The sequence below is a fragment of the Streptomyces sp. NPDC033165 genome, assembly GCF_055577965.1.
Genome location: NZ_JBVIPK010000014.1, coordinates 1 through 187,079, shown reverse-complemented (window position 1 = coordinate 187,079; position 187,079 = coordinate 1). Strand labels below are relative to the sequence as shown.

The window sequence follows — 187,079 nt, the reverse complement described above, 5'->3', positions numbered from 1 at the left end:
CCCGGAAGCTAAGCCTTTCAGCGCCGATGGTACTGCAGGGGGGACCCTGTGGGAGAGTAGGACGCCGCCGAACAATTTTTCCGGGAAAGCCCCGTACCGCAAGGTACGGGGCTTTTCTGCGTTCAGCAGCAAGAGCTGAGCGCCGACCCCTGTGCATCCGTCGGCAGAAGCTGCGGGTAAGGTCAGGGGGCATCATTGGCACGTTCTTCACAGGAGGCCCCCGGGTGGAGGTCCAGGAGACTCGGGTCCAGACGGACCGGGTCCTCACCATCCCCAACATCCTCAGCATGGCTCGCCTTGTCGGGGTGCCGCTCTTCCTGTGGCTGATTCTCCGCCCCGTGTTCGGCGGTCCCAACAGCGACGGCTGGGCGCTGTTGGTGCTGATGCTCAGCGGCATCAGCGACTACCTCGACGGGAAGCTCGCCCGACGGTGGAACCAGATCAGCAGTCTCGGCCGGCTCCTGGACCCGGCTGCCGACCGCCTCTACATCCTCTCCACCCTGTTCGGTCTCACCTGGCGGGAGATCCTGCCGCTCTGGCTCACAGCGGCCCTGCTCGCCCGGGAACTGATGCTGCTCGTGATGGTGGCCATCCTGCGCCGCCACGGCTATCCGCCGCCGCAGGTCAACTTCCTCGGGAAAGCTGCAACTTTCAACCTGATGTACGCGTTCCCCTTGTTGCTGCTCAGCGACGGGAGTGGTTGGCTGGCAACACTGGCTGCCGTTTTCGGATGGGCGTTCGCAGGATGGGGTACAACGCTCTATTGGTGGGCAGGGATCCTCTACGTGGTTCAGGTCCGCCGACTCGTCAAGGCGGATGCAGTAGCCGATTGAGCTCGTTGATGCGGTGCCGCGCAGTGTGGCCGGTCCGCGGCAGTTGTCTTGAATGATGCCCCGACGGGCGAAGTCGGCTAACCGTCGTCTCTTCTAGGAGGACGTTTCCGACATGAAGGCCGTCGTGATGGCTGGCGGCGAGGGCACACGCCTTCGTCCCATGACCTCAAGCATGCCCAAGCCGCTTCTGCCCGTGGCCAACCGGCCGATCATGGAGCATGTGCTGCGGCTGCTGAAGCGGCATGGGCTCAGCGAAACGGTGGTGACCGTCCAGTTTCTCGCCTCCCTCGTCAAGAACTATTTCGGGGACGGCGAGGAGCTCGGGATGGAGCTCACCTATGCCAACGAGGAGAAGCCACTCGGCACCGCGGGCAGCGTGAAGAACGCCGAGGCGGCGTTGAAGGACGACACTTTCCTCGTCATTTCCGGTGACGCGCTCACCGACTTCGACCTCACCGACCTCATCGCCTTCCACAAGGAAAAGGGCGGACTCGTCACGGTCTGCCTGACCAGGGTTCCCAACCCGCTGGAATTCGGGATCACCATCGTGGACGAGGAAGGGCAGGTCGAGCGGTTCCTGGAGAAGCCGACCTGGGGTCAGGTCTTCTCGGACACCGTGAACACGGGCATCTACGTCATGGAGCCCGAGGTCTTCGACTACGTCCAGGCCGATACCTCCGTCGACTGGTCGGGTGATGTCTTCCCGCAGTTGATGAAGGAAGGCAAGCCCATCTACGGCTATATCGCCGAGGGCTACTGGGAAGACGTCGGTACGCACGAGAGCTATGTGAAGGCCCAGGCCGATGTCCTGGAGCGCAAGGTCGACGTGGAGCTCGACGGCTTCGAGATCTCGCCCGGAGTGTGGGTGGCCGAAGGCGCGGAGGTCCACCCCGACGCCGTGCTGCGCGGGCCGCTGTACATCGGCGACTACGCCAAGGTCGAGGCGGACGCAGAGATCCGCGAACACACGGTGGTGGGGTCGAACGTCGTCGTCAAGACGGGTGCCTTCCTCCACAAGGCCGTGGTCCACGACAACGTCTACATCGGACAGCACAGCAACCTCCGCGGCTGCGTGGTCGGCAAGAACACCGACATCATGCGTGCGGCCCGGATCGAGGACGGCGCTGTCATCGGTGACGAATGCCTGGTCGGCGAGGAGTCGATCATCCAGGGCAATGTACGGGTGTATCCGTTCAAGACCATCGAGGCCGGTGCGTTCGTCAATACCTCGGTGATCTGGGAATCCCGGGGACAGGCACATCTCTTCGGCGCCCGCGGGGTCTCCGGCATTCTGAACGTCGAGATCACGCCGGAGCTGGCCGTACGGCTGGCGGGCGCCTATGCCACGACCCTCAAGAAGGGGTCCACGGTCACGACCGCCCGTGACCACTCCCGAGGCGCGCGGGCACTCAAGCGGGCCGTCATCTCGGCCCTCCAGGCCAGCGCCATCGACGTACGGGACCTGGAGAACGTCCCCCTGCCCGTGGCCCGGCAGCAGACGGCGCGCGGCAGCGCGGGCGGCATCATGATCCGTACGTCGCCGGGTGTGCCGGACTCCGTCGACATCATGTTCATCGACGAGCGCGGCGCGGACCTCTCGCAGGCCCAGCAGCGCAAGCTCGACCGGGTCTACGCGCGCCAGGAGTACCGCAGGGCCTTCCCCGGTGAGATCGGGGACCTGTACTTCCCGTCCAGCGTCTTCGACTCGTACACCGGTTCGCTGCTGCGCAACGTCGACATCACGGGCATCGCCGACTCCGGGCTGAAGGTCGTCGTCGACGCGTCCAACGGCAGCGCCGGACTCGTTCTGCCCAGCCTGCTCGGGCGGCTCGGGGTGGACGCGCTGACGATCAACCCCGGGCTCGACGAGTCGCGGCCCACTGAGTCCGCCGACACCCGGCGCGCGGGGCTCGTCCGGCTCGGGGAGATCGTGTCCTCGGCCCGGGCGGCCTTCGGGGTGCGGTTCGACCCGGTGGGGGAGCGGCTCTCCCTCGTCGACGAACTGGGCCGGATCATCGAGGACGACCGGGCCCTGCTGGTCCTCCTCGATCTCGTCGCCGCCGAGCGGCGCAGCGGCCGGGTCGCCCTGCCCGTGACGACCACGCGCGTCGCCGAGCAGGTGGCGGCCTACCACGGTACGCAGGTGGAATGGACGACCACCTCGCCCGACGACCTGACCAGGGTCGGCCGTGAGGAAGCCACCATCTTCGGGGGAGACGGGCGCGGCGGGTTCATCGTTCCCGAATTCAGCAGCGTCTTCGACGGGACGGCGGCCTTCGTCCGGCTCATCGGGCTCGTGGCGCGCACCCAGCTCACCCTGAGCCAGATCGACGCGCGCATCCCCCGCGCCCATGTCCTGCGCCGCGATCTGGCGACGCCCTGGGCCGTCAAGGGGCTCGTCATGCGGCGGGTCGTCGAAGCGGCCGGTGACCGCAGTGTGGACACCACGGACGGGGTGCGTGTGGTCGAGGCGGACGGGCGGTGGATCATGGTCCTGCCCGACCGAGCCGAGGCCGTGACGCATCTGTGGGCGGAAGGCCCGGACGATGCTTCGGCCCAGGCGCTGCTCGACGAGTGGTCCGCGGTCGTGGACAGCGCGGGCAGCTAGTTGCTGTGACCCGGTGTGCCGGAACGCCCCGGGAAGGGGCTTCCGGCACACCCGGTGGGGCCATTCGGCGGCAGCCGTGGTGACGTGCGACGATGTGCGGCATGTCGCAGCAGTCCCCCGATCGGAGCACCGCCTCGCCGCCCGCACGCCCCGACGCCTCCATGTCGCTGCTGAACAACGTGATGGACCACAGCCTCGACGAGGGCTACGCGGAGGCCGCGGCGCGCCGAAAGGCCGACGGGAGCGAGGGCCTGCCCCGTACGCTCAGGTCGAAGCTCTGGCTGGGGGCGGGACTGGTGGTGGCCGCCCTCGTGGTCACCCTCGGCGCGGCCGAGGCACGGATCGCGGCCCCGGTCGTCGCGAAAGAGCGCGAGGAACTGATCGACCGCATCAACGCGGAGACCAGAGCGGCGGACACGCTGGAGTCGGATGTCGACAAGCTCCGCGCCGACGTGAGCGAACGCCAGCGCAAGGCCCTTGAGCGCCATGGGGGAGCCCAGGGGGAGCTGGTGTCCCTGCTGGCCGGGGCGACCCCGGTCGAGGGCCCGGGGGTGAAGCTCGTCGTGGACGACGCCAAGAACACCGACCAGGGCGGCGGCGGGCCGCGGGAGTCCAGCGGCTTCACCGACACCGGACGGGTGCGCGACCGGGACATGCAGCGTGTGGTCAACGGGCTGTGGGAGTCCGGCGCCGAGGCCATCGCCATCAATGGGCAAAGGCTCACCGCGCTGTCCGCCATCCGGGCCGCCGGCGACGCCATACTGGTCCACAACAGGCCGCTTGTACCGCCGTACACGGTGCTCGTGGTGGGGGACGGGAAGAAGCTCGCGGCCGCGTTCCGGGACAGCGCCGACGGCCAGTATCTGAACGCGCTGAAGGAGAGCTTCGACATTCGCACGAGCATGTCCGACCAGGCGAAGGTGCGGCTTCCGGCCGCGCCGAGCCTGATCGTCCGTACAGCAGAGCCGAAGGCCGCCGACAGTGGTGCGGCAGACACAGGGAAGGGCACATCGTGATCGCCGTACTGGGCCTCGTCGTGGGAGTCGTGGTCGGACTGTTGGTCCGGCCCGAGGTACCGGCGGTGGTCGAGCCCTACCTGCCGATCGCGGTGGTCGCCGCGCTTGACGCCGTCTTCGGCGGTCTGCGGGCGATGCTCGACGGCATCTTCGTCGACAAGGTCTTCGTCGTCTCCTTCCTCTCCAACGTCGTGGTGGCCGCGCTGATCGTCTTCCTCGGCGACAAACTGGGGGTCGGCGCTCAGCTCTCCACGGGTGTGGTGGTCGTGCTCGGCATCCGGATCTTCTCCAACGCCGCGGCGATCCGCCGCCACGTCTTCCGGGCTTGAGGCCGATGAACAACGACGAGAACACCCGCGGCCCCCAGCCCGAGGACGGCGCGCCCGCCACCCCGCAAGCTCCCGTGCCCCCGCCCGCAGTGGAGGAGGTCTCCGGGCGGCAGAGACTGCTGGCGGGCCTGTGGCCGCCCCGGCTCAGCCGGGCCCAACTCATCGTCGCCCTGCTGCTGTTCGGGCTCGGTCTGGGGCTGGCCATTCAGGTGCGGTCCGCCGGCGACGACAGTGCGCTGCGCGGTGCCCGACAGGAGGACCTGGTCCGCATCCTCGACGAGGTCGACGACCGGACGCAGCGCCTGGAGGACGAGAAGCAGCGCCTGGACGACCAGCGCACCGAGCTGGAGAACAGCTCCGACCAGGCCGAGGAGGCCCGGAAGCAGACGCGGGAGAAGGAGCGTCAGCTCGGCATCCTCGCGGGCACCGTGGCGGCACAGGGGCCCGGCATCACCCTGACGGTCAGTGACCCGGCCCGGGCGGTCGCGCCCGACATGCTGCTCGACGCGCTTCAGGAGCTGCGGGCGGCGGGCGCCGAGGCCATCGAGGTCAACGGGGTGCGGGTGGTGGCCAACACCTACTTCGCCGGAGAGGGCGGGGACGTCCAGGTGGACGGCGAGAAGATCGAGGCGCCGTACGAGTTCACGGTCATCGGCCAGCCCCAGGACCTGGAGCCCGCGCTCAACATCCCCGGCGGTGTGGTCCAGACGCTGGAGAAGGAGCAGGCCACGGTGGTCGTGGAGCGGTCCGACGACATCGTGGTCGACGCCTTGCGACCGTCGCAGCGGCCTGACTACGCTCGGTCGTCATCCCCGTGAGTGCGGTGAGCGTACGAGCCGGTGGACCGGGTCGGGAGCTTGCGGGGGGTCGCCGCACCGGATTGGTGGTGCGTGGTGGAAACTGTCGAGTGGATACGGACGTTGTGAAGATGTCCGGGTCGGCAGGTGTATTCATTCAGGGTTCGTCCTGCCCCACGGGCGGGTCTATGTCGGTCAAGGGGAATCGCCCGTGAAGTTGTTTGCGAAGTTGTTCGGGAAGAGTGCACGCGAGGACAGCAACAGTGCTGCCCGCCACCGTGCTCCGCGCCACGGTCAGGCCGAGGAGCCGGAGGCGGAGCGTCCGCTCTTCCGTGACGAGGTGTCCGGTACCCCGGGCGGACCCGGCGTGTCGTCCGTTGACCCTGCCGGTGCCGGGGCAATAGGTTTCGGCGAACCATCAGCCTCAAGTGCGGGTGGAGGGTTCACCCCGGAGGGCTCGTCGATGCCGGTCTGCACGAGGTGCGGTCACCGCAACGCGGAGGCCAGCAGGTTCTGCTCCAACTGCGGTACGCCGCTGCGGGGCGGCGTACCCGAGCGCGCCTCGGAGACGACGTCGACGATCTCGATCTCGGGACTTGAGGCGTACGAGGCGGAGGCGACGGGGCAGACGGCTCTGCCCTCGCTCTCCCCGGAGGCTCAGGCGGCCGTCGACGCGCTGCCGGGCGGTTCGGCCCTATTGGTCGTGCGGCGCGGCCCGAACTCCGGAAGCCGATTCCTGCTCGACAGTGATCTGACGACGGCCGGCCGTCACCCGCAGAGCGACATCTTTCTTGATGACGTGACCGTGTCGCGCCGTCATGTGGAGTTCCGCAGGAGTCCGGACGGTAGCTTCACCGTGGGCGATGTCGGCAGCCTCAACGGCACCTACGTCAACCGTGAGCGCATCGATTCGGTCCAGCTGTCCAACGGCGACGAAGTCCAGATCGGAAAGTACCGCCTGGTCTTCTATGCGAGCCCGCGGGGCGTGTGACCAGCCCCCGGACTCCTTGTCCGGGGGGACCCCCAGGAAGGCCCATGCTGCGAACACCGACAGGCGGTGCCGGTCACGGCGCCGTCACCGCGGAAGAGGGCTCGATGAGCATCGGTACGGTGCTCATCGAGCTGCGCGACGAGTTTCCCGAAGTCACCATCTCCAAGATCCGGTTCCTGGAGGCCGAGGGGCTCATCGAGCCGCAGCGCACTCCTTCCGGATACCGGAAGTTCGCCCCGCGTGATGTGGAGCGCCTCGCCCAGGTGCTCCGCATGCAGCGGGACCACTATCTGCCGCTCAAGGTCATCCGGGAGCACCTGGACGCCCTGGCGCGGGGAGAACAGCCCGTCCTGCCCTCTCCGGGCGATCGGCGGGACCTGGCCGACGGGGTCTGGGACGCCGCAGGTCCGGGTGCGGCCACCGCCGTGCGGATCGGGCGCGCCGAGCTGCTCGCGGCGGCCGAGGTCGACGAGGAGCGGCTGGAGGAGTGGGAGTCCTACGGGCTCATCGTTCCGGCCCCTGAGGGCGGCTATGACGCCGAGATGGTCACCGTGGCCAAGCTGGTCGCGGACCTGGGGCGATTCGGACTCGAACCGCGTCACCTTCGCGCCATGCGGGCCTCCGCCGACCGGGAGGCGGGCCTGGTGGAGCAGGTGGTCGCCCCGCTGCGCCGACACCGTAATCCGCAGACCAGAGCCCATGCGGAGGCCACCGCGAACGAGCTCGCGGAGCTGTCCGTCCGGCTGCACGCGGCACTCGTCCAGACCGCTCTGCGGAGCCGTCTGCACTGACCTCGGCGGAGCCCGACTACCCAAACATGGCGAGCACGTCCTAGGGTTGCTGTGTGAACGAGCTCGACGTTGTCGGTGTCCGGGTGGAAATGCCCTCCAACCAACCGATCGTTCTCCTGCGTGAAGTGGGAGGCGACCGGTACCTCCCCATTTGGATCGGTCCTGGTGAGGCGACCGCGATCGCCTTCGCCCAGCAGGGCATGGCTCCGGCCAGGCCGCTGACCCATGACCTGTTCAAGGACGTGCTGGAGGCCGTGGGCCAGGAGCTCACCGAGGTGCGCATCACGGACCTTCGCGAAGGGGTCTTCTACGCGGAGCTGGTCTTCGCCAGCGGAGTGGAGGTGAGCGCCCGGCCGTCCGACGCCATAGCGCTCGCCCTGCGGACCGGCACGCCGATCTACGGCAGTGACGGCGTGCTGGACGATGCGGGCATCGCGATCCCCGACGAGCAGGAGGACGAGGTGGAGAAGTTCCGCGAATTCCTCGACCAGATCTCTCCGGAGGACTTCGGTACGAACAGTCAGTGACCGTCCCGCAGGGGTGTCGTCAGCGCATCCGGCAAGCCTTTCCCGGAAACGAGTCACGGGAAACCACCCTCAGGGTGATTATCACTCGGCGTGCCGAGTGTGGCGATCGTTGACGCACCCCGAGTGACTGCCTACCTTCGAGTGGGCAGGTCAAGGACGGAGGTCGGCGTGAGAAGCAGCGGCGACGGTACGGCGGCGGGTGGGCCGTATCCGCAGCACGGCAGTGGAGCCGACCACACCATCAGGCAGCCGGTACAGCCGGCCGCGGTGGCAGCGGACGGCGTGGCAGCGGCGAGCGATATCGGCTATCGCGGACCGACGGCGTGCGCGGCGGCGGGCATCACCTACCGCCAGCTCGACTACTGGGCGCGTACGGGCCTGGTCGAGCCGAGTGTGCGTCCGGCCTACGGGTCGGGGACCCAGCGTCTCTACAGTTTCCGGGACGTGGTCCTCCTCAAGATCGTCAAGCGGTTCCTGGACACCGGGGTCGCTCTCCAGAACATCCGCACCACGGTCCAGCATCTGCGGGCCCGGGGCTTTCAGGATCTGGAGCGCATGACGCTGATGAGCGACGGGGCCACGGTCTACGAGTGCTCCTCGCCCGACGAGGTCGTCAGCCTGCTCCAGGGCGGGCAGGGCGTCTTCGGGATCGCCGTGGGCGTCGTCTGGCGGGACGTGGACGTGGCCCTCTCGCAGCTGCACGGGGAGCGGGTCGACACCGGCGAGACGCTCATCGGCCACAACCCCGCGGACGAGCTGGCCCGGCGGCGTAACCGGGCGGGCTGATAGCGGCCCGGACGATCCGGGACGGACGGACAGACAGCTGGACAGCACGGGACGGCCCGGCACCCCACGGGGCGCCGGGCCGTCCCGTTGTCAGTGCCGTAGGGCAGCATCGACGGTGTGAGACCCGCGCCCACCATCCTTCATCTGGACATGGACGCCTTCTACGCGTCGGCGGAGCAGGCGGCCAAGCCGAGCCTGCGCGGCAAAGCGGTCGTGGTGGGCGGCCTCGGGCCGCGCGGAGTGGTCGCCACCGCCTCGTACGAGGCCCGGCGCCTCGGGGTGCACTCGGCGATGCCCACCGCCCAGGCCCGGCGGCTCGCGCCGAACGCCGCTTATCTGGTGCCCCGCTTCTCGCTGTACCGAACGGTGAGCGACCAGGTGATGGAGCTTCTGGGGCGGCTGTCGCCCCTGGTCGAGCCGCTCAGCCTGGACGAGGCCTTCGTCGACCTGGAGGCCGGCGGGGCGGCGGACGACGCGGCGTCGGCCCGGGCGACGGGGGAGGGCCTGCGGGTGGCCATCAGGGCGGTGACCGGACTCAGCGGCTCCGTCGGCCTGGCCGGGTCCAAGATGCTCGCCAAGATCGCCTCCGAGCAGGCCAAACCGGACGGGCTGCTGCTCATCGAGCCGGGCACCGAGCGCGAGCTGCTCGCCCCCATGTCCGTCCGCGTCCTGCCAGGGGTCGGGCCTGCCACCGGCGACCACCTCAGACGGGCGGGGATGACCACCGTCCACGACCTGGCCGAAGCGGGCGAGGCGGAGCTCGTACGGCTGGTCGGCAAGGCCCACGGGCACGGGCTCTACCGGATGGCCCTGGGACTCGACGACCGGCCGGTGGTCGCCGAGCGGGACGCCAAGTCCGTATCCGTGGAGGACACCTTCGATGTGGATCTCCACGACCGGGTACGGGTGCGCGCCGAGGTGGAGCGGCTGGCCGTGCGGTGCGTGGAGCGGCTGCGCGCGGCGGACCGGTCGGGGCGCACGGTGGTGCTGAAGGTGCGCCGCTACGACTTCTCCACGCTGACCCGCTCCGAGACGCTGCGGGGGCCCACGGACGACCCCACGGTGGTGCGGGAGGCGGCCGGGCGGCTGCTGGAGTCCGTCGACACCACCGGCGGCGTACGGCTCCTGGGCGTGGGAGTCACGGGGCTGGCCGACTTCACCCAGGAGGATCTGTTCGCGCAGGCCGCCGACGCCCGGGAGCTGGAGCGGCGCTCCCACGAGCCGCAGGAGCAGGCCGTGGAGGCACCGGGGGAGGAGGCCGTCCCGGAACCGGAAGCGGACAGCGCCGAGCAGCTCGCCGCCCGGCGCTGGCCCGCCGGACACGACGTGCACCACGAGGAGCACGGGCACGGCTGGGTGCAGGGGAGCGGCATCGGCCGGGTCACCGTCCGGTTCGAGGAACCGTGGAGCGCACCCGGCCGGGTTCTCACCTTCCGTATCGACGATCCGCTGCTGCGGCCCGCCGATCCGCTGCCGCTCGTCCGAGAAGCGCCGGACTACTCCTCCTGGCCCGCCAGCCTGCCGAAGTCACGGTCGGTGGACGGTTCCTCCGGGGGCGAGGAGTCCAGTCCGTAATGGCGGTAGAGCTGGAGTTCCTGCTCGGGCGAGAGATGCCTGCCGACACCGAAGTCCGGCGCGTTCTTGATCAGCGTGCGGTCGAAGGGGACGCGCAGCGCGTCGTCGACGAATTCGCTGGGTTCCAGGGGGACGAAGGCGTCTCTGCTGAACAGGCCGGTGCGGACGGCCGCCCACTCGGGGACGCCCGTCGCATCGTCGAGATAGACCTCATCCACCGTTCCGATCTTGGTGCCCTTGCGATCGAATGCCTTGCGGCCGATCAGGCGGCGCGGATCGATATCGGTCTGCACGGTGCCTCCCACTGGTCGCAGACTGCTCAGGGCGGTCCCTGATGCCCACCAGCACCACACAAGTGCAGATCCGTGGTGTCGGCCACTTGAGAGCTCCGCGCTGATGGCCGCTGGTAGGCTGGCACTGGCTGCTGACCCCGTGCGGGAGAGTCCTCCGGTGAAGAATCCGGAGGCGCCGAAGGAGCAACTCCTCCCCGGAATCTCTCAGGCCCCCGTACCGCACGGATGAGGTCACTCTGGAAAGCAGGGCGGTTCCGTGCGGGCGCAGGCTCAGGCGGACTCGACCCTCACCGACGGTGAAAGCCGGCGCGCCCTTGGGCGGGTCGGCGAAGCTCTCAGGTTGAGATGACAGAGGGGGAGGCCGTCCGGGCACCCGCGCCGTGGTGCCCCTCGCAGGTCGTGACAGACCAGGAGGCCTCCACCATGACCCCCCGTCGCACTCCGCTCTCCCAGCTGGAGCAGGGCATTCCGTTCGAGCAGCGCCACATAGGGCCCGATGCCGAGGCCCAGGCGAAGATGCTCGCCCAGGTCGGCTACGGCTCCCTCGACGAGCTGACCGCCGCCGCGGTGCCCGACGTGATCAAGAGCGCGGAGGCCCTGAACCTTCCCTCGGCGCGCACCGAGGCCGAAGTCCTGGCCGAGCTCCGGTCGCTGGCCGACCGCAACCAGGTGCTCGCCCCGATGATCGGCCTCGGCTACTACGGCACCTTCACGCCGCCGGTCATCCTGCGCAACGTCATGGAGAACCCCGCGTGGTACACGGCCTACACGCCGTACCAGCCGGAGATCTCCCAGGGCCGCCTGGAGGCCCTGCTGAACTTCCAGACGATGGTCGCCGAGCTGACCGGGCTGCCCACCTCCGGCGCCTCCCTGCTCGACGAGGGCACCGCGGCCGCCGAGGCAATGGCGCTCGCCCGGCGCGTCGGCAAGGTCAAGAACGGTGTCTTCCTGGTCGACGCCGACACCCTGCCGCAGACCATCGCGGTGATCGAGACCCGCGCCGAGCCCACCGGCGTCGAGGTCGTCGTCGCCGACCTCAGCGACGGCATCCCCGCCGAGATCGCCGAGCGCGGCGTCTTCGGCGTCCTGCTCCAGTACCCGGGCGCCTCCGGTGCCGTCCGCGCCATCGAGCCCGTCATCGAGCAGGCCCACGAGCTCGGCGCGATCGTCACCGTCGCCGCCGACCTGCTGGCCCTGACGCTGCTCACCTCGCCCGGAGCCCTCGGCGCCGACATCGCCGTCGGCACCACCCAGCGCTTCGGTGTCCCGATGGGCTTCGGCGGCCCGCACGCCGGCTTCATGGCGGTCCGCGAGAAGTTCGCCCGCTCCCTGCCCGGCCGCCTCGTCGGCGTCTCCGTCGACGCCGACGGCAACAAGGCCTACCGCCTGGCCCTCCAGACCCGCGAGCAGCACATCCGCCGCGAGAAGGCCACCAGCAACATCTGCACCGCGCAGGTCCTGCTCGCCGTCATGGCCGGTATGTACGCCGTCTACCACGGCCCCGAGGGGCTGCGGACGATCGCCCGGCGCACGCACCGCTTCGCCGCGATCCTGGCCGACGGCCTGCGCGGCGCCGGCGTCGACGTCGTCCACGGCGCGTTCTTCGACACCCTGACCGTGCGGGCGCCCGGCAAGGCGGCGGGGATCGTCGCGGACGCCCGGGAGCGCGGGGTCAACCTGCGGCTCGTCGACGCCGACCACGTCTCCATCGCCTGCGACGAGACCACCACCCGGGCGCAGATCGCCGCCGTCTGGGCCGCCTTCGGCACCGAGGGCGACATCGAGGCGCTGGACGCCACGGTCGGTGACGCGCTGCCCGAGGGGGCGCTGCGCTCCGACGACATCCTGACCCACCCGGTCTTCCACCAGCACCGCTCCGAGACCGCGATGCTGCGCTACCTGCGCAAGCTCGCCGACCGGGACTACGCGCTGGACCGGGGCATGATCCCGCTCGGCTCCTGCACGATGAAGCTGAACGCGACGGCCGAGATGGAGTCGATCACCTGGCCCGAGTTCGGCGCGCTGCACCCCTTCGCCCCGGCCGAGCAGGCGCAGGGCTTCCTGACCCTCATCCGCGAGCTGGAGGAGCGCCTCGCCGAGGTCACGGGTTACGACGCCGTCTCCATCCAGCCCAACGCCGGTTCGCAGGGCGAGTTCGCGGGTCTGCTGGCCGTGCGGGCGTACCACCGTGCCAACGGCGACGACCAGCGCACCGTCTGTCTCATCCCGTCCTCCGCGCACGGCACCAACGCCGCCAGCGCCGTCATGGCGGGCATGAAGGTCGTCGTGGTGAAGACCGCCGACGACGGCGAGGTCGACATCGCGGACCTGCGCGCCAAGATCGAGCAGTACCGCGACGAGCTGGCCGTGCTCATGATCACCTACCCCTCCACCCACGGGGTCTTCGAGGAGCACGTCGCCGACATCTGCGGCGAGGTGCACGACGCGGGCGGCCAGGTCTACGTCGACGGCGCCAACCTCAACGCGCTGGTCGGACTCGCCAAGCCCGGAAAGTTCGGCGGCGACGTCTCGCACCTGAACCTGCACAAGACCTTCTGCATCCCGCACGGCGGCGGCGGCCCCGGCGTCGGCCCGGTCGGTGTCCGCGCACACCTCGCCCCGTACCTCCCCAACCACCCGCTCCAGCCCGCCGCGGGCCCGGAGACCGGGGTGGGCCCGATCTCGGCCGCCCCGTGGGGCTCGGCGGGCATTCTGCCGATCTCCTGGGCGTACGTGCGCCTGATGGGCGGCGAGGGTCTCAAGCGCGCCACGCAGGTCGCCGTGCTGGCCGCCAACTACATCGCCAAGCGCCTGGAGCCGCACTTCCCGATCCTGTACAACGGCCCGGCCGGACTGGTCGCGCACGAGTGCATCGTCGACCTGCGGCCCATCTCCAAGGCGACCGGCGTCTCCATCGACGACATCGCCAAGCGCCTGATCGACTACGGTTTCCACTCGCCGACCATGTCGTTCCCGGTCGCCGGCACGCTGATGATCGAGCCGACCGAGAGCGAGGACCTCGCGGAGCTCGACCGGTTCTGCGACACCATGATCGCGATCCGCGCCGAGATCGAGAAGGTCGCATCCGGCGAGTGGAGCGCGGATGACAACCCGCTGCGCAACGCCCCGCACACCGCGGGCGCGCTGGGCGGTGACTGGGAGCACGGCTACAGCCGCGAGGAGGCCGTCTTCCCGGCCGGTGTGTCCGCCGCCGACAAGTACTGGCCGCCGGTCCGCCGCATCGACGGGGCCTTCGGCGACCGGAACCTGGTCTGCTCCTGCCCGCCGCTGGACGAGTACGACAACTGAGGCAGCCTGTCGTAGGACGTGCGCCGGGAGCGGCGTAGGTCCGGACATGCGTCGGGGCCGGTGCGGAGATCTCTCCGGGCCGGCCCCTGCTTCGTACCACCGCTCAGGCGGCCTTCACCACGCGGCCCGCTGCCAGCGGCCGGTGCGGGGCGATGATCTGCCCGTCGGGCAGCAGTTCGCCGGTGTCCTCGAAGAGCAGGACGCCGTTGCACAGAAGGCTCCAGCCCTGTTCGGGGTGGTGGGCCGTCAGGCGGGCCGCCTCCCGGTCGGGTGAGTCGGCGGTGGGGCAGGGTGGCTGGTGCTGGCACATGGATGGGTTCTTTCGCTGCGTCGAGTCGAGTGTCCTGCGGCTGGATGAGGTGTTCATGGCCGCCCCCGTATCAGTCGGTCCGGTCCCAGTGTTGCCCTACGGGGGTGATTCCGCAGGGATTTCGCTGCAGCTCCCGTACTCCTCCCATGACGCATCACCCGCGCGGACGGTTCACCGCAACTGCACGGTCCCTTTGGGTGGTTCGGGGTGGCCGGACAGGACTAGTCCGAGTGGGCAGCAGGACGCCCCCGCAGTGACCCTTTCCGCCGTACGGACGTACGGGGCGGATGCGGGCCGCCAAGGGCTGACCACCAGGGATTGCGGGACAGCCCATACGGGGGCGTGCGGCGGGGGCGGGGGCGGTCAGGCCGAGCTGAGCAGAGGCCCGGGCGTCACGCGCAGCGAGATCACCGGCAGCAGGTCGGCGACCCGGTGCGGGCGGTGTGCGGCGATGCCCGGCGGGGCCGGCGCCAGGGGCACCAGCACGTCCGTCGGCGCGAGCACGCCGCCCGCGGGGTCGGCCTCGGGGTCGCCGTGCAGCCAGAGGGTGAGCATGTACAGCTCCGGGATGGACAGCAGCCGCGCCTGATGGGTGGCGGCCGACGCCTCCGCCTGCCGTACGGCCAGCTCGGTCGAGGCGAGGTAGGGCCCCTCGAAGAAGTGCGAGAACGTCCAGCCGTCGGGGGTGAGCACGGTGTCCGCCGCGGCGACCGCACGGCCCTCGCTGTGGATCAGGAAGCGCCAGGCAGCGAGGCGTGTGAGGGGAGCTGTCCGGGCGGGAGTGGTCCGGTCCAGCACATGGACGGGAAGCGGTAGCTCGGGGCTCAGCTGTCCCTGGACGGACCGGAGAGCGGACGTTCGGGCTTCGCGGACGGCGGTGGGAGAACCGAGGGCCGCGAGAACGCTGCGCAGGGCGGGCGCGGGAGCCGAGGGGACATGCAGCGGCATAGTGGGTCGCCTCTCACTTCGGAGACACGGTGATGCGTGGGCGGGTGCAGACGGCGCTGTCGGCGTTCGGGCCGGAAGGGGCCGATGACGGGCGATGCGTATCAACTCTCTGCCTCGTCCACCGGAGTTTATATGACGCGTGTTCACACAGTGTTTCCGCTAGCAGCCGGGGATATTTCGCGCAAGGCTCCATCCGGACTTCGAATTGCGGTATTTCTGGTGAAGTGCTCCGGTGTTCCCGGCCCCGACCTGGACCCCTTCCGGCCCTGCGGTAGGCCGAAACTCGTCGGTGTTTCCACCACGGCTTCCGGCGTGCTCTTCCCGGGCGAAAGTGCCGATGGTCGCATGCCGCAGGAATGTGCCCGCGGTCTCCCTCCACCAGACTATCGGGTATCGAAGACCCGCGGGGGCGTTACGGATCACTTCCACGGGGCATTATCGATCGTGATGCGAGCGGCCTGGGCCGCGGGCCGCCACTGGAGGAGGGACCCCTCGATGGGGGAGAAGGTCGCCGCGGGAGCCCTTGACCTGTCGGACCGGCAGGAGTACCGCACCAAGCTCAACCAGTGCCTGGAAGGGCTGGGCAGACTTCTGGCGGAGCGGAGGTTCGACCGTCCCCGGAACCTGATGGGGCTGGAGATAGAGCTGAATCTCGCGGGCTCCGACGGCATGCCCCGGATGATGAATCAGCAAGTGCTCCAACGCATCGCGAGCCGCGATTTCCAGACCGAACTGGGGATGTTCAATCTCGAAGTGAATATCGTCCCGCACCGGCTGGGCGGCCGAGTATTCGATCAGCTCTCGGAGGAGTTGCGGACCGGCCTGGCCTATGCTCACCGCAAGGCGGGGGAGGTGGACGCAGGGATCGTGATGATCGGAATCCTGCCCACCCTGGGGGAGCACGACGTGGTGTCCGCGAATCTCTCGGACGTGGACCGCTACACCCTGCTCAATGACCAAATGGCGGCCGCCCGGGGGGAGGATTTCGCCCTGGATATCGAAGGCGTCGAGCGATTGGTCTGTACCTCGCCGTCGATCGCCCCGGAATCGGCCTGCACCTCGGTGCAGCTGCACCTCCAGGTCACGCCCGGCCGGTTCGCCGACGTGTGGAACGCCGCCCAGGCGATCACCGGTGTCCAGATCGCGCTCGGCGCCAACGCCCCCTTCCTGTTCGGCAAGGAGCTGTGGCGGGAGTCCCGGCCGCCGCTGTTCCAGCAGGCCACCGACGTACGGCCGCCGGAGCTGGCGAACCAGGGGGTGCGGCCGCGGACCTGGTTCGGGGAACGCTGGATCACCTCCGCCCACGAGCTCTTCGAGGAGAACCTGCGCTACTTCCCCCCGCTGCTGCCGATCTGCGGCGAGGAGGACCCCCTGAAGGTCCTCGACGAGGGCGGGGTGCCCGAGCTGGCCGAGCTGGTCCTGCACAACGGCACCGTCTACCGCTGGAACCGCCCGGTGTACGGGATCGCCGACGGCGTGCCCCATCTGCGGGTGGAGAACCGGGTGCTGCCCGCCGGGCCGACCGTCACCGACGTGATCGCCAACGCCGCGCTCTATTACGGGCTCGTACGGGCGCTCGCCGAGGAGTCCCGGCCGGTCTGGAGCAGACTGCCCTTCGAGGCCGCCGAGGAGAACTTCACCGAGGCCTGCCGCCACGGCATCGAGGCAGAGATGATCTGGCCCCGCTCCGGCCGCTCCGGGGGACTGACCAGGATCCCCGCCGTACAGCTGGTACTGGAGGAACTGCTGCCGCTGGCCGCCGCCGGGCTGGACGCCTGGCACATCGAGCCCGCTGACCGGGACCGCTACCTCGGCGTGATCGAGGAGCGCTGCAAACGGCGCGTCAACGGGGCCTCCTGGCAGGTCGCCACCTACCGCCGGGCCCTGGAGGCCGGACTCGGAAGGGAGGCGGCGCTCGCGGCCACCACCCGCCGCTATGCCGAGCTGATGCACGCGGGGGAGCCGGTGCACACCTGGCCGGTGGGGTTCCCGGCGCCGTGAGGGGGCTGACGCGTCGCGCGCCGCACGCCTGCTCGGGACGGCGAGACCGGGCGGGCGCGTGCGGTCGAGGTCACGCCTGTGCGGCGCGGTGATGCGTCCTGGGCGTGGTCACGCCTGTGTCGCGCGGTGATGCGTCCCGGGTGTCGTCACTCCTGTGCCGCGCGGCCGTTCTGTCCCGCCGCCATGATGGCCTGAAGGATCACCGCCTGGATCTCCGCCGGGTCGCTCACCTCGTAGCCGTCGCCGCCGGTGACCCGCGCGATCTCGGCGACCTCGTCGCGGTCGGCGTCCGGCCCCACCGCGATGGCGATGATCGGGACCGGGCGCTCCGGGTCGGACAGCTCCTTCAGCTCGGCGATGAGCGCGCTGCGCGAGATGCCGCGCTCGTCCTGGTTGGAGCCGTCGGTGAGGATCACCAGGGCGTTGAACTTGCCCTTCACGAAGGTCGACCGGGCCGCCTGGTACGAGGCCAGCGTCGTGTCGTACAGCCCGGTCGCCCCGCCCGGTACCGGCTGGAGTCCGGCGAACGCGGCCGTCAGCTTCTCCCGGTGGGTCCCGCCGCCTGCGGCCGGGTCGCCGAGACGCCTCGTCGGCATGAGCCGCCGGTAGTCCTTCTCGCCGTCCAGCGTGGTGGCGAACTCCCACAGCCCGATCTCGTCGTCCTGGGTGAACTGGCCGAGCGCCTGGATCAGCGACTCCTTGGTGACGTCCATCCGGGACTGGCCGCGCCCCGGCACGAGCGTCGCCATGGAACCGGAGGCGTCGACGACCGTCGTCAGCCGGGCGCTCTGCACGGTGATCGTCCACATCCCCAGCGTCTCCTGGAGCTGCTTCGTGGACGGCGCCTCGGCGGCCGATGCGGCGTACGGCTGGGGCGACCGGCCGCCCGCCGAGACGACGAGGGCCTCCTGTGCGCTGCTGTTGCCGGTCCGGAACCCGTACCGGGCGAACGTGTCCTGGGCGTCCCTGCCGTTGAGCAGGGTCATGAAGCGCAGGGCCGCACGGGACTCCGGGGTGGTCAGCCGGCTCTCGTCGACCAGGGTGTACGGGTAGTCGAGCAGCGGAGTGCCGTCCTCGGGGTAGAAGAGGTCGAGCTTGCCCCCGGCGACCGCCTCCGCGTTGTGGGTGAAGGCCGCCTGCTCGGAGATCAGTACCGCCTGGTTCCGCTTGGGGTTGCCCTCCTCGGCGCCCGACGTGTTCCGCGCCAGGGTCTCCCGTACGCGCGCGTCGCTGTCCGACATCCGCTCGGCCAGCACCTTCGCGGTCTCGGCGACCCGGGTGTCGCTCTCTCCGCTCCGCTGGGCCGACGAGGCGCCGATGCTGGTGAGCGCCAGCAGGCCGGTGGCGCTGCGCGCCGGATCGGCCGAGCCGAGGCGCACCCCGTCCGACTTCAGCGTGGCGGCGACCAACTCGGCCCAGGAGTACGTCTTCTCGGGCCAGCCCAGCTTCTTGGAGGCGGACGGGACCATGGCCAGGGTCACCGGTGAGGAGGCCACCGAGCCGAAGGGGGAGAGGGGGGTGCCCTCGCCCGTTCCCTTGGCTCTCTCCAGCCAGAGGTCCGAGTCGGGCAGCCAGACCTGGAAGCGGGGTGCCTCGCCGCCCGCGGCGAGCGCCTCGGTGACCGTGTGGGACTCGCGGGTCAGCACCTCGACCGCGAGGCAGCGGCCGTCGGATCTCACCTCGTCCGCGCGGGCCTGCTCGGCTATGGCGCGTACGGCGGGGGCGATGTCCGGGGACGCGGCCAGCGACAGCTGTACGGCGGAGTCCTCGCAGGACTCGGAGAACGACCACAGGCCGCCCTTGGCCGCGACCGCCGTTCCCGTCGCCACGGCGAGGACGAGCAGGGTGGCGATGGTGACCGTACGGCGTCGGCGCCGAGCGCCGGGCCGGTCCCGGTCTCCCTCCACCTCGTAGCCGTCGGGCAAGCTATGACGTCCCATGTCGGTGGTGCCCCTCCTTGAGGATGAACAAGGAAAAGGGGGGGCCACGCCATCAGCGATGGTGGTCGTCCCCCGGCCTGTCACGCATGATCTTCGTACCTGTATTCGAGACCCTAGCGGGATGGTGGGTGGGATGAGACGCGATTGCAGAACTGAAGGCAGGTGTACGGGTGGAGGCGGGCCGCGTGGCTGATTCTTTTCCTCAAGAGGCCGTGCCACGAAGGATTTTGCGGTCCGAGGCGGTGCTGGTCCTGGCGCTCTCGTTGGGTGCCAGTGCGGTGTCGGCCCTCATCAGTTTTGTCGGATCACTGACGAAACCGGGAGGGTTGAAGGACCAGGCGGCGACGCTCAACAGCTCGTACGCTCCGGGCCGTCCATGGCTTGATCTGGCATGGCAAATGTTCGGAATCGCAACGGCCCTGGTGCCGGTCGCCCTGGTGGCACACCTGCTGATCCGGGAAGGGGCGGGCCTGCGGAGCATCGGCTTCGACCGCACCAGGCCCTGGTTCGACCTCGGCCGCGGGACGCTGATCGCCGCCGGGATCGGCAGCGCCGGTCTGGCCTTCTACCTCGGGGCCAGGGCCACCGGATTCAACCTGACCGTCGTCCCGGAGTCCCTGCCCGACGTCTGGTGGAAGTTCCCCGTACTGATCCTCTCCGCGATGGAGAACTCGGTGGTGGAGGAGGTCATCGTCGTCGGGTATCTGCTGCGCAGGCTCGACCAGTTGGGCTGGACTCCGATGCGTTCGCTGGTGGCCAGCTCCGTACTGCGTGGCTCGTACCACCTCTACCAGGGCATCGGCGGGTTCATCGGGAACGTGGTGATGGGCGTCGTCTTCGTGCTGCTCTACCGGCGCTGGGGCCGGGTGGGGCCGCTGGTCGTCGCGCACACGCTCCTCGATGTCGGGGCGTTCGTCGGGTACGCGCTGCTCGCGGGCCGGGTGGGCTGGCTGCCGACGCCGTAGGAAGCGGGGGCGGCGCAGGAGGTGCGCCGCCCCTGAAACCTCAGAAGGCGGTCAGCAGTTCGCCGTCGATGACGGTGACCGCGGTCCCGGTCAGCAGGGTGCGTTCGCCGCGCAGGGCGGTACGGACCAGCCCCGAACGGGCGGAGGCCTGGAGGCCGGTGAGTTCGTCGCGGCCGAGGCGGGCCGACCAGAAGGGGGCCAGTGCGGTGTGGGCGCTGCCGGTGACCGGGTCCTCGTCGATGCCGACGCCCGGGAAGAAGCAGCGCGAGACGTAGTCGTAGCCACGGGCGGGGTCGTCGGCCGCCGCGGTGGCGACGACCCCGCGCCGGGAGTGGGCGACGAGGGCGGCGAAGTCCGGGGCGAGCGCCCGTACGGTCGCCTCGTCACGGAGCTCCACCAGCAGATCGCCGATGTGCTGACCGGTGTCGTGCACGGAGAGGGGTTCGGCCCCCAGGGCGGTGGCGAGCCCCGCGGGCACCGGCTCCTCGGTCAGCGGGGCGGTGGGGAAGTCGAGGGTGAGCCCGCCGTCCGGGCGCGCTGTCGCGGTCAGGGTCCCGCAGCGCGCGGCGAAACGTACCGGGCCGGTCGCCCGCCCTGTCGTGCGCAGGACATGCGCGGTGGCGAGCGTCGCGTGGCCGCACATGTCGACCTCGGTGACCGGGGTGAACCAGCGCAGCGCCCAGTCGGCCGTGCCGCCGGGCGGCAGCGGGTGGGCGAAGGCCGTCTCGGACAGATTGACCTCGGCGGCGATCTCCTGGAGGCGCTCGGCGTCCGGGAAGGAGCCGGCCTCCAGCAGCAGGACGCCCGCGGGGTTGCCGGAGAAGGGGCGGTCGGTGAACGCGTCGACGATACGAATCCTCATGGGCCGACCGTAGGTCGCCCGCGCGGCGACGGGCCAAGGCCAATTCGGGGTGTCTGGCCCCGCACGCCGATGAGTCCTGGAGCCCGGCGCGGTCATCAGGAGGAGGAACCGCAGGCATCCGTCAGGACGGGAGAGCACCATGCGTACCCTCGCGATCACCCAGAACGTGACCCTCGACGGCTCGGTCGAGATGATCACTGACTGGTTCGCCCCTCCGGGGCAGGCGGGCGTCGACCTGAGCGACGTCCTGGAGGAGATCCACCGACAGGGCCACCGCTCCGACGCGCTGCTCCTCGGCCCCCGGACGTTCGAGGACTTCCGCGGCTACTGGCCGCAGCGGACCGAGGTCGCCACGGGCATCACGGCCTACCTCGACCGGGTGAGCAAGTACGTCGTCTCCGGCACTCTCACCGACCCCGGGTGGCGGAACTCGGCGGTGCTGCCGGGCGACCCGGTCGAGGAAGCGAGCCGCCTCAAGGGCGAGGAGGGCGGCCAGGGCATCGTGCTCACCCGGCAGCATCACCCTGGCCCACACGCTGATCGCGGCGGGTCTCGCCGACGAGTACCGCTTCTTCGTCCACCCGGCCGCCCGATCGGGGCCGGAGGTACCGACCGGGGCGTCGGCCGGGTGGGCTCGCGGTGCTGTGAGTCGCTTCAGGCCCGGCGGTGGGGCGGTCCATGTCTGGCGGCGTGATCGTCGCGTGACCTGTGACAGCGATGTTGGGTGAGTTGTCATCGAAGTTGGGGCAACGCTACTTTGTGACATCGAAGTTGGATCGGTTCGAGTCATGCCAGGTAGGGGATGTAGTGGGGGCTCCTGCCCGTGCGTTCGATCAGGCTGCGCTGACGGCTTTTGAGCTGGACTTCCAGGTTGATGGGGTTCGGCGTCGGCTGCCGTTGGGTGCGTGTTGGGACACGCGGTTCGAGGCGGCTGGGCCTGTACGCGAGTTCAGCTGGCGTAAGGAGGCTCGGGGGTTTGCGGGCTGGTACTACTCGGTGACCGCACGGGATCACGTGGGGTACGAGTCGTGGCTGGAGCGTGATCGGCTGGTCCTGTTGGACCGGGCCCCAGAGGTGGTGGCCGTCGCGTCACAGCCCTTCTGGCTGCACTGGCGCGACGGGACGAGGAGGCGACGTCACGTTCCGGACTACTTCGTCCGGCTGGCCGACGGGCGAGGGCGGCTTGTTGACGTTCGTGCCGAGGACGAGTTGGACGAAGTCACGTGCGATGCCTTCGCTGCGACCGAGGACGCCTGCCGGGCGGTGGGCTGGGAGTTCGAGTGGGCGGGCCGGCCCGATCCGGTGTTCATGGCGAATGTCCGCTGGCTGGCCCGTTTCCGGCGAGCCCGATGTGGTCGGCCCGAGTGGGTGGCGGACCGGCTTGCGGAGGTCTTCCGTGACCCGAAGAGCTTGTGGGAAGGGGCCGGGCTAGTGGGCGACCGGCTGCAGGTGTTGCCGGTGCTCTTCCATCTGCTGTGGTCCGGCGTGTTGGGAACGGACTTGGTGGGCGGGCTGATGGAGAGGACCAGTCTCGTCTGGACGGAAGGAAGTGAATGGGCAGGCTGAAGCGGCCGTCGGCTCTTGCGGTCGGTCAGAGGGTTCAGTTCGACGGCCAGGTGAGGGCGGTTCTCGGGGTCACACCCCAGGTGGCGGTGCTGGAGGACGCGGAAGCGCCGCATCGGGTGGTCGCCTTGATCGAGTTGTTCGAGGCGGCGGACTTCGAGGTCCTGTTCCAGCCCGAGCGGATGCCGCTGCCTCCGGTCGGGTTGCTGGAGACGTTCCCGCCCGAGGCAGTGAAACAGGCTCTGTGGTGGGAGAAGCACATTCTTGAGGTCGTGCACGGGCTCTCGCCGGATGCCGAGCCGGGCTCTCCTCCGCGGCCCGGCTACGGGCCCGGAACCTCCATGACCTCTCGTGAGCGGGTCAAGGCGGAGGAACTGGTGGCTGTCGGCCACCGCGTCGCGGCGAAGACTGTCGGCAACTGGCGTCGCCGCTACCAGGAGAAGGGCCTGGTGGGGCTGGTCGATCTGCGCCCGGTCCGCAAGCGCAGGGAGTTCGGCTCGGTCCCCGATGCCGTTGTCGACGCGATGCGTCAGGCGATCGGCGAGGCCGCCGACACCTCGACCCGCAACGGGGCCTATCTGATCTGGCGGACCGGCGAGATTCTCCGCGAGGCCGATGGCGAGACGGTCGAGCTGCCGACAAAACGGACGCTCTACCGACTGCTGGCGAAGCTCACCGAGGGCACCCACACGACGGGGTCCGCGGTCACCCGCCGGTCGAAGGCCCACGGGGCCGGTGCACCCTTCGGGGAGCTGACGGTGACGGCACCGGGGGAGGTCATGCAGATCGACTCCACCCCCATGGACGTGATGGTCCGCCTCGACAACGGTGTCGTGGGCAAGGTCGAGCTGACCGGCATGATCGATGTCGCGACCAGGACACTGTCGGCCGCGGTGCTGCGGCCCTCGACGAAGTCGGTGGACGCCAGCGTGCTGCTGGCCCGCACGGTCACCCCGGAGCTGATGCGGCCGGGCTGGGTGGACGTGCTGAAGATGTCGAGGTCGGTGCTGCCGCACCGTCGTCTGCTGTCCCTGGACGAACGTCTGGAGCACGCTGCGGCCAAGCCGGTGATCGTTCCCGAGATGATCGTCTGCGACCACGGCAAGGTGTTCGTCTCGCACAACTTCCGGGCCTCCTGCCGGTTTCTGGAGATCGATTTCCAGCCCACGCACAAGGGTGCGCCTTTCGAGAAGGGCCACATCGAGAAGATGCTGGGCTCCGTCGCGACGCTGTTTACGCAATTCCTGCCGGGGCACACCGGACGCAACACCGATCACCGCGGCCGGCACCCGGAGCGCGAGAATCTGTGGTCGCTGCCCGAACTCCAGGACCTGCTCGACGAATGGATCGTCGCGCACTGGCAGAACCGCCCTCACGACGGACTGCGCGACCCTGATCACCCCGGCAAACTGTTCACGCCCAACCAGAAGTACGCGGCACTGGTGGAGGCGTCCGGCTATGTTCCGGTCGCGCTCGGCGGCCAGGACTACATCGAGCTGCTGCCCGCGGCCTGGCGGGCCGTCAATGCCTACGGCATCAGGATCAACAACCGCACCTACGACGCCCCTGAGCTCGGGCCGATGCGTCGGCGGAGCTCCGGCGTCACCGCCAAACGCGGACTCTGGGAGGTCCACCGCGACCCCTACGACGTCTCCCGCGTCTGGGTACGCAACCACCGGGGAGATGGCGAATGGGTTCAGGCGACCTGGAAGTACCTGAACCGGGCTCCGGTCCCCTTCGGTGACCTGGCCTGGGACCACGTCAGCCACCAACTGCCCAAGGCCACCGAGGAAGAACTTGCCGAGGCGGTCGCGGCACTGATGACCCGCGCCCACGCCGGTCCCGACCGGCAGGCCCCGAAGAAGGGCCGCAAGTCCAAGCAGGCCAGGGACGACCGTCGTGTCGCTGCCCGCACCAAGGCCACGGCACCGCCGACGGAAGCGGCACCATCGCCTTTGGAGCCGGAGAACGAGCCTTCACCGGAAGTACCGGAGGAGGACGAGGAAGCGCTGGCCGAAGTGATCCCGCTGGGACTTTTCGACCCGCTTGAAGATCCCTGGAGACGACCGTGAGCACGCCGCCGGACGACGATCTCGGCCGTTACCTGACGACCTTGCCCGGCTGGCGCGAGTTCGCCGCAACGGCGACCGGCGAGGCGATGGCCATGCTGACGCAGGCCGAATACGACTCCCTGAGCAAAGAAGAGAAGTACGACTACGACGAGGACAGACTCAACCACCACGCTCGTCTGCAGGTCGTCGCCACCTCCACCGTCCGGCACACCGTCACCTGCGGCCGCCGACTGATCATCCTCAACCGCGGTGCCGTCAGCGCCCGCCGCGGCCTGATCGTCAGTGGGCCGGCCAACACCGGCAAGACGATCGCTTTGACTCAACTCGGCCTGGCCCATGAACTCCAGGACCGCCGCCGTCACCCTGGCCAGGACGAACGCATACCGGTCATCTACATCACCGTCCCACCCGCAGCGACCCCTCGAATGATCGCCGCCGAGTTCGCCCGCTTCCTCGGCCTTCCCGTCCTGCGAACCTCCAACATCACCGACCTCACCGAAGCCGTCGTCGGCGTCTGCACCAAGGCCCGCACCGGCCTCATCCTGGTCGACGAGATCCACAACATCTCTTTGCACACCCGCACGGGAGCCGAAGCGTCCGACACACTCAAGTACTTCTCCGAGCGCATCCCCGCGACCTTCGCCTACGCGGGCATCGACATCGAGGAAAGCGGCCTGCTGTCCGGCACCCGCGGCGACCAGATCGCCGCCCGCTTCACCTCGGTCGCCACCCATCCCTTCCCCTACAACGCGGAATGGAAAGCCCTGGTCGCGCAGATGGAAGCCACCCTTCTCCTGCACCAGCACAAGCGCCGCACCCTGTCCCGCCTGGACCGCTTCCTCCACACCCGCACCAGCGGCATGATCGGCTCGCTGTCCCATCAGCTCCGCGGAGCTGCCGTCGACGCCATCCTCACCGGCACTGAAAAGATCACCAAAGCTGGTCTCCTGGCCGTCGACCTGGACATCGCCTCCCACCGCAAACGCCCCGGCAGCCCGGACACGGACGCGAGCACGTGACACAACTCGGCACGGGCGGGCAACCGGTCGCGAGACTTCCCTTCCAGGTCCGGCCGATCGCCGGTGAAGGCTCCTCCGCCTTCATCGGCCGCCTCGCCCGCGCCAACTGCCTCCCGCCCACCTACCTGCGTCGGTTCATCGCAAGAACGCCGGGAGTCCGCGGCGGCACCTCGTGGGAACGGCTCGCCGCCATCACCGGCCGCGACGCCGACCAGCTACGGAAGACCCTCGACACAATCAGGTGCAAAGAGTGCGAGTCTCCGTTCCAGCTCAACCGGTCGTACGGCAACCTGCCCCGCTACTGCTCCACTCAATGCCGCACTGCCCGAGTCGTCAGATCACAACTCATGGAGCCCTGCCGGATCTGCCAGCAACCCATGAAGGTCCAGTTCGCACAGCGCTACCGCTACTGCTCTTCCGCCTGCCGACGAGCGGCCTACATCGAACGCCAACGCCGTAAGAAGGGCGCCTCCAAGGAGGGCGAACCCCCCATCTGTGACGCCTGCGAGAAGCCCCTGCCGTCCAACTTGCCGACCTCTGAACGCACCTGCTCGAACAAGTGCAAAGACCAGGTCACCCGCTGGGACTGGATGATCGAGGACTACGGACTTCCCCTGCCCTCAGGGACATGCGCATTCTGCGGAAGCCCGATGGCGAGAAAGGCACCGGCAGACCCATATCGGCGCTGGTGCAGCCGCCGATGCCGCACATGGGCATCCCACGGCCACGACCCAGCCACCTTCTTCAACCCGCTGATCTGCGCACAGTGCCAGAAGCCATTCGAACGCCGCACAGACGGCATGGACCGGCGTTGGTGCTCACGCACGTGCTACCGGCTGTCCCGAGGATGGTCTGCACAACCGAAGGCAAAGCAAACGAGTGACCCATCTTCGGTGTCACAAACAGAGTGGTAGTCCATCTTCACTGACACGAACCAGCGTCGACTCGGCTTCAGTGACAACTACCCCAAGATCGCTGTCACGCGTCATCGCGCACCCCGTAGCAGCGCCTTGTCAGGCGATAGCTTCCGATATATCGTTGACGCATCGCGACAGATCAACGATGGAAGGAGCGTAGCGATGCGTTCACACGGACACGGGCATGAGCACGGACCGGGGCACTGCGGGCCCGGTCATCGCGGTCGAGGCGAAGCCGACGGGCGGCGGGCCGCTTTCGGGCCGTTCGGACCGCCCTTCGGTGGTGGGCCCTTCGGCGGCGGACGCGGTCGGGGCGGTGGCCGGGGGAGGGCGCGGCGCGGTGACGTGCGGGCGTCGATCCTGGCTCTGCTGAAGGACCGCTCGATGCACGGCTACGAGATGATCCAGGAGATCGGCGAGCGCAGCGGAGGGGCCTGGCGGCCGAGTCCCGGCTCTGTCTATCCGACGCTCCAGCTGCTGGAGGACGAGGGGCTGATCGTCAGCGCCAGCGAGGGCGGCAAGAAGCTGTTCACGCTCACCGGCTCCGGGCGGGAGGAGGCCGAGTCCGGCCCCGACGCTCCCTGGGAGGAGGCCGGGCGCGGTGTCGACTGGGAAGGTGTCAACGAGATCCGGCAGGCCGGGTTCGGGCTGATGGAGGCGTTCGGCCAGGTCTGGAAGACCGGCTCGGCCGACCAGCGGCAGAAGGCGCTGACCGTCATCAACGACGCCCGCAAGAAGCTCTACCTGATCCTCGCCGACTAAGGGCTGTCCCGTCAGGGATTGCGGCAGCCCTTGGCGCCGAGTCGGGCTCGCCCGGCGGTGGTGTACGCGCAGGGGCCCCGCGGATGCGATTCCGCGGGGCCCCTGCCGGGTGCCGGAGGCGGTCGCCGTCACGGTGTGACGAGGTCGCCGAGCTTGCGCAGTGACTCCTGGAGCGCCGCCGTGGCGGAGTCCTTGAGCTTGCCGCCCATGAGTGAGACCGCCGCGCCGGTGAACTCCCCCTCGATGCGTACCGTCGTGGCGCCCCCGTCGGGTGTCAGGGTGTACCGCATGGCCAGGTTGACCCCCATCGGGCCCTTGCCCCGCGTCGCCAGCAGGCGGCCCGCCTCCAGCTCGTCGACCGTCCAGGTCACCTCGGCGGGGAAGCCCATGAGCTTCATGTTCTCCTCGTAGGTGGCCGCGAGCTCCAGTTCGGCCGGGCCGCCCTTGGGGAAGCTGGTGTGGGTGGCGTTCCACTCGCCGTACGACGAGAAGTCCGTCAGCCGGTCCCAGATCTTCTCGGCGGGTGCCTCGATGTGCGCCTCGGCGCTGACCTCTGCCATGCGACCACCCCTGGTTCGTCCGGTTACGGTGTCGCGGAACGTAGCGGCGGCGGCGGCAACATTCAATACTGATGAACTGTCAGGTCTGTTGGGGCTGGCGGCTCTGCCAGATCGCCGCCGCGTCGAAGCGGTCCGATGCGCGCGGGTGCGGGCCCTCGTCGTGGCAGTGGAAGGCGGCCCAGAACAGGTCGGCGGGCAGGGCGTCGTCCGGTGCGTACACCCGGTAGACGTACTGCAGTCCGTCCTGGGCGAGCAGTGCGACCAGCCAGAACACCTGTTCCTCCCCTCCTGCCCCCGTCGTGCGCGCTCGGCCTGAGGGACGTACCCGCGGGGGTCGGCGGTTGCCCAGGGGGCGCACAAGGCAAGGAGGCGCGCGCCCCCGCAGCGCCATGGTTGTGCGCCGCGGCACGATCTCATCCACAAGGATGAGGGGTCGCTCCACTGTGCCCAACTCCGGTGGGAGGCGTGAATGGGTCGCTCCGGGGATGCCCCTCTGTCTCCGGACTGATGGGGTGGAGAGGTGCAAAACCGGACGCCGCGGATTCCTGAACAGCCCGCACCGAACCCCGCAGACCTCGACGCCCGCCTCACCGTGGAACTGGCATCGGTGGTCACGGGCGCGCGCAGGCGTGCGCTGCGCGACGGGGACCGGCAGATCGACACCGCCCACCTCCTGCACTCGCTGATCGAGGCCGACCCCGAGGTCCGCGAGGCGTTCGACGGAGGCCCGCAACTGGCCAGGGTCCTCGGCTATCTCGTCCAGCGCAGCATTGGTTACGGGCTCCGCTGGCAGGGATCGGTCGAGGACTCGGGCGCTGTCCCGGTGGTACGGGACCCGGCCGCCGCGGGGTGGTCCCCCTCGGCCCACACCGCGATGGAGGGCGCGCTGCACCGAGCCGGGCTGCGCGGCGCGCCGCGCGCCGCCGGCCTCGACCTCCTCGCCGCCCTGGCCGGCGACGCCGAGTGCCGTGCGGTGGAGGTGCTGGCCCGTGCGGGCGTGGACGCCGCCCGGCTGGCGGGCCGCGCGGCGCGGCGTACGGACGGGGCGTCGCGCACGGTGTGACGGGTGGTCCTCGGCCTGTCGGACGGCGTGCCGTCTCGACAGGCGTCACCGGGGTGACGGTCCTGTCGACTGCTGTCATGATGTGCCGATGCACGCGTCTTCGGGATCTTCGGGGTTTCAGGGCAGGGGTGCCGGCCTGGGGCTCGCCCTCGTTTCGGCCTTCGCGTTCGGCGGTTCGGGAGTGGCGGCCAAACCGCTGATCGAAGCCGGGCTCGACCCGCTCCACGTGGTGTGGCTACGGGTCGCCGGGGCCGCTCTCATCATGCTGCCGGTCGCCTGGCGCCACCGGAGTCTCGTACGTGAACGTCCCGCCCTGCTGGCCGGGTTCGGGCTGTTCGCGGTGGCCGGGGTCCAGGCCTTCTACTTCGCCTCGATCTCCCGCATCCCGGTCGGGGTGGCGCTGCTGGTCGAGTATCTGGCGCCCGCGCTGGTCCTCGGCTGGGTCCGCTTCGTCCAGCGCAGGCCGGTCACCCGGGCCGCCGCGGTCGGGGTGGTGCTGGCGGTCGGCGGCCTCGCGTGTGTCGTCGAGGTGTGGGCCGGGCTCGGCTTCGACCTCCTCGGGCTGCTCCTCGCCCTGGGCGCGGCCTGCTGCCAGGTCGGCTACTTCGTGCTCTCGGACCACGGCGGGCGGCAGGACGACCGCAGGGGATCCGGCGAGGGCGGTGACGGCGGGCGCGCCGAGCCTCCCCATCCCGTCGGCGTCATCGCGTACGGACTGATCGTCGGTACGGTCGTCCTCACCGTCGTCGCACGCCCCTGGGGCATGGACTGGTCGCTCCTCGGCGGGAGCGCCGGAATGAACGGCAACGAGGTTCCCGCCTGGGCGCTGATCGGCTGGATCGTGCTGGTGGCCACCGTGGTCGCGTACGGCACCGGGGTCGTCTCCGTCCGGCTGCTCTCGCCGCAGGTGGCCGGGGTCGTCGCCTGTCTGGAAGCGGTCATCGCGACCGGGCTCGCCTGGGTACTGCTCGGCGAGCACCTCTCCGCGCCCCAGCTCATCGGCGGGTTCGTGGTGCTGGCCGGTGCGTTCATCGCCCAGTCGTCCGCGCCGAAGCCCCCGTCGGGTCCCGTCGCCGAGGGCGTGGGCGCGGGGACAGGCGCCGTGGCCGGTGCCGCCGAGAAGGAGTTGTCCGCCGGACGGAGCACGCACTAGTGTGACGATCATGCATCTGACTGTGCTGCCGCCGCCTGTCGCCTAGCGCGCGCGGCCTCTCCTGACGAAGACCGGGCTCGGGCACTCCCCGAGCGGTACGTCGCTGCCCGCGTGCGGAGCCCAGCGACCACCACCCTGTCCTCCTTGGGAGGAGTCCTCTGTGGAGAAGTCACATGCCCACCTCTGAATCCGGGCTGCCCGTCGGGCGGAGCCTGGTGTACCTCGTCGTCGCCGGAGTCGCCTGGGGCACCGCCGGTGCGGCCGCGTCGCTGATCTTCCGGGTCAGCGATCTCGGCCCCCTCGCCCTGTCCTTCTGGCGCTGCGCGGGCGGCCTCGTCCTGCTCGCCGGGGCGCTCGCGCTGCGTCCCCGCCGCGTACCCCGGCAGCCCGAACCCCGGCGTCGCCGTCTGCTGCGCATCATCGGCACCGGCGTCGGTCTCACCCTGTTCCAGAGCGCGTACTTCGCGGCCGTCGAGGCCACCGGGCTCGCCGTCGGGACCGTCGTCACGCTCGGCGCCGGGCCCGTCCTGATCGCCCTCGGTGCCCGGCTGCTGCTGGGCGAACGCCTCGGCGCGGGCGGCCTGGCCGCCGTGGCCGGTGCGCTGGCCGGTCTCGTCGTGCTCGTCCTGGGCGGCGAGGGCGGTGACGTGGTGCCCGCCGGGGTGCTGCTCGCGCTGCTGTCGGCCTCCGGGTACGCGGCGATCACCCTGCTCACCCGGTGGCTCGGGCGGGACGGCGGCGGCGGTGACGCGCTGACCACCAGCGCGTGGGCGTTCGGCATCGGAGCGGTGGGCCTGCTGCCCATGGCACTGGCCGAAGGCCTCGTACCGCACACCGCCGAGACCGGGCAGGTGCTGTGGCTGCTGGTCTACGTGGCGGCGGTCCCAACGGCGCTCGCCTATGCCCTGTACTTCGCGGGCGCCGCCGCCGTCCGCTCGGCGACCGTCTCCGTGATCATGCTCCTGGAACCGGTGAGCGCGGCCGTCATCGCGGTGACCGTCCTGCGGGAGCGGCTGACGGCGGCCACGGTCGTCGGCACGCTGCTCCTGCTGACCGCCGTGGCCGGACTGGCCCTGGCCGAGGCGCGCACGGCCTCGGCCACCCGCCGGAGGGAGGCCGTGGCCGTGTAGCGGTGTGGCGGCCCGTGCGGCCCTACAGTGCGGACAGGTAGTCCGGTATGCCGATGGCCGGGTCCAGGTCGTCGGCCGGGACCGGCTCCGCGTATCCCCGGGTGAGCGGCACGATGCCGGTCCAGTGGGGGAGGCCGAGGTCCTCGGGCTCGTCGTTGGGGCCGCCGGTGCGGACCTTCGCGGACACCTCGTCGAGATCCAGCCGGATCACCGCCGTCGCGGCGAGCTCCTTGGCGTCGGCCGGGCGGGAGTCCCGGGAGCGGCCCGGCACGACCTGGTCCACGATCGCGTCCAGGGCGAGCCGCCGCTCCTCGGGGTCGGTGACCGTCACGGCGTTGCCGTGGACCACCACCGAGCGGTAGTTGATCGAGTGGTGGAAGGCCGACCGGGCCAGCACCAGGGCGTCGACATGGGTGACGGTCAGGCACACCGGCAGGCCCGGATCGGTGCTCTTCGCCGACCGCAGTGGCCGCGAGCCCGTCGAGCCGTGGACGTACAGTCGCTCGCCGATCCGGCCGTAGAGCGTCGGCAGCACGACCGGCGCGCCGTCGCGCAGGAACCCCAGATGGCAGAGGTAGGTCTCGTCGAGGATCGAGTGGACCAGCTCGCGGTCGTAGGAGGCGCGTTGCTTGGCGCGGGTGGGAACAGTCCGGTCGGTGGGGACGTAGGACGCGGCGGTTCCGGAGCCCGTACGGTCGGGCGTCGCGGTGTGCTGCATTGCGGACTCCTATTGCACTAGTGCATAATGTTGTTTGTGCTAGGAGATTATCGGATCAGTGGGCGGCGCGCATCCGAGATTGCCGCCAGTGTGGAGCGCGGGGTCGGGTCCGGGGACCTTCCGCCGGGTCATGTGCTGCCTCCCCTGAGGGAGTTGGCGGCCCGGCTGGAGGTCAACCCGAACACCGTGGCGGCCGCCTACCGGACGCTGCGCGAGCGCGGGGTGATCGAGACGGCGGGCCGCCGGGGGAGCCGGGTGCGGTCCGCCCCCGCCAGCACCTCACGCGGCTCCCTGCGGATCGAGGCGCCGCCGGGCGTCCGGGACCTGGGTAAGGGCAACCCCGATCCGGCGCTCCTGCCCGGCCTCGGCCCGGCGTTCGCGGTCGCGGCCGCCGCCGACGAGGAGTCCCACGGGCTGTACGGGCAGGCCGCGGTGGTCCCGGAGTTCGCCGCGTACGCGCGCGCCGCGCTGGATGCCGACGGGGTGCCCGCCGGGCCGCTGGCCGTGATGTCCGGGGCCCTCGACGCGATCGAGCGGGTCCTTGCGGCGCACCTCAGGCCGGGCGACGCGGTGGCGGTGGAGGACCCCGGGTGGGGCAGCGTCCTCGACCTCGTACCGGCGCTCGGGCTGCGCGCCGTGCCGGTCGGCGTGGACGACGCAGGTCCACTCGCCGCGGATGTGGAGCGGGCGCTGCGGGCCGGGGCGCGGGCGCTCGTCGTCACCGACCGGGCGCAGAACCCGACCGGCGCGTCGCTGGACGCGGGGCGGGCCCGGGAACTGCGGGCGGTCCTCGCCCGCCACCCGGACGTGCTGCTGATCGAGGACGACCACGGCCACGCCATCGTCGACCTGCCGCTCCATCCGCTGGCGGGCGTCACGGACCACTGGGCGTTCGTCCGGTCGGTGGCCAAGGCGTACGGCCCGGACCTGCGGGTGGCCGTGCTCACCGGGGACGCCCTCACGGTCGACCGGGTCGCGGGGCGCCAGCGGCTGGGCCCCGGCTGGGTCAGCCGGCTGCTGCAACGCGCCGTGCTCCATCTGTGGACCTCGGACGCCGTCGACGCCCGGGCGGTCGCCCGGTCCTACGGCGACCGCCGGGAGGCGCTCGTGCGTGCGCTGGCGGAGCGCGGGGTGACCGCGTACGGCCGCAGCGGCATGAACGTGTGGGTGCCGGTCAGCGACGAGACCGGGGCGGTGACCCGGCTGCTCCACGCCGGCTGGGCCGCGGCCCCGGGGGCCCGCTTCCGGATGGACGCGCCCCAGGCGGTTCGGCTCACCGTCTCCCCGCTGACCGCGGCGGACATCGGGCCGCTGGCGGACGCGGTGGCGGCCGCGGCGGGCCCGGCGCGGCCGGTCAGTTACGGGTGAAAGCCCACAATCTGACCTCCTCGTGGCTGTCCCGAATCCCTGGTGGACCAGCGGGCGACGTAGCCGAAAAGCCCTGGCGGCCCTGCTGCAAGGACTCTCCGGCGCCTTGCGATCACACGCACCGGACGCCGCCCGCCCTTCGGGCAACGACGGCAGCCCGCCGACAGGCCCCAAGAGCTGTCCTGTCATCCCTGGCGGGCGCACGACGACAGCAACGGCACCTCGCCGCGTTGTCGGAACGTCCGCATACAGCGAGTATGCGGACGTCCCTCCGCCTTGCGGTGCACCGCATCCGACGCCGCGCGCTGACCCACCAGGATGACGGGACAGCCCTTAGCATCGCTCACGTGTTGAATCTTGAGCGGCTGCGGACGCTGGATGCCCTCGCCCGGCACGGATCGGTGAGCCGGGCGGCCGACGGGCTGCACGTCACGACGTCGGCGGTCTCGCAGCAGATGGCCAAGCTGGAACGCGAGGTGGGCCAGCAGTTGCTGGCCAAGAACGGCCGGGGGGTCCGCCTCACCGACGCGGGCCGTCTGCTGGCCGGCCACGCCGCGCGGATCCTGTCCCAGGTCGAGTTGGCCCAGGCCGACATCGAGGCCCAACGGGGCGAGGTCATCGGCGAGGTCAGGATCAGCGCCTTCCCCACCGCGGCCCGCGGACTGTTCCCCGCCGCGCTCACCACCCTGCGGGCGGACCACCCCGACCTCACCGTCCGCACCTGGGAGCTGGAGCCGGAGCAGGGCATCCTCGCGGTCCTCCGGGGCGATGCCGACGTGGCCGTCGTCCTCGACTGGAGCAACAAGCGGCTGCCCGTGCCCGGCGGTCTCACCAAGGTCGAACTGCTCGACGACGCACCCGACATCGCCATGCCGGCCGGGCATCAGCTGGCCGACCGGGCCGAGGTGGAGCTGGAGGACTTCGCGGACGACGAGTGGGTGTCCTGGCCCGAGGGTGAATTCTGTTACGAGTGGCTGATGTTCACCCTGCGCTCCCGGGGCATCGAACCGCGCATCGCCCACCTGGCCGGTGAACACCACACCCAACTCGCTCTGATCGCCGCCGGATTCGGCGTATGCGTGACTCCCCGGCTGGGGCGGGGGCCGGTCCCCGACGGGGTGCGCCTGGTGCCGGTGCGGCAGAGCGTGCGGCGGCACGTCCACGCGGTGTGGCGCACCGATGCCGACCGCCGCCCGTCGATCCGTGCGGCGGTGGCGGCGCTGCGGGCGGCGGGCGCGGGTGTGGCGGCCGGGGCCGCGGGGGAGTGACCGGCCGCGACGCCGGTCGACCGGTGGCGGGCGGTGCGGCCGTCAGGCGAGACCGGCGAGCTTGCGGAAGTCCCAGGAGGTCACCGTCTCCGGAGTGAGCCGCAGCCAGGCGTGCCGCCCGTCGTGCGGCATCTCCGCCATGCCGAAGTACTTCGCGGGGAACAGCCGTTCCGGTACGTCGAGTTCGGGGCACGGCTCGCCCGTGCGCGGGGCCTCGCCCACGAACTCCGCCCGGCCGGCCAGCTCCACTCCGCGCAGTTCCTCGTACCCCTCGCCGTCGTCGACGACCACGGCGATCCTCGGATCCTTGCGCAGCTGGGACCAGCGCAGGCTGCGGGTGATGGAGTACAGCCAGAGCGAGCCGCCGTCCCAGACGAACCACAGCGCGCCGACGTGCGGAGCGCCGTCGGAACCGAGCGTGGCGACCCGGCAGGTGCGCTGCTCGGCGAGGTACGCGTCCCGCTCCCCGGTGGTCATCCTGATCCGGCGGCCTCGTCGCTGGGTGTCGGTCATGGTCACCCTCCTCTGGTCCTATGTTTATCTGACTGAGTGTCAGAAATCATGGAGGCTCTTCCGCCGTGAGGCAATGGCCGGTACTCTCGCGCGCCCGGTCCGCCCGCAGAAGTCCGCCTCGCCGGGCGGCAGACAGAGGAGAGCGCCGTGCCGCCGAGGGAAGCGTCGAGGGAAGCGCGGGAGCGGCTCACCGCACTGCTCGACCCGGCCACGACCGTCCTGCTGACCGTCGAGTGCCAGCAGGGCGTGGTGGGGCCGGACAGCGCCCTGCCCGAACTCGCCGCGGCGGCCCGCTCATCGGGCGCCCTCGCGAACATCGCCCGGCTCGTCGCCGCCGCCCACGACAGCGGGGTCCAGGTGATGCACGCGGTCGCCGAGAGCCGCCCCGACGGTCGCGGGGCCAGCCACAACGCCCGCCTCTTCCGCGCCGCCGCCCGGCTGCCGGTCCAGCAGCACTCCGGCACCACCGCCGTCCGCGTCGCGCCGCCCATCGAGGTGGCCGACGAGGACCTCGTCGTCCGCAGGCTGCACGGCCTCTCGCCACTCGCCGGGACCGACGTCGACCCGCTGCTGCGCAACCTCGGCTGCCGCACGCTGATCGTGACCGGCGTCTCGGCCAACGTGGCCGTTCCCAACGCCGTCTTCGACGCGGTCAACCTCGGCTACACCGCCGTCGTCCCGTCCGACGCCATCGCGGGGGTGCCCGCCGAGTACACCCCCGCCATGATCCGTAACACCCTCGCTCTGGTCGCCACCGTCACCACCACGGACGCGGTCCTGGGCGGCTGGAAGCGGCCCCGCAGAGCGGGGGCCGCTACGCCAGCCTGATCGAGTCGCCCTCCACCGTGATCCGGCGGGCGGGCAGCGGCTGGGTGGCGGGACCGCCGGTCGGGCTGCCCGTGGCGGCGTCGAACGTGGAGTTGTGGCAGGGGCAGGTGATCGTGCCGCCCGAGACGTCCTTGACCGCGCACCCCTGGTGGGTGCACGTGGACGAGAACGCCTTGAACTCACCGGGCTGCGGCTGCGTCACCACGACCTTCTGCGCGGCGAAGACCACCCCGCCGCCCTCCGGAATGTCCGAGGCGGCGGCGAGGATCTCCCCGCCGTTGCCGCCGTCTCCGCTCCCAGGCTGCTGCTCGACGGAGTCCGAGCCCTCCGATCCGCCGGAACCCCCCGCCCCGTCCGATCCGCCGCACGCGGTGAGGACGACAGCCGCTCCGGCCGCTCCCACCGCTGCGACGACGGTGCGGCGTTCGAGGAGGATCCGGCGCTCCTGCGCTGCGCTCATCGCGGCATTCCCTTCGTCGTTGTCCCGAACCGAACTTCGGTGACGTCACCCAGGGGTACGTACCACGGGGCGCCGACGTTCAGGCCGGGCCCCGACGGTGGGTTTCCGGCACCCGGCTCAGCACTCCGGCGGCTCAGAACTCCGACGGGCGCACAGCTCGTACGGCGGCAGCGGCGAAGAGGCCCGCGCCCAGGAGCGGGAGCACAGGGAAGAGGAAGCTCGTCGCCCATTCGAGGGGGCCGTGCTCCAACCGGACCCATTCCCCCCAAGGCGCCCGGGCCACATCGGCGGTGCGACCCGGCCTGCTCTCGAAACGCACGGTCCAGGAGTCCGGCTTCCTCCCGGTGTCCCGTGCCTCCGCAGACCGGACCACACACCGGAAGTGGTTGCCCGCGGCCCGGGAGTTGCTGCGCTCCTCGCAGGTCTCGACGCGGACGTGCCGGTGCTCCCCGACGAGCCCCACGCGCACGGTGGCGAGGACGGAGGTGTACGCGAAGGCTCCCAGAAGCAACAGAGCGGACGTCGCCCACCCCGCGCAGGCCACGATGCGCATCCGCCTTTCGCGCCGCGCCCTCGCCGCCCTCGTCGTCTTCCGCTTCCCGGTTGTCATCCGCAGATCGTACGCACGGCGGGGCGGCGCTCGCGGGGAGGGGGCCGACCCGGTCGCTCACGCCCGTCCCGACGTGACAGGTCGGACCCTGCGGAACACCGCGAGTGGATCACGACCTGCGACCCCGAGACCGTCACCGACCCCTGGCAGCGGCTATGGACGCCCTCCGAGCCCTGGCGACCTGATCACGCGGGGGCCCGTGGGGCGGGCACGCACGAGCTCGGGGTCCGCGTACGGCGGTCGCTTACCCCGCTCCGGCGCAGGCCTCCGCTTCGGCCAGATAGCGCGCCACCGGGCCCAGGGTCAGCATTCCGCCGGCGGCGCCGGCATGTTCGGCACGGGCACCGCGCAGGGCGGCCTCGGCGCGCGCGGCGATCCGGCGCTCGTCGAGCCGTACGGCGGCGCGGGCGGTCAGGCACCACAGCGCCTCCTGCATGTGGTCACGCGGTGGTTCGGGCACCGCGGCGAGGGCAGCCCGAGCTTCCCCGACTCGGTCCTGGGCGAGCAGCACGAGGGGGCGCGCCCAGGGCCGGTACGGGCCCCAGTCGAGGTGCGGGTCGGTCGGCGCGGGCCGGTCGTGCAGCAGGCGCAGCCCCAGTAGGGCGAGCGGGAACAGGCCGCGGTGCAGCCCCGGCATTCCGGCCGTCTGGAGAGCGTCCTCGGCAGCGCGGTAGTGCGCTGCGGCAGTGGCGGCGGTCGGTCCGCCGGGTTCGGCGCTGCGGGCAGCCGTGGCCCGTGCCCGGAACCACCCGGTGAGGACCGGGACGAGGGGCGCCTCGGTGGTCATGGCGAGCTGTTCGGCTGCCTTGGCGTGCGAGGCTGCGGCGTCGAGGTCACCGAGGGCCGAGGCGGATTGCAGGCGGACGAGTCGGCCGAGCACCGCGAAGTTCGGCAGCTCGTGCCGGGTGGCCAGGTCGAGGATCTCGGCGCCGATCCGGTCCCGTGCTCCCGCGAGTCCCGGGCGGGTGAAGGACTGGAGGAACACCCCGTTGAGGGCGAACACCAGCAGGGCGGGATCGGCCAGGTCCCGTGCCAGCGCCTCGGCCTGCCGTGCCGCCTGCTGCGCGCGCTTCAGCTCGGTCCCGGACAGATCGGCGCTGCGGCTCTCGACGGCGACCGTGGCCAGGAGGCGGGCGGCCAGGTCGGCGGGGCTGTCGGGGCCGAGCGCGATGAGCGTGCGCTCGGCGGCCGCGACGACCTCGCGGGACTGCTCGGGGTCGTCGGCCCGACTCCAGATGGCGGGCACGTCGTAGGCGGCGATGATCCGGGCGGTCAGGGAGAGGTCTCCCGTGCGTTCCGCCGCCTGGACGGCGGCGAGGCGGTCGCGCCGCGAGTGGACGAGGGCGTCGCCACCCGCCAGCGCGAGGGTGCGGGCCAGATCCACGGTGGTGCGCGGGCCGAGACGGACACCATGGCCGGTCCACGCGGTACGTGCGCCTTCCGGGGGCACGTACCCGTTGAGGATGTCCGTCTCCAGGCGTTGGAGGCCGGCACCGGGGTCGAGCCCGAGTTGATCAACGAGCATCGCGCGGGCGCGGCGGAGGGTGGCCAGCGCGTCGGCCTGGCGGCCCGCGCGGTGGAGCGCACGGGCAAGCAGCCCCCAGGCCGGTTCGCGCCACGGATGTTCGGCGACGTGCGCACCCAGTTCGGCGACGAGATCGGCCCCTTCCCCGGAGTCGAGGAGGATACGGGCGCGCAGTTCCGCCCCCTCCAGCCTCAGCTCCTCCAGTCGGGTCCGCTCGCGCTGCGCCCACGCGGAGCCGGTCACATCGGCGTAGGCGGGTCCCCGCCAGTCCGCGAGTGCCGTGCCGAGGTCGGTCACCGCGTCGGAATCGCGCCGGGCTCGGGCCAGGGTGTCCTCGAACCGATGGACGTCCACGTCCTCGCGCGGCAGGCGCAGCGCGTAGCCGGGACCTTCGGTGACGAGTACGCGCGGCGGATCGCGGGGCGGCCGGTCGGGTTCGAGGGCGCGGCGCAGTGCGGCGACGAAGGTACGCAAAGCGCCCACGCCGCGGGCCGGTGGATCGGTCCACAGGTCGTCGACAAGAGTGTCGGTGGTGACCATCCGCCCCTCAGCGGTGACGAGCCGGGCGAGTACCTCGCGATGGCGAGGTCCGCCCAGGTCAACCGGACTGCCGTCGTTGCGGAAGGCCCGCACGGCACCGAGCACGTCGATTCGCATACCCCCATCCTCCGGGCCTGGGGTCCGCTGCGCCCACCCGTACTGATCGGCTGCTGATCGTCGTCGCCCAGGCTGATCCGGTCCGGCCCCCACCCGAAAGGACGGCCTTTCATGACGCTCACCATTCCCGGCTTCGATCACATCCGCCTGCCCGGTTCGGGGGGTGTGGAGCTGGCTGCCGCTGTCGGCGGCAGCGGCAGCCCGGTTGTGCTGTTGCACGGCTTCCCCCAGACCCATCTGATGTGGCGACACGTCGCCGAGCGGCTCGCCGACGGTCACACGGTGATCTGTCCTGACCTGCGGGGCTACGGCGCCAGCGACAAGCCGGCTGTCACCGACACCGACGTGTACGCCAAGCGCACCATGGCCGCCGACGTCGTGACCCTGGCGGCGGCCCTCGGCCACGAGCGCTTCGCCCTCGTCGGCCACGACCGGGGCGCCCTGGTCGCCTTCCGGGCCGGGCTGGACCATCCCGAGACCATCACGCACCTGGGCATCCTCGACATCGTGCCGACGCTCGACATGTGGAACGTCCTGCACGGCGCCCCGGCGGCGGTCGGCTACCACCTCTTCCTCATGGCGCAGCCGCCAGGCCTGCCGGAGGCGATGATCGCCAACAGCGCGGACGTGTTCTTCGGCTCGTTCCTCGACGCCTGGGCCAACGACCCGACCGCGATGCCGGAGGATGTCCGTGCCGCGTACCTGCGGGCGAGCGCCGCGGCGGTGACATCGATCGTCGCGGACTTCCGGGCCTCGGCGGGCATTGACGTCACGCACGACCAGGCGGACCTGGACGCCGGGTCGCAACTGGCCATGCCCGTGACGGTCGTCCAGCAGGACTGGGGCGCGCAGCTGGGCTACGACGCTGCCGCGGTATGGAAGGCCTGGGCGCCGGACCTGGACCACCGGCTGACCCGAGCGGGGCACTTCATGGCCGAGGAGGCACCCGGGGAGATCGCGGAGGCGATCCAGGGCCTGCTGGCCCGCTGAGCCTCCTGTTCCCGGCGCGCCGGCTGGGCCACGGTCGGTCGGCGCGTCCTGGGTGCTCGGCGACGGACCGGTCCGACTGCGGGCGGAGCCCTGAGCTGTATCGCGGAGGGCGCCTGAAGCGGCCGAGGTACCGGTTGCCGAGCTGTGGGGTGCACCTGTCTGTCCGCTTCTCGGTGATGACGTTCCGTGATGCTATGTGAGGTGTCTGGTGTGTGTTGCACCAGAGGCCGTACGGGCTCCAGTGCCTGAGGAAGGGCCTGAGATCGTGGTTCGTGGTTCGTGGTTCGTGGTTCGTGGTTCGGGACGTCGGGCAGCCGGGGCGGTGTGTGGAGAGGGCCGAGGCGCTCCGGGCGGGCCGGTGCCCAGTCGGTCCACACTTCGGCTTCGGTCCTGGTCCGGCCTGCGGGCGCGGCCTCGACCCGGGTGCGGGCGGCGCCGACGTACACCGAACCGGGTTCTCCGCCCGGCCGGGAAGGGCACGGTGTCGACCGTCGGCCTAGCATGGGATGAAGCGCCCGGCCCGAGCCATGTGGGGTGTTGGGGATGAAGCGACCCGCCGAGCATTCCGAGGCGGGGAGACTGCTGGGCCGGGGGCGCGAACAGGAGCGCCTGCGCGAGGCCCTCGCCGGGTTGCTGGGCGGCGGCCACGGTGGCTTGTGGCTCGTCGAGGGGGAGGCGGGGGCCGGAAAGACGACGCTGGTCGAGTCCGTTCTTTCTTCGGAACTGCGCGTGCTGAGGGGCTGCGGCTCGCAGCGGGGGATTCCGTACGGACCGCTCAGGTCTGCACTCGACAGTCACTGTCCGGCAGCCGAATGTGCTGATGGCGACGTACCTACCGCGTTGAGGGAGGCGTTCGAGCACCTGGCTCGGGAGCGCCCCACTGTGGTCTTCCTCGATGACCTGCAGTCGGCTGACGGTGCGACGCTGACCCTTCTGGGAGGCTGGGCGGTGCCTTCGCCAGGACTTCCCCTCCTGGTCATCGGGGCATTTCGCAGCGACGAGCTGCCGCGTCGGCACCCTGTGCGTGACCTACGGTCACAACTGCGGCAGGCCGCCGACGGCAGGGAAAGACATGTACGGCTGCGCCCCCTGGACCCGGCGGCCAGCGCTCACCTCGTGAGACGCGTGCTGGGGGACGTGGCCACAGAGGACATCGTGGACACCGTTGTACGCCGCGCTCGTGGTGTGCCCTTCTACCTGGAGGAGCTGGCCTCGGCGGTGGCCGAGACAGGGGATGCGGCGGCGGTGCCGGAGTCGGTCACCGATGCCGTGCTGCAGCGCGTGGCTCGTCTGCCGGAGGCAGCGCAGGCGGCTGCTCAGGTGATCGCGGTGAGCCGGTCGGCCCGGTTCGACGTACTGGTCACGGCAGGTGTGCAGGAGGCGGGCATCGAGGAGTTGTTGGATGCCGGTGTGCTGACGCAGCGGCAAGGATCGGGAGGGGGCGAGGCGGCCTTCCGTCACGCTTTGATGGGTGAAGCGCTGTACGCGACCCTGCCCTGGGCGCGTCGTCGTCGGCTCCACGCCGCGCTGGCGCGCGCCATGGAGGTTCGCGGTGAAGCGCCCGTGCTCGTTGCGGGGCACTGGGAGAAGGCGCACGAGCCGAAGCGTGCTGGTCCTTTGCTGCTGGAGGCTGCCGAGGCCGCGTGCCGTGTCCATGCCTACCGCGACGCCATGGACACGATCAAGCGCGCCCTCGCACTACGGCCCGTCGGCGCGGAGGGCCGGGCCCGGTTGCGTGCGCTCGAACTGCTGGGTGAGTGTGCGGCCCGTTGTGGTGAGACGGGTGAAGCCGTCCGCGCCTGGGAGCAGGTCGCCGCCGCTTGCCGGGTGGCTGGGGACCACGCCGGCCATGCGCGTATCGCACGATGCCTGGCCGGCGTCTACGAGCTGGCGGACGACTGGCCGCGTGCGCTCGCGGCCCGGTACGTCGCCGCTGAGAAGTACGCCCGGACGGGCCGCCCGGCAGAGGCGGCGGCGGAACGCCTCGCAGCGGCGTCGCACCTGCACGCTGCCGGCGATCTCACCGGGGCGATGCGGCTCGTACGGGAGGCTTGGCGGGACATCGACGCCGCGCAGGTCGACCCGACGGCCGAGGTCCGTATACGTGCCCTGGGTACAGAGGGTCTGATCAGGACCAAGCTCGGCGAGGGGTCGCTCGGCATCGAGCTGTCCCGCCAGGCCCTCGACCTGGCTCTCGGCTCCGGGCCCGACGCGCTGGCCGCCGACATCTACTACTTGTACGCCGACGCGCTCGAACAGCGCACCTCCTATCCGGCGGCGCTGGACGCCTGGACCGACGCACTGTCCTTCTGCCGCACCCGAGGCATGGACGCCGACGCCCATGTATGCCTGGCCTGCCTGACCCCGGCGCTGCGTCACACCGGCCAGTGGGACCGCGCACTCCATGCCGGTCAGGAGGTCCTCGCCCAGCAGGACGCCCCCGACGTCGCGCGCATGGTGGCCGCCGGGGAGATCGGGCTCATCCTCGCCAACCGGGGAACGACGGAGACGGCACGCCGCCACCTCGCTCGTGCCGCGGCGTACGCGCAGGCCCATGAGCTGTTCGGGCTGGAGATCGACACCGGCTGGGGCCTGGCCCGGACCGATGCGCTCGACGGCGACGGCGACAGCGCGACGATCCGACTGCGGGAACTCGCCACCCGCTGCCTGACCCGGGAGGAGAACCACTACTCCGTCGCCGCGTTGCGCTGGGCGGCGACGTACTTCGCCCGCCGCGACCTGCGCGACGACCTCGGCGCCTGCACGGACGCACTGGCCCGCATCGCCGCCGCCACGGGCACCCCGGAGGCCACCGCAGCCCTCGCGCACGCGCTGGCCGAGGCCGCCCTCCTGGAGGGCGACGCTCCCCGGGCCGTCGACCGGTTCGAACGCGCCCTCGCGCTCTTGGACGCCGTGGCACTGCCACCCGAAACCGCCGAGACACAGGTCAGGGCCGGTACCGCCCTGTCGCGCGCCGGCGACAGGACCAAGGCGGTCGAACGCCTCGTCGGCGCCTACCACACGGCACGCACCCTCCGGGCAGGTCCGCTGGCTTCCGCCGCCACCCGCGAGCTGCGGGAGATCGGCGAGGACGTCCGACGTCGGCTCGGCCCCCGGGCCGCCCGGCAGGCCGACATGGTCGGCCTCACTCGACGCGAAAGCGAGGTCCTGCGGCTGGTCGCCGCCGGGCTCACCAACAGCGAGATCGCCGCCAGGCTGTTCCTGAGCACCCGGACCGTCGACATGCACGTCCGCAACCTGCTGGCGAAGCTCGGCTGCCACACCCGTACGGAAGCGGTGCGCAGGGCCGAGGACCTCGCCGTCCTCACCACCAGGTCCTGACCGCCGACGAAATACGGCAATTCTGCCGTTTCTGCTGCTTCGCCACCTCCGTAGATTCGGTGCGTGTACAGGAGGTGTGAGGAACATGGGAACCAAGACGACCACCCTCGAAGAAACCCTCGCGACCTGGACGCGAGACCCGGACCGGGGCCGCAGCAAGCCGACGGCGACCGCACGCGTGGAGGACGGCCAGGCCGCGATCCAGGCGGGCCCCTTCACCCTGCGCGCCGATCTGCCCGCGCCGCTCGGCGGCACCAACCAGGCGCCCAGCCCGACCGCCCTGCTGCTCAGTGCGCTCGCCGGCTGCGCTGTCGCCTTCGTGTACGACACGCTGGGCCCCCAGCTCGGCGTGCGGATCAACGGCGTGGAGGCGACCGCGCGCTGCGCCGCGGACGCCCGCGGGCTGCTGGGCATGGACGGCGCGGCGCCCGACCTTCGCGAGCTGACCGTGGACATCGCGGTCGACAGCCCGGACGGCGAGGAGGCCGTCGCCGAAGTCGCCCGCGTCTGGCAGGAGCGCTGCCCCGTCTACCTGGCGCTTCAGCGGCCCACCGACGTCACCGTCCGGTTCCGCGCAGCCTGACAAGGAGTCGTGTCATGTCACTGATGAACTCGCTCCGGCCGGGCACCCGCCTCCGGAAGGCGATGCCGGACGAAACCCGAAGCGTCGCGGAAGCGCTCGCGGCAGGATTCTTCGACGACCCGGTGATCGGCTGGGCCTGGACGGAGCCCGAACGGCGTCGGCGGATTCTCCCCGACTTCTTCGAGCTCTGGGTAGCCGGATGCATGCGGTATGACGAGGTCTACACGACCGGCGACCTTGCCGGCGCCGCCCTGTGGATGCCGCCGCGCGTCCAACAGGCGTTCGACGACAACGCCGAGGCGTTCGCCGACGACGTCGAACGGGTGGCACAGGAGTTCGCCCCGGCGGTCATGGAACTCCTGACCTTGCTCGACGACAACCATCCGCACGAATCGCACTACTACCTGCCCATCATGGCCGCACGCCCCGAACACCAGGGCCACGGCATCGGCTCGGCGCTCCTGGCCATGCTGCTGGAGCAGTGCGACCGGGAGGCACTGCCCGCCTACCTGGAGGCGACCAGCACCCTCAATCAGTCTCTGTACGCCCGCCACGGGTTCCATACCGTCAGAGAACTGCCGCTGCCCGACGGTTCCGCCCTCCGTGCCATGTGGCGGGAGCCGGAGGCGTGACGACTGGCTGGAGCGAACGAGCGAACGAGCGAACGAGCGAACGAGCGGGGAAGGGCGTCCCAAGTCGGCCTTGAGAGGAGTGGTCGTCCGCGCCAGTACGCGACATGCCTGTCAGTTGACGTCGCGGAGCGAGTACGTTGCCCCAGCACCGACCGGTACGGCCGACAGGCGGCCGGGCTCCCGAACTGGGCTGCCGGGGCGACGAATTGCCGACTGGTGGACTGGATGGGCTCCATCGATCGTCGCAACACCTCGATCGGCGAACCGGATCGGGCCCGTCGTGCCCCTGGCTCAGTGGCGCGGACACTCCTCGCCGGCGATCACCCTCGGTTACTATGCTCACTTCATGCCGGAAGCCGGCAGCAAGGGGCGCCGGACCATCGACGGTCTGCTTGCGGAGTGGGGAGACCGGCTCGCCGGCCGAAACTCCCCAGATTCTCCCCAGCGCCGTTGACTGGTCATGCCTGCCTCTCCGCTCCGGAGAAGTCGTCCGTGGATTGCAAGGCTGAAGAGATAGGTGGCCTGGGAAAGTGTTGGAAGAGGTCGTAGCGACCCGCTACGTCACGCCCCTGCGTGAAGGCGGCTCGCTCCCCGGGATCGTCGAGGCCGACGATCTCGGTACGTACGTCATGAAGTTCACCGGGGCCGGACAGGGCCGCAAGACGCTGGTCGCCGAGGTCATCTGCGGGGAGCTCGGCCGGCGGCTGGGGCTGCGGGTGCCCGAGCTGGTGGCCATCGAGCTCGACCCGGTCATCGGACTCGCCGAGCCCGACCAGGAGGTGCAGGAGCTGCTCAAGGCGAGCGGCGGGCTGAACCTCGGGATGGACTACCTGCCGGGCTCGCTCGGGTTCGACCCGCTCGCCTACGAGGTCGGGGCGGCCGAGGCCGGGCGGGTCGTCTGGTTCGACGCGCTGATCAACAACGTGGACCGCTCCTGGCGCAACCCCAACCTGCTCGTCTGGCACGGCGACCTCTGGCTCATCGACCACGGCGCGACCATGATCTGGCACCACAACTGGCCGGCCGCCGAGGCCTCCGCGGCCAAGCCGTACAACGCATCGGACCATGTCCTGGCCCCCTTCGCCCCGGACGTCGCCGCTGCCGCCGCCGAGCTGGCCCCCCTGGTCACCGAGGAACTGCTCACCGAGGTGGCCGCCGAGGTGCCGGACGTCTGGCTGGCCGACGAGCCGGGGTTCGGGTCCACCGACGAGCTGCGCCGGGCCTACATCGCCCCGCTGCTGGCCCGGGCCGCCACCATCCACCGGCGGATCACCCTGGACGCACCGGCCTCGACCCGGCCCTCCCAGGCGCCGGGCTGGCTCACCGAGCGCCTGCCGCCCCGGCCGAAGCCATCCGGCGACGACCGCTCCGCCGCCGCCGTCCGTACCGGAGAGGGCGGTGGCCGATGACGCGGCGCGATGTCTTCGAGTACGCGATCCTGCGCGTCGTGCCCCGGGTCGAGCGCGGCGAGTGCTTCAACGCGGGGGTGCTCGTCTACTGCCGGGCCCGGTCGTTCGTCGCGGCCCGCACCCACTTGGACGAGGCGAAGCTGAGGGCGCTGGACCCGGACGCCGATGTGCTGGGCGTACGGGCCGCCCTCCGCGCGGTGGAAGGGGTCTGCGGCGGCGGTGAAGGGGCCGGGCAGGCGGCCGGGGACGACGCCGGGCGGCGCTTCCGCTGGCTGATCGCCCCGCGCTCCACGGTCGTCCAGCCCGGGGCCGTGCACAGCGGGCTCACCACCGATCCGGCCGGTGAGGTGGAGCGGCTGCTCGACCTGCTGGTGCGCTGAGTCCGGTACGAGGGGGCCGCCGCCGTGTGTGACGTGCGGCCTCCCGGGCCGTGCGCCGTTGACACCGGGTGCCAGGGCTTCTAGCGTCTCGTCTGCTGAAGGTACTAAGCGGTTGCTCAGTCATCGGGTCGCTCCGCCGGCGACTGCCTGTGAGGCGCCCCGACGTCCGCTGAGCCGCTATCCAAGGGCGAGGAGAACCAAGCATGTCCACCACCGAGCAGCGCGTCGCCATCGTGACGGGAGCGGCCCGGGGCATCGGCGCCGCCACCGCCGTACGCCTCGCGGCCGAGGGCCGAGCCGTCGCCGTACTCGATCTCGACGAGGCGGCCTGCAAGGACACCGTCGAGAAGATCACCGCCGCCGGGGGCACCGCGCTCGCCGTCGGCTGCGACGTGTCGGACGCCGGTCGGGTGGAAGCCGCCGTCGCGCGGGTCGCCGCCGAGCTGGGCGCGCCGACGATCCTCGTGAACAACGCGGGTGTGCTCCGCGACAACCTGCTGTTCAAGATGAGCGAGTCCGACTGGGACATCGTGATGAACGTGCACCTCAAGGGCGCGTTCCTGATGGCCAAGGCCGTCCAGGCGCACATGGTCGAGGCAGGGTTCGGCCGGATCGTCTCCCTCTCCTCCTCCTCGGCTCTCGGCAACCGCGGCCAGGCCAACTACTCTGCCGTCAAGGCGGGGCTCCAGGGGCTCACCAAGACGCTCGCCAAGGAGCTCGGCAAGTTCGGGGTCACGGCCAACGCCGTCGCGCCCGGGTTCATCGTCACCGAGATGACCGCGCAGACGGCTGCCCGCGTCGGCATGGGCTTCGAGGAGTTCCAGGCGGCGGCCGCCACGCAGATCCCCGTCCAGCGCGTCGGCCGTCCCGAGGACGTCGCGAACGCCATCGCCTTCTTCGCGGGCGACGACGCGGGCTTCGTCTCCGGCCAGGTCATGTACGTGGCCGGCGGACCCCTCAACTGATCCGAAGGGCAGCGGACACATGACGGTGCAGGACAGCGGAAAGGTCGCCCTCATCACGGGCGCCAGCCGGGGTATCGGCTACGGCATCGCCGAGGCGCTCGTCGCCCGCGGCGACCGGGTGGCCATCACCGGACGGGGCGAGGAGGCCCTGAAGGAGGCCGTCGAGAGGCTCGGCTCCGACCGGGTGATCGGCATTGTGGGCAAGGCGCACGACGAGGCCCACCAGGCGGTGGCGGTCGAGCGCACGATGGAGGCGTTCGGCCGGGTCGATTACCTGGTGAACAACGCCGGGACGAACCCGGTCTTCGGTCCCATCGCGGAGCTGGATCTCGGCGTCGCCCGCAAGGTCTACGAGACCAATGTGATCTCGGCGCTGGGGTTCGCCCAGCAGACCTGGAAGGCCTGGCAGAAGGAGAACGGCGGGGCGATCGTGAACATCGCCTCCATCGCCGGGGTCTCCGCCTCGCCGTTCATCGGTGCGTACGGCATGAGCAAGGCGGCCATGGTCAACCTGACCCTTCAGCTGGCGCACGAGTTCGCCCCGGCCGTCCGCGTCAACGCGATCGCCCCCGCCGTGGTCAAGACCCGGTTCGCCGAAGCCCTCTACGAGGGCCGCGAAGCGGAGGCGGCCGCCGCCTATCCGCTGGGCAGGCTCGGTGTGCCCGAGGACATCGGGGGCGCCGCCGCCTTCCTGACCTCGGCGCAGTCGGACTGGATCACCGGGCAGACCCTGGTGGTCGACGGGGGAATTTTCCTGAACGCCGGCGTGGGCTGAGAGCGGCCTGGACCGGTTTGGCCCTGATTGACGCAAGTGCCCCGTCGGGCCGACGGATTGACCCGTCGGGGCGCTGCGGTATGGTCTGCCGACCCATGGCTGATCGAGGAGCGTGCACGTGTTCTACCGGGCCAGTCTGCAGGCCGCTGCAGCCCTAGCTTCCCTTTCTCTGCTGGCCGGCTGCGGTCTCTTCTCCGACAGTGGATCGGAAACGGACCAGAAGATAACCGTCGGGACGACCAGCTCCCCGTCCACGCTCGATCCGGCGGCGGCCTGGGACGGTTCCTGGGAACTGATGCGGAACGTTTACCAGACGCTGGTGAGCTTCCCCACCGGCAGCACGAGCCCGGAGCCGGACGCGGCGGAATCCTGCAAGTTCACCGACGCCACGAGCATGGCCTACCGGTGCACGCTCAAGAAGAACCTCAAGTTCTCCAATGGCGAGAAGCTCGACGCCGAGGCCGTCAAGTACTCGATCGAGCGCGTCCTGGACATCCACTTCAAGGGCGGCCCGGCCGGGATGCTCGGTTCGCTGGACCGGGTGGAGACCAAGGGCGACGACACCGTCATCTTCCACCTGAACAAGTCCGACGCGACGTTCCCGTTCATCCTGGCCACTCCCGCGATGTCGCTCGTCGCCCCCGGCGACTACCGCAAGGACAGGATCCGCGACGACGGCAAGGTCACCGGCTCCGGCCCGTACCTCCTGGAGTCCTACGACGCCGGGTCCACCGCCGAGCTGAAGAAGAACCCGGACTACAAGGGCTTCGCCAACCGGAAGAACGACGCGGTCACCATCCGCTACTTCGAGAAGTCCGCCGAGATGGTGAGCGCGCTCAAGGCCAAGGAGATCGACGCCACCTACCGGGGTCTGACAGCCGAGGAGGTCGTCAGCCTGGAGGACAACAAGGCCGACAACGCCGGCCTCCAGATCGTCGAGAGCACCGGCGCGGACATCCGCTTCCTGGTCTTCAACCCGAAGGACCCGGCCGCCGCGAACCCCGCCGTCCGCAAGGCCATCGCCCACGTCGTGGACCGCGACGCCCTGGTCGCCAAGGTCTACCGGGGAACCGCCGAGCCCCTCTACTCCATGATCCCCAAGGGCATCGCCGGACACACCACGAGCTTCTTCGACACCTTCGGCGACCCGGACGTGGAGAAGGCCGAGGAGATCCTCACCGGGGCCGGTATCACCGAGCCCGTGAAGATGAGCTTCTGGTACGCCACCGACCGGTACGGCTCCTCCACGGAGCCCGAGTTCGAGGAGCTCAAGCGGCAGCTCGAAAGCTCCGGGCTGTTCGAGATCACGCTGAACGGCAAGCCCTGGCAGGAGTTCCAGGAAGGCTTCAACAAGGGTGAGTACCCGGTCTTCGGCCGCGGCTGGTTCCCCGACTTCCCGGACCCCGACAACTTCATCGCCCCCTTCGTGGGCAAGGAGAGCGTCACCGGCACCCCGTACATCAACAAGGAGATCACCCAGCAGCTGATCCCCTCCTCGCGCCAGGAGAGCGACCGGGGCGCGGTGAGCAAGCAGTTCGAGCGCGCCCAGGAGATCCTGGTCGACGACGTCCGGCTGCTCCCGCTGTGGCAGGGCAAGCTGTACGTCGCGGCGGGCGAGGACATCGGCGGCGGCGAGCGCGCGCTCGACCCGCAGACCGTCATGCAGATGTGGGAGCTGTACCGCAAGGCCAGCTGGTAGCCGGTCCGGCCGGCCCAGGGCCGGCCGGCAGCGGCCGATACGGCTCACGGGTCCGTTGTCAGTGGCGGGCGGTAGGTTCTGGGATCAAGAACCTGTTGCTCACCGGAGGTTGTGGACGTGACCGATATCGACCTGCTGCCCGAGTCCTGGCGCGGCGTCCTCGGCGAAGAACTGCAGAAGCCGTACGTCAAGGAGCTGGCGGACTTCGTCGAGGAGGAGCGGGCCAAGGGCCCCGTGTATCCGCCGCGCGAGCAGGTCTTCGCCGCCCTGGACGCCACCCCCTACGACCGGGTCAAGGTCCTCATCCTCGGCCAGGACCCCTACCACGGGGAGGGCCAGGGGCACGGGCTGTGCTTCTCCGTGCGGCCCGGGGTCAAGACGCCCCCGTCCCTGCGCAACATCTACAAGGAGATGAACCAGGAGCTCGGTCTGCCCGTCCCGGACAACGGCTATCTGATGCCGTGGGCCGAGCAGGGCGTCCTCCTGCTCAACGCCGTGCTCACCGTGCGGGGCGGCGAGGCCAACTCCCACAAGGGCAAGGGCTGGGAGAAGATCACCGACGCCGTGATCCGTGCCGTCGCCGACCGGCCCGACCCGGCGGTCTTCGTGCTCTGGGGCAACTACGCACAGAAGAAGCTGCCCCTGATCGACGAGGAGCGCCACGTCGTGGTGAAGGGCGCCCACCCCTCGCCGCTCTCCGCGAAGCGGTTCTTCGGCTCCCGCCCCTTCACCCAGATCAACGAAGCCGTGGCAGCCCAGGGCCATGAGCCGATCGACTGGCGCATCCCCGACCTCGGCTGACGTGCCCGGGCCGCCGAGTCCGGTCGGTATGCGCGTTTCCGATCGGTCTGTTCGGTCCTTGCGTGGTGCGTCCGTGTCTGAGCGGTAATGCGGAAGCCCGGCGTTAGCGTCGGAACGACCGCAACCGGCAGCACGGGCACGAGGAGACCGCAGTGGTGGAGCAGCAGGAGGCGTCCGAGGACGCCGTGATGACCAGGATCGGCCAGGCGGTCATGCTCCTCCACGGGGGTGACCGCGAGGAGGCCCGCAACCGCTTCGGCGTCCTCTGGTCGGAGCTCGGCGCGGACGGCGACGCCCTGCACCGCTGCACCCTCGCGCACTACATGGCCGACACGCAGGACGATCCCGGCGACGAGCTGGCCTGGGACCTGCGTGCGCTGACGGCCGCCGAGGGGCTGAGCGAGGAGCGGGCGGCGGAGCACCGGGACGCCCTGGCCGTCCGGGCGTTCTACCCCTCACTCCACCTCAACCTCGCGGCGGACTACCTCAAGCTCCAGCGCCCGGACTCGGCCCGCCTCCACCTCCGCCGGGCCCGCGCCGCCGCCGACGCGCTCGTGGACGGCGGATACGGGTGCGGGGTGCGGGCCGCGATCGACCGGCTGGAGCTCCGTATGCGGCAGCAGTGACCCGCGTACGGCTCCGGCGAGGCCGCCGCGTCCGGGGATTCCGCGTCAGCGGCCGTACACCTCTTCGCAGCTGCGGGCTTCCCGGCTGCCCGCAGGCCAGCCGCCGTACCCCCGGCCCAGCGCGCAGACGTCCGTCCCGCCACTGCCCGGAAGGCGCGGCACGGAGGGCACGGGCACCACGACGGGAGGAACGCCCGGCACCCGGAGCGGTCTTGTGCGCGGTGGTAGTCGCGTGCGCTCCCGCGCCGGTGGCGGTCCCGCCCGCCCGGGCGCCGGGCGGGCGTCGGAGGCCGCCGGGGGCGCGGGGGCGGGCGGCCGGGAGCCCGAGGGGCTCGGGTCCACCATGACTTCCAGTGCCTCGCGGGCGGGCGGCTGCACGATCTGCGGGGCCACGCCCTGGGCCGGGCCGGTGGCACCCGGGGGCGGGGTATGGCCGGGAGGGCCGGCCGGGGGCGTCACCGAGACGCAGCCGGACACGGCCGTGACCGCTAAGCCGACCAGGATGTGAACGGTGATTCTGGTTCGCTGCACCCGGCAACTCTGTGGTCCCGCCACGGCTCCCGGGGGCCGGTGAACAAGAAATGGCCCGCACGGGTGACCCGGTCAGCCCCGTGCCCGGCGGTGCGCAGGTTCGTTCACTCGCCGGTGGCACCGTCGATGCGCTCGCGCAGCAGGTCGGCGTGGCCGTTGTGCCGGGCGTACTCCTCGATCATGTGCGTGTAGATCCAGCGGAGGCTGAACGGCTTGCCGGACGAGCCGACGCCCTGGGAGAAGTCGTCCAGGCCGAACGCGGCGGCGCTCTTGCGGGCCGCCGCCGTCTCCGCCAGCCACACGGATTCCGCCTCGGCCCAGGTGTCGGACTCCGTGACCGCGAAGTCCCCGTCCGGGTCCTCCTCGGTGGAGTAGAGGTCCGGCAGCTCCGCGCCCTCCAGGATCTCGCGGAACCAGAAGCGTTCCACCTCGGCCAGATGCCGTACGAGGCCGAGGAGGGTCAACGCGGAGGGCGGGACGGACGCCTCGCGCAGCTGCGCGTCCGTGAGACCGGCGCACTTCAGGGCGAGCGTCTCGCGGTGGTGGTCGAGCCAGCCCTCCAGCATGGGGCGCTCGGCGGCGTCGAGAGCGGGCTCGGAGCGCCGGGGGAGTGCGGAAGAGGTCGCGGAGGGGGACGCGGAAGACGACACGGAAGGAACCGAGGAAGGAGCCGTGGAAGAAGCCATGGCGGCCATCCTTGTCCATGATCATGTCTCTGGCCAGGGGTTTCGCCGGGGAACCGGCGAGCGGGGCCACGGCGGGCCGGACGTATGCTGCCGTGGCGGAACAGCAGTGCGTCACGGCGAACAGGGAGACCCTCGTGAAGATCGGTTGTATCGGGCTGGGCGACATCGCGCAGAAGGCGTACCTGCCGGTGCTCGCCGCCGTCCCGGGGGTCGACCTGCATCTGCAGACCCGTACCCCCGCCACGCTCCAGCGGGTCGGCGACGCCCACCGTGTTCCGGCCGGCGCGCGGCACACGAGCCTCGACTCCCTGCTCGCCGAAGGGCTGGACGCGGCCTTCGTGCACGCGCCGACCGCCGTGCACCCGCAGATCGTGGAGCGGCTTCTCGACGCCGGGGTCGCCACCTATGTCGACAAGCCGATCGCCTACGAATACGCCGAGTCCGAGCGGCTGGTGAACCTCGCGGAGGAACGCGGAGTCAGCCTCGCCGTCGGCTTCAACCGGCGGTTCGCCCCGAGCTACTCGCAGTGCGCCGAGCACCCGCGCGAGCTGATCCTGATGCAGAAGAACCGCGTGGGGCTCCCGGAGGACCCCCGCTCCATGATCCTCGACGACTTCATCCACGTCGTCGACACGCTGCGCTTCCTTCTGCCGGGCCCCGTCGACCACACCACCGTGCGCGCCCGGACGGTGGACGGCCTGATGCACCACGTGGTGCTCCAGCTGTCCGGCGACGGGTTCACCGCGATCGGCATGATGAACCGGCTGAACGGCTCGACCGAGGAGATCCTGGAGGTCTCCGGCCAGGACACCAAGCGCCAGGTCCTCAATATCGCGGACGTCATCGACCACAGGGGCCAGCCCTCGGTGCGGCGGCGCGGCGACTGGGTTCCGGTGGCCCGCCAGCGCGGTATCGAGGCCTGCGTCCACGCCTTCCTCGACGCCGTGCGCAAGGGCGGGACGCTCAGTGCCCGGGACGCTCTGGCGACCCATGAGCTGTGTGAGCGGGTGGTCCGGGAGGCCCTGGAGCAGGCTTCCTGAGGGCCCGCACCCCCACGGCGGCACACAGTACGGCCATCGCCCCCATCGCCCCGTACACCGGCCAGTCGCCCAGGCGGCCGTAGAGCGTGGTCCCGCGGGCCACCGGCACGTCGAACACCTCCGCCGCGCTCGCGTCCGTACCGAGCGGGCGGCCCAGCCGTTCACCACGGGGCCCGTACGCCGTGCTGACCCCGGTCAGCGTGGCGTGCACCACGGGGCGGCCGTTCTCGGCGGCCCGCAGGGCCCCCAGCGACGCGTGCTGGGCCGGGGCCCAGCTGTCCTGGAACGTCGAGGTGGCGGACTGGGCGACGAGCACCTGCGCACCGTCGCGGACCAGCCGCCTGCTCATGTCGGGGAACGCCGACTCGAAGCAGACCAGCGGACCGACCCGGAGCCCCCGGGCGCCGTCCGGCAGGGTCATCACCACCTGGCGGACGCCGCGCAGCCGGTCCTCGCCCGCCGCCCGCCCCACGGAGGTCACCCAGCCCAGCAGAGCGCGGGCCGGGACGTACTCACCGAACGGGACCAGACGCATCTTGTCGTAGCGGTCCCCGGTCGGCCCGTCCGGCCCCACGAGCACCGCCGACTTGAAGATCCCCGACCTCCCCGTAGTGCCGTTGGTCTGCCGGGCGTCCACATTGACCAGCAGATCGGCGCCGACCCGGCGGGACAGCTCCGCCAGCCGCCGCGCGGTCTCCGGGTCCTGCCACGCACCCGCCCCGATACTGCTCTCGCCCCACACCACCAGGTCCACCCCCCGGCCCTCCAGCGAGCGGGTCAGCTCCTCGCCCCGGTCGAGGCGGCGCGCGACACTGCCGGGCCCCTCGATGACGCCCGGCTGCACGACGGCGATCCGGACCGTGCCGGTGCTCTCGGGCCGGGGCGCCCACGCCCACATCGCGGTGACGGACAGGGCGCACACCACCAGTGCGACACCGGCGGTCCGCCGGGCGGCCGGCACGGCGATGAGCAGGGCCGTGCCGGTGTTCACCGCGAGCACCAGCAGACTCACCAGCCACACCCCGCCGACCGAGGCCACCCGCAGGGCCGGGGAGACCTCCCACTGACTCGCGCCGAGCAGGCCCCAGGGCCCGCCGAGCCCTTCCCAGGAGCGGACCAGCTCGATCATCAGCCACCCGGAGGGCACGATGATCACCGCGGTCACGGCCCGCCATGCGGAGGGCGCGCCGCCGAGCAGCCGGAACACGAGCAGCCCCCAGGGAATCCAGAGCAGCCCGAGCAGCGCGGCCAGCAGCACGATGAAGACGTGGAGGCTCGGCATCAGCCAGTGGTGCACGGCGATGACGAAGCCGATCCCGCCGATCCAGCCGTCCAGCGCCGCCCGGCGGGGCGTGCCCGCGCCGCGGATCAGCAGCAGCCAGGGGACGAGGGCCACATGGGCGAACCACCAGAGGCCGGGTGCGGGAAAGGCCAGCGCGGGCAGCGCCCCGGCGAGCAGCGCCGCCCCGGTACGGCCCCAGCGGGAGGCGAGCAGCCGGTCACGGGCCGGGGGCCCGCCGTCCGGGGTCCGCATGCCGTGGCCTCCTCGGTGGTGCGCGGGCGGTCGGCTGCCTTCTCCGGTCCGCCCCGTGGACCCCGGTGCCGGTCCGCCCCTGTCCACCCAGTGTGGGGGAGGTGCTCCCCGCCGGACAGGGGACACGGCCGTGCGGGGCATGCGGCCCTGCCCCGCCCCGGCCGATGCGGCCTACCCGCCCGGTGTCTGCCGCCACTTCTCGTGGACGGTGACCGTACGGATCAGCCAGCCCGGGTCGGCGCGGCGCAGCTCGAAGGTGTAGCGGCCGCCGGTGACGAAGTCGGGCGCGTTGTCCGCCCCCGCGTCATCCTCCCGGGCCAGGCGCATCGGGTTGAGGTAGTCGGCCCGCACCTGGGCCCGGTCGCCCGGATAGCCGCCCAGGTCCTCCAGCTCGATGCGGCGGTTGACGATCAGGTGCTGGCGGACGGGGAAGAGGCTCATCGTCTCCGCGAGCCACCGGGCGATCTCGTCGGCCGGGCCCTCGGCCCCGCCCGCTTCCCGGTAGTCCGCGCGGCCGTCCTGGGTGAACAGGGCTCCGTAGTCCGACCAGGCCCCGTCGTCCACGGCCACCGCGTACCCGGTGATCACGTCATCGATGGCAAGCCGGTCCAGTACGGTCGCGAGTGCCACGCGCTGTGTCATCGGCCAAGTCTCGGTCAAGCCGCCCGCCAGGCCAAGAGGTCCGCGGCAGCGGGGAGGCGGCCGCACCGGAGTGGCACCGCTCAGCAGGGCACGACCGCGACCGGCCCGAGCGCGTGCGCGAGCGTCGTCTGTGCCACCGGGGACAGCCCGAGCCCGAGCGACTCGCCGCCCCTGCGGCGGCCGATCACCGTCAGCGCCGCGGTCGCCGACGCGGTCACCAGGGTGCGTGCGGCGGAGCCGTTGACCGGCTCCCGGACGATCTCCACCTGCGGGTACTTCTCGTGCCAGCCCGAGGTCAGCTCCGCCAGGGTCCGTGCGGCCGAGCCCGCCGCCGCCTCCCGGTCCAGAGCGGGACCGCCCGCGAGCATCGAGGAGAACATCGTCCAGCCGTGCACGATCCGCAGCCGTGCGTCCGGCCGGGAGGCCGCGGTGGCGAAGGCGAACTCCAGGACCGCCTCGCTGCTCTCGTCGGCGGCCACCCCCGCCACGATGTCGGTGAAGACCTCCAGGTCCCCGGGCTGGTCGTCCTCCTCCGGACGGCCGTCCTGCACGACGACGACCGGACAGCTCGCCATCGACGCGGTGGCGAGACTGTTGGAGCCGGTCATCAGCGACCGGAAGCCGCCGAGACCCCGCGAGCCGACCACGATCATCGAGGCGTCCCGGCCGAGCGAGACCAGCGCGGCCGACGGGAAGTCCAGAGGCGCAAGCGTCGAGGGGCGCAGATCCGGAACGGTCAGCGCGCTCCGGCGTACGGCGTCGGCCAGCAGCTCGTCCGCCTCGCGCCGCCGGGTCTCCTCGTCGGCCTGCCGGGTGAGCGGGCGGACGTGGACGATCAGCAGGGGGAGCCGCCGTCGAGCGGCCTCGTGCGTGGCCCAGTCGAGCGCCTGCCAGCTGTGCGTGGAACCGTCCACGGCGGCGATCACGGGAAGTTCGGTATCGGTGGTGGTCATGTCTCCGAGCGTACGTCTGCGGGTGCGCGTCTCCCGTCGTTGGAACAGTCGGGTGCGGGGCGGGGGAAGTTCCCGGCCCTCCCATGTGATGTGAATCACCTCTGGTGCTCCTGGGGCAAACGAGGTGAACTCCGGCAGCTGTCGCCTCCGGCCCCCTTCTCTCCGGGGTGGGTGCTGCTGGCACGATGGCCGCCATGGGAGCCGGAACCGCACTCCGACTCGGGCGCACCGCGCTGTTCGCCTTGGTGTGCGTCGCCGTGTCCGGGCTCGGCCACGCGCTGATGTCCGGCGCGCCCCTGCCTCTCCCCGTCCAGGCCGCCGCGCTGCTGCCGGTGGGCGGCGCGGGGTGGTTACTCGCGGCACGGGAGCGGAACGCTCCGGTGACCGTCGCGGCCCACGCCGTGGGCCAGTTGGGGTTGCACGGCTTCCTCAGCGTGGCCGGTTCCTGGCTGCCGTCCGGTGCCGGTGCGCACCACACGGGCGGCTCCCACCATCTGCCGGGCGCGATGAGCCACTCCGCCCATGACGTGCCGATCGGGGGCCCGTCGGACCTGATGGGGGTTCTGGCGGCCTTCGACGGCTCGCTGTTCACCACGGGCATGGCCGCCGCCCACGCGATCGCCGGGCTCGTCTGCGGCTGGTGGCTGTGGCGCGGCGAGGTCGCCGCCGCCCGGCTGGGCCGTTCCCTGGTGCTGTTCGTACGGGCCCCGCTGCGGTCGGCCCTGCGCCTGTGGTCCGTGACGCCGCCCGCCCCGGCGGAGCCCGCCCCGCGATGGACCTGCCGCAGGCCCGGCCGCCGCCGGGACCTTCTCGCCCGGCACACCGTCTCCCGGCGCGGGCCCCCGTACCGCCTCCGCCTCCTCTGACCTGAACTCCATCCGCCCTTCCGGCCCTCGCGGGCCGGAAGGCGGTACGGGTGTGCGCGACGCGCACACCCGTGACAGGCATGCCGGTCCACCGGAGCGCCCCAGGGCGTCCGGGACCGGTGACCGGGCCCGGAGGGCCGTTGGCGGCCGCCGGGGCTCCGCAAGGACGCGAAGGACTGCTGTGACACTTCCTGCCCCCACGCCGCGACGCACCGCACCACCGGCACCCGGGCTTCCCGCCCGGGTGCCCACCGCCCGGCCCCCGGTGATCCGGGTGACCGCCGCCCGCCCGCCCCGGGCCCCCGCCGCCCGGCAGAACGACGGCCAGATCACCGACTGGGCCCTGGCGGCGGGCGGCGGGGACCGCGAAGCCGCCGACCGGTTCGTCCGGGCGACCTACGAGGACGTCCGCCGGTTCGTCGCCTACCTCAGCGCGGACGTCCCGGGCGCCGACGACCTGGCCCAGGAGACGTATCTGCGGGCGATGAGCGGGCTGGCCCGGTTCGCGGGCCGTTCCTGCGCCCGGACCTGGCTGATGTCCATCGCGCGGCGGGTCGTCGTCGACCGGTACCGCTCCGCCGCCGCGCGCCCCCGGACCGCCGACACCGCGGACTGGCAGAACGCGGCGGAGCGCGCCCAGCCCCGCCATCTGCCCGGGTTCGAGGAGTCCGTGGCGGTGCTGGACGCCCTGCGGCGACTGGACCCGGCGCGCCGCCAGGCGTTCGTCCTGACCCAGTTGCTGGGGCTGTCCTACGAGGACGCCGCGGCCGCAGCCGGATGCCCCATCGGCACGGTGCGCTCCCGTGTGGCGCGCGCCCGCCGCGAACTGGCCGGGCAGTGGCGCACCGAACCGGCCGACCCCGTACCCCAGGGATAGGCGGCGTCCCGGCGTTTCACCTCGAGGCCCGGATGCGGTCGGCCGCGAGGTGAAACGCCGCTCGGCGGACGGTCGCGGGCGCGGACGTCTACGAATCGGTCTCGATCGTGGCGCTCGTCGGGACCCAGGCGGGTGATGGCGCAATCATGGGGGCATGTCACGGCCTTCGGCGTACTTGCGCAGCCCCGAGTGGTTCACGGTGGACGCGTCGGTGCTGAACGTGGCGCTGGTGTATCCGATGCAGGGGCCTGCGGGGATCTTCGGGCCGGGGTGCGAGGCGTGTGCGCGGCTGGCCGTGGAGGAGGTCAACGCGGCGGGCGGGGTGCTGGGGAGGGAGCTGCGGCTCCTTGAGGTCGACGGCGGGGCGGAGCCGTCGAGGGTCGCCGCGCAGGTCGAGGCGCTGGTGGTGGCGGGGGCGGTGCAGGGGGTCACCGGCTGGCACATCAGCTCGGTGCGGCAGGCGGTCGCCCCGCGGGTGGCGCACCGGGTGCCGTACGTGTACACCGCGCTGTACGAGGGCGGTGAGCGGACCGAGGGCGTCTTCATGACCAGCGAGACACCTGCGGGGCAGCTGCTCCCGGCGATGCGGTTGCTCGCGCGGATGCGGGACGTGCGCCGCTGGTTCATCGTCGGGAACGACTACATCTGGCCGCGGTACACGGCCCGGGCGGCCCGCCGGTACGCGCGGGAGTCCCGGGGGCGGGTGTGCGGGGAGGCGTATCTGCCGCTGGGGACCGACGACTTCGCCGGAGTCCTCCGCCGTATCGAGCGGGCTGATGCCGACGCCGTACTGATGCTGCTCGTGGGCAGCGACGCGGTCCGTTTCAACCGGGCGTTCGCCGCCGCCGGGTTGGACGCCCGCTGTCTGCGGCTGAGCACGCTGATGGACGAGAGTATGCTCCTCGGCAGCGGCCCCGAGGCGACCGTCGACCTCTACAGCACGGCCGGGTTCTTCACCTCGCTCGCGGACGGGCACAGCATGGACTTCCACGGCCGCTACTCCGCCCGCTTCGGGGTGGACGCGCCGGTCCCCGGCAGCCTCGGCGAGTCCTGCTACGAGGGCGTACTGCTGCTCGCGGCGCTCATCGAGCGCGCCCGCACTCTGGATGTGTCCGCCATCGGCGCGGCCGCCGAACACGTCCGGTACGAGGGTCCGCGCGGCCTGCTCGGCCTGGACGGACGGCATGTGCGCCAGCGCATCTATCTGGCGGAGGCCGACGGTCTCGATTTCACCGTTCTCGCCCAACTGGGTTTCCCGCGGCAGTTGTTGTGACGCCTCCGCCGCCGCCACCGACGGCGCCGCCGGCCAGTGCGCCGGACAACCGGCCGAGCAGTGGCATCAGCTGACCCTCCTCGTCCTTGGTGAGCCCCGGGGACGACGGTCCCCAGTCCGCCCGTACCGCGCGCGAGAGCTGCCGGCGTCGGCGCAGGCCCCGGGGGGTGAGCTGGGCGAGCACCCGGCGGCGGTCAGTGGGGTCGGCGCGGCGGAACACCAGGTTCTGGTCGACGAGTTGGTCGACGATCTTGGTCAGGGTCGGTGCGGGCAGCGCGGCGTCCTCGGCGAGGGCCGTCATGGTCCGGCCCTCGTCGCCGGAGAGCAGGTCGAGGACCCGCCACGCGTCGACGGAGCAGTCGAACGCGTCGAGCACGGACTGGATGCGGCGCGCCGCCAGGCGCTCCGCCCGGCTCAGCAGGTGGAGCAGTTCCTGGGGCTGCCTCGCCATCGCACTCCTCGGGCTCGCGTCCGCGCGGCCCCCGCGGCGGGGGCGCGATGGAGCCTACAGCCGATCACCGCGCCCCCGGCAGGGCATTCGCGGATTCCGATCCTTTCCGGTGGAAGTAATGAATGCCCGCACCGGAAAGTCGTTCACCACTCGGCCGGCTGACACCGGCCTCCATCAGTTCGGGCCACGATTACTTCCGTCGGAAACTGTTCTTCAACTGCGCCGCAACGCACCGGAAACAGTTCAGCCGCAGGCTGTGGACCACTTCAGCGACCAGCCCGGAGGCCACCCCGGAACGGCTGGGCCCCGTGCGGCCGAAACGGCCGCACCGAAGCAGATCAGGTGCCGATCCGTTCCCAGCCACCCCCTCGGCTCCCTCCTCTTCTCCTCCCCTTCCTCGCTCCGAGGAATCCGCTCGCACCGCCCTTCGGGGCAAGGAGGTATGTGACATGTCCGGGCTCATCACCAGGCGCGGTCTCCTGACCGGAATCTCCGCTGTCGGCGCAGGCGCCGTGCTCAGCGCCTGCGGCGCGAAGACGGGCGGTGACACGTCGAAGGCCGTCGGCGCCAAGGCCGACACCTCTGGCGACACCGTCAAGGTCGGCCTGCTGAACTCGCTCTCCGGCACCATGGCGATCAGCGAGGTGACCGTCCACAACGCGCTGCTGCTCGCGGTCGAGGAGATCAACGCAGCTGGAGGCGTCCTCGGCAAGAAGCTCAAGCCCGTCAGCCAGGACGGGGCCTCCGACTGGCCGACCTTCGCCGAGAAGGCGCAGGCGCTCATCACGGACTCCAAGGTCGTCGCGACCTTCGGCTGCTGGACGTCGGCCAGCCGCAAGGCGGTGAAACCGGTCTTCGAGCGGAACAAGTCGCTGCTGTTCTACCCCGTGCAGTACGAGGGCCTGGAGCAGTCCCCGTACATCTTCTACTCGGGCGCCACCACCAACCAGCAGATCGTGCCCGCGCTCGACTACCTCAAGAAGCAGGGCCTCACCAGGCTCTACCTCGTCGGCAGCGACTACGTCTTCCCGCGCACCGCCAACAAGATCATCAAGACGTACGCGAAGGCGAACGGCATGGAGGTGCTCGGGGAGGACTACGCGCCGCTGGGTTCCACGGAGTTCGCGACCATCGTCAACAAGGTCAAGGGCGCGGGGGCCGACGCGGTCTTCAACACCCTGAACGGTGACAGCAACGTGGCCTTCTTCAAGGAGTACAAGTCCGCGGGGCTGACCGCGAAGACGCTCCCGGTGCTCTCGGTCTCCATCGCGGAGGAAGAGGTCAAGAGCATGGGAACCCAGTACCTGGAAGGGCAGTTGACGGCCTGGAACTACTACCAGACCACGCCCGGTGCGGCGAACGAGAAGTTCGTCGCCGCCTACCGGGCGGCGTACGGCAAGGACAAGCCCACCAGCGATCCGATGGAGGCGGCGTACATCTCCGTCCACCTGTGGAAGGCCATGGTCGAGAAGGCGGGGTCGTTCGACGTCGAGAAGGTGAAGGCGGCCTCGGACGGCATCGAGTTCGACGCGCCGGAGGGGAAGGTGACGGTCGACGGTGCGACCCAGCACGTCCACAAGACCGCCCGCATCGGCAGGATCGCCGCGAGCGGCCTCATCGAGGAGGTCTGGAACTCGGGCGGGCCCATCAAGCCGGACCCGTACCTGAAGGGCTACGACTGGGCGGCGGACCTGTGACGGTCATCCTCAACCAGTCCTTCACCGGCGTCAGCATCGGCGCCGTCCTCCTCCTCATCGCCCTGGGGCTGACCCTCACCTTCGGTCAGATGGGCGTCATCAACATGGCGCACGGCGAGTTCATCATGGCCGGTGCCTACACGACGTACGTGCTGCAGAAGCCGATCGACGACGCCGGTGTATCGCTCCTCCTCGCCCTGCCGGTCGCGTTTCTCGTGGCGGGTTCGATGGGCGCGCTCCTTGAGTGGCTGCTCATCCGGCGGCTCTACACACGTCCGCTGGACACGCTGTTGGTGACCTGGGGTGTCTCGCTGATGCTGCAACAGCTGGCGCGGGACATCTTCGGCGCGCCGAACGTGCAGACGACGGCACCGGACCTGCTGACGGGGAGCGTGTCGGTCGCGGGGGTGCACCTGGCGAACAGCCGGCTGTTCATTCTCGGGTTCGCGCTGCTGTGCGTGCTCGGCCTGGCCGTCACGCTGCGCGTCACACCGCTGGGCCGCCGGATCCGGGCGGTGGTGCAGAACCGGGACCTCGCGGAGGTGTCCGGGATCGCGACGGGGCGGGTGGACCGGACGACGTTCTTCATCGGCTCGGGTCTGGCGGGGATGGCGGGCGTCGCGCTGACGCTGATCGGCCCGATCGGCCCGACGACGGGAACCAACTACATCGTGGACGCCTTCCTGGTCGTGGTCGTCGGTGGCATCGGACGGCTGAGGGGGGCGGTCATCACCGCGTTCGCGCTCGGCCTGATGCAGTCGGTCCTCGAATACTCGACGACCGTGAGCGTGGCGAAGGTGGTGGTCCTCGTGGGGATCGTCGCCTTCCTCCAGTGGCGACCGCAGGGCCTGTACACCGTGCGCACCAGGAGCCTGGTATGACGACGACGAGCACACCTCCGATCACCGGCCCGACCACCGAAGCCCCGGCCGGGCCGCCGGACGAACCGCTCCTGAGCCGCTTGCGGATACCCGCCGCGTTCCTGCTCGGCGCGGTGCTGCTGGTGGGCGTCGCCCCGCTGGTCCTGTCGGACTTCCGGCTCGGGCTGCTGGCCAAGTACCTCTGCTACGGGATCGTCGCGGTCGGCGTGAGCCTCGCCTGGGGCCGGGGCGGGCTGCTGGTGCTGGGGCAGGGCGTGTTCTTCGGCCTCGGCGGTTACGCCATGGCGATGCACCTGAAGCTGGCCGACGCGGCGGCGACGGGAGAGGCGCTGCCGGACTTCATGCGGCTGTACGGAACCTCGGGCGGGCTGCCCTGGTGGTGGCAGCCGTTCGCGAACCCGGCGTTCGCGCTGGCCATGACGGTGCTGCTGCCGATGGCCGTCGCCGCGCTGCTCGGGGTGCTCGTCTTCCGCCGTCGGGTCAAGGGCGCGTACTTCGCGATCCTCAGCCAGGCGTTGGCGGCCGCGCTGGCGATCTGGCTGGTCGGCCAGCAGGCCACCACGGGCGGTACCAACGGCCTGACCGACTTCCAGGGCTTCTTCGGCTACGACCTGAGCGATCCGGTCAACCAGCGGATGGTGTACGTCATCATCGCGATCGCCCTGCTGCTCCTGACGGCCCTCGCCCGACAGCTGTTCGTCAGTCGCTACGGCGAACTCCTCATCGCCGTAAGGGACTCCGAGGAGCGGGTGCGCTTCCTCGGCTACAACCCGGCGAACGTCAAGCTGGTGGCGTACGTGGTCGCGGCCGGTATGGCGGGGCTGGCCGGTGCGCTGTTCGTGCCGGCGGTGGGGATCATCTCCCCGGCGCTGGTCGGGGTCGTGCCGTCCATCGGCTTCGTCATCGGCGCGGCGGTCGGAGGGCGGGCGTCGCTGGTGGGCGCGGTGCTCGGGGCGATCGCGGTGGCCTGGGCCCAGAGCACGCTCTCGGACGCGTGGCCCGCCGGGTGGACGTACCTCCAGGGCCTGCTGTTCGTCGTCGCGGTCGGCTTCCTGCCCGGCGGGCTGGCCTCACTGAGGACGGTGCTGCGCAGGCGGCGGACCTCGGACCGTGTCCCCGGCACGACCCCGGACCGCGGGTCGGGCAAGACAACGACGGGAGTGACCACATGAGCGGCGAGGAACTGACCGTCCGCGATCTGCGGGTGACGTTCGACGGGGGCGTCAGTGCCGTCGACGGCGTAGACCTGGACATCCGCCCGGGTGACCTGCGCTTCCTCATCGGGCCGAACGGCGCGGGCAAGACGACGCTGGTCGACGCCGTCACCGGGCTGGTGCGGGCGACCGGATCGATCCGCTTCGGTGGTGAGGAGATCCTCGGCGAGCCCGTGCACCGCATCGCCCGCCGGGGCATCGGCCGCACGTTCCAGACAGCGACGGTCTTCGAGCAGCTGACCGTCGAGCAGAACCTCGACATCGCCGCCGGGGCCGGACGCAGCGCCCTGAACCTGCTCCGGCGGCGCCGTCGCGTCCCCGAGTCGGTGGGGAAGGCGCTGGAGACCACCGGCCTGACCGCGCTCCGCCACCGCCCGGCCGGGGAACTGGCCCACGGCCAGAAGCAGAGCCTGGAGATCGGCATGCTGCTCGTCCAGGACGTGAAGCTGCTGCTGCTCGACGAGCCGGTCGCCGGAATGAGCCACGACGAGCGCGAGTCCACCGGCGTGCTGCTCCAGCGGATCAGCGAGGACCACACCGTCGTCGTCATCGAGCACGACATGGACTTCATGCGCTCCTTCGCCCGCAGCGTCAGCGTCCTGCACGCCGGGAAGGTCCTGAGCGAAGGGACGGTCGCCCAGGTCCAGGCCGACGCCAGGGTCCAGGAGGTCTACCTCGGCAGCGCCCGTGACCCCGAGCCGTCGGCCGCCGCCCCCGTCCCCGTCCGCGAAGAGGTGTGACCGCCGTGCTGGAGATCAACGACGTCCGCGCCGGTTACGACCGCACCACCGTCCTGCACGAAGTGACCCTGGCCGTGCCGAACGACGGCGTCGCCGCCGTCCTCGGCCACAACGGCGCGGGCAAGAGCACCCTCCTGCGCACCGCCATGGGCCTCATCAGGCCGTCGCGCGGGACCGTTCTCCTCGACGGCGAGGACATCACCCACCTGGCCCCCCACCAGCGCGTCGCCCGCGGCATGGCGTACGTCCCCCAGGGCCAGCAGTCCTTCCCCCACCTGACCACCGCCGAGAACCTCCGGCTCGTCGCCGACGGCTCCCCGCGCGGCGGCGGCCGTGAGGCCATCGCCGAGGCCCTCGACCTCTTCCCCGTCCTCCGCGGACTCTCCCACCGCCGCGCCGGTCTCCTCTCCGGCGGCCAGCGCCAGCAACTCGCCATCGCCCGCGCCCTCGTCACCCGTCCGCGGCTCCTTCTCCTCGACGAACCGACCGAGGGCATCCAGCCCTCCGTCGTCGCCGAGATCGAGACCACGATCCTCTCCCTGGCCGGGCGTGGCGGCCTCTGCGTCCTCCTCGTCGAACAACACGTCGGCTTCGCCATGCGGGCGGCGGAGCGCTACTACGTCCTGGAGGCGGGCCGGGTCACGTCGTCGGGCGAGGGAGGTACGGGCGCGGAGCGGACGGTCCGGGAGGCGCTGAGCGTGTGACGGCGGCGGAGCAGCGCGACCAACGCCAGCAGCATCGCGCGCCGGCCCGATCCACGCGCGCCACCTCCGGGCCCGCGCCCCGTGGGCCCGGTGTCTCTCCTGCCGTGTCCGGCACCGGGTGGCTCTCCCGCCCCCGGTGTCTCTCCAGTGGTCGGCCGCCCCGGCCGGAAGTGCCCGCCCCCGGCCGTGGCCGACGACTGCCCCGCGCGGGCCCGGCCGCCGGGAGCCTCACCGAGGGGCCGGGGGCGGTGTGCAGGCGACGTAACCGGTGTTGTTCGCCCGGTGTCATCCCTGGGTAACGGGCCTTTCCTAGATTCGGGGGTGCCCGCTGCCCACCCCGCGTCCCTCCGGGAACGCCCGACCCCCGAAGGGCCCCGCCCATGACCGTGCCGACCCCGCCTCCGTACGCCCCCGCCACCGACCGGGTGCGTACGGTCTGCTCGTACTGCGGTGTCGGCTGCGGGATCGTCCTCGACATCGCCACCGGCCCCGACGGCCGCCGGACTGTCCTGAAGGCCTCGGGGGACAAGGAGCATCCGTCGAACGCCGGCCGGCTGTGCACCAAGGGAGCCACCGGCGCGGACCTGCTCGCCGCACCGGGGCGGCTCACCACGGCCCTGACCCGGGCCGACCGCAGTGAGCAGCCCGTCCCGCTCGGCAGGGACGCCTCGATCGCGGAGACCGCGCGCCGGCTGCGGTCCGTGCTGGACACCCACGGCCCGGACGCGGTGGCGTTCTACGTCTCCGGCCAGATGACGCTGGAGGCGCAGTACCTCGCCAACAAGCTGGCCAAGGGCTTCATCGGGACCAGCACCATCGAGTCCAACTCCCGTCTGTGCATGGCGAGTGCGGGCAGCGGCTACAAACTGTCCCTGGGCGCGGACGGGCCGCCCGGCTCCTACGAGGACTTCGCCCACGCCGACGTCTTCCTCGTCACCGGCGCCAACATGGCCGACTGCCATCCGATCCTGTTCCTGCGGATGATGGAGCGGGTCAAGGCGGGTGCGAAGCTGATCGTCGTCGACCCCCGGCGCAACGCCACCGCCGCCAAGGCCGACCTGTACCTGCGCATCCGCCCCGGTACCGACCTGGCCCTCCTCAACGGGCTGCTGCACCTCCTCGTCGAGAACGGCCACACCGACCCCGCGTTCATCGCCGAGCACACCGACGGCTGGGAGGCGATGCCCGCCTTCCTGCGCGACTACCCGCCCGCCACCGTGGCCGGCATCACCGGCATCCCCGAGGCCGACATCCGACAGGCGGCCCGCTGGATCGGCGAGGCGGGCGAGTGGATGAGCTGCTGGACGATGGGGCTCAACCAGAGCACGCACGGCACCTGGAACACCAACGCGCTCGTCAACCTCCACCTGGCGACCGGGGCCATCTGCCGCCCCGGCAGCGGCCCGTTCTCGCTCACCGGCCAGCCCAACGCCATGGGCGGGCGCGAGATGGGCTACATGGGCCCGGGACTGCCCGGTCAGCGATCGGCGCTCGACGCCGATGACCGGGCCTTCACCGAGGAGCTGTGGGGGCTGGAACCCGGGACGCTGCGCGCGGACGGATCGGGCAGCGGCACCGTCGACATGTTCCGGCGGATGGCCGAGGGGGAGATCAAGGCCTGCTGGATCATCTGCACCAACCCGGTCGCCTCGGTCGCCAACCGCAGGACCGTCATCGAAGGCCTAGAGGCCGCCGAATTCGTCGTCACCCAGGACGTGTTCGCCGACACCGAGACCAACGCGTACGCCGATGTCGTGCTGCCCGCCGCGCTCTGGGCCGAGTCCGAGGGCGTGATGATCAACTCGGAACGCACGCTCACCCTCTCCCGCCGCGCCACCGATCCGCCCGGCGAGGCCTGGCCGGACTGGCGCATCATCGCGGCGGTGGCCTGCGCCATGGGGTACGAGGACGCCTTCGGCTACACGAGCGCCGAGGAGATCTTCGCCGAGATCACCCGGGCATGGAACCCGCGCACCGGCTATGACCTGCGCGGAGTGACGTACGAGCGGCTGCGCGAGACCCCCGTGCAGTGGCCCAGCGCCGCGGTCGACGGCCCCGCCCGCAACCCCGTGCGGTACCTCAACGACGGCGTGAGCCAAGAGCTGGCCGTACGGCCCGACGGCAGCGTGCCGAGGCTCGCCTTCCCGCTGCCCGGCGGCCGTGCCGTCTTCCACGCCCGCCCGCGTCTGCCCCCGGCCGAAATGCCCGACGAGGACTTCCCGTTCGTCCTCAACACCGGGCGGCTCCAGCACCAGTGGCACACCCTGACCAAGACCGCGAAGATCGGCAAGCTGAACCGGCTCGACCCCGGCCCGTTCGTGGAGATCCACCCGGAGGACGCGGCCGCCCTCGGACTGGCCGAGGGCGACGGCGTCGAGGTCGCCTCGCGGCGCGGCCGCGCGGTGCTCCCGGCCCGGATCACCGACCGGGTCCGGACGGGGGAGTGCTTCGCCCCGTTCCACTGGAACGACCTGTTCGGGGAGTACCTCGGCGTGAACGCCGTGACCAACGACGCGGTCGACCCGATCTCCTTCCAGCCCGAGCTGAAGGTCTGCGCGGTACGGCTGGCGAAGGTGGCCGCCCCGGCGGTGCCACGGAACGGCCAGGAGCGGCAACGGCCCGCGCTCACCGCCGTCTTCGGGCTCACGGACACCGCCCCGCCCGTCCTCACCGACCCGGAACGCCGCTATCTGGCCGGGTTCCTGGCGGGCCTCGGCGACCGGCCGTCGGGCACCCCGGTGCTCCCCGAGCACGCGCCGTTCGCCCCGGACCACGCCCTGTGGGTCAACGGAGTGCTGGCGGGCACCTACTCCCGGCTCTCCGCCGCCGAGCCCGCGCCCGCCGCACCCCCGGAACCCGGCCCGGACGGGGACGAGGGCCGGCCCGTCGTGGTGCTCTGGGCCTCGCAGACCGGCAACGCCGAGGAGGTCGCCGCCTCGGCCGCGCGCACCCTGGCCGCCGAGGGGCACCGCACCACGCTCCTGGGCATGGACGAGGGGACGCCGGAGGCCCTGCCGCGCCCTGCCGATCTCCTCGTCGTCACCAGCACCTTCGGCGACGGCGACGCCCCCGACAACGGCTCCGGCTTCTGGGAGTCGCTCAACGCCCCCGGAAGCCCCCGCCTGGAGGGCGTCCGCTACGCCGTTCTCGCGCTCGGGGACTCCTCGTACGACGACTTCTGCGGCCACGGCCGCCGCCTGGACGAACGGTTCGGGGAGCTGGGCGCGGAGCGGCTGGTCCCGCGCACCGACTGCGAACCCGACTACGAACAGCCCGTGGACCAGTGGCTCAAAGAAGTCCGGGCCGCGCTGGAGGCGCCGACGGAGTCGACGGAGGCGCTGGAGGACGACGCGGCCCCGGCCGGGCGTGCCCCGGCACCCCGGACCCCGGCCGTCCCCGCCGTCCCCGTCCCCGCCGTCCCCGTCCCCGCCGTCCCCGCCCGCGCCGTCCCCGTGCCCGCCCTCCTCACTGGGAACCGGCTGCTGAGCCTGCCCGGCGCGACGAAGGAGGTCCGCGCGTTCACGCTCGACACCTGCCACGGGGACACCCCGCTGACGTACGAGGCCGGGGACGCCCTCGGAGTGCAGCCGCTCAACTGCCCCGAGCTGGTCGCCGAATGGCTGGCCGCCACCGGACTGGACCCCGCCGACGGGGTGGACGTCCCCGGCCACGGCGAGGTCGCGCTCGACGAGGCCCTCCGCCGCCACCTCGACATCACCCGCATCACCCCGGACCTGTTGCGCCTGGTCGCCGACCACACCGGGGACCGGACCCTGAAGAAGCTGCTGCGCCCGGACAACAAGGGTGAGCGGGACCGGTGGACATGGGGCAGGCAGGCCGTCGACGTCCTCGCCGAGCACCCCGTCCGGGCCACGGCCGCCGAGTGGGCCGCCGTGCTCAAACCACTGCGGCCCCGGCTGTACTCCATAGCCTCCAGCCCGCTCGTCGACCCCCACCGGATGCGCCTGACGGTGTCCGTGATCCGCTACGAGAGCCACCGCGGCCGGACACGCAAGGGTGTGGCCTCCACCTTCCTCGCCGACGCCGCGCCGGACAGTCCCGTGCCGGTCTTCGTCCAGCGCAACGAGCGCTTCCGCCCGCCCGCCGACCCGGCCACCCCGATGGTCATGGTCGGGCCCGGAACCGGGGTCGCCCCGTTCCTGGGCTTCCTGGAGGAGCGCCGGGCGCTGGGGCACTCCGGCGCCAACTGGCTGTTCTTCGGCGAGCAGCACCGGGCCACCGACTTCTACTACCGCGAGGAACTCGACACGCTGCGCCGCGCGGGCACGCTCACCCGGCTGGACACCGCGTTCTCCCGCGACCAGCGGGCCAAGATCTACGTCCAGGACCGGATGCGTGAGCACGGCGCCCAGCTCTGGTCCTGGCTGCGTGAGGGGGCCCACTTCTACGTCTGCGGTGACGCCTCCCGGATGGCCAAGGACGTCGACCGGGCCCTGCGCGACATCGCGGTCGCCCACGGGGGTCTCGACCCCGAGGCGGCGGCGGTCCAGGTCAAGCAGCTGGCCTCGGACCGCAGATACGTGCGTGACGTGTACTGACCGAGGTGACCGAAGGGCGCGGCCATGGGGTGGACGGAAGTACCGGTGGACGCGGAACCGGCCCCGGGGGCGGTCCTGCTGAGCGGTATCCCCGGCAGCGGCAAGAGCACGGTGGCCGCCGCGCTCGCCACCCGGTTCGCCGCCTCGGCCCACATCGAGGTGGACGCCCTCCAGGACCTCATCGTCTCCGGCGGCCGGTGGCCCGCGCCGGAGCCGGACGAGGAGGCGGACCGGCAGATCTTCCTCCGGGCCCGCAACGCCTGCCTGCTGGCGGACAGTTTCGCCGCCGCGGGCTTCCTGCCGGTCATCGACGACGTGGTCGTACGCCGGGCCCACCTCGACGTCTACCGACGGCGGATCGCCCTCGGGCCGCTGCACTTCGTCGTGCTCGCCCCGGGCGCGGCGAAGGCGGGGGAGCGCAACCTCGCCCGGGACAAGACGCTCACGACGGACTGGTCGTTCCTGGAGAGCGCGATGTGCGCCGAGGTGGCCGACGAGGGCGTCCGGATCGACAACTCCGAGCTGACGGTGGCGGAGACGGTGGACGCGGTCCTGGCGGCGACGGGGCTCGTCACCCCCTGAGCCGTCGGTTGAGCCGTCGGCGCGACCGCGTTGTCAGACCCTCGCCCTACGGTGGTGGCATCTATCCGCGCTGCTGGCTGCTGCGCTGCTGGATCGTCCCGCCCGGCTGCTCCCGGGCGGGACGCACACCTGACTGTGTGACCGGGAAAGGACCTAGCCCGCCGACTCACCCGCGTGCGGGCTCAGCACACCCGCCGAGACGAGGACGAAGATGACGATGCCGAGAATGACGCGGTAGATGACGAACGGCATGAAGGACTTGGTGGTGATGAACTTCATGAACCACGCGATGACGGCGTATCCGACGAAGAACGCCACCAGGGTCGCGAAGATCGTCGGGCCCCAGGAGACGTGCCCCTCGCCCACGTCCTTGAGCTCGTAGACGCCCGAGGCGAGCACGGCGGGGATCGCCAGCAGGAAGGAGTAGCGGGCCGCCGCCTCACGGGTGTAGCCCATCAGCAGACCGCCGCTGATCGTCGCGCCCGACCGGGAGACCCCGGGGACCAGCGCCATCGCCTGGCAGCAGCCGTAGATCAGGCCGTCCCGGACGCCGAGGTCCTTGAGGGTCTTGCGCTCCTTCACCACACGGTGCCTGCCGCCCGACTCGTCGCGTGCCGCCAGCCGGTCGGCGATGCCGAGGACGATGCCCATGACGATCAGGGTCGTCGCGATCAGCCGCAGATCGCGGAACGGACCCTCGATCTGGTCCTTGAGCGTGAGGCCCAGCACCCCGATGGGGATCGAGCCCACGATGACCAGCCACCCCACCTGGGCGTCGTGGTCGGAGCGCATCGCCTTGTCGGTCAGTGAGCGGAACCACGCCGACACGATCCGCGCGACGTCCTTGCGGAAGTAGATGAGCACCGCCGCCTCCGTGCCGATCTGGGAGATCGCGGTGAACGCCGCCCCCGGGTCCTCCCAGCCGGCGAACGCGGCCGTCAGCCGCAGATGGGCGCTGGAGGAGATCGGCAGGAACTCGGTCAGTCCCTGAACGAGACCCAGGACGAATGATTCGAACCAGCTCATGGGGCTTCGGCCATCCCGGAGGTGATCGTGCATCGGCCACGGGTAAAGGGCCCGTCGGCTGCGTGCGGCGTGCGGTCAAGGACATCACGAAAGAGGGGCCCCGGGCCCCGGAAGATCCTTGGTCGGTCGCGGGCAGCGTATCGCCTGAAAGTGAACGGGACCGACCGGCCCCGGTCGCCGTCCGGTCAGCCCTTCGCCGTGCCCCGGCCCAGCCGGTGGCGCTTGCGCCAGGCGACCAGCGCCCCGCCGACAGCGGACACCGCGATGAAGCCCGTCGCCGCCAGGAAGAGGGGAGAGGTCGGCGAAGCGGCCTCGCTGCCCGCTATCACGTACGCCGCCGTGTTCGGGATGGAGCCGAGCCCGGTGGCCAGGAGGAAGGGCGGACAGCCCATGCGGGAGGTCGCCGCACAGTAGTTGGCGGCGGCGAACGGGATGCCGGGGAAGAGGCGGAGGGCCAGCACCGAGCGGAAGCCGTGGCGGCTGAGCATCCCGTCGGCCGCGGTGAGCAGCTTCCCGCGCAGCAGCGTGCGCAGCGCGTCCTGGCCCAGCACCCGGCCCAGCATGAACGAGACGCCCGCGCCCAGCACCGTGCCCGCCAGCGCCGCCGCCAGACCCGTCTGCGTACCGAAGAGCGCCCCGGCGGCGAGGTTGAGCAACGGACGCGGCACGAACGCCACCGTCAGCGCCCCGTACGCCAGCCCGAAGAGCATCGCCGCCGCGCTGCCGGTCAGCTGGGGCGGCCACCCCGACGCCAGCAGCCGCTGTGGCTCGAACAGCAGCATCGTCGAGGCGGCCCCGAGCAGGACCACGACGAGCAGCGAGAACCGGGACCACGGCGAGAGCAGCGCCCTGGAGAGCCGCAGGGCCGGACCCTCGGCGGGCCGGGCAGCGGGGACGGGGTCGAACATTCGGGGAGAGTAACCGAAAACGATGTGTGATCGCCGTAATGTGCGTCGCGTGAACGCCGCCGCCTGCCCCGCCCCCGTACCGCCGGACAGCCCGCTCGCCGACGCCGTGCTGGAACGGCTGACCGCCGCGTACGCCCCGGCCGCCGACCCCGTACGGGCCGAGGCGGCCGCCGCGTACATGAAGCACGTTGCGCCGTTCCTCGGGATTCCCACCCCCGAGCGCCGGGCCCTGTCGCGGGTCGTGCTGGCGGGCACCGGGCGGCCGGACGAGCGGGACTGCACGGCGGTCGCCCTGCGCTGCTGGCGGCTGCCCGAGCGCGAGTACCACTACTTCGCCGTCGACTACCTGCGCCGCCACGCGGGCCGCTGCTCCTCCGGATTCCTGCCCGTCCTGCACCACCTCGTCTCCACCGTCCCCTGGTGGGACACGGTCGATCTGCTCGCCGCGCACGTCGCGGGGCCGCTGGTCGCCGCCGATCCGGCGCTCGGCCGGCAGATGGACCTCTGGATCGACGACGACCTCTGGGTGGCCAGAACCGCCCTGCTGCACCAGCTGCGCTACAAGTCGGCCACCGATGCCGAACGGCTCTTCGACCACTGCCTTCGACGCGCGGACGACCCGGACTTCTTCATCCGCAAGGCCATCGGCTGGGCCCTGCGGGAGTACGCCAAGACCGATCCCGCCGCCGTACGGGCCTTCGTCGAGGGCGCCCGGGACCGGCTGTCACCGCTGTCCGTGCGTGAGGCGCTCAAGCATCTCTGAGGCAGCCGAAAACCGTTCGACGCGGTGGCCGTTCCCCGACATGATCAGGGGCATGTTCCGGTACGCCTTCCCCGCAGCGCAGTCCGCAGTCGCGGACGCGCCGAAGGCTGCCGTGAACGCAGCAGCAGTCCTGGCAGCAGCGTTCACCGCTGCCGCGGCGCCCATCGGCGGCGCCCGAAGCTGACCCTCCCCCGACAGTCCGGCGGACCCCGCAAGGGGAGGGTCGGCGGGGCCCTGGGGTCTTCTCTTCATCAGCTTCGCGTTCTCAAAGGAACCAGCCATGCCCAAGACGGCATACGTGCGCACCAAGCCGCACCTCAACATCGGCACCATGGGCCACGTCGACCACGGCAAGACCACCCTCACCGCCGCCATCACCAAGGTCCTCAGCGAGCGCGGCGGCAGCACCTCCTACGTGTCCTTCGACCGGATCGACCGGGCCCCCGAGGAGGCCCAGCGCGGCATCACGATCAACATCGCGCACGTCGAGTACGAGACGGACACCCGCCACTACGCCCACGTCGACATGCCCGGACACGCCGACTACATCAAGAACATGGTCACGGGAGCGGCGCAGCTCGACGGGGCGATCCTCGTCGTCTCCGCGCTCGACGGGATCATGCCGCAGACCGCCGAGCACGTCCTGCTGGCCCGTCAGGTCGGCGTCGACCACATCGTCGTGGCCCTCAACAAGGCCGACGCGGGCGACCCCGAGCTGACCGACCTGGTCGAGCTGGAGGTCCGCGACCTGCTCTCCGCGCACGGATACGGCGGCGACGCCGTGCCGGTGGTCCGGGTCTCCGGGCTGAAGGCGCTGGAGGGCGACCCACGCTGGACGGCGGCGATCGAGGGGCTGCTGGACGCCGTCGACACGTACGTACCGATGCCGGTGCGCTACACCGACGCGCCGTTCCTGCTGTCCGTCGAGAACGTCCTGACCATCACCGGCCGGGGCACCGTCGTCACCGGCGCCGTCGAGCGCGGCACCGTCCGCGTCGGCGACCGGGTCGAGGTGCTCGGCGCGGACGTGGAGACGGTCGTCACCGGTCTGGAGACCTTCGGCAAGCCGATGGAGTCCGCGGAGGCCGGGGACAACGTGGCGCTGCTGCTGCGCGGGGTGGAGCGCGACCGGGTCCGCCGCGGCCATGTCGTGGCCGCGCCCGGCAGCGTGAGCCCGAGCCGCCGGTTCACCGCGCAGGTCTATGTGCTGTCGGCGAAGGAGGGCGGCCGGACCACCCCGGTCGCCACCGGCTACCGGCCGCAGTTCTACATCCGTACGGCGGACGTCGCCGGCGATGTCGACCTCGGCGACGCGGCCGTCGCGCGCCCAGGCGACACCGTCACGATGACCGTGGAGCTGGGCCGTGACGTCCCGCTGGAGACCGGTCTCGGCTTCGCGATCCGCGAGGGCGGCCGCACGGTCGGCGCGGGCACGGTCACCGGCCTGCTCTGACGGTCCGCCCGCCCGCCACCCCCGAGTTCGGGGGTGGCGGGCGGCACCGGCGACAATGGAGGGGTGAACGAGCCGATACCCGTCATCCGCGACGTCGACTGCGGCACCGCCCGGCTGCTTCCGGACATCGACCGCGGCCGGGCCTGGCTGCTCACCGTCGACGACGCGCCCCAGTCCTACGTCGACCTGGACGACCCCACCCACCTGGAGTTCGAGTACGTACGGCGGCTCGCCCACGTCGTGGACGGGGCGGCGGAGCCGGGCGCTCCGCTGGAGGTCCTGCACCTCGGCGGCGGGGCGCTGACCCTGCCGCGCTATGTGGCCGCGACCCGGCCCGGCTCGCGCCAGGACGTCGTGGAGGCGGACCGGGGTCTGCTGCGGCTGGTCGGGGAACACCTGCCGCTGCCCGACGGCAGCGGGATCACCGTGCACGCCGCCGACGCCCGGGCCCGGCTGGAAGCGGCGGCCCCGGCCAGTGCCGACCTCCTGATCGCGGACGTGTTCGGCGGCTCCCGGGTGCCCGCGCACCTCACCTCCGTGGAGTACGCGCGCGCCGCCGGGCGGGCACTGCGCCCCGACGGCATCTACGCGGCCAACCTGGCCGACAGCGCCCCGTTCGCCTTCCTCCGCTCCCAACTGGCCAACTTCTCGGCCGTTTTCCCGGAGGTGGCGCTGATCGGGGAACCGGCCGTGCTGCGCGGCCGGCGCTTCGGCAACGTCGTCCTGCTCGCCTCGCACGCCCCGGTCGACGCGGCCCCGCTCACCCGGCGCTGCGCCGCCGACGCCTTTCCGGCCCGGGTCACCCACGGCGAGGCGGTGACCCGGTTCATGGGCGCGGCCCGCCCGGTGGCCGACGCGGACGCGGTCGCCTCGCCCGAGCCGCCGGACGGGGCCTTCAGCGTCGGCTGAGACGCGGACGTGCGGCGGCCGGGCGCGGGTCAGCCGGTGGGCGTGCCGGCCAGTCGAACGGTGCTCAGGATCTTCTGGACGGTCGTGTCCGGAAGCTCGTCCTTGACGCCCGCGTTCGCGTAGAGCACCCAGGTCGAGAACTCGTCCTTGGCGTTCTTGAAGGTGAAGGCGATCGACTTCCCGTCGGTGTCGCACTTCTCCTTGTTGCTCAGCTCCAGGGCGGTGGCTTCCACGACACTGCCCGACAGGCCCGACTTCGTGGTGTAGGCCTCGGGCTTGCCGATCTTGACCTTGCTCTTGGGGTCCGTCTGGGCGTAGGCGCCCCACACCCAGTTGGCGGCCTCGTTCCGGGCGGCCTCCTCGGCGCTCTTGGCGCCCTGGGCGCCCTTCGTGCCGACGCCGGCCAGCCCGGTGCTCTCCTCGCGGCCGTCCCCGTCGGAGTCGTCGACGCACCACTTGCTCTTGTAGTAGGCGGGTGCGGAGAAGCCCACGACCGGCGGGCCGGTGGGGTCCTTGACGTCCTCGAAGCCGGAGAACACGCCCGTGCCCGCGACCTCCCAGTCGCCGGGCACGTCGAACTGCGTGCCCCACTTGGGGTTGGTGACGACCTTCCAGCCCGCGATGAGCGGCTTGGGGTCCCCGTCGGAGCCCCGCGGGTTCTCCGCCGGCGCGGCACTGGTGTCCGATTCGCTGGGCTTCGCACTCGGCGACGCGGACTTCTTGCCGTCGGCGACGGACTTGCCGTCGTCGTCCTTGCCGAACACCAGGAAACCGGTCACGCCCGCGGCCACCACGACCGCGAGTGCCGCGACGATCGCCACGATCGTCGTCTTCTTCTTGTCGTCGCCGGGCTTCGGCCCGCCGGGCGTACCCGGGACCGCGTACTGCGCCACGGTCGGCTGCTGGTACGGATTGGGCTGCGGGTACCCCGGCTGCGCGCCGGGCTGGCCCTGCGGGTATCCGTATCCCGGCTCCCCGGGCTGCCCCGGCTGGCCCTGCGGCGGATATCCCGGTTGCTGATAGGGATTCGGCTGCTGGTACCCCGGCTGCTGGTACGGGTTCTGGTTCTGGTCCTGCGGGTTCTGCTCGCCCCCGGGCGGCTGCTGTCCTGGCCACATGGCCAGTAACCATAGAGGGGCTACGTGTCCACTGCTACGGCCGCCCCTGTCCCAGTGCTGTTCCGGTGCTGTCACGGGGGGATGGCCAAACCTGGCTACTCGTGAGTAACCTTCGGTCCATGAGCGCTGAACAGATGACCGTCGGCGAGATGCTCGTCGCGACGGTTCCGATGGCCCGGACCCTCAACCTCGAATTCCTGGAGTCGACCCCGGAGCGTGCCGTCGTCCGGTTGCCGGACCAGGCGGACTACCACAACCACGTCGGCGGACCGCACGCCGGAGCGATGTTCACGCTTGCCGAGTCCGCCAGCGGCGCCATCGTCATCGCCGCCTTCGGCGACCAGATGTCGCGGGCGGTGCCGCTCGCCGTGAAGGCGGAGATCGGCTACAAGAAGCTCGCCATGGGCGAGGTCACCGCGACGGCCACCCTCGGCCGCCCGATCGCCGACGTCGTCGCCGAACTCGACGCCGGGGAGCGCCCCGAGTTCCCCGTCGCCATCGAGATCACGCGTGCCGACGGCGCGGTCACCGGAGAGATGACCGTGGTGTGGACCCTGCGCCCCAACAGCTGAGACAGCACGCCGACGGCTGACGAACGGCGTCGGCGGCGGACGGACGGCGTACGGCCCCGGGCCGTACGCCGTTCACGCGTTTACGGCCCGGAGCGTTCATGGCCCGGAGCGTTCCGGGCCGGGCCCGGCGCGTCCCGGCCCGGAGCGTTCCTCACCGGCCCGGCGCGCGGCCTCAGGCCTCGTACGCCTGGCGGTGGGCCTTGGCCAGCTCCACGTACCCGGCGGCGTTGAAGCGGATGCCCTCGCGCTCCTCCTCCGTCAGCGGCCGCTTGACCGTGGCGGGCACCCCCGCGACGAGCGACCCCGGCGGGACCCGCATCCCCTGCGGGACGAGGGCCTGCGCCGCGATCAGCGAGCCCGCGCCGATGTGCGCGCCGTTGAGCACCGTGGCGCCCATCCCGACCAGCACGTCGTCCTCGATCACACAGCCGTGCAGCACCGCGTTGTGGCCGACCGACACCCGCGCGCCCACGGTCAGCGGGAACCCGGGGTCGGTGTGCACGCTGCAGTTGTCCTGGACGTTGCTGTCGGGGCCGAGCGTGATGGGGCCGCAGTCGGCGCGCAGCACGGCCTGGTACCAGACGCTGGAGCCCGGGGCGAGCGTCACCTCGCCGATCACCACGGACGTCGGGGCCACGAACGCGTCCACGGCGATGTCCGGCTCCTTGCCGCCCATGCCCGTGATCAACGCCTGCTCCGCCATCGCCTGCTCCTTCGCGCCGGTGTGGTGCTCCTGGGGCCCTCTCCGCCGGATCGGGCCGACTCACACGGTAGGTGACGGTTCCTGGCGTGCGCCGAGCAGTGGGGCGAACATCACAGGTCACCGCGCGGATCGCCGCCCGCGCCTCCGACTACCGTGAGCGCGTGCCGAAGAACCGAAACACGTTCTCCTTCCTCGCCCGCTGGCCGCGCCGTGCCGCCTCTCGCGCGGTGCACCGGGGCTGGGCGTGGGTGCAGGAGGCGGGCGCGGTCACCGCGGAACACCCCGGGCGGCTGCGGTTCGGCGCGATCGGCGAGGGCACCCGGCTCGCCTTCCCGCAGGGAACCGTCTTCGGGGAGCCGTGGATCGAGCTCGGTGCGCACTGCGTCATCGGCGAGCAGGTGACCCTCACGGCCGGGATGATGCCGGACCTGGACCTGGGGCCCGACCCCATCCTCACGCTGGGCGACGGCGTCGTGCTGGGGCGCGGCAGCCACGTCATCGCGGACACGACCGTGTCGATCGGCTCCGACACGTACTGCGGTCCGTACGTCTACATCACCTCGACGAACCACAGCTACGACGACCCGCACGAGCCCGTGGGCAAGCAGTGGCCCCGGATGGAGCCCGTGGCGATCGGCCCCGGCTGCTGGATCGGCACCGGCGCCGTGATCCTGCCCGGAGCCAGGCTCGGCCGGAACGTGGTGGTCGCGGCGGGCGCGGTCGTCAGGGGCGAGGTCCCCGACCACGCGGTGGTCGCGGGCGCCCCGGCTCGCGTCGTACGCAGCTGGGACCCGGAGACGGGCTGGCAGCCGCCGCTGCGCACGCCCGCACCCGTGCCCATCCCGGAAGGCGTCACGCCCGAGCAGCTCCTCGCCCTCACCGAGCTGGACGGGGCGCGGGACACCACCGGCCCGTGATCGGGGACGTACGCCGTGGGGCAGTGCCCTGCGGGGCGGTGCCATGTGGGGCAGTGCAATATTCTTGACCCCGGCATGCGCTGTACGCGACCGTGCCGCCCACACCTGGCCCCTTCACACTCCGCCATCCACCGCAGGGACGGAACGTGTCCGACCTCGATCAGCTCACCCGGTCGCTCGCCCGCAACCTCAAGCGCCGGCGGGGGGAGCGCGGCTTCACCCTCGACGTCCTCGCGGCCCGCGCCGGAGTCAGCCGTGGCATGATCATCCAGATCGAGCAGGCCCGCACGAACCCCAGCGTCGGTACGACGGTCAAGCTGGCCGACGCCCTCGGGGTCAGCATCACCACTCTCCTCGACCAGGAGCAGGACGCCCAGGTCCGGCTGGTGCCGCAGAGCCAGGCCGTCCGTATGTGGTCCACCGAAGCGGGCAGCTCCACGACGCTGGTCGTCGGGACCGAGGCCCGGGGCCCGCTCGAACTGTGGGCCTGGCGGCTGATGCCCGGCGAGGGCAGCACCTCCGACCCGCACCCCGAGGGGACCGTCGAACTGCTCCACGTGACCGAGGGCGAACTGACCCTCCTCGTCGAGGACCGGAGCTACCCCGTCCCCGCGGGCACCTCCGCCACGTTCCAGGCGCACGTGCCCCACGGCTACCGCAACGAGGGCGCCGAACCGACCGTGTTCACCCTGGCCGTCGCCGTCCCGCCCGCCCGCTGAGAAGCCGGGTGCGGTCGGCGGTGTCCGCCCGGCGGACGGCCTCAGCCGGGCGTCGCCGGCCGGTGCTCCGTGAGCCAGCCCGTGGCGAAGTCGACCGCCGCCCGCAGCCCGACGAGCCGGCAGGTGGCCGCCCCCAGCCGCGCCGTCCGTACGTCACCGTCGGCGGCGGCCTCCTCGAACGCCGCGCCCAGGGCCGCGAAGTCGCCGTCGTCCAGGGCGACGTCCTCGTACTCCCACCACTGGCGCACACCCCCGGGCGCCACCACGCATCGGTAGCGGCGGCGCGGCGGACCCGGCATGCGGTACTCGCCCAGGTGGAAGGCCGTACAGGTGGCGTAGCCGGTGCCGAGCAGCAGAATCCGGGCGTCCGCCTCGTACAGCCGGGCGAGCGGCGAATCCTCCCCGAGATGGCAGTCGGCCCGGTGGCCGCCGAGGAAACCCGCCGCACCGGGGCCGAGCGCGGCGAACGAGGTCTGTGGATGCGTGCTGCGCCCGGCGCCCGCCGCCGTCCGTACGGTCTCGGCCAGCGCGCCCATGGACGGCGCCGGGGTCAGCGCCGGGTCGAACGGGGGCATCGACGCCCGCACCGCCTCGCGCGCCTCGGCGTCCAGCCCCCGGACCCGCGCGCGGTAGTGCGGTGAGGTGTCCGAGTTCTCCGGGGTGAAGGCCGGGACCACCACCGTCCCCTCCGGCCCCACTGCCCGGCGCACCGCGCCCAGCACCCCGTCGGCCCCGCCCACGCCCGGGCCCACCGCCCGCAGCGAGGCGTGCACCAGCAGGACATCGCCGGGGCGCACCCCCAGCGCGGTGAGGGCCGCCGCCGTCAGGGCCCCGTCGAGCGTGTCGTGAAGGAGCGTGTGGTCCACGGCGGGAATCCTTCCCGCAGTGGGACGGGCCCCACACCCTCAGGCGTGCTCCGGCAGCTTCGGGATCTCGATCGCCGGGCACCGGTCCATGACCATGTCCAGGCCCGCCGCCCGCGTCCGCCCGTACGCGGCCCGGTCCACCACCCCGAGCTGGAACCACACCGCCTTCGCGCCCGCCGCCACCGCCTCGTCGGCGACCGCGCCCGCCAGCTCGCTGTTGACGAACACGTCCACCACGTCGACCGGGAAGGGAATGTCCGCCAGCGAGGCGTAGCCCTGCTCCCCGTGCACCGCCTCGGCCTTCGGGTGCACCGGCACCACCCGCTTCCCGAACCGCTGAAGGACCTGAGCCACCCCGTAGGCCGCCCGGGAGGGGTTGTCGGACAGGCCCACCACCGCCCAGGTGTCGCCGGTGTCCCGAAGAATCCGCCGGATCGTCTCCGCCTCTTGGCGTGCGTCTGTGTCTGCGTGCATGCCGGGACAACAGAAGGCCCCCGCCCGCCATTCCCGACAGGAGCGCCGGGAGCTGCCCGCGCGACGGGACATAGGGTGGGCGGATGCAGGAGCAGTACCGGACCGTCGCCCGCGCGGGTGTGCACGAGAGCGAGATCAACCGATCGCGTTTCCTCTGCTCCCTCGCCCCCGCCGCCACCGAGCAGGAGGCGCAGGACTTCGTCGCCCGCGTCCGCAAGGAGCACCCCACCGCCACCCACAACTGCTTCGCGTACGTGATCGGCGCCGACGCCGCCGTACAGAAGGCCAGTGACGACGGTGAACCCGGCGGAACGGCGGGCGTGCCGATGCTCCAGATGCTCATGCGGCGGGAGATGCGGTACGTCGCGGCGGTCGTCACCCGCTACTACGGCGGCGTCAAACTCGGCGCGGGCGGGCTGATCCGGGCGTACGGGGGAGTGGTCGGCGAGGCCCTCGACGCGCTCGGCACCATCACTCGGCAGCGCTTCCGGCTCGCCACGGTCCGCGTCGACCACCAGCGGGCGGGCAAGCTGGAGAACGATCTTCGGGCCACCGGCCGTGACGTCCGCGAGGTGCGGTACGCGGAGGCCGTGACCATCGAGATCGGGCTGCCGGACGCCGATGTGGCGGCTTTCACCGCCTGGCTGGCCGACGCGACCGCCGGGACCGCCGGACTGGAGCTGGGCGGCGAGGCGTACGGGGACGTGTGACCGGGGCCGGGGTGTGACCCAGGAGCTGGGCGCGAAAATCATGATCGATGCGGGTTCGGCGACCCGGCGGCGTTAGCGTGGTCGTTGCCGACGGCGCGACCGCGGACCGGCGGCGTGCGACCCACGGGGTGGAGGACGAGGACGATGCGGGCCGGTACCGGCGGAGTGACGGCGATGCGGGCGCGGATCGGCGGGGTGGTGGCGTGAGGCTTCTGCACACCTCGGACTGGCACCTGGGCCGGTCCTTCCACCGCGTCTCCCTGCTGGAGGCCCAGGCCGCCTACCTCGACCACCTCGTGGCGACCGTACGGGAGCGCGAGGTCGACGCCGTCCTCGTCGCCGGCGACGTCTACGACCGGGCCGTCCCGCCGCTCAGCGCCGTCGAACTGTTCGACCGGGCGCTGCACCGGCTCGCCGCCGCCGGCGTTCCCACCGTCATGATCTCCGGCAACCACGACTCGGCCCGCCGCCTCGGCGTCGGCGCCGGACTCTTCGAGCGGGCCGGAATCCACCTGCGGACCGACCCCGAGGGCTGCGCCACCCCCGTCGTCCTCACCGACGACCACGGGGACGTCGCCCTCTACGGGCTGCCCTACCTGGAACCGGCCCTGGTCAAGGACGCCCTGCGTGCCCCCAAGGCCGGTCACGAGGCGGTCCTCACCGCCGCCATGGACCGGGTCCGCGCCGACCTCGCCGCCCGGCCCGCGGGCACCCGCTCCGTCGTCCTCGCCCATGCCTTCGTGGCGGGCGGGGAGCCCAGCGACAGCGAACGCGACATCACCGTCGGCGGGGTCGCCGCCGTCCCGGCCGGAGTCTTCGACGGCGTCGACTACGTCGCCCTCGGCCACCTCCACGGCAGTCAGCGGGTCACCGAACGCGTCCGCTACTCCGGCTCCCCGCTCGCCTACTCCTTCTCCGAGGACGGCCACCGCAAGACCATGTGGCTGATCGACCTCGACGGCGACGGGAACATCGCCGCCGAGGAACGGATCGACTGCCCGGTCGAACGTCCCCTCGCCCGGCTCCGAGGCCGCCTCGACACCCTCCTGGAGGACCCGGCCCTGGACCGCCACGAGCACGCCTGGGTCGAGGCCACCCTCACCGACCCGGTCCGCCCCGCCGACCCCATGGCCCGCCTCGCCCGGCGCTTCCCGCACACCCTCAGCCTCGTCTTCGACCCCGAGCGGCCCCCCGAGGACCCCCTCGCCTCCTACGCCCAACGGCTCAAGGACCGCGACGACCACCAGATCGCCGAGGACTTCGTGGCCCATGTGCGCGGCGGCAGCGGACCCAGCGACCTCGAACGCACCGTCCTGCGCGCCGCGTTCGACGACGTACGGGTGGACGAGAGCGTGCGCGAGGTGTCCCGTTGAGACTGCACCGCCTCACCCTCACCGCCTTCGGCCCGTTCGGCGCCACCCAGGAAGTCGACTTCGACGCCCTCTCCTCGGGCGGACTGTTCCTCCTCCACGGCCCCACCGGCGCCGGGAAGACCTCCGTCCTGGACGCCGTCTGCTACGCCCTGTACGGGGCCGTCCCCGGTGCCCGCCAGAGCCCCGGCGCCTCCCTGCGCAGCGACCACGCGCCCGTGGACCTGCCCACCGAGGTCCAGCTGGAGCTGACCGTCGGCGGCCGGCGCCTCGAAGTCACCCGCAGTCCCGCCCAGCTCCGCCCCAAGAAGCGGGGCGACGGCTTCACCCCGGAGAAGGCGCAGAGCAGACTGCGCGAACACGACCCCGAGCGCGGCTGGCAGGCCCTCAGCAAGTCGCACCAGGAGATCGGCGAGGAGCTGACCCAGCTCATCGGCATGAGCCGGGACCAGTTCTGCCAGGTCGTGCTGTTGCCGCAGGGCGACTTCGCCCGTTTCCTGCGTGCCGACGCCGAGGCCCGCGGCAAGCTCCTCGGCCGGCTCTTCGACACCCGCCGCTTCGCCGCCGTCGAGGAGCGGCTCGCCGCACTGCGCCGGGGCGCCGAGGCCAGGGTGACCGCGGGCGACGAGAAGGTCCTCGCCCTCCTCCAGCGCATCGCCCAGGCCGCCGGACCAGCCGGGACCGAGGCCGCGCCCCCCGTGGTCCGGCCCGGCGAACCAGGCCTCGCCGACGCCGCCCTGGAATGGGCCGCCCTCGCCCGCAGCGCCGCCCGCGAACACCTCGACATCGCCCACTGCGTGCTCGCCGATGCGGAGGGGCGGCAGACCGCCGCCCGCCACGCCCTGGACGCCGAACGCGAACTGGCCCGCCTCCAGCAGCGGTACGAGGAGACCCTGGCGCGGGCCGCGGCGCTGGAGGAACGCCGCCCCGAACACGACCGCTGCCGGCAGCAGTTGGAGCGCGCCCGCAAGGCCGAGCGGGTCGCCCCCGCGCTGGAGCTGCGCGAGGAGGCCGAGCGCGCCCACCGGGCGGCGAGAGACGCCCTCGACACGGCCAGGGCGCGACTGTCGCCCGACCTCGTCGACGCGGGCGCCGAACAACTCACCGAGCTGGAGCACCGGTTCCGGCAGGAGCTGGGCGGCCTGGAATCCGCCCGCCGGGCCGAGCGGCGCAGCACCGAGATCGACGAGGAACGGGACCTGCTGGAGCGGGAGGCCCGCGCCGACGACGCGACCGTCCGCGACGTGGAAGCGTGGCTGGCCGACTGGGACGCCGTCCACACCCGGCTCCGGGAGCGCGTCGCGACGGCCCAGGAGGCCGCGACCCGCGCCGAACAACTCGCCGGACGTCTCGGCCCGGCCCGCCGCCGACTGGAGGCGGCCCTCCGTCGCGACACCCTGGCCGTCGAGGCGGAGACCGCCCGGCACGCCCTGTCCGAGGCCCGGGAACGCGCCCTCGACGCCCACGAGACCTGGCTCGGGCTGCGGGAGCGGCGGCTGCGCGACATCGCGGCGGAGCTGGCCGCCGGGCTCGTCGACGGCGCGCCCTGCACCGTCTGCGGCTCCCCGGACCACCCGGCGCCCGCCACCGAGGGCGACGGCCATGTCGACCGGGCCACCGAGGAGGCCGCGCTCACCGCCCACCGGCGCGCCGAGGAGGCCCGCGCCCGCGCGGAGCAGGCCCTCGGCCTCGTCCGCGAACGCCACGCGGCAGCCCATGCCGAGGCCCGCGAGGCGGAGAATTCGGTGACGGCAGGGGACGGGGCGGCGGCGTCCCCTGCCGCCGACGAGCACGCCGCGCGGGCGGAGCCGTCCGCGGACCTCCCCGCCGACCCGGTCCCCGCGCAGTCGGCGGAGCCCGCCGGCTTCCCGGCCGAGGCCGACTCCGGCCCGTCCGTCGCCGAACTCCGCCAGATCGTCGACCGGTTGACCGAGGAGCACGCCGAGGCGCACCGCCTCGCCGCCGGGACCCACGCCGCGCACGAGGCTCTCGACGCGGCCGAGCGCGAGCACCTCGGGCGGCTCGAACTCCGTCGGCAGGCCGAGCGCAGGGCCGCCGCCCGCACCTCGCGGCGCGAGGCCCTCGACCGCGAACAGGCCGGGCTGGAGGGCGAACTCGCCACGGCCCGGGCCGAGTCCGGCTCCGTAGCCGCGTACGCGGACCGCCTCACCCGCCGGGTCGCGCTGCTCGCGGACGCCGCCGAGGCCGTACGCGCCGAACAGGAAGCGGCCCAGCGGCGCAAGGAAGCCGACGACCGGCTGTCCGACGCGGCGTTCCGCGCGGGCTTCGACACCCCGCAGGCCGCCGCGGCGACCCTCCTCGACGCCACCGCCCAACGCGACCTCCAACACCGCATCGACGCCTGGCAGGCCGAGGCCGCCGCGGTCGCGGACCGCCGTGCCGAGCAGGACGCCCGCGCCGCGGCGGAGTGCCCCCCCGCCCGACCCGCCGCCGCACAGGGCGCGTTCGACACGGCGGAATGGCTGCTGCGCGAGGCCGCCTCCGCACTCGCCGCCGCCCGTGAGCGCTGCGCCGAGATGTCGCGCCTCTCGTCGCTGGCCGCCGACGAGGTCCGGCGGCTGGGCCCGGTGCGCCAGGAGTACGAGCGCGTCGCCCGGCTCGCGGGCCTGGCCGCGGGCACCTCCGCCGACAACGAACGCAAGATGCGCCTGGAGGCCTATGTCCTGGCCGCCCGCCTCGAACAGGTGGCGGCCGCCGCCACCGCGCGCCTTCGGCGGATGTCCTCCGGCCGCTACACCCTCGTCCACTCCGACGCCCGTACCGGCGGCCGCAGGGCGGGGCTCGGGCTGCATGTGGTGGACGCCTGGACCGGCAGCGAACGGGACACCGCGACCCTGTCCGGCGGCGAGACGTTCTTCGCCTCCCTCGCCCTCGCGCTCGGCCTCGCCGACGTGGTGACCGAGGAGGCGGGCGGCGTACGCCTGGACACCCTCTTCATCGACGAGGGCTTCGGCAGCCTCGACGACCAGACCCTGGACGAGGTGCTCGACGTGCTGGACTCGCTGCGGGAGCGGGACCGCAGTGTGGGCATCGTCAGCCACGTGGCCGACCTGCGCCGCCGTATCCCGGTCCGCCTCGAAGTGGTCAAGGAGCGGCAGGGCTCCTCGGTGCGCCACCGACTGTGACCCCCGCCGGGCGCACGCCCGTTCAGCGGCCGATCGCGCGGCGGGGGAGCGGCGAGGAGTAGACGATGCTCGTCGTGACGGAGCCCAGGGCGCCGATCCGGCCGGTGGTCTCCTCCAGATGCTTCATCGAGCGGGCCGTCACCTTGAGGACGAAACAGTCGTCACCGGTGACGTGGTGGGCCTCGATGATCTCCGGCGTGGTCTCCAGGAGGTCGTGGAACGGCTTGTAGTTGCCGTTCGGGTACCGCAGCCGTACGAGGGCGAGGATCGGCAGCCCGAGCCGTTCGGCGTCCACCACCGCCGCGTACCCGCTGATCACCCCCAGCTCCTCCAACCGCCGCACCCGCTCGGTCACGGCGCTCGGGGACATGGCGACGGCACGGGCGAGCTCGGCGAACGTCGCCCGTCCGTCGCGCTGAAGGACGTCGAGAATGCGCCAGTCGGTGGCGTCCGGGGAATAGTCGGTCATGGGTCGGATAGAACAGGGAAATCCCCGGCGGATCAAGAAGAGCGCCGGGAAATCCCACTTCCAGACCCCGGCCCGCGACCGTAAATTCATGGTCATGAACTCTCAGCCCGCACCCGCACCCGCATCCACGACTCGGTCCGACAATCCCGTGCTGCGCGTCGCGCCCGCCTCCCCCGCAGCCGCGGCCGCCTACTTCGCCGCCTCGCTCGCTTTCCACGCCGACGTCTCCGATGTCGCCTCCGCACTCGCCGCCGACGGCGACCCCGGGTTCGTCGTCGTGGACAGCCGTTCCACCGCGTCCTGGGACCAGGGGCACATTCCCGGCGCGGTACATCTGCCCACCGCCCTGATCCCCGAGCAGGCGGCGGCGCTGCTCGACCCGGCCGTGCCCGTGGTCACGTACTGCTGGGGGCCCGGCTGCAACGGCGCCACCCGTGCGGCCCTGGCCCTCGCTCGACTCGGCTACCAGGTCAAGGAGATGCTCGGCGGCTTCGAGTACTGGGCGCGCGAGGGGTTCGCCTTCGAGACCTGGGAGGGGAGCGGGCGTCGCGCCGCCGACCCGCTCACCGCACCGCTCGACGACGGCGAGTGCGGCTGCTGAGAGCAACTGCTGACCCGGCGTCACCGATGCCGCCCCGTCCGCGGGGTCACCGGCGCGGCACGGCGGCGGCCGGCGCCGCGAACAGCTCCCCGGCCGCCACCCCGCTGACCTGGCCCTCGCCGACTTCAACCACCCGGCACCGCCGGCGGCACCGCCGGCGCGGTCAGAGCCGGGACAGCTCGTCCACCAGATCGTCGAGACCCAGCGACCCCTGGGACAGCGCCGCCATGTGCCAGGCCTTGAGGTCGAACGCGTCGCCGCGCGCAGCGCGCGCGTTCTCGCGGCCCAACAGCCAGGCGCGCTCGCCCAGCTTGTAGCCGATGGCCTGGCCCGGCATGGACAGGTAGCGGGTCAGCTCGCTCTCCACGAAGTCGGCGGGACGCCCACTGTGGTTGCCGAAGAACTCCTGCGCCAGGCCGGGAGTCCAGCGCTCGCCCGGGTGGAAGGGGGAGTCCGCCGGAATCGTCAGCTCCAGGTGCATGCCGATGTCGACGATCACCCGGCAGGCGCGCATCATCTGGGCGTCCAGATAGCCGAGCCGCCGCTCCGGATCGGGCAGGAAGCCCAGCTCGTCCATGAGCCGCTCCGCGTACAGCGCCCAGCCTTCGGCGTTCGCACTGACCTGGCCGACCGACGCCTGGTAGCGCGAGAGGCTGTCGGCGACGTGCGTCCACTGGGCGATCTGGAGGTGGTGGCCGGGAACGCCCTCGTGGTACCAGGTCGAGACCAGGTCGTACACCGGGAAGCGGGTCTCGCCCATGGTGGGAAGCCAGGTGCGTCCGGGGCGCGAGAAGTCCTCGGACGGACCGGTGTAGTAGGGCGCGGCGGCCCCGCCGGGCGGGGCGATGTGCGACTCCACCTTCCGGACCCGCTCGGCGAGGTCGAAGTGGGTGCCGTCCAGAGCCTCGATCGCCTCGTCCATCAGCTCCTGGAGCCAGTCGCGGACCTCGTCCACGCCCTCGATGTGCTTGCCGTGCACGTCGAGGTGGGCGAGCGCCTCCCAGGGGCCGGCCCCGGGAAGCACCTTCTCGGCCTCGGTCTTCATCTCGGCGAGCAGCCGGTGGTACTCGGACCAGCCGTACGCGTAGGCCTCGTCGAGATCCAGGTCGGTGCCGTTGTACAGCCGCGACCAGCGCGCGTACCGCTCCCGGCCGACCGTGTCCGGCGCCCCCTCGATCGCCGGGGCGTACACATCGCGCATCCAGTCCCGCAGCGAGAGCACAGAAGCCGTCGCGAGCCGGGCCGCCTCGTCGAGCTCCGCCCGCAGGGCGTCGGGAGCCGAGGTGACGAAGTCCTCGAAGAACGCCGGGCTGTCGCTCTCGCCGCCCCACTCCGTCAGCTGCCCGATGAACGTGGCGGTCGCGCGCGGCCCCCCGTACAGCTTGCGTTCCAGACCGAGCGCGAGCGAGGCGCGGTACCCCTCCTGCGCGGCGGGCACGGCGCGCAGCCGCTCCGCGACCGCCGCCCAGTCCTCGTCCGTCCCGGTCGGTGTGATCGTGAAGACCTCGGTGATGCTGTGCGCGGGCGAGTGCAGGTTGGAGACGGTCCGCAGCCCCTCCTCGGCCTCGTGGACGGCGAGCTCCGCCGTCAGGCGCTCCCGCAGCAGGCGTCCGCAGCGCCGCTCGGCGTCACTGTCCGCGCCGGGCCGCCGCTCCGCGGCGTCCAGGTCCCGCAGCGTCTTGCGGATGAGGGCGGCGACCGCGGCCTGACCGGCCGGTGAGAAGTCGGGCAGGCGGTGCGAGCTCTCGGGCACACCCAGGTAGGTGCCGGTGATGGGGTCGAGTTCGATGATGGCGTCGACGTAGGCGTCGGCGACCTGACGGGGCAGCGCGCTGCTGGAAGTGTCTGACATGCGGACATCCTCGTATGACGGCACGCCCCCCGTCACCACCGTGGAGTACGGGACGTCCGAAAGACGATCACTCCTCGGGAGCCTGCCGGGGCGGCAGGAGCGGCCCGCAGTCCCACTGCTGGAAGACCAGCCGCGTCTCCACCCGAGCCACTTCCCGGCGCGAGGTGAACTCGTCCAGCACCAGTCGTTGCAGATCCGCCGTGTCGGCCACCGCCACCTGTACGAGATAGTCGTCGGGGCCGGTGAGATGGAACAGCGCGCGCGACTCCGGCAGGGCCCGGACACGGTCGACGAACGGCCCGATCAGCTCCCGGCGGTGCGGCCTGACCTGCACCAGGAGCAGCGCCTGAAGCCCCCGGCCCAGCTTCGCCGGGTCCAGCCGCAGCTGGTCGCCGAGGATCACCCCGGCACGGCGCAGCCGGGCCACCCGGTCCAGGCAGGTCGAGGCGGCCACGCCCACCTCGGCGGCGAGTTCCCGGTACGTCGTCCGCGCATCGTTCTGCAGGAGCCGCAGAATCTGTAGATCCACCGGATCGAGAGCGACTGAATCGGCCATGCGGCGAACGTAGCACGGGGGTGGACCGCTACGAACCGGTAACTGTTCAGAGTGACGCGCATGGAGAACGAAGTCTCGATGACGCCCCCTGCCGCCACCCCTTCCAGGGCGCTCGCCACCGAAGCCGTGCACGCCGGACGCGACGACCTCGCCTCCCTCGGCCTGCACGCCCCGCCGCTCGACCTGTCCACCACCTACCCCTCCTACGACTCGCGCGCCGAGGCCGAACGGATCGACGCCTTCGCCACCACCGGCGCACGCCCCGACGGGCCCCCCGTCTACGCCAGGCTGGACAACCCCACCACCGGCCGTTTCGAGACGGCCCTCGCCCGGCTGGAGGGCACCGAGAGCGCGGTCGCCTTCGCCAGCGGCATGGCCGCGCTCACCGCGGTACTGCTCGCCCGGGCGAGCCTGGGGCTGCGCCATGTCGTCGCCGTCCGCCCGCTCTACGGTTGCAGCGACCACCTCCTCGGCGCCGGACTGCTGGGCACCGAGGTGACCTGGACCGACCCGGCGGGCATCGCCGACGCGATCCGCCCGGACACCGGTCTGGTGATGGTCGAGACGCCCGCCAACCCGACGCTGGCCGAGGTCGACATCCGAGCCGTCGCCCAGGCCTGCGGCTCCGTACCGCTGCTCGTCGACAACACCTTCGCCACCCCCGTACTCCAGCGCCCCGTCGAACACGGCGCGCGGATCGTCCTGCACAGCGCCACCAAGTACCTCGGCGGACACGGGGACGTCATGGGCGGCGTCGTCGCCTGCGACGAGGAGTTCGCCGCCACGCTGCGCCAGGTGCGGTTCGCCACCGGCGGCGTGCTGCACCCGCTGGCCGGGTACCTGCTGCTGCGCGGCCTCTCCACCCTTCCGGTACGGGTACGGGCCGCCTCGGCCAGCGCCGCCGAACTCGTCCGCCGGCTCACCGCCGACCCGCGGATCGCCCGGGTGCACTACCCGGAGATCGGTGGCGCGATGGTCTCCTTCGAGGTGTACGGGGACCCGCACCGGGTGATCGCCGGGGTGCGGCTCATCACCCCTGCCGTCAGCCTCGGCAGTGTGGACTCGCTGATCCAGCACCCGGCCTCCATCAGCCACCGCATCGTGGACGAGGGAGACCGGCGGGCGTCGGGCGTCGGCGACCGGCTGCTGCGGATGTCGGTCGGCCTGGAGGACGTCGAGGACCTGTGGGCGGACCTGTGCCAGGCCCTCAGCGACGGTTCCGTTCAGCCGGAGCGGCCTGCCCACTCGCCCGCCGCTCGCCCGTCCCTGGCTCACTCGTGAGCTGCTCCCGCGTGAGCCGTTCGCTCCTCAGCCGGGCGGTGATGACGAGCGTGCCCTCCTCGATCTGATAGTCGAGGGGCAGTTCAAGCGCGCGCATCGCCGCCACCATGCCGGTGTTGCGGGCCTGCGTCACGGCGTAGACGCTGTCGCAGCCCGCCTCGTCGGCGAGGGCCACCAGCCGGCGCAGCAGCTCGGAGCCGATGCCCCGGCGCTGCCAGCCGTCCTCGACGAGGAGGGCGACCTCGGTCTCGTCCCCGTCCCACAGGAGGTGGCCCAGCGCCACCAGCTTTCCGGAGGCGGTCTGCACGGCCAGGGTGCGCCCGAAGCGGGGGCTCAGCAGATGGTCCAGATAGCGGTCCGCGTCCCCGACGGGACCGTGGTAGCGCAGCCCCAGGGTCTGCTGGGAGCAGCGGTCGTGCATGGCGCGGGCTGCGGCGAGATCGCCGCGGTCCGCGCGCCGTACGGTGATCTCGTTGCCCTCGGGCAGCGTGAGGATGTCCTCGCTGCGCGGCACCCGGGGGCCGAGGCGGGCGTCGAGCTCGACCAGGGCCCGGGCCCGGGCGAACTCGGTCGGTGTGAACGGCAGATAGGGGCGCTCCACGGAGATGACCCCGCCCGACGGGTCCCGCAGACGCATGACCGTCTCCTCCAGCACGCCTTCGACCGGGGCGCTCTCCCCGGTCGGACGGCCGGTGAGGGAGACGGCGGGCAGTGAGTGGATGGTGCAACGGCCCAGCAGCTGGCGCAGCGCGAGGGGAAGCTCGGCCGCGTCGAGAGCCGTCCGCGTGGCCAGCGACAGCACCCGCGTCGGGGTGTCGACCAGATCGTGGGCGTCCGCCCGCTCGATCCAGGTGGAGGAGCCGCCCGCGGCCGAGACCTGCCCGGTCAGCTGCTGCGCCTGGAGCGCGGCGGGCGCCCGCAGCAGGAACTCGTCGACCGTCCCGTCGGCGAGCGGGTGGGTCTGCAACGTGAGGATGTCGACCCGGAGCCGGGCGAGGGCCACGCACAGCGCGGCCAGACTCCCGGGGGCGTCGCGCACCGTCGTCCGCATCCGCCACAGCACCGTCTCCTCGGCGCCGGAGACCCCGCCCGCCTCCGTCCTCGTACCGGCGTCGGTATCCGTATCGGCCTCTCCATCGGCTGATGGGGGTGCGTGACTGTGCTTCCGCGCCCACCAGGTGTGGAACGCCGCCGTGGCCACCAGCGCGACCGCGGAGGCCAGGAGCAGATAGGGACCGTCGGGCTGGTGCCCGATCAGATTGGCGATCGCGTCGGCCACGGCCACGGCCGTGAACAGGGCGGCCAGCTCGATCAGGTCCCGCCGCCAGTGGTGCGTACGGCGGGCGCTCTTCGCAGATGTCACATCAGTCATACCCTCACTGTGAGGGAAGGGTGTTGCCTGATCACGAACGCCTTGTGACTGATGGGTTAAGTGTGGATCTGGTTGCCTATCGTCGCCTTTCAGTCAAATTCTTGGGGTCATATTTGACGTACCTGACCCCGTTTGCTCGGGGCCCAGTGGCAGCGCTCCCGGGCACGGGGGAGTCGGGGGACGGGGGAGTCGGGGGACGGCGAGGCCGCCCCCCGGCCGCTACTGCCCGACGCGGCCGGGCCGGAGCACCTTGGTGAACAGCACCGCCCCGCCCTCCGCCCGCAGACGCACCGTCAGGTCCGCGCTGTCGCCGTCGATCTGGACCTCGCCGAAATACTGCGGGGACTCCATCGGCGACACGTTGGCGCGGTCCGGGGCCCGCACGAAGACCCGGTCGGGCCCGAACGTGCCGTCCAGCCTGTTGGCCGGGAAGCCGCCCGCAGCCAGCGGGCCCGACACGAACTCCCAGAACGGGGCGAAGTCCTTGAACGCCGCTCGCTCCGGCGCGTAGTGCTGGGCCGAGGTGTAGTGCACGTCCGCCGTCAGCCACAGCGTGCCGGTGACCCTGCGGTGCTTGATGAACCGCAGCAGTTCGGCGATCTGGAGCTCCCGTCCGAGCGGCGCGCCGGGATCGCCCTGCGCCACCGCTTCGAAGTTCGCCGAGCCGTCCGGGACGACCAGGCCGAGCGGCATGTCGGCGGCGATCACCTTCCACACCGCCCGGGACGCGGCGAGTGAGCGTTTCAGCCACCGCAGCTGCTCGGCGCCGAGGATGCCGGTCGTGTCGTCCGCCTGCCGGTTCGGGGAGTTGGCGTTGCGGTGCGAACGCATGTCGAGGACGAACACGTCCAGCAGCGGCCCGTGGTGGACGACCCGGTACATGCGGGACGGCCGTGCCGAACCGTACGAGGGCGGGAGCGGGACGTACTCGTGGAAGGCCCGCACGGAACGCGCCGCGAGGATGTCGACGTTCTTCTCGGTGTAACGGGCGTCGTCGAGGATCTGGCCGGGATACCAGTTGTTGCGCACCTCGTGGTCGTCCCACTGCACGATGGAGGGCACTTGGGCGTTGAAGCGGCGGACGTTCGTATCGAGCAGGTTGTAGCGGAAGTTGCCCCGGTACTCGTCCAGGGTCTCGGCGACCTTCGCCTTCTCCTCGGTCATGACATTGCGCCAGATCCGGCCGTCCGGCAGCGTGACGCTCGCCTCCAGCGGCCCGTCCGCGTAGACGCTGTCGCCGCTGCACAGGAAGAAGTCCGGGTCCAGGCGGCGCATCTCCTCGTAGGCCCGGTAGCCGCCGATGTCCGGATTGATGCCCCAGCCCTGCCCCGCGATGTCGCCGGACCACAGGAAGCGCACACCGTCCCGGCGCCGGCAGGGAGCGGTACGGAAGGTTCCGTACACCGGGCGGCCGGTACGGCGCGGATCATCCGGGTCGGTGAGCGTGACGCGGTAGTGGACCTGCTCGCCCGCGGGCAGGCCGCGGAGGGGCGTCGTTCCGGTGTGGTCCGTTCCGGGGCCGATCAGCGGCCCGTGCCACCGGCGGGGCCGCCGGAACGAGGCGGTCGCCGAGGTCTCCACCAGCATCCGGGCGGGCCGATCCGACCGTACCCAGACCAGCGCCGACGAAGCCGTGACGCTTCCCACCTGCACGCCCCAGGACGCCTCGGGCCGCCCCGCCAGCGTCAGGGCGGGCGCGGCCGCCGGGGTCGCGGTCGCGGTCACGGGGGAGAGGGCTACCGCTGCCGGGGCGAGCAGCGAGCCGCGCAGGACGGCGCGGCGGCCGGGCGAGGGGATACGCGGGCGGTAGGGCATCGGAGCGCCTCCAGGAGGGTGGACGGGCGGTGCACCACGCCCCCGGGAGGCCGAGGCCTGCCCCGGGACCGGCGCCGGTCTCCGTCCATGCCTACTGCCCGGCGGCGGCCGGGGCCCCAACCCCGGGTGAACGGCGCCGGTCAGTCGGGTCCGGCGCCGCCGGGGCGCCGGACGGCCCCGCAGTGCCTGAGGCTGTTCTCAGCGCGGCGACGCCCCGGGCGATGTCGCCGGGGGTGAGATGGGCGTAGCCGAGGACGAGGGGCACCGCCCCGTCCTGCGGACCTGCCGTTCCGCAGTCGCTCCCGGTCGGCGCGGGCGTGGTCTACGGGTCCGGCGTCATCGGGCGTCGCACGGCCGCCGCAACACCGCGCTCCGGGCTGCCGCCGACGCCCCGGCGGGCCCGCTCAGCGGCTGGTGTCCAGGATGACGCGCGCGACCAGGGCGGGGTCGTCGTTCATCGGGACGTGTCCGCAGCCGGGCAGCCGGACGAGCCGGGCGTCGGGGATCACCCGCTTGGCACGGACCCCCTGCCTGCGCAGCAGGATCCGGTCCCGGGTGCCCCAGGCGACGGTGACGGGGATGCCCTTCACGTCATCGCCGAAGAAGGTGCCCCGACCGACCTCCAGCGTCTGGTGAAACCCGGTCGCTTCCCGAAGGGCGAGCGTCTCGGCGACGACGGCTTCCGGTGAACGCCGCGCAGGCCGGGCGTAGATGGTGCTGGTCAGGGCCGTGCGCCCGGCCGCGCTGCGCGAGAGCCGCTCGATCAACGGCACCGGCATCGCCAGCGCACTGCGACGCATCGCCCGCAGCGTCCCGAAGGCGTAACGCCGCTCCGCCTCGGTCCAGAATCCCGCCGGGGCCAGCGCGGTCACCGAGCGGACCAGGTCCGTGCGCCCCAACTCGAGCGCGAGCAGGCCCCCGAGGGAGTTCCCGGCCACATGGGGGCGGTCCAGACCGAGTTCGGCGCAGAGCGCCCCGAGGACCGGTCCGACGGTCCCGAGGTCGTACGGGACTCCGTCCGGCAGGGCGGGCGAGGTGCCGAACCCGGGGAGGTCCACGGCGATGACCTCCCGTTCGGCAGCCAGGATGCGCGTCACCGGATCCCAGGCCTGGAGGTGGTGGCCGATGCCGTGGAGCAGCAGCAACGGTTCGCCGGAGCCGGTTCGTTCGTAGGCGACCGATACCCGACGCGGACCGTCGGCCGTGTCGGCGGTGAAGGAGACCGTGGTGGTCATGCTGCTCCCTGCGCTGGAGTCGACATCCCGGAGTGGATAGACATCTCGTCAACAACAATTACCGTTGAGTAGCTTGCAGTTCAAGGGGCCGGGCGATTCCCGCTGGACAGCGATCGGCGCGGCGGCTGGGAGGGGCGGGTGACTGCAGGCATCGCGACCGCGCTCTTCGAGGAGCACCGGCCCGTTCTCACCGGCGTCGCCTACCGGATGCTCGGCCGCATCGCCGATGCCGAGGACGTGGTGCAGAAGGCCTGGCTGAGGTGGTCGGCCGCGGCACGCGAGGACGTCCGTCAGCCGCGTGCCCATCTCGTGCGGATCACCACCCGGCTGGCCATCGACCGCCTCCGCCACGTGCAGTCGCGCCGGGAGTCCTACGTGGGGCCCTGGCTGCCGGAACCGGTGGTCACCGACTTCGGCCCGGCCCTCCCGGACACGGCGGAACGCGCCGTTCGGGCCGACTCCGTCTCCCTCGCCGTGCTGGTCGTCCTGGAGTCGCTCTCGCCGCTGGAGCGCGCGGTGTTCGTGCTCAGGGAGGCCTTCGGTTTCCCGTACGCCCGGGGGCCACCTGTCCCACGGGTTCGCCGCGAGCCTGGTCTGAGCCCCGCCGTCGGCAGGATGGCGGGGCTTCGTGCTGCGCGCGCCTCACCGCACCACACCACGAACGTCGTGTGAACGCTCTGCGCCAGAGTTCCGGTTCGTTCCGTTACGGAATAAGGATTGGTCTTGACCAAGGGGGTGCACCGCCCTAGGGTCTCCACTTAAGACAGGAACCTTTAATAAATAACGTCGCGGAAAAGCCGCTGGGCGATTGCGGAGGACAGGGTGGGGACCACGCAGCTGGAATCGGTACAGGAGCCGAAGTACTGGCACCTCAAGACCGTGCTCAGTGAGGCACTCGACTCGGACTTCGCGGTGGGGGAGATCCTGCCCAACGAGCGGGACCTCGCGGCGCGGTTCGGTGTCGCACGCGCCACGCTCCGGCAGGCCCTGGAACAGCTCGAACTCGAAGGCCGACTCCAGCGCCGCCGTGGCGTCGGAACGACCGTCGCCCCGCCGCGCGTGGGTGTCGCCGTCTCCACGGGCCGCCGCGAAGGGACGGGCGGCGTCGGCGGCGAGGCCTGGCAGCCGGTCGACTGCACCATGGACAAGGCCCCCGCGGCGGTCGCCGCCATGCTGGGCACGGACTCCACCGAGCCCGTGCACGTGGTGCGCCGCATCCGTGCCACCCACGGTCAGGCGGTCGCGGCGGAGCTCCTCTACATCCCCGCCTCCTCGGCGCCCGAACTGTCCGCCATCGACGCCCCGGCCGGAGCCGTCCGCGCCCGGAGCGTGCTGCGCGAGCTGCACCGCCTCGGTCTGGAGGGCCAGGACCGTTCCGTCGAGCTCGGGTCGGCGCGCGCGGACGACGCCAAGGAGCTCGACCGGCTCCCCGGCGCACCCGTCCTGGTCGTCACCACCCGCTACTTCACCGCGGACGGCACGGCGGCCGTCTCCGTCGCCACCTACCGGGCGGACACCTGCCGCCTCACCTTCGGGGACTCCGGCGCGCTGGAGATCAACGAGGAAGAGCAGGAACGCCAGGCCTCGTGAGGCCCCGCGCCTCACGAAACGTCAGCCCCGGCCGGGCTGACCCGCGCTGGGCTTCGTGAATTGTCCGCCCTCCTGGTACACCGGGTCTCGTCAGGCGCAGGCCGCCTGACGCTCCAGCCCCATGACGCCCGGCCCGCCAGGTCACGACAGCCCGCTGCCGCGCCCGCTGATTCCGGAGGCCCCCACCCCTCCGGAATCAGCGGGCTGCGTAGTACACGCCCCGGGCACGACACCGGCCCGGGCACGACACCCGGCCCAGGTACGACACCGGCCCAGGTACGACACCGGCCCAGGCCCGTCCGGAAACTCCCGCGTCCTCAGTCCCGCGCTCAGCGGCGGCCCGTAGCCGCGCCCTCCACGGCGAAGAGCTGCTCCTCGACGTGGTCCAGGGCGATCCGGAGCGCGCCCGTCGCGACCACGGCCTCTCCGAGCAACGACAGAGTCACCCGTGGCGGACGCAGGCAGTAGCGGGCCAGCTCCTCGCGCAGGGGATCCAGCACCCCGTCCAGCCCGGCCGCCCAGCCTCCGACCACGACCAGCTCCGGATCGAGCGCCAGCACCAGCGCCGCCACATCGTGCACCAGCCGCTGAAGGAACCTTTCGACGGCCGCCTGAGCCCCCGCATCGCCCTCCCGGGCCTTGGCGAACACCACCGCCACCGCCTGCTCGTCCAGCGGTTCCAGCGGTGTGTCCGTCGTGGACAGCAGATGCTCCGGCGTCACCTCCCTGCCCAGCAGGTGCAGAGCGCCGATCTCCCCGGCCGCCCCGCCGAACCCCCGGTGCAACCGCCCGCCGATCAGGGACCCCGCTCCGGGGCTCAGCCCCGCCAGTACGAAGACGATGTCGTCGGACTCGGTGGCCGCGCCCTTCCAATGCTCGGCGACCGCGGCGGCGTTGGCGTCGTTCTCCACGAGAACGGGGCAGCGGAACGAACGGCGCAGCCGCTCCCCGAGCGCCAGGCCCGTCCAGTCCGGCAACGCCGTACCCAGCCGCACGGTCCCGTCGGCCTCCACGATCCCGGGGCTGCCCACACCGACCGCACGCAGGCTGTTCCGGGCCACCCCGGTCCGCCGCAGCACATCCGCGACAACCGCCCTGACCTGGTCGAGCCGGTCGTCGGCGGAGGCGGCTTCCGACACCGACCGGGAGCTCGCGCCGATGACCCGCCCGTCCAGCCCCGAGATCAGCACCGAAACCCGGTGCGGCCCGATCTCGATACCGAGGAGATGACCCGCCTCGGTGCGGAAGCGGAACCTCCGTGCGGGCCGCCCCTGGCGCCGGGCCTCACTCTCGTCGGGCAGTGCCTCGGCCACGAGGCCGACCTCGATCAGCCCCTCGACGACTCCTTCGACCGTCGGCCGGGACAGACCCGTTGTCCGCGTCAGGTCTGTCAGCGTCGGTGCACCGGCCCCCCGCAGGGCGTGCAGCACCACCGCGGAATTGATCCGCCGCAGCAGCGACGGGTCTCCACCGGTCAGCCGGCTCACGGTGTGTCCTTCCAGCTCGTGCGCATGTTCTGCCGGATCGTACTCGCTGGCCGCAGGCCCTGCGAACAGGGCGGAAAGCCGGTACCGAGCCGCAGCCCGTGTCACCCGGGAGCGATGCGGCCGAACCGGCCCCCGGGGGCAGGTTAAGTGATTGTCAGTGCGAAGCGGTTTACTGACGCCATGACGACCGCACACCATCTCCGCCTCATCGACGGGATGTGCACCCGGGAGTTCCCTCCGGAGCGCACCCCGTCGGTCTCGGGAGTCAGCGGACCCGGCTACCACACGGTATTCCTGCACACCGATGAGGAACCCTGGGGCGATGAGGAGTCCGTTCGTGCGGAGCACCGGGCGCAGTGCCTGGCCGAGCACGACGCACTGCTCACCCTGCTGGCATCACGCTGGGGCGAACCGCAGTTGGTGAGTGTGTGGAGTGCGCAGGAGCGGATGGCGGCGGGCGAGGTGATCCCCGAGCCCTGGGTGGAGCCGGTCGCCGGGTGCGACTACCTGCGGCTCTGGAGGAACGCCGGCCGGTGGGTCGCGGTCGGGCTGGTGCTGGAGGAGGGCGGGCCCGGCTGCGAGCTGACGGTCCTGGTGACCGTGATCGATCCGCCCTGAGGCGCTCCGCCACCGCACCCTGCCCCGAGCCCCGAGCCCCGAGCCCCTGGGCCCGACGCGTCCGGGGCCGCTTGCCTGCTACGAGGTTCGCTCGGCCTCGTGGAGGCGGGCGTACTCCTCGGCCATGGTCTGAACCGTCCAGTGGGCGTTGAGACCGCTGGGGTTGGGGAGGGCCCACACCCGGGCGCCGCCGACGGTGCGGTCCTGGGGGCCGACGCGGGCTCGCGGTTCCCTGAAGGCCGTACGGTAGGCGGTGATGCCGACGACGGCGAGCCACGCCGGTTCGAGGCACTCGACCTTCTTCTCCAGCGCCGCCCCGCCCTCCCGGAACTCCTCCGTGCCGAGCTCGTCGGCCCGGGCGGTGGCTCGCGCGACCACGTTGGTGATCCCGAGCCCGAGGCCCAGGAGCTCGGACTGTTCGGACGGCAGCAGTTGTCGGGGAGTGAAGCCCGAGCGGTGGAGGACCGGCCAGAACCGGTTGCCGGGGTGGGCGAAGTGATGGCCCGTCGCCGCGGTCATGAGGCTCGGGTTGATGCCGCAGAACAACACGCGCAGACCGCCCGCGACCACATCGGGCACGATGCGGTCGCGGGCGGCGCGGAGTTCCTCGGGGGTCATACGGCTCGGGCGGTCCCGGTCAGAGGATCGAGCCGGGGGTGTAGGCCGCGGCCTCGGGGTGCTGCTTGGTGATCTCCTCGATGCGGGACACCAGCGCCGCCACCTGGTCGCCCGCCGCGCCCGTGAACGAGAGCTTGTCGGCCATCAGGGCGTCCAGCTCGGCACGGTCCAGCGGGATGCGCTCGTCGGCGGCGAGCTTGTCGAGCAGTTCGTTGCGCTCGGCTCCCTGCTCGCGCATCGCGAGGGCGGAGGCGACCGCGTTCTCCTTGATCGCCTCGTGGGCCACCTCACGGCCCACTCCGGCCCGCACAGCGCCCATGAGGACCTTGGTGGTCGCCAGGAACGGGAGGTAGCGGTCCAGCTCGCGCGCCACGACCGCGGGGAACGCGCCGAACTCGTCCAGCACCGTCAGGAAGGTCTCCAGCAGACCGTCGAAGGCGAAGAAGGCGTCCGGGAGGGCCACCCGGCGGACCACGGAACAGGACACATCGCCCTCGTTCCACTGGTCGCCCGCCAGCTCGCCCGTCATCGAGGCGTAGCCGCGCAGGATCACCATCAGACCGTTCACCCGCTCGCAGGAGCGCGTGTTCATCTTGTGCGGCATCGCGGACGAGCCGACCTGCCCGGGCTTGAAGCCCTCGGTCACCAGCTCGTGGCCCGCCATCAGCCGGATGGTCTTCGCCACCGACGAAGGCGCCGCGGCGAGCTGCACCAGAGCCGTCACCACGTCGTAGTCGAGGGAACGGGGGTAGACCTGGCCGACCGAGGTGAAGGCCTCGGCGAAGCCGAGGTGCCCGGCGATGCGCCGCTCCAGGTCGGCGAGCTTGTCCGCGTCACCGCCCAACAGGTCCAGCATGTCCTGCGCCGTGCCGACCGGGCCCTTGATCCCGCGCAGCGGATAGCGGGAGAGCAGGTCCTCCAGTCGGCCGTAGGCCACCAGCAGCTCGTCGGCCGCGGTCGCGAAACGCTTGCCGAGCGTCGTCGCCTGCGCGGCGACGTTGTGCGAGCGACCGGCGATGACGAGCTCGCGGTACTCCGCGGAGAGCTTGCCGAGCCGGGCCAGCACCGCCACGGTGCGGTCGCGCATCAGCTCCAGCGAAAGGCGGATCTGAAGCTGCTCGACGTTCTCCGTCAGGTCCCGGGAGGTCATGCCCTTGTGGACCTGCTCATGACCGGCGAGAGCGTTGAACTCCTCGATCCGGGCCTTCACGTCGTGCCGGGTGATCTTCTCGCGCTCGGCGATCGACGCCAGGTCGACCTGGTCGAGCACCCGCTCGTAATCGGCCAGCGCGGCATCCGGCACCTCGATCCCGAGGTCCTTCTGAGCGCGCAGCACCGCCAGCCACAGCTGACGCTCCAGCTTCACCTTCTGCTCGGGGGACCAGAGGACGGCCAGCTCCGTGGAGGCGTAGCGGCCGGCCAGGACATTGGGGATGCGAGGCTTCGCAGACACAGCAGTCACGTAAACGGATTCTACTGGTGGTTCGTGCAGGCCAGCGCCGCGGTCCGGTTTGTGGCTTGCTACGAGAGCCCGCCCCGGAGACCCGCCCGAAAGCCTCCCCCCGAGCCTGCCCCGAAGACCCGTCCGAAGGCCCGCCCGAACGTCCGCCCCGACGGCGCGGCCCGGAGGGTCAGGCGGAGTCGGCCCGGCGCCATCCCGTCACCGGGCCGGGGTTCTCCGCGTCCGCGGGGGTGACCCAGAAGGCGGTGCCCGTGGCCGTGTCGAACTGGGCGCCCGACCGGCCGTCACCGGAGGACCGGCCGGTGAGCCGCCGTCCGATCCAGGGCGCCAGATGCCGGCGGGTGAAGCGGATGTCCTCGGCACGCCGGGCCGCCCAGCGCGGCGGCGCGGTCGCGGGGGCCGGCGCCCGCCAGTCGAGCTCGGCAGGCAGCCCCAGCGTCTGCCACACCGCCTCGGCGACCCGCCGGTGACCGTCGGCGGTGAGGTGCAGCCGGTCCACGTCCCACGCACGGGGGTCGCTGAGCGAGGGTGCGCCGTAGAGGTCGACCACCGAGGCGTCGTGCCGGTCGGCCAGGCCGTCGATCAGGGCGAACAGCTCCTCCATACGGGGGCGGAAGCGCTCCAGCACGGGCCCGTCGCGCCCGGGGCTGCGCATCAGCACCAGGTGTTTGCAGGACGGGGCCAGGCGCTCGACGGCTTCTTCCAGCAGCCCCTTGACCCTGCCCATGTCGCACTTCGGCCGCAGCGTGTCGTTGAGCCCGCCCACGAGCGTGACGACATCCCCCTGGAGCGCGGTCGCCGCCTCCACCTGCTCGTCCACGATCTGGCCGATGAGCTTGCCGCGTACGGCGAGGTTGGCGTACCGGAACCCCGGGGACCGGACGGCCAGCCGGGAGGCCAGCACATCGGCCCAGCCCCGGTAGGTGCCGTCCGGCAGCAGGTCCGACATGCCCTCGGTGAACGAGTCGCCGACCGCGACGAGACTGGTGTAGGAGGCATTCAGTTCCATGGCCCGGCGATCCTAGCGCGACTGTGCTCTGCCGACGAGTTCGCGGAGAACATCCTCCATCGTGACCAGGCCGGCCAGCCGGCCGTCCTCGTCCAGGACGACCGCCAGGTGGGTCCGGCTGCGCCGCAGCGCGGTGAGTACGTCGTCCAGCGGGGTCGCGGCCCGGACCCGGGCGATCGGCCGCAGCGCCGTCACCGGGAAGGGCACGTCGCGGGGCGTGGCGTCCAGGGCGTCCTTCACATGGAGGTAGCCGAGGATGCGCTGCTCGCTGCCCATCACGGGGAAGCGGGAGAACCCGGACTCGGAGGAGAGCCGCTCCAGCTCCTCCGGCGTGGTGCCGACCCTGGCGTAGAGCACCCGGTCGACCGGCATGACCACATCGCGTACCGGTCGGCGGCCCAGTTCGAGCGCGTGGTGCAGCCGCTGGGCCGAACGGTCGTCGACCAGCCCGGCGTTCCCCGCGTCCTGCACCATCCGGGCCAGCTCGTCGTCCGAGAACGACGCCGAGACCTCGTCCTTCGTCTCCACCCGCAGGAGCCTGAGAAGGGCATTGGCGAAGGCGTTGATCGTGAAGATCACCGGACGCAGGGCGCGGGCCATCGCGACCAGCGGCGGGCCGAGCAGCAGAGCGCTGCGGGCGGGCTCGGCCAGCGCGACGTTCTTCGGCACCATCTCGCCGAGCAGCATGTGCAGATAGGTCGCCACGCTCAGCGCGATGACGAACGACAGCGGGTGGACGAGACCGTGCGGCACGCCCACCGCGTCGAAGAGCGGTTCCAGCAGATGGGCGATGGCGGGTTCGGCCACGATGCCCAGCACCAGGGTGCTGAGCGTGATCCCCAGCTGTGCCGCGGCCAGCAGCGCGGAGACGTGCTCCAGGCCCCAGATGACGCTGTGGGCCCTGCGGTTGCCGGCTTCGGCCTCCGGCTCGATCTGGCTGCGGCGTACGGAGATCAGGGCGAACTCGGCGCCCACGAAGAAGGCGTTGACCACCACCATCAGCACACCGATGAAGAGCTGGAGTGCGATCACCGGGCACCCTCCGTCCGGCTCTCGGACCCGGGCAGGGGCGCGTGCAGCAGGGCCCGTGCGGCCCGGCGGCCCGAGGCGTCCACCACGTCGATCCGCCACCCCGCCAGTTCCAGTGTGTCGTCCACCGTGGGAATCCGTCCGAGCTCGGCTGCGATCAGCCCGGCCAGGGTCTCGTAGGGCCCGTCCGGCACCCGCAGTCCGATCGTGCGGAGCTGATCGGTGCGGGCGGCCCCGTCGGCCGACCACAGCGTGCGGCCGTCGGCGTCCTCCCCGGCGGCCGCGAGGTCGGGCGTCTCGTGCGGATCGTGTTCGTCGCGGACCTCGCCGACGACCTCCTCCACGATGTCCTCCAGCGTCGCGACGCCCGCCGTCCCGCCGTACTCGTCGATCACCACGGCCATGGCGAGCTTTCCGGACAGCCGGTCCAGCAGCCGGTCCACGGTCAGCGTCTCCGGTACGAGCAGGGGTTCACGCAGCAGCTCCGACACGCGGGTGCGGGGCCGCTCGTCGGCGGGGATCGCCAGGACGTCCTTGATGAGGGCCACGCCGACCACGGTGTCCAGACTGCCCCGGTAGACGGGGAAGCGGGAGAGGCCGGTGGCCCGGGTGGCGTTGGCCACGTCCTCGGCCGTGGCGTGCAGGTCCAGCGCGGTGACCTGGACCCGCGGTGTCATCACGTTCTCCGCCGTCAGCTCGGACAGATTCAGGGTGCGGACGAAGAGCTCGGCGGTGTCCGCCTCCAGCGCCCCCTGCTTCGCGGAGTGCCGGGCGAGGGCGACGAGCTCCTGCGGGCTGCGGGCCGAGGCCAGTTCCTCGGTGGGCTCCAGGCCGGCGCGGCGCACGATGCGGTTGGCGGTGTTGTTGAGGTGACTGATGAAGGGCCGGAACACGGCGGTGAACGCCCTTTGCGGTGTGGCCACCGCCTTGGCCACGGCCAGCGGCGAGGAGATCGCCCAGTTCTTCGGGACCAGCTCGCCGATCACCATCAGCACCACCGTGGACAGCACGGTACCGATGACGAGCGCCAGTGTGGACGCGGCCGCCGGAGGCAGCCCCGCGTCCTCGACCGGACCGCGGATGAGCTTCGCGATCGACGGTTCGGCGAGCATGCCGATCACCAGATTGGTGACGGTGATGCCGAGCTGGGCGCCCGAGAGCTGAAAGGTCAGCGTGCGGACGGCCTTCAGCGCGCTCGCCGCACCCCGGTCACCCCGCTCGACAGCCCGTTCGAGCTCGCTCCGCTCCACCGTGGTCAGGGAGAACTCCGCCGCGACGAAGGCACCGCAGGCGACACAGAGCAGCAGAGCGACGAACAGCAGAAGCACTTCGGTCATCGGCTCACCTCCGTCCCATGATCGGGCAGAGACCGGCGGATCGCGCGGCGTCGGCGTGATGGGAGTGATCGTCCGGGCCGGGGCGAGGGCGCCCGTCCGCGCGTGTGGCGTGGCGCGGCCCGCGCCGCGGGAGGGCCGTCGTGTCAGCCCGACAGGTGCTTCACCCAGCGGCTCCACTGCGGCTCGGGCCCGTAGCCCCCGGCGCGCCAGGCGTGCTGGGCCGAGGTGTTGCGGTCGAGCACCATGGCGTCGGCACGCCGACCCCCCAGAGCGGTGAACCGTTCCTCCGCCGCTGCGAGAAGGGCGCTGCCGACGCCCCTGCGGCGCCGGCCGGGGTGGACCGCGAGCCGGTAGAGATGGCAGCGCCAGCCGTCGAAGCCCGCGATCACCGTGCCCACCAGCGCCCCGTCCAGCTCCGCGAGGATCAGCGCGTCCGGATCCCGTGCCACCAGACGGGCGACCCCGTCGCTGTCGTCACTGATGCTGGTGCCCTCGGCCGCCGTCTTCCAGAACGCGAGGACCTCGTCCAGGTCGGCCGCGGTCGCGGACCGTATCGAAAGATCGTTCATGGCGGTCATCCCACCATTCGCCGCGCCCCGGCGTCGACCGGGTTCCACGATGCGGCCGCCCCGCGCCCGCCTCCCGCTCCCGTCGGCCGCCCCACGGCTCCTCAGCTGCCCGCCAGCTCCTCGATCACCGGAGCGAAGGCCTCCATCGCCGGTTCCAGCACGGTCAGGTACGAGAAGCCGAACCGCTCACGCTGCTCCCGCAGCTGCTCGGCGATCCGGCGCACGGTGCCGACCACGACGAACGGGAGGCCCAGCACCTCGTCCTCGCTCAGGTGGGGGGCGTGCGCGAGCAGGTGCTGGACGGCCGAACGCCGGTCGTCGGTGACCGCGACCGTCTGGAGCAGCAGGTTCAGTTCCGCCGGGCTCTCCCGCCGCGCGGCGAATTGCCGGTAGGCGGCGACCCGGGCGTCGAGCTGGTCGGCCGTCAGGGCCGCGAGGGCCCCGTCACGGCTGCCCGCCACCCCGGTGAACGCCACGGTGTCGGCGAACTCGGCCGCCAGCCGCAGCACCCGGTCCCCGTTGCCGCCGATGAGCAACGGCACGCGGGGACGCTGTACGGGCGCGGGCAGGTGCGCCTCGTCCCGCAGCGCCCGGTCCAGCTCCTCCACCGTGCGGCGCAGGTGGTCCACGCGCCCGCCGGGCGTCAGGAAGGGAAGGTCCGCCCGCTCGTGCTCCGCGCGGACGTATCCGGCACCTATGCCCAGCTCCAGACGGCCCGAGGTGAGCGCGTCCGTACCGGCCGCCTCGCGGGCCAGGAGCGTGGGATTCCAGAAGCCCGCGTTCAGGACGAAGGTGCCGACGCGGGGGCGCTCCGTGGCCTCGGCCGCCGCGACCAGTGAGGGAAAGGGCGCGGGCATGTCCAGATGGTCCGGGACCAGGATCACGTCGTAACCGAGCTGCTCCGCCCGTCGGCAGCGCGCTCGCCACCGGTCCCCGTCGGTGGGGGCCATCAGATTGACGCCGAAGCGGAACGGCCTGGTCATGGAAGTCCTCCGGGGCGAAATGTGTGCGCGGGCCATTCACCCTGCCAGGTGAGGAGGCCCGCTGTCCGGCGAACGGGCCCCTTCGCCCCGCGGCCCTTCCCCTTGCCGGTGCTAGCGCGACCGCGCTAGCGTGGTCGCGTGCCCAAGACTCAGCTGAACGTTCGAGTGGAAGAGGCCACCGCCGAGGCCGCGCGACAGCGCGCGCTGCAAAGGGGGATGAGTGTGAACCGCTACATAGAAGAACTCGTCCAGCAGGACACGGGCGAGGTGGGACACACCTTCGTCGAGGCCGCCGCCGACTTCATGAAGCAGTACGAAGCGGTGTTCGCCGAGGAGTTCGGCCCGGAGCGCGAAGGCACCCGTTGAACCTGCGGATCGACCTTTCCTGGCTGCTCATGGTGGCCGAGCACAAGACGCCCGGAGACCCTCAGGTCGTGGACTGGGGCGCCCTCGTCGCCGCCGTGGCGCGGCACGAGGCGGAGATCTTCGGCAGCCCCGTCTACAGCGACCCGCATGTGCGGGCGGCTGCCCTGCTGCAACTGCTGCTGCATGTGCCCGCCCTCGAACACTCCAACGCGATGTTCGCCTCGGCCGTCGCGTACGGCTATCTCATCGCCTCCGGGCTCAAGGTCGTCACCTCGCCGGAGCAGGTCCGCGATCTGGCGCTGCTGGTGAAGCAGGGCAAGGCGGACGTGCGGACCATCGCGGAGGAGCTGCGCCAGTGGAGCGCATGAGCCTGTGACGGCGGTATGAGGCACGGGACCGGTCACTCCGGCGTGAACGGCTTGCGTGCCACGCCCAGGACGCAGGGGGAGGAGGGGACCTGGAGACCCTTCTCCGGAATCCGCAGCCTGCGGTACGCCCCCAGCTCGAACCCCGCCTCCTCGATCGCGGCCAGCGGGTCCCGGGCCGTGTGACAGCCGCCGAAGAGGAGGGGCCACACGGTGCGGTCCGCGGCGCGCTGGGCCGTCGCCAGCGCCCGGCCCGGCGCCCGACCGTGCTCGAAGAACCGCAGTTCGCCTCCGGGGCGCAGAACCCGCTTGATCTCGCGGAGCGCCCGGGGCAGGTCCCGAACGGTGCACAGGACCAGCGACGCCACGGCCGCGTCGAAGCCCTCGCTCTTCACCGGAAGCGCCTCCGCCGCACCCGGCACCACATCCACCGGCACCTCGGCGCGCAGCGCGGCGCGGACGGCGAGCTGCCGCAGCGAACGTTCCGGCTCCAGCGCCACGACCTCCGACACCGCGCCCGGGTAGTGGGCGAAGTTCAGCCCGTTCCCCGCACCGATCTCGATGACCCGGCCGGAGAGCCCCGCCAGCAGCTCCTCGCGGTACGCGGCGACGCCGCCCTTCAGGTCGGCGGTCACGCTCATCCGTGCGTAGAAGCGGGCGAACACCGGGTGGTGCACGGCATCCCTGGGGAGCTTCCTGCTGCGCAGCTGCATGACGGACCTCCGGGCGGAGTGGACGTACGGCTCCTCAAGGATTCTTCCCCGTAATGCCTCCGTCTAAGGGATGACGGGACAGCCCTTGGCTCTCGGGGGACCCGCGAGGAGCCTCAGTGCCGGGCCGGGGCCCAGCTCCCGCCGAGCTCCGGAGCCAGCCAGCGCGCCGCCCGCGCGGCGAATTCGGCTCCAGGCAGCGCGCCCGCGCCGGCCGGAACCGCGCCCAGCAGCGGCGCACCGGCCGCCGACGGCAGGTCCTCGACATTGCACCGGGAGGCCAGGTCCGGCTGCTCGGGCATGCTGCCGATCACCACGCCCCGGCAGCTCAGCCCCCGGCTCCGCAGCGCCTCCGCGGTCAGCGCGGTGGCGTTCAGGGTGCCCAGCCCCGCGGGCGCCACGACCAGCACCGGGGCGGACAGCGCCCGGGCCGCGTCCGCGAGGGTGCCGCCCTCGTCGTCGAACCGTACGAGCAGCCCGCCCGCGCCCTCCACCAGCACCAGATCGTGTTCGGTGGACAGCTTCTCCGCCGCCTCGGCGACCTCGTACGGCCGCACGGGTGCCAGCCCCGCCCGCCGGGCCGCCGTGGCCGGGGCCAAGGGCTCGGGGAACCGGGCCAGTTCGACCGCGGTCACATGGCTGCCCGCCAGCCGCGCCACCTCGGCCGCGTCGCCCGGCTCCCCGGGCGCGAGCCCGGTCTGCGCGGGTTTGAGCACCGCGACCCGGCGGCCCCGCGCGGCGGCCGCCACGGCGGCGGTCACCACGGTCTTGCCGATCTCCGTGCCCGTACCGGACACCACGAGGATGGTCACCTCAGCCCTCCCGCGCCGCGGCGCACACGGCCCGGCAGATCCGTTGTACGTCCTCGTCGCCCGTGACGTAGGGCGGCATCGTGTAGACGAGGTCGCGGAACGGCCGCAGCCACACTCCGGCGCGCACGGCCGCCCGGGTCGCCGCCGCCATGTCCGCCTCGTGGTCGAGCTGGACGACCCCGATCGCCCCCAGGACGCGTACGTCCACGACTCCGGGGATGTCCGACGCGGGCGCCAGGCCGGAGCGCAGCCCCGCGCCGATCCGCGCCACCTCGCTCTCCCAGTCCTGCCCGAGCAGCAGGTCCACCGAGGCCGAGGCGATCGACGCGGCCAGCGGATTGCCCATGAAGGTCGGGCCGTGCGCCAGCACCGGGACCTCGCCGCGCGAGATGCCCTCGGCCACCCGGGAGGTGCACAGCGTCGCCGCCATCGTCAGATAGCCGCCGGTCAGCGCCTTGCCGACGCACATGACATCCGGGGAGACCCCGGCGTGCCCGGCGGCGAACAGCCGGCCCGTCCGCCCGAACCCGGTCGCGATCTCGTCGAACACCAGCAGGACGTCCAGCTCGTCGCACGCCTCCCGCAGCGTCCGCAGATAGGCGGGCGAGTGGAACCGCATCCCGCCGGCCCCCTGCACCACCGGTTCCACGATCACCGCGGCCAGTTCGTCGGCGTGATCCGCGATCAGCTCCCGCAGATGAGCCACGTAGGCGGGGTCCGGCTCCGCGTCGAAGCCGTCCGGCGGGGCGTCGGCGAAGACCTGCCGGGGCAGCGACCCCGACCACAGCTCGTGCATCCCGCCCTCCGGGTCGCACACCGACATCGGCTGCCAGGTGTCGCCGTGGTAGCCGCCGCGCCAGGTCAGCAGCCGCTTCTTCGCCGGGCGTCCGGCCGAACGCCAGTACTGGAGGCACATCTTGACGGCGACCTCGACCGATACGGACCCCGAGTCGGCGAGGAAGACGTGCTGGAGCGGCTCGGGAGTGATCTCCACCAGCCGGGTGGCCAGCCGGACGGCAGGCTCATGGGTGAGCCCGCCGAACATCACATGGCTCATCCGGTCCAGTTGGCCGCGCGCGGCCTCGTTGAGGACGGGATGGTTGTAGCCGTGCACCGCCGACCACCAGGACGACATGCCGTCCACCAACTCGCTCTGCCCCTCGACGGGTTCGGCGAGCCGGAGCCGCACCCCGGAGGCCGACTCCACGATCAGCGGCTCCTGGCGGCCCGGCATCGGACCGTACGGGTGCCAGACGTGCGCGCGGTCCAGCGCCCGCAGCTCATCGGGGGTGTACGGCTTCGGCCCGGCGGAATGGGGGAGTGCGGAGGCGTGCGGCTCAGGCATTGGGGGCGAGATCCGTCCCCGCACCGCGCCGGCGCACGGCCACCAGGTCCGTCCGCGCCGCACCGCCCGTGTCCGTACGCGTGACCGGCGCCTCGGCCGGTACGGGCTCGCCCTCGGTGGCCGCGACGGGAGCCGCCGCCTCGGAACCGTGACCGCCGCAGGGACCGCAGCCGCCGCCACCGTGCGAACCGCACCCGGCGGACTCCTGCGTTCCGCAGCCCGGGGCCTCCGCCGGCGTACCGCAACCGCCGACCGGCGCGTCCGCGCGGTGACGGGGCAGGGTCGTGGTGCCCGCGCCCTCCACCTCGAACCCGGCGTCCGCGATCATGTCCAGGTCGGCCTGACCGGCCTGGCCCTCGCTGGTCAGATAGTCGCCCAGGAAGATCGAGTTGACCAGGTGCAGGGCCAGCGGCTGCATCGAGCGCAGATGCACCTCACGGCCGCCCGCCAGCCGGACCTCGACATCGGGGCAGACGAACCGGACCATCGCCAGAATGCGCAGACAGCGCTGCGGGGTGAGGTTCCACTCCTTGGCGAGCGGGGTCCCCTCGAACGGGATCAGGAAGTTCACCGGCACCGAGTCCGGGTCCAGCCCGCGCAGCGCGAACACCACGTCGACCAGGTCCTTGTCGCTCTCGCCCATCCCCGCGATCAGCCCGGAACAGGCGGAGAGCCCGGCGGCCTGGGCCTGCTGCACGGTCTCCACACGGTCGGCGTAGGTGTGGGTGGTGGTGATCGCCCCGTACGTCTCCTCGGACGTGTTGAGGTTGTGGTTGTACGCGTCGGCGCCCGCCGAGCGCAGCCGGTCGGCCTGTCCGTCGGAGAGCAGACCGAGGCAGGCGCAGACCTCGATGTCTTCGTTCTGGTCCTTGATGGCCTCGATGGTCTTGGTGACCCGGTCCACGTCCCGGTCGGTGGGGCCGCGGCCGCTCGCCACCAGACAGACCCGCTTGGCACCGCCCGCGACCCCGGCGGCCGCGGCCTTGGACGCCTCCTCCGGCTTGAGCCAGGTGTACTTGAGGATCCCGGCCTTCGAGCCGAGCCGCTGCGAGCAGTAGGAGCAGTCCTCGGGACAGAGCCCCGACTTCAGATTGACCAGATAGTTCAGCTTGACGCGTCGCCCGAACCACTGACGGCGCACCTTCCCGGCGGCGGCCACCACGTCGAGCAGCTCGTCGTCGGAGGTCGCCAGTACGGCGAGCGCTTCTTCGCGGGTCGGCAGTTCGCGCCGCAGCCCCTTGTCCACCAGCGTGTTCAGCAGGTCCATGGAAGATGATCCTGGCTTACGGCACCGCCTCCAGCCAAGGAGGAACCAGACAGGAGAGCCGGGCGAGGGTGTGTGTATTGCCACACCCTGACCTGCTGCGCACCCGGTTAGGGTCTGTTGGCTGCCTACAAAGGGCCCGCCTACCCCTAGGGACCTCCCATGCCCTTCGCCCCGTTCGACTGGATCGACGACGAGGCCCGCCGCAGGGCCGACGCCGGACTCGTACGGACCCTGCGTCCACGCGGTGCCGAGCCGGAGCTGCTGGACCTCGCGAGCAACGACTACCTCGGCCTGACCCGGCACCCGGAGGTCACCGCCGCCGCGGCCGGTGCGGCCCGCCGCTGGGGCGCGGGCGCGACGGGGTCCCGGCTGGTCACCGGCTCCACCGCGCTGCACGCCGAACTCGAACGGGAGCTCGCCGCCTTCTGCGGTTTCGAGGCCGCCCTCGTGCTCTCCTCCGGGTACGCCGCCAACCTCGCCGCGCTGACCGCGCTGTCCGGGCGCGGCTCGCTCATCGTGTCCGACGCGGGCAACCACGCTTCCATCGTGGACGGCTGCCGCCTCTCCCGCGCCGAGACCGCCGTCGTCCCGCACGCCGACCCGGACGCCGTCGCCAAGACGCTCCGCGGGCACGAGGGCCGGGCGCTCGCCGTCACCGACTCGGTCTTCTCCGTCGACGGCGACGCCGCCCCGCTGCCCGCACTCGCCGACGCGTGCCGCTCCGCGAACGCCGCCCTGATCGTGGATGACGCCCACGGCCTCGGCGTCCTCGGCGACGGCGGCCGCGGCGCGCTCGCCGCCGCGGACCTGGCGGGCGATGAGGGAGTCGTCGCCACGCTCACCCTCTCCAAGTCCCTGGGCAGCCAGGGCGGCGCGGTCCTGGGACCGGCCCGGGTCGTGGAGCACCTGGTCAACACCGCCCGGACGTTCATCTTCGACACCGGCCTCGCACCGGCGGCGGCGGGCGGCGCGCTCGGCGCCCTCGGGGTGCTGCGCCGGGAGCCCGACCGCGCGGCCAGGGCCCGGGCCGTCGCGACGGCCCTGCATACGAGGCTCACCGCCGCCGGGCTGACCGCCGCCCGCCCCGACGCGGCCGTCGTCTCCGTACGGGCGCCGTCGGCGGACGCGGCGGTGCGCTGGGCGGCCGACTGCCGAACGGCCGGAATGGCCGTGGGCTGCTTCCGCCCGCCGTCGGTCCCGGACGGCATCTCGCGGCTGCGGCTGACCGCTCGGGCCGACCTGACGGAGGAGCAGATCACGGCCGCGGTGGCCACGATCGCCGCCACCGCTCCCCGGGAGGCCTTCGCCCCGGTCGGCTGACCCGCGCAGGGGCGCGACGCCCGGCCACGCCGTACGGGTCCCGAATTCACCGCTTCGAGCGACAGATATCTGCATATCCTGGCCGAACACCGTTACAGAGAGCTTCATCAGTGGCAATCTGGCGCGAAGCACAATCCCGGGCGGCCACGGCCGACCGGGCCGGGAAAGGGACGGCGTCGCCATGGCAGACCATCAGGAAGCAACCGTCACTCTGCCGAGCGATCCGGCCTCGGTCTCCGCGGCCCGCAGATATGTCGCCGGCACCCTCGCCGACTGGGGTCTGTCCGGTGACACCGAGTTCGCCGACACCGTCCGGCTGATCATCTCGGAGCTGGCGACCAACGCCGTCCAGCACACGTTCGGCCAGTCGCCCACCTTCACCGTGGACCTGCGCCTCGAACGCGACGAGGAACTGCGCCTGGGTGTGACGGACAGTCACCCCCGCTGGCCCCAGCGGCTGCCCGCCGCCGTACGGCAGGACAACGGCCGCGGCATGGTCATCATCCGGGCGCTGGCCAAGGAGTGCGGTGGCCGCCTCCAGGTCACCCCGACCGCCGAGGGCGGAAAGACGGTCCTGGTCGCGCTGCCGTGGGCGGTCCAGGTCCAGGGCCTCGCGGGCTGAGCACGTCGGTCGTACGGGGACGCGGGCGGGCGGCGGTCAGCTCGCCCCGGACCCGCCGCTTCCGCGCCCGAACCCGCCCCGCAGCAGGGCGAGCAGCGTCGCGGCGGCGGCCGTCGCCCGCCCGCCGTGGTGTGCGACCGAAATGGTCCGGCGGAACGACGCGGGCTCCAGCCGTCGCACCGACAGCGGGGCCGACGACATCGACGCGACCATCTCCGGCACCACCGCCACGCCGAGCCCCGCGCTGACCAGCGCGCACACCAGGGCGTACCCGGGGGACTCGCAGACCACCGCCGGGGTCGCGCCCGCCTCGGCGAGCGCGTTCTCCACCCCTTGCCGAGGCGGATGCGTGGGCGCGCTGCTGATCAACGGCCGCCCGGCCAGCTCGGTGACCGCGAGCCGCCCGGTGCCCTCGGCGAGCCGGTGGCCCACCGAGGTCACCAGGACCAGCTCCTCGACCAGCAGGGGCTCGACGACGATCCCCACCGGCGGCGGGCCCGAGCCCGACGGTTCGTAGGTGTGGGTCAGGGCGAGATCGACGTCACCCGCGACCACCGCGGCGATCCCGCCGGGCGGTTCGTAGTCCGTGACGGCCAGCTCGACATCCGGATGGGCCCGCCGGAACGCGCTCAGAACCGGAGGCAGCAGATGGACCCCGGCCGTCGTGAACGTCCCCACCCGCAGCCTGCCCCCGGAGAGCCCGGCCAGCTGCGCCAGCTCGTGGCGCGCCTGGTCCAGCTCGTCCAGCACCCGCCGGGCCCGTACCGCCAGCAGCTCGCCGGCCGCCGTCAGCCGCGCCCCGCGGTGGTGGCGCACCAGCAGCGCCGCCCCCGCCTCCCGCTCCAGCTTGGCCAGCTGCTGGGAGAGCGCGGGCGCGGTGTAGCCCAGGCGGGCGGCCGCCCTCGTGATCGATCCGGCCTCCGCGACCGCGACGAGCGCCGTGAGCCGTGTCGGGTCGTACATGAAGCGTTCCTTTAGGCAGACCCAGAAGATTGCAAGTACACGCTAAAGGCTCCGGCGGTCCAGGCTGGACCTCATGGACGCACAGCTGATCGCCTTCACGGGGGTCGCCGCCGGGATGGTCGCGCTGCCCGGCGCCGACTTCACCGTCGTCGTACGCAACGCCCTGGCCTCGCGCACCGCCGGACTGGCCACCGCCCTCGGCGTCGCCGGCGGGCTTCTGGTGCACACCGCGCTCGCGGTCGCCGGGCTCGCCGCGGTGCTGGTGACGATGCCCGTGCTCTTCCGCACCGTCCAACTGCTCGGCGGCGCGTATGTCCTCCACCTCGGGCTCGGCGCCCTCTACGCGTTCCACCGCCGTCGCCGCGAGGACCCCGGCGGAACGCCGGACGACGCGCCGGGCCGGGCCGCGCCCCGGGAGTTCGGGCGGGCGCTGCGCCAGGGCTTCCTGACCAACGCCCTCAACCCGAAGGCCCCGGTCCTCTTCCTCAGCCTGCTGCCGCAGTTCGTCCCGCACGGGCAGCCGCCGCTGCCCAGGACCCTGCTGCTGGCGGCCGTCGTGGTGGCGCTGGCGCTGATCTGGTTCCCGGCCGTGGCCCTGCTCGTGGACCGGCTGGGCCGGTGGCTGCGCCGACCGCGTACCGCCCGCGCCATCGAGGGCGGCAGCGGTGTGGCGCTCACCGGTCTGGGGCTCGCGCTGGTGACCGGCCCGCTCCTGCGCTGACGAGAGCGTTGCTCCCGCACGGAAGAAGAGCGTCCGGTCGGCGGTCAGCGGACCCGTCCGTACCAGACGCTCTTGGACCAGATTTTCGCCAGTCGCACCACGTCCCCCGATTTGGGAGAGTGCCAGATCTTCCCCGACCCGGCGTAGATGCCCACGTGGTAGACCCCGCGCCCTGAATGGAAGAAGACGAGGTCGCCGCGTTTGCGCTGCGACTTCGGGATATGCCGGGTCTTGTTGTACTGCTGCTGTGCCGTACGCGGAAGCTTCTTCCCGGCCTTCTTGAACGAGTAGAGCGTCAGCCCCGAGCAGTCGAAGCGGCTCGGACCGGCCGCCCCGTACTTGTAGGGAGCCCCCTTCTTCGACGCGGCGACCTTCAGCGCCTTCGTCGAGTGGGCGGCGGCTTCGGCATCGTTCACCAGACCGGGCGCCAGCATCGCGGATGTCACGGCAAAGGTGAGTGCCGAGGCCGTTCCGACCCGGGCGAACAGAGACGGGACATGAACCTGCGCAGTCATGCGCAACCCTTCGTCAGCCGCCTGTGAAGGATGACCTGTCGGGTTCGGGCTGGCGAAGTCGCCCGGCCGCGATGCGGCTTCACCCCGAGGGCTTCCCGGTCTCCCGGTCGGCCCGTTGTGCTCGGGTCCTCCACTCCTGCCGATCCACTTCTGTCGACCAGTCATCCGGGCGGCGGCAGGACTCGGCGTCCGCCCGGACCGCCCCGCCGCGGCGGCGGGGGCTTGTCGTCCCAGGGATCTTGACCTACTCGACGCCGGATTTCCGCGCTGAAACGGTGATATGTGAGTCTCCTCACCACTGATCCATACGAGTGGACAGGGAAGATCCGCCGCTGTCGACACAGCGGGCGCCTCGCCTCGCACCAGCAACGAAAGCGAACATTTCGAGCACGGTCCGCGCGCCGAAAGCAAGTTGAGCCATCCCTCGTGAGGGTGATCGCCTACGCCGAACGAGCGAGGAGAACTGATCGCCGGGCCGGGCGTGTCGTGCGGCTCGGCGACCGGTCCGCTCCCGTAATGCGCTCCCGGTGCGCGGAGCCGGTCAGTTGGCGGGAGGCGGCATGCCGACGCGGCCCGCCCTGCGCTCCCCGTCCAGGACGCGCAGGGCCCGCGCCAGTGTGGCCGCGTGGATCCGCGACTCGCCGCGTTCGTGCATCAGGGCCAGGGAGTCGCGCAGGGCCGCCGCCCCGGACGCCAGGGCCTGGGCGGCCCGCAGCGCGCTGTAGGTGTCGCTGCCGCGCGCCGGGTTGATCCGGCCCATCTGGTCGAGTACGGCCAGATAGCAGTCGACGAACTCCGCCTCCGCGCGGGTCAGTGCGGGCAGGGGCGGGAACTCCGGTGGGAGCATGGGCGGTTCACCTCGCGTCGTGCGGCAGGCCGGGGGAGAGGGAACGGTTCAGCGGTTCTCCACGACGTGGTCGACCAGCCCGTAGGCGCGGGCGGCCTGCGCGTCGAGGATGGTGTCGCGCTCGATGTCGGCGGTGACCTGCTCGGCGGTCCGGCCCGTGTGCCGGACCAGCATGGCCGCGAACATCTCGCGGGTGCGCACCAGTTCGCGTGCGTGGATCTCCAGATCGGACGGCTGGCCCCGCATCGGTTCCTCCAGTGCGGGTTGCTGAATGACTACCCGCGCACCGGGCAGGGCATGTCGGCGGCCCGGCGCCCCGGCCCCCAGCAGGCCGGCGGCGTAGGAGCCGGCCTGCCCCAGGCAGAAGGTCTCCACCTCGCAGGTCAGGTACTGCATCGTGTCGTAGACCGCTGCCATGGCCCCGAACGAGCCGCCGGGGGAGTTGATGTAGAGCGACAGTGGCCGGTCGGGTTCGGCGTGCTCCAGATACATGAACTGGGCGATCAGATCGCTCGCCGCGGTGTCGTCGATCGGGGTCCCGAGGAACACGATCCGCTCGGACAGCAGCTTGGAGTACGGGTCCAGCGTCCGGCTGCCGGTCGCGGTGCGCTCGGTGAACTCGGGCAGTACATATCGGGCGGCGGGGCGGATCATGGCGGTGCCTCTCTCCTGGGTGCGCTGCCTGCGTACGCGGCTCGGTAAAAAATGTACAGGACGTACAGAAGGTTATGATGGGGACTATGGCCTACGAGATTCCGGTGACGCAAGCACGGGCGGAGCTCGCCGAACTGATCAACCGCGTCGTCTACGGCGGTGAACGCGTCGTCGTGACCCGGCACGGAAAGCCGCTGGTGGCGCTGGTGTCCGCTGCTGACCTGCAACGACTCGAAGCGGAGGGGACCGCCGCCGAGGAGCAGGTGATCAGTTCGGTCTCCTCGATCGGCTCCGCCGCCTCAGCTCAGGGCGAACGCCGCCGCTTCGGCATCGCCGCCGAGCACCGCGGCCACGACGACCGCGACGTCTGACACCCGGGCAGCCGCGCGGGGCCCCAGGGGCGGCGGCGCCGGGTCCGTATACGACCCGTCCCCCGACCGAAGGGCGCGCGGTGGCCTCGGCCGATGTCCACGGCTCCGCAAAAGACCAGTTAACGCAACGGAAAAACTTCCGCCCTAACGTGCAATACCTGGTCGCGAGGGTCCGTTTCCCCGGTCGGCGAACTGCCGTGCGGGGTTAGGGTCCCGCTGCGTCCGGAGCCAGGAACCGGACGGAAGACGATGAGGTGGAAGCGTGCAACTGACCCCGCACGAGCAGGAGCGTCTGCTCATCCATGTGGCCGCGGACGTGGCCGAGAAGCGCCGGGCACGCGGGCTGCGGCTCAACCACCCCGAGGCCGTCGCCCTGATCACCGCCCATCTGCTCGAAGGCGCCCGGGACGGCCGCACCGTCACCGAACTCATGGCCTCCGGCCGCAAGCTCCTCACCCGGGACGAGGTCATGGACGGCATCCCCGAGATGCTCCACGACGTCCAGGTCGAGGCCACCTTCCCGGACGGCACCAAGCTCGTCACCGTCCACGACCCGATCGTCTGACGGGCCGCGCCGATGATTCCCGGAGAGATCCTGCACGGGGACGGGGACATCCCCCTCAACGAGGGCCGGACGGTCACCCGGCTCACCGTCCTCAACGCCGCCGACCGTCCCGTCCAGGTCGGCTCCCACTACCACTTCGCCGAGGCCAACCCCGGGCTCGCCTTCGACCGCGCGGCCGCCCACGGGCTGCGGCTGAACATCGCCGCCGGTACGGCCGTCCGCTTCGAACCCGGCATCCCCGCCGACGTCGAACTCGTCCCCCTCGCCGGCCGCCGCGTCGTCCCCGGCCTGCGCGGTGCCACCGGAGGTGCCCTCGATGCCTGACCTCAGCAGGGCCGTGTACGCCGACCTGTTCGGGCCCACGACCGGTGACCGCATCCGCCTGGCCGACACCGATCTGTTCGTCGAGATCGAGGAGGACCGCTCCGGAGGCCCCGGACACGCGGGCGACGAGGCGGTGTTCGGCGGCGGCAAGGTGATCCGCGAGTCCATGGGCCAGGCCCGCACCACCCGGGCCGAGGGTGCGCCCGACACCGTCGTCACCGGGGCCGTCGTCATCGACCACTGGGGCATCGTCAAGGCTGACATCGGCATCCGCGACGGCCGCGTCACCGGCATCGGCAAGGCCGGGAACCCGGACACCATGGACGGGGTCCACCCCGACCTGGTGATCGGCCCGGAGACCGAGATCATCGCGGGCAACGGCAAGCTGCTCACGGCCGGAGCGGTGGACGCCCACGTCCACTTCATCTCGCCGACCCTGATCGACCAGGCGCTCTCCAGCGGCATCACCACGCTCGTCGGCGGCGGCACCGGCCCCGCCGAAGGCACCAAGGCCACCACCGTCACCCCGGGCCCCTGGCACCTCGCCCGGATGTTCGAGGCGCTGGAGGCCTTTCCCGTCAACATCGGGCTGCTCGGCAAGGGCAACACCATGTCGCGGGACGCCATGCACTCCCAACTGCGCGGCGGCGCCCTCGGCTTCAAGATCCACGAGGACTGGGGCGCGACGCCCGCCGTGATCGACGCCTGTCTGAGCGTCTGCGAGGAGACGGGCGCCCAGCTCGCCATCCACACCGACACCCTCAACGAGGCCGGGTTCGTCGCCGACACCCTCGCCGCCGTCGCCGGGCGCACCATCCACGCGTACCACACCGAGGGTGCGGGCGGCGGGCACGCGCCCGACATCATCACCGTGGTCTCCGAGCCGTACGTCCTGCCGAGCTCGACCAACCCGACCCGGCCGCACACCGTCAACACCATCGAGGAACACCTCGACATGCTGATGGTCTGCCACCACCTCAACCCCGCCGTCCCCGAGGACCTGGCGTTCGCGGAGTCCCGCATCCGGCCCTCCACCATCGCGGCCGAGGACATCCTCCACGACCTCGGCGCGATCTCCATCATCTCCTCCGACTCGCAGGCGATGGGCCGCATCGGCGAGGTGATCCTGCGGACCTGGCAGACCGCCCACGTCATGAAGAAGCGGCGTGGAGCCCTGCCCGGGGACGGCCGGGCCGACAATCGCCGGGTCCGTCGCTATATCGCCAAATACACCATCAATCCGGCGGTCGCACAGGGCATGGGCCACGAGATCGGCTCGGTCGAGACCGGCAAGCTCGCCGACCTCGTGCTGTGGGACCCGGCGTTCTTCGGCGTCAAGCCGCAGACCGTCATCAAGGGCGGGCAGATCGCGTACGCGCAGATGGGCGACGCCAACGCCTCCATCCCGACACCCCAGCCGGTCATGCCCCGGCCGATGTTCGGCGCGCTGGGCCGGGCGGCGGCCCACGGCTCCTTCAACTTCGTCTCCACGGCCGCCATCGAGGACGCTCTGCCCGAGCGGCTCGCCCTGAACAAGCGGTTCGTGCCGATCACCAGCACCCGGGGGGTCACCAAGGCGGACATGCGGGAGAACGACGCGCTCACCGACGTCCACGTCGACCCCGACAGCTTCGCCGTCACCATCGACGGGGAGCCGGTCGAACCCGCACCCGCGGCGGAACTGCCCATGGCCCAGCGCTACTTCCTCTTCTGAGCCGGGACCGCCGCCCATGTCACGCGCAGCCCTCCTCGTCCTCGCCGACGGCCGGTTCCCCGCCGGCGGCCACGCCCACTCCGGTGGCGCCGAACCGGCCGTCGCCCAGGGGCGCGTCCGCGACGCCGACTCCCTCGCCGCCTTCTGCCGGGGCCGTCTCCACACGACCGGGCTCACCTCCGCCGCCCTCGCCGCGGCGGCCGCCCACGGCATCGACCCGCTCGCCCTGGACGAGGCCGCCGACGCCCGTACGCCCTCGCCCGCACTGCGGACCACCGCCCGGAAGCTGGGCCGCCAGATGATGCGGGCCGCCCGCGCCACCTGGCCCAGTGCCGAACTCGACGCCCTCGCCGGGGCCCGGCCGCGCGGCGCCCACCAGCCCGTCGTCCTCGGGCTCACCGCGCGGGCGGCGGGCCTGGGCCCCGAGGACGCCGCGCACTGCGTCGCGTACGAGACCGTCAGCGGCCCCGCCACCGCCGTCGTCCGGCTCCTCTCCCTCGACCCCTTCCACGCCACCGCCGTACTCGCCCGACTCGCCCCCGACCTGGACCAGGTCGCCGAACAGGCCGCCGAGGCCGCCCGCCGGGGCATCGGCGCCCTGCCCGCCGCCTCGGCCCCGCTGCTCGACATCACCGCCGAGGCGCATGCCGCCTGGCCGGTCCGCCTCTTCGCCTCGTAGCCCGCACACAGGAGTCCTCATGCACCTCGGACACACCCACGACGGCCCCGCCGCTGTCAGCGCCGACGCCGCCCGCCCCGACGGAACCCGGCGCGCCCTGCGCATCGGCCTCGGCGGGCCCGTCGGCTCCGGCAAGACGGCCACCGTCGCCGCCCTCTGCCGGGAACTGCGCGACCGGCTCTCCATCGCCGTCGTCACCAACGACATCTACACCCGCGAGGACGCCGCCTTCCTCCTCCGCAACGCCGTCCTGCCGCCCGAGCGCATCCAGGCCGTCGAGACCGGAGCCTGCCCGCACACCGCGATCCGCGACGACATCTCCGCCAACCTCGAAGCCGTCGAGGACCTGGAGGACGCGGTCGGCCCGCTCGACCTGATCCTCGTCGAGTCCGGCGGGGACAACCTCACCGCCACCTTCTCCAAGGGCCTCGTCGACGCCCAGATCTTCGTCATCGACGTCGCGGGCGGAGACGACATCCCGCGCAAGGGCGGCCCCGGCGTCACCACCGCCGACCTCCTCGTCATCAACAAGACCGACCTCGCCCCGTACGTCGGCTCCGACCTGGAACGGATGGCCCTGGACGCCAAGCAGCAGCGCGGTGAACTCCCCGTCGCCTTCACCTCGTTGACCTCCACCGAGGGCGTCGGGCCGGTCGCGGACTGGGTGCGCGCGCAGCTCGCCGCCTGGACCGCATGAGCGTCCGCGCCACGGCCCGGCTCCGCGCCGAGCCCGACGGACGGGGCTCCACCGCCCTGCCCGTCCTGGAGAGCGACGGGCCGCTCGCCCTGCGCCGCACCCGCTCGCCGCACCCCGCGTACGCCCGGGTCACCGTCGTCGGCGCGATGAGCGCCCCGCTGGGCGGCGACCGCCTCGCCGTCCGGGCGGAGGCCGCCGACGGCGCCCGCCTCACGGTCGACTCGGCGGCGGCCACCGTCGCACTGCCGGGACCGCGCGCGGACGGCGAGCCCGCCACGTACGCCGTGGAGCTGCACGTGGGGGAGGGGGCCGTCCTGCGCTGGCTCCCCGAACAGCTGGTCTCCGCCCGCGGCAGCGACCTCCATCAGACCACCCGGGTCGAACTCGCCGCCACCGGCCGCCTGCTGCTGCGCGAGGAGCAGATCCTCGGCCGACACGGCGAAGCCACCGGGGCCCTCACCACCCGGCTCACCGTCCACCGCGCGGGCCGCCCCCTCCTCGACCAGCAACTGGCCTACGGACCCGGGGCGCCCGACGGCTGGGACGGCCCGGCGGTGCTCGGCGGCCACCGGGCCGTGGGCCAACTACTCCTGGTGGAACCGGCGTTCGAGGAGGCACCGCCGCCCGCGCGCCTCCTCGGGCCCACCGCCGCCCTCACCCCGCTCGCCGGCCCCGCCGTCCTGGTGACCGCCGTGGCCGCCGACGCCCGCCTGCTGCGCGCCATCCTGGACGACGCGATGCACGAGCTGAAGGCCTGCCCGGAGTGAGGGCGGGCTGCCCGGGGTCGGTTCAGCGGCGGCCCCGGTCGTACGCCTCCAGCCAGGCGTCCTCCGCCGCGTAGTCGAAGAGCCCCTCGCCGTAGTTCCTGAGCATCTTCGGGAACGCCTCCCGCCAGTCCCGTCCCGCCAGCTCACCGGCGAGCCACTCCACCGTCTCCGGCAGCGACTCGGCATATCCCGTCACCGGCCGGTACCCGAGCTCCTTCTCGGCGGCCGTCATGTCGTACACCACGGGATACGGGATGCTCCAGGGGCTGTCGCCCACGGAGCCCTCGGGCGGCGCGCCGTCGATCAGCACCGTCTCCGTCTCCCGGCCGAGCACGTCGTCGACGGCCGACGCGATCTGCGCCACCGTGGGGGCCTCGGGGTCGCCCGCGTTCAGGACCCGTGAGCCCGGTCGCCGGGCGGCCAGCCGGATCAGCTCCGCCGCGTTGGAGACATGGACCGGGTGGAAGCGGCTCTCCCCGCCGTACGCCAGCACCCGCCGCTTCCGGCCGTCCAGCAGCCGCTTCACCAGATACAGCTCGCGAGGCGTCCGGCAGTACGGTCCGTGGATCGCGCCGGCCCGCAGCAGGGTCACCGGCAGGGCGTCGCCCGCAGCCAGCAGTTCCCGCTCCAGCAGCACCTTCCGGGTACCGTACGAGGCGTCCCCCGGTGCCACCGTGCGCTGGGTCTCCGGCAGCGGCACCGGGTAGCGGGGGAAGCCGTCCGGCTCGGCCTGGGTGTCGAAACCGCGGCCCCGGTCGTCCTCGTACACCGCTCCGCTGGAGATCACGACCGCCGAGCCGATCCGTCCGGCCAGCCCGGTCAGCTGCCGGGCGTGCGCGCCCTCAAACGCCACCATGTCCACCAGCACGTCACAGCCGTCGCCCAGGGCTCTGCCGAGGGCCCCCTCCTCGTCCCGGTCGAGCGCGACCGCCCGGACCCCGTCGTCCCACCGCCCGTCCCGGCCGCCGCCCCGTGAGGCCGCGGTGACCTCCCAGCCGTCCGCGGTCAGCGCCCGCACCGCGGCCCGCCCGATCTGACCCGTCGCTCCCAGTACCCATGCGTGTCCCTGGCTCATGGGCCCGACGCTAGGGGCTGGGCCCCGTCCGGGCCAGAGCGCTCCGCTGACGGCGAATCCGCCGTCAGCGTCGCAGTCCGGGGAACTTCCGCGGCGGCTCGGCCGCCTGCTCGGCCGCCTTCACCTTCGCCGCGTACTCGTCGACGTACTCCTGGCCCGACAGTTCGAGGATCGCGTACATGATCTCGTCCGTGACGGCCCGGATCGCGGCCTTCTGGTTCTCCATGCCCGCGTAGCGGGAGAAGTCCAGCGGTTCGCCGAAGCGGATCGCGACCTGCTTGATCTTCGGTACGACCCGGCCGGGCGGCTGGATCTCGAAGGTGCCCACCATGGCGCAGGGGACCACCGGCACCCCCGCGGTGATCGCCATCACCGCCACGCCGACCTTGCCCTTGTAGAGCCGCCCGTCGTGCGAGCGGGTGCCCTCCGGGTAGATCCCCAGCAGCTCGCCCCTGCCCAGCACCCCGAGCCCCTCGCGGATCGCGGCCTGCCCCGCGTCCTTCCCGGACCGGTCCACCGGGATCTGGCCCGCGCTGCGGAAGAACGCGGCGGTCAGCCGCCCCTTGAGCCCCGGGCCCGTGAAGTACTCGGCCTTCGCCAGGAAGGTGATGCGGCGCTTGATGATGGCGGGCATGAGGAAGTGGTCGGAGAAGGAGAGGTGGTTGCCCGCGACGATCGCCGCGCCCTCCTCCGGAATGTTCCCCAGGCCCTCGGTGCGAGGCCGGAACAGCAGCCGCAGGACCGGCCCCAGTACGACGTATTTCAGGATGTAGTAGAACACCTTGTGCGTCCACCTCGCTCTGCCGGGCCGACGTCAGGGCTGCGTAGGGGCCCCGGCGCCCGCCCGCAGTGCGCGGTCAGATGTCCTGGGTGGCCAGCATGCCGAGGGTGCACAGACCCAGCACCACCCAGCCGAACCACAGCCAGCCACTGCTTCCCAGTGCCACCGTGTACGCGGTCACCGCGACCAGCGCCCCGACGGTCATGTATCCCATGGTTTTCGTCGATCCGGACATGCGCGCACGCTCCTCGTCGGCCGCGCGGCCGTTGTCCCCATGGTCACCCCGGATGTGCCCCGGGCGCTACCGTCCGCGGGCCTGCAATGACGCCAGATAGGCGTTGTACGCCTCCAGCTCCTGGTCCCCGTCGCGGTCGGCGGCCCGGTCCGAGCGCCGGGCGGCGCGCTGCTCGGAGTGGTACCACTGGTAGACGAGCGCGATCAGGACCAGCACGGACGGGATCTCGCTGAACGCCCAGGCGATGCCGCCCGCCCAGTTCTGGTCGCTCAGGGCGTCGATGCCCAGCGAGGCGGGCGGGTTCTCGTACGTCTTCACCATCGGCGTGGTCGCCATCATCAGCGCGATCCCGAAGAACGCGTGGAACGGCATCCCGGCGAACAGCTCCAGCATCCGCATCACATAGCCGGGGCGGTGCGGGCCCGGGTCCACGCCCATGATCGGCCAGAAGAAGACCAGGCCGACGGCGAGGAAGTGCACCATCATTCCGATGTGGCCGGGCTTGGAACCCATCAGGAAGTCGAAGACCGGCGTGAAGTACAGCGCGTAGAGGCTGGCGATGAAGATCGGGATCGTGAACGCGGGATGCGTGACGATCTTGATGTACCGGCTGTGCAGCAGCTTCAGGAGCAGTTCCCGCGGCCCGGTCCGCCCCCGGCCCGCCGGCGGCAGCGCCCGCAGAGCCAGCGTCACCGGAGCGCCCAGGAGCAGCAGGATCGGCGACAGCATGCTGATCACCATGTGCTGCACCATGTGCACGCTGAACATGACCATGCCGTAGTCGTTGAGCTTCGTGCACATCACCAGTGCGATGCTCAGCACGCCCACGACGAAGAACACGATCCGGCTCACCGGCCAGCCGTCCCCCCGCCGACGCAGCCGCACCACGCCGTACCCGTACAGGGCGAGGGCGAGGAGGCAGCCGGTCAGGAAGAACGGTTCCAGGGAGAGCTCCAGCCCCCGTCCCAGCGTGAACGGCGGCAGATCCATGTTCATGCCGTGCCCGCTGTGATCCATCTGTTCACTCCTGATGGGGACACATCCCCGTTTCGTGCCGGTTGTCCGGTACAGCGTAGAACTGCCCCCGGCCGCGGTTGCGGCCGGGGGCAGTTCTCGGGGAGCGGGCGGCTACAGGACGCACTCCGCCTCGGCGTACCGCTCGGCGGGGACCGTCTTGAGCGTCTGTACCGCTTCGGCCAGCGGGACCATGGCGATGTCGGTGCCGCGCAGCGCGGTCAGCATCCCGAACTCGCCCCGGTGCGCCGCCTCCACCGCGTGCCAGCCGAACCGGGTCGCCAGGACCCGGTCGTACGCGGTGGGGGTGCCGCCGCGCTGGACGTGGCCGAGGATGACCGGGCGGGCCTCCTTGCCGAGCCGCTGCTCCAGCTCCCCGGAGAGCTGGGTGGCCACCCCGGCGAACCGCTCGTGGCCGTAGATGTCCTTCGTGCCCTGCTCGAACTGCATGGAGCCCGCACGCGGCTTGGCGCCCTCGGCCACCACCACGATGGCGAACTTCTTGCCCGCCGAGAAGCGCTTGCCGACCAGCTCGGTCAACTCGTCGATGTCGAAGGGGCGCTCGGGCACCACGATGGCGTGGGCGCCGGCGGCCATCCCGGAGTGCAGGGCGATCCAGCCGGTGTGCCGGCCCATGACCTCGACGATCAGCACCCGCTGGTGCGACTCGGCCGTGGTCTTGAGCCGGTCCAGCGCCTCGGTGGCGACACCGACGGCGGTGTCGAAGCCGAAGGTGACGTCGGTGGAGGCGATGTCGTTGTCGATGGTCTTGGGGACCCCGACGATGGGCAGACCGGCCTCGGAGAGCAGGTTGGCGGCCTTGAGGGTGCCTTCGCCGCCGATCGGGATGATCGCGTCCAGCCCGAGGTCCGCGACGTGGCCGCGGGCCCGCTCCACCCCGTCGCGCAGATGCGCGGGCTGGACGCGGGAGGAACCGAGGATCGTGCCGCCGCGGGCCAGGATGCCGCCCACCGCGTCGAGGTCGAGCTTGCGGTAGTCGGCCTCCAGCAGGCCCTTCCACCCGTCGTGGAAGCCGATGACCTCGTCGCCGTGGTCCACCACCGCACGGTGCACGACGGAACGGATGACGGCGTTGAGGCCGGGGCAGTCGCCACCGGAGGTGAGTACGCCAATGCGCATGGCCCGAAAACCTTTGCAACGTGGGTCGACGACCGGACCACGTCGTCCGGTTGGATCCCCGCCACCCTACCGGCGCGGGGTGGCGGGACCGAACCGGACGTCCGCCTGCTGGACTCCGCTCAACCGAGCGGAAAACGCCTCATCAGGCGGGCTGTGTCGCGGCGGCGATCCGCTCGGCGCGCAGCGCCTCGTACCACCGGTCGTCCGTGGGCGGCAGCGCGTTCACGTCGAGGGCGAGCTTCAGCAGGTGATCGGCGATCTGCGGGTTGCGGGCCAGCACGGGACCGTGCATGTACGTCCCGAAGACCGTGTCGTTGTACGCGCCCTCCGTGCCGTCCCCGGTGCCGTTGCCCCGGCCGAACCGCACCCGGGCGAACGGCCGTGCCGTCGGGCCGAGATGGGTGACGCCCTGGTGGTTCTCGAACCCGGTCAGCGGCTCCAGGCCGAGCTGCGGGTCGATGTCCGCCAGTACGTCGCCGACACACCGCGCACCCTCGCCGCGGGTCGAGACCACGTCGAGCAGACCGAGGCCCTGCTCGCGCTCACCGAGGTCGTTGATGAACTCGTGCCCGAGGATCTGGTAGCCCGCGCAGACCGAAAAGATGATCGCGCCGTTGGCCGCGGCCCGGCTCAGCCCGCCGTCGCGGCGCAGCCGCTCGGCCGCGAGGCGCTGCGGCCGGTCCTCACCGCCGCCGATCAGATAGACGTCGCCGGAAGTCGGCACCGGCTGGTCGCTGCGCACGTCGACCCGCTGCACGTCCAGGCCGCGCTGCCGGGCCCGCCGCTCCACGACCAGGGCGTTGCCCTGGTCGCCGTAGGTGCTGAGGAGGTCGGGGTAGACCCAGACCAGACGCAGACCGTTGTTGTTCATGCTTCGTCCTCTCCGGAGGTGGCCGGGGCCGGGGTCAGTTGCCGACACGACGGCGCAGATCCTGGAAGGCGGTGTAGTTGGCGATGACCTCGATACGGCCGGGCGGGGCGTACTGCACGGCCTCGTCGAGGTTCTCGCAGACCCGGAAGTCGAGACCGGCGACTTCCAGGCGGACCGCGAGGTCCAGCTTGCGGTCGCCGAGCACGAAGATCGGGTGACCGGCCAGCTGGGTGTAGTCCACGTCCCACAGCCAGGAGGTGTCCGTGCCGTCCGCGCCGCGGGCGTTCACCGAGAGGATCACCGGTGTCGGCGGCGGGTCGATCAGCGAGAACGTCTCCAGCCAGCCCGCCGGGTTCTTCGCCAGCAGGAGGCGCAGCTCACGGTTCTGGAAGGTGACGACGTCGTACCGTCCGGCGACCGCCTGCACCTGGTACATCCGCTCCAGGGCGACCTGCGGCGGCACCCCGAAGACGGCGGCGACGGCGGCCGAGCTGGCGGCGTTCGCCTTGTTGGCGCGGCCGGGCAGCTGGAGGTGGATCGGCCAGGCCGAACCGTGCGGGTCCAGGACGTAGTCGCCGTTGAGCGCCCAGCTCGGGGCGGGGCGCCGGAAGCCGCACTGCCCGCAGAACCAGTCGTCGCCGGGGCGCTGCATCACACCGCCGCAGGACGGGCAGGACCAGGCGTCGTCCTTCCACGCCTGACCGGCCGCCACCCACACCACGTTGGCGGAGGAGGAAGCCGCCCAGACGACCAGCGGGTCGTCCGCGTTCGCGATGATCACGGCCTTGGAGCCGGACAGGCCCTCGCGCCAGTGCTCGGCCATCATCCGGGTCTCGGCCGCGCGGTCCAGCTGGTCGCGCGAGAGGTTGAGCAGGGCGATCGCCTTGGGGGTGGTGTCGCGCGCGACACCGGCCAGATACTTCTCGTCGACCTCGATCACGCCGAACTTCGCGTCCGAGCCGCCTGCCAGCGCGGAGGTGATGCCCGCGGGCATGTTCGCGCCGAGCGCGTTCGAGACGACGGGCCCCGCGGCCCGCAGCGCCTCGGCGATCAGTCGGGTGGTGGTCGTCTTGCCGTTCGTCGCCGACACGAGGATCACGTCCAGGTGTTGCGCCAGCCGCCCCAGCAGGTCGGGGTCGAGTTTGAGCGCCACCCGGCCGCCGATCACCGATCCGCTGCCCCGCCCCGCGGCGCGTGACACCGCCGCCGCGGCCTTGCCCGCCGTCACGGCCAGCTTGGCCCGCGGCGACAACGGCTCCGTGTTGCCTGCCATCGTCCTAGATCCTCCTTGCATCGGTCCGCGTCCAGCCTATCGATGTCCGGTGCGGCGACCGCACCGCGGCACCACGGGAACTTCCGGGCCCGGCGGAACGTACGCTTGCCGCCATGCGAAACCGCCCGATCCCCGGCAGCTCCGGTCTCGTCCGAGAGATGAGTCTGCTCGGCGACCCGTTGCTCCACCGGCCCTGCGAGGACGTCACGGAGTTCGGTCCGTCGCTCGCGAAGCTGGTCGAGGACATGTTCGCCACGATGTACGCCGCACAGGGTGTCGGGCTCGCCGCCAACCAGATCGGCGTCCCGCTCAGAGTGTTCGTCTACGACTGCACGGACGACGACGATGTCCGCCATCTGGGACATGTGGTCAATCCCGAACTGGTCGAGGCGGACGGACTCACCGTACGCGGACCGGAGGGCTGTCTGTCACTTCCGGGTCTGGAAGCGGGCACGGAACGCTTCGACCACGCGGTCGTGGAGGGCCTGACGATGACGGGCGAGCCGGTGCGGATCGCGGGCACGGGGTGGTTCGCCCGCTGCCTCCAGCACGAGTGCGACCATCTGGAGGGCACCGTCTACACGGACCGGCTGACCGGGCTGCGGCGGACCCGGGCGCTGCGCGCGGCACGGCGTGCGCCCTGGGCCCGTAACGGCTGAGCCCCCGTTTCTCAGAACCCCGGGCCGCCCGGGATGTCGCGGTCGCCCGCCTCCGCGAGCCGCCCCCACAGCAGGTCGGCGAGGCTGCGCACCAGCCGCTCGCGGGAGCAGGGCCGGTCGGCGAGCCACCAGTCGCCCGCCGCGTGCATCATGCCCACGATGCCGTGGCCCCAGATGCGTGCCATCTGCTCGCTGTCGGGCCCGAGGTCCACCCGCTCGACGATCACCTGGCCCAGCTCCTCGCCGAGCCGGCGCAGCAGCGGGGCGGAGTGGCGGCCGACGTCGAAGCCCTGCTCGGGCGAGGGGCCGGTGTCGCCGGAGGCGGTTGCGTCGGCGGCGTTCTCGGAGGGATGCATCAGGAAGCGGTAGACCTGGGGGCGGGCCTCGATCGCGGCGAGGTAGGTGTCGAGCGTGGACTCCACCCGTGCGCGGCGCTCCGCGGGGGCGTCCAGGGCCGCCCGCAGGGCGCTGAGGAGCGCGTCGGTGTGGCGCTTGGCCAGCGCGCGGTAGAGCCCGCCCTTGTCCCCGAAGTGGCGGTAGAGGATCGGTTTGGTGATCCCGGCCTCGGCGGCGATCGCGTTCATCGAGGCCTGCGGGCCGTCCCTGAGCACCACCCGGTCCGCGGCTTCGAGCAACTCGCGGCGTCGGCGCTCCGCCGCGGTCCGCTGTCGCTCCGCGCCTCGTGCGGTCTCCATGTCGTCTCTCCCACCCCTGCCGCGCGGTGCCGTCGCACCGCTCCTGCACGCCTGCGCAACGTAACACTCCGCCGTGCGGGCGGTTGATCGGCACTGGGGCGTTGACAGTTGCTACTTGCCAGTAACACACTGTGGTTACCGCAAGTAACGCATGCTTTTGCCGCAGTGCCTGGAGGGGAAACATGGCCGAGTTCACGCTTGACCTCAACGACGACCAGAAGCAGGTCCGCGACTGGCTCCACGGCTTCGCGGCGGATGTCATCCGCCCCGCCGCCTCGGAGTGGGACGAGCGTGAGGAAACGCCCTGGCCCGTCATCCAGGAAGCGGCCAAGGTCGGCATCTACTCCCTCGACTTCTACGCCCAGCAGTTCTTCGACCCTACGGGGCTCGGCATCCCCATGGCTATGGAAGAGCTGTTCTGGGGCGACGCGGGCATCGCCCTGTCCATCGTCGGTACGGGCCTGGCGGCCGTGGGCGTCCTCGCCAACGGCACCGAGGAGCAGATCGGCACCTGGATCCCGCAGATGTACGGCGACGCCAACGACGTGAAGGTCGCCGCCTTCTGCTCCTCCGAGCCCGACGCCGGCTCCGACGTCGCCTCCATGCGGACGCGCGCCGTCTACGACGAGGCCAAGGACGAGTGGGTCCTCAACGGGACCAAGACCTGGGCGACCAACGGCGGCATAGCGGGCGTCCACGTGGTCGTCGCCGTCGTCGACCCCGAGCTCGGCTCCAAGGGCCACGCCTCCTTCATCGTGCCGCCGGACACCCCCGGCCTCTCCCAGGGCCAGAAGTTCAAGAAGCACGGCATCCGGGCCTCCCACACCGCCGAAGTGGTCCTGGAGGACGTCCGCGTCCCCGGCCACTGCCTCCTCGGCGGCAAGGACAAGCTCGACGAACGCCTCGCCCGCGCCCGGGAGCGCGCCAAGGCGGGCGGCGAGCGGGTGAAGAACGCGGCGATGGCCACCTTCGAGGCCTCCCGCCCGGCCGTCGGCGCGATGGCCGTGGGCACCGCCCGCGCCGCGTACGAGGTCGCCCTCGACTACGCGAAGACCCGCAGCCAGTTCGGCCGCCCGATCATCGACAACCAGGGCATCGCCTTCCAGCTCGCCGACATGCGCACCCGCATCGACGCCGCCCGGATGCTGGTCTGGCGCGCTTCCTGGATGGCCACCACCGGCAAGCCGTTCACCGCGGCCGAGGGCTCCATGTCGAAGCTCTACGCGAGCGAGACCGCCCGGGACGTCACCGCACAGGCGATCCAGATCCTCGGCGGCAACGGCTTCACCCGGGAGTACCCGGTCGAGCGGATGCACCGCGACGCGGCGATCTACACCATCTTCGAGGGCACCAGCGAGATCCAGCGCCTGGTGATCGCCCGCACCCTGTCGGGCATGCCGATCCGCTAGCGGACAGCCGGAAGGGGGGGCCGCCCGGGAACACGTCCCGGACGGCCCCCCCTTCCCCTGCTCAGGAAGGCAGCTGCGCCTCGATCGCCGCCACGACCTCCGTCGCCTCCGGCTCGGTGCGCGGGCGGATGCGGGCCACCGGCTCACCGGCCGGCGAGATCACGAACTTCTCGAAGTTCCACTGGACGTCCCCGGCCTCCCCGTCCGCGTCCGTCACCTTCGTCAGCTCCGCGTACAGCGGATGCCGGTCCGCACCGTTGACCTCGATCTTCTCCAGCAGCGGGAAGCTGACCCCGTACGTCGTCGAGCAGAAGGTCCGGATCTCCTCCGGGCTGCCCGGCTCCTGCCCGGCGAACTGGTTGCAGGGTACGCCGAGCACGGTCAGCCCCCGGTCCCCGTAGGTCCGCTGCAACCGCTCCAGGCCCTCGTACTGGGGGGTGAGCCCGCACTTGGAGGCCACGTTCACCAGCAGGACGGTCCGGCCGCTGTACGCGCCCAGCGTGGTCGGCTCGCCCGCGAGGGTGCGCAGCGGAATGTCGTGCAGCGTCATGAAGCTCTCCCTGGTCTGTGCGTGGTGGTGCCCATTGTGCCGCCCGCCGCTCACGGGGCGGCGAGCTCCTTGTAGTAGAAGGTGGTCGGCTTGAGGCTGCCCGCGGGATCAGCCGCGTATCCCGGCACGGAGCCGACCTTCGTCCAGCCCGCCTTGCAGTAGACCTGCTCGGCCAGGCTGCCGGACTCCGTGTCCAGGATCAGCAGCGTGATGCCCTCGGAGGTGGCGTACGCCTCCACGGCGTCCAGCAGCGCCCGGCCGAGTCCCTGGCCCCGGGCGGAGGGGCGGACCATCAGCTTGGCGACCTCCGCTCGGTGGCGGGCGTTCGGCAGCGGCGCGCGGACCAACGCGATCGTGCCCGACACCCGCGCGCCCTCCCGGGCGATCCAGATGGCGACCTGCCCGGCCTCCACCGCCCCGGCGCGCTCCCGCCACCAGACGGCGGCCGCCTCGCGGTCCAGCGGGGCCAGGAAACCGACCGAGGACCCCTCCTCGACGGTCTCCACCAGCAGCTCGGCCATCTCGTCGGCGTACGTGACCAGTTCGGGGGCGGTCACGTGGACGATCTCGGTCATGGGGAGGGACCTTTCACGAATCAGGAGCAGGAGCCGGGCGGAAACCCACGGGGACGATCACACCGCCTTCGGCCCTGCCCTGTCCACCGGCGCGGGCGTCAGCCGGAGGGTGACCACGTACGCCACCACCACCGCCACGATCACCAGCGGCATCACGGTGAGCCCCTCCCTGCCCAGCAGGAGCGTCGCCAGGAGCACCGAGGTCATCGGCAGCCGCAGCATCGCCACGCACATGGCTCCGATACCCATCGCGAACCCCGCGGTGAGATGAAGCCCCGGCAGATGGGACAGCGCGATGCCGGCCGCCGCCCCCACGAACATCGCGGGGAAGACGGGGCCGCCCCGGAAACAGCTCAACGAGGCGCAGTAGGCGAGCGACTTGCAGACGATGAGCAGCACCAGCGCGCCGACCGAGTACTCCGCGCTCCCGGACAGGAGATGGCCCAGCTCGTGTTCGCCCGAGTACAGCACCTCGGACGCGGCCTTGCCCGACGTCTCGGCGTACACCAGCGCGAGCCCGCCGACGACCAGCCCCATCACCGCCGTGGCCACCACCGTCCGCCGCTCCACGCGTTCCTGCAGAGCCAGTGACAGCCGGCGGATGCCCGCACCGGCGAAGGCGGCCGCGACACCGAGAACCAGCGCCCACCCGAACCCGGCGATGCCGGGGGCCGCCGCCGGTGGAATCTCCCCCAAGGTCAGGGAGTAGGTGCCCAGACCCGTCCAGGAACCCAGCCCCGTGAAGATCAGCGCGCCGATCCCCGCGGAGAGCAGCCCGGGCACCAGGACCACGCCCAGCATCGGCCCGGCCAGCCCCGACACCTCCATCAGCAGGAACGCGCCCAGCAGCGGTGAACCCAGCAGGGCGCTCACCGCTGCGAAACTCCCCGAGGCCCCGACCAGGGCCCGCCCTTCCGGCGCCAGGTCCCGCTTGACGCGGCCCGCCGCCCAGACGGCCAGCCCGCCGCCCAGCGCGATCAGGGGCGCCTCCGGGCCGAGCACGGCACCCACGCCCAGGGAGAGCAGCGCCGCGAGAGCGATACCGGGCAGGTCCGCCGGGGCCGCGGGGCCGGTGGACACCAGCCCCTCCGCCGGCCGGTGCCCGCCCCCGCCCGGCAGCCGGCGGACGGTGAGCCCGACCAGGAGACCGGCGGCGCCGAGCAGCGGGACGGGCCACCACGACGGCGTCTCCTCGAAGCCCATCGCCCTCGGCAGCTCCGTGTACGTCAGCGACTGGAGCTCCGAGACCAGGGCGAGGAAGCCGAACGCGACCGCGGAGACGGGGACTCCGAGCAGCGCCGCCATCACCAGCAGGCCCGCGTACCTGCGTGTGCGGACCAGCGCGTAGGGGTCCTCCGATGCGGTGACGGGTTTGCCCGGAGGGGTGGCCGGCATGATCTCGACTCCTCGACGTGACGACCCCGGGGAGGGGTGGCGGCCCCGGGAGGGTGCCCCCACGGGTCCACGCCGGAATACCACGCACCGGCAAACCGGGCGCCTTCCTTCCGCCGGAACACGCCCTCCGGTGCGGAAGGTCAGCCACCCGGCCCCGGCGGACCGTTCGCCGCGCCGCCCGCGTGCCCGGCCGGGCCGTCCGTCGCCAGCCGCCCCGAGGCCACCGCGTCGACCAGCGCCCGGTGATCGAGTTCGTTGCGGTCCGCGTACGACTCCGCGAAGGTGGCGAGCGCCCGGTCGAAGGCATCCTTGCGCCCCAGGTAGGCGGCGATGGCGATCCGGTCCCCGGACCTGGCGTGCGCGCGGGCCAGGGTGGCCCCGCACACCTCGCCGAACGCGCGCATCCCTTTCGGCACCATCGACTCCGGTTCGGCGATGCCCTTCCAGTCGCGCAACTGGCGCACGTAGAAGTCCCGGTTCCGGCCGTCCAGGCCGTCGGCCCGCTCCCAGCCGAGGAAGATGTCGCTGGAGGCCTGCATCAGCCGTTGGCCCGCGACGACCCGCTCACCCTGATTCTCGTACCGGCTCGCCCCGGTGTGCTCGGCCAGCACCGAGGGACCGGCCTCCTTGGCCTGGAGGAGGAGCGGATCCCCGCTGTCCCGGCCGAGCAGCAGGATGATCCAGCACCGGGTTCCGACGCTGCCCACACCGACGACCTTGCGGGCCACGTCCACCAGTGCGAAGTCCTCCAGCAGAGTGCGCCGGTCGGACGCCAGGCTGTGGGCGTAACCCGCCACCATGGCGCCGAACGCCCGGTGCGCCTCCTCACGTTCCACCCCGGGCATCAGATCGGTGAGCGGCACGACCATCGGCGGGTCCGCCGCGATCCGCAGCCGCCCGTCGACCACCTCGGCGAGCTTGCCGAAGGCTTGCAGACTGTCCCTGGAGCGGGCCTTGCCCAGAGCCCGGTCCACGTTCCGGCGCCCCCGTCCGTTCAACCGCTCCGCGGCCACCGTACGCAGCCGCTCGGCGTCGGTCCTCGCGTACCACACGTCAAGATTGCGCATCCCGGCGAACCGGGCCATCGCCTCCCGGTACGAGCGGACCGCGGCCCGTACGGTCCCGGACCGCTCCCGGTCCGTGAAGCCGTTGGCCCGCGCCGCGATGACCAGGCTGGCCGCGAGCCGTTTCACGTCCCACTCCCAGGGGCCCGGCAGCGTCTCGTCGAAGTCGTTGATGTCGAAGAGCAGATTCCGCTCGGGCGAGGCCAGCAGCCGGAAGTTCAGCAGGTGGGCGTCGCCGCACAGCTGCGCCCGGATCCCCGAGTCCGGCGTGCCCGCCAGGTCGGCTGCCATCAGGGCGGCCGCGCCCCGGTAGAAGCGGAACGGGGACTCGGCCATCCGGCCGTAGCGGATCGGGACCAGCTCGGGAACCCGGTCCGCGGACTGCGCTTCGAGGACGGTCAGCGGGTCGGGGCGGCGCGGCGATGCCGTGAACTCCGCATGGCTCGACCGGGGCGCCCTGCGGCGCGCGGCCCTGCCCAGCGCTGCCCGTTCGGACGGTGTCGCGTGAGGTACGGCGCGCAGCGGCGCCGCCGCTTCCCGGTCCATGGAGTGCCCCTTCCGTAGTGCGTCACGCCTCTTCGGCGAGCCGGCGGTCACGGTCGCGCCGGAGGCCGATCTCCCGCCAGATCGCCCGCTGGGCCTTGAGCGCGGCCGTGCCCACCACGATCAGCACCAGGATGTTCACCACGAGCTGGATGGCCGAGCCCCGCACATCGGACCAGCTGGTGAACGCGACGGAGACGGAGATGTCCGCGGCGGCCGGGATCGTCGTCACGGAGATGAAGACCCCGAGCAGGGCACTCGTCCTGGCCTCGGTGAGCGACACGATCCCGACGATCCCGGCCAGGGCGGCGACGGCGACGGAGAAGAAGTTCGGCGTGTTGATGAGGTTGGAGACGGGGCGCAGCCCCAGGTCGAAGGCCTCCGACTGCAGCCCGAAACCGCGGATGAGCAGGGCGAAGAGGAAGGTGACGACCATCGTGAGGAGGAAGCCCGCGCTCAGGGCTGCCATCCCGCTGCGGACCATGGCCGGGTGGCGCCGGTCGATCCCCAGCGCCACGCTGACGATGGCGCCGTACTCGGGCCCGACGACCATCGCCGCCACGATCAGGATCTGCGAGTTGGTGACGATGCCGACCGAACCGATCATTCCGGCGACGACCAGGTAGAGGTAGAAGCTCGGCGGGTAGCGCCCCCCGGACCTGATACGTGCCTCGACCTGCTCCCAGACCGGCGCCCGGCTCAGCGGCCCCAGCTCGCGTCGCCCCCCTTCGGTGGCCCGGCCGGAGAACGCCATGTCGACCGGCTCGATGACCAGGGAGCCCCGCTGGTCGAGCTGGACGGCGCGCAGCCGGTGCAGCACGTCGTTCGCCGCGCCCGTCAGCACGTCGCAGGCGATGGAGTCGCCGTCCGGATTGCGCGCGGCGTCGCGCTGGACGATGAGATTGAGTACGCAGGGGTCCCCGGAGAGTCGGCCGACGACCTCGTCGGTCAGGTCCGGCGGGCTCACCGCGCGGATGTGGATCATGTCCATCCCGGTACCTCCGCGGCTCCCCGCTGTGTCGGACGGAGCTCCGCCCGGCCGGCGGCTCGGAGCTCACTCCAGTAACGCGGCCCCGGCTCCGTTCGGCAAACCGGACTCCCGCCCCGGTGCACGGCACGGACGCGTGCCGCGCACCCGGGGCGGGAGTGCCGGATAGTGAGGGGACGGGGGCCCGATTCGACCGGGAGGCAAGGCGCATGGACCGGTATCCCCCGATCGCCGACCACGGACTCGTGGGCGACCTCCAGACGGCCGCACTGATCTCCTCGCGGGGAGTCGTCGACTGGCTCACCGCCCCGAGATTCGACTCGCCCAGCGTCTTCGCCGCACTGCTCGACCACGACCGCGGCGGCTACTTCCGGCTGGCGCCCGAAGACGGCACCCACACGTGCAAGCAGCTCTACTACCCCGACACCGCGGTCGTCGTCACCCGGTTCCTGGCGCCCGACGGCGTCGGAGAGGTCCTCGACTGGATGACCCCGATCCGCTCCGGCGGGCCGACCGACCGGCACACCCTCGTCCGCACCGTGCGCTCGGTACGCGGCACCGTGCGCTTCGGCCTGGAGTGCCGGCCCCGGTTCGACTACGGCCGCGCCGCCCACGAAACGGACCTGGGACCGGCGGGAGACGCGGCGGTCTTCCGGACGCCGGGCATCACGGCCCATCTCCGGACGGGTTTCCCCCTCACCCGCGACGGCCAGGATGCCGTCGGCGGCGTCACCCTGAACGCCGGGGAATCGTCGGGGGCCGTACTCACCCTCTGCGACCCCGACGGCCCCGAGCCGCCGCACCTCACCACCGAGGGGATCACCGACCAGCTCTGGGACGTCGTCGACTTCTGGCAGACGTGGGTGCGCGGATCCCGCTACAACGGCCGCTGGCTCGACATGGTCAACCGCTCCGCGATCACCCTGAAGCTGCTCACGTACGAACCCAGCGGCGCACCCGTCGCCGCGGCGACCATGGGACTGCCCGAACAGGTGGGCGGGGAACGCAACTGGGACTACCGGTACACCTGGGTGCGGGACGGCTCCCTGTCGGTGCGGGCCCTGCTGGACCTGGGCTTCGTCGACGAGGCGACCGCGTTCACCCACTGGCTCGGTGACCGTCTGCGGGACCGGGAAGGCGCCGGGGGAGAGCCCCTGCGCATCATGTACCGGGTCGACGGGCAGCCCCTGGAACCGGAGCAGGCCCTCGGACATCTGGAGGGCTACCGGGGCTCCCGTCCGGTCCGCCTCGGCAACGCCGCCGACGACCAGCTCCAGCTGGACATCTACGGCGAAGCCCTCTACGCGCTGTCCGAGGGCCGCGAGGTCGGCATCCAGGCGGGCTACCGGGGATGGCAGATCCTCTCCCGCACCCTGGACTGGCTCGCGGACTCCTGGGACCGCCCCGACGAAGGCATCTGGGAGACCCGCGGCGGACGCAAGGACTTCACCTACAGCCGGGTGATGTGCTGGGCCGCCTTCGACCGTGGCCTCAAACTCGCCGGGCAGTTCAGCCGCCCCGCCGACACGGCCCGGTGGACCGGGGCCCGGGACGCCGTCCTGGAGCAGGTGGTGGAGCGGGGCTGGAGCGAGAACCTCCAAGCCTACGTCCAGAGTTACGGGAGCGACGTGCTCGACGCGTCCCTGCTGCTGATGCCGCGCGTGGGCTTCCTCGCCCCCCGGGACCCGGGCTGGCTGTCCACCCTGGACGCCATGGACCGCGCCCTGGTCTCGGACAGCCTCGTCTACCGCTACGACCCGGCGGCTTCACCGGACGGGCTGCGCGGCTCGGAGGGGACGTTCAGCCTCTGCACCTTCCTCTACGTCGACGCGGCAGCCCGCGCCGGGCGGCTGCGCCAGGCGCGCTACACCTTCGAGAAGATGCTCACCTACGCCAACCACGTGGGCCTGTTCGCCGAGGAGATCGGCCCCAGCGGCGAACAACTGGGCAACTTTCCCCAGGCGTTCACCCATCTCTCGCTCATCATGGCGGCCCGCACCCTGGACGAGGCGCTCGACCGGCAGCGGGACCGCACCTGAGCCCGGACGCCCCCGCGGGCGCTCCCGGAGCCGTACTGGCAGGATCGGGGGGTGGATACTCCCGATGCCTTCCCCGAACCGCTGCCCGGGGCCGCCGGAGCCGTCGGACGCCCCGTCCCACCGGGCGCGGCGGCCGAGGAGGGGACACCCCAAGGACGCCGCCTCGTCCGCTGCCGGCTCTGCGGCCGCCCCCTCACCGGCACCGACTCCCGACGGGCCGGCCTCGGACCGTCCTGCGACGCCAAGCTGCACCCCGCGCCGCCCGACATCCGCACCCGGCGCCACGAGGTCGACCAGGACCCGCTGCCGGGCACGTAGGACGCCCTACCCGCCCTCCAGCCGCCGGAACAGCCCTTCCTGCACCACCGACACCAGCAGCTGCCCCGAACGGTCGTAGATCCGGCCGCGTGCCAGGCCGCGTCCGCCCGTCGCGATCGGCGACTCCTGGTCGTACAGGAACCACTCGTCCGCCCGGAACGGCCGGTGAAACCACATCGCGTGGTCCAGGGACGCCATGTCGAAGCCGCGCGGGCCCCACAGCGGCTCCACCGGGATGCGCACCGCGTCCAGCAGCGTCATGTCGCTCGCGTACGTCAGCGCGCACGTGTGCACCAGCGGGTCGTCGCCCAGCGGGCCCACCGCGCGCATCCACACCGCACTGCGCGGATCGGCGTCCTTGATCTCCTCGCTCGTCCAGCGCAGCCGGTCGACGTAACGGATGTCGAAGGGCTGGCGCCGGGCCATCCGCTCCAGCGCCTCCGGCAGCGCCCCCAGGTGCTCGCGCACCTCGTCGGCGACCGTCGGCAGCTCCTCCGGGTCCGGGACGGTCCTGGCGGACGGCAGCTGGTGCTCGAACCCCGCCTCCTCGGGGCGGTGGAAGGACGCCGTCAGGTTGAAGATCGTCCGGCCCTCCTGCACGGCCGTCACCCGCCGGGTGGTGAAGGACCGGCCGTCCCGCACCCGCTCCACCCGGTAGACGATCGGCACCCCGGGACGCCCCGGACGCAGGAAGTAGGCGTGCAGCGAGTGCACAGGCCGCTCCCCGTCGGTCGTCCGGCCCGCCGCCACCAGCGCCTGGCCCGCCACCTGGCCGCCGAAGACCCGTTGCAGCGACTCCTGCGGACTGCGGCCGCGGAAGATGTTGACCTCGATCCGCTCCAGGTCGAGAAGGTCGACCAGACGCTCGGCCGGATTCGTCATGCGCTCGCTCTCCACTTCGGCCCCAGGGGCCCGCTCACAGCTGGCCGACCTCGGTGACCCGGACGACCGCCCGGCCCTCCTCGTCGGACGCGGCCAGGTCCACCTCGGCCTGGACGCCCCAGTCATGGTCGCCCGCCGGGTCGGCGAACGCCTGCCAGACCCGCCACAGCCCGTGCGCCGGGTCCTCCTCGATCTTCAGCAGCTTCGGGCCGCGCGCGTCCGGGCCGGTGCCGATCTCCTCGTGCGCGTCCCAGTACGCGTCGAGCGCCTCGCCCCACGCGTCCTCGTCCCACCCCGAGTCGCCGTCCAGCTCGCCCAGGTCGCGGACCCGGTCCAGCGCGGCCAGCTCCACCCGGCGGAACATCGCGTTGCGCACCAGCACCCGGAAGGCGCGCGCGTTCGCGGTGACCGGCTTGACCTCGTCGGCCCGCTCCTGGGCCTGCTCGGCGGTCTCCACCTCGGGGTTGGCCAGCTGCTCCCACTCGTCCAGCAGACTGGAGTCCACCTGACGCACCATCTCGCCGAGCCAGGAGATCAGGTCCTGGAGATCCTCCGACTTCACGTCGTCCGGGATCGTGTGCTCCAGCGCCTTGTACGCGCTCGCCAGATACCGCAGCACGATGCCCTCGGTCCGGGCCAGCTCGTAGTGCGAGGTGAACTCCGTGAAGGTCATGGCACGCTCGAACATGTCCCGGATCACCGACTTCGGCGACACCGGGTGGTCGCTCACCCACGGGTGGCTCGTGCGGTACACGTCGTAGGCGTGCCACAGCAGCTCGCTCAGCGGCTTGGGGTACGTGACGTCCTGGAGCCGCTCCATCCGCTCCTCGTACTCGACCCCGTCCGCCTTCATCTGCCCGACGGCCTCACCGCGCGCCTTGTTCTGCTGGGCCGCCAGGATCTGTCGCGGATCGTCCAGCGTCGACTCGACGACCGAGACCATGTCCAGTGCGTACGAAGGGGATTCGGCGTCCAGCAGATCGAACGCCGCCAGCGCGAACGTGGAGAGCGGCTGGTTCAGCGCGAAGTCCTGCTGGAGGTCGACCGTCAGACGCACGATCCGCCCCTCGGCGTCCGGCGTCTCCAGCTGCTCCACCACCCCGCCGTCCAGCAGCGAGCGGTAGATGGCGATGGCCCGCCGGATGTGCCGCAGCTGCGCCCGGCGCGGCTCGTGGTTGTCCTCCAGCAGACTCCGCATCGCCTCGAACGCGTTGCCCGGGCGCGCGATGACCGCGAGGAGCATCGTGTGCGTGACCCGGAAGCGGGAGTTCAGCGGCTCCGGCTCGGACTGGATCAGCTTGTCGAAGGTGGTCTCCGACCAGGCGACGAAGCCCTCGGGAGCCTTCTTGCGCACCACCTTGCGCTTCTTCTTCGGGTCGTCGCCCGCCTTCTTCAGCGCCTTCTCGTTCTCGATGACGTGCTCGGGGGCCTGCGCCACGACGAACCCGGCCGTGTCGAACCCCGCCCGCCCGGCCCGGCCCGCGATCTGGTGGAACTCCCGCGCCCGCAGGGTCCGCACCCGGGTGCCGTCGTACTTGGTGAGCGCCGTGAACAGCACCGTACGGATGGGCACGTTGACACCGACGCCCAGCGTGTCCGTCCCGCAGATCACCTTCAGCAGACCCGCCTGGGCCAGCTTCTCCACCAGGCGGCGGTACTTGGGCAGCATCCCCGCGTGGTGCACCCCGATGCCGTGGCGTACGTAACGGGAGAGGTTCTGGCCGAACTTGGTGGTGAAGCGGAAGGCGCCGATCAGATCGGCGATCCTCTCCTTCTCCTCCTTCGTGCACATGTTGATGCTCATCAGCGACTGCGCCCGCTCCACGGCCGCCGCCTGCGTGAAGTGCACGATGTAGACCGGCGACTGCCGGGTGTCCAGCAGCTCGGTCAGCGTCTCGGTGATCGGCGTGAAGCGGTACTCGTAGCTCAGCGGCACCGGGCGGGTCGCCGAGCGGACCACCGAGGTGGGGCGGCCGGTGCGCCGGGTCAGGTCCTTCTCGAACATCGAGACGTCACCGAGCGTCGCCGACATCAGCACGAACTGCGCCTGCGGCAGCTCCAGCAGCGGAATCTGCCACGCCCAGCCCCGGTCCGGCTCGGCGTAGAAGTGGAACTCGTCCATCACGACCTGGCCGATGTCGGCGTACTTCCCGTCGCGCAGCGCGATGGAGGCCAGCACCTCGGCCGTGCAGCAGATCACCGGGGCGTCCGCGTTGACCGAGGCGTCGCCCGTGAGCATCCCGACGTTCTCGGTGCCGAACAGCTTGCACAGGTCGAAGAACTTCTCCGAAACCAGCGCCTTGATCGGCGCGGTGTAGAAGGTCACCTTGTCCTGGGCGAGCGCGGTGAAGTGCGCGGCCGCCGCCACCAGGCTCTTGCCCGAGCCGGTCGGGGTGGAGAGGATCACGTTCGCCCCGGAGACCACCTCGATCAGCGCCTCCTCCTGAGCCGGATAAAGCGTGATGCCCTGGCTCTCGGTCCATGACGAGAAGGCCTCGAAAAGGGCGTCCGGGTCGGCGGTCTGCGGCAGCTGGTCGATGAGGGTCACGCCCCCATCTTGCCTGTCTTCCGCCCGGATGAGGGAACCGGCCGACGGCACCAAGATCATGGACGATACGCTGCGGACTCAACCAGCCCGCGCCGCAATGGTGATGGGCGCACGACGCACTGGGGGCGGAAGCGACCATGATGGGACCGGCACACTCTCTGTCAGGGGCAGCGGCCTGGCTGGGGGTGGGTGCGGCGGCCGCCGCCGCGGGCCACACGATGCCCTGGCCGGTCCTGGTCGTCGGGGCGCTGATCTGCGCGGGCGCCGCACTGGCCCCCGACCTCGACCACAAGTCCGCGACCATCTCGCGCGCCTTCGGACCCGTCTCCAAGGCCCTCTGCGAGATCGTCGACAAGCTCTCGTTCGCCGTCTACAAGGCCACCAGGAGCAAGGCCGACCCCCGCCGCACCGGCGGCCACCGCACCCTGACCCACACCTGGCTCTGGGCCGTCCTCATCGGCGCGGGCTGCTCCGCCGCCGCCGTCTTCGGCGGCCGCTGGGCCGTCCTCGGCGTCCTCTTCGTCCACCTGGTTCTCGCGGTCGAGGGGCTGCTCTGGCGGGCCGCACGGGTCTCCAGCGACATCCTGGTCTGGCTGCTCGGCGCCACCAGCGCCTGGATTCTCGCCGGCGTCCTGGACCAGCCGGGCCACGGGGCCGACTGGCTCTTCGACGCCCCCGGCCAGGAGTACCTGTGGCTCGGCCTGCCCATCGTGCTGGGCGCGCTCGTCCACGACATCGGCGACGCGCTCACCGTCTCCGGCTGCCCGATCCTGTGGCCCATCCCGGTCGGCCGCAAGCGCTGGTACCCGATCGGCCCGCCGAAGGCCATGCGCTTCCGGGCCGGCAGCTGGGTGGAGATGAAGGTGCTGATGCCCGCCTTCATGGTCCTCGGGGGAGTGGGAGCGGCGGCGGCCCTCAACTTCATATGACGCACCGGGCGCGCCGCGGTCGGGCGGCGCACCCGGTGCCTCTTCGCCGGGGGCGCCCCCTCGGCGGGCGGCGTGCCCCGGCCCGTAGCACCATGGCCGCATGCTGCTCGCCGAGCTCGCCCGGGTGTCCCTGGAGGTCGCCGCCGCATCCGCCCGGTCCCGGAAGGTGGCGCTCCTGGCCGGTCTCTTCCGGGACGCCGCACCCGACGACGTGCCCGTCGTCATCCCGTATCTCGCCGGACGGCTGCCCCAGGGCCGGATCGGGGTCGGCTGGCGCACCCTCGGCGACCCCGTACCGCCCGCTGCCGCACCCACCCTCACCGTCACCGGGGTCGACGGGCGGCTGACCGCCCTCGCGGCCGTCTCCGGCACCGGCTCCCAGGCCCTGCGCCGCGAGCACCTGCGTGCCCTGTTCGCCGCCGCCACCGAGGACGAGCAGCGCTTCCTGCGGGCCCTGCTCACCGGCGAGGTACGCCAGGGGGCCCTGGACGCCGTCGCCGCCGACGCCCTGGCCCGCGCCGCCGAAGCCCCGCCCTCCGACGTCCGGCGCGCCGTGATGCTCGCCGGGTCGCTCCAGGAGGTCGCGCGGGTCCTCCTCGCGGAGGGCCCCGGAGCGCTCGCCGCGTTCCGGCTCACCGTGGGAAGGCCCGTACAGCCGATGCTCGCGCACACGGCCGCCTCGGTCGGCGAGGCCGTCGACCAGCTGGGCCCCTGCGCGGTGGAGGAGAAGCTCGACGGCATCCGGGTGCAGGTCCACCGCGACGGCGACCGCGTCCGCGCCTACACCCGGACACTCGACGACATCACCGACCGGCTGCCCGAGCTGACCGCCGCCGTCGCCGCGCTCCCGGCGGACCGCTTCATCCTCGACGGCGAGGTGATCGCCCTGGGGGACGACGGCAGGCCCCGGGCGTTCCAGGAGACCGCCGCGCGGGTGGGCTCACGACGGGACGTGGCCGGTGCGGCGGCGCACGTGCCCGTCGTGCCCGTCTTCTTCGACGCGCTGTCGGTCGACGACGCGGACCTGCTCGACCTGCCCTTCACCGAACGCCGCACCGCCCTGGAGCGCCTGGTCCCCGAGCACCTCCGGGTCCGGCGCACCCTCGTCGCCGACCCGGCGGACCCGGCCGCCCGCGCGGCCGCTGAGGCGTTCCTCGCCGACACCCTGGAGCGCGGCCACGAGGGCGTCGTGATCAAGGACCTGACCGCCGCCTACAGCGCGGGCCGCCGGGGTGCGGCCTGGCTCAAGGTGAAGCCCGTGCACACGCTGGACCTGGTGGTGCTGGCCGCCGAATGGGGGCACGGCCGACGGACCGGGAAGCTGTCCAACCTGCACCTGGGCGCCCGCCGCCCCGACGGTACGTTCGCGATGCTCGGCAAGACCTTCAAGGGGCTCACCGACGCCCTGCTGGCGTGGCAGACCGAGAAGCTGGGCGAGCTGGCGACCGCTGACGACGGACACGTGGTGACCGTACGCCCGGAACTCGTCGTGGAGATCGCCTACGACGGCCTCCAGCGCTCCACCCGCTACCCCGCCGGGGTCACCCTCCGCTTCGCCCGCGTTCTGCGCTACCGCGACGACAAGACCGCCCAGGAGGCGGACACCGTGGAAACGGTCCTCTCCAGGCAGCGGTGAGCGAGCCCCGCGGAGACGGCGGGGCGCCCTCGTGCGGTGGCGGTCAGTGCTTGATGACCGTCGATTCGACGTGCGCCTTGACCTGCTCGGGTGTCAGATAGGCGTCGGTGTACTCGAAGTCCCGCAGCGTCGCCGGTTTGCGGGACTGGAACCCCGTCCGTACGAAGTCGTCCCCGGCGACCGCGTTCAGCAGCCAGTTCGTCAGGACCCGGGTCTTGGCGACGTTCGTCCGCAGCGCCGACCAGTGGTAGCCCCGTGCCACCGCCTGCGCGGCCGTCCCGTGCAGCTCGACACCCAGCGGCTTGGACACCGCGTCCCGGCCGCCCAGGTCGACGACGAGCCCCAGGTCCTTGTGGACGTAGTCCTTCGGCGGCAGACCGCGCAGCGAGGCGATCAGGTTGTCCGCCATCACCCGGCCCTGACGCATCGCGTGCTGCGCGGTCGGCGGGCAGACCGCCCCGTCGCCCTTCGCCAGGTCGGGCACCGCGGCCGCGTCGCCGAGCGCGAACACCCCGTCCGCGCCCGGCATCCGCAGCTGCGGGGTCACCGCGAGCCGGCCGCGTACCGTCTCCGCGTCGAGGGTGGCGATCAGCGGGCTGGCGGCCACTCCGGCGGTCCAGATCAGGGTCCGGCAGGGCAGCACCCGGCCGTCGGTGAACGTGACCTCCTCCGCCGCGGCCTTGGCGATGGAGACCCCGAGCGACACCTCGATGTTCCGCCTGCGCAGCACCTCCAGGGCGGCCTGCCCCAGCTTGTCGCCCAGCTCCGGCATCAGCTTGGGCGCGATGTCGATGAGGTGCCACTTGATCAGCCCGGGGTCCAGCCGGGGGTAGTGCCGGATCGCGTTCGTGGTGAGCCGCTGGAGGCAGGCGGCCGTCTCCGTGCCCGCGTACCCGCCGCCGACCACCACGAACTGGAGCCGGGAGGCCCGCTCGGCCTCGTCCTGGCTGGCGTCCGCCAGATCGAGCTGGGCGATGACGTGGTCACGGACGTACGCGGCCTCGGCCAGCGTCTTCATGCCCCGCGCGTGGTCCAGCAGCCCGGGGATGTCGAAGGTCCGGGTGACGCTGCCCGCCGCCAGCACGATGGAGTCGTACGGCTCGTTCACGATCTCGCCCGTGATCTTCCGGATCACGCAGACCTTCGCCTTCGTGTCCACACCGATCGCCCCGCCCGGCACGATCCTCGTCCGGTGGCGGCGGCTGCGGCGCAGCGACACCGCGACGGACTGGGGCGTGAGCACACCGGAGGCCACCTGGGGGAGCAGTGGCAGATACAGCTGGTACGAGAACGGTGTGACGAGCGTGATCCGAGCCTCGTCCGGAGCCAGCCTGCGCTCCAGGCGGCGTACGCACTCGACGCCTGCGAAACCGGCGCCGACAACGAGAATCCTGGGTGGTGCCACGGTCTGCGTCCCTTCTCGGGCTTGCGTGGTTCTGCGCTCGCCTGCCCCGTATGCCGGGTGATTCACCCTCATCCTCACCGGACGTCCGGGCATCCGCCTCCTGGCAGGGGTGAAACGGGGTCCGCCCACCGGGGGCGGACCGTCCCCGGCGGCCGGGGGTGCGGGCGGATTCGCCTGCGCACTCCGCCCGTTGAGGCGGGGATGGGCCGGTCGGCCGCATGCGAGGATGCTGCCGTGACCCCACCGCCCTCCCCGCCCGTGGCCGACTCCCCGCCCCGCGACCGAGGCCTGGGCCCCCGCGCCGCCGCGGGGCTCGTGTTCGGCTCGTCCGCCGCGGTCCTCGTGGTCGAGATCGTCGCGCTGCGGCTGCTGGCCCCGTATCTCGGCCTCACGCTGGAGACCAGCACCCTGGTCATCGGTATCGCCCTCACCGCGATCGCCCTCGGCTCCTGGCTGGGCGGGCGCGTCGCCGACCAGGTCGACCCGCACCGGCTCATCGGCCCCGCCCTGGGGGTGTCGGGCGTCGTCGTCGCACTCACCCCCCTGCTGCTGCGCACCACCGCGGAGTGGGCACCGCCGCTGCTCCTGCTCGCCGCGGCGGTGACCCTCCTGGTGCCCGGCGCCCTGCTCTCCGCCGTGACACCGCTGGTGACCAAGCTGCGCCTCACCAGCCTCGCCGAGACCGGGACGGTCGTGGGACGGCTGTCGGGGGTGGGCACCTTCGGCGCCATCACCGGCACCGTCCTCACCGGATTCGTCCTGGTCTCGCGGCTGCCGGTCAGCGCCATCCTCATCGGCCTCGGGGCCCTGCTGGTGATCGGCGCCGTCCTGGCCGGCTGGCGGGCCCGCCGCTGGCGGCGGGCCTCGGCCATGGCGCTGGCCACCGTGGTCGTGGGCTCCCTCGCCACCGCGTTCGCTCCCGGCGGCTGCGACGCGGAGACCCGCTACCACTGCGCCCGGGTCGTCGCGGATCCCGGCAGGGAGAGCGGCCGCACCCTGGTCCTGGACGGCCTGCGCCACTCCTACGTCGACGTCGAGGACCCCACGTACCTCCGGTTCGGGTACATCCGCGCCCTCGCGGCGGTCGTCGACACCACCTTCCCCGGGAGCGCGCCGCTCGCCGCCCACCACCTCGGCGGAGGCGGCCTCACCTTCCCCCGCTACCTCGCGGCCACGCGCCCCGGGACCCGCAGCCTCGTCTCCGAGATCGACGGCGGGGTCGTCCGCATCGACCGCGAACAGCTTCGGCTGGGTGCGTCCACCGGGATCGATGTGCGCGTGGAGGACGGCAGGCTGGGCCTGAAGCGGCTGGAGACCGACAGCCGCGACCTCGTCGTCGGTGACGCCTTCGGCGGCGTCAGCGTGCCCTGGCACCTCACGACCTCCGAGGCGCTCAGGAACGTGCACCGGGTGCTCAAGGACAACGGGCTCTACGTCGCCAACCTCATCGACCACGGCGAGCTGGCCTTCGCCCGTGCCGAGGCCGCGACCCTCGCCTCCGTCTTCGAGCACGTCGCCCTCGTCGGCAGGCCCGCGGACATCGGCCTGGACCCGACCGCGAGCGTCGAGGGCGGCAACCTCGTGATGGTCGCCTCCGACCGGCCGCTCGACGCCCCCGCGATCCAGGAGGCCCTGGACACCCGGGAGACCGGCTGGCGGATCGCCACCGGCGACACCGTCGCCTCCTGGACCGGGGGCGCCCAGGTGCTCACCGACGACTACGCGCCCGTCGACCAGCTCCTCCAGCCGCACCGCACCCGGACGGTCCGGTGATCCGGCGGGCCCGCCGCATCACCCGTGCCAGGACCGCCACAGCGACGCGTACGCGCCGTCCGCCGCGACCAGTTCGTCGTGACTGCCCAGCTCGCTGATCCGGCCGTCCTCCACCACCGCGATCACATCCGCGTCGTGCGCGGTGTGCAGCCGGTGCGCGATCGCGATCACCGTGCGGCCCTCCAGGACCCGGGCGAGGGAACGCTCCAGATGGCGGGCCGCCCGCGGGTCCAGCAGGGACGTCGCCTCGTCCAGCACCAGCGTGTGCGGATCGGCCAGCACGAGACGGGCCAGCGCGATCTGCTGGGCCTGCGCCGGGGTCAGCGCGAAACCGCCCGAACCGACCTCGGTCTCCAGCCCCTCGTCCAGCGCCCTCGCCCACCCGTCCGCGTCGACCGCGGCCAGCGAGGCCCACAGCTCCGCGTCCTTCGCCCCGTCGCGGGCCAGGCGCAGATTGTCCCGGAGCGAGCCGACGAAGACGTGGTGTTCCTGGTTGACCAGGGCCACATGCTCGCGGACCCGCTCCGCCGTCATCCGCGACAGTTCCGCACCGCCGAGTGTCACCTCGCCGGTGCGCGGGGCGTAGACCCCGGCCAGCAGCCGGCCCAGCGTCGACTTGCCCGCGCCCGAGGGCCCGACCAGCGCGAGCCGGGTGCCCGGAGCCACGTCGAGCGACACCTTGTGCAGGACGTCGACGCCCTCCCGGTACGCGAAGCGGACGTCGTCCGCCCGCACCTTCCGGCCGTCCGGGCCGATCTCGGCCTCACCCGCGTCCGGCTCGATCTCCCGAACGCCCACCAGCCGGGCCAGCGATACCTGGGCCACCTGGAGCTCGTCGTACCAGCGCAGGATCAGCCCGATCGGGTCGACCATCATCTGGGCCAGCAACGCCCCCGTCGTCAACTGCCCGACCGTGATCCACCCCTCCAGCACGAACCAGCCGCCGAGCAGCAGAACCGCGCCGAGGATCGTCACGTACGTCGCGTTGATGACGGGGAACAGGACCGAGCGCAGGAAGAGCGTGTACCTTTCCCACGCCGTCCACTGCTCGATCCGCCGGTCCGACATGGCCACCCGGCGGCCGCCGAGGCGGTGCGCCTCCACGGTCCGCCCGGCGTCCACGGTCTCCGCGAGCATCGCGGCGACGGCCGCGTAACCGGCGGCCTCCGAGCGGTACGCCGAGGGGGCCCGGCGGAAGTACCAGCGGCAGCCCACGATCAGCACCGGCAGCGCGACCAGCACGGCCAGCGCCAGCGGGGGAGCGGTCACGGCCATCGCGCCGAGCAGCAGCCCGGCCCACACGACACCGATCGCCAGCTGCGGTACGGCCTCCCGCATCGCGTTCGCCAGCCGGTCGATGTCCGTGGTGATCCGGGACAGCAGATCGCCGGTCCCGGCCCGCTCCAGGACGCCCGGCGGCAGCCCCACGGACCGTACGAGGAAGTCCTCGCGCAGGTCCGCGAGCATCTCCTCGCCCAGCATCGCCCCGCGCAGCCGCATGCTGCGGGTGAACAGGGTCTGGATCACAAGCGCTAGCGCGAACACCGCGACCGTGCGTTCCAGATGCAGGTCGGTGGCCCCGCTGGACAGGTCCTCCACCAGTCCGCCCAGCAGATACGGCCCGGTGATCGAAGCGATCACCGCCACCGCGTTGACCGCCACCAGGACGGCGAACGCCCTGCGGTGCCGCCGCAGCAGACTCCGTACGTAGTTCCGTACGGTCGTCGGCGTGCCCACGGGCAGCGTGGTGGCCGACTCCGGGGCGGCGGGGTCGTACGCCGGGGGTGCGACGCCGATCATGCCCTCTCCTCGACTTCCTGGATGCTCTTCGTGGCGGGGACCGCTGCGATGCCGTTCAGGGCGCCCGACGCGGCGGCCTCCTCGTCGGTCTCCCGGGTGACGACCGCCCGGTAGCGCGGTTCGGTGCGCAGCAGTTCGCGGTGGACCCCGACGGCGACCACGGTGCCCTCGTGGACGAGGACCACCCGGTCGGCGGCGTCCAGCAGCAGCGGGGACGAGGCGAACGCGACCGTCGTACGGCCCCGGCGCAGCTTCGCGATCCCGGCGGCGACCCGGGCTTCGGTGTGCGAGTCGACCGCGGAGGTCGGCTCGTCCAGCACCAGCGCCTCCGGGTCGGTGACCAGCGACCGGGCCAGCGCGAGCCGCTGGCGCTGGCCGCCGGACAGGGACCGGCCGCGCTCGGTGATCCGGGTCCGCATCGGGTCCCCGTCGTTGTCGGGGGAGGCCTGCGCCAAGGCGCTCAGCACATCCCCGCACTGGGCCGCCTCCAATGCCGCCTCCGCGGTGACCAGCCCCGAGGACGGGATGTCCAGCAGCTCCTGGAGGGTGCCGGACAGCAGCACCGGGTCCTTGTCCTGGACCAGTACAGCGGCCCGGGCGGCGTCCAGCGGGATCTCGTCCAGGGCGACCGTGCCGAGCAGCACCGACGGGACCTCCGCCGACGGCCTCTCCTCGTTCCCGTCCGCGTCGTCCTCGTCGCCGGTCTGCGCGTGTCCGCCGAGCCGTTCGGCCAGCCGTCCCGCCTCGTCCGGGTCGCCGCAGACCACGGCTGTGAACTGCCCCTGGGGGGCCATCAGTCCGGTCGCCGGATCGTAGAGATCGCCGGACGGCGTGACGCCCTCGACCGTGACGTCCCGGGAGCCGCGGTGCAGCGACAGCACCCGCACCGCGCGCTGGGCGGACGGCCGCGAGAAGGAGTACGCCATGGCGATCTCCTCGAAGTGGCGCAGCGGGAACAGCATCAGCGTGGCCGCGCTGTAGACCGTGACCAGCTGGCCGACGTCGACCCGGCCGTCCCGGGCGAGCGTCGCCCCGTACCAGACCAGCGAGATCAGCAGGATGCCCGGCAGCAGCACCTGCACCGCCGAGATCAGCGCCCACATCCTCGCGCTGCGCACCGCCGCCCTGCGGACCTCCTGCGAGGCGCGGCGGTAGCGGCCGAGGAACAGCTCCTCGCCGCCGATGCCGCGCAGCACCCGCAGCCCGGCGACCGTGTCCGAGGCCAGTTCGGTGGCCTTTCCGGCCTTCTCGCGCTGTTCGTCCGCGAGCCGGGTGGCGCGGGGCAGCAGCGGCAGGACGGCCAGGGCGAGCACCGGCATGGCGATCGCCACCAGCACGCCGAGAGAGGGGAGATAGACGACCAGGCCGACGCAGATCAGCACCAGGGCGGTGGCGGCCGCCGCGAAGCGGGAGAGCGCCTCGACGAACCAGCCGATCTTCTCCACGTCACCCGTCGAGACGGCGACGACCTCACCGGCCGCGACCCGGCGCGTCAGCGCCGCGCCCAGCTCGGCGGTCTTCCGGGCCAGCAACTGCTGGACCCGGGCGGCCGCGGTGATCCAGTTGGTCACGGCGGTGCGGTGGAGCATGGTGTCGCCGACGGCGATCATGACGCCGAGGGCCAGGATCAGACCGCCGGCCAGCGCCAGGCGTTCGCCGGAGCGGTCGATGACGGCCTGGACGGCGAGACCCACGGTGACCGGAAGACCGGCGATGCCCAGCTGGTGGAGCAGCCCCCAGGAGAGGGACTTGAGCTGGCCCGCGAGCTGATTGCGCCCGAGCCAGAACAGGAAACGGGGGCCCGAACGGACATCGGGCTCGCCGGGATCCGAATACGGAAGGTCGCGAATCTGCATGACGTCCCAGGGCTTGTGAACGGGGCTGAAAACGGAGACCCCCATGGAGAACGGAGACCCCCATGGAGAACGGAGACCCCCATGGAGAACGGAGACCCCCATGGACAGCGGGGACCTCCATGGACAACGGAGATCCCCCGTGGATCTCGCTACGGGGTGACGTGCAAGGCTCCCTGTTCGTCCCGTTCCGGGGCAACCGGTTTTCCCGCCCGCTCCCGCTGCCCCGCCCTCACTGTTTCCTCCGCCCCGCGGGGTCCCGTGCCCGGTCGGCCCGGGACCCCGTGGTGCTACTCCGCGGGTTTCTCGGAGTCCACTCCGGACCGGGCCCGCTTCCACTCGCCCCGGGTGAAGTCCGGTACCGGCAGCGGTATGCCTTTGGCCTTGACGGACAGATGGCTCAGCGGCACGGGGGCCGTCCAGAGGGCCGCGTCGTACACGTCGAAGTCGGGCACCAGGCCGAGCCGCATGCACTGCATCAGCCGGAACACCATGATGTAGTCCATGCCGCCGTGGCCGCCCGGCGGATTGGCGTGCTCCTTCCACAGCCAGTGGTCCCACTCGGCGTACTTCGTGAAGTCGTCCCACCGGTGGTTGGTGTTCGTGGGCTCCAGATAGATCCGCGACGGGTAGTCCTCGAACACGCCCCGCGTACCGCCGAGGCTGTTGATCCGCGAGTACGGGTGAGGCGTCGACACATCGTGCTCCAGGCGGATCACCCGGCCCTTGGCGGTCTGCACGAGGCTGATCGTCCGGTCGGCCCCGATGTACGACTCCTTCCAGCTCGGGTCGCCCGGGGGCATGTGCTCCTTGCGGTACTCCGCGAGCCCCAGCGCGGGCGTGCCGATGCTGGTGATGCTCACGGCCCGGTCGCCCCGGTTGAGGTCCATGTAGTTGGCGACCGGCCCGAACCCGTGATTCGGGTAGAGGTCGCCGCGCAGCCGGGTGTGCCACAGCCGCCGCCACGGACCCTCGTAGTAGTCGGGGTCGAACATCAGCTCGCGCAGGTCGTGGTTGTAGGCGCCCGCGCCGTGCAGCAGATCGCCGAAGAGACCCGCGTGCGCCATCCGGAGCACCCGTGTCTCGTTCTTGCCGTAGCAGCAGTTCTCCAGCTGCATGCAGTGCCGCCGGGTGCGCTCGGAGAGGTCCACGAGCTGCCACAGTTCGCCCAGGCGCATCGCGATCGGGCATTCGACGCCGACGTGCTTCCCGTTCAGCATCGCCGCCTTCGCCATGGGGAAGTGCAGCTCCCAGGGCGTCGCGACATAGACGAAGTCGATGTCCCCGCGCCGACAGAGGTTCTCGTAGTCGTCCTCGTCCTTGGCGTAGACGGCCGGGGCGGGCTGACCGGCGGACGTCACCTTGGCGGCGACCTTCTCCGCCTTCTCCCGGACCGGGTCGCACACCGCCACCACTCGGACGCCCGGGACGGCGAGGAAGAGGTCGATCATGCTGTTCCCGCGGTTGCCGAGGCCGATGATGCCGACCCGGATCACCGACCGCCGCTCGAAGGGCACCCCCGCCATGGTGCGGCCCTGCCGGGCGGGGGCGGCGGCGACCGCCTCCGGGGTGACCGCATCGGCGGCCGACGCGGTGCCCGCGCCCAGAGCGCCGAGACCGAGTCCGGCGCCTGCCACGCCCGCCGTGGTCCACAGCACCGAACGGCGGCTGGGGTCCTGCCGGTTCGCCTCGTCGGCCGCACCGCTGTGCGGGGGGAGGGCCTGCGGTTCCGGTGCGGGCCGGGCGTCGTCGTACATCGAGCCTCCAGGTGGGGTTGGGGGTTCAGACGGTGCGCGAGAGCTGCCGCTCCCCGTGGACGAGCGCGTGCGGGGAGCGGGTCTCGGTAAGGACCCTGGAGGGTGAGGCTGATGATGCGCAAGGGAGGTATTTGGACTCTCGTCCCCAAACCTTGGACTTTTTCCCACAGCACGCGAAAGCCCCGACTGGTGCAACCAATCGGGGCCCCGGAACGCTCAGTTGTGCACCCTTTCAGACGCTCATCGGGAGGGCGGCCGGGTGGCGCGCTCCAGCTCCACCAGGGCCGAGCGGTAGGGGTGTCCAGTGGCCCGTTCCCTACCGATCTCGCACATCCGGTTCGCCCACGGACAGACGTCGTACGGGCGGCCGCCCACCTCGGCCGCCTCCTTCGCCGTCGCCGAATCCAAGGACGGCCCCGGCCGGTCGCCGGGCCCGGCGAAGATCCGGTTGACGCAGGCCGGGTAGTAGACGGCGCACGCCCCGCCCCGGTCGGTGGGCGGCAGCCGCCGGGCCGCGGCACCGGGGATCCGCGGCAGCCACTCCGGTACGGGATCGGGGCGCACGGCCATGCGGGCGAGCCGCGTAGCGGCCTGGAGCGGCCGGTCGCCCACCCGCTCCCCGATGATGTCGGCCGCCGCCACGGCGAGCCGCGCCGAGGCCTTCACCACCCGGAGGTTCTTCGCGGTGAGCGAGGCGATCCGCTCCTCGCGCGGTGAGTGCCTGCGGTGCCGGAAGCCCTTCATCATCGCCCCTGTGCCGATGCCGACCGGGCAGGCGAGCTTGCAGGTGGAGCCCCCGGCCCAGGTGTCCACGGCGTCGTACTCGCAGGCGGCCGGCAGACCCGCCTCCACCGGTGAGCCGTCGGCCTGACGCGTTATCTCTCGCCGCAGCACGATCCGCTGGCGCGGAGTGGTCGTGAGATCCTGTCTGGGGCAGGTGGGTTCGCAGAACCCGCACTCGATGCGGGGGTCGGCGATCGCCTCCACCTCAGGAATGGGCTTCAGCCCCCGCAGGTGGGCCGCCGGGTCCCAGTCCAGCACGATCCGCGGGGCGAGCACCCCCGCCATGTCGATGAGCTGCTCGATGCGCCACATCAGCTCCGTGGCGTGCGGCACGCATTCCCGCTCCAGGAACGGGGCGATTCAGCAGGGGCGCGCCGGCATGCCGTCGACCAGGGCGGACAGCAGTCCGCCGAGCACCTCGCGCTGATCGGCGGTCAGAGGGGCCAGGATCTCCTCTGCGGCCGCCCGGCGCGCGCTGCGCAGGGACCGCAGGGTGGCGCGCCCCTCGTCCGTGATCTCGACGCGGACCACCCGGCGGCTGTCGGGATCCGGGGCCCGGCGCACCCGGCCGCTCGCCTCCAGGGCGTCGACCAGCGTCGTCACGGCACGCGGGACTACGTCCAGGCGCTGGGCCAGATCCGCCATCCGGGGGGCCGCGTCGTACTGCGCGACCGTCCGCAGCAGCCGGAACTGGGCCGGAGTGATCCCGATCGGCTCCAACTGGCGGCTCTGGATGCGGTGCAGCCGGCGGGTCAGCCGCAGCAGCTGCTCGGCGAGCATGCCGTCGGTGTCGTGAGAGCCGGGCAGGTCGGGGCGGCCGCCGGAGGAGCCGGGAGGGGCGTCGGCGGAACCAGGGGAATCTGGGGCGTCCATACGGGAACAATATCAGGACCTTGTTCATTGTGAGTATAGGTAACAATGAGCTAGGCTCTCCATGTGCGAGGGCCGGGTCTGCCCGGCCACGCCTCACGCCCGACGAAGGAGCCCATGAAACCCGACGAACCCACGTGGACGCCCCCGTCCGAGGCTCCCGACCGGCCGCCCGCCGAGCTGCGCCGCATCCTCCGCCTCTTCCGTCCCTACCGCGGCCGTCTCGCCGTGGTCGGCCTACTGGTCGGCGCCTCCTCCCTGGTGTCGGTCGCCTCCCCGTTCCTGCTGCGCGAGATCCTGGACACCGCCATCCCGCAGGGGCGCACGGGGCTGCTGACCCTGCTGGCGCTCGGCATGATCCTCACCGCCGTGATGAACAGCGTCTTCGGCGTTCTCCAGACCCTGATCTCCACCACGGTCGGCCAGCGCGTCATGCACGATCTGCGCACCGCCGTCTACACCCAGCTCCAGCGGATGCCGCTCGCCTTCTTCACCCGCACCCGCACGGGCGAGGTCCAGTCCCGCATCGCCAACGACATCGGCGGCATGCAGGCGACGGTCACCTCCACGGCGACCTCGCTGGTCTCCAACCTCACGGCCGTCATCGCGACCGTCGTCGCCATGCTCGCGCTCGACTGGCGGCTCACCGTCGTCTCGCTGCTCCTGCTGCCCGTCTTCGTCGCGATCAGCCGCCGCGTCGGCCGGGAGCGCAAGAAGATCACCACCCAGCGTCAGAAGCAGATGGCGGCGATGGCCGCCACGGTCACCGAGTCCCTCTCGGTCAGCGGCATCCTCCTCGGCCGCACGATGGGTCGCTCCGACTCCCTCACCCAGGGCTTCGCCCAGGAGTCCGAGCGCCTGGTCGAGCTCGAAGTGCGCGCCAATCTGGCCGGACGCTGGCGGATGTCCACGATCGGCATCGTGATGGCCGCCATGCCCGCCGTCATCTACTGGGCGGCAGGCCTCACCCTCCAGTCCGGCGCCACCGCCGTCTCCCTCGGCACGCTCGTCGCCTTCGTCACGCTCCAGCAGGGGCTGTTCCGCCCGGCGGTCAGCCTGCTCTCCACCGGTGTGCAGATGCAGACCTCCCTCGCCCTCTTCCAGCGGATCTTCGAGTATCTCGACCTCACGGTCGACATCACCGAACCGGAGAACCCCGTCCGCCTGGAGAAGATCCACGGCGAGATCGCCTTCGAGGACGTCGACTTCAGCTACGACGCGAAGAGCGGCCCCACCCTCACCGGTATCGGCGTGACGGTCCCCGCGGGTGGCAGCCTCGCGGTCGTCGGCTCCACCGGCTCCGGGAAGTCCACCCTGAGCTATCTGGTGCCCCGGCTGTACGACGTCACCGGCGGCCGGGTCACGCTCGACGGGGTCGACGTCCGCGACCTGGACTTCGACACCCTCGCCCGGGCGGTCGGCGTGGTCTCCCAGGAGACGTACCTCTTCCACGCCTCCGTCGCCGACAACCTGCGCTTCGCCAAGCCGGACGCCACCGACGAGGAGCTCGTGGCCGCCGCCCGCGCCGCACAGATCCACGACCACATCGCCTCCCTGCCCGACGGCTACGACACCCTGGTCGGTGAGCGCGGATACCGGTTCTCGGGCGGCGAGAAGCAGCGCCTGGCCATCGCCCGCACCATCCTGCGCGACCCGCCGGTGCTGATCCTCGACGAGGCGACCAGCGCGCTCGACACCCGTACGGAACACGCCGTGCAGGAAGCCATCGAGACCCTGTCCGCCGGACGCACCACCCTCACCATCGCGCATCGCCTCTCCACCGTCCGCGACGCGGACCAGATCGTCGTGCTGGACGGCGGCCGGGTCGTCGAACGGGGCACGCACGAGGAGCTGCTGGAGCGGGACGGCCGCTACGCGGATCTGATCCGACGCGACGCCCACCGGGCTCCGATGCGGGTCACCTGAACACCGCCGCGCCCCAGCGGACCCTGAGGTGACCGTTTCGCCGTCCCCGATGCCGAGCCGCCTGGCAGATTTTCGAACTGCCGCTCCAGGGACAGCCCAGCGGACAGGCGTTCATCGGCAGCTTCACCGTGCCCCGGGCCGCGTGCAGCACCGTGGTGAAGATCCAGGCGGCGGAGCGCGGTACGACGGGTATGCGGGAGGCCGTGGTGCCGGCCAGGCTCGGCCCCGCCCAGTATTTCCGGCCCCATCCCTACGCCCCCGAAGCCCAGGGTGGCCTGCCCTTCCACGTGGCGGACCACGCCCAGTGGGACGCGGAGTTCCCCGACCGCCCGCTCACCCGGGTCCGCCGGACGCTCGACGTGCTCGCGCAGGCCGTGACGGTGGCGCCCGAGTTCACCGCGCTGCCGCCCTTCGCCGGACCGCCCGCACTGTAGGCGGCTCCACGGGGGCTCCGGCCCCCGGCGACGCAGCGGCGCCGCCGCTCCCGTGGGACGGGGAGCGACGGCGCCGGGCGGAGCTATGGTCAGACGAGCCAACCCACGAAGTGGACGACGCCGGCCAGCAGGTTGGTCAGGAAGTTCATCTGGTCTTTCTCCTTGGACGTGGTGCATCGGTGGGACTGCGCAGTAGCGGTCTGCAGCCCGTTGGCTGCGCTCTGCAATCATTGCGCCCCGGACGAGTGAAGAGCAATGAATCCCCTGACGATCACGCGTTCAAGCGAACACCCGATCCCTTGTTCGTGCGTTCTGACGCTCGTGTGTTCTGACTGTGCCCGTACGGCGTTCGTGTCGCCCGAGCCGACGCCGTGGTCGGGCTACCGGGCGCAGCCCGCACCCCGGGTTAACGTGCCCGCATGGTGAACGAGTCCCCGGACGCCCGTCCCCGCCCCCGCCGCAGACTCCGCCCGACGCGCCGAGGAAGGGCGGTTCTCGTCCTCGGGGCCCTGCTCGTCGTGTCGGCCGCCGTCCTGATCCCGCTGTCCCTCATCGGACCGGACAAGGGGAAGGAACAGGAGACGCAGCAGCCGAGCACCCTGATGATCCCCGAGGGCCGTCGTGCCTCCCAGGTGTACGAAGCCGTCGACCAGGCGCTCGACCTGAAGCCCGGCAGCACGAGGAAGGCCGCGTCGACGGTCGACCTGGCTCTCCCCGACCAGGCCGAGGGCAACCCCGAGGGGTACCTCTTCCCGGCTACGTATCCGCTCGACGCCACGACCACCCCCGCCGGTCTGCTGCGCTACATGGCGGACACCGCCCGCAAGCACTTCGCGGCGGACCAGGTCACCGCCGGATCCCAGCGCAACAATGTCACCGTCTACGACACGGTCACGATCGCCAGCATCGTCCAGGCCGAGGCCGACACCGCATCAGACATGGGCAAGGTGGCCCGGGTCGTCTACAACCGGCTGCTCAAGGACATGCCGTTGCAGATGGACTCCACCCTCAACTACGCCCTGAAGCGCTCCACGCTGGACACCAGCGCCGACGACACCCGAATCGACAGCCCGTACAACAGCTACGAGCGCAAGGGGCTGCCGCCGACGCCCATCGGCAACCCGGGAGAGGAGGCCCTGAAGGCGGCCATCAGCCCCACCCCCGGCCCCTGGCTGTATTTCGTCACGGTCGGGCCCGGGGACACCCGGTTCACCGACAGCTATGACCAGCAGCTCAAGAACGTGGCGGAATTCAACGCCAACCGCCGGGCCGCCACGACGAGCTGACGGCCGCCCCCCTCAGGGAGCCACCGCCCCGGCCCTATCCGCACTCCGCCGGTGGCCCGCCTCCCCCAGCAGCCGCATGACCGACCGGACGGCGGTGCGACCAGCGCGATTGGCGCCGATGGTGCTGGCGGACGGCCCGTACCCGACCAGGTGGACGCGCCGGTCGCGTACCGCACGGGTGTCCTCGGCCCGGATGCCGCCGCCCGGCTCGCGCAGCCGCAGCGGCGCCAGATGGTCGACGGCAGGCCGGAACCCGGTGGCCCACAGGATCACGTCCGCCTCGACGCTCCGGCCGTCGTCCCACTCCGCCCCGGACGGGGTGATCCGGTCGAACATCGGCAGCCGGTCCAGCACCCCCCGCTCGCGGGCGCTCCGTACCGCGTCGGTGACGGGGAGCCCGGTCACGCTGACGACACTGCGCGGTGGCAGCCCGTTGCGTACCCGCTCCTCCACCATCGCCACGGCCGACCGCCCCCACTCCTCGGTGAACGGCCCCTCGCGGAAGACCGGTTCGCTGCGGGTCACCCAGAAGGTGCCGGCCGCGTGCCCGGCGATCTCCATCAGATGCTGCGTACCGGACGCGCCGCCCCCGACCACCAGGACCCGCTGCCCCGCGAACTCCTCCGGCCCCGGATAGTTCACCGTGTGCAACTGCCGCCCGCGGAAGGCCTCCTGGCCCGGGTAGCGCGGCCGGAACGGACGGTCCCAGGTGCCGGTCGCGTTGATCAGGGCCCGTGTGGCGTACGCCCCCTCGGACGTCTCCACGAGCAGCCGCCCGCCGGGCCCCTCCCGTACGGCGCTCACCTCGACCGGCCGGTGCACCCGCAGGCTGAAGCGCTCCTCGTACGCGGCGAAGTACGCGCCGATCACCTCCGACGAGGGCCGGTCGGGGTCCGCGCCGGTCAGCTCCATGCCTGGCAGCGCGTGCATCCCGTGGACCTTGCCGTACGTCAGTGAGGGCCAGCGGAACTGCCATGCGCCGCCCGGCCGGGGCGCGTGGTCCAGCACGACGAAGCCGTCGTCCGGCGCCAGCCCGGCACGGCGCAGATGAAAGGCGGCGGACAGCCCCGCCTGACCCGCGCCGATCACGACCACGTCCAGCTCGCGCACCCCATGATTGTTCACGCTTCTACTAACTCGCCGGGTGCCCCGGATCTTCCCGGGTGCCGCGGCAGAGTGACCGGCACCCTCGCGAGGGTCACCGACCCACCCGGTAGTGCTCGCCGTCGCAGTCGTACGGCTGCCCGCTCCACGCTCCCCGCACCACCGACAGGAACTCCGTGGTGCGCGCGCAACGCCGGTCGTGGTCGAGATGGCCCCCGAGCCGCCGCGGTCACCTCGTTGAGCAGCAGCCGCCCCCGGGTGATCCGCTGATAGGCGGCGGTCATCCGTGTGGCGGGCACGGACGATATGGCCCCGGGCCAGAAGGCCACCAGGAACTTCAGCCGCTCGGTGTGCTGCGCGAGCGCCACCGTGGTCGGCCAGGCGTCCTCGCACCAGGTGCCGGTGGGCGTCAACACGGCCGCGAAGCGCAGTTGTTCGGCGGCCTTGGTGGTCTGGTCCGGACAGTCGAAGTCCGGGGCGCGCACTCCGCTCACCGGGGTGATCCGGTCGCGCTTGAGTCTGCCGTCGGTGCAGGCGTGCCGGTCGACGAGGGTACGGCCATCGCCTCCGGTGGGCAGGAGCCGGGAGATGGTCGTTCATGAGGGGGCCTTCCCGCCGGGCGTCGACCTTGCACCGGCTGCACGCGGCGAGCGCGGCGGCGGGCCGGAGGTGAGACCGGCAGGAAGAAGCAGCCCTCAACGGAGGGCAGGGCGGAGGGCACGGCCGTGGAGGCGAAGCGGGCGGCAGACCCGGTCAGAGAATGCGCGAAGGGCACTGATGGAACGTCAGCAGCCGCGGCGGCATGTGGCGGATGCCATCGGCGGCAGGTCGATGTGACCGCGCGAGGCGAGCGAGCTGACCGGAACATGGCGCTGACCGCAGCCATCCGGTTGGGACACGGTCGATGGCGTCTCGGAGCGTGGACGCGTCATCTCACTCGGGGGAGAGAAGATGGAGGCATGTCCGATTCCTTCACCACCACCGTCCTGAACATCACCACGGGTATGGCCGAGACCGTCACGGACCTGACCCGGGACTGCGAGGCCTTTCTGACACGTTCGTCAGCCGGTCGGGACGGCCTGCTGAACATCTTCGTCCCCCACGCCACAGCGGGCATCGCCGTCCTGGAGACGGGCGCGGGCAGCGACGACGACCTCCTGTCCGCCCTCCATCACCTGCTCCCGGCGGACGACCGCTGGCAACACCGCCACGGCAGCCCGGGCCACGGCCGAGATCACGTACTCCCCGCCCTCGTCCCGCCCCATGCCACCCTTCCGGTGATCGGGGGGCGCCTGGAACTGGGGACGTGGCAGTCGGTGTGCCTGGTCGACACGAACGTCTCCAAGGACAACCGTCAGGTTCGTCTGAGCTTCCTCGGCTGACCAAGATCGTTCAGCTGGGGCGTCCTCGCCATCACGAAGCGCTGACACCCATGTCCCGTGCGGGCCCCAGACGTCATACCAGACTTCACGGTGGCCCCCTCGGGCTCAACGATCCGGGTAGGGCCGACCGCGCCCGGCCCCGACGGCCGGCTCGCAGAAGAGCCGGCCGGACGCCGTGCGCGGATCTCCTGCCGCAGGCCCTGGGCCGGCTCGGAGCGCGCCCGGACCGGAGGCGCGCACGCGGCCCGCCTCTGGCGGCCGCAGTTGTCCCACGGAGGAACCTCGGCAGCCGTTTCCGCGCGGAGGTGACCGCCCCGTGTTCAGCCGTAGTAGGCCGTGCGCATCAGATCCCGCATGTCGTCCAGCATCGGCATGCGGGGGTTGGCCGGTGCGCACTGGTCCTCGTAGGCGTTGAGGGCCTGCTGCGGCAGCGCGTCCAGGAAAGCTCGTTCGTCGACCCCCAGCGTCTTGAACGTCGGCTCGATGCCAACGGCGTCACGCAGCCGCTCGACGGCTGCGGCGAGGGACTCCACGCCCTCGGCCGGGGTCGTGGCGGGCAGGCCCAAGGCGCGGGCTATGTCCTGGAACCGTTCGGGAGCGCGGTAGTCCTCGTACTTGGGCCAGCCGGTCAGCTTCGTCGGGATGGTGCCGTTGTAGCGGATGACGTGGGGGAGCAGTACGGCGTTGGTGCGCCCGTGCGCGATGTGGAAGGTCGCGCCGAGGGTGTGGGACATGGCGTGGACGATGCCGAGAAAGGCGTTGCCGAAGGCCATACCGGCGATGGTGCCGGCGTTGTGCATCTTCTCCCGTGCTTCCGGGGCGTCCTCGCGGTCGGTGACCGCTGCCTCCAGGTGGTCGAAGACCAGGCGGATGGCGTGCAGCGCGAGACCGTCAGTGAAGTCGTTGGCGTAGACCGACACGTACGCCTCGACGGCGTGCGTGAGGGCGTCGAAGCCGCTGTCGGCAGCGAGGGCCGGGGGCAGGACGGTGGTGAGGAGGGGATCGATGATGGCCACGCTGGGCGTGAGCGCGTAGTCGGCCAGGGGGTACTTCTTGCCGGTGGCGGGGTCGGAGATGACGGCGAAGGGAGTGACCTCGGCTCCGGTGCCGGAGGTGGTGGGCACGCAGACCAGGCTGGCGAGCTTGCCCAGGGTGGGGAAGCGGAAGGCGCGCTTGCGGATGTCGGAGAACTTCTGTCGCATGTCGGCGAAGTCGATTCCGGGCTGCTCGTACAGCAGCCACATGACCTTGGCGGCGTCCATGGGGGAGCCGCCGCCGAGCGCGATGATCGTGTCAGGGCCGAAGTCCCGCATGAGGCCGGCGCCGTGCTGGACGGAGTCGATGCTGGGTTCGGGCTGGACGTTGTCGATGATCTGGAGGGTGACCGGTTCCCGGCGCTGCTGCAGTACGCGGCTGATGCGGTCGACGAACCCGAGGCGGGTCATGGTGGCGTCGGTGACGATGGTGACGCGGTGGACGTCGGGCATGGAGGTCAGGTAGCGGATGGCCTGCGGTTCGAAGTAGATCTTCGGTGGGACCTTGAACCACTGGAGGTTGTTGCGGCGGGTGGAGACTCGCTTGACGTTCAGCAGCTGGGCGGCGGAGACGTTGTTGGAGACCGAGGTGCTGCCCCAGGAGCCGCAGCCCAAGGTGAGTGAGGGCAGCAAGCCGTTGTAGATGCCGCCGATCGCACCCTGTGAAGAGGGGGAGTTGACGATGATCCGTGCGGTCTTCATCCGCATGCCGTACGCCTCCGCCACGGCCGCGTCTTCCGTGTGGATGACGGCGCTGTGGCCCTGACCGTGGAAGGCGACCATGTCGGCGGCCAGGCCGAAGCCGTGACGTTCGTCCTCGGCCCGCAGCACGGCGAGCACCGGGCAGAGCTTCTCGCGGGTCAACGGCTCGTCGGGGCCGACGCGTTCGGCTTGGACGAGGATGACCGAGGTGTTCTCCGGGACCGAGAACCCGGCCCGCTCGGCGATCCACGCGGGGCTCTGGCCGACAGCGGCGGCGTTGACCTTGGGCTCGCAGCCGCCCCCCGAACTACCGGTGGCCGGGAACAGAAAGGTCTCCAGCTTCGCCTTCTCCTGCGGGGTGGCCAGATGGGCGTGCAGGGTGCGGAACTCGGCGAGTGCCGCGTCGTAGATCGCCGTGTCCAGGATGACGGCCTGTTCGGAGGCGCAGATCATGCCGTTGTCGAACGACTTGGACAGCACCAGGTCGTTGACGGCCCTGCGCAGCTTGGCGCTGCGGTGGACGTATGCGGGCACGTTGCCGGCGCCGACGCCGAGTGCGGGCTTGCCGGCCGAGTAGGCGGCCTTGACCATGGCGTTGCCGCCGGTGGCGAGGATCAGGGAGACCCCGGGATGCCGCATCAGCGTGTTGGTCGCCTCGACGGAGGGGGCCTCGATCCACTGCACGCAGTGCTCCGGTGCACCGGCGGCGATGGCCGCGTCCCGTACGACGCGGGCCGTTTCGGCGCTGCACCGCTGGGCGGAGGGGTGAAACGCGAAGACCACCGGGTTACGGGTCTTCAGCGCCATCAGTGCCTTGAAAATCGTGGTCGAGGTCGGGTTGGTGACAGGGGTGACCGCGGCCACCACGCCCACCGGTTCGGCGATCTCGACCATGTTCTCGATGTCGTCCCGGCCGATGACTCCGACGGTCTTCATGTGGACCATGCTGTGCGTGACGTGCTCGCAGGCGAACATGTTCTTGGCGGCCTTGTCCTCGAAGACCCCGCGTCCCGTCTCCTCGACCGCCAGACGGGCCAGCGCGGTGTGCTGGTCCAAGGCTGCGACCGACGCCTTCTTGACGATGTGGTCGACCTGTTCCTGGGTGAGGCTCTCGTAGGCGGCGAGTGCCTGGAGACCGGCCGCGACCAGACGGTCCACGGCGATCTCGGCTTCGGACGGGGCGTCGGTCCTGGCTCGGTCCTCGGTCCGTACGTCCTGTCGGGTCATGGTGGTGTGCCTCCGTTGTCAGGGGCCGCCGTGGTGTACGGCGGTGCCGGCCAGAAGCAGCGCGACGGTGAACCGCCCCGCTCTCTGCCCTCACTGTCCTTTGGTGCCGTCGGCCGCAGGAGGCCCCGGAGGGCCTTCGTCGACGCCGTCCGGCCCGCCTCGGTAGGGACCGTCGGCCCAGGTCGCCCGAGCCGCCGGTCGAGGCTGCTCGCCGGGCGCTCATGAACTCCCGACGCGAGCGGGTCCGGCCGACGCCGCACAGTCGTCGATGCGGAAGCCCAGACCGTTCACCACGCCGACCACACCTTCGAGGCGCCAGGCGGCGTAGACGATCTCCGCTGCCCGGGAACGCAGTTCTACCCGGCCCTCGAAAGCGACGACACCGTCGCGAACGGAGACGAGGACCGTGTCGGAAGGCAGTCCCTCCGCTCCGCCGGCGATCTCCCCGGTCACCTCTCGGCGGATGTCCTCGTCCGCACGCAGGAAGACCCGGAGGAGGTCGCGGCGGGTGGCGATGCCGATCAGGCGGTCGGCCTCGTCCACCACTGGCAGCCGCTCGACACCGCGGCGCTCCATGAGCCGGGCGGCGTCCGGTACGGACTGCTCCGGGTGCACGGTGACGGCCGGGCTGGACATCACTTCCTGCGCGGTCACGGCCAGGGGCGGAGCGGAGCCTTCCCGATACGCCTGGGCGCCTACCAGGTCGCTTCCGGACAGCACACCGAGAACCCTGTCGTCGGCGTCGACCACCGGCAGTCCGCTGATCCGGTGGTGGTCGAGCAGTCGCACGACATCCTTGAACGGTGTCGTCGGGCCGACCTGCACGACGTCCCGTGTCATGACCTCACCGACAGTGCGAGGGGGCATGATGGATCCTCCTTCACGAGCATGGGCGAAGAGAGCCGGAGCCGATGGCCGGCTCCGGTGCGCCGCCACACCTGGCGGGCGCCGCGTGACGCCCACTTCTGTACGCAGTCCCCGTGGCGGGGACTGCGCGATCGTCCGACAGGCGCCGCCGTGGTGAGTCCGTTCGGCACCGTTCTGGAGCGCTCGCGTGGTGGCGGAGGTCTCACGGGCACCGACGTGTCGGCGGCCCGGTGCTCCGCTGTCTGTGCCGACACGCCTCAAGACTGCCGCGTTCCGCAGTCGCGGGCCAGGGACGGCAGGTCTCGGTGGGGAGGGTCGCCCCGGCCCTGGCCGCAGGGCCGAGGAGCCCCGCGCCCGGCTGCTTGTCTGCTCCGCTCGGCCCTCTCCGGGGCGGCCCGGCCGGCCCTCCCGGACGTGCCTCCGGCGCCGGAACGGCGAGCAGGAGACGTAGTTCGGTCCGATGGTGGGGGAGAAGTGCGCGCGTCGGGTCCTCTCCTGGAGGTGGCACCGGCAAGGATGCGCTCGGCGACGGTCTCGCCGAGCCCCTGGAGCTGCATGGTGCTGACAACGGCGAAGCGCCGAACTCAGCGCCAGGACCGGAGCCCGCTTCCGTGAGCACCAGGGCGCCGGAAGAAGGAGCTCAGTCCGTTCCTGCCGCCGCCGTCAGCATTTCGAGTTGTGCGGCGATCACTTCGTCCGGGGCCTCGCCCGCGTCCTTTTGTGCGCGACCAGGCTCTCCGCCAACCGAGGACGGCCACATTTGGACCGCTGCGCACCACCCGGTACCAGTGCGCCGTTCCCGCCGACTCCCTTTTGCAGGCGAAGGCATCGTCTTTGCAGGCGAAGGCATCGTCGGCCGGGCGCGTCACGGAGCAGGAGAGCGGCTGCGGCGGCGTGCACCGCGAGAACCGCCTCAGTGATCAGGAACGGCGTGGACATGCTGTGGGCGTCGATCAGCTTCACCGTGGTCAGGGCACTGATGGTGGTGCCGCCCATACCCGCGCCGAAAGCTCCGACGGCGAGACCGCCGTTCGGGTGGGAACCAGGTGTCGACGACCGGCACGCCGACAGCGAAGGCGGTGCGGCCGACACTGAGGAGGAACCCGCCGATGAGCAGGGCGGCGAGTGAGGAGTGCCCGGTGAGGCCGAGGTGAAGCACCGGCACGACGGTGGCCGCCGACACGCGATCGGGAACATCACCCGACCGGGATCCGGCCCAGAGAACCGACGACGACCGGCACCGCCACCAGCAGCGACTGCTCGAACGATGACAGGTCGAGACTGTCCTTGAAGCAAGAGCCGAGCGGGCTGAGCAGCGTCCAGGCCCAGAAGTCGACGGCGAAACCGGCGGTGGCCAGGGCCAGGGCCAGCGTCAGCGAGGCCGGCCGGGCCGGGCATCGTCGTACCCGAAGCGGTCCTGTCGCTGTCCGTCACCGAAACCTCGACCATGCTGTCCGCCTCTTCCCATCCAAAGAGCTTCCGCGATAGGGCGTAGCAGATGATCCGCAGGTCTTCCGCCTGCGGATCGGCGACTGCTCAGCCACTGTCGTCCTCGGGGAGCCGGGGCGGCTTGGGCCAAGGGTCCCTGCCACGAGGCTGACGGTCCTCCATCGCATCCGGCCGGCCCCTGTTCGAAACCGCGCCCCGGTTTGCTCACACGACTCGGTCGGAGCGGCGGATGCGGCCGTCTGCTGCCAGGACCCGCAGATAGGGCCGACCGGCCCTACCCGGCGTCACACCGCGGCGCGGAGGATGGCGGGATGCTGGAGAACGACGCCATCCGCATTCTCGACCGGCTGGAATGCCTTCGTCTGCTGGCCGAAGTGCCGCTCGGCCGGGTCGTGTACACCCGGCATGCGCTGCCTGCGGTCCTCCCGGTCAACTTCTTCCTGGACGAGGACGACTCCGTTGTGCTGTACACCTCGGCGGTCTCCGACCTCGTGCGGGCCATCGATGGTGCCGTGGTCGCTTTCGAGGCGGACGAGTTCAGCGCGGCGACCCGGTCGGGCTGGAGCGTGGTCATCACGGGTAGGGCCAGCGTGGTGGTCGAGTCCGCCGCGCACGGACGGCTCTCGCGGTCCGGCCCGCACTCCTGGATGCCCATACGTGACGCGGTCTTTGTGCGTATCGAGTCCGAGTTGGTCACGGGCCGCGAGATCACACGGTGACCGGCATGCCGAGGAGCAGTGGTGCGGACCTCCCGGCTCCTTCCCGTATCAGCGGGAACTGGCCGCCCTGCTGCCCGGCGGCAGCGGTACCGAGGGCCGCCGGTCCGTGGACCCGCGGCCGGCAGCACATCGAGCAGAACACTGGCGAGGGTTCGCCCCGACGCCAAGGCGTGGCATGGCGAGCCTCGTTACCCGGCTACCCCCGGAGGCCAGGAACAACTTCACCGCCGCGGCCGGCCGTCGGTTCGGCATGCTGACCGGGGCGGTGTTCCGGCCCGTCCAGCCGGCCACCGGCTGCGCCACGGCCTGGCACCAGGGCGTCACCTGGGCCTTCTTCGCCCAACTCGGCTACGGTCGGATCCTGGCGACCGTGCTCGCCCTCTTCGCGGTGGTGATGCTTGCGGAGACAGGCCACGGCATCGCCCACGTGAGGGGCCGCGCCGCCCTGGCGATGGTCTCCCTCGGCGTCGCCCCGCTCGCCTCAGCCCGGCCCGCCACCTGACCGGGTCCGCGACGGAGAAGCAAGGAGGGGGCAGCGGGCGCGCGCCCAAGCCCTGCTGGACGCGGCCACGGGGGAGCCGCTCCGGCAGTCGCCGTAGAGGCCCGTCGATCCGTGGAGCACGGACCCGGCACGCGCATCCGGCTCCTGCCACCAGGTGCCGCAGGGCCATTCGGCTTTGGAGCGAACACCGCCCACCGCTCGACGCACCGCGCCAGGTATCCGTCCGTGGGAGGCCGAAGGTCCCGCCGGTCGGGGCCGCACGGGACCCGTCGGTGCCCTGACCGGCACTGCTCGCCGCCTGTCGGCACGACGAGTATCGGCGGCGACGAGACCGTCCGACGAGAGGACCTGCGATGGCCGCGACGGTGACAGCCGCCCCCCGGGCCGCCGACGCCTGGCGACAGTTCACGGGGAACGGGTGGCGTGCGCGTATCGACGTGCGTGGTTTCATCCAGGCCAACTACACGCCCTACGAAGGCGACGCTTCCTTCCTGACAGGTGCCACGGACCGCACGCGGGCGGTATGGGAGAAGGTCAGCGCGCTGTTCTCCGAGGAGCGGCGCAAGGGCATCCTCGACGTGGACACCGCCACCCCCTCCACCATCACCTCGCACGCCCCCGGCTGGATCGTCCGCGACCGTGAGCTGATCGTCGGCCTGCAGACCGACGCGCCGCTGAAGCGTGCGATCATGCCCAACGGCGGCCTGCGCATGGTGGAGAACGGGCTGAAGGCGTACGGCTACGAGCCAGACCCGTTCGTGACGCGGGTGTTCGACACGTACCGTAAGACCCACAACGCCGGCGTGTTCGACGCTTACACCCCGGCGATGCGCGCCGCCCGCCGGGTCGGCATCATCACCGGATTGCCGGACGCCTACGGTCGCGGCCGGATCATCGGCGACTACCGGCGCGTCGCCCTCTACGGCACCCACCGGCTCATCGAGGCCAAGCGCGCCGAACGCGCCGGCCTCGACGGCAGGCCGTCCACCGCGGACGTCATCCGCGACCGGGAGGAAATCGCCGAACAGATCCGTGCGCTCGGCGAACTGACGGCGATGGCCGCGACGTACGGCTGTGACGTCAGCCGTCCTGCCGCCACCGCGCACGAGGCCGTGCAGTGGCTCTACCTCGGCTACCTGGCCGCTGTGAAGGAGCAGAACGGCGCGGCGATGTCGCTCGGCCGGACCTCCACTTTCCTGGACGTCTACCTCCAGCGCGACCTGGACGACGGGCTCCTCGACGAGACGCGAGCCCAGGAACTGATCGACGACTTCGTCATCAAGCTCCGCATCGTCCGCTTCCTGCGCACCCCCGAGTACGACACGCTGTTCTCCGGCGACCCGACCTGGGTGACGGAGTCCATCGGCGGCATTGGCGCCGACGGCCGCCCACTGGTCACCCGCACGTCCTTCCGCTTCCTGCAGACCCTGTACAACCTCGGCCCCGCCCCGGAACCGAACCTGACCGTGCTGTGGTCGTCGCGACTTCCGGGCGGCTTCAAGGAGTTCTGCGCCCAGGTGTCCATCGACACCAGCGCCGTCCAGTACGAGTCGGACGACCTGATGCGCGAGCGTACCGGCGACGACACCGCGATCGCCTGCTGCGTCTCCGCCATGGCGGTGGGCAGGCAGATGCAGTTCTTCGGAGCCCGCGTCAACCTCGCCAAGGCACTGCTGTACGCCGTCAACGGCGGCCAGGACGAGATGACCGGCGACCAGATCACCCCTGAGATGCCGCCCCTGACCGGTGAGTACCTCGACTACGACGAGCTGTCGGCCGCGTACGACCGCGTGCTGGACTGGCTCGCGCAGACGTACGTCGACGCGCTCAACGTCATCCACTACATGCACGACAAGTACGCCTACGAGCGCATCGAGATGGCGCTGCACGACTACCCCGTCCACCGCTTCATGGCCTGCGGTATCGCCGGCCTGTCCGTCGCCGTGGACAGCCTGTCCGCTGTCAAGCACGCGCGTGTCAAGGTCTTCCGCGACCGGACGGGGCTGGCCGTGGACTTCCGGACCGAGGGTGAATTCCCCGTGTACGGCAACAACGACGACCGTGCCGACAGCATCGCCGTCGACCTGGTGGAGTCGTTCATGGCGAAGGTGCGAAAGCACCCCGCCTACCGAGACGCGGAGCACACGCAGTCCGTGCTGACCATCACCTCCAACGTCGTGTACGGCAAGCACACCGGTAACACTCCTGACGGTCGGCGCGCCGGACAGCCCTTCGCCCCCGGCGCCAACCCGATGAACGGCCGCGACAAGCACGGAGTGGCCGCCTCGGCGCTCTCGGTGGCCAAGCTGCCCTATGACGCCGCCCGGGACGGCATTTCCCTGACCACCACGATCACCCCGGAGGGACTGGGGCACGTCCCGGAGGAACGCGCCGGTCACCTGGTCGGCATCCTCGACGCCTACGTATCCGCGGGCGGCTTCCACATGAACGTCAACGTGCTGAACCGGGCTGTGCTGGAGGACGCCATGGAGCACCCGGGCAAGTACCCCGAGCTGACCATCAGAGTCTCCGGCTACGCGGTGAACTTCGTCCGTCTGACCCGCGAGCAGCAGCTCGACGTGATCAGCCGCACCTTCCACGGAGCACGGTGAGCACCAGGACGACAGGCCGGATTCACTCCTGGGACCTGTCCACCGGCGTGGACGGTCCCGGGACCCGGTTCGTGCTCTTCGTGAGCGGCTGCCCGCTGCGCTGCCTCTACTGCGCCAATCCCGACACCTGGCACATGCGCGACGGGCGGGAGGCCACCGTCGACGAGGTGATGGCGGAGATCGGCACGTACCGGGGCTTCATCACCACGGCCGGGGGCGGGGTCACCGTCACCGGCGGTGAACCCCTGCTCCAGCCGGCCTTCATCGGGACGCTCCTGCGCCGCTGCAAGGAGGCCGGTCTGCACACGGCCCTCGACACCTCCGGACTCCTTGGGGTCCGGGCCTCGGACGAGCTCCTCGCCGGCACCGACCTGGTGCTCCTCGACATCAAGTCGTTCGACACCACCACCTACAAGAAGCTGACCGGCGGCGCACTCGCCCCCACCCTCAGCTTCGTGAACCGCCTGGAGCAGCTGGGCAAGCGGGTGTGGATCAGGTACGTCCTGGTACCCGGCTGGACGGACGACGCATCCGCCGTCGAGGGGCTTGCCGCGTTCCTCTCCGGCCTGGGCTGCGTGGAGCGGGTCGACGTCCTGCCGTTCCACAAGCTCGGCGTCGCCAAGTACGACGCACTGGGCGTCCCCTTCCCTCTGCGTAACACGCCGATTCCCGGCCCGGCGCTGGTGGACCGGGTGCGGGGTCGGTTCCGCGAGCATGGGCTCGTGGCCCATTGACGCGGGCGAAAGTGGGGCCGACCGGCCCTGGTCCCGGGCTGTCCGAGAAGATGAGGATGGCGGCACAGGACGAGGGATACGAGGAGCGGTCGATGGCGCACGGCGAGCAGGACGGCAGCACGGGGGAGCCGATCAGGGTTTTCCTTCTGGACGACCACGAGGTGGTACGGCGAGGGGTGCACGACCTGCTGGAGGACGAACCAGACATCACGGTCATCGGAGAAGCGGCCACGGCGGAGCAGGCATTGGTGCGGGTCCCCGCCCTGCGACCCGACGTGGCCGTCCTCGACGTGCGCCTGCCGGACGGCGACGGGGTGACCGTCTGCCGCGAACTGCGTTCGGCGATGCCGGACCTGGCCTGTCTGATGCTGACCTCCTTCGACGACGAGGAAGCACTGCTGGACTCGATCATGGCGGGAGCCGCCGGGTACGTCCTGAAGCAGATCCAGGGATCGGACCTGGTCACGGCCGTGCGGACGGTGGCCCGTGGCCAGTCGCTGCTGGACGCGAGCGCCACCACCAAGCTCATGGCGCGGCTGCGGAGCGGACAGGAGCCGACCGAGGAGCCGGAGATGCTGCCGGGGCTGACCGACCGCGAGCGCGAGATCCTCGACCTGATCGGGGAAGGGCTGACCAACCGGCAGATCGGCCAGCGGCTGTACCTCGCGGAGAAGACGGTGAAGAACCACATCTCCCGCCTGCTCGCCAAGCTCGGCGTGGAGCGCCGCATCCAGGCCGCGGTCATCGCCACCCAGGCCCGCGATCGTATGCGACCCGAAGGGCGCTGAAGGCGAAGTCCCGGCCGACGGGCCCGCACGGCTGCCACGGTCCCCGGTCCTGCTCCCGTTCGAGCCGTTACTGTGGTGGTGCACGGGACGGCCGCCAGGCGGTGTGGCGTTGGAGGAGCAGCGGGTGGAGAACGCCGAGGGAGCCCGTGAGGCACGGGTGCGGCTGCCGCAACTGCGACTGGACGAGTTGCTGGAGGAGCTGCAAGCCCGGCTGGACGCGGCGCGCGGGACCCGGGACCGGGTTCACAGCCTGCTGGAGGCCGTGCTGTCGGTGGGCCGTGAGCTGGACCTGGAGCAGGCGCTGCGCAGTATCGTGCAGGCCGCGGCGGCCCTGGTCGACGCCGAGTACGCCGCGCTTGGGGTGATCGGCCCGGACGGCAAACGGCTGTCGGCTTTCCACACGGTGGGTGTGGACGAGGAACAGATCGCGAGGATCGGGCCCTACCCGGAAGGCCACGGCATCCTGGGCGAGCTCATCCGTCGCCCGGAGCCGTTGCGGCTGCCCAAGCTCTCCGACCACCCGGCCTCCTACGGCTTCCCGGCCCACCACCCGCCGATGAACACCTTCCTCGGCGTGCCCATCCGGGTGCGCGATCACGTCTTCGGGAACCTGTACCTGACGGAGAAGCGTGGCGGGCAGCAGTTCGACGAGGACGACGAGTCGGTGCTCGCCACGCTGGCCGTGGCGGCCGGTGTGGCGATCGACAACGCTCGCCTCTACGAGGAGTCCCGGCTGCGGGAACGCTGGCTTCAGGCGAACGCGGAGATCACCCACACGTTGATGTCCGGTGCCGACCAGGGCGGGGTGCTGCCGCTGATCGCTGACCGGGCGAGGGAGATTACCGCTTCGACCCTGAGCGTGGTGGCCGTGCCGGTGAGCGGGACGGACACACTCGCCGTTGAACTCGCGATAGGCCAGGAGGCCGACATCTGGCGGGGAGTCGTCCTGCCGGTGGAAGGCACTCTCGTCGGGCAGGCGTTCGTTCACCGGGCTCCCGTCAGCACCGCGGACCTCTCACATGACTCCCCGCTCTCGGTCGGCCCGCCGCACTCCGACGAGCTGGGACCGGCCGTCGCCGTACCCATCGGCTCGCGCGACGAGGCCCAGGGAGTGGTCCTGCTGGTCCGGCAGTCGGGCGGCCGGGAGTTCACCGGGAAGGAAACCGAGTCGCTCCAGGTCTTCGCCGCGCAGGCCGCCGTCGCCATGGAGCTGGCGGAGCGCCGTCAGGACGCCGAGCAGATCACGCTGCTGGAGGACCGCGACCGGATCGCACGCGACCTGCACGACCTGGCCATCCAACGGCTCTTCGCCACCGGCATGACGCTGCAGAGCGCCGGGCGGCGCGTCCAGGACACCGTGGCTTCCGAGCGCATCCTGCGGGCGGTGGACGACCTCGACGAAACCATCAAGATCATCAGGTCGACGATCTTCGGCCTGCGCTCCCGCGACGACGAAACGGCACCCGGCCTGCGCTCCCGCGCGGTACGCGCGATCGGTGAGGCAGCTCCTCTCCTGGGCTTCGCCCCCAGCGTCCGTATGGAGGGCCTGCTCGACACTCATGTGCCCGGCAGGACCGCCGACCACGTCATGGCCGTCCTCACCGAGGCCCTGACCAACATCGCCCGGCACGCCCGCGCCGACCGCGCCGACGTGGTGCTGGACACCGACGGCAAGCAGGTCCGCCTGACGGTCACGGACAACGGCGTCGGCGTCCCGGCCGGAGGCCGCCGCAGCGGCCTGGCCAACATGGCGGAACGCGCGCGGAAGCTCGGCGGCGACATGGAGCTGCAGAGCCCGGAAGGAAAGGGGGCTCGACTCGTGTGGCATGCTCCCCTGGGACAGCCCTCGGGCACCGCGGAGGGTGCCCGTCCCGTCTAGTGAAGCGCGGCTCAGCTGCTGAGCGGCCCTTCGGCCCTTTTCTCGGCGACCCGGTCGGCGTCCGTCCCGTCGCCGCTCTCCCCTGCTTCCGTGACACGCGGCACCGGTCGGTTCCCGGCGGTCCTGGTAGGGGTGTCGTGCGTTCGTACACGAGCGTGGCCTGATCGCCGGGGCAGACGTGGTGCAGGGGCGACACGACCCGGCAGTCCCGACCGGTCATTCCCGTGGCGAGAGGACGGGCGTGGCGGGGCTCCTCGATACACCCTTACGTACAGGTCCGAGTCCGGCAGGGGTGATCCCCGCCCGGCCCCTGCCCGTGGCCGGGCGTGCGCGCGGACCTTGCGGGACTGGTCCGGCCTATTCGCTCGGCCGTCCTGAGGACTCCTGACAAAAGTGGTGGGCTCGACCTGGTCAAGGGTCAGTGTTGCGCACGAGGCTGTCGGGTAGCGGGACGCGGGCAGCTGTGTCCGCGCATGCGACGAATCTGGGGATGTCGGTGAGCTCTTCCGGGATACCGGTCGCCCACGGATGGGGTCACAGCCGTTGTCGCTCATTCCGAGCGCGCGACTCTGCGCGTCGGTGACGTGTTTCTGAAGGTGGACGCCGATCAGGCGCGCATCGACGTCGAGGCCGAGGTGATGTGCCTCGCGCCAGTCCCGACCCCGGAGGCCCTGTCGCGCAAGCCGCCCGTGCTCGCGATCGCCGCGCTCCCGGGGACGACGCTTGGACGCCTCGGCGGGCCGTCGACCGGGTCGTCGGCGGCGGCGGGCGCCGCCATCCGGAAGCTGCACGACGCGGCGCTGCCGCCCTGCCCGGCCGGGCAGGGCGGAGCATGGTCGGCCTGGACGGTGCGGATTACGCGGACGATCGGCAGCAGCGGCTCGATGCGCGCCCACGACTCGTCGTCGATCTCCCACGGTCTGGCAGTGGTCTTCCTCGTCTCGACCGGCTCGCCCCTCTCGCCCGGCTCGCCCCTCTCGCCCGGCTCGGCCCTCTCGGCCAGTCTCAACGAGGACTGACACGCCGTCATTCCCGGAGGTTCAGAAGCCTCCTTCTGCCAGGAGTCGTGAACGACCCTTCATTTAAGGGCCGTTCGGCCCTGCACTGCGGACCTTCGGCGTCGGGCCTGCGGTGGCGAGGGCCGGAAGAGTGAGCGATGTCGCGAACCACTCGGACAGTGCTGAAGGGACCATCGTCATGGCCGTGCACCAGCCCACCCACCGCCGCTCGAATCTCCACCTGCCGTCGTTGCGCGGGAAGCAGGCCGCTCCCGGACCGGAGGCATCCGTGTCGGCGGGTGCCGGCACACGTACCGCTCAGGCTTACGTGCTCGCCCCGGCGCGTGTGCTGATGGGCTTCGTCTTCCTGTGGGCCTTCCTCGACAAGACGTTCGGCCTCGGTTACGCGACCGCCTCCGGCAGGGGCTGGATCGACGGTGTTTCGCCCACCGCGGGCTTCCTCGGGCATGTCGCTGTTGGCCCGATGGAGTCGACGTTCCACGCATGGGCCGGTGCGGCCTGGGCGGACTGGCTGTTCATGCTGGGTCTGCTCGGGATCGGGCTGGCTCTGACGGCGGGGGTGGCGCTGCGTCTGACGGCGCTCGCGGGAACGCTGATGATGGCGTTGATGTGGGTGGCTGAGTGGCCGCCCGCACAGCACCTCTCGGACGGGTCGGCGAGCATGTCGACGAACCCGTTCGCCGACTATCACCTGGTCTACGCGGTGATGTTGATCGCTCTGGCCGCTGTCTCGGCCGGTGACGTGTTCGGTCTGGGCCGGCTGTGGGCCAGGCTCCCGGTCGTCCGTGACCACCGGTGGTTGCGCTGAACACGGCTGATGGGACGGGCCCGCCGAACGGCCCGCCTCACCGGCCCGTCGACAGGGGCCGTCGGCTCTCTTCCGGAACCAGCGGCCCCTGCCCCGGGGGACCCCGCAAGGCACGTTGAGAACAGACTGGATGACACAGGAGGTGGGCGGTATGACCCGCTCGATCACCGTAGGACTCGACGGCTCACCCGAGAGCCGGGCAGCAGCTGAGTGGGCTGCCCGCGAAGCGGTGCTGCGGAAGCAGCGGGTACGGCTGCTGCACGTGTGGCAGCCGGTGCCGGAGGCCATGGCCGAGGCTCCGCCTCTCGGCACCGAGACACATCTGCACTGGACCGAGCGGATCCCTCGGGAAGCCGCGCAGGAACTGAAGCTGCGTCACCCTGGCGTGGAGGTGACCACCGAGCAGCGGACAGGAGTTCCGGCCGAGGTTCTGCTCGACGCCACGCACGACGCGGAACTGCTGGTACTGGGGTCCCGTGCCCTGAGTGGCCTCGCGGGCTTCCTGGTCGGGTCGGTCGGCCAGTCGGTGGTCGCCCGGGCCGAGATACCCGTGGTACTGGTGCGCGCCGGGGAACGGGCCGCCGACGAGCACGTCGAGGACTCCGCCGGTCCTCCGTCCACCGCTACCGGTCTGCGGCCTGTGGTCCTGGGCCTGGACACCGACAGCCCCGACGACACGATGATCACTTTCGCGTTCGAGGAGGCGAGATGTCGCGATGCCACGCTGACCGTCGCCACGGGCTGGAACCTCCCGTCCTCCTACGCGTACAGCCTGGCCGCCGGGGTGGACCTCCGCGAGGACATCGTCCGGGAGCAGGCCATCGCACTCGCCGAAGTGCTTCTGCCATGGCGGGAGAAGTATCCGGATGTGGAGGTGGCCGAGGTCTCTCGGCTCGGCAGCCCCGCCGGCCTTCTGATCGACGCCTCTCGCGACGCCTCCCTCGTCGTCGTGGGCCGGCGCGTGCGCCGCAGCCCTTTCGGCGCGCACATCGGTGCCGTCGCCCACGCGGTCATGCACCATGCCATCGCACCGGTCGCCGTCGTCGCTCACGCCTGACGCGTGGACACGCCTGCCGCCAAGCCGACCACCGGGCTCTTGTCCGCGCCGGTCCGGCATCGTCGCCCGGCACGACCTGCGACAGGCCTTCCCGCACCCGGACGTGTAGATCCGCGGATCGGTGATCCGCACCCCGGCCACCGTGTCGCCCGGGGACTGCGCGAAGCCAGCGCGCTCACGGACGTACTGCGGCCGTGGCGCGGCGCGTTCCCGCAGGTCGAGGTCACGGAACAGGGTGTCGTGGGCAGAGCCGGCCCCTCCGGCGGTCGCACCGTCCACCGCGACCCGAGACCTGTGCGAGCCCCCGCCTGGCTGTACAACCAGGGCCGCTCAGGCCCACACCAGGGACGATCGGCCCCAGTGTCGGATGCCGGCCCCGTGTGAGGCTCACACCATCACGTCATCACGACCGCTGGAGTCCTCGCCTCTCAGCGGCAGCATCAGGAGGCAAACATGTCCGGCATCATCACCGTAGGACTGGACGGGACCGACCACGCTGCTGCGGCGGCGGACTGGGCGGCCCAGGAGGCGGAGCGCCGAGAGTCGGCCCTGCGGCTGGTGCACGCCTGGGTCTGGCGCCCCACCGACGTGGCGTACGTCGGAGACCGGGCGGCCGAGGAGCGCTGGGTGCGCAACATGCTCGACGAGGCCCGGTCCCGTGTCGCCAGGCAGCATCCGGCCCTGGACATCACGACTGAGCTGATCGTCGACGACCCGGTTCCCACTCTCCTGGCCGAAGCCGCACGCGCCGACATGCTGGTGCTGGGATCGCGCGGTTACGGCACCCTGACCGGCTACCTGATCGGTTCTGTCTCGATGAGGGTGCTGCGCCATGCGGCCGGGCCGGTCGTCATGGTCGGGAAGCCGCGTTCCGGCACGCCCCAGCAGGCTCTGGAGGTGGTGGTCGGCGTGGAACCCGGGCAGATCGGTGACGCGGTCCTGGAGTTCGCCTTCTCAGCCGCGGCCGAACGCGGAGGGACCCTGCGTGCCGTACACGCCTGGAGCGTCCCGACGGCTCTCGCCTGGAGCCCGGGTTCGCTGTACCTGGTCGACGGGGCGAACGAGCTGGAGCAGATCAACAGGGAGGTCCTGGCCGAGACCCTCAAGCCATGGCGCGACAAGTATCCGCAGGTCGAGGTCGTCGAGCGGTTCGAGGTCGGCTCTGCCACCGAGGTCCTGCTGTCCAACAGCGCCGATGCCGGCCTCGTGGTCGTCGGGCGGCGTAGCCACGAGGCGGGCCTGCGACGTCTCGGCCCGGTCACCCACGCCGTTCTGCACCACGCCACAGCCCCCGTGGCGGTCGTGCCTCACGACTGTCCCCCCGGGTAGGACCGCGCTCGTATCCCCTTGCCGTGCGGACGAAGGCGCGTGCGACGCGCTCTCTCCCGCGCCGACCGGAGCGGCTGGGCGGACTGCCCGCTAGCACCGGGCCCGAGCGGTGCCCCCGCGGTGCCGCTCGACCTGGCGCGGTTGTGTCCGTCCGCTTCCGCCCCCGTCCGAGGCAACGGAGGACCGCGGCTGAGCAACCCGGCGCCTCGGACCGCCGCACAATCCGCGCCGATGGGGCCGGTCGGCCCCATCGGGGGACCAGCGGCCCCTGCCCCGAGAACCGGCCGAACAGCGACGCTGGAACCAGAGCATCCGAGACCGGAGGAGACCATCATGGCCCGCACGATCACCGTAGGACTCGACGGATCGGCCGAGAGCGGAGCCGCTGCGGAATGGGCGGCGCGCGAGGCGAAGCTGCGTGACCTGCCGGTGCGGCTGATGCACGTGTGGATGCCGGTGCCGGAACCGATGGCTCAGGCCCCGCTCCTGGGAGCAGAGACCCACCAGCATTGGACCGAGCGGGTTCCGCGCGAGGCCGCCGAAGGGCTCAGGCTGCGCCACCCGGGGGTCGAGGTGAGTACCGAGCAGCGTAGCGGGATGCCGACCGAGGCACTGGTGGAAGCCGCCCGCGACGCTGAGTTGCTGGTCCTGGGGTCCCGGGCGCTGAGCGGGCTCGGCGGTTTCCTCGTGGGCTCCGTCGGACAGGCCGTGATCGCCCGGACCCAGGTCCCCGTGGTCCTGGTGCGCGCCGGGGAACAGGCCGTCGACGAGCACGTCATGGACCCCGCCGGTATTCCGTCCGCCGCCACCGCGTTCCGCCCCGTCGTCCTCGGCCTCGGCAGCCCCGACGATGCCGTCATCGCCTTCGCCTTCGAGGAGGCGAAGCGTCGGGAGGCCGCCGTGTACGCGGTCCAGGCCTGGGACTCGTGGCCCTATGCCGTGTACACCGTAGGGTCGGGTTTCGAGCACCACGAGGAGTTCTCCCGCCAGAGAGCCGACGCACTCGCCGAGACCCTGCGTCCCTGGCGGCAGAAGTACCCGGACGTCGAGGTCGTCGAGGTGTCCCGCCCGGGCAGCGCCGCCGCGCTCCTGATCGACGCCTCCCGTGACGCCTCCCTCGTCGTCGTAGGCCGGCGTATACGCCGCAACCCCTTCGGCACCCACATCGGTGCCGTCACCCACGCGGTGCTCCACCACTCCACCGCGCCCGTCGCCGTCGTCGCGCACGACTGACGCACCCCCGACACAAAAGAACGAGGACATCATGAAGGCAGCGGTCGTACGGGAATTCGGTCAGCCCCTGGTCATCGAGGAGCGCCCCGACCCCGAGCCCGGCCCCGGGCAGGTCCGAATCCGCGTCGAAGCGTCCGGGCTGTGCCACACCGACATCCACGCCGCGCACGGTGACTGGCCCGTCAAGCCCACACCGCCGTTCGTGCCCGGTCACGAAGGTGTCGGCCTCGTGGAGAAGCTCGGCGAGGGAGTCAGCCACCTCGCCGTCGGTCAACGGGTCGCCGTGCCGTGGCTCGGCAGCGCGTGCGGGCGGTGCGAGCACTGCCTGTCGGGCTGGGAGACGCTGTGCGAGAGCCAGGTCAACACCGGTTACGGCTGCGACGGCGGATACGCCGAGAAGATGCTGGCCTGGGCCGACTTCGCCCAGCTGGTACCCGAGGCCGTCAGCGCCATCGACGCGGCCCCGCTGACCTGCGCGGGCGTCACCACCTACAAGGCCCTGAAGGTCGCCGGCGTCCGCCCCGCACAGCTCGTCGCCATCTCCGGCGTGGGCGGTCTCGGCCATCTGGCGGTGCAGTACGCGAAGATCGCCGGCGCCACCGTCGCCGCCATCGACATCACCGACGAGAAGCTGGAACTCGCCCGGGAACTGGGCGCCGACATCCTCATCGACGCCCGTACCCAGGACGTCGGGGCGGAGCTGAAACGGCACGGCGGCGCCCACGCAGCCCTCGCCCTCGCGGTCAGCCCGGCCGCGTTCGAAGCCGTGAACTCGGGTCTGCGGCGCGGTGGGAAGCTCGTCATGGTGGCCTTGCCCGCGCACGGCACCATCCAGCTGCCCATCTTCGACACCGTGCTCAACGGCACCTCGGTGATCGGCTCCATCGTCGGCACCCGCCAGGACCTCGCAGAGGTCTTCCAGCTCCACGCGGACGGCCGGACGAAGGTCATCCAGCAGACCCGACCGCTCACCGCCGTCAACGAATCGATCGACGAAGTGCTGCACGGCAAGGTCAAGGCCCGCATCGTCTTCGACCTCGGCGTGGGAGGCTGAGAGCGAGGGACCCGCCCCTGATCGTCGGCGTCGACGGCTCCGAGCCCAGCCTGCGGGCCGTCGACTGGGCGGCCGACGAGGCCGCCCTGCGCCGGGTGTCCCTGCGGATCGTGTACGCCTCCCTGTGGGAGCGCTACGAAGGGCCCGCACTCGCGCCGGAGGTGGGCAACACGTCCGGGCGTGTCGCCGCGGAGGACATCCTCGCGGCCGCGGCCATGCGGGCGCTGCGCCATCATGCCGAGCTGCTCCTGACGACCGCCGACATGCTGGAGGAGCCTGAGTACGCCCTCGTGCGCGAGAGCCGCGACGCGTCCGCCGTGGTCGTGGGCAGCCGTGGACGCAGCGGTCTGGCAGATCTGCTCCTGGGCTCCGTCAGCCTGACCGTGGCCGCGCAAGCGGACTGCCCTGTCGTCGTGATCCGTGGCAACCACAGCAACCGGACGGTCGCCGGACGTCAGGACCACATCGTCGTCGGAGTGGCCGATGCGCAGACAGCGGCCGTGCGCTTCGCCTACGCCGAGGCGAAGCGGCGCGGTGTCGCGGTGGAAGCGGTACGGGCATGGCGGTGCCCCCTGCACGAGACGGCTGACCACCCTCTACTCACTGGTGGCCCTGAGCGCCTGCACGAGGAAAGGGCGGCCAAGGAGCTGGAGGTAGCTCTCGCCGACGCTCCCATGGAGGTACGGGTGCGGCGGCGCACAGTGGAGGGCCCCGCCCACAGGGTCCTCCTGGCCGCCTCGCGAGACGCCGGCCTCCTCGTCGTCGGCCGACAACGTCCCGGCCGCCTGGGGCCCCGTCTCGGACGGGTCGCCCACACGGTCCTGCACCACTCCGGCTGCCCTGTCGTGGTCGTGCCGGAACCGCAGTGAAGGCACAGGCTCCGACGCCGGACGACGGGAACAGCGGACCGGCCCCTACCCGCGGTGGGGTAGCTCCGGTCAACCGCGACACGCGGGCAGAGCACCTACCGGAGAGTTCGCGGTGACGGTACAGCTGGTGTGCCGGGCCGCGAGGGAGCTGCTGGACGCAGGGGCGCGGCAATGGTGACGTCGGGAGGCACCACGGCGCTCAAGAAGCACGCTCGGTCGGGACAGCGGCCGACGTTGCGGGCTCCGCGGTCACCACGAGGTTGGAACGGTGGGTGTGGTGTCCGTCGTCCCGAAACCGCCGAGAGCCTGCGGAACGAGAACGCCGTCGGCAGGCCATCGCGCGTTTCGAGGCTGAGCCGACCGTCTTCTTCACGCTTCTTCACGCGTACTCCAGCTGAGAGTCGAGACCAGCGGACTGAGGCGGTCCGCCGGTCGACCGGCGGACCACCTCATCGCTCGCGTGGTGCGGGACACGAGACGACCGGCTGCGTCGAAGGGCGTGCTCACGCTCCGGCTCGGCCGCCGCGATGAGCGTCGAGGTCGAGGAGCCGCTCACGTGTCGCTTGGAGTCGGCATGCGACCACCGAGCCGACCCAGACAGCGATCGAGCGTCCGAACTCCGCGTCTGCGGCACACATGGCCCGCACGGTCGCCGCGTCGAACTCCCAGGCGCGCACCTGACTCAAAGCCTGGGCGCCTAACTGCCACCGGTAGGGCGGAAAGTGCCAGGACCATCCGAGGAGCTCCTCATGCCCCAGAGAACCGATGGCCGGGGCCGACTGCCCGGGGGCTTGCGAGTCGAGTGCGACAGTGCCGCTCCGGATCACCCAGAACCGGTCTGCGGGCCCGCCCTCCTCAAACAGACGGGCGCCCGGCTCGAACACGGCTTCCCGAGCCGTGCGCATCAGCCGGTTCCGGTGTGCGGTCGGCAGAGCCGCGGTCATCCTGGTGGTGATCATCGTGCCGGTTCCCTTCTTTCTCCAACGGCTGTCCGGCCGTGGCATGTTGCCGGTCGGAACCGCATGCGCCTAGGGCGAGGACTCTTGACTCAGACTGCCCCCAGCAGGGGGTATGAGTGATGTGCCGATCGGCCCCGTTGGGGAGCCGTTCGGCCTCACTGGCCCGCCCGGTTGTACCGCTGCGCCCCCAGGAGGAGCGCCGGACGGGGGAGAAGCGCGGGATGCAGCTTCGCGGCGGCCCGCTCCGCAGGGCCGTGCGCCCGGCGCTGGGCCCCGTGCTGTCGCAGGCTCATACGGTGGTACTTCGAGGCTGGACGCCAACCCCATGGGGGCGTGGTGCCGTCTGGCGGATCAGGACACCGGCGTGCTGCGGCGTGGTGAGCGCCTCGCGTCGGAGGGGCGCGGTCCCGTGAAGCGGGTGATGACGGGGCCGGCCACGGCGAGCAGGAGGACATAGGCGGCCACCAGGGCGCCGAGCCGGTCATGTCCGGTGCCCATGAGGCCGATGATGACGATGGAGAACTCACCCCGGGCGATGAGCGCGGTTCCTGCCCGCAACCGTCCTCGGCGTCCCACTCCTTCGCGGCGTGCCGCGTACCAACCGGACGCCACCTTCGTCGCGGCGGTGACCACGGCCAGGAGCAGGGCGACCGGAAGTACCGGCAGCAGCGAGTCCGGTGGAATGGACAGGCCGATGGCGAGAAAGAACACGGCGGCGAACAGATCTCGCAGCGGACTCAATACCTTCCGCGCCCGGTCGGCCGCTTCACCCGTGAGGGAGAGCCCGATCAGGAAGGCGCCGACCGCCGCCGAGACGTGGACGGCCTCCGCGAGGGCCGCGACGACCAGTGTCACGCCCAGGACGCGCAGCAGCAGCTGCTCGGCGTCGGGGTGCGACAGCAGTCGTCCAAGGTGGTGCCCCCACCAGTAGGACAGGGTGAGCGCGGCCGCCACCGCGCCCAGGGCCAGCAGCACCCCGAGCAGAGCCTGCTGCCATGTGCCTCCGGCGGCCACGACGGCGAGCAGCGGAAGGTACGCGGCCATCGCGAAGTCCTCCAGCACCAGCACGGACAGTACTGCTGGGGTCTCGCGGTTGCTCATCCTCCGCAGGTCGCCCAGGAGCCGGGCGATGATGCCCGATGAGGAGATGTAGGTGACGCCGGCGAGGGCGAGGACGCCTCCCGCGTCCAGTCCGAGCAGCCATCCCGCCACCGCGCCGGGGGTCGCGTTCAGCACGAGGTCGACCCACGCCGAGGGGAGGTGGCGGCGCAGGCTGACGGTGAACTCCGGCACGGTGAAATCGAGACCGAGCACCAGCAGCAGAAGAACGACGCCGATGCCCGCGCCGGTCTCCACGAAGGAGCCGGCTGCTGGAACGGGGGCGATCCCTCCCTCGCCCAGCGCCAGGCCGGCCAGGAGATACAGCGGGACCGGGGACAGCGCGAAGCGTCGCGCCAGCGTGCCGAGCACACTCAGCAGGGCGAGGATGATGCCCAGTTCCAGCAGCAGGGCGACCGAGATGTGCATCCGCTCAGCCCCGGATGAGCTGTTCCACCGCGGCGATGCCCTCGCGGGTCCCGATTACCACCAGTACGTCCCCCGCCCTGAGGACCTTCTCCGGCCCCGGGGACGGGACGACCTCCTCACCACGGACGATCGCCACGATCGACGCTCCCGTCCGCGTCCGTGCCCTGGATTCTCCCAGTGGGCGGCCGACGAACGGGGTGCCGGCGAGCACCTCGACCTGCCCGGCGCTGAGCCCGGGCACCTCTTTGGTCAGATCCGCGAACCGCTCGGCGATGCGCGGCGCGCCCAAGATCTCAGCGAGGACGTCGGCCTCCTCGCTGGTGAGCCGGAACACGGCCCGTGCCTGATCCGGGTCCCCCTCTCCGTAAACCGCCAGCTCGAAGTCGCCCGAGCGCCGTGCGACCACACCGACCTTGTCGCCCTCCAGATTGACGAACTCGTAGAGGAGTCCCACACCCGGCAGCAGCACTTCGTTCACGTCCACCCGCACTCATCCCATCTGCCGTTAATCGGTTGTCGTGCGGCTCGGTACCCGACCGCCGTGCCCTAGGTATTCGGCACCCGAGGACAACAGCTCAAGTTCCGGCCTCGGCCGCGGAGTCCCACGGGGCACTCTTCCTCGCGTCGTGCTGGGGCCGACAGGGCCCAAACGGCCCCGGACGGAGGGCCGGACGGGCCCCGTACGACGACTGGCTCCGGTCGGGTCGCCGGAGCTGTCGTGTCGGACGGGCGTTGAGGGTCGGTCGGCCCTGAAAGTGGCCCACACGCCCCATGACAGGGGGAGCACGTGTGGAGTGAGCTGGGATACGAGAGTCAGGCGGTCCATACGCAGGAGGCATGATGAGTGGTCTGGTGGTTGTGGGTGTGGACGGGTCGGAGTCGAGTTTCGCCGCGGTGGAGGCGGCGGCTCGGGAGGCGCGGGCGCGCGGGGCAGGGCTGCGGGTGGTGCACGCGCTGGTCTGGCCGGTGACGTACGTGCTTCCTCGTCCTTCTCCAGGAGGCGCGTCGCCGTTGGGGCCGCCGCCGATGGATCCGTCGGAGGACGGGCTTCGGAAGATGGCCGGGGGTCTGGTGGCCGAGGCGGTCGGGCGGGCGCAGACGGTGGCGCCGGACGTCGAGGTCAGTCACGCCGTGGTGACCGGCGAGCCCCTGACCGTCCTGGAGGCGGAATCCCGTGCGGCCGAGCTGGTCGTGGTGGGGTCCCGGGGGTTGGGCGGGTTCGTGGGGCTGCTGGCCGGGTCGACGGCGGTGCACCTGGTGGCACACGGGCGGTGTCCGGTGCTGGTGGTTCGCGAGCAACCCCTCGCGGACGGTCCGGTCGTGCTGGGCGTCGACGGGTCAGAGGCGGGCGCACCGGCGGTCGATTTCGCCTTCGCCACGGCGGAGAGGCGGAAGACCCCCCTGGTGGCGCTGCACGCCTGGACGACGTGGAACGCGCCACTGCCCGCTCCGCAGGACGCTTCCGCCCCGTACGCCAACCCACCGGGCGCTCTCGCCGAGGAGGAGGAAACACTGCTGTCCGAGGCGCTCGCGGGCTACCGGGCACGGTATCCGGACGTGGTGGTGGAGCGCCGGGTGGTGCACGGCCGAACGCGCGAGGCTCTGATCGACGCGAGCCACTCCGCACAGCTGATGGTGGTCGGCGCTCGAGGGCGCGGCGGGTTCGCCGGACTGCTGCTCGGCTCGGTCAGCCAGGCCGTGCTGCACCACGCCCACTGCCCGGTCGTAGTGGTGCGGGCGGCGGGCGCGCGGCACTGACCACGCTCTGGCGCGGGGCGGCCAGCGCGTCCGGGGTGCGGAAGCGGACTGCCGAACAGATGCTGATGGCACCGCAGGGCATGTGCGCGCGCAAAGCGGGTGCCCTTCTCGGTCGCGACGGGGTCAGCGCCGCCTTCAGGACCGAATGGTCCTGAAGGCGGCCCGTTGGTCCCTGGGCGCAATGGATTGGCTGCGACAAGGATGAGGATCACGGAGCCGCGCATCGGCGGCGCCCAGGGACGGGAGACTGCAATGACTGATCCGGTGATCGTAGGGGTGGATGGTTCCGCTTCCAGCCTTGAGGCGGTCGACGTGGCGGCTCGTGAGGCGCGCCTGCGCGGTGCCCCGCTGCGGATCGTGCACGCGTTCGGCCATGCGCCCGGGCACCGACCGGCCGGCGGGCCGCCGTGGAGCCCGGCCGACCACGGTCTGGAGCCGATGGCCCGGGGAGTGTTGGCCGATGCCGAGGAACGGGCCCACACGGCGGCACCGGGCGTGGCTGTTACCCGGTCGGTGGTGGCGGGGGAGCCGTTGGAGGTGATGGAGATCGAATCGAGGTCGGCTTCCTTGGCCGTCGTCGGCAGCCGGGGACTGAACGGGTTCTCGGGGTTGCTGCTGGGCTCGACGGCGGTGCATCTGGCCGCGCACGGCCGTTGCCCGCTGATGGTGGTGCGAGGCCGCACCGATCCGTCCGGAGCAGTGCTGCTGGCTGTCGACGGCTCCGATGCCGGTGGGGCGGCGGTGGAGTTCGCGTTCGCCGAGGCCGCTCTGCGCGGGGCTCCGCTGGTGGTCCTGCACGTCTGGAACACCTGGAGCGAGCGCGCCTACGAAGGCCCCGGCGACCCCCTCAACGCCATGGTGGTGGACATCGAACGGCTCCGAGAGGCCGAGCAACGCCTGCTGGACGAGACGGTCGCGCCCTGGCAGAAGGTCTTTCCCCACGTCACGGTGGAGCGGCGGCTGGAGCGTGCCCGGATCCGCCCGGCCCTGCTCGACGCCAGCCGCGACGCCCAACTGGTCGTCGTCGGCGCCCGGGGACGCGGTGGTTTCACCGGCCTGCTGCTCGGCTCCGTCAGCCAGGCTCTGCTGCACCACGCCCACTGCCCCGTCACCGTGGTCCGCGGCCAGGAATGACCGTGCCGCAGCAGACCATGACCGAGAGCGGCGCTCTGCCGGTACCGGCGGTCCCGCAGCCGGACGCCCACCTGCTGCGACCACTCGGACTTCCTGTCGTTCGGCGTAACGGGGAGCCTTCTTCGGCTACGTTGGCTGGTCCGGCGTTGCCTGCGACGGCGATCCGGCGGCCCGAGTCATGGTCTGGGCGAACAACGGTCACATTGCCGAGGGCACGTACGGGAACCGGGTCACCGCGCTCGGCAGCAGACCTCGCTCACGGCCACATCTCCAGCAGGGTGTTCCATGGCAGCTTCCACATCGGCTCGGTCCCCGTTCCGTCCCCGGTCGACGTGGAGACGCCTTGGAGACGACCGTCGGGCAGCAGCCGGCCGGTGCCGAGAGAATTCGGTGCCAGCGGATACCCGTGTCCCCGCGCGCCGCGGACCCGGCCTCCACTCGGTGCGAACGCCGGGGCAGGAAGCCCTTCGCGGTGCGCAGGGCCTCGTCCGCGCCGTCTACGCTCAGGACGAGCCGCTCCGGTCGCGCGTGCCGGTCGGTACATGGCTGTCCGCCGGCGTACCGGCACTGCGGCGGGTCTCCACCCGCAGCAGCCCGTCGCCGCTCACCGGCAGTGTCCCGCCACCGTCGTCGAGCGTGATGCCGACCGTCAGGTCCGTCTGTCGTTCCTGGGTAGAGCCGCGTCTGCCGTCACTGTAGGAGTGGCCGGCCGCACCGGGTGAGGGAGAGCGAGTTCAGGGCAGGGCTGGGCGAGCGGCCTGCTGCGCGGGCATCACACATGCCCGGAAGTTGGGCCTGGTCAATCTCCTCGCCGAAGGACAACTGTGGAGATTCTGGCGGAGGCCGGCTATCAGCCGCTTCTGCTTCCGTGGCGGAAGGCTGGTCAGGATGCTGACGTCCAACGGCGAACTGCTCTGGCCCGACCGCCCTGTTGCGACGTGCTGTGGGGGGGGGGGGGGGGGGGGGGGGGGGGGGGGAGAGGAAGGGGGGGGGGGGGGGGGGGGGGGGGGGGGGGGGGGGGTGTTTGGGGGGGGGGGGGGGGGGGGGGGGGGGGGGGGGGGGGGGGGGGGGTTGGGGGGGGGGGGGGGGGGGGGGGGGGGGGGGGGGGGGGGGGGGGGGGGGGGGGGGGGGGGGGGGGGGGGGGGGGGGGGGGGGGGGGGGGGGGGG

Annotated in this window: 169 protein-coding genes, 1 rRNA gene, 6 pseudogenes and 2 riboswitches; of the genes and pseudogenes, 102 read left to right on the top strand and 74 right to left on the bottom strand. The window is 71.8% G+C overall.

Annotated features, from left to right (window positions below; translation table 11 throughout):
• The 11 genes from rrf to ACZ5WC_RS27690 form a co-directional block, all read left to right on the top strand.
• Positions 1-73 (top strand): 5S ribosomal RNA (rrf, locus tag ACZ5WC_RS27740); the annotation flags it as partial.
• 151 nt (positions 74-224) lie between these two features.
• The gene (locus ACZ5WC_RS27735; protein WP_468543353.1) at positions 225-833 is read left to right on the top strand and encodes a CDP-alcohol phosphatidyltransferase family protein; all 609 of its coding nucleotides are present in this window, start codon (positions 225-227) and stop codon (positions 831-833) included.
• A gap of 112 nt (positions 834-945) precedes the next feature.
• Positions 946-3,441, top strand: coding sequence for a sugar phosphate nucleotidyltransferase (locus ACZ5WC_RS27730; RefSeq protein WP_468543352.1), 2,496 nt, complete (start codon positions 946-948; stop codon positions 3,439-3,441).
• Between the two features lie 101 nt (positions 3,442-3,542).
• A complete protein-coding gene (locus ACZ5WC_RS27725) occupies positions 3,543-4,457 on the top strand; it encodes a DUF881 domain-containing protein (protein ID WP_468543351.1) in 915 nt (304 codons plus the stop codon).
• A complete protein-coding gene (locus tag ACZ5WC_RS27720; RefSeq protein ID WP_003970459.1) occupies positions 4,454-4,786 on the top strand; it encodes a small basic family protein in 333 nt (110 codons plus the stop codon). Before ACZ5WC_RS27725 ends, ACZ5WC_RS27720 begins: the two co-directional genes overlap by 4 nt.
• 5 nt (positions 4,787-4,791) lie before the next feature.
• Positions 4,792-5,604, top strand: coding sequence for a DUF881 domain-containing protein (locus ACZ5WC_RS27715; protein ID WP_468543350.1), 813 nt, complete (start codon positions 4,792-4,794; stop codon positions 5,602-5,604).
• Positions 5,605-5,794: 190 nt separating this feature from the next.
• Positions 5,795-6,574 carry an FHA domain-containing protein gene (locus ACZ5WC_RS27710; RefSeq protein ID WP_468543349.1) on the top strand — a complete coding sequence of 260 codons (780 nt, stop codon included), beginning with the start codon at positions 5,795-5,797 and terminating at the stop codon, positions 6,572-6,574.
• Between the two features lie 44 nt (positions 6,575-6,618).
• Positions 6,619-7,365, top strand: coding sequence for a transcriptional regulator FtsR (ftsR, locus tag ACZ5WC_RS27705; RefSeq protein ID WP_468543348.1), 747 nt, complete (start codon positions 6,619-6,621; stop codon positions 7,363-7,365).
• 53 nt (positions 7,366-7,418) lie between these two features.
• Positions 7,419-7,892 (top strand): bifunctional nuclease family protein, encoded by a 474-nt coding sequence (locus tag ACZ5WC_RS27700; protein WP_006123076.1) that lies wholly within the window; start codon positions 7,419-7,421, stop codon positions 7,890-7,892.
• 168 nt (positions 7,893-8,060) lie between these two features.
• Positions 8,061-8,678 (top strand): MerR family transcriptional regulator, encoded by a 618-nt coding sequence (locus ACZ5WC_RS27695; RefSeq protein ID WP_468543347.1) that lies wholly within the window; start codon positions 8,061-8,063, stop codon positions 8,676-8,678.
• A gap of 117 nt (positions 8,679-8,795) precedes the next feature.
• Complete coding sequence (locus tag ACZ5WC_RS27690; protein ID WP_468543346.1) at positions 8,796-10,253, top strand: DNA polymerase IV; 1,458 nt, start codon at positions 8,796-8,798, stop codon at positions 10,251-10,253.
• On the opposite strand, the gene ACZ5WC_RS27685 is transcribed toward ACZ5WC_RS27690, so the two are convergent.
• A complete protein-coding gene (locus ACZ5WC_RS27685; protein ID WP_468543345.1) occupies positions 10,175-10,546 on the bottom strand; it encodes a PRC-barrel domain-containing protein in 372 nt (123 codons plus the stop codon). The two genes, ACZ5WC_RS27690 and ACZ5WC_RS27685, sit on opposite strands and share 79 nt — an antisense overlap.
• A 132-nt stretch (positions 10,547-10,678) precedes the next feature.
• A riboswitch (glycine riboswitch) is annotated at positions 10,679-10,776 on the top strand.
• 193 nt (positions 10,777-10,969) lie between these two features.
• On the opposite strand from ACZ5WC_RS27685, the gene gcvP reads away from it, so the two are divergent.
• A complete protein-coding gene (gene gcvP, locus ACZ5WC_RS27680) occupies positions 10,970-13,855 on the top strand; it encodes an aminomethyl-transferring glycine dehydrogenase (RefSeq protein WP_468543344.1) in 2,886 nt (961 codons plus the stop codon).
• A 103-nt stretch (positions 13,856-13,958) separates the two neighbouring features.
• Here gcvP and ACZ5WC_RS27675 read toward each other — a convergent pair whose 3' ends face one another.
• Positions 13,959-14,165, bottom strand: coding sequence for a DUF5999 family protein (locus ACZ5WC_RS27675; RefSeq protein WP_007452228.1), 207 nt, complete (start codon positions 14,163-14,165; stop codon positions 13,959-13,961).
• A gap of 363 nt (positions 14,166-14,528) precedes the next feature.
• Positions 14,529-15,113 carry a hypothetical protein gene (locus tag ACZ5WC_RS27670; protein ID WP_468543343.1) on the bottom strand — a complete coding sequence of 195 codons (585 nt, stop codon included), beginning with the start codon at positions 15,111-15,113 and terminating at the stop codon, positions 14,529-14,531.
• A gap of 495 nt (positions 15,114-15,608) precedes the next feature.
• On the opposite strand from ACZ5WC_RS27670, the gene ACZ5WC_RS27665 reads away from it, so the two are divergent.
• A complete protein-coding gene (locus tag ACZ5WC_RS27665; RefSeq protein WP_311118686.1) occupies positions 15,609-17,114 on the top strand; it encodes a glutamate-cysteine ligase family protein in 1,506 nt (501 codons plus the stop codon).
• Positions 17,115-17,260: 146 nt separating this feature from the next.
• Here the strand turns inward: ACZ5WC_RS27665 and ACZ5WC_RS27660 are convergent, their stop codons facing one another.
• A complete protein-coding gene (locus ACZ5WC_RS27660; protein ID WP_468543342.1) occupies positions 17,261-19,054 on the bottom strand; it encodes a substrate-binding and VWA domain-containing protein in 1,794 nt (597 codons plus the stop codon).
• Positions 19,055-19,239: 185 nt separating this feature from the next.
• On the opposite strand from ACZ5WC_RS27660, the gene ACZ5WC_RS27655 reads away from it, so the two are divergent.
• Entirely contained in the window at positions 19,240-20,019 is a 780-nt protein-coding gene (locus ACZ5WC_RS27655; RefSeq protein ID WP_468543341.1) for a CPBP family intramembrane glutamic endopeptidase, read from the top strand.
• 40 nt (positions 20,020-20,059) lie between these two features.
• On the opposite strand, the gene ACZ5WC_RS27650 is transcribed toward ACZ5WC_RS27655, so the two are convergent.
• Entirely contained in the window at positions 20,060-20,881 is an 822-nt protein-coding gene (locus tag ACZ5WC_RS27650) for a PhzF family phenazine biosynthesis protein (protein ID WP_468543340.1), read from the bottom strand.
• 139 nt (positions 20,882-21,020) lie between these two features.
• Between ACZ5WC_RS27650 and ACZ5WC_RS27645 the strand changes: the two genes are divergently transcribed.
• The 5 genes from ACZ5WC_RS27645 (at position 21,021) to ACZ5WC_RS27625 (ending at position 27,214) form a co-directional block, all read left to right on the top strand.
• The gene (locus ACZ5WC_RS27645) at positions 21,021-21,575 is read left to right on the top strand and encodes a dihydrofolate reductase family protein (RefSeq protein WP_468543339.1); all 555 of its coding nucleotides are present in this window, start codon (positions 21,021-21,023) and stop codon (positions 21,573-21,575) included.
• A 203-nt stretch (positions 21,576-21,778) separates the two neighbouring features.
• The gene (locus tag ACZ5WC_RS27640; protein ID WP_468543363.1) at positions 21,779-22,447 is read left to right on the top strand and encodes a TnsA-like heteromeric transposase endonuclease subunit; all 669 of its coding nucleotides are present in this window, start codon (positions 21,779-21,781) and stop codon (positions 22,445-22,447) included.
• Positions 22,435-24,516, top strand: a complete 2,082-nt coding sequence (locus ACZ5WC_RS27635; RefSeq protein ID WP_468543338.1) for a transposase — start codon at positions 22,435-22,437, stop codon at positions 24,514-24,516. Before ACZ5WC_RS27640 ends, ACZ5WC_RS27635 begins: the two co-directional genes overlap by 13 nt.
• A complete protein-coding gene (locus ACZ5WC_RS27630) occupies positions 24,513-25,535 on the top strand; it encodes a TniB family NTP-binding protein (protein WP_468543337.1) in 1,023 nt (340 codons plus the stop codon). Before ACZ5WC_RS27635 ends, ACZ5WC_RS27630 begins: the two co-directional genes overlap by 4 nt.
• A gap of 1,079 nt (positions 25,536-26,614) precedes the next feature.
• Positions 26,615-27,214: a PadR family transcriptional regulator gene (locus tag ACZ5WC_RS27625; protein ID WP_468543336.1), complete on the top strand. Its 600-nt coding sequence runs from the start codon at positions 26,615-26,617 to the stop codon at positions 27,212-27,214.
• A gap of 128 nt (positions 27,215-27,342) precedes the next feature.
• On the opposite strand, the gene ACZ5WC_RS27620 is transcribed toward ACZ5WC_RS27625, so the two are convergent.
• Positions 27,343-27,774, bottom strand: a complete 432-nt coding sequence (locus tag ACZ5WC_RS27620; RefSeq protein ID WP_468543335.1) for a type II toxin-antitoxin system Rv0910 family toxin — start codon at positions 27,772-27,774, stop codon at positions 27,343-27,345.
• Positions 27,775-27,853: 79 nt separating this feature from the next.
• Complete coding sequence (locus tag ACZ5WC_RS27615; protein WP_468543334.1) at positions 27,854-28,048, bottom strand: hypothetical protein; 195 nt, start codon at positions 28,046-28,048, stop codon at positions 27,854-27,856.
• 246 nt (positions 28,049-28,294) lie between these two features.
• On the opposite strand from ACZ5WC_RS27615, the gene ACZ5WC_RS27610 reads away from it, so the two are divergent.
• The 3 genes from ACZ5WC_RS27610 (at position 28,295) to ACZ5WC_RS27600 (ending at position 31,120) form a co-directional block, all read left to right on the top strand.
• The gene (locus ACZ5WC_RS27610; RefSeq protein ID WP_468543333.1) at positions 28,295-28,837 is read left to right on the top strand and encodes a peptidase; all 543 of its coding nucleotides are present in this window, start codon (positions 28,295-28,297) and stop codon (positions 28,835-28,837) included.
• Positions 28,838-28,925: 88 nt separating this feature from the next.
• The gene (locus tag ACZ5WC_RS27605; RefSeq protein ID WP_468543332.1) at positions 28,926-29,990 is read left to right on the top strand and encodes an EamA family transporter; all 1,065 of its coding nucleotides are present in this window, start codon (positions 28,926-28,928) and stop codon (positions 29,988-29,990) included.
• A gap of 173 nt (positions 29,991-30,163) precedes the next feature.
• Positions 30,164-31,120, top strand: coding sequence for a DMT family transporter (locus ACZ5WC_RS27600; RefSeq protein WP_468543331.1), 957 nt, complete (start codon positions 30,164-30,166; stop codon positions 31,118-31,120).
• Between the two features lie 22 nt (positions 31,121-31,142).
• Here ACZ5WC_RS27600 and ACZ5WC_RS27595 read toward each other — a convergent pair whose 3' ends face one another.
• Positions 31,143-31,838, bottom strand: coding sequence for a pyridoxamine 5'-phosphate oxidase family protein (locus tag ACZ5WC_RS27595; RefSeq protein ID WP_468543330.1), 696 nt, complete (start codon positions 31,836-31,838; stop codon positions 31,143-31,145).
• A 36-nt stretch (positions 31,839-31,874) separates the two neighbouring features.
• On the opposite strand from ACZ5WC_RS27595, the gene ACZ5WC_RS27590 reads away from it, so the two are divergent.
• Entirely contained in the window at positions 31,875-33,206 is a 1,332-nt protein-coding gene (locus ACZ5WC_RS27590; RefSeq protein ID WP_468543329.1) for an aminotransferase class I/II-fold pyridoxal phosphate-dependent enzyme, read from the top strand.
• A gap of 347 nt (positions 33,207-33,553) precedes the next feature.
• A complete protein-coding gene (locus tag ACZ5WC_RS27585; RefSeq protein ID WP_468543328.1) occupies positions 33,554-34,474 on the top strand; it encodes a LysR family transcriptional regulator in 921 nt (306 codons plus the stop codon).
• Between the two features lie 42 nt (positions 34,475-34,516).
• Here the strand turns inward: ACZ5WC_RS27585 and ACZ5WC_RS27580 are convergent, their stop codons facing one another.
• The gene (locus tag ACZ5WC_RS27580) at positions 34,517-34,987 is read right to left on the bottom strand and encodes a pyridoxamine 5'-phosphate oxidase family protein (protein ID WP_468543327.1); all 471 of its coding nucleotides are present in this window, start codon (positions 34,985-34,987) and stop codon (positions 34,517-34,519) included.
• A gap of 147 nt (positions 34,988-35,134) precedes the next feature.
• On the opposite strand from ACZ5WC_RS27580, the gene ACZ5WC_RS27575 reads away from it, so the two are divergent.
• Positions 35,135-35,815, top strand: coding sequence for a cysteine hydrolase family protein (locus ACZ5WC_RS27575; protein WP_468543326.1), 681 nt, complete (start codon positions 35,135-35,137; stop codon positions 35,813-35,815).
• On the opposite strand, the gene ACZ5WC_RS27570 is transcribed toward ACZ5WC_RS27575, so the two are convergent.
• From ACZ5WC_RS27570 to ACZ5WC_RS27560, 3 genes are all read right to left on the bottom strand, one after another.
• A complete protein-coding gene (locus ACZ5WC_RS27570) occupies positions 35,802-36,275 on the bottom strand; it encodes a Rieske (2Fe-2S) protein (protein ID WP_468543325.1) in 474 nt (157 codons plus the stop codon). The two genes, ACZ5WC_RS27575 and ACZ5WC_RS27570, sit on opposite strands and share 14 nt — an antisense overlap.
• Positions 36,276-36,408: 133 nt before the next feature.
• On the bottom strand, positions 36,409-36,885 hold the full coding sequence (locus ACZ5WC_RS27565; protein ID WP_468543324.1) for a hypothetical protein: 477 nt from the start codon (positions 36,883-36,885) through the stop codon (positions 36,409-36,411).
• 244 nt (positions 36,886-37,129) lie between these two features.
• Positions 37,130-39,067 (bottom strand): AfsR/SARP family transcriptional regulator, encoded by a 1,938-nt coding sequence (locus ACZ5WC_RS27560; protein ID WP_468543323.1) that lies wholly within the window; start codon positions 39,065-39,067, stop codon positions 37,130-37,132.
• 111 nt (positions 39,068-39,178) lie between these two features.
• Here ACZ5WC_RS27560 and ACZ5WC_RS27555 point away from each other — a divergent pair, with 111 nt between their 5' ends.
• From ACZ5WC_RS27555 to ACZ5WC_RS27500, 12 genes and pseudogenes are all read left to right on the top strand, one after another.
• Positions 39,179-40,057: an alpha/beta fold hydrolase gene (locus ACZ5WC_RS27555; protein ID WP_468543322.1), complete on the top strand. Its 879-nt coding sequence runs from the start codon at positions 39,179-39,181 to the stop codon at positions 40,055-40,057.
• 543 nt (positions 40,058-40,600) lie between these two features.
• Positions 40,601-40,987, top strand: a pseudogene (locus ACZ5WC_RS27550) (ATP-binding protein); the annotation flags it as partial.
• Between the two features lie 207 nt (positions 40,988-41,194).
• Entirely contained in the window at positions 41,195-43,399 is a 2,205-nt protein-coding gene (locus ACZ5WC_RS27545) for a helix-turn-helix transcriptional regulator (RefSeq protein WP_468543362.1), read from the top strand.
• A gap of 85 nt (positions 43,400-43,484) precedes the next feature.
• Positions 43,485-43,982 (top strand): OsmC family protein, encoded by a 498-nt coding sequence (locus tag ACZ5WC_RS27540; protein ID WP_468543321.1) that lies wholly within the window; start codon positions 43,485-43,487, stop codon positions 43,980-43,982.
• 14 nt (positions 43,983-43,996) lie between these two features.
• Complete coding sequence (locus ACZ5WC_RS27535) at positions 43,997-44,614, top strand: GNAT family N-acetyltransferase (RefSeq protein ID WP_468543320.1); 618 nt, start codon at positions 43,997-43,999, stop codon at positions 44,612-44,614.
• Between the two features lie 530 nt (positions 44,615-45,144).
• On the top strand, positions 45,145-46,023 hold the full coding sequence (locus tag ACZ5WC_RS27530) for a HipA family kinase (RefSeq protein WP_468543319.1): 879 nt from the start codon (positions 45,145-45,147) through the stop codon (positions 46,021-46,023).
• Complete coding sequence (locus ACZ5WC_RS27525; protein WP_468543318.1) at positions 46,020-46,403, top strand: DUF3037 domain-containing protein; 384 nt, start codon at positions 46,020-46,022, stop codon at positions 46,401-46,403. Before ACZ5WC_RS27530 ends, ACZ5WC_RS27525 begins: the two co-directional genes overlap by 4 nt.
• A gap of 203 nt (positions 46,404-46,606) precedes the next feature.
• Positions 46,607-47,368 (top strand): 3-oxoacyl-ACP reductase FabG, encoded by a 762-nt coding sequence (gene fabG, locus ACZ5WC_RS27520; RefSeq protein ID WP_096629745.1) that lies wholly within the window; start codon positions 46,607-46,609, stop codon positions 47,366-47,368.
• A gap of 19 nt (positions 47,369-47,387) precedes the next feature.
• Positions 47,388-48,143 (top strand): SDR family oxidoreductase, encoded by a 756-nt coding sequence (locus tag ACZ5WC_RS27515; protein WP_468543317.1) that lies wholly within the window; start codon positions 47,388-47,390, stop codon positions 48,141-48,143.
• A gap of 118 nt (positions 48,144-48,261) precedes the next feature.
• A complete protein-coding gene (locus ACZ5WC_RS27510; protein ID WP_468543316.1) occupies positions 48,262-49,842 on the top strand; it encodes an ABC transporter substrate-binding protein in 1,581 nt (526 codons plus the stop codon).
• A gap of 117 nt (positions 49,843-49,959) precedes the next feature.
• Positions 49,960-50,643, top strand: a complete 684-nt coding sequence (locus tag ACZ5WC_RS27505; protein ID WP_096629778.1) for a uracil-DNA glycosylase — start codon at positions 49,960-49,962, stop codon at positions 50,641-50,643.
• Between the two features lie 152 nt (positions 50,644-50,795).
• Positions 50,796-51,269, top strand: a complete 474-nt coding sequence (locus ACZ5WC_RS27500) for a hypothetical protein (RefSeq protein ID WP_468543315.1) — start codon at positions 50,796-50,798, stop codon at positions 51,267-51,269.
• Positions 51,270-51,904: 635 nt separating this feature from the next.
• Here ACZ5WC_RS27500 and ACZ5WC_RS27495 read toward each other — a convergent pair.
• The gene (locus tag ACZ5WC_RS27495; RefSeq protein ID WP_468543361.1) at positions 51,905-52,366 is read right to left on the bottom strand and encodes a DinB family protein; all 462 of its coding nucleotides are present in this window, start codon (positions 52,364-52,366) and stop codon (positions 51,905-51,907) included.
• Positions 52,367-52,620: 254 nt separating this feature from the next.
• Between ACZ5WC_RS27495 and ACZ5WC_RS27490 the strand changes: the two genes are divergently transcribed.
• The gene (locus tag ACZ5WC_RS27490) at positions 52,621-53,526 is read left to right on the top strand and encodes a Gfo/Idh/MocA family protein (RefSeq protein WP_468543360.1); all 906 of its coding nucleotides are present in this window, start codon (positions 52,621-52,623) and stop codon (positions 53,524-53,526) included.
• Here the strand turns inward: ACZ5WC_RS27490 and lnt are convergent.
• The 3 genes from lnt to ACZ5WC_RS27475 form a co-directional block, all read right to left on the bottom strand.
• Complete coding sequence (gene lnt / locus ACZ5WC_RS27485; RefSeq protein ID WP_468543314.1) at positions 53,450-55,060, bottom strand: apolipoprotein N-acyltransferase; 1,611 nt, start codon at positions 55,058-55,060, stop codon at positions 53,450-53,452. The two genes, ACZ5WC_RS27490 and lnt, sit on opposite strands and share 77 nt — an antisense overlap.
• 171 nt (positions 55,061-55,231) lie before the next feature.
• Positions 55,232-55,702, bottom strand: coding sequence for a nuclear transport factor 2 family protein (locus ACZ5WC_RS27480; protein ID WP_468543313.1), 471 nt, complete (start codon positions 55,700-55,702; stop codon positions 55,232-55,234).
• Positions 55,703-55,782: 80 nt separating this feature from the next.
• Positions 55,783-56,655, bottom strand: a complete 873-nt coding sequence (locus ACZ5WC_RS27475) for a universal stress protein (RefSeq protein WP_468543312.1) — start codon at positions 56,653-56,655, stop codon at positions 55,783-55,785.
• A gap of 194 nt (positions 56,656-56,849) precedes the next feature.
• Here ACZ5WC_RS27475 and ACZ5WC_RS27470 point away from each other — a divergent pair, with 194 nt between their 5' ends.
• The 3 genes from ACZ5WC_RS27470 (at position 56,850) to ACZ5WC_RS27460 (ending at position 59,671) form a co-directional block, all read left to right on the top strand.
• Entirely contained in the window at positions 56,850-57,521 is a 672-nt protein-coding gene (locus ACZ5WC_RS27470) for a hypothetical protein (RefSeq protein WP_468543311.1), read from the top strand.
• Between the two features lie 274 nt (positions 57,522-57,795).
• Positions 57,796-58,398: a sigma-70 family RNA polymerase sigma factor gene (locus tag ACZ5WC_RS27465; protein WP_468543359.1), complete on the top strand. Its 603-nt coding sequence runs from the start codon at positions 57,796-57,798 to the stop codon at positions 58,396-58,398.
• Positions 58,399-58,552: 154 nt separating this feature from the next.
• Positions 58,553-59,671, top strand: a complete 1,119-nt coding sequence (locus ACZ5WC_RS27460) for a substrate-binding domain-containing protein (protein WP_468543310.1) — start codon at positions 58,553-58,555, stop codon at positions 59,669-59,671.
• On the opposite strand, the gene ACZ5WC_RS27455 is transcribed toward ACZ5WC_RS27460, so the two are convergent.
• Positions 59,628-60,122 carry a MarR family winged helix-turn-helix transcriptional regulator gene (locus tag ACZ5WC_RS27455; protein WP_468543309.1) on the bottom strand — a complete coding sequence of 165 codons (495 nt, stop codon included), beginning with the start codon at positions 60,120-60,122 and terminating at the stop codon, positions 59,628-59,630. The genes ACZ5WC_RS27460 and ACZ5WC_RS27455 overlap by 44 nt on opposite strands.
• A 449-nt stretch (positions 60,123-60,571) precedes the next feature.
• On the opposite strand from ACZ5WC_RS27455, the gene urtA reads away from it, so the two are divergent.
• From urtA to ACZ5WC_RS27420, 7 genes are all read left to right on the top strand, one after another.
• Positions 60,572-61,819: an urea ABC transporter substrate-binding protein gene (gene urtA / locus ACZ5WC_RS27450; RefSeq protein ID WP_468543308.1), complete on the top strand. Its 1,248-nt coding sequence runs from the start codon at positions 60,572-60,574 to the stop codon at positions 61,817-61,819.
• Positions 61,816-62,700: an urea ABC transporter permease subunit UrtB gene (gene urtB, locus ACZ5WC_RS27445; RefSeq protein WP_468543307.1), complete on the top strand. Its 885-nt coding sequence runs from the start codon at positions 61,816-61,818 to the stop codon at positions 62,698-62,700. Before urtA ends, urtB begins: the two co-directional genes overlap by 4 nt.
• A complete protein-coding gene (gene urtC, locus ACZ5WC_RS27440; RefSeq protein ID WP_468543306.1) occupies positions 62,697-63,872 on the top strand; it encodes an urea ABC transporter permease subunit UrtC in 1,176 nt (391 codons plus the stop codon). Before urtB ends, urtC begins: the two co-directional genes overlap by 4 nt.
• Complete coding sequence (urtD, locus tag ACZ5WC_RS27435) at positions 63,869-64,654, top strand: urea ABC transporter ATP-binding protein UrtD (RefSeq protein WP_468543305.1); 786 nt, start codon at positions 63,869-63,871, stop codon at positions 64,652-64,654. The genes urtC and urtD overlap by 4 nt, the downstream gene beginning before the upstream one ends.
• Positions 64,655-64,659: 5 nt before the next feature.
• Positions 64,660-65,358 (top strand): urea ABC transporter ATP-binding subunit UrtE, encoded by a 699-nt coding sequence (gene urtE, locus ACZ5WC_RS27430; RefSeq protein WP_468543304.1) that lies wholly within the window; start codon positions 64,660-64,662, stop codon positions 65,356-65,358.
• 380 nt (positions 65,359-65,738) lie between these two features.
• Positions 65,739-69,917, top strand: coding sequence for a molybdopterin-dependent oxidoreductase (locus ACZ5WC_RS27425; protein ID WP_468543303.1), 4,179 nt, complete (start codon positions 65,739-65,741; stop codon positions 69,915-69,917).
• A 24-nt stretch (positions 69,918-69,941) separates the two neighbouring features.
• Entirely contained in the window at positions 69,942-70,499 is a 558-nt protein-coding gene (locus ACZ5WC_RS27420; protein ID WP_468543302.1) for an AAA family ATPase, read from the top strand.
• Between the two features lie 153 nt (positions 70,500-70,652).
• On the opposite strand, the gene ACZ5WC_RS27415 is transcribed toward ACZ5WC_RS27420, so the two are convergent.
• Together ACZ5WC_RS27415 and ACZ5WC_RS27410 are read right to left on the bottom strand one after the other, a co-directional pair.
• A complete protein-coding gene (locus ACZ5WC_RS27415; RefSeq protein ID WP_468543301.1) occupies positions 70,653-71,525 on the bottom strand; it encodes an undecaprenyl-diphosphate phosphatase in 873 nt (290 codons plus the stop codon).
• A 185-nt stretch (positions 71,526-71,710) separates the two neighbouring features.
• The gene (locus ACZ5WC_RS27410) at positions 71,711-72,433 is read right to left on the bottom strand and encodes a TVP38/TMEM64 family protein (protein ID WP_468543300.1); all 723 of its coding nucleotides are present in this window, start codon (positions 72,431-72,433) and stop codon (positions 71,711-71,713) included.
• A gap of 22 nt (positions 72,434-72,455) precedes the next feature.
• Here ACZ5WC_RS27410 and ACZ5WC_RS27405 point away from each other — a divergent pair, with 22 nt between their 5' ends.
• The 3 genes from ACZ5WC_RS27405 (at position 72,456) to ACZ5WC_RS27395 (ending at position 75,558) form a co-directional block, all read left to right on the top strand.
• Positions 72,456-73,196: a DNA alkylation repair protein gene (locus tag ACZ5WC_RS27405; protein ID WP_468543299.1), complete on the top strand. Its 741-nt coding sequence runs from the start codon at positions 72,456-72,458 to the stop codon at positions 73,194-73,196.
• 280 nt (positions 73,197-73,476) lie between these two features.
• A complete protein-coding gene (gene tuf, locus ACZ5WC_RS27400; RefSeq protein ID WP_468543298.1) occupies positions 73,477-74,649 on the top strand; it encodes an elongation factor Tu in 1,173 nt (390 codons plus the stop codon).
• Positions 74,650-74,712: 63 nt separating this feature from the next.
• Positions 74,713-75,558 carry a spermidine synthase gene (locus tag ACZ5WC_RS27395; protein ID WP_468543297.1) on the top strand — a complete coding sequence of 282 codons (846 nt, stop codon included), beginning with the start codon at positions 74,713-74,715 and terminating at the stop codon, positions 75,556-75,558.
• Between the two features lie 29 nt (positions 75,559-75,587).
• Here ACZ5WC_RS27395 and ACZ5WC_RS27390 read toward each other — a convergent pair whose 3' ends face one another.
• Complete coding sequence (locus tag ACZ5WC_RS27390; RefSeq protein ID WP_468543296.1) at positions 75,588-76,676, bottom strand: DUF8017 domain-containing protein; 1,089 nt, start codon at positions 76,674-76,676, stop codon at positions 75,588-75,590.
• 134 nt (positions 76,677-76,810) lie between these two features.
• On the opposite strand from ACZ5WC_RS27390, the gene ACZ5WC_RS27385 reads away from it, so the two are divergent.
• The gene (locus ACZ5WC_RS27385) at positions 76,811-77,248 is read left to right on the top strand and encodes a DUF4442 domain-containing protein (protein ID WP_311122795.1); all 438 of its coding nucleotides are present in this window, start codon (positions 76,811-76,813) and stop codon (positions 77,246-77,248) included.
• A 172-nt stretch (positions 77,249-77,420) separates the two neighbouring features.
• Here the strand turns inward: ACZ5WC_RS27385 and ACZ5WC_RS27380 are convergent, their stop codons facing one another.
• Positions 77,421-77,951 carry a gamma carbonic anhydrase family protein gene (locus ACZ5WC_RS27380; RefSeq protein ID WP_468543295.1) on the bottom strand — a complete coding sequence of 177 codons (531 nt, stop codon included), beginning with the start codon at positions 77,949-77,951 and terminating at the stop codon, positions 77,421-77,423.
• 161 nt (positions 77,952-78,112) lie between these two features.
• On the opposite strand from ACZ5WC_RS27380, the gene ACZ5WC_RS27375 reads away from it, so the two are divergent.
• Positions 78,113-78,868 (top strand): acyltransferase, encoded by a 756-nt coding sequence (locus ACZ5WC_RS27375; RefSeq protein WP_468543294.1) that lies wholly within the window; start codon positions 78,113-78,115, stop codon positions 78,866-78,868.
• Positions 78,869-79,014: 146 nt separating this feature from the next.
• Entirely contained in the window at positions 79,015-79,587 is a 573-nt protein-coding gene (locus tag ACZ5WC_RS27370; RefSeq protein WP_468543293.1) for a helix-turn-helix domain-containing protein, read from the top strand.
• Between the two features lie 41 nt (positions 79,588-79,628).
• On the opposite strand, the gene ACZ5WC_RS27365 is transcribed toward ACZ5WC_RS27370, so the two are convergent.
• A complete protein-coding gene (locus tag ACZ5WC_RS27365) occupies positions 79,629-80,453 on the bottom strand; it encodes an AAC(3) family N-acetyltransferase (protein ID WP_468543292.1) in 825 nt (274 codons plus the stop codon).
• Positions 80,454-80,492: 39 nt separating this feature from the next.
• Positions 80,493-80,927, bottom strand: a complete 435-nt coding sequence (locus tag ACZ5WC_RS27360) for a CoA-binding protein (RefSeq protein WP_468543291.1) — start codon at positions 80,925-80,927, stop codon at positions 80,493-80,495.
• Positions 80,928-81,010: 83 nt separating this feature from the next.
• Between ACZ5WC_RS27360 and ACZ5WC_RS27355 the strand changes: the two genes are divergently transcribed.
• The 3 genes from ACZ5WC_RS27355 (at position 81,011) to ACZ5WC_RS27345 (ending at position 86,153) form a co-directional block, all read left to right on the top strand.
• Positions 81,011-81,637 (top strand): YigZ family protein, encoded by a 627-nt coding sequence (locus ACZ5WC_RS27355; protein WP_311118644.1) that lies wholly within the window; start codon positions 81,011-81,013, stop codon positions 81,635-81,637.
• A 203-nt stretch (positions 81,638-81,840) separates the two neighbouring features.
• Positions 81,841-83,010 (top strand): exonuclease SbcCD subunit D, encoded by a 1,170-nt coding sequence (locus ACZ5WC_RS27350; protein WP_468543290.1) that lies wholly within the window; start codon positions 81,841-81,843, stop codon positions 83,008-83,010.
• Positions 83,007-86,153: an AAA family ATPase gene (locus ACZ5WC_RS27345; protein WP_468543289.1), complete on the top strand. Its 3,147-nt coding sequence runs from the start codon at positions 83,007-83,009 to the stop codon at positions 86,151-86,153. The genes ACZ5WC_RS27350 and ACZ5WC_RS27345 overlap by 4 nt, the downstream gene beginning before the upstream one ends.
• A 22-nt stretch (positions 86,154-86,175) precedes the next feature.
• On the opposite strand, the gene ACZ5WC_RS27340 is transcribed toward ACZ5WC_RS27345, so the two are convergent.
• Positions 86,176-86,622: an Lrp/AsnC family transcriptional regulator gene (locus tag ACZ5WC_RS27340; protein ID WP_030811699.1), complete on the bottom strand. Its 447-nt coding sequence runs from the start codon at positions 86,620-86,622 to the stop codon at positions 86,176-86,178.
• 94 nt (positions 86,623-86,716) lie between these two features.
• Between ACZ5WC_RS27340 and ACZ5WC_RS27335 the strand changes: the two genes are divergently transcribed.
• Complete coding sequence (locus ACZ5WC_RS27335) at positions 86,717-87,223, top strand: rhodanese-like domain-containing protein (protein WP_468543288.1); 507 nt, start codon at positions 86,717-86,719, stop codon at positions 87,221-87,223.
• A gap of 163 nt (positions 87,224-87,386) precedes the next feature.
• Here the strand turns inward: ACZ5WC_RS27335 and ACZ5WC_RS27330 are convergent, their stop codons facing one another.
• The gene (locus ACZ5WC_RS27330) at positions 87,387-89,075 is read right to left on the bottom strand and encodes a DUF885 domain-containing protein (protein WP_468543287.1); all 1,689 of its coding nucleotides are present in this window, start codon (positions 89,073-89,075) and stop codon (positions 87,387-87,389) included.
• Between the two features lie 67 nt (positions 89,076-89,142).
• Positions 89,143-89,631: an Lrp/AsnC family transcriptional regulator gene (locus tag ACZ5WC_RS27325; protein WP_468543286.1), complete on the bottom strand. Its 489-nt coding sequence runs from the start codon at positions 89,629-89,631 to the stop codon at positions 89,143-89,145.
• 60 nt (positions 89,632-89,691) lie between these two features.
• On the opposite strand from ACZ5WC_RS27325, the gene ACZ5WC_RS27320 reads away from it, so the two are divergent.
• Positions 89,692-90,912, top strand: coding sequence for a trans-sulfuration enzyme family protein (locus tag ACZ5WC_RS27320; protein ID WP_468543285.1), 1,221 nt, complete (start codon positions 89,692-89,694; stop codon positions 90,910-90,912).
• Here ACZ5WC_RS27320 and ACZ5WC_RS27315 read toward each other — a convergent pair.
• The 3 genes from ACZ5WC_RS27315 to ACZ5WC_RS27305 all read right to left on the bottom strand — a co-directional run bounded on the left by ACZ5WC_RS27315 (position 90,839) and on the right by ACZ5WC_RS27305 (position 95,334).
• The gene (locus ACZ5WC_RS27315) at positions 90,839-92,275 is read right to left on the bottom strand and encodes a GNAT family N-acetyltransferase (RefSeq protein ID WP_468543358.1); all 1,437 of its coding nucleotides are present in this window, start codon (positions 92,273-92,275) and stop codon (positions 90,839-90,841) included. The two genes, ACZ5WC_RS27320 and ACZ5WC_RS27315, sit on opposite strands and share 74 nt — an antisense overlap.
• 228 nt (positions 92,276-92,503) lie before the next feature.
• Positions 92,504-94,099, bottom strand: a complete 1,596-nt coding sequence (locus ACZ5WC_RS27310) for an alkaline phosphatase D family protein (protein ID WP_468543284.1) — start codon at positions 94,097-94,099, stop codon at positions 92,504-92,506.
• 404 nt (positions 94,100-94,503) lie between these two features.
• Complete coding sequence (locus ACZ5WC_RS27305; RefSeq protein WP_468543283.1) at positions 94,504-95,334, bottom strand: alpha/beta fold hydrolase; 831 nt, start codon at positions 95,332-95,334, stop codon at positions 94,504-94,506.
• A 138-nt stretch (positions 95,335-95,472) separates the two neighbouring features.
• On the opposite strand from ACZ5WC_RS27305, the pseudogene ACZ5WC_RS27300 reads away from it, so the two are divergent.
• Both ACZ5WC_RS27300 and ACZ5WC_RS27295 read left to right on the top strand, forming a co-directional pair.
• A pseudogene (locus ACZ5WC_RS27300) lies at positions 95,473-95,889 on the top strand (sigma factor); the annotation flags it as partial.
• A 267-nt stretch (positions 95,890-96,156) separates the two neighbouring features.
• Positions 96,157-96,924 (top strand): GntR family transcriptional regulator, encoded by a 768-nt coding sequence (locus ACZ5WC_RS27295; protein WP_468543282.1) that lies wholly within the window; start codon positions 96,157-96,159, stop codon positions 96,922-96,924.
• A 329-nt stretch (positions 96,925-97,253) separates the two neighbouring features.
• Here the strand turns inward: ACZ5WC_RS27295 and ACZ5WC_RS27290 are convergent, their stop codons facing one another.
• Positions 97,254-98,411: an ROK family protein gene (locus ACZ5WC_RS27290; RefSeq protein WP_468543281.1), complete on the bottom strand. Its 1,158-nt coding sequence runs from the start codon at positions 98,409-98,411 to the stop codon at positions 97,254-97,256.
• Positions 98,412-98,591: 180 nt separating this feature from the next.
• Here ACZ5WC_RS27290 and ACZ5WC_RS27285 point away from each other — a divergent pair, with 180 nt between their 5' ends.
• Complete coding sequence (locus ACZ5WC_RS27285; protein WP_468543280.1) at positions 98,592-99,029, top strand: hypothetical protein; 438 nt, start codon at positions 98,592-98,594, stop codon at positions 99,027-99,029.
• Between the two features lie 78 nt (positions 99,030-99,107).
• Here the strand turns inward: ACZ5WC_RS27285 and mug are convergent, their stop codons facing one another.
• The 7 genes from mug to ACZ5WC_RS27250 form a co-directional block, all read right to left on the bottom strand.
• A complete protein-coding gene (mug, locus tag ACZ5WC_RS27280; RefSeq protein ID WP_468543279.1) occupies positions 99,108-99,647 on the bottom strand; it encodes a G/U mismatch-specific DNA glycosylase in 540 nt (179 codons plus the stop codon).
• 19 nt (positions 99,648-99,666) lie between these two features.
• The gene (gene purB, locus ACZ5WC_RS27275) at positions 99,667-101,100 is read right to left on the bottom strand and encodes an adenylosuccinate lyase (RefSeq protein ID WP_468543357.1); all 1,434 of its coding nucleotides are present in this window, start codon (positions 101,098-101,100) and stop codon (positions 99,667-99,669) included.
• Between the two features lie 178 nt (positions 101,101-101,278).
• On the bottom strand, positions 101,279-102,118 hold the full coding sequence (locus ACZ5WC_RS27270) for an SGNH/GDSL hydrolase family protein (RefSeq protein WP_468543278.1): 840 nt from the start codon (positions 102,116-102,118) through the stop codon (positions 101,279-101,281).
• Positions 102,119-102,130: 12 nt separating this feature from the next.
• Entirely contained in the window at positions 102,131-103,150 is a 1,020-nt protein-coding gene (locus ACZ5WC_RS27265) for a hemolysin family protein (RefSeq protein ID WP_468543277.1), read from the bottom strand.
• A complete protein-coding gene (locus tag ACZ5WC_RS27260) occupies positions 103,147-104,484 on the bottom strand; it encodes a hemolysin family protein (RefSeq protein ID WP_468543276.1) in 1,338 nt (445 codons plus the stop codon). Before ACZ5WC_RS27260 ends, ACZ5WC_RS27265 begins: the two co-directional genes overlap by 4 nt.
• A 143-nt stretch (positions 104,485-104,627) precedes the next feature.
• Positions 104,628-105,062: a GNAT family N-acetyltransferase gene (locus ACZ5WC_RS27255; RefSeq protein ID WP_468543275.1), complete on the bottom strand. Its 435-nt coding sequence runs from the start codon at positions 105,060-105,062 to the stop codon at positions 104,628-104,630.
• 92 nt (positions 105,063-105,154) lie between these two features.
• Positions 105,155-106,036 (bottom strand): LLM class F420-dependent oxidoreductase, encoded by an 882-nt coding sequence (locus tag ACZ5WC_RS27250; protein WP_468543274.1) that lies wholly within the window; start codon positions 106,034-106,036, stop codon positions 105,155-105,157.
• Between the two features lie 138 nt (positions 106,037-106,174).
• On the opposite strand from ACZ5WC_RS27250, the gene ACZ5WC_RS27245 reads away from it, so the two are divergent.
• Together ACZ5WC_RS27245 and ACZ5WC_RS27240 are read left to right on the top strand one after the other, a co-directional pair.
• Entirely contained in the window at positions 106,175-106,402 is a 228-nt protein-coding gene (locus ACZ5WC_RS27245) for an antitoxin (RefSeq protein WP_096631343.1), read from the top strand.
• Entirely contained in the window at positions 106,399-106,770 is a 372-nt protein-coding gene (locus ACZ5WC_RS27240) for a fic family toxin-antitoxin system, toxin component (protein ID WP_468543273.1), read from the top strand. Before ACZ5WC_RS27245 ends, ACZ5WC_RS27240 begins: the two co-directional genes overlap by 4 nt.
• A 32-nt stretch (positions 106,771-106,802) precedes the next feature.
• Here ACZ5WC_RS27240 and ACZ5WC_RS27235 read toward each other — a convergent pair whose 3' ends face one another.
• From ACZ5WC_RS27235 to bioB, 4 genes are all read right to left on the bottom strand, one after another.
• Positions 106,803-107,480 carry a class I SAM-dependent methyltransferase gene (locus ACZ5WC_RS27235; protein WP_468543272.1) on the bottom strand — a complete coding sequence of 226 codons (678 nt, stop codon included), beginning with the start codon at positions 107,478-107,480 and terminating at the stop codon, positions 106,803-106,805.
• Between the two features lie 113 nt (positions 107,481-107,593).
• Complete coding sequence (gene bioD, locus ACZ5WC_RS27230; RefSeq protein ID WP_468543271.1) at positions 107,594-108,289, bottom strand: dethiobiotin synthase; 696 nt, start codon at positions 108,287-108,289, stop codon at positions 107,594-107,596.
• A 1-nt stretch (position 108,290) separates the two neighbouring features.
• The gene (locus tag ACZ5WC_RS27225) at positions 108,291-109,634 is read right to left on the bottom strand and encodes an adenosylmethionine--8-amino-7-oxononanoate transaminase (protein WP_468543270.1); all 1,344 of its coding nucleotides are present in this window, start codon (positions 109,632-109,634) and stop codon (positions 108,291-108,293) included.
• Positions 109,627-110,901, bottom strand: a complete 1,275-nt coding sequence (gene bioB / locus ACZ5WC_RS27220) for a biotin synthase BioB (RefSeq protein ID WP_468543269.1) — start codon at positions 110,899-110,901, stop codon at positions 109,627-109,629. The genes ACZ5WC_RS27225 and bioB overlap by 8 nt, the downstream gene beginning before the upstream one ends.
• Positions 110,902-111,060: 159 nt before the next feature.
• On the opposite strand from bioB, the gene ACZ5WC_RS27215 reads away from it, so the two are divergent.
• Both ACZ5WC_RS27215 and ACZ5WC_RS27210 read left to right on the top strand, forming a co-directional pair.
• Positions 111,061-112,221: an 8-amino-7-oxononanoate synthase gene (locus tag ACZ5WC_RS27215; protein WP_468543268.1), complete on the top strand. Its 1,161-nt coding sequence runs from the start codon at positions 111,061-111,063 to the stop codon at positions 112,219-112,221.
• A 181-nt stretch (positions 112,222-112,402) separates the two neighbouring features.
• On the top strand, positions 112,403-112,843 hold the full coding sequence (locus ACZ5WC_RS27210; protein WP_468543267.1) for an ATP-binding protein: 441 nt from the start codon (positions 112,403-112,405) through the stop codon (positions 112,841-112,843).
• 36 nt (positions 112,844-112,879) lie between these two features.
• On the opposite strand, the gene ACZ5WC_RS27205 is transcribed toward ACZ5WC_RS27210, so the two are convergent.
• The gene (locus tag ACZ5WC_RS27205; protein WP_468543266.1) at positions 112,880-113,806 is read right to left on the bottom strand and encodes a LysR family transcriptional regulator; all 927 of its coding nucleotides are present in this window, start codon (positions 113,804-113,806) and stop codon (positions 112,880-112,882) included.
• 73 nt (positions 113,807-113,879) lie between these two features.
• On the opposite strand from ACZ5WC_RS27205, the gene ACZ5WC_RS27200 reads away from it, so the two are divergent.
• On the top strand, positions 113,880-114,527 hold the full coding sequence (locus ACZ5WC_RS27200) for a LysE family translocator (protein ID WP_468543265.1): 648 nt from the start codon (positions 113,880-113,882) through the stop codon (positions 114,525-114,527).
• Positions 114,528-114,571: 44 nt separating this feature from the next.
• On the opposite strand, the gene ACZ5WC_RS27195 is transcribed toward ACZ5WC_RS27200, so the two are convergent.
• The 3 genes from ACZ5WC_RS27195 to ACZ5WC_RS27185 form a co-directional block, all read right to left on the bottom strand.
• Entirely contained in the window at positions 114,572-115,042 is a 471-nt protein-coding gene (locus ACZ5WC_RS27195) for a C40 family peptidase (protein ID WP_468543264.1), read from the bottom strand.
• Between the two features lie 3 nt (positions 115,043-115,045).
• Positions 115,046-115,208: riboswitch (cyclic di-AMP (ydaO/yuaA leader) on the bottom strand.
• 375 nt (positions 115,209-115,583) lie between these two features.
• Positions 115,584-115,889 (bottom strand): hypothetical protein, encoded by a 306-nt coding sequence (locus tag ACZ5WC_RS27190; RefSeq protein ID WP_468543263.1) that lies wholly within the window; start codon positions 115,887-115,889, stop codon positions 115,584-115,586.
• Positions 115,890-115,937: 48 nt separating this feature from the next.
• Positions 115,938-116,543 (bottom strand): ATP-dependent Clp protease proteolytic subunit, encoded by a 606-nt coding sequence (locus tag ACZ5WC_RS27185; RefSeq protein WP_468543262.1) that lies wholly within the window; start codon positions 116,541-116,543, stop codon positions 115,938-115,940.
• Positions 116,544-116,629: 86 nt separating this feature from the next.
• On the opposite strand from ACZ5WC_RS27185, the gene ACZ5WC_RS27180 reads away from it, so the two are divergent.
• From ACZ5WC_RS27180 to ACZ5WC_RS27150, 7 genes are all read left to right on the top strand, one after another.
• A complete protein-coding gene (locus tag ACZ5WC_RS27180; RefSeq protein WP_468543261.1) occupies positions 116,630-116,914 on the top strand; it encodes a type II toxin-antitoxin system Phd/YefM family antitoxin in 285 nt (94 codons plus the stop codon).
• 262 nt (positions 116,915-117,176) lie between these two features.
• Entirely contained in the window at positions 117,177-117,479 is a 303-nt protein-coding gene (locus tag ACZ5WC_RS27175) for an urease subunit gamma (protein WP_096626738.1), read from the top strand.
• A 12-nt stretch (positions 117,480-117,491) separates the two neighbouring features.
• Positions 117,492-117,803 (top strand): urease subunit beta, encoded by a 312-nt coding sequence (locus tag ACZ5WC_RS27170; protein ID WP_468543260.1) that lies wholly within the window; start codon positions 117,492-117,494, stop codon positions 117,801-117,803.
• Complete coding sequence (locus ACZ5WC_RS27165) at positions 117,796-119,517, top strand: urease subunit alpha (RefSeq protein ID WP_468543259.1); 1,722 nt, start codon at positions 117,796-117,798, stop codon at positions 119,515-119,517. Before ACZ5WC_RS27170 ends, ACZ5WC_RS27165 begins: the two co-directional genes overlap by 8 nt.
• Positions 119,518-119,533: 16 nt before the next feature.
• Positions 119,534-120,196 carry an urease accessory protein UreF gene (locus tag ACZ5WC_RS27160; RefSeq protein ID WP_468543258.1) on the top strand — a complete coding sequence of 221 codons (663 nt, stop codon included), beginning with the start codon at positions 119,534-119,536 and terminating at the stop codon, positions 120,194-120,196.
• 19 nt (positions 120,197-120,215) lie between these two features.
• Positions 120,216-120,893: an urease accessory protein UreG gene (gene ureG / locus ACZ5WC_RS27155; RefSeq protein ID WP_468543257.1), complete on the top strand. Its 678-nt coding sequence runs from the start codon at positions 120,216-120,218 to the stop codon at positions 120,891-120,893.
• Positions 120,890-121,660 carry an urease accessory protein UreD gene (locus tag ACZ5WC_RS27150; RefSeq protein ID WP_468543256.1) on the top strand — a complete coding sequence of 257 codons (771 nt, stop codon included), beginning with the start codon at positions 120,890-120,892 and terminating at the stop codon, positions 121,658-121,660. The genes ureG and ACZ5WC_RS27150 overlap by 4 nt, the downstream gene beginning before the upstream one ends.
• 22 nt (positions 121,661-121,682) lie before the next feature.
• Here the strand turns inward: ACZ5WC_RS27150 and ACZ5WC_RS27145 are convergent, their stop codons facing one another.
• The 7 genes from ACZ5WC_RS27145 to ACZ5WC_RS27115 all read right to left on the bottom strand — a co-directional run bounded on the left by ACZ5WC_RS27145 (position 121,683) and on the right by ACZ5WC_RS27115 (position 128,049).
• Positions 121,683-122,735 (bottom strand): NAD-dependent epimerase/dehydratase family protein, encoded by a 1,053-nt coding sequence (locus ACZ5WC_RS27145; RefSeq protein WP_468543255.1) that lies wholly within the window; start codon positions 122,733-122,735, stop codon positions 121,683-121,685.
• Between the two features lie 64 nt (positions 122,736-122,799).
• The gene (locus tag ACZ5WC_RS27140) at positions 122,800-123,516 is read right to left on the bottom strand and encodes a lysophospholipid acyltransferase family protein (RefSeq protein ID WP_468543254.1); all 717 of its coding nucleotides are present in this window, start codon (positions 123,514-123,516) and stop codon (positions 122,800-122,802) included.
• Between the two features lie 76 nt (positions 123,517-123,592).
• Positions 123,593-123,751, bottom strand: coding sequence for a hypothetical protein (locus tag ACZ5WC_RS27135; RefSeq protein WP_468543253.1), 159 nt, complete (start codon positions 123,749-123,751; stop codon positions 123,593-123,595).
• 66 nt (positions 123,752-123,817) lie between these two features.
• Complete coding sequence (locus ACZ5WC_RS27130; RefSeq protein WP_468543252.1) at positions 123,818-124,768, bottom strand: cytochrome c oxidase assembly protein; 951 nt, start codon at positions 124,766-124,768, stop codon at positions 123,818-123,820.
• 111 nt (positions 124,769-124,879) lie between these two features.
• Positions 124,880-125,905, bottom strand: a complete 1,026-nt coding sequence (locus ACZ5WC_RS27125) for a 6-phosphofructokinase (RefSeq protein WP_468543251.1) — start codon at positions 125,903-125,905, stop codon at positions 124,880-124,882.
• Positions 125,906-126,047: 142 nt separating this feature from the next.
• Positions 126,048-126,776, bottom strand: a complete 729-nt coding sequence (locus ACZ5WC_RS27120; RefSeq protein ID WP_468543250.1) for a type 1 glutamine amidotransferase — start codon at positions 126,774-126,776, stop codon at positions 126,048-126,050.
• A 34-nt stretch (positions 126,777-126,810) separates the two neighbouring features.
• A complete protein-coding gene (locus tag ACZ5WC_RS27115) occupies positions 126,811-128,049 on the bottom strand; it encodes a MurT ligase domain-containing protein (protein WP_311118611.1) in 1,239 nt (412 codons plus the stop codon).
• 113 nt (positions 128,050-128,162) lie between these two features.
• Here ACZ5WC_RS27115 and def point away from each other — a divergent pair, with 113 nt between their 5' ends.
• Positions 128,163-128,708 carry a peptide deformylase gene (def, locus tag ACZ5WC_RS27110; RefSeq protein ID WP_468543249.1) on the top strand — a complete coding sequence of 182 codons (546 nt, stop codon included), beginning with the start codon at positions 128,163-128,165 and terminating at the stop codon, positions 128,706-128,708.
• An 11-nt stretch (positions 128,709-128,719) separates the two neighbouring features.
• On the opposite strand, the gene ACZ5WC_RS27105 is transcribed toward def, so the two are convergent.
• A complete protein-coding gene (locus ACZ5WC_RS27105; RefSeq protein WP_468543248.1) occupies positions 128,720-129,403 on the bottom strand; it encodes a TetR/AcrR family transcriptional regulator in 684 nt (227 codons plus the stop codon).
• 182 nt (positions 129,404-129,585) lie between these two features.
• On the opposite strand from ACZ5WC_RS27105, the gene ACZ5WC_RS27100 reads away from it, so the two are divergent.
• Complete coding sequence (locus ACZ5WC_RS27100) at positions 129,586-130,812, top strand: acyl-CoA dehydrogenase family protein (protein WP_468543247.1); 1,227 nt, start codon at positions 129,586-129,588, stop codon at positions 130,810-130,812.
• 61 nt (positions 130,813-130,873) lie between these two features.
• On the opposite strand, the gene ACZ5WC_RS27095 is transcribed toward ACZ5WC_RS27100, so the two are convergent.
• From ACZ5WC_RS27095 to ACZ5WC_RS27075, 5 genes are all read right to left on the bottom strand, one after another.
• Complete coding sequence (locus ACZ5WC_RS27095) at positions 130,874-131,362, bottom strand: glutathione peroxidase (protein ID WP_468543246.1); 489 nt, start codon at positions 131,360-131,362, stop codon at positions 130,874-130,876.
• 50 nt (positions 131,363-131,412) lie between these two features.
• Positions 131,413-131,937, bottom strand: coding sequence for a GNAT family N-acetyltransferase (locus ACZ5WC_RS27090; RefSeq protein WP_468543245.1), 525 nt, complete (start codon positions 131,935-131,937; stop codon positions 131,413-131,415).
• A gap of 57 nt (positions 131,938-131,994) precedes the next feature.
• On the bottom strand, positions 131,995-133,332 hold the full coding sequence (locus ACZ5WC_RS27085; RefSeq protein ID WP_468543244.1) for a chloride channel protein: 1,338 nt from the start codon (positions 133,330-133,332) through the stop codon (positions 131,995-131,997).
• A gap of 140 nt (positions 133,333-133,472) precedes the next feature.
• Positions 133,473-134,942 (bottom strand): DUF2252 domain-containing protein, encoded by a 1,470-nt coding sequence (locus ACZ5WC_RS27080; protein WP_468543243.1) that lies wholly within the window; start codon positions 134,940-134,942, stop codon positions 133,473-133,475.
• 22 nt (positions 134,943-134,964) lie between these two features.
• Positions 134,965-135,930: a DUF389 domain-containing protein gene (locus ACZ5WC_RS27075; protein WP_468543242.1), complete on the bottom strand. Its 966-nt coding sequence runs from the start codon at positions 135,928-135,930 to the stop codon at positions 134,965-134,967.
• A gap of 206 nt (positions 135,931-136,136) precedes the next feature.
• Here ACZ5WC_RS27075 and ACZ5WC_RS27070 point away from each other — a divergent pair, with 206 nt between their 5' ends.
• Together ACZ5WC_RS27070 and ACZ5WC_RS27065 are read left to right on the top strand one after the other, a co-directional pair.
• Positions 136,137-137,966 (top strand): glycoside hydrolase family 15 protein, encoded by a 1,830-nt coding sequence (locus tag ACZ5WC_RS27070; RefSeq protein WP_468543241.1) that lies wholly within the window; start codon positions 136,137-136,139, stop codon positions 137,964-137,966.
• A 51-nt stretch (positions 137,967-138,017) separates the two neighbouring features.
• The gene (locus tag ACZ5WC_RS27065) at positions 138,018-138,284 is read left to right on the top strand and encodes a DUF6011 domain-containing protein (protein ID WP_468543240.1); all 267 of its coding nucleotides are present in this window, start codon (positions 138,018-138,020) and stop codon (positions 138,282-138,284) included.
• Between the two features lie 6 nt (positions 138,285-138,290).
• Here the strand turns inward: ACZ5WC_RS27065 and ACZ5WC_RS27060 are convergent, their stop codons facing one another.
• Positions 138,291-139,166 carry an acyl-CoA thioesterase gene (locus tag ACZ5WC_RS27060; protein WP_468543239.1) on the bottom strand — a complete coding sequence of 292 codons (876 nt, stop codon included), beginning with the start codon at positions 139,164-139,166 and terminating at the stop codon, positions 138,291-138,293.
• Between the two features lie 34 nt (positions 139,167-139,200).
• Complete coding sequence (locus ACZ5WC_RS27055; RefSeq protein WP_468543238.1) at positions 139,201-141,774, bottom strand: DEAD/DEAH box helicase; 2,574 nt, start codon at positions 141,772-141,774, stop codon at positions 139,201-139,203.
• Between the two features lie 77 nt (positions 141,775-141,851).
• On the opposite strand from ACZ5WC_RS27055, the gene ACZ5WC_RS27050 reads away from it, so the two are divergent.
• Both ACZ5WC_RS27050 and ACZ5WC_RS27045 read left to right on the top strand, forming a co-directional pair.
• Complete coding sequence (locus ACZ5WC_RS27050) at positions 141,852-142,643, top strand: metal-dependent hydrolase (RefSeq protein WP_096626760.1); 792 nt, start codon at positions 141,852-141,854, stop codon at positions 142,641-142,643.
• 100 nt (positions 142,644-142,743) lie between these two features.
• Positions 142,744-144,279 (top strand): ATP-dependent DNA ligase, encoded by a 1,536-nt coding sequence (locus ACZ5WC_RS27045; protein ID WP_468543237.1) that lies wholly within the window; start codon positions 142,744-142,746, stop codon positions 144,277-144,279.
• Positions 144,280-144,322: 43 nt separating this feature from the next.
• Here the strand turns inward: ACZ5WC_RS27045 and ACZ5WC_RS27040 are convergent, their stop codons facing one another.
• Positions 144,323-145,684, bottom strand: coding sequence for an NAD(P)/FAD-dependent oxidoreductase (locus ACZ5WC_RS27040; protein ID WP_468543236.1), 1,362 nt, complete (start codon positions 145,682-145,684; stop codon positions 144,323-144,325).
• Positions 145,685-145,885: 201 nt separating this feature from the next.
• Between ACZ5WC_RS27040 and ACZ5WC_RS27035 the strand changes: the two genes are divergently transcribed.
• Positions 145,886-147,457 (top strand): fused MFS/spermidine synthase, encoded by a 1,572-nt coding sequence (locus tag ACZ5WC_RS27035; RefSeq protein ID WP_468543235.1) that lies wholly within the window; start codon positions 145,886-145,888, stop codon positions 147,455-147,457.
• A gap of 18 nt (positions 147,458-147,475) precedes the next feature.
• Here ACZ5WC_RS27035 and ACZ5WC_RS27030 read toward each other — a convergent pair whose 3' ends face one another.
• From ACZ5WC_RS27030 to ACZ5WC_RS27010, 5 genes and pseudogenes are all read right to left on the bottom strand, one after another.
• Positions 147,476-149,257: an ABC transporter ATP-binding protein gene (locus ACZ5WC_RS27030; protein WP_468543234.1), complete on the bottom strand. Its 1,782-nt coding sequence runs from the start codon at positions 149,255-149,257 to the stop codon at positions 147,476-147,478.
• On the bottom strand, positions 149,254-151,113 hold the full coding sequence (locus ACZ5WC_RS27025; RefSeq protein ID WP_468543233.1) for an ABC transporter transmembrane domain-containing protein: 1,860 nt from the start codon (positions 151,111-151,113) through the stop codon (positions 149,254-149,256). The genes ACZ5WC_RS27030 and ACZ5WC_RS27025 overlap by 4 nt, the downstream gene beginning before the upstream one ends.
• Before the next feature lie 287 nt (positions 151,114-151,400).
• Positions 151,401-152,867 (bottom strand): Gfo/Idh/MocA family protein, encoded by a 1,467-nt coding sequence (locus tag ACZ5WC_RS27020; protein ID WP_468543232.1) that lies wholly within the window; start codon positions 152,865-152,867, stop codon positions 151,401-151,403.
• 369 nt (positions 152,868-153,236) lie between these two features.
• Positions 153,237-154,010: pseudogene (locus ACZ5WC_RS27015) on the bottom strand ((Fe-S)-binding protein); the annotation flags it as partial.
• A complete protein-coding gene (locus tag ACZ5WC_RS27010; RefSeq protein WP_468543231.1) occupies positions 154,011-154,523 on the bottom strand; it encodes a MarR family winged helix-turn-helix transcriptional regulator in 513 nt (170 codons plus the stop codon).
• Positions 154,524-154,637: 114 nt separating this feature from the next.
• On the opposite strand from ACZ5WC_RS27010, the gene ACZ5WC_RS27005 reads away from it, so the two are divergent.
• The 3 genes and pseudogenes from ACZ5WC_RS27005 to mltG all read left to right on the top strand — a co-directional run bounded on the left by ACZ5WC_RS27005 (position 154,638) and on the right by mltG (position 158,166).
• Complete coding sequence (locus tag ACZ5WC_RS27005) at positions 154,638-156,446, top strand: ABC transporter ATP-binding protein (RefSeq protein ID WP_468543230.1); 1,809 nt, start codon at positions 154,638-154,640, stop codon at positions 156,444-156,446.
• Between the two features lie 65 nt (positions 156,447-156,511).
• Positions 156,512-156,880, top strand: a pseudogene (locus tag ACZ5WC_RS27000) (hypothetical protein); the annotation flags it as partial.
• Between the two features lie 419 nt (positions 156,881-157,299).
• Positions 157,300-158,166 (top strand): endolytic transglycosylase MltG, encoded by an 867-nt coding sequence (mltG, locus tag ACZ5WC_RS26995; RefSeq protein ID WP_468543229.1) that lies wholly within the window; start codon positions 157,300-157,302, stop codon positions 158,164-158,166.
• Between the two features lie 12 nt (positions 158,167-158,178).
• Here mltG and ACZ5WC_RS26990 read toward each other — a convergent pair whose 3' ends face one another.
• Positions 158,179-159,276 carry an NAD(P)-binding domain-containing protein gene (locus ACZ5WC_RS26990; protein WP_468543228.1) on the bottom strand — a complete coding sequence of 366 codons (1,098 nt, stop codon included), beginning with the start codon at positions 159,274-159,276 and terminating at the stop codon, positions 158,179-158,181.
• A 97-nt stretch (positions 159,277-159,373) separates the two neighbouring features.
• Positions 159,374-159,860 (bottom strand): annotated as a pseudogene (locus tag ACZ5WC_RS26985) (LLM class flavin-dependent oxidoreductase); the annotation flags it as partial.
• A 369-nt stretch (positions 159,861-160,229) separates the two neighbouring features.
• Here ACZ5WC_RS26985 and ACZ5WC_RS26980 point away from each other — a divergent pair.
• Positions 160,230-160,652, top strand: a complete 423-nt coding sequence (locus ACZ5WC_RS26980) for a secondary thiamine-phosphate synthase enzyme YjbQ (protein ID WP_468543227.1) — start codon at positions 160,230-160,232, stop codon at positions 160,650-160,652.
• Positions 160,653-160,972: 320 nt separating this feature from the next.
• Here the strand turns inward: ACZ5WC_RS26980 and adhE are convergent, their stop codons facing one another.
• Both adhE and ACZ5WC_RS26970 read right to left on the bottom strand, forming a co-directional pair.
• Positions 160,973-163,615, bottom strand: coding sequence for a bifunctional acetaldehyde-CoA/alcohol dehydrogenase (gene adhE, locus ACZ5WC_RS26975; protein ID WP_468543226.1), 2,643 nt, complete (start codon positions 163,613-163,615; stop codon positions 160,973-160,975).
• Between the two features lie 219 nt (positions 163,616-163,834).
• Positions 163,835-164,482 carry a CBS domain-containing protein gene (locus ACZ5WC_RS26970; RefSeq protein ID WP_468543225.1) on the bottom strand — a complete coding sequence of 216 codons (648 nt, stop codon included), beginning with the start codon at positions 164,480-164,482 and terminating at the stop codon, positions 163,835-163,837.
• A 916-nt stretch (positions 164,483-165,398) separates the two neighbouring features.
• Here ACZ5WC_RS26970 and ACZ5WC_RS26965 point away from each other — a divergent pair.
• From ACZ5WC_RS26965 to ACZ5WC_RS26895, 15 genes and pseudogenes are all read left to right on the top strand, one after another.
• The gene (locus ACZ5WC_RS26965; protein ID WP_468543224.1) at positions 165,399-165,611 is read left to right on the top strand and encodes a hypothetical protein; all 213 of its coding nucleotides are present in this window, start codon (positions 165,399-165,401) and stop codon (positions 165,609-165,611) included.
• Positions 165,612-166,242: 631 nt separating this feature from the next.
• Positions 166,243-166,650 carry a pyridoxamine 5'-phosphate oxidase family protein gene (locus ACZ5WC_RS26960; RefSeq protein WP_468543223.1) on the top strand — a complete coding sequence of 136 codons (408 nt, stop codon included), beginning with the start codon at positions 166,243-166,245 and terminating at the stop codon, positions 166,648-166,650.
• Positions 166,651-166,825: 175 nt separating this feature from the next.
• The gene (locus ACZ5WC_RS26955; RefSeq protein ID WP_468543222.1) at positions 166,826-167,152 is read left to right on the top strand and encodes a hypothetical protein; all 327 of its coding nucleotides are present in this window, start codon (positions 166,826-166,828) and stop codon (positions 167,150-167,152) included.
• A gap of 353 nt (positions 167,153-167,505) precedes the next feature.
• Entirely contained in the window at positions 167,506-169,764 is a 2,259-nt protein-coding gene (pflB, locus tag ACZ5WC_RS26950) for a formate C-acetyltransferase (RefSeq protein WP_468543221.1), read from the top strand.
• Entirely contained in the window at positions 169,761-170,498 is a 738-nt protein-coding gene (gene pflA / locus ACZ5WC_RS26945; RefSeq protein WP_468543220.1) for a pyruvate formate-lyase-activating protein, read from the top strand. Before pflB ends, pflA begins: the two co-directional genes overlap by 4 nt.
• 92 nt (positions 170,499-170,590) lie before the next feature.
• Positions 170,591-171,286 (top strand): response regulator, encoded by a 696-nt coding sequence (locus tag ACZ5WC_RS26940; RefSeq protein ID WP_468543356.1) that lies wholly within the window; start codon positions 170,591-170,593, stop codon positions 171,284-171,286.
• Between the two features lie 124 nt (positions 171,287-171,410).
• On the top strand, positions 171,411-173,165 hold the full coding sequence (locus ACZ5WC_RS26935) for a GAF domain-containing sensor histidine kinase (protein ID WP_468543219.1): 1,755 nt from the start codon (positions 171,411-171,413) through the stop codon (positions 173,163-173,165).
• Positions 173,166-173,734: 569 nt separating this feature from the next.
• Positions 173,735-174,009, top strand: a pseudogene (locus ACZ5WC_RS26930) (aminoglycoside phosphotransferase family protein); the annotation flags it as partial.
• Between the two features lie 4 nt (positions 174,010-174,013).
• A complete protein-coding gene (locus ACZ5WC_RS26925; protein WP_468543218.1) occupies positions 174,014-174,184 on the top strand; it encodes a hypothetical protein in 171 nt (56 codons plus the stop codon).
• Positions 174,185-174,362: 178 nt separating this feature from the next.
• Positions 174,363-174,992 carry a hypothetical protein gene (locus ACZ5WC_RS26920; RefSeq protein ID WP_468543217.1) on the top strand — a complete coding sequence of 210 codons (630 nt, stop codon included), beginning with the start codon at positions 174,363-174,365 and terminating at the stop codon, positions 174,990-174,992.
• A gap of 151 nt (positions 174,993-175,143) precedes the next feature.
• The gene (locus ACZ5WC_RS26915; protein ID WP_468543216.1) at positions 175,144-176,049 is read left to right on the top strand and encodes a universal stress protein; all 906 of its coding nucleotides are present in this window, start codon (positions 175,144-175,146) and stop codon (positions 176,047-176,049) included.
• A 453-nt stretch (positions 176,050-176,502) separates the two neighbouring features.
• Positions 176,503-177,378, top strand: coding sequence for a universal stress protein (locus tag ACZ5WC_RS26910; RefSeq protein ID WP_468543215.1), 876 nt, complete (start codon positions 176,503-176,505; stop codon positions 177,376-177,378).
• A 333-nt stretch (positions 177,379-177,711) separates the two neighbouring features.
• Positions 177,712-178,611 (top strand): universal stress protein, encoded by a 900-nt coding sequence (locus ACZ5WC_RS26905; protein ID WP_468543214.1) that lies wholly within the window; start codon positions 177,712-177,714, stop codon positions 178,609-178,611.
• A 31-nt stretch (positions 178,612-178,642) separates the two neighbouring features.
• Positions 178,643-179,665, top strand: a complete 1,023-nt coding sequence (gene adhP, locus ACZ5WC_RS26900) for an alcohol dehydrogenase AdhP (RefSeq protein ID WP_468543213.1) — start codon at positions 178,643-178,645, stop codon at positions 179,663-179,665.
• Positions 179,662-180,534, top strand: coding sequence for a universal stress protein (locus ACZ5WC_RS26895; protein WP_468543355.1), 873 nt, complete (start codon positions 179,662-179,664; stop codon positions 180,532-180,534). The genes adhP and ACZ5WC_RS26895 overlap by 4 nt, the downstream gene beginning before the upstream one ends.
• 503 nt (positions 180,535-181,037) lie before the next feature.
• Here ACZ5WC_RS26895 and ACZ5WC_RS26890 read toward each other — a convergent pair.
• From ACZ5WC_RS26890 to ACZ5WC_RS26875, 4 genes are all read right to left on the bottom strand, one after another.
• Positions 181,038-181,493, bottom strand: a complete 456-nt coding sequence (locus tag ACZ5WC_RS26890; protein WP_468543212.1) for a cyclic nucleotide-binding domain-containing protein — start codon at positions 181,491-181,493, stop codon at positions 181,038-181,040.
• A gap of 155 nt (positions 181,494-181,648) precedes the next feature.
• A complete protein-coding gene (locus ACZ5WC_RS26885) occupies positions 181,649-181,786 on the bottom strand; it encodes a hypothetical protein (RefSeq protein ID WP_468543211.1) in 138 nt (45 codons plus the stop codon).
• A gap of 58 nt (positions 181,787-181,844) precedes the next feature.
• Positions 181,845-183,020 carry a cation:proton antiporter gene (locus ACZ5WC_RS26880; RefSeq protein ID WP_468543210.1) on the bottom strand — a complete coding sequence of 392 codons (1,176 nt, stop codon included), beginning with the start codon at positions 183,018-183,020 and terminating at the stop codon, positions 181,845-181,847.
• Between the two features lie 4 nt (positions 183,021-183,024).
• On the bottom strand, positions 183,025-183,504 hold the full coding sequence (locus ACZ5WC_RS26875; RefSeq protein ID WP_468543209.1) for a cation:proton antiporter regulatory subunit: 480 nt from the start codon (positions 183,502-183,504) through the stop codon (positions 183,025-183,027).
• Positions 183,505-183,860: 356 nt separating this feature from the next.
• Between ACZ5WC_RS26875 and ACZ5WC_RS26870 the strand changes: the two genes are divergently transcribed.
• Positions 183,861-184,778, top strand: coding sequence for a universal stress protein (locus ACZ5WC_RS26870; protein ID WP_468543354.1), 918 nt, complete (start codon positions 183,861-183,863; stop codon positions 184,776-184,778).
• A gap of 252 nt (positions 184,779-185,030) precedes the next feature.
• On the top strand, positions 185,031-185,912 hold the full coding sequence (locus ACZ5WC_RS26865) for a universal stress protein (RefSeq protein ID WP_468543208.1): 882 nt from the start codon (positions 185,031-185,033) through the stop codon (positions 185,910-185,912).
• The last annotated feature ends 1,167 nt before the right edge of the window (positions 185,913-187,079 follow it).

Coding starts and splice junctions, on each gene's coding strand:
- ACZ5WC_RS27730 (WP_468543352.1), top strand. CDS start 946: ATGAAGGCCGTCGTGATGGCTGGCGGCGAGGGCACACGCCTTCGTCCC.
- ACZ5WC_RS27725 (WP_468543351.1), top strand. CDS start 3,543: ATGTCGCAGCAGTCCCCCGATCGGAGCACCGCCTCGCCGCCCGCACGC.
- ACZ5WC_RS27715 (WP_468543350.1), top strand. CDS start 4,792: ATGAACAACGACGAGAACACCCGCGGCCCCCAGCCCGAGGACGGCGCG.
- ftsR (WP_468543348.1), top strand. CDS start 6,619: ATGCTGCGAACACCGACAGGCGGTGCCGGTCACGGCGCCGTCACCGCG.
- gcvP (WP_468543344.1), top strand. CDS start 10,970: ATGACCCCCCGTCGCACTCCGCTCTCCCAGCTGGAGCAGGGCATTCCG.
- ACZ5WC_RS27675 (WP_007452228.1), bottom strand. CDS start 14,165: ATGTGCCAGCACCAGCCACCCTGCCCCACCGCCGACTCACCCGACCGG.
- ACZ5WC_RS27670 (WP_468543343.1), bottom strand. CDS start 15,113: ATGCCGCTGCATGTCCCCTCGGCTCCCGCGCCCGCCCTGCGCAGCGTT.
- ACZ5WC_RS27665 (WP_311118686.1), top strand. CDS start 15,609: ATGGGGGAGAAGGTCGCCGCGGGAGCCCTTGACCTGTCGGACCGGCAG.
- ACZ5WC_RS27660 (WP_468543342.1), bottom strand. CDS start 19,054: ATGGGACGTCATAGCTTGCCCGACGGCTACGAGGTGGAGGGAGACCGG.
- ACZ5WC_RS27650 (WP_468543340.1), bottom strand. CDS start 20,881: ATGAGGATTCGTATCGTCGACGCGTTCACCGACCGCCCCTTCTCCGGC.
- ACZ5WC_RS27645 (WP_468543339.1), top strand. CDS start 21,021: ATGCGTACCCTCGCGATCACCCAGAACGTGACCCTCGACGGCTCGGTC.
- ACZ5WC_RS27635 (WP_468543338.1), top strand. CDS start 22,435: ATGGGCAGGCTGAAGCGGCCGTCGGCTCTTGCGGTCGGTCAGAGGGTT.
- ACZ5WC_RS27625 (WP_468543336.1), top strand. CDS start 26,615: ATGCGTTCACACGGACACGGGCATGAGCACGGACCGGGGCACTGCGGG.
- ACZ5WC_RS27620 (WP_468543335.1), bottom strand. CDS start 27,774: ATGGCAGAGGTCAGCGCCGAGGCGCACATCGAGGCACCCGCCGAGAAG.
- ACZ5WC_RS27605 (WP_468543332.1), top strand. CDS start 28,926: ATGCACGCGTCTTCGGGATCTTCGGGGTTTCAGGGCAGGGGTGCCGGC.
- ACZ5WC_RS27600 (WP_468543331.1), top strand. CDS start 30,164: ATGCCCACCTCTGAATCCGGGCTGCCCGTCGGGCGGAGCCTGGTGTAC.
- ACZ5WC_RS27595 (WP_468543330.1), bottom strand. CDS start 31,838: ATGCAGCACACCGCGACGCCCGACCGTACGGGCTCCGGAACCGCCGCG.
- ACZ5WC_RS27580 (WP_468543327.1), bottom strand. CDS start 34,987: ATGACCGACACCCAGCGACGAGGCCGCCGGATCAGGATGACCACCGGG.
- ACZ5WC_RS27570 (WP_468543325.1), bottom strand. CDS start 36,275: ATGAGCGCAGCGCAGGAGCGCCGGATCCTCCTCGAACGCCGCACCGTC.
- ACZ5WC_RS27565 (WP_468543324.1), bottom strand. CDS start 36,885: ATGACAACCGGGAAGCGGAAGACGACGAGGGCGGCGAGGGCGCGGCGC.
- ACZ5WC_RS27560 (WP_468543323.1), bottom strand. CDS start 39,067: ATGCGAATCGACGTGCTCGGTGCCGTGCGGGCCTTCCGCAACGACGGC.
- ACZ5WC_RS27555 (WP_468543322.1), top strand. CDS start 39,179: ATGACGCTCACCATTCCCGGCTTCGATCACATCCGCCTGCCCGGTTCG.
- ACZ5WC_RS27540 (WP_468543321.1), top strand. CDS start 43,485: ATGGGAACCAAGACGACCACCCTCGAAGAAACCCTCGCGACCTGGACG.
- ACZ5WC_RS27535 (WP_468543320.1), top strand. CDS start 43,997: ATGTCACTGATGAACTCGCTCCGGCCGGGCACCCGCCTCCGGAAGGCG.
- ACZ5WC_RS27525 (WP_468543318.1), top strand. CDS start 46,020: ATGACGCGGCGCGATGTCTTCGAGTACGCGATCCTGCGCGTCGTGCCC.
- fabG (WP_096629745.1), top strand. CDS start 46,607: ATGTCCACCACCGAGCAGCGCGTCGCCATCGTGACGGGAGCGGCCCGG.
- ACZ5WC_RS27515 (WP_468543317.1), top strand. CDS start 47,388: ATGACGGTGCAGGACAGCGGAAAGGTCGCCCTCATCACGGGCGCCAGC.
- ACZ5WC_RS27495 (WP_468543361.1), bottom strand. CDS start 52,366: ATGCTGGAGGGCTGGCTCGACCACCACCGCGAGACGCTCGCCCTGAAG.
- lnt (WP_468543314.1), bottom strand. CDS start 55,060: ATGCGGACCCCGGACGGCGGGCCCCCGGCCCGTGACCGGCTGCTCGCC.
- ACZ5WC_RS27480 (WP_468543313.1), bottom strand. CDS start 55,702: ATGACACAGCGCGTGGCACTCGCGACCGTACTGGACCGGCTTGCCATC.
- ACZ5WC_RS27475 (WP_468543312.1), bottom strand. CDS start 56,655: ATGACCACCACCGATACCGAACTTCCCGTGATCGCCGCCGTGGACGGT.
- ACZ5WC_RS27470 (WP_468543311.1), top strand. CDS start 56,850: ATGGGAGCCGGAACCGCACTCCGACTCGGGCGCACCGCGCTGTTCGCC.
- ACZ5WC_RS27460 (WP_468543310.1), top strand. CDS start 58,553: ATGTCACGGCCTTCGGCGTACTTGCGCAGCCCCGAGTGGTTCACGGTG.
- ACZ5WC_RS27455 (WP_468543309.1), bottom strand. CDS start 60,122: ATGGCGAGGCAGCCCCAGGAACTGCTCCACCTGCTGAGCCGGGCGGAG.
- urtA (WP_468543308.1), top strand. CDS start 60,572: ATGTCCGGGCTCATCACCAGGCGCGGTCTCCTGACCGGAATCTCCGCT.
- urtC (WP_468543306.1), top strand. CDS start 62,697: ATGACGACGACGAGCACACCTCCGATCACCGGCCCGACCACCGAAGCC.
- urtD (WP_468543305.1), top strand. CDS start 63,869: ATGAGCGGCGAGGAACTGACCGTCCGCGATCTGCGGGTGACGTTCGAC.
- ACZ5WC_RS27425 (WP_468543303.1), top strand. CDS start 65,739: ATGACCGTGCCGACCCCGCCTCCGTACGCCCCCGCCACCGACCGGGTG.
- ACZ5WC_RS27420 (WP_468543302.1), top strand. CDS start 69,942: ATGGGGTGGACGGAAGTACCGGTGGACGCGGAACCGGCCCCGGGGGCG.
- ACZ5WC_RS27415 (WP_468543301.1), bottom strand. CDS start 71,525: ATGAGCTGGTTCGAATCATTCGTCCTGGGTCTCGTTCAGGGACTGACC.
- ACZ5WC_RS27410 (WP_468543300.1), bottom strand. CDS start 72,433: ATGTTCGACCCCGTCCCCGCTGCCCGGCCCGCCGAGGGTCCGGCCCTG.
- ACZ5WC_RS27405 (WP_468543299.1), top strand. CDS start 72,456: ATGTGTGATCGCCGTAATGTGCGTCGCGTGAACGCCGCCGCCTGCCCC.
- tuf (WP_468543298.1), top strand. CDS start 73,477: ATGCCCAAGACGGCATACGTGCGCACCAAGCCGCACCTCAACATCGGC.
- ACZ5WC_RS27390 (WP_468543296.1), bottom strand. CDS start 76,676: ATGTGGCCAGGACAGCAGCCGCCCGGGGGCGAGCAGAACCCGCAGGAC.
- ACZ5WC_RS27385 (WP_311122795.1), top strand. CDS start 76,811: ATGACCGTCGGCGAGATGCTCGTCGCGACGGTTCCGATGGCCCGGACC.
- ACZ5WC_RS27380 (WP_468543295.1), bottom strand. CDS start 77,951: ATGGCGGAGCAGGCGTTGATCACGGGCATGGGCGGCAAGGAGCCGGAC.
- ACZ5WC_RS27360 (WP_468543291.1), bottom strand. CDS start 80,927: ATGCACGCAGACACAGACGCACGCCAAGAGGCGGAGACGATCCGGCGG.
- ACZ5WC_RS27355 (WP_311118644.1), top strand. CDS start 81,011: ATGCAGGAGCAGTACCGGACCGTCGCCCGCGCGGGTGTGCACGAGAGC.
- ACZ5WC_RS27340 (WP_030811699.1), bottom strand. CDS start 86,622: ATGACCGACTATTCCCCGGACGCCACCGACTGGCGCATTCTCGACGTC.
- ACZ5WC_RS27335 (WP_468543288.1), top strand. CDS start 86,717: ATGAACTCTCAGCCCGCACCCGCACCCGCATCCACGACTCGGTCCGAC.
- ACZ5WC_RS27330 (WP_468543287.1), bottom strand. CDS start 89,075: ATGTCAGACACTTCCAGCAGCGCGCTGCCCCGTCAGGTCGCCGACGCC.
- ACZ5WC_RS27325 (WP_468543286.1), bottom strand. CDS start 89,631: ATGGCCGATTCAGTCGCTCTCGATCCGGTGGATCTACAGATTCTGCGG.
- ACZ5WC_RS27320 (WP_468543285.1), top strand. CDS start 89,692: ATGGAGAACGAAGTCTCGATGACGCCCCCTGCCGCCACCCCTTCCAGG.
- ACZ5WC_RS27310 (WP_468543284.1), bottom strand. CDS start 94,099: ATGCCCTACCGCCCGCGTATCCCCTCGCCCGGCCGCCGCGCCGTCCTG.
- ACZ5WC_RS27305 (WP_468543283.1), bottom strand. CDS start 95,334: ATGACCACCACGGTCTCCTTCACCGCCGACACGGCCGACGGTCCGCGT.
- ACZ5WC_RS27285 (WP_468543280.1), top strand. CDS start 98,592: ATGACGACCGCACACCATCTCCGCCTCATCGACGGGATGTGCACCCGG.
- mug (WP_468543279.1), bottom strand. CDS start 99,647: ATGACCCCCGAGGAACTCCGCGCCGCCCGCGACCGCATCGTGCCCGAT.
- ACZ5WC_RS27270 (WP_468543278.1), bottom strand. CDS start 102,118: ATGGAACTGAATGCCTCCTACACCAGTCTCGTCGCGGTCGGCGACTCG.
- ACZ5WC_RS27260 (WP_468543276.1), bottom strand. CDS start 104,484: ATGACCGAAGTGCTTCTGCTGTTCGTCGCTCTGCTGCTCTGTGTCGCC.
- ACZ5WC_RS27255 (WP_468543275.1), bottom strand. CDS start 105,062: ATGACCGCCATGAACGATCTTTCGATACGGTCCGCGACCGCGGCCGAC.
- ACZ5WC_RS27250 (WP_468543274.1), bottom strand. CDS start 106,036: ATGACCAGGCCGTTCCGCTTCGGCGTCAATCTGATGGCCCCCACCGAC.
- ACZ5WC_RS27235 (WP_468543272.1), bottom strand. CDS start 107,480: ATGCAGCTGCGCAGCAGGAAGCTCCCCAGGGATGCCGTGCACCACCCG.
- ACZ5WC_RS27225 (WP_468543270.1), bottom strand. CDS start 109,634: ATGCCTGAGCCGCACGCCTCCGCACTCCCCCATTCCGCCGGGCCGAAG.
- bioB (WP_468543269.1), bottom strand. CDS start 110,901: ATGGACCTGCTGAACACGCTGGTGGACAAGGGGCTGCGGCGCGAACTG.
- ACZ5WC_RS27215 (WP_468543268.1), top strand. CDS start 111,061: ATGCCCTTCGCCCCGTTCGACTGGATCGACGACGAGGCCCGCCGCAGG.
- ACZ5WC_RS27210 (WP_468543267.1), top strand. CDS start 112,403: ATGGCAGACCATCAGGAAGCAACCGTCACTCTGCCGAGCGATCCGGCC.
- ACZ5WC_RS27205 (WP_468543266.1), bottom strand. CDS start 113,806: ATGTACGACCCGACACGGCTCACGGCGCTCGTCGCGGTCGCGGAGGCC.
- ACZ5WC_RS27200 (WP_468543265.1), top strand. CDS start 113,880: ATGGACGCACAGCTGATCGCCTTCACGGGGGTCGCCGCCGGGATGGTC.
- ACZ5WC_RS27195 (WP_468543264.1), bottom strand. CDS start 115,042: ATGACTGCGCAGGTTCATGTCCCGTCTCTGTTCGCCCGGGTCGGAACG.
- ACZ5WC_RS27190 (WP_468543263.1), bottom strand. CDS start 115,889: ATGCTCCCACCGGAGTTCCCGCCCCTGCCCGCACTGACCCGCGCGGAG.
- ACZ5WC_RS27185 (WP_468543262.1), bottom strand. CDS start 116,543: ATGATCCGCCCCGCCGCCCGATATGTACTGCCCGAGTTCACCGAGCGC.
- ACZ5WC_RS27180 (WP_468543261.1), top strand. CDS start 116,630: ATGGCCTACGAGATTCCGGTGACGCAAGCACGGGCGGAGCTCGCCGAA.
- ACZ5WC_RS27170 (WP_468543260.1), top strand. CDS start 117,492: ATGATTCCCGGAGAGATCCTGCACGGGGACGGGGACATCCCCCTCAAC.
- ACZ5WC_RS27165 (WP_468543259.1), top strand. CDS start 117,796: ATGCCTGACCTCAGCAGGGCCGTGTACGCCGACCTGTTCGGGCCCACG.
- ACZ5WC_RS27160 (WP_468543258.1), top strand. CDS start 119,534: ATGTCACGCGCAGCCCTCCTCGTCCTCGCCGACGGCCGGTTCCCCGCC.
- ureG (WP_468543257.1), top strand. CDS start 120,216: ATGCACCTCGGACACACCCACGACGGCCCCGCCGCTGTCAGCGCCGAC.
- ACZ5WC_RS27150 (WP_468543256.1), top strand. CDS start 120,890: ATGAGCGTCCGCGCCACGGCCCGGCTCCGCGCCGAGCCCGACGGACGG.
- ACZ5WC_RS27145 (WP_468543255.1), bottom strand. CDS start 122,735: ATGAGCCAGGGACACGCATGGGTACTGGGAGCGACGGGTCAGATCGGG.
- ACZ5WC_RS27135 (WP_468543253.1), bottom strand. CDS start 123,751: ATGTCCGGATCGACGAAAACCATGGGATACATGACCGTCGGGGCGCTG.
- ACZ5WC_RS27130 (WP_468543252.1), bottom strand. CDS start 124,768: ATGGATCACAGCGGGCACGGCATGAACATGGATCTGCCGCCGTTCACG.
- ACZ5WC_RS27125 (WP_468543251.1), bottom strand. CDS start 125,905: ATGCGCATTGGCGTACTCACCTCCGGTGGCGACTGCCCCGGCCTCAAC.
- ACZ5WC_RS27120 (WP_468543250.1), bottom strand. CDS start 126,776: ATGAACAACAACGGTCTGCGTCTGGTCTGGGTCTACCCCGACCTCCTC.
- ACZ5WC_RS27115 (WP_311118611.1), bottom strand. CDS start 128,049: ATGGCAGGCAACACGGAGCCGTTGTCGCCGCGGGCCAAGCTGGCCGTG.
- def (WP_468543249.1), top strand. CDS start 128,163: ATGCGAAACCGCCCGATCCCCGGCAGCTCCGGTCTCGTCCGAGAGATG.
- ACZ5WC_RS27105 (WP_468543248.1), bottom strand. CDS start 129,403: ATGGAGACCGCACGAGGCGCGGAGCGACAGCGGACCGCGGCGGAGCGC.
- ACZ5WC_RS27100 (WP_468543247.1), top strand. CDS start 129,586: ATGGCCGAGTTCACGCTTGACCTCAACGACGACCAGAAGCAGGTCCGC.
- ACZ5WC_RS27095 (WP_468543246.1), bottom strand. CDS start 131,362: ATGACGCTGCACGACATTCCGCTGCGCACCCTCGCGGGCGAGCCGACC.
- ACZ5WC_RS27090 (WP_468543245.1), bottom strand. CDS start 131,937: ATGACCGAGATCGTCCACGTGACCGCCCCCGAACTGGTCACGTACGCC.
- ACZ5WC_RS27085 (WP_468543244.1), bottom strand. CDS start 133,332: ATGCCGGCCACCCCTCCGGGCAAACCCGTCACCGCATCGGAGGACCCC.
- ACZ5WC_RS27080 (WP_468543243.1), bottom strand. CDS start 134,942: ATGGACCGGGAAGCGGCGGCGCCGCTGCGCGCCGTACCTCACGCGACA.
- ACZ5WC_RS27075 (WP_468543242.1), bottom strand. CDS start 135,930: ATGGACATGATCCACATCCGCGCGGTGAGCCCGCCGGACCTGACCGAC.
- ACZ5WC_RS27070 (WP_468543241.1), top strand. CDS start 136,137: ATGGACCGGTATCCCCCGATCGCCGACCACGGACTCGTGGGCGACCTC.
- ACZ5WC_RS27060 (WP_468543239.1), bottom strand. CDS start 139,166: ATGACGAATCCGGCCGAGCGTCTGGTCGACCTTCTCGACCTGGAGCGG.
- ACZ5WC_RS27055 (WP_468543238.1), bottom strand. CDS start 141,774: ATGATCTTGGTGCCGTCGGCCGGTTCCCTCATCCGGGCGGAAGACAGG.
- ACZ5WC_RS27050 (WP_096626760.1), top strand. CDS start 141,852: ATGATGGGACCGGCACACTCTCTGTCAGGGGCAGCGGCCTGGCTGGGG.
- ACZ5WC_RS27045 (WP_468543237.1), top strand. CDS start 142,744: ATGCTGCTCGCCGAGCTCGCCCGGGTGTCCCTGGAGGTCGCCGCCGCA.
- ACZ5WC_RS27035 (WP_468543235.1), top strand. CDS start 145,886: ATGGGCCGGTCGGCCGCATGCGAGGATGCTGCCGTGACCCCACCGCCC.
- ACZ5WC_RS27030 (WP_468543234.1), bottom strand. CDS start 149,257: ATGATCGGCGTCGCACCCCCGGCGTACGACCCCGCCGCCCCGGAGTCG.
- ACZ5WC_RS27025 (WP_468543233.1), bottom strand. CDS start 151,113: ATGCAGATTCGCGACCTTCCGTATTCGGATCCCGGCGAGCCCGATGTC.
- ACZ5WC_RS27020 (WP_468543232.1), bottom strand. CDS start 152,867: ATGTACGACGACGCCCGGCCCGCACCGGAACCGCAGGCCCTCCCCCCG.
- ACZ5WC_RS27010 (WP_468543231.1), bottom strand. CDS start 154,523: ATGGACGCCCCAGATTCCCCTGGTTCCGCCGACGCCCCTCCCGGCTCC.
- ACZ5WC_RS27005 (WP_468543230.1), top strand. CDS start 154,638: ATGAAACCCGACGAACCCACGTGGACGCCCCCGTCCGAGGCTCCCGAC.
- mltG (WP_468543229.1), top strand. CDS start 157,300: ATGGTGAACGAGTCCCCGGACGCCCGTCCCCGCCCCCGCCGCAGACTC.
- ACZ5WC_RS26980 (WP_468543227.1), top strand. CDS start 160,230: ATGTCCGATTCCTTCACCACCACCGTCCTGAACATCACCACGGGTATG.
- adhE (WP_468543226.1), bottom strand. CDS start 163,615: ATGACCCGACAGGACGTACGGACCGAGGACCGAGCCAGGACCGACGCC.
- ACZ5WC_RS26970 (WP_468543225.1), bottom strand. CDS start 164,482: ATGCCCCCTCGCACTGTCGGTGAGGTCATGACACGGGACGTCGTGCAG.
- ACZ5WC_RS26960 (WP_468543223.1), top strand. CDS start 166,243: ATGCTGGAGAACGACGCCATCCGCATTCTCGACCGGCTGGAATGCCTT.
- ACZ5WC_RS26955 (WP_468543222.1), top strand. CDS start 166,826: ATGGCGAGCCTCGTTACCCGGCTACCCCCGGAGGCCAGGAACAACTTC.
- pflB (WP_468543221.1), top strand. CDS start 167,506: ATGGCCGCGACGGTGACAGCCGCCCCCCGGGCCGCCGACGCCTGGCGA.
- ACZ5WC_RS26940 (WP_468543356.1), top strand. CDS start 170,591: ATGGCGCACGGCGAGCAGGACGGCAGCACGGGGGAGCCGATCAGGGTT.
- ACZ5WC_RS26920 (WP_468543217.1), top strand. CDS start 174,363: ATGGCCGTGCACCAGCCCACCCACCGCCGCTCGAATCTCCACCTGCCG.
- ACZ5WC_RS26915 (WP_468543216.1), top strand. CDS start 175,144: ATGACCCGCTCGATCACCGTAGGACTCGACGGCTCACCCGAGAGCCGG.
- ACZ5WC_RS26910 (WP_468543215.1), top strand. CDS start 176,503: ATGTCCGGCATCATCACCGTAGGACTGGACGGGACCGACCACGCTGCT.
- ACZ5WC_RS26905 (WP_468543214.1), top strand. CDS start 177,712: ATGGCCCGCACGATCACCGTAGGACTCGACGGATCGGCCGAGAGCGGA.
- adhP (WP_468543213.1), top strand. CDS start 178,643: ATGAAGGCAGCGGTCGTACGGGAATTCGGTCAGCCCCTGGTCATCGAG.
- ACZ5WC_RS26890 (WP_468543212.1), bottom strand. CDS start 181,493: ATGATCACCACCAGGATGACCGCGGCTCTGCCGACCGCACACCGGAAC.
- ACZ5WC_RS26885 (WP_468543211.1), bottom strand. CDS start 181,786: ATGAGCCTGCGACAGCACGGGGCCCAGCGCCGGGCGCACGGCCCTGCG.
- ACZ5WC_RS26880 (WP_468543210.1), bottom strand. CDS start 183,020: ATGCACATCTCGGTCGCCCTGCTGCTGGAACTGGGCATCATCCTCGCC.
- ACZ5WC_RS26870 (WP_468543354.1), top strand. CDS start 183,861: ATGAGTGGTCTGGTGGTTGTGGGTGTGGACGGGTCGGAGTCGAGTTTC.
- ACZ5WC_RS26865 (WP_468543208.1), top strand. CDS start 185,031: ATGACTGATCCGGTGATCGTAGGGGTGGATGGTTCCGCTTCCAGCCTT.